The 225,254-nt window shown below is 64.0% G+C and carries 215 protein-coding genes, 2 tRNA genes, 6 pseudogenes and 2 riboswitches (2 of these 225 running past the window's edge); of the genes and pseudogenes, 93 read left to right on the top strand and 130 right to left on the bottom strand.

Annotated elements, in window-relative coordinates; all coding sequences use genetic code 11:
• The 3 genes in view from LG047_RS09810 to LG047_RS09800 are tightly spaced (at most 37 nt apart) and all read left to right on the top strand, a layout consistent with a single transcriptional unit that may run on beyond the window.
• Positions 1-27, top strand: partial view of a hypothetical protein gene (locus LG047_RS09810; protein WP_227966477.1) — the end only. 378 nt of this gene lie to the left of the window's left edge; the window shows 27 of its 405 coding nt (coding positions 379-405); its start codon lies beyond the left edge, outside the window; its stop codon occupies positions 25-27.
• A 34-nt stretch (positions 28-61) separates the two neighbouring features.
• Positions 62-871, top strand: a complete 810-nt coding sequence (gene fabI / locus LG047_RS09805; RefSeq protein ID WP_036284272.1) for an enoyl-ACP reductase FabI — start codon at positions 62-64, stop codon at positions 869-871.
• Positions 872-908: 37 nt separating this feature from the next.
• On the top strand, positions 909-1,214 hold the full coding sequence (locus LG047_RS09800; protein ID WP_227966476.1) for a cytochrome c family protein: 306 nt from the start codon (positions 909-911) through the stop codon (positions 1,212-1,214).
• Positions 1,215-1,279: 65 nt separating this feature from the next.
• Here LG047_RS09800 and LG047_RS09795 read toward each other — a convergent pair whose 3' ends face one another.
• Positions 1,280-1,627 (bottom strand): four-helix bundle copper-binding protein, encoded by a 348-nt coding sequence (locus tag LG047_RS09795; protein WP_036288389.1) that lies wholly within the window; start codon positions 1,625-1,627, stop codon positions 1,280-1,282.
• Positions 1,628-1,818: 191 nt separating this feature from the next.
• Between LG047_RS09795 and LG047_RS09790 the strand changes: the two genes are divergently transcribed.
• The 10 genes from LG047_RS09790 (at position 1,819) to phoB (ending at position 11,863) form a co-directional block, all read left to right on the top strand.
• Positions 1,819-2,646, top strand: coding sequence for an ImuA family protein (locus LG047_RS09790; protein WP_227966475.1), 828 nt, complete (start codon positions 1,819-1,821; stop codon positions 2,644-2,646).
• Positions 2,570-4,102, top strand: coding sequence for a DNA polymerase Y family protein (locus tag LG047_RS09785; protein WP_227966474.1), 1,533 nt, complete (start codon positions 2,570-2,572; stop codon positions 4,100-4,102). The genes LG047_RS09790 and LG047_RS09785 overlap by 77 nt, the downstream gene beginning before the upstream one ends.
• Positions 4,103-4,248: 146 nt before the next feature.
• A complete protein-coding gene (locus tag LG047_RS09780) occupies positions 4,249-5,319 on the top strand; it encodes a lysylphosphatidylglycerol synthase domain-containing protein (protein WP_036288384.1) in 1,071 nt (356 codons plus the stop codon).
• A gap of 29 nt (positions 5,320-5,348) precedes the next feature.
• Positions 5,349-6,425 carry an ATP-binding protein gene (locus LG047_RS09775; protein ID WP_227966473.1) on the top strand — a complete coding sequence of 359 codons (1,077 nt, stop codon included), beginning with the start codon at positions 5,349-5,351 and terminating at the stop codon, positions 6,423-6,425.
• Between the two features lie 144 nt (positions 6,426-6,569).
• A complete protein-coding gene (pstS, locus tag LG047_RS09770) occupies positions 6,570-7,613 on the top strand; it encodes a phosphate ABC transporter substrate-binding protein PstS (RefSeq protein WP_227966472.1) in 1,044 nt (347 codons plus the stop codon).
• Between the two features lie 156 nt (positions 7,614-7,769).
• Positions 7,770-8,744: a phosphate ABC transporter permease subunit PstC gene (pstC, locus tag LG047_RS09765; RefSeq protein ID WP_227968472.1), complete on the top strand. Its 975-nt coding sequence runs from the start codon at positions 7,770-7,772 to the stop codon at positions 8,742-8,744.
• 11 nt (positions 8,745-8,755) lie between these two features.
• On the top strand, positions 8,756-9,595 hold the full coding sequence (gene pstA / locus LG047_RS09760; RefSeq protein ID WP_084679148.1) for a phosphate ABC transporter permease PstA: 840 nt from the start codon (positions 8,756-8,758) through the stop codon (positions 9,593-9,595).
• On the top strand, positions 9,596-10,381 hold the full coding sequence (gene pstB, locus LG047_RS09755; protein WP_227966471.1) for a phosphate ABC transporter ATP-binding protein PstB: 786 nt from the start codon (positions 9,596-9,598) through the stop codon (positions 10,379-10,381).
• A 22-nt stretch (positions 10,382-10,403) separates the two neighbouring features.
• The gene (phoU, locus tag LG047_RS09750; RefSeq protein WP_036288380.1) at positions 10,404-11,123 is read left to right on the top strand and encodes a phosphate signaling complex protein PhoU; all 720 of its coding nucleotides are present in this window, start codon (positions 10,404-10,406) and stop codon (positions 11,121-11,123) included.
• On the top strand, positions 11,120-11,863 hold the full coding sequence (gene phoB / locus LG047_RS09745) for a phosphate regulon transcriptional regulator PhoB (protein ID WP_036284249.1): 744 nt from the start codon (positions 11,120-11,122) through the stop codon (positions 11,861-11,863). The genes phoU and phoB overlap by 4 nt, the downstream gene beginning before the upstream one ends.
• 20 nt (positions 11,864-11,883) lie before the next feature.
• On the opposite strand, the gene LG047_RS09740 is transcribed toward phoB, so the two are convergent.
• Positions 11,884-12,411, bottom strand: a complete 528-nt coding sequence (locus LG047_RS09740) for a GcrA family cell cycle regulator (RefSeq protein ID WP_036284247.1) — start codon at positions 12,409-12,411, stop codon at positions 11,884-11,886.
• Positions 12,412-12,860: 449 nt separating this feature from the next.
• On the opposite strand from LG047_RS09740, the gene LG047_RS09735 reads away from it, so the two are divergent.
• Genes LG047_RS09735 through LG047_RS09725 form a run of 3 tightly spaced genes read left to right on the top strand, consistent with a single transcriptional unit; the run spans position 12,861 to position 15,963 of the window.
• On the top strand, positions 12,861-14,057 hold the full coding sequence (locus LG047_RS09735) for an aspartate aminotransferase family protein (protein WP_227966470.1): 1,197 nt from the start codon (positions 12,861-12,863) through the stop codon (positions 14,055-14,057).
• Positions 14,057-15,001: an ornithine carbamoyltransferase gene (gene argF, locus LG047_RS09730; protein ID WP_227966469.1), complete on the top strand. Its 945-nt coding sequence runs from the start codon at positions 14,057-14,059 to the stop codon at positions 14,999-15,001. The genes LG047_RS09735 and argF overlap by 1 nt, the downstream gene beginning before the upstream one ends.
• Complete coding sequence (locus tag LG047_RS09725; protein WP_227966468.1) at positions 15,001-15,963, top strand: Hsp33 family molecular chaperone; 963 nt, start codon at positions 15,001-15,003, stop codon at positions 15,961-15,963. Before argF ends, LG047_RS09725 begins: the two co-directional genes overlap by 1 nt.
• Before the next feature lie 18 nt (positions 15,964-15,981).
• Here LG047_RS09725 and LG047_RS09720 read toward each other — a convergent pair whose 3' ends face one another.
• Positions 15,982-17,058 (bottom strand): sensor histidine kinase, encoded by a 1,077-nt coding sequence (locus tag LG047_RS09720; protein ID WP_227966467.1) that lies wholly within the window; start codon positions 17,056-17,058, stop codon positions 15,982-15,984.
• Between the two features lie 71 nt (positions 17,059-17,129).
• Between LG047_RS09720 and LG047_RS09715 the strand changes: the two genes are divergently transcribed.
• Positions 17,130-17,822, top strand: coding sequence for a fumarylacetoacetate hydrolase family protein (locus LG047_RS09715; protein ID WP_227966466.1), 693 nt, complete (start codon positions 17,130-17,132; stop codon positions 17,820-17,822).
• A 120-nt stretch (positions 17,823-17,942) separates the two neighbouring features.
• A complete protein-coding gene (locus LG047_RS09710; RefSeq protein ID WP_370635041.1) occupies positions 17,943-19,445 on the top strand; it encodes an aspartate aminotransferase family protein in 1,503 nt (500 codons plus the stop codon).
• Between the two features lie 79 nt (positions 19,446-19,524).
• Here LG047_RS09710 and LG047_RS09705 read toward each other — a convergent pair whose 3' ends face one another.
• Positions 19,525-20,235 (bottom strand): MOSC domain-containing protein, encoded by a 711-nt coding sequence (locus LG047_RS09705; protein ID WP_227966465.1) that lies wholly within the window; start codon positions 20,233-20,235, stop codon positions 19,525-19,527.
• The gene (locus tag LG047_RS09700) at positions 20,232-20,711 is read right to left on the bottom strand and encodes a peroxiredoxin (protein WP_227966464.1); all 480 of its coding nucleotides are present in this window, start codon (positions 20,709-20,711) and stop codon (positions 20,232-20,234) included. The genes LG047_RS09705 and LG047_RS09700 overlap by 4 nt, the downstream gene beginning before the upstream one ends.
• 151 nt (positions 20,712-20,862) lie before the next feature.
• On the opposite strand from LG047_RS09700, the gene LG047_RS09695 reads away from it, so the two are divergent.
• Positions 20,863-21,090 (top strand): zinc ribbon domain-containing protein, encoded by a 228-nt coding sequence (locus LG047_RS09695; RefSeq protein WP_227966463.1) that lies wholly within the window; start codon positions 20,863-20,865, stop codon positions 21,088-21,090.
• A 1-nt stretch (position 21,091) separates the two neighbouring features.
• On the opposite strand, the gene LG047_RS09690 is transcribed toward LG047_RS09695, so the two are convergent.
• Both LG047_RS09690 and LG047_RS09685 read right to left on the bottom strand, forming a co-directional pair.
• Positions 21,092-22,687, bottom strand: coding sequence for a copper resistance D family protein (locus tag LG047_RS09690; RefSeq protein ID WP_227966462.1), 1,596 nt, complete (start codon positions 22,685-22,687; stop codon positions 21,092-21,094).
• 3 nt (positions 22,688-22,690) lie between these two features.
• Positions 22,691-23,047, bottom strand: coding sequence for a copper resistance CopC family protein (locus LG047_RS09685; protein WP_227966461.1), 357 nt, complete (start codon positions 23,045-23,047; stop codon positions 22,691-22,693).
• Between the two features lie 223 nt (positions 23,048-23,270).
• Here LG047_RS09685 and cobT point away from each other — a divergent pair, with 223 nt between their 5' ends.
• Positions 23,271-25,199: a cobaltochelatase subunit CobT gene (cobT, locus tag LG047_RS09680; protein WP_227966460.1), complete on the top strand. Its 1,929-nt coding sequence runs from the start codon at positions 23,271-23,273 to the stop codon at positions 25,197-25,199.
• Positions 25,200-25,354: 155 nt separating this feature from the next.
• On the top strand, positions 25,355-25,492 hold the full coding sequence (locus LG047_RS09675; protein WP_192815606.1) for a hypothetical protein: 138 nt from the start codon (positions 25,355-25,357) through the stop codon (positions 25,490-25,492).
• A gap of 61 nt (positions 25,493-25,553) precedes the next feature.
• On the opposite strand, the gene LG047_RS09670 is transcribed toward LG047_RS09675, so the two are convergent.
• Both LG047_RS09670 and LG047_RS09665 read right to left on the bottom strand, forming a co-directional pair.
• Positions 25,554-26,348, bottom strand: coding sequence for a quinoprotein dehydrogenase-associated SoxYZ-like carrier (locus LG047_RS09670; protein WP_227966459.1), 795 nt, complete (start codon positions 26,346-26,348; stop codon positions 25,554-25,556).
• Between the two features lie 80 nt (positions 26,349-26,428).
• The gene (locus tag LG047_RS09665; protein WP_227966458.1) at positions 26,429-27,382 is read right to left on the bottom strand and encodes a quinoprotein relay system zinc metallohydrolase 2; all 954 of its coding nucleotides are present in this window, start codon (positions 27,380-27,382) and stop codon (positions 26,429-26,431) included.
• Between the two features lie 278 nt (positions 27,383-27,660).
• Between LG047_RS09665 and xoxF5 the strand changes: the two genes are divergently transcribed.
• The 4 genes from xoxF5 (at position 27,661) to LG047_RS09645 (ending at position 31,708) form a co-directional block, all read left to right on the top strand.
• The gene (gene xoxF5, locus LG047_RS09660) at positions 27,661-29,475 is read left to right on the top strand and encodes a lanthanide-dependent methanol dehydrogenase XoxF5 (RefSeq protein ID WP_036284218.1); all 1,815 of its coding nucleotides are present in this window, start codon (positions 27,661-27,663) and stop codon (positions 29,473-29,475) included.
• Between the two features lie 149 nt (positions 29,476-29,624).
• The gene (locus tag LG047_RS09655; protein ID WP_036288371.1) at positions 29,625-30,092 is read left to right on the top strand and encodes a c-type cytochrome, methanol metabolism-related; all 468 of its coding nucleotides are present in this window, start codon (positions 29,625-29,627) and stop codon (positions 30,090-30,092) included.
• A gap of 264 nt (positions 30,093-30,356) precedes the next feature.
• On the top strand, positions 30,357-31,160 hold the full coding sequence (locus LG047_RS09650) for a substrate-binding domain-containing protein (protein WP_051134533.1): 804 nt from the start codon (positions 30,357-30,359) through the stop codon (positions 31,158-31,160).
• On the top strand, positions 31,157-31,708 hold the full coding sequence (locus LG047_RS09645) for a PQQ-dependent catabolism-associated CXXCW motif protein (protein ID WP_370635039.1): 552 nt from the start codon (positions 31,157-31,159) through the stop codon (positions 31,706-31,708). Before LG047_RS09650 ends, LG047_RS09645 begins: the two co-directional genes overlap by 4 nt.
• Before the next feature lie 85 nt (positions 31,709-31,793).
• On the opposite strand, the gene LG047_RS09640 is transcribed toward LG047_RS09645, so the two are convergent.
• Positions 31,794-32,414, bottom strand: a complete 621-nt coding sequence (locus LG047_RS09640) for a hypothetical protein (RefSeq protein ID WP_227966457.1) — start codon at positions 32,412-32,414, stop codon at positions 31,794-31,796.
• Between the two features lie 51 nt (positions 32,415-32,465).
• Here LG047_RS09640 and LG047_RS09635 point away from each other — a divergent pair, with 51 nt between their 5' ends.
• Complete coding sequence (locus tag LG047_RS09635; protein WP_227966456.1) at positions 32,466-33,200, top strand: HisA/HisF-related TIM barrel protein; 735 nt, start codon at positions 32,466-32,468, stop codon at positions 33,198-33,200.
• A 19-nt stretch (positions 33,201-33,219) separates the two neighbouring features.
• Here LG047_RS09635 and fae (LG047_RS09630) read toward each other — a convergent pair whose 3' ends face one another.
• The 5 genes from fae (LG047_RS09630) to mch form a co-directional block, all read right to left on the bottom strand.
• Positions 33,220-33,789 carry a formaldehyde-activating enzyme gene (fae, locus tag LG047_RS09630; protein WP_036288367.1) on the bottom strand — a complete coding sequence of 190 codons (570 nt, stop codon included), beginning with the start codon at positions 33,787-33,789 and terminating at the stop codon, positions 33,220-33,222.
• A gap of 186 nt (positions 33,790-33,975) precedes the next feature.
• The gene (fae, locus tag LG047_RS09625; RefSeq protein ID WP_036288365.1) at positions 33,976-34,485 is read right to left on the bottom strand and encodes a formaldehyde-activating enzyme; all 510 of its coding nucleotides are present in this window, start codon (positions 34,483-34,485) and stop codon (positions 33,976-33,978) included.
• A gap of 134 nt (positions 34,486-34,619) precedes the next feature.
• Positions 34,620-35,492 (bottom strand): triphosphoribosyl-dephospho-CoA synthase, encoded by an 873-nt coding sequence (locus LG047_RS09620; protein WP_227966455.1) that lies wholly within the window; start codon positions 35,490-35,492, stop codon positions 34,620-34,622.
• On the bottom strand, positions 35,485-36,432 hold the full coding sequence (locus tag LG047_RS09615) for a RimK family alpha-L-glutamate ligase (RefSeq protein ID WP_227966454.1): 948 nt from the start codon (positions 36,430-36,432) through the stop codon (positions 35,485-35,487). The genes LG047_RS09620 and LG047_RS09615 overlap by 8 nt, the downstream gene beginning before the upstream one ends.
• A gap of 75 nt (positions 36,433-36,507) precedes the next feature.
• A complete protein-coding gene (gene mch, locus LG047_RS09610) occupies positions 36,508-37,488 on the bottom strand; it encodes a methenyltetrahydromethanopterin cyclohydrolase (protein WP_036284209.1) in 981 nt (326 codons plus the stop codon).
• Positions 37,489-37,709: 221 nt separating this feature from the next.
• On the opposite strand from mch, the gene LG047_RS09605 reads away from it, so the two are divergent.
• The 3 genes from LG047_RS09605 (at position 37,710) to LG047_RS09595 (ending at position 40,948) form a co-directional block, all read left to right on the top strand.
• Positions 37,710-37,886, top strand: coding sequence for a hypothetical protein (locus LG047_RS09605; protein WP_158497312.1), 177 nt, complete (start codon positions 37,710-37,712; stop codon positions 37,884-37,886).
• 195 nt (positions 37,887-38,081) lie between these two features.
• A complete protein-coding gene (locus tag LG047_RS09600) occupies positions 38,082-39,137 on the top strand; it encodes a GlxA family transcriptional regulator (protein ID WP_227966453.1) in 1,056 nt (351 codons plus the stop codon).
• Between the two features lie 14 nt (positions 39,138-39,151).
• Positions 39,152-40,948, top strand: coding sequence for a hydrogenase maturation protein (locus LG047_RS09595; RefSeq protein ID WP_227966452.1), 1,797 nt, complete (start codon positions 39,152-39,154; stop codon positions 40,946-40,948).
• A 39-nt stretch (positions 40,949-40,987) separates the two neighbouring features.
• Here LG047_RS09595 and LG047_RS09590 read toward each other — a convergent pair whose 3' ends face one another.
• Complete coding sequence (locus tag LG047_RS09590; RefSeq protein ID WP_036284208.1) at positions 40,988-41,974, bottom strand: GlxA family transcriptional regulator; 987 nt, start codon at positions 41,972-41,974, stop codon at positions 40,988-40,990.
• A gap of 174 nt (positions 41,975-42,148) precedes the next feature.
• Between LG047_RS09590 and amoC the strand changes: the two genes are divergently transcribed.
• Positions 42,149-42,907 carry a bacterial ammonia monooxygenase, subunit AmoC gene (gene amoC, locus LG047_RS09585; protein WP_084679146.1) on the top strand — a complete coding sequence of 253 codons (759 nt, stop codon included), beginning with the start codon at positions 42,149-42,151 and terminating at the stop codon, positions 42,905-42,907.
• Positions 42,908-43,011: 104 nt separating this feature from the next.
• Here amoC and LG047_RS09580 read toward each other — a convergent pair whose 3' ends face one another.
• Positions 43,012-43,833, bottom strand: a complete 822-nt coding sequence (locus LG047_RS09580; RefSeq protein ID WP_227966451.1) for a folate-binding protein YgfZ — start codon at positions 43,831-43,833, stop codon at positions 43,012-43,014.
• 91 nt (positions 43,834-43,924) lie between these two features.
• On the opposite strand from LG047_RS09580, the gene LG047_RS09575 reads away from it, so the two are divergent.
• Positions 43,925-45,244 carry a dihydroorotase gene (locus LG047_RS09575; protein WP_227966450.1) on the top strand — a complete coding sequence of 440 codons (1,320 nt, stop codon included), beginning with the start codon at positions 43,925-43,927 and terminating at the stop codon, positions 45,242-45,244.
• A gap of 9 nt (positions 45,245-45,253) precedes the next feature.
• Here LG047_RS09575 and LG047_RS09570 read toward each other — a convergent pair whose 3' ends face one another.
• Entirely contained in the window at positions 45,254-45,760 is a 507-nt protein-coding gene (locus LG047_RS09570) for a hypothetical protein (protein WP_227966449.1), read from the bottom strand.
• Positions 45,761-45,850: 90 nt separating this feature from the next.
• Between LG047_RS09570 and LG047_RS09565 the strand changes: the two genes are divergently transcribed.
• Genes LG047_RS09565 through LG047_RS09555 form a run of 3 tightly spaced genes read left to right on the top strand, consistent with a single transcriptional unit; the run spans position 45,851 to position 49,129 of the window.
• Entirely contained in the window at positions 45,851-48,292 is a 2,442-nt protein-coding gene (locus tag LG047_RS09565) for a TIGR02302 family protein (RefSeq protein ID WP_227966448.1), read from the top strand.
• A gap of 60 nt (positions 48,293-48,352) precedes the next feature.
• Complete coding sequence (locus tag LG047_RS09560) at positions 48,353-48,541, top strand: twin transmembrane helix small protein (protein WP_036284203.1); 189 nt, start codon at positions 48,353-48,355, stop codon at positions 48,539-48,541.
• Positions 48,542-48,544: 3 nt separating this feature from the next.
• Positions 48,545-49,129 (top strand): cob(I)yrinic acid a,c-diamide adenosyltransferase, encoded by a 585-nt coding sequence (locus tag LG047_RS09555; protein WP_227966447.1) that lies wholly within the window; start codon positions 48,545-48,547, stop codon positions 49,127-49,129.
• A gap of 7 nt (positions 49,130-49,136) precedes the next feature.
• Here the strand turns inward: LG047_RS09555 and LG047_RS09550 are convergent, their stop codons facing one another.
• The 8 genes from LG047_RS09550 to LG047_RS09515 form a co-directional block, all read right to left on the bottom strand.
• Positions 49,137-49,628: a TlpA disulfide reductase family protein gene (locus LG047_RS09550; RefSeq protein ID WP_227966446.1), complete on the bottom strand. Its 492-nt coding sequence runs from the start codon at positions 49,626-49,628 to the stop codon at positions 49,137-49,139.
• Between the two features lie 5 nt (positions 49,629-49,633).
• Positions 49,634-50,965, bottom strand: coding sequence for a sialidase family protein (locus tag LG047_RS09545; protein WP_227966445.1), 1,332 nt, complete (start codon positions 50,963-50,965; stop codon positions 49,634-49,636).
• 87 nt (positions 50,966-51,052) lie between these two features.
• Positions 51,053-51,376, bottom strand: coding sequence for a hypothetical protein (locus LG047_RS09540; protein WP_227966444.1), 324 nt, complete (start codon positions 51,374-51,376; stop codon positions 51,053-51,055).
• A 4-nt stretch (positions 51,377-51,380) separates the two neighbouring features.
• Positions 51,381-51,860, bottom strand: coding sequence for an energy transducer TonB (locus LG047_RS09535; protein ID WP_227966443.1), 480 nt, complete (start codon positions 51,858-51,860; stop codon positions 51,381-51,383).
• Between the two features lie 73 nt (positions 51,861-51,933).
• A complete protein-coding gene (locus LG047_RS09530; RefSeq protein WP_227966442.1) occupies positions 51,934-52,647 on the bottom strand; it encodes an energy transducer TonB in 714 nt (237 codons plus the stop codon).
• On the bottom strand, positions 52,644-53,150 hold the full coding sequence (locus LG047_RS09525; RefSeq protein ID WP_036284196.1) for a biopolymer transporter ExbD: 507 nt from the start codon (positions 53,148-53,150) through the stop codon (positions 52,644-52,646). Before LG047_RS09525 ends, LG047_RS09530 begins: the two co-directional genes overlap by 4 nt.
• Positions 53,150-53,794, bottom strand: coding sequence for a MotA/TolQ/ExbB proton channel family protein (locus tag LG047_RS09520; protein ID WP_036284195.1), 645 nt, complete (start codon positions 53,792-53,794; stop codon positions 53,150-53,152). The genes LG047_RS09525 and LG047_RS09520 overlap by 1 nt, the downstream gene beginning before the upstream one ends.
• Positions 53,795-53,958: 164 nt before the next feature.
• Positions 53,959-54,378: a DUF2946 family protein gene (locus LG047_RS09515; RefSeq protein WP_227966441.1), complete on the bottom strand. Its 420-nt coding sequence runs from the start codon at positions 54,376-54,378 to the stop codon at positions 53,959-53,961.
• A gap of 210 nt (positions 54,379-54,588) precedes the next feature.
• Here LG047_RS09515 and LG047_RS09510 point away from each other — a divergent pair, with 210 nt between their 5' ends.
• Both LG047_RS09510 and LG047_RS09505 read left to right on the top strand, forming a co-directional pair.
• Positions 54,589-54,975 carry a DUF2946 family protein gene (locus LG047_RS09510; protein ID WP_227966440.1) on the top strand — a complete coding sequence of 129 codons (387 nt, stop codon included), beginning with the start codon at positions 54,589-54,591 and terminating at the stop codon, positions 54,973-54,975.
• 82 nt (positions 54,976-55,057) lie between these two features.
• Positions 55,058-57,676, top strand: a complete 2,619-nt coding sequence (locus LG047_RS09505; RefSeq protein WP_227966439.1) for a TonB-dependent receptor — start codon at positions 55,058-55,060, stop codon at positions 57,674-57,676.
• Positions 57,677-57,756: 80 nt separating this feature from the next.
• On the opposite strand, the gene LG047_RS09500 is transcribed toward LG047_RS09505, so the two are convergent.
• The 9 genes from LG047_RS09500 to LG047_RS09460 all read right to left on the bottom strand — a co-directional run bounded on the left by LG047_RS09500 (position 57,757) and on the right by LG047_RS09460 (position 66,709).
• Positions 57,757-59,154, bottom strand: a complete 1,398-nt coding sequence (locus LG047_RS09500) for an NAD(P)(+) transhydrogenase (Re/Si-specific) subunit beta (RefSeq protein WP_227966438.1) — start codon at positions 59,152-59,154, stop codon at positions 57,757-57,759.
• A 4-nt stretch (positions 59,155-59,158) separates the two neighbouring features.
• Positions 59,159-59,608: an NAD(P) transhydrogenase subunit alpha gene (locus tag LG047_RS09495; RefSeq protein WP_036284188.1), complete on the bottom strand. Its 450-nt coding sequence runs from the start codon at positions 59,606-59,608 to the stop codon at positions 59,159-59,161.
• A gap of 37 nt (positions 59,609-59,645) precedes the next feature.
• Positions 59,646-60,779: a Re/Si-specific NAD(P)(+) transhydrogenase subunit alpha gene (locus LG047_RS09490; RefSeq protein WP_036284187.1), complete on the bottom strand. Its 1,134-nt coding sequence runs from the start codon at positions 60,777-60,779 to the stop codon at positions 59,646-59,648.
• Positions 60,780-60,855: 76 nt separating this feature from the next.
• Positions 60,856-60,999, bottom strand: coding sequence for an aa3-type cytochrome c oxidase subunit IV (locus LG047_RS09485; RefSeq protein ID WP_036284186.1), 144 nt, complete (start codon positions 60,997-60,999; stop codon positions 60,856-60,858).
• A gap of 238 nt (positions 61,000-61,237) precedes the next feature.
• Entirely contained in the window at positions 61,238-62,161 is a 924-nt protein-coding gene (locus LG047_RS09480; RefSeq protein WP_227966437.1) for a right-handed parallel beta-helix repeat-containing protein, read from the bottom strand.
• Positions 62,162-62,191: 30 nt separating this feature from the next.
• On the bottom strand, positions 62,192-63,127 hold the full coding sequence (locus LG047_RS09475) for a right-handed parallel beta-helix repeat-containing protein (RefSeq protein WP_227966436.1): 936 nt from the start codon (positions 63,125-63,127) through the stop codon (positions 62,192-62,194).
• 160 nt (positions 63,128-63,287) lie between these two features.
• Positions 63,288-64,928 carry a chaperonin GroEL gene (gene groL / locus LG047_RS09470; protein ID WP_036284181.1) on the bottom strand — a complete coding sequence of 547 codons (1,641 nt, stop codon included), beginning with the start codon at positions 64,926-64,928 and terminating at the stop codon, positions 63,288-63,290.
• 47 nt (positions 64,929-64,975) lie between these two features.
• Positions 64,976-65,263 (bottom strand): co-chaperone GroES, encoded by a 288-nt coding sequence (gene groES / locus LG047_RS09465; RefSeq protein ID WP_036284179.1) that lies wholly within the window; start codon positions 65,261-65,263, stop codon positions 64,976-64,978.
• Positions 65,264-65,542: 279 nt separating this feature from the next.
• The gene (locus LG047_RS09460) at positions 65,543-66,709 is read right to left on the bottom strand and encodes a serine protease (RefSeq protein ID WP_227966435.1); all 1,167 of its coding nucleotides are present in this window, start codon (positions 66,707-66,709) and stop codon (positions 65,543-65,545) included.
• A gap of 170 nt (positions 66,710-66,879) precedes the next feature.
• Here LG047_RS09460 and lspA point away from each other — a divergent pair, with 170 nt between their 5' ends.
• The 4 genes from lspA to LG047_RS09440 all read left to right on the top strand — a co-directional run bounded on the left by lspA (position 66,880) and on the right by LG047_RS09440 (position 71,014).
• The gene (gene lspA / locus LG047_RS09455) at positions 66,880-67,392 is read left to right on the top strand and encodes a signal peptidase II (RefSeq protein WP_227966434.1); all 513 of its coding nucleotides are present in this window, start codon (positions 66,880-66,882) and stop codon (positions 67,390-67,392) included.
• A gap of 165 nt (positions 67,393-67,557) precedes the next feature.
• Positions 67,558-68,268, top strand: a complete 711-nt coding sequence (locus LG047_RS09450; protein WP_227966433.1) for a hypothetical protein — start codon at positions 67,558-67,560, stop codon at positions 68,266-68,268.
• Between the two features lie 68 nt (positions 68,269-68,336).
• Complete coding sequence (locus tag LG047_RS09445; protein WP_227966432.1) at positions 68,337-69,674, top strand: pitrilysin family protein; 1,338 nt, start codon at positions 68,337-68,339, stop codon at positions 69,672-69,674.
• 56 nt (positions 69,675-69,730) lie between these two features.
• Positions 69,731-71,014 (top strand): pitrilysin family protein, encoded by a 1,284-nt coding sequence (locus LG047_RS09440; RefSeq protein WP_227966431.1) that lies wholly within the window; start codon positions 69,731-69,733, stop codon positions 71,012-71,014.
• Positions 71,015-71,041: 27 nt separating this feature from the next.
• Here the strand turns inward: LG047_RS09440 and LG047_RS09435 are convergent, their stop codons facing one another.
• Positions 71,042-71,350, bottom strand: coding sequence for a type II toxin-antitoxin system RelE/ParE family toxin (locus LG047_RS09435; RefSeq protein WP_051134255.1), 309 nt, complete (start codon positions 71,348-71,350; stop codon positions 71,042-71,044).
• Positions 71,350-71,703 carry a hypothetical protein gene (locus LG047_RS09430; protein ID WP_227966430.1) on the bottom strand — a complete coding sequence of 118 codons (354 nt, stop codon included), beginning with the start codon at positions 71,701-71,703 and terminating at the stop codon, positions 71,350-71,352. Before LG047_RS09430 ends, LG047_RS09435 begins: the two co-directional genes overlap by 1 nt.
• Positions 71,704-71,817: 114 nt before the next feature.
• Between LG047_RS09430 and LG047_RS09425 the strand changes: the two are divergent.
• Positions 71,818-72,631, top strand: a pseudogene (locus LG047_RS09425) (IS5 family transposase).
• A 319-nt stretch (positions 72,632-72,950) separates the two neighbouring features.
• Here the strand turns inward: LG047_RS09425 and fabI (LG047_RS09420) are convergent.
• Positions 72,951-73,814, bottom strand: a complete 864-nt coding sequence (gene fabI, locus LG047_RS09420; RefSeq protein WP_227966429.1) for an enoyl-ACP reductase FabI — start codon at positions 73,812-73,814, stop codon at positions 72,951-72,953.
• 219 nt (positions 73,815-74,033) lie between these two features.
• Here fabI (LG047_RS09420) and LG047_RS09415 point away from each other — a divergent pair, with 219 nt between their 5' ends.
• The 3 genes from LG047_RS09415 to ppa all read left to right on the top strand — a co-directional run bounded on the left by LG047_RS09415 (position 74,034) and on the right by ppa (position 76,097).
• Positions 74,034-74,540, top strand: coding sequence for a sigma factor-like helix-turn-helix DNA-binding protein (locus LG047_RS09415; RefSeq protein ID WP_036284173.1), 507 nt, complete (start codon positions 74,034-74,036; stop codon positions 74,538-74,540).
• A gap of 9 nt (positions 74,541-74,549) precedes the next feature.
• Positions 74,550-75,440 carry an anti-sigma factor gene (locus LG047_RS09410; protein WP_227966428.1) on the top strand — a complete coding sequence of 297 codons (891 nt, stop codon included), beginning with the start codon at positions 74,550-74,552 and terminating at the stop codon, positions 75,438-75,440.
• 120 nt (positions 75,441-75,560) lie between these two features.
• Positions 75,561-76,097: an inorganic diphosphatase gene (gene ppa / locus LG047_RS09405; RefSeq protein WP_036284169.1), complete on the top strand. Its 537-nt coding sequence runs from the start codon at positions 75,561-75,563 to the stop codon at positions 76,095-76,097.
• A gap of 5 nt (positions 76,098-76,102) precedes the next feature.
• Here the strand turns inward: ppa and LG047_RS09400 are convergent, their stop codons facing one another.
• The 14 genes from LG047_RS09400 to LG047_RS09335 form a co-directional block, all read right to left on the bottom strand.
• Positions 76,103-76,465 (bottom strand): DUF1636 domain-containing protein, encoded by a 363-nt coding sequence (locus LG047_RS09400; RefSeq protein WP_227966427.1) that lies wholly within the window; start codon positions 76,463-76,465, stop codon positions 76,103-76,105.
• A 91-nt stretch (positions 76,466-76,556) separates the two neighbouring features.
• Complete coding sequence (locus LG047_RS09395) at positions 76,557-76,871, bottom strand: hypothetical protein (RefSeq protein WP_227966426.1); 315 nt, start codon at positions 76,869-76,871, stop codon at positions 76,557-76,559.
• Between the two features lie 102 nt (positions 76,872-76,973).
• A complete protein-coding gene (locus LG047_RS09390; RefSeq protein WP_227966425.1) occupies positions 76,974-77,990 on the bottom strand; it encodes a DUF2778 domain-containing protein in 1,017 nt (338 codons plus the stop codon).
• Between the two features lie 331 nt (positions 77,991-78,321).
• Positions 78,322-78,804 carry a hypothetical protein gene (locus LG047_RS09385; RefSeq protein WP_227966424.1) on the bottom strand — a complete coding sequence of 161 codons (483 nt, stop codon included), beginning with the start codon at positions 78,802-78,804 and terminating at the stop codon, positions 78,322-78,324.
• Between the two features lie 100 nt (positions 78,805-78,904).
• Positions 78,905-79,723 carry a Crp/Fnr family transcriptional regulator gene (locus LG047_RS09380; protein ID WP_227966423.1) on the bottom strand — a complete coding sequence of 273 codons (819 nt, stop codon included), beginning with the start codon at positions 79,721-79,723 and terminating at the stop codon, positions 78,905-78,907.
• 198 nt (positions 79,724-79,921) lie between these two features.
• On the bottom strand, positions 79,922-80,554 hold the full coding sequence (gene metW, locus LG047_RS09375; protein ID WP_036284166.1) for a methionine biosynthesis protein MetW: 633 nt from the start codon (positions 80,552-80,554) through the stop codon (positions 79,922-79,924).
• Complete coding sequence (locus LG047_RS09370) at positions 80,551-81,672, bottom strand: homoserine O-acetyltransferase (protein WP_227968469.1); 1,122 nt, start codon at positions 81,670-81,672, stop codon at positions 80,551-80,553. The genes metW and LG047_RS09370 overlap by 4 nt, the downstream gene beginning before the upstream one ends.
• 161 nt (positions 81,673-81,833) lie before the next feature.
• Positions 81,834-82,955: a cellulose biosynthesis protein BcsN gene (gene bcsN, locus LG047_RS09365; RefSeq protein ID WP_227966422.1), complete on the bottom strand. Its 1,122-nt coding sequence runs from the start codon at positions 82,953-82,955 to the stop codon at positions 81,834-81,836.
• A 1-nt stretch (position 82,956) separates the two neighbouring features.
• A complete protein-coding gene (locus LG047_RS09360; protein ID WP_227966421.1) occupies positions 82,957-85,158 on the bottom strand; it encodes a hypothetical protein in 2,202 nt (733 codons plus the stop codon).
• A complete protein-coding gene (locus LG047_RS09355; RefSeq protein WP_227966420.1) occupies positions 85,146-86,303 on the bottom strand; it encodes a glycosyl hydrolase family 8 in 1,158 nt (385 codons plus the stop codon). The genes LG047_RS09360 and LG047_RS09355 overlap by 13 nt, the downstream gene beginning before the upstream one ends.
• Complete coding sequence (locus tag LG047_RS09350) at positions 86,300-88,870, bottom strand: cellulose biosynthesis cyclic di-GMP-binding regulatory protein BcsB (RefSeq protein WP_227966419.1); 2,571 nt, start codon at positions 88,868-88,870, stop codon at positions 86,300-86,302. The genes LG047_RS09355 and LG047_RS09350 overlap by 4 nt, the downstream gene beginning before the upstream one ends.
• Positions 88,867-91,161, bottom strand: coding sequence for a UDP-forming cellulose synthase catalytic subunit (gene bcsA, locus LG047_RS09345; protein WP_227966418.1), 2,295 nt, complete (start codon positions 91,159-91,161; stop codon positions 88,867-88,869). Before bcsA ends, LG047_RS09350 begins: the two co-directional genes overlap by 4 nt.
• A 92-nt stretch (positions 91,162-91,253) precedes the next feature.
• Complete coding sequence (bcsS, locus tag LG047_RS09340; RefSeq protein WP_227966417.1) at positions 91,254-92,015, bottom strand: cellulose biosynthesis protein BcsS; 762 nt, start codon at positions 92,013-92,015, stop codon at positions 91,254-91,256.
• A 480-nt stretch (positions 92,016-92,495) separates the two neighbouring features.
• Positions 92,496-93,329, bottom strand: a complete 834-nt coding sequence (locus LG047_RS09335) for an alpha/beta fold hydrolase (RefSeq protein ID WP_227966416.1) — start codon at positions 93,327-93,329, stop codon at positions 92,496-92,498.
• 157 nt (positions 93,330-93,486) lie between these two features.
• On the opposite strand from LG047_RS09335, the gene LG047_RS09330 reads away from it, so the two are divergent.
• The 4 genes from LG047_RS09330 (at position 93,487) to LG047_RS09315 (ending at position 98,374) form a co-directional block, all read left to right on the top strand.
• Complete coding sequence (locus LG047_RS09330; protein ID WP_036284139.1) at positions 93,487-94,689, top strand: glycosyltransferase family 4 protein; 1,203 nt, start codon at positions 93,487-93,489, stop codon at positions 94,687-94,689.
• A 183-nt stretch (positions 94,690-94,872) separates the two neighbouring features.
• The gene (locus tag LG047_RS09325; RefSeq protein ID WP_051134248.1) at positions 94,873-95,394 is read left to right on the top strand and encodes a DUF2147 domain-containing protein; all 522 of its coding nucleotides are present in this window, start codon (positions 94,873-94,875) and stop codon (positions 95,392-95,394) included.
• 157 nt (positions 95,395-95,551) lie between these two features.
• Positions 95,552-96,322: a carbonic anhydrase gene (locus LG047_RS09320; protein WP_227966415.1), complete on the top strand. Its 771-nt coding sequence runs from the start codon at positions 95,552-95,554 to the stop codon at positions 96,320-96,322.
• 189 nt (positions 96,323-96,511) lie between these two features.
• Complete coding sequence (locus LG047_RS09315) at positions 96,512-98,374, top strand: cation:proton antiporter (protein ID WP_227966414.1); 1,863 nt, start codon at positions 96,512-96,514, stop codon at positions 98,372-98,374.
• Here the strand turns inward: LG047_RS09315 and LG047_RS09310 are convergent.
• Positions 98,371-99,570 (bottom strand): anion transporter, encoded by a 1,200-nt coding sequence (locus LG047_RS09310; protein ID WP_227968468.1) that lies wholly within the window; start codon positions 99,568-99,570, stop codon positions 98,371-98,373. The two genes, LG047_RS09315 and LG047_RS09310, sit on opposite strands and share 4 nt — an antisense overlap.
• 292 nt (positions 99,571-99,862) lie before the next feature.
• Here LG047_RS09310 and LG047_RS09305 point away from each other — a divergent pair, with 292 nt between their 5' ends.
• Complete coding sequence (locus LG047_RS09305; protein WP_036284137.1) at positions 99,863-100,504, top strand: helix-turn-helix transcriptional regulator; 642 nt, start codon at positions 99,863-99,865, stop codon at positions 100,502-100,504.
• A 90-nt stretch (positions 100,505-100,594) separates the two neighbouring features.
• Complete coding sequence (locus tag LG047_RS09300) at positions 100,595-101,671, top strand: cytochrome-c peroxidase (RefSeq protein WP_227966413.1); 1,077 nt, start codon at positions 100,595-100,597, stop codon at positions 101,669-101,671.
• 53 nt (positions 101,672-101,724) lie between these two features.
• Here the strand turns inward: LG047_RS09300 and gcvPB are convergent, their stop codons facing one another.
• Genes gcvPB through gcvT form a run of 4 tightly spaced genes read right to left on the bottom strand, consistent with a single transcriptional unit; the run spans position 101,725 to position 106,134 of the window.
• Entirely contained in the window at positions 101,725-103,251 is a 1,527-nt protein-coding gene (gene gcvPB, locus LG047_RS09295) for an aminomethyl-transferring glycine dehydrogenase subunit GcvPB (RefSeq protein ID WP_227966412.1), read from the bottom strand.
• Positions 103,251-104,591, bottom strand: coding sequence for an aminomethyl-transferring glycine dehydrogenase subunit GcvPA (gcvPA, locus tag LG047_RS09290; protein WP_227966411.1), 1,341 nt, complete (start codon positions 104,589-104,591; stop codon positions 103,251-103,253). The genes gcvPB and gcvPA overlap by 1 nt, the downstream gene beginning before the upstream one ends.
• 20 nt (positions 104,592-104,611) lie before the next feature.
• A complete protein-coding gene (gene gcvH / locus LG047_RS09285; protein WP_036284131.1) occupies positions 104,612-104,986 on the bottom strand; it encodes a glycine cleavage system protein GcvH in 375 nt (124 codons plus the stop codon).
• Positions 104,983-106,134, bottom strand: a complete 1,152-nt coding sequence (gcvT, locus tag LG047_RS09280) for a glycine cleavage system aminomethyltransferase GcvT (protein WP_227966410.1) — start codon at positions 106,132-106,134, stop codon at positions 104,983-104,985. Before gcvT ends, gcvH begins: the two co-directional genes overlap by 4 nt.
• A 174-nt stretch (positions 106,135-106,308) precedes the next feature.
• Positions 106,309-106,399: riboswitch (glycine riboswitch) on the bottom strand.
• Positions 106,400-106,504: 105 nt separating this feature from the next.
• Here gcvT and LG047_RS09275 point away from each other — a divergent pair.
• Positions 106,505-108,592, top strand: a complete 2,088-nt coding sequence (locus LG047_RS09275) for a hypothetical protein (RefSeq protein WP_227966409.1) — start codon at positions 106,505-106,507, stop codon at positions 108,590-108,592.
• Here the strand turns inward: LG047_RS09275 and msrA are convergent.
• The 7 genes from msrA to LG047_RS09240 form a co-directional block, all read right to left on the bottom strand.
• Complete coding sequence (gene msrA, locus LG047_RS09270) at positions 108,589-109,263, bottom strand: peptide-methionine (S)-S-oxide reductase MsrA (RefSeq protein ID WP_227966408.1); 675 nt, start codon at positions 109,261-109,263, stop codon at positions 108,589-108,591. The genes LG047_RS09275 and msrA overlap by 4 nt on opposite strands.
• Positions 109,260-109,802, bottom strand: a complete 543-nt coding sequence (gene msrB, locus LG047_RS09265; protein WP_370635035.1) for a peptide-methionine (R)-S-oxide reductase MsrB — start codon at positions 109,800-109,802, stop codon at positions 109,260-109,262. Before msrB ends, msrA begins: the two co-directional genes overlap by 4 nt.
• 100 nt (positions 109,803-109,902) lie before the next feature.
• Positions 109,903-111,699, bottom strand: coding sequence for a DNA mismatch repair endonuclease MutL (gene mutL, locus LG047_RS09260; RefSeq protein WP_227966407.1), 1,797 nt, complete (start codon positions 111,697-111,699; stop codon positions 109,903-109,905).
• Between the two features lie 56 nt (positions 111,700-111,755).
• On the bottom strand, positions 111,756-112,220 hold the full coding sequence (locus tag LG047_RS09255; RefSeq protein WP_227966406.1) for an NfeD family protein: 465 nt from the start codon (positions 112,218-112,220) through the stop codon (positions 111,756-111,758).
• A 15-nt stretch (positions 112,221-112,235) separates the two neighbouring features.
• Entirely contained in the window at positions 112,236-113,228 is a 993-nt protein-coding gene (locus tag LG047_RS09250) for an SPFH domain-containing protein (RefSeq protein ID WP_227966405.1), read from the bottom strand.
• A 65-nt stretch (positions 113,229-113,293) separates the two neighbouring features.
• On the bottom strand, positions 113,294-114,379 hold the full coding sequence (locus LG047_RS09245) for an AMP-binding protein (protein ID WP_227966404.1): 1,086 nt from the start codon (positions 114,377-114,379) through the stop codon (positions 113,294-113,296).
• Positions 114,376-116,205 carry an extracellular solute-binding protein gene (locus LG047_RS09240; RefSeq protein WP_227968466.1) on the bottom strand — a complete coding sequence of 610 codons (1,830 nt, stop codon included), beginning with the start codon at positions 116,203-116,205 and terminating at the stop codon, positions 114,376-114,378. Before LG047_RS09240 ends, LG047_RS09245 begins: the two co-directional genes overlap by 4 nt.
• A gap of 332 nt (positions 116,206-116,537) precedes the next feature.
• Here LG047_RS09240 and LG047_RS09235 point away from each other — a divergent pair, with 332 nt between their 5' ends.
• Entirely contained in the window at positions 116,538-117,254 is a 717-nt protein-coding gene (locus tag LG047_RS09235; RefSeq protein ID WP_036288301.1) for an invasion associated locus B family protein, read from the top strand.
• Positions 117,255-117,349: 95 nt separating this feature from the next.
• Here the strand turns inward: LG047_RS09235 and hspQ are convergent, their stop codons facing one another.
• The 3 genes from hspQ to gap form a co-directional block, all read right to left on the bottom strand.
• Positions 117,350-117,682 carry a heat shock protein HspQ gene (hspQ, locus tag LG047_RS09230; RefSeq protein ID WP_036284111.1) on the bottom strand — a complete coding sequence of 111 codons (333 nt, stop codon included), beginning with the start codon at positions 117,680-117,682 and terminating at the stop codon, positions 117,350-117,352.
• Positions 117,683-117,808: 126 nt separating this feature from the next.
• The gene (gene pgk, locus LG047_RS09225) at positions 117,809-119,005 is read right to left on the bottom strand and encodes a phosphoglycerate kinase (RefSeq protein WP_227966403.1); all 1,197 of its coding nucleotides are present in this window, start codon (positions 119,003-119,005) and stop codon (positions 117,809-117,811) included.
• Positions 119,006-119,081: 76 nt separating this feature from the next.
• Positions 119,082-120,089 carry a type I glyceraldehyde-3-phosphate dehydrogenase gene (gene gap, locus LG047_RS09220; RefSeq protein ID WP_227966402.1) on the bottom strand — a complete coding sequence of 336 codons (1,008 nt, stop codon included), beginning with the start codon at positions 120,087-120,089 and terminating at the stop codon, positions 119,082-119,084.
• A 236-nt stretch (positions 120,090-120,325) separates the two neighbouring features.
• Between gap and LG047_RS09215 the strand changes: the two genes are divergently transcribed.
• Both LG047_RS09215 and LG047_RS09210 read left to right on the top strand, forming a co-directional pair.
• Positions 120,326-120,610, top strand: a complete 285-nt coding sequence (locus LG047_RS09215; RefSeq protein ID WP_036284101.1) for a DUF4164 family protein — start codon at positions 120,326-120,328, stop codon at positions 120,608-120,610.
• Between the two features lies 1 nt (position 120,611).
• The gene (locus LG047_RS09210; RefSeq protein ID WP_227966401.1) at positions 120,612-120,995 is read left to right on the top strand and encodes a cell division protein ZapA; all 384 of its coding nucleotides are present in this window, start codon (positions 120,612-120,614) and stop codon (positions 120,993-120,995) included.
• A 77-nt stretch (positions 120,996-121,072) separates the two neighbouring features.
• On the opposite strand, the gene LG047_RS09205 is transcribed toward LG047_RS09210, so the two are convergent.
• The gene (locus LG047_RS09205; protein ID WP_036288299.1) at positions 121,073-121,657 is read right to left on the bottom strand and encodes a hypothetical protein; all 585 of its coding nucleotides are present in this window, start codon (positions 121,655-121,657) and stop codon (positions 121,073-121,075) included.
• A gap of 165 nt (positions 121,658-121,822) precedes the next feature.
• A riboswitch (TPP riboswitch) is annotated at positions 121,823-121,976 on the top strand.
• 16 nt (positions 121,977-121,992) lie between these two features.
• On the opposite strand from LG047_RS09205, the pseudogene LG047_RS09200 reads away from it, so the two are divergent.
• The 6 genes and pseudogenes from LG047_RS09200 to LG047_RS09170 all read left to right on the top strand — a co-directional run.
• Positions 121,993-122,979 (top strand): annotated as a pseudogene (locus LG047_RS09200) (FAD-dependent oxidoreductase); the annotation flags it as partial.
• Positions 122,972-123,169 (top strand): sulfur carrier protein ThiS, encoded by a 198-nt coding sequence (gene thiS, locus LG047_RS09195; protein ID WP_036284091.1) that lies wholly within the window; start codon positions 122,972-122,974, stop codon positions 123,167-123,169. The pseudogene LG047_RS09200 and the gene thiS, both read left to right, overlap by 8 nt.
• The gene (locus LG047_RS09190) at positions 123,169-123,963 is read left to right on the top strand and encodes a thiazole synthase (RefSeq protein WP_227966399.1); all 795 of its coding nucleotides are present in this window, start codon (positions 123,169-123,171) and stop codon (positions 123,961-123,963) included. The genes thiS and LG047_RS09190 overlap by 1 nt, the downstream gene beginning before the upstream one ends.
• A 58-nt stretch (positions 123,964-124,021) precedes the next feature.
• Entirely contained in the window at positions 124,022-125,386 is a 1,365-nt protein-coding gene (locus tag LG047_RS19745) for a thiamine phosphate synthase (protein WP_370635033.1), read from the top strand.
• 9 nt (positions 125,387-125,395) lie between these two features.
• A complete protein-coding gene (locus tag LG047_RS09175; RefSeq protein ID WP_227966398.1) occupies positions 125,396-126,328 on the top strand; it encodes an SDR family oxidoreductase in 933 nt (310 codons plus the stop codon).
• Positions 126,318-126,725: a VOC family protein gene (locus tag LG047_RS09170; protein WP_036284086.1), complete on the top strand. Its 408-nt coding sequence runs from the start codon at positions 126,318-126,320 to the stop codon at positions 126,723-126,725. The genes LG047_RS09175 and LG047_RS09170 overlap by 11 nt, the downstream gene beginning before the upstream one ends.
• A 9-nt stretch (positions 126,726-126,734) precedes the next feature.
• Here LG047_RS09170 and LG047_RS09165 read toward each other — a convergent pair whose 3' ends face one another.
• Together LG047_RS09165 and LG047_RS09160 are read right to left on the bottom strand one after the other, a co-directional pair.
• On the bottom strand, positions 126,735-127,367 hold the full coding sequence (locus LG047_RS09165) for a PilZ domain-containing protein (RefSeq protein WP_227966397.1): 633 nt from the start codon (positions 127,365-127,367) through the stop codon (positions 126,735-126,737).
• Positions 127,368-127,851: 484 nt separating this feature from the next.
• Positions 127,852-128,109: a hypothetical protein gene (locus tag LG047_RS09160; RefSeq protein ID WP_227966396.1), complete on the bottom strand. Its 258-nt coding sequence runs from the start codon at positions 128,107-128,109 to the stop codon at positions 127,852-127,854.
• Between the two features lie 1,161 nt (positions 128,110-129,270).
• Here LG047_RS09160 and LG047_RS09155 point away from each other — a divergent pair.
• The gene (locus tag LG047_RS09155) at positions 129,271-131,289 is read left to right on the top strand and encodes a glycosyltransferase family 2 protein (protein WP_227966395.1); all 2,019 of its coding nucleotides are present in this window, start codon (positions 129,271-129,273) and stop codon (positions 131,287-131,289) included.
• A gap of 211 nt (positions 131,290-131,500) precedes the next feature.
• Entirely contained in the window at positions 131,501-132,766 is a 1,266-nt protein-coding gene (locus LG047_RS09150; protein ID WP_227968464.1) for a hypothetical protein, read from the top strand.
• A gap of 264 nt (positions 132,767-133,030) precedes the next feature.
• On the opposite strand, the gene LG047_RS09145 is transcribed toward LG047_RS09150, so the two are convergent.
• On the bottom strand, positions 133,031-134,323 hold the full coding sequence (locus tag LG047_RS09145) for a hypothetical protein (RefSeq protein WP_227966394.1): 1,293 nt from the start codon (positions 134,321-134,323) through the stop codon (positions 133,031-133,033).
• Positions 134,316-134,969: an ABC transporter ATP-binding protein gene (locus LG047_RS09140; protein ID WP_036284079.1), complete on the bottom strand. Its 654-nt coding sequence runs from the start codon at positions 134,967-134,969 to the stop codon at positions 134,316-134,318. Before LG047_RS09140 ends, LG047_RS09145 begins: the two co-directional genes overlap by 8 nt.
• Before the next feature lie 186 nt (positions 134,970-135,155).
• Here LG047_RS09140 and LG047_RS09135 point away from each other — a divergent pair, with 186 nt between their 5' ends.
• Positions 135,156-137,564 carry a rhamnan synthesis F family protein gene (locus LG047_RS09135; RefSeq protein ID WP_227966393.1) on the top strand — a complete coding sequence of 803 codons (2,409 nt, stop codon included), beginning with the start codon at positions 135,156-135,158 and terminating at the stop codon, positions 137,562-137,564.
• A 10-nt stretch (positions 137,565-137,574) separates the two neighbouring features.
• On the opposite strand, the gene rfbA is transcribed toward LG047_RS09135, so the two are convergent.
• The 11 genes from rfbA to LG047_RS09080 form a co-directional block, all read right to left on the bottom strand.
• Positions 137,575-138,444, bottom strand: a complete 870-nt coding sequence (gene rfbA, locus LG047_RS09130) for a glucose-1-phosphate thymidylyltransferase RfbA (RefSeq protein WP_227966392.1) — start codon at positions 138,442-138,444, stop codon at positions 137,575-137,577.
• A 9-nt stretch (positions 138,445-138,453) separates the two neighbouring features.
• Positions 138,454-139,353, bottom strand: a complete 900-nt coding sequence (gene rfbD / locus LG047_RS09125; protein WP_227966391.1) for a dTDP-4-dehydrorhamnose reductase — start codon at positions 139,351-139,353, stop codon at positions 138,454-138,456.
• Positions 139,350-139,901, bottom strand: a complete 552-nt coding sequence (gene rfbC, locus LG047_RS09120) for a dTDP-4-dehydrorhamnose 3,5-epimerase (RefSeq protein ID WP_036284072.1) — start codon at positions 139,899-139,901, stop codon at positions 139,350-139,352. The genes rfbD and rfbC overlap by 4 nt, the downstream gene beginning before the upstream one ends.
• A gap of 40 nt (positions 139,902-139,941) precedes the next feature.
• Complete coding sequence (rfbB, locus tag LG047_RS09115) at positions 139,942-140,988, bottom strand: dTDP-glucose 4,6-dehydratase (RefSeq protein ID WP_227966390.1); 1,047 nt, start codon at positions 140,986-140,988, stop codon at positions 139,942-139,944.
• A 931-nt stretch (positions 140,989-141,919) separates the two neighbouring features.
• On the bottom strand, positions 141,920-142,654 hold the full coding sequence (locus LG047_RS09110) for a cyclopropane-fatty-acyl-phospholipid synthase family protein (protein WP_036284070.1): 735 nt from the start codon (positions 142,652-142,654) through the stop codon (positions 141,920-141,922).
• A 108-nt stretch (positions 142,655-142,762) separates the two neighbouring features.
• Complete coding sequence (locus tag LG047_RS09105) at positions 142,763-143,515, bottom strand: bifunctional 2-polyprenyl-6-hydroxyphenol methylase/3-demethylubiquinol 3-O-methyltransferase UbiG (RefSeq protein ID WP_227966389.1); 753 nt, start codon at positions 143,513-143,515, stop codon at positions 142,763-142,765.
• 36 nt (positions 143,516-143,551) lie between these two features.
• Complete coding sequence (locus LG047_RS09100) at positions 143,552-144,289, bottom strand: class I SAM-dependent methyltransferase (RefSeq protein ID WP_227966388.1); 738 nt, start codon at positions 144,287-144,289, stop codon at positions 143,552-143,554.
• A complete protein-coding gene (locus tag LG047_RS09095) occupies positions 144,286-145,245 on the bottom strand; it encodes a hypothetical protein (RefSeq protein WP_227966387.1) in 960 nt (319 codons plus the stop codon). The genes LG047_RS09100 and LG047_RS09095 overlap by 4 nt, the downstream gene beginning before the upstream one ends.
• On the bottom strand, positions 145,238-147,958 hold the full coding sequence (locus LG047_RS09090) for a glycosyltransferase (protein ID WP_227966386.1): 2,721 nt from the start codon (positions 147,956-147,958) through the stop codon (positions 145,238-145,240). The genes LG047_RS09095 and LG047_RS09090 overlap by 8 nt, the downstream gene beginning before the upstream one ends.
• Positions 147,959-147,991: 33 nt before the next feature.
• Positions 147,992-148,147, bottom strand: a complete 156-nt coding sequence (locus LG047_RS09085) for a hypothetical protein (protein WP_227966385.1) — start codon at positions 148,145-148,147, stop codon at positions 147,992-147,994.
• Between the two features lie 160 nt (positions 148,148-148,307).
• On the bottom strand, positions 148,308-149,648 hold the full coding sequence (locus LG047_RS09080) for a methyltransferase domain-containing protein (protein WP_227966384.1): 1,341 nt from the start codon (positions 149,646-149,648) through the stop codon (positions 148,308-148,310).
• 757 nt (positions 149,649-150,405) lie between these two features.
• Between LG047_RS09080 and cysD the strand changes: the two genes are divergently transcribed.
• From cysD to LG047_RS09065, 3 genes are all read left to right on the top strand, one after another.
• A complete protein-coding gene (gene cysD / locus LG047_RS09075) occupies positions 150,406-151,308 on the top strand; it encodes a sulfate adenylyltransferase subunit CysD (RefSeq protein WP_227966383.1) in 903 nt (300 codons plus the stop codon).
• Positions 151,308-153,203 (top strand): sulfate adenylyltransferase subunit CysN, encoded by a 1,896-nt coding sequence (gene cysN / locus LG047_RS09070; RefSeq protein WP_370635032.1) that lies wholly within the window; start codon positions 151,308-151,310, stop codon positions 153,201-153,203. Before cysD ends, cysN begins: the two co-directional genes overlap by 1 nt.
• 86 nt (positions 153,204-153,289) lie before the next feature.
• The gene (locus tag LG047_RS09065; protein ID WP_227966380.1) at positions 153,290-154,108 is read left to right on the top strand and encodes an ABC transporter permease; all 819 of its coding nucleotides are present in this window, start codon (positions 153,290-153,292) and stop codon (positions 154,106-154,108) included.
• A gap of 37 nt (positions 154,109-154,145) precedes the next feature.
• On the opposite strand, the gene LG047_RS19565 is transcribed toward LG047_RS09065, so the two are convergent.
• The 3 genes and pseudogenes from LG047_RS19565 to LG047_RS09055 all read right to left on the bottom strand — a co-directional run.
• Entirely contained in the window at positions 154,146-154,271 is a 126-nt protein-coding gene (locus LG047_RS19565) for a hypothetical protein (RefSeq protein WP_255679553.1), read from the bottom strand.
• Positions 154,272-154,853: 582 nt separating this feature from the next.
• The gene (locus LG047_RS09060; protein ID WP_227966382.1) at positions 154,854-155,819 is read right to left on the bottom strand and encodes a bifunctional 2-polyprenyl-6-hydroxyphenol methylase/3-demethylubiquinol 3-O-methyltransferase UbiG; all 966 of its coding nucleotides are present in this window, start codon (positions 155,817-155,819) and stop codon (positions 154,854-154,856) included.
• 47 nt (positions 155,820-155,866) lie between these two features.
• Positions 155,867-155,977 (bottom strand): annotated as a pseudogene (locus tag LG047_RS09055) (IS5/IS1182 family transposase); the annotation flags it as partial.
• Positions 155,978-156,064: 87 nt separating this feature from the next.
• Here LG047_RS09055 and LG047_RS09050 point away from each other — a divergent pair.
• The gene (locus LG047_RS09050) at positions 156,065-156,337 is read left to right on the top strand and encodes a hypothetical protein (protein WP_227966381.1); all 273 of its coding nucleotides are present in this window, start codon (positions 156,065-156,067) and stop codon (positions 156,335-156,337) included.
• Positions 156,338-156,349: 12 nt separating this feature from the next.
• Positions 156,350-157,168 carry an ABC transporter permease gene (locus LG047_RS09045; protein WP_227966380.1) on the top strand — a complete coding sequence of 273 codons (819 nt, stop codon included), beginning with the start codon at positions 156,350-156,352 and terminating at the stop codon, positions 157,166-157,168.
• A gap of 37 nt (positions 157,169-157,205) precedes the next feature.
• Here LG047_RS09045 and LG047_RS09040 read toward each other — a convergent pair whose 3' ends face one another.
• From LG047_RS09040 to LG047_RS09030, 3 genes are read right to left on the bottom strand one after another with little or no spacing between them, the layout of a single operon-like run.
• The gene (locus tag LG047_RS09040) at positions 157,206-158,375 is read right to left on the bottom strand and encodes a GSCFA domain-containing protein (protein ID WP_227966379.1); all 1,170 of its coding nucleotides are present in this window, start codon (positions 158,373-158,375) and stop codon (positions 157,206-157,208) included.
• Positions 158,376-158,394: 19 nt separating this feature from the next.
• Complete coding sequence (locus LG047_RS09035; RefSeq protein WP_227966378.1) at positions 158,395-159,147, bottom strand: SGNH/GDSL hydrolase family protein; 753 nt, start codon at positions 159,145-159,147, stop codon at positions 158,395-158,397.
• Positions 159,144-159,410, bottom strand: a complete 267-nt coding sequence (locus LG047_RS09030; RefSeq protein WP_036284062.1) for a hypothetical protein — start codon at positions 159,408-159,410, stop codon at positions 159,144-159,146. The genes LG047_RS09035 and LG047_RS09030 overlap by 4 nt, the downstream gene beginning before the upstream one ends.
• A 195-nt stretch (positions 159,411-159,605) precedes the next feature.
• Between LG047_RS09030 and LG047_RS09025 the strand changes: the two genes are divergently transcribed.
• Together LG047_RS09025 and LG047_RS09020 are read left to right on the top strand one after the other, a co-directional pair.
• The gene (locus LG047_RS09025; protein ID WP_227966377.1) at positions 159,606-160,787 is read left to right on the top strand and encodes a class I SAM-dependent methyltransferase; all 1,182 of its coding nucleotides are present in this window, start codon (positions 159,606-159,608) and stop codon (positions 160,785-160,787) included.
• Positions 160,784-161,776: a hypothetical protein gene (locus LG047_RS09020; protein WP_227966376.1), complete on the top strand. Its 993-nt coding sequence runs from the start codon at positions 160,784-160,786 to the stop codon at positions 161,774-161,776. Before LG047_RS09025 ends, LG047_RS09020 begins: the two co-directional genes overlap by 4 nt.
• Here the strand turns inward: LG047_RS09020 and LG047_RS09015 are convergent.
• The 3 genes from LG047_RS09015 to LG047_RS09005 all read right to left on the bottom strand — a co-directional run bounded on the left by LG047_RS09015 (position 161,752) and on the right by LG047_RS09005 (position 166,492).
• Positions 161,752-162,060, bottom strand: a complete 309-nt coding sequence (locus tag LG047_RS09015) for a DUF2513 domain-containing protein (protein ID WP_227966375.1) — start codon at positions 162,058-162,060, stop codon at positions 161,752-161,754. The two genes, LG047_RS09020 and LG047_RS09015, sit on opposite strands and share 25 nt — an antisense overlap.
• Before the next feature lie 96 nt (positions 162,061-162,156).
• Positions 162,157-165,300: an efflux RND transporter permease subunit gene (locus tag LG047_RS09010; RefSeq protein WP_227966374.1), complete on the bottom strand. Its 3,144-nt coding sequence runs from the start codon at positions 165,298-165,300 to the stop codon at positions 162,157-162,159.
• Positions 165,301-165,316: 16 nt separating this feature from the next.
• A complete protein-coding gene (locus LG047_RS09005) occupies positions 165,317-166,492 on the bottom strand; it encodes an efflux RND transporter periplasmic adaptor subunit (protein WP_036288271.1) in 1,176 nt (391 codons plus the stop codon).
• 605 nt (positions 166,493-167,097) lie between these two features.
• On the opposite strand from LG047_RS09005, the gene LG047_RS09000 reads away from it, so the two are divergent.
• Positions 167,098-167,961, top strand: coding sequence for a hypothetical protein (locus LG047_RS09000; protein WP_227966373.1), 864 nt, complete (start codon positions 167,098-167,100; stop codon positions 167,959-167,961).
• 216 nt (positions 167,962-168,177) lie between these two features.
• On the opposite strand, the gene LG047_RS08995 is transcribed toward LG047_RS09000, so the two are convergent.
• From LG047_RS08995 to LG047_RS19560, 10 genes and pseudogenes are all read right to left on the bottom strand, one after another.
• Positions 168,178-168,861 (bottom strand): response regulator, encoded by a 684-nt coding sequence (locus LG047_RS08995; RefSeq protein ID WP_227966372.1) that lies wholly within the window; start codon positions 168,859-168,861, stop codon positions 168,178-168,180.
• A complete protein-coding gene (locus tag LG047_RS08990) occupies positions 168,858-171,542 on the bottom strand; it encodes a sensor histidine kinase KdpD (protein WP_227966371.1) in 2,685 nt (894 codons plus the stop codon). The genes LG047_RS08995 and LG047_RS08990 overlap by 4 nt, the downstream gene beginning before the upstream one ends.
• Positions 171,543-171,561: 19 nt before the next feature.
• A complete protein-coding gene (kdpC, locus tag LG047_RS08985; RefSeq protein ID WP_227966370.1) occupies positions 171,562-172,161 on the bottom strand; it encodes a potassium-transporting ATPase subunit KdpC in 600 nt (199 codons plus the stop codon).
• A 10-nt stretch (positions 172,162-172,171) separates the two neighbouring features.
• Entirely contained in the window at positions 172,172-174,220 is a 2,049-nt protein-coding gene (gene kdpB, locus LG047_RS08980; protein WP_227966369.1) for a potassium-transporting ATPase subunit KdpB, read from the bottom strand.
• Positions 174,221-174,245: 25 nt separating this feature from the next.
• Complete coding sequence (gene kdpA, locus LG047_RS08975; RefSeq protein ID WP_227968462.1) at positions 174,246-175,955, bottom strand: potassium-transporting ATPase subunit KdpA; 1,710 nt, start codon at positions 175,953-175,955, stop codon at positions 174,246-174,248.
• A 47-nt stretch (positions 175,956-176,002) separates the two neighbouring features.
• Positions 176,003-176,128, bottom strand: coding sequence for a K(+)-transporting ATPase subunit F (gene kdpF / locus LG047_RS08970; protein WP_227966368.1), 126 nt, complete (start codon positions 176,126-176,128; stop codon positions 176,003-176,005).
• Between the two features lie 335 nt (positions 176,129-176,463).
• Complete coding sequence (locus LG047_RS08965; protein ID WP_227966367.1) at positions 176,464-176,718, bottom strand: DUF3768 domain-containing protein; 255 nt, start codon at positions 176,716-176,718, stop codon at positions 176,464-176,466.
• A 378-nt stretch (positions 176,719-177,096) separates the two neighbouring features.
• On the bottom strand, positions 177,097-177,243 hold the full coding sequence (locus LG047_RS08960; RefSeq protein ID WP_227966366.1) for a transposase domain-containing protein: 147 nt from the start codon (positions 177,241-177,243) through the stop codon (positions 177,097-177,099).
• A 5-nt stretch (positions 177,244-177,248) separates the two neighbouring features.
• Positions 177,249-177,569 (bottom strand): annotated as a pseudogene (locus tag LG047_RS08955) (IS110 family transposase); the annotation flags it as partial.
• Between the two features lie 936 nt (positions 177,570-178,505).
• Positions 178,506-178,634 (bottom strand): hypothetical protein, encoded by a 129-nt coding sequence (locus LG047_RS19560; protein WP_255679552.1) that lies wholly within the window; start codon positions 178,632-178,634, stop codon positions 178,506-178,508.
• 485 nt (positions 178,635-179,119) lie between these two features.
• On the opposite strand from LG047_RS19560, the gene LG047_RS08950 reads away from it, so the two are divergent.
• From LG047_RS08950 to LG047_RS08885, 14 genes are all read left to right on the top strand, one after another.
• Positions 179,120-180,319: a site-specific integrase gene (locus LG047_RS08950; protein ID WP_227966365.1), complete on the top strand. Its 1,200-nt coding sequence runs from the start codon at positions 179,120-179,122 to the stop codon at positions 180,317-180,319.
• A gap of 98 nt (positions 180,320-180,417) precedes the next feature.
• On the top strand, positions 180,418-180,921 hold the full coding sequence (locus LG047_RS08945) for a hypothetical protein (RefSeq protein WP_227966364.1): 504 nt from the start codon (positions 180,418-180,420) through the stop codon (positions 180,919-180,921).
• A gap of 183 nt (positions 180,922-181,104) precedes the next feature.
• A complete protein-coding gene (locus tag LG047_RS08940; RefSeq protein ID WP_227966363.1) occupies positions 181,105-181,389 on the top strand; it encodes an AlpA family phage regulatory protein in 285 nt (94 codons plus the stop codon).
• Between the two features lie 57 nt (positions 181,390-181,446).
• Complete coding sequence (locus LG047_RS08935; RefSeq protein WP_227966362.1) at positions 181,447-184,188, top strand: phage/plasmid primase, P4 family; 2,742 nt, start codon at positions 181,447-181,449, stop codon at positions 184,186-184,188.
• Positions 184,189-184,691: 503 nt separating this feature from the next.
• On the top strand, positions 184,692-185,180 hold the full coding sequence (locus LG047_RS08930; protein WP_227966361.1) for a hypothetical protein: 489 nt from the start codon (positions 184,692-184,694) through the stop codon (positions 185,178-185,180).
• Positions 185,181-185,330: 150 nt separating this feature from the next.
• Positions 185,331-186,794, top strand: coding sequence for a hypothetical protein (locus tag LG047_RS08925; protein ID WP_227966360.1), 1,464 nt, complete (start codon positions 185,331-185,333; stop codon positions 186,792-186,794).
• A 43-nt stretch (positions 186,795-186,837) separates the two neighbouring features.
• A complete protein-coding gene (locus LG047_RS08920) occupies positions 186,838-187,416 on the top strand; it encodes a hypothetical protein (protein WP_227966359.1) in 579 nt (192 codons plus the stop codon).
• Positions 187,413-188,099 carry a hypothetical protein gene (locus LG047_RS08915; RefSeq protein WP_227966358.1) on the top strand — a complete coding sequence of 229 codons (687 nt, stop codon included), beginning with the start codon at positions 187,413-187,415 and terminating at the stop codon, positions 188,097-188,099. The genes LG047_RS08920 and LG047_RS08915 overlap by 4 nt, the downstream gene beginning before the upstream one ends.
• A 139-nt stretch (positions 188,100-188,238) precedes the next feature.
• Positions 188,239-188,454, top strand: a complete 216-nt coding sequence (locus LG047_RS08910) for a hypothetical protein (protein WP_227966357.1) — start codon at positions 188,239-188,241, stop codon at positions 188,452-188,454.
• 304 nt (positions 188,455-188,758) lie between these two features.
• Complete coding sequence (locus tag LG047_RS08905; RefSeq protein WP_227966356.1) at positions 188,759-189,307, top strand: hypothetical protein; 549 nt, start codon at positions 188,759-188,761, stop codon at positions 189,305-189,307.
• Between the two features lie 99 nt (positions 189,308-189,406).
• On the top strand, positions 189,407-189,847 hold the full coding sequence (locus LG047_RS08900) for a hypothetical protein (protein ID WP_227966355.1): 441 nt from the start codon (positions 189,407-189,409) through the stop codon (positions 189,845-189,847).
• Positions 189,844-190,305, top strand: coding sequence for a GIY-YIG nuclease family protein (locus LG047_RS08895; RefSeq protein ID WP_227966354.1), 462 nt, complete (start codon positions 189,844-189,846; stop codon positions 190,303-190,305). The genes LG047_RS08900 and LG047_RS08895 overlap by 4 nt, the downstream gene beginning before the upstream one ends.
• On the top strand, positions 190,302-190,838 hold the full coding sequence (locus tag LG047_RS08890) for a hypothetical protein (protein WP_227966353.1): 537 nt from the start codon (positions 190,302-190,304) through the stop codon (positions 190,836-190,838). The genes LG047_RS08895 and LG047_RS08890 overlap by 4 nt, the downstream gene beginning before the upstream one ends.
• 144 nt (positions 190,839-190,982) lie before the next feature.
• A complete protein-coding gene (locus LG047_RS08885; protein WP_227966352.1) occupies positions 190,983-191,174 on the top strand; it encodes a hypothetical protein in 192 nt (63 codons plus the stop codon).
• Positions 191,175-191,505: 331 nt separating this feature from the next.
• Here the strand turns inward: LG047_RS08885 and LG047_RS08880 are convergent, their stop codons facing one another.
• The 3 genes and pseudogenes from LG047_RS08880 to LG047_RS08870 form a co-directional block, all read right to left on the bottom strand.
• Complete coding sequence (locus LG047_RS08880) at positions 191,506-192,159, bottom strand: hypothetical protein (RefSeq protein WP_227966351.1); 654 nt, start codon at positions 192,157-192,159, stop codon at positions 191,506-191,508.
• A 233-nt stretch (positions 192,160-192,392) separates the two neighbouring features.
• A pseudogene (locus LG047_RS08875) lies at positions 192,393-193,338 on the bottom strand (IS1595 family transposase).
• 506 nt (positions 193,339-193,844) lie between these two features.
• Positions 193,845-193,934, bottom strand: a tRNA-Ser gene (locus tag LG047_RS08870).
• Positions 193,935-194,273: 339 nt separating this feature from the next.
• Here LG047_RS08870 and LG047_RS08865 point away from each other — a divergent pair.
• A tRNA-Ser gene (locus LG047_RS08865) sits at positions 194,274-194,363 on the top strand.
• A gap of 223 nt (positions 194,364-194,586) precedes the next feature.
• Positions 194,587-194,919: a NepR family anti-sigma factor gene (locus tag LG047_RS08860; RefSeq protein WP_227966350.1), complete on the top strand. Its 333-nt coding sequence runs from the start codon at positions 194,587-194,589 to the stop codon at positions 194,917-194,919.
• Positions 194,920-194,943: 24 nt separating this feature from the next.
• Here the strand turns inward: LG047_RS08860 and LG047_RS08855 are convergent, their stop codons facing one another.
• The 22 genes from LG047_RS08855 to LG047_RS08750 all read right to left on the bottom strand — a co-directional run bounded on the left by LG047_RS08855 (position 194,944) and on the right by LG047_RS08750 (position 215,623).
• On the bottom strand, positions 194,944-195,771 hold the full coding sequence (locus LG047_RS08855; RefSeq protein WP_227966349.1) for a L,D-transpeptidase: 828 nt from the start codon (positions 195,769-195,771) through the stop codon (positions 194,944-194,946).
• 310 nt (positions 195,772-196,081) lie between these two features.
• Positions 196,082-196,384, bottom strand: a complete 303-nt coding sequence (gene hypC / locus LG047_RS08850) for a HypC/HybG/HupF family hydrogenase formation chaperone (RefSeq protein ID WP_227966348.1) — start codon at positions 196,382-196,384, stop codon at positions 196,082-196,084.
• Between the two features lie 179 nt (positions 196,385-196,563).
• Complete coding sequence (locus tag LG047_RS08845) at positions 196,564-196,797, bottom strand: hypothetical protein (protein WP_227966347.1); 234 nt, start codon at positions 196,795-196,797, stop codon at positions 196,564-196,566.
• A 4-nt stretch (positions 196,798-196,801) separates the two neighbouring features.
• Positions 196,802-197,410, bottom strand: coding sequence for a HyaD/HybD family hydrogenase maturation endopeptidase (locus LG047_RS08840; protein ID WP_227966346.1), 609 nt, complete (start codon positions 197,408-197,410; stop codon positions 196,802-196,804).
• 2 nt (positions 197,411-197,412) lie between these two features.
• Positions 197,413-198,135: a Ni/Fe-hydrogenase, b-type cytochrome subunit gene (cybH, locus tag LG047_RS08835; RefSeq protein WP_227966345.1), complete on the bottom strand. Its 723-nt coding sequence runs from the start codon at positions 198,133-198,135 to the stop codon at positions 197,413-197,415.
• Between the two features lie 13 nt (positions 198,136-198,148).
• Positions 198,149-199,945, bottom strand: coding sequence for a nickel-dependent hydrogenase large subunit (locus LG047_RS08830; RefSeq protein WP_227966344.1), 1,797 nt, complete (start codon positions 199,943-199,945; stop codon positions 198,149-198,151).
• 32 nt (positions 199,946-199,977) lie between these two features.
• A complete protein-coding gene (locus LG047_RS08825) occupies positions 199,978-201,060 on the bottom strand; it encodes a hydrogenase small subunit (RefSeq protein ID WP_036283931.1) in 1,083 nt (360 codons plus the stop codon).
• Between the two features lie 225 nt (positions 201,061-201,285).
• Positions 201,286-202,737, bottom strand: coding sequence for a nickel-dependent hydrogenase large subunit (locus LG047_RS08820; protein ID WP_227966343.1), 1,452 nt, complete (start codon positions 202,735-202,737; stop codon positions 201,286-201,288).
• The gene (locus tag LG047_RS08815; protein WP_227966342.1) at positions 202,734-203,741 is read right to left on the bottom strand and encodes a HupU protein; all 1,008 of its coding nucleotides are present in this window, start codon (positions 203,739-203,741) and stop codon (positions 202,734-202,736) included. Before LG047_RS08815 ends, LG047_RS08820 begins: the two co-directional genes overlap by 4 nt.
• Positions 203,738-205,099, bottom strand: a complete 1,362-nt coding sequence (locus LG047_RS08810; RefSeq protein WP_227966341.1) for a sensor histidine kinase — start codon at positions 205,097-205,099, stop codon at positions 203,738-203,740. Before LG047_RS08810 ends, LG047_RS08815 begins: the two co-directional genes overlap by 4 nt.
• A complete protein-coding gene (locus LG047_RS08805) occupies positions 205,089-206,534 on the bottom strand; it encodes a sigma-54 dependent transcriptional regulator (protein ID WP_036283922.1) in 1,446 nt (481 codons plus the stop codon). The genes LG047_RS08810 and LG047_RS08805 overlap by 11 nt, the downstream gene beginning before the upstream one ends.
• A gap of 51 nt (positions 206,535-206,585) precedes the next feature.
• Entirely contained in the window at positions 206,586-207,638 is a 1,053-nt protein-coding gene (gene hypE / locus LG047_RS08800; protein WP_227966340.1) for a hydrogenase expression/formation protein HypE, read from the bottom strand.
• On the bottom strand, positions 207,635-208,783 hold the full coding sequence (gene hypD, locus LG047_RS08795; RefSeq protein ID WP_227966339.1) for a hydrogenase formation protein HypD: 1,149 nt from the start codon (positions 208,781-208,783) through the stop codon (positions 207,635-207,637). The genes hypE and hypD overlap by 4 nt, the downstream gene beginning before the upstream one ends.
• On the bottom strand, positions 208,780-209,013 hold the full coding sequence (locus LG047_RS08790) for a HypC/HybG/HupF family hydrogenase formation chaperone (protein ID WP_227966338.1): 234 nt from the start codon (positions 209,011-209,013) through the stop codon (positions 208,780-208,782). The genes hypD and LG047_RS08790 overlap by 4 nt, the downstream gene beginning before the upstream one ends.
• A complete protein-coding gene (hypF, locus tag LG047_RS08785) occupies positions 209,004-211,289 on the bottom strand; it encodes a carbamoyltransferase HypF (RefSeq protein WP_227966337.1) in 2,286 nt (761 codons plus the stop codon). Before hypF ends, LG047_RS08790 begins: the two co-directional genes overlap by 10 nt.
• 5 nt (positions 211,290-211,294) lie before the next feature.
• Entirely contained in the window at positions 211,295-212,185 is an 891-nt protein-coding gene (hypB, locus tag LG047_RS08780; RefSeq protein ID WP_227966336.1) for a hydrogenase nickel incorporation protein HypB, read from the bottom strand.
• Positions 212,185-212,526 (bottom strand): hydrogenase maturation nickel metallochaperone HypA, encoded by a 342-nt coding sequence (hypA, locus tag LG047_RS08775; protein ID WP_227966335.1) that lies wholly within the window; start codon positions 212,524-212,526, stop codon positions 212,185-212,187. Before hypA ends, hypB begins: the two co-directional genes overlap by 1 nt.
• On the bottom strand, positions 212,519-213,616 hold the full coding sequence (locus tag LG047_RS08770) for a nickel-dependent hydrogenase large subunit (RefSeq protein ID WP_227966334.1): 1,098 nt from the start codon (positions 213,614-213,616) through the stop codon (positions 212,519-212,521). The genes hypA and LG047_RS08770 overlap by 8 nt, the downstream gene beginning before the upstream one ends.
• Positions 213,613-214,125, bottom strand: coding sequence for a [NiFe]-hydrogenase assembly chaperone HybE (hybE, locus tag LG047_RS08765; RefSeq protein ID WP_227966333.1), 513 nt, complete (start codon positions 214,123-214,125; stop codon positions 213,613-213,615). The genes LG047_RS08770 and hybE overlap by 4 nt, the downstream gene beginning before the upstream one ends.
• On the bottom strand, positions 214,106-214,321 hold the full coding sequence (locus tag LG047_RS08760) for a rubredoxin (RefSeq protein WP_036283914.1): 216 nt from the start codon (positions 214,319-214,321) through the stop codon (positions 214,106-214,108). Before LG047_RS08760 ends, hybE begins: the two co-directional genes overlap by 20 nt.
• Positions 214,318-215,181 (bottom strand): hydrogenase expression/formation protein, encoded by an 864-nt coding sequence (locus tag LG047_RS08755; protein ID WP_227966332.1) that lies wholly within the window; start codon positions 215,179-215,181, stop codon positions 214,318-214,320. Before LG047_RS08755 ends, LG047_RS08760 begins: the two co-directional genes overlap by 4 nt.
• 4 nt (positions 215,182-215,185) lie before the next feature.
• Positions 215,186-215,623 carry a hydrogenase accessory protein gene (locus LG047_RS08750; protein ID WP_227966331.1) on the bottom strand — a complete coding sequence of 146 codons (438 nt, stop codon included), beginning with the start codon at positions 215,621-215,623 and terminating at the stop codon, positions 215,186-215,188.
• Between the two features lie 395 nt (positions 215,624-216,018).
• On the opposite strand from LG047_RS08750, the gene LG047_RS08745 reads away from it, so the two are divergent.
• Together LG047_RS08745 and LG047_RS08740 are read left to right on the top strand one after the other, a co-directional pair.
• Positions 216,019-216,942, top strand: coding sequence for a diacylglycerol kinase family protein (locus LG047_RS08745; protein ID WP_227966330.1), 924 nt, complete (start codon positions 216,019-216,021; stop codon positions 216,940-216,942).
• Between the two features lie 173 nt (positions 216,943-217,115).
• On the top strand, positions 217,116-217,937 hold the full coding sequence (locus LG047_RS08740; RefSeq protein WP_227966329.1) for a hypothetical protein: 822 nt from the start codon (positions 217,116-217,118) through the stop codon (positions 217,935-217,937).
• A gap of 78 nt (positions 217,938-218,015) precedes the next feature.
• Here LG047_RS08740 and LG047_RS08735 read toward each other — a convergent pair whose 3' ends face one another.
• Positions 218,016-219,026 carry an MBL fold metallo-hydrolase gene (locus tag LG047_RS08735; RefSeq protein ID WP_227966328.1) on the bottom strand — a complete coding sequence of 337 codons (1,011 nt, stop codon included), beginning with the start codon at positions 219,024-219,026 and terminating at the stop codon, positions 218,016-218,018.
• Between the two features lie 173 nt (positions 219,027-219,199).
• Here LG047_RS08735 and LG047_RS08730 point away from each other — a divergent pair, with 173 nt between their 5' ends.
• Together LG047_RS08730 and LG047_RS08725 are read left to right on the top strand one after the other, a co-directional pair.
• On the top strand, positions 219,200-220,360 hold the full coding sequence (locus tag LG047_RS08730; RefSeq protein WP_227966327.1) for a CapA family protein: 1,161 nt from the start codon (positions 219,200-219,202) through the stop codon (positions 220,358-220,360).
• Between the two features lie 53 nt (positions 220,361-220,413).
• Complete coding sequence (locus tag LG047_RS08725; protein WP_227966326.1) at positions 220,414-221,772, top strand: MBL fold metallo-hydrolase RNA specificity domain-containing protein; 1,359 nt, start codon at positions 220,414-220,416, stop codon at positions 221,770-221,772.
• Positions 221,773-221,816: 44 nt separating this feature from the next.
• Here the strand turns inward: LG047_RS08725 and LG047_RS08720 are convergent, their stop codons facing one another.
• On the bottom strand, positions 221,817-222,842 hold the full coding sequence (locus tag LG047_RS08720) for an adenosine deaminase (protein ID WP_227966325.1): 1,026 nt from the start codon (positions 222,840-222,842) through the stop codon (positions 221,817-221,819).
• A gap of 403 nt (positions 222,843-223,245) precedes the next feature.
• On the opposite strand from LG047_RS08720, the gene LG047_RS08715 reads away from it, so the two are divergent.
• On the top strand, positions 223,246-224,007 hold the full coding sequence (locus LG047_RS08715) for a class I SAM-dependent methyltransferase (protein ID WP_227966324.1): 762 nt from the start codon (positions 223,246-223,248) through the stop codon (positions 224,005-224,007).
• A gap of 94 nt (positions 224,008-224,101) precedes the next feature.
• Here the strand turns inward: LG047_RS08715 and LG047_RS08710 are convergent, their stop codons facing one another.
• On the bottom strand, positions 224,102-224,701 hold the full coding sequence (locus LG047_RS08710) for a 2-oxo acid dehydrogenase subunit E2 (protein WP_227968461.1): 600 nt from the start codon (positions 224,699-224,701) through the stop codon (positions 224,102-224,104).
• 58 nt (positions 224,702-224,759) lie between these two features.
• Here LG047_RS08710 and LG047_RS08705 point away from each other — a divergent pair.
• Positions 224,760-225,254: pseudogene (locus LG047_RS08705) on the top strand (IS481 family transposase) (its annotated part continues 230 nt past the right edge of the window); the annotation flags it as partial.

The following is a 225,254-nucleotide window of genomic DNA, read 5'->3' as shown; positions in this document are numbered from 1 at the left end:
TTCAGCGGCGATTATCGCAAGAAATGAAAAGGCGCGGCGCGCTTAAAGAGAAAGAGTGTCGATGACGGTTGCAACTGGTTTGATGAAAGGCAAACGCGGGCTCATCATGGGCGTCGCCAACGACCATTCGATCGCCTACGGCATAGCGCGCGTATTGGCGCGCCATGGCGCCGAGCTCGCCTTCACCTATCAGGGCGAGGCGCTGGGCAAGCGCGTCAAGCCGCTTGCGCAGGAACTGGGCTCCTCCCTCGTGCTGCCCTGCGACGCCGAGGATATTTCGACGGTCGACGACGTCTTCGCGCGTCTCGAATATGACTGGGGCGAGATGGACTTTCTCGTCCACTCCATCGCCTATTCCGACAAGAGCGAGCTGAAGGGGCTTTACGCCGACACCTCGCGCGAGAATTTCATCCGCACGATGGTGATTTCCTGCTTCTCCTTCACAGAGGCCGCGCGCCGCGCGGCGGCGCTGATGAAGAAGGGCGGCTCCATGGTGACGGTGAGCTTCGGCGGCGGCACGCATGTCATGCCGAACTATAATGTCATGGGCGTCGCGAAGGCCGCGCTCGATTCCTCCGTGCGCTATCTCGCAGCGGATTACGGCGCGCGCGGCATCCGCGTGAACGCCATCTCGCCGGGGCCGGTGCGCACCATGGCCGGCGCGGGCATCACCGGCGCGCGGGCGATGGGCGCCTTCCAGAAGCAGCATTGCCCCCTGCGGCGAATGATCACGCTGGACGAAATCGGCGGTTCGGCGCTTTATTTCCTTTCCGAGCTTTCGGGCGGCGTGACCGGCGAAATCCATCTCGTCGACGCCGGCTACAACATCATGCTGCAGCCGCGGCCGGAGGATCTCAACGGCGGCGAGTGAGGCGCAAGGGGGGACGCGAATGAGGCTGGCGCTTGTAATGACTTTCATCGGCGCTCTCGCCGCCGCTTTCCCGGCTCGCGCGCAGAGCGTCGATCCGGCCGTGGGCGAGCGCCTCGCAAAGAGCGAATGCGCCGCCTGTCACGCCATCGACGCGGACGCCAAGGCCAGGAGTCCCGACCCCAAGGCGCCGCGCTTCGCGGAGGTCGCGAATATGGTCTCGACGACGGAACTGTCGCTGAAGGTCTTCCTGCGCTCCTCGCATAAAAACATGCCCAACATCATGCTCGCGCCGGAGGAGATCGATTCCCTGGCGGCCTATATTCTGGGGCTCAAGAAGAAGTAGCGGCGAGCGCGTCCCTTGTCGCGCCGGAGCGGCTTGGCGCTTGCGTGAGACGCAAGCGCCGGTTCTCACGCCGCCATCTTTTGTCCCGCCATCTTGCGGCAGGCTTCTGCGCAGCGGCGGCATTGCGCGGCGCAATCCTTCATGTCGGGAAGGGCGTCGCATTCCTTCGCGCAGGCTTCGCAGGCCTCGGCGCAATCCTCGCAGATATGTCTGGCCTGCGGCGATTTCATCAGCATCATATGCGCGGCGTTGCGGCACATTTCGGCGCAGCTGATCATGGCGCGGAAATGTTTCGGTTTCACATGGTCGCCGCCCGTTTCGAGACAATGGGTCATCGCCATGCCGAAGCACATCTGGTAGCAGCGCAGACATTCGTCGACGCAGCTCTGCATCTCCTTGGACATTTTGTGCATGGGGCGTCCTCCGATCGGTCGATCGACGCGTTCATCCGCGTCGGCCCCTTTGGTTAGCTGGGCCATATGTAGACGTAATCAAGCCTGGCGGCGACGCCCGGACTCTTTCGCTTGACTCTCGTGGCGCGTGAGAACAAATATCGAACATCGCCATGAGGGCGATCTTTCCAAACTCGGGGACTTCGCAACCGATGTCGCAGGGCGGCGTTTCGGAACGTATCGGCTTTTTGCGCCGCCGCATCGCCGCCATCGAGGCGCGCGACGGGGTCGCGCGGGGCGTCCGCGAAGGCGCGCGCGACTCCATCGACGCGCTTTTTTCTCCCGGCCGCGCGGGGTTGAGCGAGCTTTTGCCGGCCCGCCCGCCGGACGCGCCGGGAGCGGGCGCCTTCGCTCTGGCGCTTGCGCTGCGGGCGCGGGCGGCGCGCGGCGGCGGGGCGCTGGTCTGGATCGTCGAGGATTTCAGCGCCGGCGAATTCGGCCTGCCCTACGGGCGCGGCCTCGCGGCGGCGGGGATGGACCTCTCCCGCTTCGCGCTCATTCGCGTCCGCCGTCCGCGCGAAACTCTCTGGGCGATGGAGGAGGCGCTGAGGAGCGAAGCCTGCGCGGCGGTGGTCGCCGAGAGCTTCCTGCCCGCGCGTCTCTACGATCTTTCCGCGTCGCGCCGCCTGCTGCTCGCGGCGCGGCGCGGCGGCGGCCTCGGCCTCGTCGTCGCGCAGGGGGCAGAGGCGACGCGCTTCTCCAGCGCCGCCGAACTTCGCCTCGAAATCGCCGCCGCTCCTGTCCCGCCGTCGCGTCCCCGCCCGGCGCTCTCGCCCGCCGCGCCCTTCGCCTGGCGGCTGCGGGTGACGAAAGCCCGCGCGGGCCTGCTGGGCGAGACGGGCGAGATCGATCCAGGGCAATGGCGCGATCTCGCCTTCGATCCCGAAAGAGTGGTGTTTCGTCATGCGTTTCCTGAGCGTCTTCCTGCCCCGTCTTGCGACCGACCGGCTGCTGCGGCGGCGCGGCGGCGCCGGGCGTGAGCCCTTCGCCGTCTACGCCCGGGTGAAGGGGGCCGAGCGGCTCACGGCCGTCGACGCCGGCGCGCAGAAGCTCGGCCTTCATCCCGGCCTGGCGGTCGCCGACGCCCGCGCCCGCTGCCCGGCGCTCGCGCTTGCGGAGGCCGATCCCCGCGCCGACGCCGCGCTGGTCGGGACGCTCGCCGACTGGAGCCGCCGCTTCACCCCGCTCGCCGCCGCCGATCCGCCGGACGGCGTGCTGCTCGACGTTTCCGGCGCGGCGCATCTTTTCGGCGGCGAGAATGCGCTGATGGCGGAAATCGAAGGCCGTCTCGCGGCCCTCGGCTTTTCCGCCCGCGCCGCGATCGCGCCGGGTCCCGCCCTCGCCCGGGCGCTGGCGCGCTTCTCGACCCTGCGGCTCGTCGCGCCGGAGACTCCGCAGGAGGAGATCGACCGGATCGCCGCCGCCTTGCCCGCCGCCGCGCTCGGCCTCGATCCCGAGGCGCTGGCAGGAATGCGCCGGGCCGGCCTGCGCCGGATCGGCGATCTCCTCGCCCGCCCGCGCGCCCCGCTCGCGGCGCGTTTCGGACAGGCGGCGCTCGCCCGGCTCGACGCGCTGACCTGCCGCATCCGTGATCCGATCACGCCGCGCTTCGAGGCGCCGGCCTTCATCGCCGAGCGGCGCTTCATCGACGGGCTCACCCGGCGCGCCGATGTGGAGGCGACGCTGCGGCTCCTCGCCGCCGACCTCTGCCCGATGCTTGCGCGCGCCGGCGTCGGCGCGCGGCGGCTGGAGGCCGTTTTCTACCGCGTCGACGGCGCCGTGAAACATCTTTCCGCCGGGACGAGCCGGCCGCTGCGCGAGCCCTCCCGCCTCGCGGCGCTGCTCATCGAGCGCCTTGCGGCGATCACGGAGGAGGGGCTCGACGCGGGCTATGGCTTCGACGTGCTCCGGCTCTGCGCCAGCGAGGTCGAGAGTTTCGAGACGCCGCAGACGACGCTCGTCGCGCCGCCGAAGGGCGCGCCGGACGATCGGGATCTCTCCGATCTTCTCGACCGTCTCGGCGCAAGGCTCGGCCTGCGCCGCGTGCTGCGGCTTCATCCACAGGAGACGCATCTGCCGGAATTCGCGGTCGCCGCCGTCCCGGCCGCCTCCGGCCCGGCGCCCGTCGCCTTTCCGGCGCAGGAGGCGCCGCGGCCGCTGCGCCTCTTCGAGCGGCCCGAGCCGATCGAGGCCATGGCGCTCGCCCCCGACGGCCCTCCGTTGCGCTTCCGCTGGCGGCGCGCGCTGCATGAAATCGTGGCCTATGAAGGCCCGGAGCGCATCGCGCCGCCCTGGTGGGGCGCCGGGGACGACGGGCTGACGCGCGATTATTTCCATGCGCAGGACGCGCAGGGCCTGCTGTTCTGGCTGTTTCGCGAGGGGCTTTACGGGCGCGAGGCCGGCCGGCCGCGCTGGTATGTGCATGGCCTCTCTTGATCCAGGTCTTCGCCGCTCCAACCTGAAGATGGCTCGACGTCATTCAAACGTCATGATTTCCGGTCGAAGTCGCTGCGACGGCGCCACTCTTGCGAGCAAAGAAGCGCAGTTCCGTCCATTCGGGCCCGAAGCCCGCGAGACAAAGAATGCAAAAAGACGAGGATCTCGCCATTTCACCTCAACCCCGCCTGCCTGTCGTCGTGGCCCCGCAGCGAAAAAGCTTCTTCGAGACACTGAGCCAGCGCCTGCCTCACGGCGCCGGCCAGATCATCGGCGCATTGGCGAGTCTCGCGCTGTTCACTCTCGCCGCCTTCGTTCTCGGCAATGTCCTGTCGAAAATCCATTTCGCCGACGTCGCGACGGCGCTCAAGGAGACGAGCGGCGCACAGATCCTCGTCGCAATGCTGTTCACCGCCTTGTCCTATCTGGCCCTCACCGGATATGACGTCTCGGCGCTGTATCAAATTCGCATGCGCTCGCCCTATCGCATCGCGGCGCTCGCCTCATTCGCCAGCTATGCGATCTCCTTCAATCTCGGCTTTCCGATCATCACCGGCGCGGCCGTGCGCTACTGGATTTATTCGCGCGTCCAGATCACCGCCCTGCAGGTCGCCAACATCACGGTCATCACAGGGGTCACCTTCTGGCTCGGCATGACGATGATGATCGGCGTCAGCCTGCTGACGGGAGCCGACGCGCTCGCCGCGCTCGATCACGTCCCGGTCTTCTTGCACATCGCGCTGGGCGTCGTCGTCACGGCGTCGGTCGCCGCCTATTGCGTCTGGGTGGCGCTGGAGCGGCGGCGCATTCACATTCGCGGCCATGCGCTCGAATTGCCCCGTCTCGGCCCGACGCTGGCGCAACTCGCCTTCGGCGTGGCTGATCTTTGCGCCGCCGCCGGCGCGCTCTACGTGCTGCTGCCGCAGGGCGTCGACCTCGATTTCATGGGTTTCGTCGCGGTCTATGTCGTCGCCTGCATCCTCGGCGTCGTCAGCCACGCGCCGGGGGGCATCGGCGTGTTCGAGGCGATCATGCTGCACGCGCTCCCCGGCGCCTCGCAGGGAAGCATTCTCGCCTCGCTTCTGCTTTTCCGCGTCATCTATTATTTCCTGCCCTTCATCTTCGCGCTCGCCGTTCTCGGCGCGGACGAAGGCGCCCGCCGCTGGTCCTCCCTGCGCGACGCCATCGCCCGCATTCTCGAGGACCGCGGCGCCTGACCGTCTCCGCACAAACCGGACTCTCATTCATGCCGCAGACAAAATGGCGCGATCAGGCGACCGACTGGCTCGCACCTGTCATCGACGCATTGCCGGAGCCGGTCTTCGTCGTCGACGCGGAGGAGCGGACCATCGCCGCCAATGGCGCGGCGCGCGCGCTGGCGCCGGCCATGCGCTTCGGAGAGCCTCTGTCGCGCAGCCTGCGCTCCCCTGACATGCTGGACGCCGTCGGGCGCGTGCTCGCGGGCGGCGCGGCGGAAAAGACGGTCTGGGTCGAGCGGGCGCCGGTCGAGCGCTGGTTCGAGGCGCATGTCGCGCCGATGCGCGTTCCGGGCTATGACGCGGCGGCGATGATCAGCCTGCGTGACCTCACCGAAGCGCATCGGGTCGAACGCATGCGCGTCGACTTCGTCGCCAACGCCAGCCATGAATTGCGCACGCCGCTCGCCTCGCTCCTCGGCTTCGTCGAAACGCTTCAGGGCCCGGCGAAAAATGACGCGGCCGCGCGCGAGAAGTTTCTCGGCATCATGCGCGAGCAGGCGCAGCGCATGGCGCGCCTCGTCGATGATCTTCTGTCGCTGTCGCGCATCGAGCAGCACATGCATGTGCGCCCGGCGACTCCGGTCGATCTCACCCTGCTGGTCGCGCATATCGTCGATACGCTGACCCCGATGGCGGAAGAGGACGCCATTCCCCTCGCGCTCGATCTCGCGCCCAATGTCATCGTACCGGGCGACCGCGACGAACTCGCACGGATCATCGAGAATCTCATCGAGAATGCGCTCAAATACGGCCGCAACGAAAATGGCGGGGAGAAGCCGATCGAGATTTCGCTCACGCGCAAGGACGCGGTCGCGACCTTCTCCGTGCGCGATCACGGGCCGGGCGTGGCGCCGGAGCATATTCCGCGTCTCACCGAGCGCTTCTATCGCGTGGACGCGGGCAAGAGCCGCGCCAAGGGCGGCACGGGGCTCGGTCTTGCCATCGTCAAGCATATCGTGCTGCGCCACCAGGGCCGGCTCGCGATCGAATCCGCGCTCGGCGAAGGCTCGCTCTTCAAGGTGACGCTGCCGGCGATCGATCCCGACGCGGCAAAATCGCGATAGTCATTAAAATACAAGCGATAAGTCTGTCATATTACTGTTATCCAACTGTCACAAAATCCTTTTGTGGGTCGGGTAGGAACTGCCTGTGACGGCGCCGTGGGCGCCTCCCCCTGTTTTGTTCTCGAACTGAGAAAGAGACCTCAGATGATTTTCAACATGCTGAAACGCGGCGCCGGCGCGGCGCTTGCGCTCGCCGTGACGGCGGGCGCGGCGGTCGCCCTCGACATTTCCGGCGCCGGCGCGACCTTCCCCTACCCGATCTACGCCAAATGGGCCGAGACGTACAAGAAAGAGACCGGCAACGGCATGAACTACCAGTCGATCGGCTCGGGCGGCGGCATCAAGCAGATCAAGGCGCGCACGGTGACCTTCGGCGCCTCGGACCAGCCGCTCAAGGCCCCCGATCTCGAGGCGGCGGGCCTCGTGCAATGGCCGCAGATCATCGGCGGCATCGTGCCGGTGGTCAATCTGGACGGCGTCGCGGCGGGCGAACTGACGCTCGACGGCGCGACGCTCGCCAGGATCTTCCTCGGCGAAATCACCGCCTGGGACGATGCGGCGATCAAGAAGCTCAATCCGAAGGCCAAGCTGTCGAACGCGCCGATCGTCGTCGTGCATCGCTCGGACGGCTCCGGCACCACCTTCAACTTCACCAACTATCTGTCCAAGGTTTCCGAGGACTGGAAGACCAAGGTCGGCGAGAACTCGGCCGTGGAATGGCCGGTCGGCATCGGCGCCAAGGGCAATGAGGGCGTCGCCAACAATGTGGCGAACACCAGGGGCGCGATCGGCTATGTCGAATACGCCTACGCCAAGCAGAACAAGCTGACCTACACCAGGATGGTCAACAAGGACGGCAAGGCCGTCGCCCCGGCCACGGAAAGCTTCCAGGCCGCCGCCGCCGGCGCCGACTGGTCGCATGCCGATGGTTTCTACGAGATCCTGACCAATGAACCCGGCGCCAAGTCATGGCCGATCACGGCGGCGAGCTTCATCCTGCTCCCGAAGGAGCCCAAGGACGAGGCGGCCGCGGCCGAGGCGCTGAAGTTCTTCGGCTGGGCCTTCGCCAAGGGCGGCAAGGCCGCCGAGGAGCTCGACTATATTCCGATGCCGAAGCCGGTGGTCGAGCTCATCAGGAAGAGCTGGGCCAATGTGAAGGGCGCGGACGGCAAGCCGCTGGCGCACTAATATGGCAGGCGCCGTCCGCGGAGACGGCGGCCTTTTCATCAAGGGACGTCGGTCCTCGCGGACCGGCGTCGGGAGTTGCGAATGACGATCGAGCCAGGCCGGCGCGAAGCGAGCCGGCGTGAAGCGAATGGAGCGGGCGACGTGTCGGATGCATTAATGGAGCAAAGCGTTTCGCAGCCGGCCGTCGCGGACCGCGGCCGGTCGCTCGCGCGCATCGCAATCATCGACCGCGTCTTCCATCAGGTGACGCGCGCGGCGGCGATCGCCGTTCTCATCATCCTCGGCGGCGTTATCGTCTCGCTCGTTCACGGCTCCCTGCCGTCGATGAAGGCTTTCGGCTTCGGCTTTCTGACGTCACAGGCCTGGAATCCCGTCACGGATAATTTCGGCGCGCTGCCGGCGGTCTACGGCACGATCGTCACCTCGCTCATCGCCATGCTCATCGCGGTGCCGGTGGGGCTCGGCATCGCGACCTTTCTCACCGAGCTCTGCCCCCATCCGCTGCGCCACCCGATCGGCGTCGCGATCGAGCTTCTGGCCGGCATTCCCTCGATCATCTATGGCATATGGGGCCTCTTCATCTTCGCGCCCTTCATTCAGGCGCATGTGCAGCCGGCGGTGATTTCGGCTTTCGGGAATGTGCCGGTCCTCTCGACGCTGTTCGCGGGTCCGCCCTATGGCATCGGCATGCTGACGGCGGGCTTCATTCTCGCCATCATGGTGCTGCCCTTCATCGCTTCCATCTCCCGGGACGTGTTCGAGACAGTGCCGCCCTTGCTGAAGGAGGCGGCCGCGGGCATCGGCTGCACGACATGGGAAATGATGCGCCATGTGGTGCTGCCCTACACGCGCGTCGGCGTCATCGGCGGCGTGATGCTCGGGCTCGGCCGCGCGCTCGGCGAAACGATGGCCGTCACTTTCGTCATCGGCAATGCGCACAAGGTCGCTCCCTCGCTCTTCGCGCCGGGCACGACGATTTCCGCGACCATCGCCAATGAGTTCACGGAGGCTGTGGGCGACATCTACACGTCGGCGCTGATCCAGCTCGGCCTCATCCTCTTCTTCCTGACCTTCATCGTTCTCGCCTGCGCGCGCTACATGCTGATGCGCATCGAGCAGAAATCGGCTTGAGGAGCCAATTCATGTCGCTCTACGCCGCTCGCCGCCGACGCAATTCGATCGCCACCGGCCTCGCCTGGGGCGCCGCGCTCTTCGGCCTCGCCTGGCTGTTCCTGATTCTCGCGGCCCTTCTCTATGAAGGGCTGCGCGGTCTCTCCCCCGCCGTCTTCACGCAGATGACGCCGCCGCCGGGCAGCCAGGGCGGCCTGCTGAACGCGATCGCCGGCTCCCTCGTGATGACCGTCATCGGCGTCGCCATCGGGGCGCCGCTGGGCCTGCTCGCGGGGACCTATATGGCGGAATATGGCCGACACACGAAGCTCGTGACGGTCGTGCGCTTCATCAACGACATTCTGCTCAGCGCGCCGTCGATCGTCATCGGACTCTTCGTCTATACGATCCTCGTTGCGCCGATCGGCCATTTCTCCGGAATTTCCGGGGCCGTGGCGCTCGCCATCCTGGTCGTGCCGGTTGTGCTGCGCACGACCGAGGACATGTTGCTGCTCGTGCCGGGTTCGATGCGGGAGGCGGCGGCGGCGCTTGGCGCGCCGCGCGCGCTGATCATTTCTCGCGTCGCCTATCGCGCGGCGAAGGCCGGCCTCGTCACCGGCGTGCTGCTCGCGGTGGCGCGCGTCTCCGGCGAGACGGCGCCCCTGCTCTTCACGGCCCTCAACAATCAGTTCTGGAGCTCGGACCTAGCCGCGCCGATGGCGAGCCTGCCGGTCGTCATCTTCCAGTTCGCGCTCTCGCCCTACAAGGACTGGCAGCAACTCGCCTGGACGGGCGCGCTGCTGATCACCGTCACCGTTCTGACTCTTTCGGTCATCGCCCGCGCGGTCAGCGCCGGACGGAGGAAATCCTGAATGAACATCGCCGCCAACGCTCCCAAGGAACCGCCGGCCAAAGTGTCGGTGCGCAGCCTCGATTTCTTCTACGGCTCGTCCCGCGCGCTGAAATCCATCAGCCTGCCGCTCTACGCCAACAAGGTGACGGCCTTCATCGGTCCGTCGGGCTGCGGCAAGTCCACGCTGCTGCGGGTCATGAACCGCATGTATGACCTCTATCCCGGCCAGCGCGCCGAGGGCGAGGTGCTACTCGACGGAGAGAACATTCTCGATCCCGCCGTCGATATCAATGCGCTGCGTTCGCGCGTCGGCATGATCTTCCAGAAGCCGACGCCCTTTCCTATGTCGATTTACGAGAACATCGCCTTCGGCATCCGCCTTTACGAGAAGCTTTCGCGCGGCGACATGGACGCCCGCGTCGAGGAGGCGCTGCGCGGCGCGGCGCTGTGGGATGAGGTGAAGGACAAGCTGCACACCAGCGGGCTCGGCCTTTCGGGCGGTCAGCAACAGCGACTTTGCATCGCGCGCAGCGTCGCCGTGCAGCCGGAGGTCATCCTCTTCGACGAACCCTGTTCGGCCCTCGATCCGATCTCGACCGCGAAGGTGGAGGAGCTGATCGAGGAACTCGCCAATCAGTACAGCATCGCGATCGTCACGCACAACATGCAGCAGGCGGTGCGCGTCTCGGACTACACGGCCTTCATGTATCTCGGGGAGCTCGTCGAATTCGGCGACACCGACGAGGTTTTCAACAAGCCGAGAGAAAAGCGCACCCTCGATTACATCACTGGCCGCTTCGGCTGATCTGAATCAAGGAATGATCGCCATGAGCGAACATATCGTCAAATCCTACGACCGCGATCTCGAGGCGCTCGGACGCCGCATCGCGGAGATGGGCGGCATCGCCGAGAAAATGCTCGCGGAAGCGATGGAGGCGCTGTCGACCTGCAACGTCGATCTCGCCCATCGCGTCGTCGCGAGCGACGCGCGTCTCGACGCGCTGCATCGCGAGATCGAGGAAAGCGCGGTCCTGACGATCGCGCGGCGCCAGCCTCTTGCGGTGGATCTGCGCGAATGCATCGCCGCGATCCGCATCGCGGGCGACATCGAGCGGATCGGCGACCTCGCCAAGAACATCGCCAAGCGCACGCTGAAGATCGCGTCGGAAGCGCGCTTTCCGCGCGCCCTCGTGGGCCTCAAGTCGATGCATGAAATCGCGTCGATGCAATTGAAGGACGTCCTCGACGCTTATGCGTTGCGCGACGTCGAGCGCGCGCGGGCGGTGTGGGAGACCGACGCCGATCTCGACGCGCTCGAGGATTCGGTGTTTCGCGATCTTCTCACCTTCATGATGGAGGATCCGCGCAACATCTCCTTCTGCACGCATCTTCTGTTCTGCTCGAAGAATCTCGAGCGCATCGGCGACCACACGACGAATATTTCCGAGACGATCGTCTATCTCGTGACCGGCGAGCCGATGCCGACCGAGCGGCCGAAAATACGCGTCGCCCAGTTCGGCGGCGACAGTGAAGAGGCTTCGCAATGAATGACAGCATTCCCGCGGTAATGCGGGAGGGCAAGAGCGATCGCGCGCCGCGCATACTGGTTGTCGAAGACGAAGCGTCGCTCGCGCTCCTTCTCACTTACAATCTCGAAGCCGAAGGCTATCAGGTCGAGCATGTCGACAATGGCGACGAGGCGGAGCTGCGCATCGCGGAAACGCCGCCCGACCTCGTCATTCTCGACTGGATGCTGCCGGGCGTCTCGGGTCTCGAAATTTGCAGACGCCTGCGCGCGCGCGAGGCCTGCCGCGACATGCCGATCATCATGCTGACGGCGCGCGGCGAGGAAAGCGAACGCGTGCGCGGTCTTTCCGTCGGCGCCGACGATTACGTGGTGAAGCCCTTCTCGACGCCGGAGCTGATGGCGCGCGTGCGCGCGCTGCTGCGTCGCGCGCGCCCGGAGCGCGTCGCCTCGAAGTTGAGGCTGGGCGACATTGATCTCGACCGCGACACGCATCGCGTGCGCCGGTCGGGCCGAGAGATTCATCTCGGCCCCACGGAATATCGGTTGCTGGAATATTTCATGGAGAAGCCGGGCCGCGTCTTCACGCGCGCGCAACTTCTCGACAGCGTCTGGGGCATGTCGGCGGAAATCGACGAGCGCACTGTCGACGTCCATGTCGGCCGTCTGCGCAAGGCGTTGATCCGCGGGCGGGAGAAGGATCCGATCCGCACGGTGCGCGGCGCCGGCTATTCCTTCGACGAAACATTCGGCCGCGACTGAAGTCGCGGCCTTTCATTTTGTCAGGCGTAGCGCGGCGCGCGCAGCTGGTCGCGGGCGCGACGGCGATCCTGCGCGGGCTGATAGGCGACGCGCGCGTGATAGGCGCAATAGGGGCCGCCGCCGATCGGCGACTTGCCGCCGCAGAAGCGGAATTCCGGCGTCGTCGGATCGCCCATCGGCCAGCGGCACATGGACTCCCGCAGGTCCATCAGCGTCACGCGCTCCGACATCGGGATCACGACTTCTTCCTCCTGCGGCTGCGCGCGGGCGACGACCATCGCTTGCGGCGCGAAGGCGAGCGCCACATTGCCATGCACGACATGGCCGGCTGCGCGCGGCTGCGGCGCCGCCTGACGCTGCGCCTTTGCGGCGCGCGGTCGCGGCGCGGCGGCGGTCTTGGCGCGCTCCGCGAGACCCAGACGATGGATCTTTCCGATCACCGCGTTGCGCGTGATGCCGGGTCCAAGTTCGGCTGCGACCTGGCTCGCGCTGAGTCCGTCGCTCCAAAGTTTACGCAACAGCTCGACGCGTTCATCGGTCCAAGACATATCTGTCCTCCACTCGGTCGGTTCGAGCGCGGATTTAGAATCCTTCACCGCCCGCTGCGCTGGAGGGCGCCAGCGGCGACTTGACGCGGATCGAAACTCGAGAAACGCCGGGCGCGACATGCAGCCAGCGCCGGCAGGAAACGTTACTGACGCAGTTGAATCACGGGCGGGAGTCGCTGGCAAGCGAAAGGCGGCGTTCTCAACAGGCTTTCTGCAAGCTTTGTGCAAGGGTGTTGCTCTCAAGACTCAGTTCGAAGGTCACGGAACGCCTGCAAACCGATTCCTCGCCCGCGCCATAGGGCCGCCGCGTCGGCATTCGAGGCCCGAGATTTGACCGCGGAGGCGCGGGCGCATAAAATCAAGGGCTCAAAATGCCGCCCTGAAAAGGGCGGCGCTTTGTTTTTCAGCCCCGCACGGCGTTGCGGTCGCCTGAGCACTGGAGCACGGTTTTGAATTCTGCGCTTTATCCGACCTATGCGCGGGCCGACATCTCTTTCGCGCGCGGCGAAGGCGCCTGGCTCGTCGCCGAGAACGGCGACCGCTATCTGGACTTCGCGTCGGGCGTCGCCGTCCTGTCGCTGGGTCACGAGCATCCGCATCTCGTCGCGACGCTGAAGGCCGCAGCCGAACAGCCCTGGCATGTCTCCAATCTGTTTCGCATCCCGCAGGCCGAGCGTCTCGCCCGGCGCCTCGCCGAGGCGACTTTCGCCGACATCGTCTTCTTCACCAACTCCGGCGCCGAGGCGGTCGAAGCCGCGATCAAGACCGCGCGTAAATATCATGCCGCGAACGGCCAGCCGGAACGCTATCGTCTGATCACTTTCGAGGGCGCCTTCCACGGCCGCACGCTCGCGACCATCGCCGCCGGCGGCAATCCGAAATATCTCGAGGGCTTCGGCCCGCCGGTCGAGGGTTTCGATCAGGTTCCCTTCGCTGATCTCGACGCGGTCGAGAAGGCCATCACGGATGAAACGGCGGGCGTGCTGCTGGAGCCCATTCAGGGCGAGGGCGGACTGCGCGTCTTCCCGCCGGCTTTCCTCTCCGACATTCGCAAGCTGTGCGACGCGCGCGGCCTGCTGCTCGTGCTCGACGAAGTGCAATGCGGCGTCGGCCGCACGGGGAAATTCCTCGCCTGCGAACATGCCGGCGTTGCGCCCGACGTCGTCGCGCTCGCCAAGGGGCTCGGCGGCGGATTCCCTATCGGTGCCTGCCTTGCGACGCGCGAGGCGGCGAAAGGCATGACGGCCGGCACGCATGGTTCGACTTTCGGCGGCAATCCGCTGGCGACGGCTGTCGGCTCCGCCGTGCTCGACGTGGTGCTGGAAGACGGCTTCATGCCCCGCGTCGCGCGGCTCGGCGCCTTGCTGCGCCAACGTCTCGCGGAGCTCGAGGACCGCTATCCTGCGATCATCGGGGAAGTGCGCGGCGAAGGGCTCATGTTCGGCCTCAAGATGCGCGTCCCCAATGGCGACTTCGCCGCCGCCGCGCGCGCGGAAGGGTTGCTCACTGTGCTCGCCGGCGACAATGTCGTGCGACTGCTGCCGCCGCTCATCATCGACGAGAGCGATATTGCCGAGGCCGTCCGGCGTCTCTCCGCCGCCTGCGCGCGGCTTGCGGCTCCGGCGGCGAAACTGGGAGCGGCCTGATGACCGCGCATTCCATGACAAGGCCACGCCATTTCCTCGACATCTGCGATCATTCCGGCGAAGAGCTTCGACGCATCCTCGATCTCGCCAAGTCGCTGAAAGCGAAGCGTGCGAAGGGCGTGGAGCCGACCGGGCGCCCGCTCGCCGGCAAATATCTCGGCATGATCTTCGACAAGCCCTCGACCCGCACGCGCGTCTCCTTCGACGTCGCCATGCGCGATCTCGGCGGCGAGACGATCATGCTCACCGGCAATGAAATGCAGATCGGCCGCGGCGAGACCATCGCCGACACGGCGCGCGTGCTTTCGCGCTTCCTCGACGCGATCATGATCCGCATCCTCTCGCATGAAGATCTGACGGAACTCGCGCGCCACGCGACTGTCCCGGTCATCAACGGGCTCACCAAGCTCTCGCATCCCTGCCAGATCATGGCCGACGTGCTCACCTTCGAGGAGCATTGCGGGCCGATCTCGGGGCGCACGGTCGCCTGGATCGGCGACGCCAATAATGTGCTCGCGAGCTGGGTGCATGCGGCGGCGCGCTTCGGCTTTGCGATCAATGTCGCGACCCCGGCCGAACTTTCGCCGGCCGCTGAGCTTGTCGACTGGGCGAAAGCCAATGGCGTGGCGATGAACGTCACGCGCGACCCCTACGCGGCCGTCGCGGGAACCGATGCGGTCATCACCGACTGCTGGGTGTCGATGGGCGACAGGGACGAGGATTTCCGCCGCAAGGTACTTGCGCCCTATCAGGTCGACGCCAAGCTGATGCGCGCCGCCGACAAGGACGCGGTGTTCATGCATTGCCTGCCGGCGCATCGCGGCGAGGAAGTCACGGACGAAGTGATCGACGGGCCGCAGTCGGTTGTTTTCGACGAGGCCGAGAACCGCCTGCATGCCCAGAAGGGCGTGCTCGCCTGGTGTCTCGCGCCGGGCGCGGCGTGATGGCCGAGGCGCCGAGCAGGCCGGTCTCTTTCGAGGCGCAGGACGATCGCGTGCTCCCTTTCGCGGTGGAGCCGCTCGACCTGCGCGGGCGCCTCGTGCGGCTGGGGCCGACCGTCGACTCCATTCTCTCGCACTACGATTATCCGCCGCAGGTCGCGCGCCTGCTCGGCGAAGCGATCGCGCTTGCGACGCTGCTCGGCTCGATCCTCGAGTCACACGGCCGATTCCAGTTGCAGACGCGCAGCGACGGCCCTGTCGACATGCTGGTCGTGGATTACGACGCGCCGGGCAAGCTGCGCGGCTTCGCGCGTTTCGATCTCGCGCGCGTCGAGGAGATGACCGACCCGGCGCCGTCGGCGCTCCTGGGGCGCGGCCATCTCGCCCTCACCATCGAGCGCGAGGAGGACGCCGCGCGCTATCAGGGCGTCGTGCCGCTCGAGGGCGAGAGCCTCGCGGAGGCGGCGCATATGTATTTCCGCCAGTCCGAGCAGATCCCCTCCCATGTGCGCCTCGCCGTCGGCGAGGTCGTGACGCCGCAGGGCCGCAGCTGGCGGGCGGGCGGCCTGCTGCTGCAATATCTGCCCTCGGGCGGCGCAAGGACGCGCGACCTGTCGCCGGGCGACGCGCCGGAGGGCGAGGGCGTTCTCGACGAAGCCGATGAGGACGACGCCTGGACGGAAGGTCAGGCCCTTGCGGCGACGATCGAGGACCATGAGCTGATCGACCCCGGCCTGTCGGGCGAGCGCTTGCTCTACCGCCTGTTCCACGAGCGCGGCGTGAAGGTCTTCGCCGAACGCGCGCTGGAGGAATTCTGCCGCTGCTCGACCGAGCGCATCGAGAAGCTGCTCAGGAGCTTCACGCAGCAGGAGCGCGCCGACATGGTCGGCGACGACGGCCGCATCGGCGTCACCTGCGAATTCTGCTCCACCCATCGCAGCTTCGATCCGGCGGCGTTTCCCTGAGACGCCGGCGAGGGCGTCTCAGTTGTCCGGGGCGGCGTCCGCCGCGGGCGCGGACAGCGTCACCCGCGTCCCTTTCCCCGGCGCGCTGTCCAGGACGAGCGTCGCGCCTCCGAGCCTTGCGCGTTCGCGCATCCCCGTCACCCCGAAATGACCCGGCGTCGGCGCCGACGGATCGAAACCGGTCCCGTCGTCCTCCACCAGAAGCCGCGTCCCTCCGGCGTCCTTCGCCAGTGCGACGCGGACGCGCCTTGCGCCGGCGTGCAGCTCGATGTTGCGCAGCGCCTCGCGCAGCACGGCCGCGAAGAGCTGCTCGGTCTCGCGCGGCAGTTCGGCGCTGGGAAAACCGAATTCAACCGTCACCGCAATATCGCCCATGCGTTCCGAGAAGCCGTCGACGATACGGCGCAGATCATACAGGTCGCGCCGCTCCTCGCGCGTGCGCGCGATCGCCTCGCGCGCCTCCTGAAGGCCCTCGCGCGCCTGCACGTCGAGCATGGCGAGCGCCACCCTCGCCTCCGCGTCATTGGTCTTCCTGGCGATGAGCCGCGACTGTGTGATGAGCGTCACCATGGAGCGCACGAGCGTGTCGTGCAGGTCGTGGGCGATCCGCAGCCGCTCATTGGCGATCGCCGCCGCCTGGGCCTCCTCCTGCGCCTTCTCGCGCTCCACCCGCAGCCTTGCGGCGGCGGCGTCCGCCTGCTGCTGAAGCAACTGCTTCTCGCGCCGCTCCGAGGCCAGCAGGCGGTCGATCTGGTCGCCGCCGTGGTCGGGCGCGGTGACGACGACGAAACCCCGCGCGGCGGCGTCCCAGGCGATGGAGATCGTCACGCGCGGCGCTTCGGGCGCCGCGCGCATGGACGGCAGGACGATCTCGCCGCCTCTCTCCTTCAGCGCGGCGAGGCTTTCCTCCATATGCAACAGCAGCGGGGCGCTGCAGGCTTTCTCTCCTTCGTCCGGCAGCCACGCGCTGAGGCGCCCCAGACGGCGCGCGACTGTCAGCCCGTCGTCCACGAGCGCGACGCCCAGTTGCCCGCGCGCCAGCGCGTCGGCAAAAACATCCTTTTCCGCCTTGGACTTGTCCATAATGGGCAACATAGCGCGATTTTTCGCAAATCGCTCTATAAGTTGGCGGAAAATTGAAGCTTGAAGGTTTCGTGGAGCCCCGGATGCCCGAGAATTTCGTCATTCCCCCGCCGCCGCCCCCGAGCGTCGCCGTCGCCGGCGGCGGCCTTTTCCCGGTCCGCCGCATCTTCTGCGTTGCGCTCAATTATGCGGAGCACGCGCGCGAGATGGGCAAGGAGCCGGGAGCTGAACCGCCCTTCTTCTTCACCAAGCCGGCGGACGCCGTCGTGGCCGACGGGGCGACGATTCCCTTCCCGAGCCTGACGCGCAATCTCCACCATGAGATCGAGCTCGTCGTGGCGCTCCAGTCCGGCGGTTCCGATATTCCAGTCGAGCGGGCGCTCGACTGCGTCTATGGCTACGCCGCCGGCATCGACCTCACCCGCCGCGACCTTCAGACGGAGGCGCGCAACGCTGGCCGCCCGTGGGACATGTCCAAGGGCTTCGACAATTCCGCGCCCATGGGGGTCATCCAGCCCGCCGCCAGGATCGGCCATCCCGCACGCGGGCGCATCACGCTCTCCGTCGACGGCGCGCCGCGCCAGCAGGGCGATATTTCGGACATGATCCTGGGCGTTCCCGGGATCATCGCGGAGCTGTCGCGCTTCGTGGCGCTTGCGGCGGGAGACCTGATCTTCACCGGCACGCCGGTCGGCGTCGGCGCGCTCCAGCCGGGGGACCGGGCGGAGGGCGTGATCGAGGGCGTCGGTTCGGTCGTCGTAAACCTCGAAAAATAAGGGCGGTTGCGCCCGGCGGGCATTACCGGCTATTTGCTGTCAAGATGGATCGTCAACGACGATCGACCGCAACCGGATTGCGCCTTCCCGTGAACCGCCGGCGCGCGAGCCTTTAAGATCATGACGCAGCCGGTCGATCTCGACCCCGAAGACTGGGAAGATTTCCGCTCGAAGAGCCATCGCGCGCTCGACGAGATGATCGACTATCTGCGCGATTTGCGCGAGCGCCCGGTCTGGCGGGCGCCGACCGAGGAGGCGAAGGCGCGCTTCGACCGCGACCTTCCCGTCGAGGAGCGCGATTTCGCGGATGTGCTGAAGGACTTCGACCGCTACATAAAGCCCTTCGCCACCGGCAACATCCATCCGATGTTCATGGGCTGGGTGCAAGGCGCCGGCACGCCGGTCGGCATGATCGCGGAAATGCTCGCCGCCGGCATGAACTCCAATTGCGGCGGGCGCAATCACATCGCCATCGACGTCGAGCGCCAGATCGCGAAATGGATGGCGCAGGCCTTCGGCTTTCCGCAGGACGCGTCGGGCATTTTCGTCACCGGCACGTCCATGGCGAATTTCCTCTCGCTGCTCGTCGCGCGCGATCAGGCCTATGGCGAGAGCGACGTGCGATTGAACGGGCTATGCGCGCAGAGCGGCCAGCTCATCGCCTACGCCTCGCGCGAGGCGCATAATTGCGTGCGGCAGGCGATGGAGCTCGCCGGGCTGGGCGCGCGCCATCTGCGGCTCATCCCTTCCGACGAGCGGCGGGCGATGAAGATCAGCTATCTGCGCCACGCCATCGCCGCCGACCGGGCGGCCGGCTTCCGGCCCTTCCTCATCGTCGGCACGGCGGGGACGGTCGATACGGGCGCGATCGACCCGCTCGACCGCCTCGCCGACGTCGCGCACACCGAAGACATGTGGTTCCATGTCGACGGCGCCTTCGGGGCGCTGGCCGCCCTGTCGCCGGCGCTCAAACCTCTCGTAAAGGGGCTGGAACGCGCCGACAGCATCGCCTTCGACTTCCACAAATGGCTGCACGCCCCTTATGACGCGGGCTTTTTTCTGGTGCGCGACCCCAAAGCCCACAAGCGGGCTTTCGCCGCCAACGCCGCCTATCTCACGCGCGCCCCGCGCGGGCTCGCGGCGGGCGAGACCTGGCCCTGCGACCTCGGCCCCGATCTCTCGCGGGGTTTTCGCGCTCTGAAGGCGTGGATGACGATCGAGACCTTCGGCGCGAAAAAGCTCGGCCAATGCATCGAGCAGACCTGCCGCATGGCGAAGCGGCTGGAGGCGTGGATCGAGGGAAGCGGTAATTTCTTCATGCGCGCGCCGGTGTCGCTCAACATCGTCTGCTTCGGCGTGACGGGCGACGACGACGGCTCGCTCGCCCGCGAGATCGTGATGGAGCTGCACGAGCGCGGCGAGGCGGCCCCCTCGCTCACCATCCTCGACGGCGTCCCGGCGATCCGCGCGGCGATCATCAATCACCGCACCCATGAGGAAGACATCGACGCCTTCACGACGTATCTGGAGGCCGCCCTGCGCCGCGCCCGCAAGGAGCCGCATCTCGAAGCGCTGGCCGAGGCGCCGCACGGGCCGGGGAAGACGCGGCTGTCGGAGGATTGATCCGGGCGCGGTCCCCTACCTCCTCCTCGCGGGGCCACCCTCCCCGCAAGGGGGGTGGGGGCTCACGACCGGGAATCTCTCAACGCTGCCGCAAGGCGGAACCCTCCCCAAAAAGCCGCCGATCCCAGTCCTCCACCTTCCCGCTCTCCAGCCGCCTTCGCGCGAGGTCGCGCCAGTTCTGGGCGAGCTCCGGCAGCGCCGCCATGGCGGTCAGTCCCTCGCGGTCCATCGTGTCGCGGTAGAGCAGGCGCGTGAGGCGTTCGAGCAGCCAGTGGGGCCGTGGCCTGTCGACGAGGCGCAGAAGGTCGCCTTCTTCCGCGACGCCCGTTTCAAGCACGCGGTAATACCAGCCGGTGCGGCCGGTCTTTTGCACGCGCGCCGCCATGTCCGGACAATGGAAGCGGATGTTGAGCTTGAAACAGGGCTGGCGTCCCTGGCTCACCTGCAGCAGCGCGCTTCCGAAGCGCACGATGTCGCCGACGCAGACATTTGCTTCGGTCCAGCCGGTCGTCGAGAGATTTTCGCCGAAGGCTCCCGCCGCTTCGAGCGCCTGCGCGTCGCCGATCTCTTTCGCCCAGTCGGCGTAATGCTCGAAGGCGTAATGATGCAGCGCCTTCTCCGGCCCGCCGTGATATTTGCGGTCCGCCTGCGCGTCGCCCTCCAACCCCGTCGCGCCAATGCGCCACGGCGCGGGCCCGGGCCGCTTGTCGATCGCGCTCGACGCTCCGTCCTCGCCCAAGGGCGCGATCGGCCCCGTGAGAACCAGTGGGCGGACGGGCGCGGGCGTCATGTTTCCGGCGGCGCCTCGGAGATGAGGGAGCCGAGCAGCGCGCCCAGCGCCATGTCGTCCTCCTGCCCGAAGCCATGATGGCGGATGCGCCCGTCGCGGCCGATGACGATCGACGTCGGCGTGCCGCGCATCTCGTAGCGGCGCATGGTGACGGGGATCGGCCCGTCTTCGCCGGGCGTATCGACGCCGATCGGGAAGGTGAGACGATATTCGTGGATGAAGGCTTCGAGCGAGACGGGCGTCATAGCCGCGTGATGTTCGAAGACCGTGTGCAGGCCGATCACCGCGAGGTCGGTGTTGCGAAAGAGGCTGTGCGCCTTCTGCGCCTGCGGCGTGCCATGCGCCACGCAGCCGGGGCACAGCATCTGGAAGGCGTGCAGCAGCACGACCCGGCCCCGCAGCGAGGCGAGGGTGACGGGCGCGGGCGTATTGAACCAGCGGGTGACGGAAAGCTCGGGCGCGAAAGGGGCGGTCATGGTCTGATGTCCGATTCCCGACATGACGATTTCCGGACCCTTTAACGGGTCAATCCATTGAGCTGTAAAGCGCCACAGGGCGGCAAAAGTTCAGGAACGGAATTTGCTCTCGCAAGGAGCGGAACGCCAATGCGCCTGTCGCGAGGAGCCGATGCCGCTTTACGCCTATGTCTGCGAAGACTGCAATTCTCAGTTCGAACTTCTCGTTCGTTCGTCGGACACGCCCGCCTGCCCCTCCTGCAAGAGCGAGAAGCTCTCGCAGCAGGTCGCCCGCATCTGCAGGGAGATCAAATATCCCGCCATCGCCAGATCGTGGCGACGCGCGGCGGCGGCGGCCGGCGATCTCTCGAATTTCAGCAAGGCCGAGCGGAAGGTCTGACTCAGGCCTCGCGGTAGAAGAGCAGCATCAGACCCGCCAGAATGAAGGCGATGGGCCAGACGAAGCCCGCGATGCGGGCCGCCCGCCCGTCGAGCCGCAGCTCCAGCCAGCGCGACCATCCCGCCGCGACGCCGACGAGGGCAAGCGGCGTGTGGGTGATTTCGAGCAGCGTCTCTTCCTTCACATTGGTCAGCGCATGGGAGTGGGTCAGCAGGAAGCCCGCCGCGACGGCCGTGGAGAGCGGGAAAACATAGGCCGCCCATCCCGCCTTCACGCGGCCGAGCCGCACGCGCCACTCGAAGATCCCGAAGGCGACGATCAACAGCGTCAGCAGGCGATGCTGCGCGATTTCCGGATCGCGCAGGCTCTCGATCACGCCGAGTTTGCCCAACGGCCAGACGGCTTCGTCCGCGCGCAGGAACAGGAAGGCCGCGAGGCCGAGGAACATCAGCGGCCAGTGGCGGGCGAGAGGCGCGAGGCGCCGGCCGCGCTCCATCAGCGCCATCACGCCCATCGCGAGGACGAAGAGCCCCGCCCAATGGTGGTTGTATTCGGACCAGGCGATGTCCGCCGCCCGGCGCGATTGCGCCGCCGCGGAGGCGGTTTCGGCGGCCATGGCCTCCTGCGAGACGGACAGGGCCGAGTGATCCGGGCTTTCCAGACGCACCGGCCAGCGGGGCTCCAGACGCTCGACGATCTCCGGCAGACTCGCGCGCTCGATGATGTCGCGCGCCGGCGGCAGCGAGGCGAGCGAGGCGGCGCAGAACAGGACCGTCAGTCCGACGCCGATCTCCGTCTCGGCGAAGCGGCGGGTGCGCAGCATGGGCGCCGCGCCGCGCACGGCGAGAAAATTCATGCCGCCGAGAAAGAGCAGGCCCATGAGCAGTACGATCTTGGCGCCGAGCATGAGGCCGTAGGACGTGCCGTAAAGCGCCGGCGGCGCATCGACATAATCGAGGGCCAGGAAGACGCCCCCCGAAAGCAGCGCCGCCACGGCGCCGATGGAGACGAGCGAGAAGCGGCGCCCGACGATCGGCTGCGTCGGGGCGCCGTTCGTTTCCGTCAGCGCGATGAGGAAAAAAGGAATGCCGCCGATCCAGACCGCGGCGCCGGACATGTGCAGCAATTCCGCCGCCGCAAGGGAGACCGCGCCCTCGAGCTGGCTCGTCGCATGCGTCGAGACGGCCTGCACGACGAGGAGCAGCGCGCCGAGCGCGGGCGCGAGGAAGCGTAACGCGGGGCCGCCGTTGCGCGCGACGAGGGCGATGGACAGGGCGATCGCCGCAGCGATCAGATCGGCGACGGCCGCGCGGGCGCTGATCGCCTCCGGGAAGGAAATCTCCAGCGTGCCGGCCAGCATGACGGCGAGCGAGACGGCCGCAACCGCCTCCGCCGCGGCGAGCGCGCCGGCGCTCCACGAGATCAGACGCAGGGCGCGGGTCGAAATTCTCTCTGCGGCGTCGCCGAGCCGCGGCGCGAGGGGCCAGGAAAGCAGGACGAGAAACGCCAGCCCGCCGACGGTCAGCGATTGCGCGGCGAGGATGAAGCCGCGCAGCACGACGCCGAGAAAGCCGTATATCTCGATGAAGAGCTGCATTCCTCAGCGGCCCACGCTGAAGGGAATGTCTCCCTGGGTGATATGGCCGTCGGGGCTGAGAGTCTGCCAGTGGAGCCGATAGGCGCCGGGGGCGAGGCCGCGCGCCTGCGCCTTCAGCCTGTCCGCCGCGGCGTCGCCGATCAGCGGCAGGGACACGCTCGCGCCCTCGAGCGTCGTCAGCTTGAGATTCGAGCGGGTGGCGTCGATCCTGCTGTTGAAGCGGATTTCAATCGCTATTTCGGTTCCGGAAACCTGCTGACCGGGGCTCGGCGTCGCGTTGACAATCACAGCGTGCGCATCGGCCGCCCCGCACGAAACGGCGGAAAAAAGCGCAACGAAGGTCAGCCGTTTGGACATCATGGCGGGGTTCGAAGGCCATCCCGGGAATCGGGCCGCGAGGAACTTCGAGTTATCCCCTTTTGGCGGCCCTGATCAATGCCTGTCGGGGCCGGCGACGGGCGCCGTCATGCGGCGGGGCGACGCATGGGAGGCGCATGGGGAGGCGCATGGGGCGGCGCGGCCCCGAGCTTTCCCGGCAAAGCCCGACTTGCGGCGGCGCGCGCGGTTGCGCATATATTGGCGAATGCCCCCCGCGCCGACAAACCGCCGTCCCGCCTCTCCCAAGGAAGCCCCGCAGGAGCCCTTCAAGCGCGCCGTCTCCGGCGCCATGCGCGCCATGGCGAAAACTCCCGCGCTCGACGTGATCTTCGCGCCCGAGCGGCCGTCGCTCGTCACGGGAGAGGACGGCGCCAAGGCGCGGTTGACGGAGCCGCCGCGCAAGCTCTCGCCGAAGGACGCCGCCATTCTGCGCGGCCAGGCCGATTCGATCGCCCTGCGACTCGCCTGTCACGACGACGCGGTGCACCGCCGCTACGTTCCCGAGACCGCGGAGGCGCGCGCCGCCTTCGACGCCATGGAGCAGGCCCGCGTCGAGTCGATCGGCGCCCGGCGCATGGACGGCGTCGCCGCCAATATCGCGGCGATGCTCGACGACCGCTACCAGCGCGGCCATTCCGACCAGATCAGGAGCCGCGAGGACGCGCCGCTCGAGGACGCGCTGGCGCTCATGGCCCGCCAGCGGCTCACTGGCCTCGCGCCGCCGCCTCATGGCGCGAAGATCGTCGAGTTCTGGCGCGACGTCATCGAGGAGCGCGCCGGCGCCGATCTGGACCGGCTCGTCCGCGCGGTCGAGGACCAGCGTCATTTCGCGCAGATCGTTCGCGAGCTTCTCTCCCATCTCGACATGGCGAGCGGCGAGGCGCCCGAGGAAACGGAGGCCGAGGACGAAAGCGAGGAGCAGCCCCAGAACCCGGACGAGACCGAGAATCAGGACCAGGAAGACGACACGGCCAAGAGCAAGGCCGAGATGGAGACGGCGCTCGCCGCCGAGGACTCGGAGCAGGAGGGCGAAAGCGAATCGGCCGAGGCGCCCTATGGCGAGGCGGAGGAGGATTCCGACGCCGGCGACATGGAGGAGGCGCCCGACGCGCGCCGCCCGTCGACGACCGCCGCCGAACGTTCCGGCGCGGACTACCACGCCTACACCACGCGCTTCGACGAGATCGTGCGCGCCGAGGAGCTTTGCGATCTCGAGGAACTGGATCGGCTGCGCGCCTATCTCGACAAGCAGCTCCTGCATCTCTCTTCCGTCGTCGGCCGGCTCGCGAACCGGCTCCAGCGCCGCCTGATGGCGCAGCAGAGCCGCAGCTGGGAGTTCGATCTCGAGGAGGGCATGCTCGATCCCGCGCGCCTCACCCGCGTCATCATCGATCCGCAGCAGCCGCTGTCCTTCAAGCGCGAGAAGGACATGGACTTCCGCGACACGGTGGTCACGCTGCTCCTCGACAATTCCGGCTCGATGCGCGGACGCCCGATCACCGTCGCCGCCACCTGCGCCGACATTCTGGCGCGCACGCTGGAGCGCTGCGGCGTGAAGGTCGAGATCCTCGGCTTCACGACCCGCGCCTGGAAGGGCGGGCAGTCGCGCGAACTCTGGATAAATGAAGGAAAGAAGCCGAACCCCGGCCGCCTGAACGACATCCGCCACATCATCTACAAGGCGGCCGACGCGCCCTGGCGGCGCGCGCGGCGCAACCTCGGACTGATGATGCGCGAGGGGCTCCTGAAGGAAAACATCGACGGCGAGGCGCTGGACTGGGCGCATCGGCGCCTGCTCGCGCGCACCGAGCAGCGCCGGATATTGATGATGATTTCCGACGGCGCGCCGGTCGACGATTCGACGCTCTCGGTCAATCCGGGCAATTATCTGGAGCGCCATCTGCGCCAGATCATCCACGACATCGAGACCAAATCTCCGGTGGAGCTGATCGCCATCGGCATCGGACACGACGTCACGCGCTATTACCGCCGCGCGGTGACGATCGTGGACGCGGAGGAACTCGGCGGCGCCATGACGGAAAAGCTCGCGGAGCTTTTCAGCGAAAGGGCCGCGCCGGCGGCGCCCCAGCCGGTTCGCGGTCGCCCGGCGCCGCTCGTAGCTGCAGCGCGGTAAGTCTTCACCGATTGATCATCATGTCACAAGCTCGACATATTCGTGCCGGTTGACCGATAAAATTGCAACGAATCCGCTCCCTCGCGCGTTAATGAAATGGAGCGACCGTTTTCGGGCGCGCCGATTGGTGGCGTTGTGGCGACGGAGTGGGTGAGATGGCGTTTGTGACCGAGAGGCGGGAGGCGCGCGACGACGCGCCCGAGTTCCAGAAAGTTGCGTGTGTTCTGGCGATCTGCGCCCTGGCGACGTTCCCGCTCGCCTTCTGCGCGGCGTTGACCATCTGGGGTTCGTGACACGAAAAGGGGAGCGGCGCGGCGCTCCCCTTTTGTCTGTTCATGTCCTGCGTCGACCGCCTTACGAGGCGTCGGAGATCGGCCATTCGGCCTTGAACTCGTTTCCCTTGTTGTCATGCGCGACGACTGACATCGTCTTCGCGCCATTGGGCGCATAGGTGAAGCGGAAGTTCGGGTCTTCCGACAGCGAAATCCCCCCTTCCATCGAAAAGACGAGTTCGTCGCCCTGCCGCACCTCGACCCGGTCGATATAGTGGGCGGGTATGTAGAGATGCGTCATCTGATCCATCTGCAGACCCGAATTGTTCGGGTGGCGAATCATGATCTGCGCCTCGCGCCTGCCCGCCTCCGCGCTCCTGAACTCGCGATATTTCATCTTGCCGAGATTGGCGTTGGCCTCGTCCTGGTCCTTGACCGCCGGCGCCGAGCAGCCGCCGGCCGCCTTCACGAATTTCACTTCGGAATGCAGCTTGCCGTCCCGCGTCTCCGCCACCGCATGGACATTGGTGTAGGAATTCACCCGCACGCGCGTGCTGATGAAGCTCACGCCCGCTTTTTCTCCGACCGTGAAGGCCGCTGCCATGGGCATCGGGTTCTGATCGATGACGAGCGTTGCGGTTTTTACCCGCGCAGGCTCGGGGAAGCGCAGGGTCATCGGCACGATCGCCGCGTCCTCGGCGCGCACCGGCGCCTCGAGCGCAATGACTCCGTCGCGCTCGGCCATCGCGCGGCCCTGAAAAATATCCGTCACGAGCCCCGGCCATGGATCCGGCGCGGTTTCGGCGCGCGCGGGCGAGGCGAGCGTCGCGGCGAAAAACGCGGCGAGAAGCCCTGAGGCGCGAAAGCATTTCGACATGGGTTCCTCCTGACGGGTCTTTTGCGGGAGATTAGCTCAATTCGCGCCCGACGGATGAGACAAAGTCATGCAGCGGCCGCTCATGGCGTCTCCCATTCGAGTTCGGCGAAGCCGGCGGTGGCGTTGCGGGCGTGGTAATTCTCGAACAGCCGCCATTTGCCCTGCTCCGAGGCGCCAGCCGCCTTGGTCGCGTCGGTGACGCTCTCGCCCTTCTTTATCGCCGCGCGCAGATCGGCGGTCAGACGGGTCAGATAATTGCGCTCGTCGTCGAGCGCCTTCGGCCAGGGCGCGACGAGGGGGCCGTGGCCCGGCACGACGCGCTCGGCCTTGATCGTCGAAAGCTTTTCCGCGACGTCGAGGAAGCCCAGAAGGCTGCCGTCCACCACCGGCACATGTTGCAGGAAAAGCAGATCGCCGGCGAAAAGCGTTCCGCTCGCCGGGTCCAGCACGGTGAGATCGCTGTCGGTATGCGCGGTTCGCCAAGCCTGCAGGATGAGCGAACGTCCGCCGAGATCGAGCGTTGACGAATCGGATACGAGCATCGTCGGTGAGATGATCGTGACGCCGTCCAGCGCGTCGCCCATCGCCTCGCGGAAGGAGGCGAGATAATGCGCGCCCCGCGCCGCGAGCGCGCGCGGCAGGTTCTTGTGGCCGACGAAGACCGTGCCCGGCCCCTCGAAGGCGCCGTTGCCGAAGACGTGATCGGGATGGGCGTGGGTGTTGATGACGTAGCGAACCGGCTTTTGCGTCTTCTCGCGCAGCGCGGCGAGAAAGGCCTTGCCCTGAATCAGGCTGCCTCCCGTGTCGATCACCGCGACCGAGTCGTCGCCGACGACGGCGCCGAGATTGGCGATGCCCCCGAAATTTTCCCGGGTCATCAGGGATGTTTCTCCCTGATGCGCAAAGACTCCCGGAGCGAGCTCCGTCAGCGTGAAGGACGGCTGCGCGAGCAGGGGCGATGGCCCGGGAACGAGCGAAAGAAGGAGCGCGGCACATGCTGCAGCGCGATATAATATATTGATTTTATTTAGCATTATGCGTTGCCTTGGCGGCATGTCGGCAAACGCTGACGCCTGCGTTTTTTGCGATTGCGATTCAACCGCTCCCAACATATTATCCCGCCGTTTCCGAGTTAAAAGATGCCTTCCGGACGGGAACTGGAAGCTTCTCGACGTCGGGCGGATTTTTTGACCGAACGGCGCGGGACATGAAACGGAAAACGCCTTCCCAATGTCGAGGCGCCCTGAGAGGCGCGACGTCGGCGGCGGCGCAACAATAAGGCGCGCCTCGGCGTCGTCAGGAGGAAAAGCTCATGCATAAGCTGTTGTTGTCGACTTCGGTGGCCGTTCTCGCGCTGACTGGCGCGGCGAAGGCCGACGAGTTGCTGGCGCTTCAGAAGGACCCGAAGCAGTGGGTCTCGCCGACTGGCGACTACGCGAATCTGCGCCATTCGGCTCTCAAGCAGATCACGGCTGAGAACGTCGGCAAGCTTGCTCCGGCGTGGCAGTTTTCGACCGGCGTGCTGCGTGGCCATGAAGGCGCCCCGCTCGTCGTCGGCGACGTGATGTATCTCCACACGCCGTTCCCGAACAATGTTTACGCGCTCGACCTGAAGGATCCGGATCACAAGATCCTCTGGAAGTATGAGCCGAAGCAGGATCCGTCCGTCGTTCCGGTCATGTGCTGCGACACGGTGAACCGCGGCCTCGCCTATGGCGACGGCAAGATCTTCCTCGCCCAGGCGGACACGACGCTTGTCGCGCTCGACGCCAAGACCGGCAAGCTGGTCTGGTCGGTGAAGAACGGCGACCCGGCGAAGGGCCAGACCTCCACCGCCGCTCCGCACGTCTTCAAGGACAAGGTGTTCGTGGGCATCGCCGGCGGCGAGTTCGGCGTGCGCGGCCACATCACCGCTTACGACATCAAGGACGGCAAGCTGGCCTGGCGCGGCTACTCCATGGGCCCCGACAGCGACACGCTGATGGACCCGGAGAAGACCACCCATCTCGGCAAGCCGGTCGGCAAGGACTCGGGCATCTCGACCTGGCAGGGTGACCAGTGGCAGATCGGCGGCGGCACCACCTGGGGCTGGTACAGCTATGATCCGGAACTGAACCTCGTCTATTACGGCTCGGGCAACCCCTCGACCTGGAACCCGAAGCAGCGTCCGGGCGACAACCGCTGGTCCATGACCATCTGGGCGCGCGACCTCGACACGGGCAAGGCCAAGTGGGTCTACCAGATGACCCCCCACGACGAGTGGGACTATGACGGCATCAACGAGATGGTTCTCGCCGACCAGAACATCGGCGGAACGACCCGCAAGACGCTCGTCCACTTCGACCGCAACGGCTTCGGCTACACGCTGGACCGGGTGACGGGCGAGCTGCTCGTCGCCGAGAAGTTCGACCCGGCCGTGAACTGGGCGACCAAGGTCGACATGGACAAGAACTCCAAGACCTATGGCCGTCCGCTGGTCGTGTCGAAATATTCGACCGAGCAGAATGGCGAGGACACCAACACCCAGGGCGTCTGCCCGGCGGCGTTGGGCGTGAAGGACCAGCAGCCGGTCTCTTATGACCCGGCGACGGGTCTGTTCCTGGTGCCGACGAACCACGTCTGCATGGACTACGAGCCGTTCCGCGTGTCCTACACCGCGGGTCAGCCCTATGTCGGCGCGACGCTGGAAATGTATCCTGCGGGCAAGGTGCTCGGCGACGGCACCAACAACACCGGCAACTTCATCGCCTGGGACGCCAAGGTCGGCAAGATCGTCTGGTCGAACAAGGAGCAGTTCTCGGTGTGGTCGGGCGCGGTGTCGACCGACGGCGGCGTGACCTTCTACGGCACGCTCGAGGGCTATCTGAAGGCCGTCGACACGAAGACCGGCAAGGAGCTCTACAAGTACAAGACTCCGTCGGGAATCATCGGCAACGTCATCACCTATGAGTCAGGCGGCAAGCAGTATGTCGCGGTCCTCTCGGGCGTTGGCGGCTGGGCCGGCATCGGCCTTGCGGCTGGTCTGTCGAAGAGCAATGAAGGTCTCGGCGCGGTGGGCAACTACGCCTCGCTCGCCAACTACACCGCCCTCGGCGGCGTGCTGACCGTCTTCGCTCTGCCGAACTAAGCGAGACGCTTAGCGCATAAGCAAATCTGGCGCTCGGCGCACCCCTCGGTCGGGTGTCGCCGAGCGCCGCTGTTTCCAAGGTTAGAGAACCGATCAGGGAGAGTGTGATGAAATCGTCGCTTGCCGGGGCGCTGGCCCTGGGCGTCATGATGTTTGTGGGAACCTCCGCCATGGCCGAGGCGCCCGGAGATCCCAAGGCCGTCAAATCCGTCGACGGCAAATATTACGACGCGAAAGGCGACCCCACCTACAACGTCGGCGCCGACGGCACGGTGGACTGGTACACTTTCTCCGGCTATCGCCGCTATCACGCCGAATGCCACGTCTGCCACGGCCCGAACGGCGGCGGCTCGACTTACGCGCCGGCGTTGAAGGAGTCGGTGAAGCGCTTCGACTATGCGGAATTCGCTGGCATCGTGATCGGCGGCCGTCAGAATGGCAACAGCGTCATGCCGGCCTTCTCCGACAACAAGAACGCTTCCTGCTACATCGACGACCTTTACGTCTATCTCCGCGCGCTCTCGACTGGCGCCGTCCAGCCCGGTCGCCCGGAGAAAAAAGAGCCGGCGCCCGAGGCCTTCAAGAAGGCCGAGGCCGAGTGCATGGGCAATAAGTAAGCCGCCCGGCGTTCTCTTTCGGGAGCATGCCTGAACAATTGGTCCGGAGCCGCCGCGGCTTCCGGACCTTTTGTTTTTTCCGTGGTCAAATCCACAAAGCGAGATTATCTGGGAGAAGCTTGGTTGGCCCGCGGCGCCGAAAGGCCCCCGGCAGGTTAGGAGTAAAATTGCGTGAAGCGGCAAAAAAGTTTGAAGCAGCGCTGGCGCAAGCCGGCGCTCGCGATCGCCTACAGCCTCGCGGCGGCGACCGCCTTCGCCCAGCATATGGGACCGGATTTCGGCGCAAAGGGGTCCGACAATTCGGGCGGAATAGAACTCATCGATCCGAAAGTGCTGCGGGTTTGCGCCGACCCGAACAATCTTCCCTTCTCGAATGAAAAGGGCGAAGGTTTCGAAAACAAGATCGCGGAATATCTGGCGCAGAAGCTCGGCAAGGAGCTCGCCTATTCCTTCTACCCGGGCGCCACGGGATTCGTGCGAAACACGCTCAACGCGCATCTGTGCGACGTCATCCTCGGCATGCCGCAGGGCAACGACCTCGTACAGCCGACCAATCCCTATTACCGCACGACCTACGCCATCGTGACGCGCGCCGGATCGGACCTCGACGGCATGACCGCTCTCGACGATCCTCGGCTGAAGGAGAAACCGCACCGCATCGGGCTCGTCGCCAACACGCCGCCGGGGAACATTCTCGCCCGGAACGGCCTGATGGGTTCGGTCAAGCCCTATCCGCTCATGGTGGACACTCGCGTCGAATCCTCGAGCGCCGCGATGATCCACGACCTCGAGACCGGCGACATCGACGTTGCGCTCCTCTGGGGGCCAATCGCCGGCTTCTACGCGAAGAAGTCGAGCGCGAAGCTCAATGTGGCGCCGCTGGCGGAGACCCCCGGAACGCGCATGGCCTTCCGGATCGCATTCGGCGTGCGCCATTCGGACCAGAACTGGAAGCGCGACCTCAACGCCTTCATCGCGCAGAACAAGGGCGCTCTGGAGAAGATCCTCAGCGATTATGGCGTCCCGCTGCTCGACGAAACGGGCCAGCCCCTTGCAAGGTCGCAGTGACCCGCGCCTTCTTGTTTCTTGCAATTTTCCTCGCCGCGACCAACGCGCGCGGCGAGGCGCCGCCGCGCCCGCGCGAGCCGGAAGGCTATCGTCTCGACGCCTATCGCGCGCCGGTCCCTGCGACGCTCACAGGCGCGACGGTGATCGACACGGCGAAAGCCTTCGACATGTGGAAGGCGAAGGCGGCCGTCTTCATCGACGCGCTGCCGCATGCGCCAAAACCGGAGGGCCTCCCCAAAAGTGCAGTATGGCGCGAGCAGCCGCGCTTCGACATCCCGGGCAGCGTCTGGCTTCCCGACACGGGCTACGGCGAGCTCGCGGAAGCCACGCAGCGCTATCTGGAAAAAGGACTCGCGCGCGCCACCGCCAGCGACAAGTCCAAACCGCTCGTCTTCTACTGCCTCGAAAACTGCTGGATGTCCTGGAACGCGGCGAAGCGCGCCATGTCTCTCGGCTACGCCAATGTCTTCTGGTACCCGCAGGGAACCGACGGCTGGGCGGCCCAAAAGCATCCGCTCGAGGAGCGCAAGCCCGAGCCGCGCGAGTAGGGCCCATTCAGGAAAAAAGTTCGCGGGCACAGCTGCGAAGGGGGAGACAGGACGCGAAGCCGCAGCAGGCTCGCCGAATATGGCTCTACCTCGTTTCCATCGCCGCCATGATCGCGCGGGCCAGCGCGCCGAAGCGCTGTTCGATCAGCGCCGGGCTTTCGCAAACGAATGCAACCATCTTGCGCTGTTCTTCAAACATGCGCAGGCGCCATTGCAGCGCCTCGCTCGCCTTCCTGATCGCCTCCGGATCCTGCGGCTTGCGGTCCTGGACTTCGCGCATCGTTTGCGTCTCTTCGCGGGCCTTCTCCGCCATGTCCTTCAGTCGGCGGCCGAAGCGGTCGAGACCGTTGACGACGTCGCGACGTTCGTCGTTCATGCGCTCATAGACGCCGGCGAAAAGCAGCGTCAGCCGCGCCTTGCGCGACTCGCCGGCGCCTTTCGCGAAATCGCCGATGAGCCTTTCCGCTTCCTCGAGCGGCGTGCGCCGGGGCGCGATACGCGTGACGAGATCGGCGACCGCCGCGTCTCCCCGCCAGTCTTTGCGCTCCTTCTCGATCGACGGCCCGGTCCACACGCCGCCGAGCGCGATCTCTGGCACGCGCACCTGTTTGCATGGCCAGTCGCTTTGCGGGGCGGAGGTTTGCGCGAATGCGGCGCCGCCAACGGTCAAAGCGAGCGCCGCCGCGAGAATGCGCGAAATATTCATGCTTCCTTCAACCTTTCTCCGCCCGACGAAGCGTCCCGCGTATAATGCCCCATGCATGTCGTTCCCGTCATCGATATTCGAAACAGCGAAGTGGTCCGCGCCGTCGCGGGGCGGCGCGCCGAATATGCGCCCATCGTCACGCCGCTCGCAAAATCAAGCGCGCCCATAGATGTCGTCGACGGATTGCTGAGGATCCACGATTTCGACGCGCTCTATATCGCCGATCTCGACGCAATCGAAAGGCGCGGCGACGCACGCGCGGCGATCGAAGCGATCCGCGCCGCTTTTCCCGCGTTGCGCCTCTGGGTCGACGCCGGCGTTCGGACCGCTTGCGACGTCGAGCGCTGGCTGCGGCTTCGCGACGTCGATGTCATCGTCGGCAGCGAAAGTTTCGAAAAGCCGGAGGAGATGCGCCGCCTGCGCGACGACGAACGCATGATTCTGTCGCTCGATTTTCTGGGCGAAGATTTTCTTGGAGATGCGGAGCTGCTCGTGAATACGGAATTTTGGCCATCGCGCGTCATCGTCATGACTTTAGCTCGCATCGGCGCCGGTCTCGGGCCGGATATGACGCGCCTGGGCCAATTTGTTTCGCGCGCAAAAGGCCGGCGCGTTTACGCTGCGGGCGGAGCGAGAGGCGTCGACGATCTCGTGGCGCTGAAACAGATGGGCGCGAGCGGCGCGCTTGTCGCCACAGCCCTGCACGACGGCAATCTGACGCGAGACGATATTGCGCGGCTCGCTGAGCCGCAAAAAGAAAGGGAGCCGCGAGGGCTCCCTTTTTGAACGCGAGACGAGGCTGAAATCAGTTGGCGGCGAAAGGATGCTTCGCCGTCACGCGGGCGGACAGAACGCTCTGCGCGGTCGGATCGCCCTTCATCGCGCGAGCGATGGCTTCCTTCGTGGCCTGATAGTTGAAGTCCTGAATCTTCTGGTCGTCGTTGGCGTCCCAATGGATGAACACGCCGACGCAGATGAAGAGATCTTCGGCCTTGTCGAGCGGGATCACGCCCTCGGCGACCGAGTCGGCGACGGCCTTGGCGACGCCATGCTGCGCCGGGCCGAACATCTGCACGGCCTGCTTGGCGTTCTTGATCGTCACCTTGTTGAACATCATGGTGTAGGGCTTGACGAGCAGGTTCGGCGCGATCACCGCGAGCAGCGTGGTGAAGCCGTCCTTGTTGTTGACGAGCCCGTTGGCGAAGGCCTTTTCCGCAGCCGAACCGCGCGGACCCATGATGAGGTCGATGTGGGCGACCTCATTGCCCTCGCCGACGAGCGACTCGCCGACGCCCATCTTTGCGCTCGACGAAACGAAGCCGCTCGATGGCTTCGGAAACAGCGCGCCTAGAATCTTCTCAAAGAACGAAGCCATATTTCCATCCCTTCCCGTGCTGTTCGCGTCCCAGCGGCGTCCTGTTGTCCAGCGCACGCGCGGAATGCCAAAACTTTTTTTCGCCTCGACGCCCGGACATTGCCGCAGCGTCGATGATCCATCCGCATCATGAACGAGGAGCCGCAGCGAGCGGCTCCCCGAAATTTACGCAGGAATGCGCGGTTCTCAGTTCGGCGCGAAGGGGTGCTTGGCCTCGTTGCGCTTGGCGACGACTTCGGCGGCCTTCGGCTCGCCGCGAACGGCGCGGGCGATGGCTTCCTTCGTGGCCTGATAGTTGTAGTCCTGGATCTTCTTGTCGTCCGAAGCGTCCCAGTGAATGAACACGCCGACCGAGATGAACAGGTCGTCGGCTTCGGCAACCGGGATCACGCCCTCGGCGACCGAGTCGGCGACGGCCTTGGCGACGCCGTGCTGAGCCGGGCCGAACATCTGGACGGCCTGCTTGGCGCCCTTGATGGTGACCTTGTTGAACAGGATCGTGTTGGGCTTGCAGAGCAGGTTCGGAGCGACGACCGCGAGAAGCGTCGTGAAGCCGTCCTTGTTGTTGACGAGAGCGTTCGCGAAAGCGAGCTCGGCGGCCGAACCGCGCGGTCCCATGATCAGGTCGATGTGCGCGACTTCATTGCCTTCGCCAACCAGCGACTCGCCGACCAGCATCTTGTTGATAACTGCCATGTGCGTTCCCTTTCCAAATCCCTGACGCGCCCGCGCGCCGAGCGCCGCGAGCGCCCTATCTTTGTTTTCGACATCGGGCGAAAAGCCCGACCGGTTGGCCAGATAGCCGCGAGACCACCCCGCGCGGCGCGGACTCAACCATTTTTGCGAGCGCTTGCCAAGATGGCCGCGAGATAATCGGCGAAAAGAACAGCCACTGTCATGTCCGCGCTCGTGCCCGGATTGAGCCGCCGTTCCTTGAGCGAACGGTCGAGGTCCAGCGCAATTGCAAAGGCCTCTTCGCGCGTCGCGGCGCCGATTTGCAAAGCGGCCTGGCGCGCCTCCTCACGCACGGCTTGCGCTGTTTCGAGACCGTATTTGCGGGCGATGTGGCTATCGGGAAAGGCGCCGAGGAAAGCCATGTAAACCTCGAGCGTCGCGCGCGGCGCGTCATGGCCGGCGGCGCGGGCGCGGATGAGCGTCTCCGCGCCCATCCCGAAAATATCGACGAAGCCGCTCGCATATTGGAAGGCGATGCGGTCGCGGTCCGACGCCGCCCGCATGGCTTCCAGCAATGTCGTTTGCGCGGGCCCGGCGACGTCGTGCGCGGGCGCCGAGCCGAGTCCGGCCGGCTGCGCGAGGCTGATCGCGCGAAAGGCCGCGTCGGCGTCGGCGCGGTCGAGTCGCGCGAGAACGCGCGACGTCTCGCGGCGCAGGTCGCCGGTTTCGGCAGTGAGCGCGGCATGGGCGAGGGGCGCGCAAAGCAGCACGATGCCGAGATTGGTGTTCTGACCCACCGCCGCCCATGTCGCCTGCATGGCGCCGAGGATGCGCTTTCCGACGCTCGCGCCTTGCGCTGCGATTTCGGGCGCGGCGGCCTTCGCGCTGTCGATGAAATCCTGCGCCGCCATGCCATGCCCGTCCGCGAAGACATGGACATTTCCCGGCTTGGGCGCGGCGAGCTCCGCCTCGCAGGCGGCGATGAAGGCGCGGGCGACCGTCCCGGGCGCGACGGCCGCCTCAGTCACGTTTCGCCGCCGCCAGTTTTTCCAGCGCGTCGGCGGCGATGCGTTCGGCGATGGAGAAGGGCGTCACACGCTGCAGCCCGCTCCAGCCCGCCATGCTGTTGACCTCCAGCGCCATCGCCGCGCCGTCCGCCGCCGTGATGAGATCGACCCCGGCGAAATCGACGCCCAGAGCCGCGGCGGCGGCGAGCGCCATGTCGCGCTCCTCCGGGGTCGGTTCGACAGCGACGGGTTTCGCACCCTGCCGCACATTCGTGATCCAGTGGCTCGAGCGACGCCGCATGGCGCCGATGATTTTTCCCCCCGAAAGGAGGATGCGCATGTCCTCGTAGGGCGGCCGCGAGGGGCCGACGAAGCGTTGCAGATAGAAGACGCCGCGCGCCTCTTCGAGCGAGGGAAGATCGCTTTCCTTCTCGATGAGGCGCAGGCCCCAGCCCTGCGCCCCGAAAAGCGGCTTCATCACGAGCGGGCCATGCGCGCATTCGCGCCGCGCGATGGCGCGCGCCTGCGCCAGCGTCTGCGTGGCGAAGGTCTCGGGGCTCGGGACGCCGGCGCGGGCAAGCAGGAAGCTCGCCATGCTCTTGTCGGTGCAGCGCTCGATCGCGCGCGCGCTGTTGATCAGGGGGACGCACAGCGCCTCCAGCGCATGCAGCACGCCGAGCCGCATGGTGATCGCCTCCAGCGACCCGTCGCCGATGGCGCGCACGATCGCGAGGTCGGGAAGCGCGTGAAAGCCCGGGATCGCAAGCCCAAAGGGCCGCGTCGTGTCGATCCTGCAAGCCGCGAGGCGCACCGCGATCGGCGTCGCGCCGAGCGCGCGAAAGGCCGCGAGCGTATGCTCGAGATGCCAGTCGAGCTTGTCGGTGAAGACCGCGACGCGGGGACGCCTTTTTCCGCCTGTCGGCAGAACGGCCGCGCGAGGGGGGCGGGGCTGATCCAGCACGTTTGACGACGCCACTAAATTCCCGGACCCCTCACGCTGAAACTCTCCCCGCGTTGGCGGACAGAGATTCGAGGCTCAACCCCCGAACGACTTGTCGAGCAGCGCCACATTGATCTCGCCGCCGCGGAAGGTTTCGCCGGTTTCGACCGCCGTCACCAGCGCCTCGGCCGGCGAGAACAGGCTGCCGTCGATCTGGTAGAAGTCGCCCTTGTAGGCCTTGAAGATTTCCGCGAAGGGGCGGCCGTAGTCACGCGAATTGTGGCTGGGCAGCTTTTCGGCGAGTTCCTTCGCCGCCGCCGCCGGACCCTTCACGAAGAGATGGGCGCGGCCGGCGTAGATGATCGCGTCATTGGTGCGGCCCATGGCCTGAACGAAATCCGGATGAGGGGGCGACAGCGGCGCCGTGGCGACTCCGTCGACGATGTTGTCGAGCGGGAAATGCAGCTCATGCGCCTTGTGCAGCGCGACTTCCAGCACGCGGCCGACGACCTGCACGCTGCCGGCGAGCGACTGGGTCGGCGCATAGATGAAGGCGACCTTGTCCGGCGAAACGCCCGACTTCGACGCGACCTTCTCGACGACCTCCTTCGGCGGCGGCGAGCCGCTTTCGAGGACGATGGTCACGCGGTCGGCCTTGTCCTGATAGGAGAGCTCCTCGAAGAGCTTCTCGACCCGCGCCTGCGCGCGGCCGGGACCGGAGCCCAGCGCGAAGAATTTCTCGTGGCTCAGGCTCCAGCCGGCATATTGGCTGGCGAGGCAGGCGACGACCGGATCATTGCTGCCCACCGTCAGCCAGAACGGCCATTTGGCGGCGCCCGGCGCGTGGGAGAGCGTGACCTTGCCGAGGCCGCCCATGCAGATTTCGGTGAGGAGGAGGCCGGCGTCTATTCCGCCCGCGACCTTGGAGCCCGCGTCGATCAGCAATTCGCCGAGCCCGCCTCGAGAGACGGAAACGCGGTAGCGCTCCGCGCCGGCGACCAGACGGTCGACGATCTCGCCCGCGAGAGAATTGACGCTCGCCGTCACCCGGCCGCTCGTGTTCTGGCTTCCGCTCACCTTGTGGCCCTTCCTATTGGTCTGTCTGTGGCACTACCGTACGTGGTCTTTACCGGCTTATGGTAAATCCAATGGTCCGATCAGGTCGCGGCGGAACTTATCGGGCTTTGTGATGAAACGAAAGCGCTCCCTCGTGCGTTGGAGCACATACGGTCTTAACGGCCGTCAAATAAGTTTCATCAAACGGATTTAGGGCGGCGACATATTCGGGAGCTTCGGCGATGGGCGATCATTCTACAAGCGGCGGCGAGAAGCGGATATTCCTGTCCGACGTGATCATCACAACGGTTTGCGTGGCCGTCCTTCTTCTGGCGAATGTCGCGATTATCCGCGGCGTGGATGTCGCTCTCGACGCGATTCATCCCAAATTCGAAAAAATCGCCAGTCTGTCCCGATAATTGTCGATCGCCGGCGATTTTACGCTGGCGAAAGCCGAATTATCGAGCCGTCCGACCCGCTTCCAGTTTTAGAAAAACAAAAACAATAAGCTGACCTTTGAATTTCTCAGCTTCGAGAGTGCTGCCCGCGTCTTGGCCGATTCTATCGGATTTTTGTCATTGCAGCCATTCGAGAATGGCGAAATTATATTAAATATGTCGCGTGAGAAGCTATATTTCGATCCCAATATTTTCGATCAGGAAGTCGAGCCCCTGCGAGATGTCTCGCGTGTGCGAAAAATCGGCTTCCTGATTTATCCCGACTTCGAAATCCTCGATCTCTGCGGCCCGCTCGACGCCTTCTTTTACGCGGATCGCGTGTTGCGAATGGCGGGACGGGCGAGCGAACCGGGATATGAAACGCTCGTCATCGCGGCGACGCCCGGCCTTGTCCGCAGCAAATGCGGGATGGAGATCATGGCGGCGCATGGCTGCGCCGGGATCGACAGCCTCGACACGCACATCGTCGCCGGCGGCGAAGGTATGGTCACGGCCTGCGGCGACGAAAGGCTCATCGACTGGATCAGGGCGATGTCCGGCCGCGTGCGGCGCATGGCGTCCATCTGCACGGGGTCGTTCCTGCTCGCCTGCGCCGGCCTCCTGAACAACCGGCGGGTCACCACGCACTGGGCGTTCTGCGACCGCCTGGCCGCAGCCTATCCGTCGCTTTGCGTCGAGCCCAACCGCATCTTCGTCCGCGACGGCGGCGTCTATACCTCCGGCGGCATTACGGCGGGAATCGACCTCGCTCTGGCGCTGATCGAGGAGGATCTCGGGCGGGAGGCGCCGCGCGTCGTTGCGGGAATCATGGTGGTCTTTTTGCGCCGTCCCGGCGGCCAGACCCAGTTCAGCCCTTTCCTGCAGGCCGAGTCGACCGGTTGCCGGGACATTGGCGAACTGAAGTCCTGGATTCTCGGCAATTCCAGCGAAAAGCTGACGGTGGAGCGCCTCGCCGCACAGCTGTCGATGAGCCCGCGCAATTTCGCGCGCCGCTTTCTGGAGGAGACCGGCGTGACGCCGGCGAAATTCGTGGAGCATGCGCGCGTCGAGGCGGCCCGCTGCAGGCTCGAACAGACGAACATGTCCTTGCAGGCGATCGCCGAGGCTTGCGGCTTCGGCGCGCTGGACCGGATGCGCCGCTCATTCCAGCGGCGCCTGAATGTCGGTCCGCATGAATATCGGGAGAGATTCCAGTCGACTTTTCTCAAGTAAAAATGGGGGTAGATATGAAAATTCTTTTTCTCACCACGGCGCACAACAGTCTCAGCCAGCGCCTGCTCATCGAATTGACCGACCGCGGACACGAGGTGACGGTCACGCTCGCCACGAGTGAAGCCGCCATGCTCTCGGCGGTCGCGACGAACAATCCTGACCTCATCATCGCGCCCATGCTGAAAGCCGCGGTTCCCGAGGCGGTCTGGACAAAACATGTCTGCCTCATCGTGCATCCCGGAATCATGGGCGATCGCGGGCCGTCCTCGCTGGACTGGGCGATCATGACCGGCGAGAAGAGCTGGGGCGTGACGGTGCTGCAGGCGGCGGCCGAGATGGACGCCGGGCCCATATGGGCGAGCCATGAATTTCCCTTGCCGGCTGTCGCGGACGCCAAGGGCAGTCTCTATCGCAACGAGGTTACGGACGCCGCCGTGCGCGGCGTAATGGAGGCGGTCGAAAAATTCCAGTCGCGCGCATTCCGGCCGCAGCCGCTCGATTATTCGCGTCCGGGCGTGCGCGGCCGTCTGCGTCCGACGATGATGCAGAAGGATCGCGCGATCGACTGGACGCGCGACACGAGCGACGAAGTCGTACGCAAGATCCGCGCGGCGGACAGCGCGCCGGGCGTGCTGGACAAGATGTTCGGCCTGCCCTTCTTTCTCTATGGCGCGCATCATGAGGACCGTCTCAAGGGCGCGCCGGGCGCCATTCTGGCCAAACGCGACGGCGCCATCTGCCGCGCGACCGTCGATGGCGCGGTCTGGATCACCCATCTCAAGGCGAAAGACGACGCCAATGCGCACAAGGGCGCCTGCAGCCTCGTCGCCTCGGGAGCCGGCTGCGCCATGTGCGACGCCGAGTTCTGCCTGATTTCGGGAATCAAGCTGCCGGCGACGCAGGTTCTCGGCCCCCTGCTGCGCGGGACGCCCGAGGCGGTGCTGCCGGTCGTCGCCGAGATCGACCACCGCACCTTCCGCGAAATTCGTTATGTCGAGCGAAACGGCGTCGGCCATATCTATTTCGAATTCTACAATGGCGCGATGAGCACGCAGCAATGCTATCGCCTGCGCGACGCGTTTCTCTTCGCGCGAAGCCGGCCGACGAAAGTGATCGCGCTCCATGGCGGCAAGGATTACTTTTCGAACGGCATCCATCTCAATGTGATCGAGGCGGCGGACGATCCGGCGCTGGAGTCCTGGCGCAACATCAACGCCATCGACGATCTCGTTCACGAAATCCTCAATACGATGTCGCATGTCGTTGTCGCCGGAGTGCGCGGCAATGCGGGCGCGGGCGGGGCGATCCTCGCGCTGGCCGCCGATCATGTTTTTGCCCGTGACGGCGTCGTGCTCAATCCCCACTACAAGAGCATGGGCGGCCTCTATGGCTCCGAATACTGGACCTATGTGCTGCCCAGGCGCGTCGGCGGGGAAAAAGCGCTCGAGCTGACGGAAGCGTGCAGGCCGATGGGGACCGCGGAGGCGAAGACCATCGGCTTCGTCGACGACGTTCTCGGCGGCGACGCGGAGGCGTTCGAGCGCGGCGTGACGGCCCGCGCCGAAGAGATCGCGCGTCGCGCCGATTTCTGGTCTCTCCTGCGCGACAAGCACGAACGCCGCCTGACGGACGAAAGAACCCGGCCGCTCGCCGCCTATCGCTGCGAGGAGCTTTCGCAGATGGGCGTCAATTTTTTCGGGCCGGACCCGGCCTATCACGCCGCGCGGCGCAATTTCGTCTTCAAGGGGCGCCAACCCGCCAAGGCGCCGGTGAGAGCCTCGGCGCCAGAGGGCCTGACGCTGGCGGTGTGATGAAGGCGCGCGGGGCGGCGCCGATTGGCGTCGCCTCCGTCACGACTTCGCGCCGCGCCGCGCCAGCGACCAGGTGCGATAAGCGCCCGGCGTCATGCCGGCATAGCGGCGAAAGGCGCGGCGGAAACTCGTTTCGTCCGTATAGCCGGAGGCCGAAGCCAGCTGTTTCACCGAACTCTGCGTCGTTTCGAGCAGCATGCGCGTCGCCTCGAAACGCACGCGGTCGATGAAAGATTTCGGCGTTTCGCCTGTAGCTTCCTTCAGGCGTCGATGCAGCGTGCGCTCGGAGACGTTGAGCGCCTGCGCAAGCATGGGTGACGTGACCAGGGCCTTTCCCGCCTTCCGCACGATGTGCTCCGCCTCCAGCACGAAAGGATTTGAGGCGGTGAGATGACCCGGCGGAACGTAGATCGTCTGGGTTGAGGGCGCCGTGTCGACCACGGTGAAGTCCGCCGCTTTCTTCGCCGCTTCCGCGCCGCAGAGTTCGCGGATCACGCGCAACGACAGATCGATCCACGACAGGGGGCCTCCGGCCGTGACGACGCGCCTGTCCTCCATGAGGGAGGCGCCGCGAGCGATGTCGGCGCGCGGATATCGGGCGCGCAGATCGTCGTGGCGCCACCATGTCGTCGTGCAGCGTCGGCCGTCGAGCAGTCCGGCTTCGCCCAAAAGGAAGACGCCGTTGCATGATCCCGCCACGATGGCGCCCATTGCGTGCTGGCGGCGCAGCCAGCCGGCCGCTGCATTGAGGTCTGCGGTGGGCGGCATGGGATCGTCGCAGCTGCAGAGGAAAGGCGGGACGATAATCGCCGCGCATGAGTCGAGCGCCGCGAAGGAAGCGTCCACCGGATGGGTGCGGCCGAAGCCGTCGCGAATGGGCTTGCCGTCATAGCTTGCCGTCACGACGCGATAGGGCTCGGGCCGATCCGTCGACTTCAGCATGCGCCGGCTCATCAGGAGCAGATCGGCCGCGCCGATGAAGCCCTGACCCAGACAATCCGCATAGCCGAGAATGACGATGTCCATTTGCGCTCCCGCTGGCAGAAAACGCCTGTTCAGCGGCAAATTCGCTGTCAGACTTTGTCACGATAATGGCAAATCCGCCACGCTGGCAAGCCCGCCCAACTCCATATCCTTCGCTTTGCCGGAAACGCCGATGCGTTTGCCGGCCGAAACGGAGGAAGAAAAATGAGCCTGTCAATGCAAACAGCTTCAGGCGCCGTCGCCGCCGAAAAGCCCATTGTCGACCTGAGGGGCCTGTGGATCGGGCTGGCGCTTCTCAACAGCTTCTATCTGATCGTGCGCATCTACGAGCAGATCTATGGCTGGCGGGCCGGTCTCGACTCCTTTGCGCCGGAGTTCCAGACGTATTGGATGTCGATCCTGTGGACCGAGATCCCGCTGGAGCTCGTCAGCGGCCTCGCACTCGCCGGCTATCTCTGGAAGACGCGCGTGCGCGACATGTCGACGGTCACGCCGCGGCAGGAGATGCGCTCGATCGTCGATAATGTGAAGTGGCTGGTGGTCTACGCCGCGGCGATCTATTGGGGCGCGTCCTTCTTCACCGAGCAGGACGGCACCTGGCACATGACGGTGATCCGCGACACGGACTTCACGCCCTCGCACATCATCGAATTCTACATGAGCTATCCGATCTACTCGATCCTGGCGGTGGGTTGCTTCTTCCACGCGAAGACGCGGATTCCCTATTTCTCCAGGGGATACTCGCTCGCCTATCTCATCGTCTCGATCGGCCCCTTCATGATCATCCCGAATGTGGGGCTGAACGAATGGGGCCACACCTTCTGGTTCATGGAAGAACTCTTCGTCGCGCCGCTGCATTGGGGCTTCGTGTTCTTCGGCTGGATGGCGCTGGGCGTGTTCGGCGTTGTTCTGCAGCTCCTGTTGAACGTGCATCGTTTGCTCGGCAAGGAGGGCGTCGCGCTCCTGACCGAGTGATTTTCGGGAGCGCCGCGCCAGAGGCTGCTCCCGCAGATCTTGAGTCGTCGAGCTGAGGCCGCCTGTCGATCCTCCGGGGTCGGCGGGCGGCTGCTCCGTTCCGTCTAGTTCTTTTCGACGAACTCCAGAGCGACGCCGCCGGCCATCGGCGCGTCGCCTTTTTCCTTCGCGTCGGCGAGCCGGTCGAGCCGAATCAGCGCCAGCCCTTCGTCGCCCGCGCGTGAGCCCGTCACGCCGATCTCGATCTCGCCGGCGCGGATCGTCTCGCCCGGCGCGGGCGCATCGCCTTTCGCGCGATAGGGCGTCACGCGCTTGCGCACGAGGCCGCGATGTTTCATGCGCGAGACGACCTCCTGCCCGACATAACAACCCTTCTTGAAGTCGAGCCCGGCGAGAAGGTCCATGTCGGCCTCATGCGGGAAGGCGTCGTTATAAGTGAAGTCCACGCCGCCCAACGGCACGCCGGCGCGGATGCGGCGCGCGTCATATTCCCCCCGCTCGCCGAGCGCCACGATCTTTCCTTTCTCGGCAATCGCGCGCCACCCCAGCGCCGCGCGGGGATCGCTGGCGAGCGCCAGAGCCTCGACCTTCGGGGCCTCTGTCGCGTCAGGAAAGGCGACAGCCTCGAGCTCGGCGCTGCGGTTCTCGACTGTCAGTTTCGAGCGCAGCTTGTACATGTTCAGCCGCTTTTCGAGGTCCGCGGCGAGCGAAAGCGGACAATCGAGGAGATATCGCCCCTCGCCGGTCGCGAAGACCAGAAAATCGAAAAGGATTTTGCCCTGCGGCGTCAAAAGCGCAGCGAAGCGCGCCTCGCCCCGCTCCAGCGACGCAATGTCGTTCGTCACGAGATTGTGCAGGAATTTGCCGGCGTCTGCGCCGGCGACTTCGATTACGCCGCGGTCCGCGAGCAGGATCGCTGTCGTCATTGTGTCGAGTTTTCCTTGTGTCGCGCGCGCCCTTGGCGCATGAGCGTCAACTGCTTATCTGGAGCATGACACTGCAAGCGAGGCGCCATCCATGAATTTCGACGTCATCCTCTCCGGGGGCACGCTCGTCAACCAGGACGGGGAGGGCCTGCGCGACGTAGGGATACGCGACGGCAGGATCGCACAGATCGGCGACCTCTCGCGCGCCTCGGCCGGAGAGCGCGTCGATTGCCGCGGCCTGCACGTCCTGCCCGGCGTGGTCGACTCGCAGGTGCATTTCCGCGAACCGGGCGCCTCCCAAAAGGAAGACCTCGAATCGGGTTCGCGCAGCGCCGTCCTGGGCGGGGTGACGGGCGTTTTCGAAATGCCCAACACCAATCCGCTGACGAGCACCGCCGAGGCGCTCGCCGACAAGGTCGCGCGCGGGAGCGGGCGCATGCATTGCGACTTCGCCTTCTGGGTCGGCGGCACGCATGACAATGCGAAACATCTCGGCGAGCTCGAGCGCCTGCCGGGCGCCGCGGGGATCAAGGTGTTCATGGGCTCCTCGACGGGCTCGCTGCTCATCGCCGACGACGCGGGGATCGCGGAGGTTCTGGCGCATACGCGGCGGCGCGCCGCCTTCCACAGCGAGGACGAGGATCGTCTGAACGAGAGAAAGCCGCTGCGCGTTCCCGGCGACGTCTCGTCGCATCCGGTCTGGCGCGACGAGGAGACCGCGCTGCGCTCGACGCGGCGCCTGCTCGGGATCGCTCGCGAGAAGCGCGCGCTGATCCATGTGCTGCATGTGACCACCGAAGAGGAAATCGCGCTGCTCGCGGACCACAAGGATCTCGCCAGCGTCGAGGTCACGCCGCATCATCTGACGATGGATTCGAGCGAATATCAACGCATCGGCGCGCTTGCGCAGATGAACCCGCCGGTGCGCGACGCGCGCCATCGCGAGGGCCTTTGGCGCGGACTCCGGCAGGGCGTCGTGGACGTCGTCGGCTCCGACCATGCGCCGCATACGCTGGAGGAAAAGGCGAAGCCCTATCCCGAGAGCCCTTCGGGCATGACGGGCGTGCAGACGCTCGTGCCGTTGCTGCTCGACCATGTGAACGCCGGCCGGCTGACGCTCCAGCGTTTCGTCGATCTCACCAGCGCCGGCCCCGCCCGCCTCTTCGGAATGGCCGCCAAGGGCCGCGTCGCGGTGGGTTACGACGCCGATCTCACGATCGTCGACATGAAACGCAGGGAGACGATCCGCAATTCATGGATCGCCTCGCGCGTCGGCTGGACGCCCTATGACGGCAAGGAGGTCGTCGGCTGGCCGGTCGGGACGTTCGTGCGCGGCGCGAAGGTGATGTGGGAGGGCGATCTCGTGACGCCGTCGACCGGGGCGCCGATACGGTTTCACGCTGCGTTGTGAGGCGGCGCGTCAGTCCTCGCTCCAGAAATAATGCCAGACGCCGTCCGCCGCGATCCCGAGCCGCATGGGGCGCGGCTTCCCCTCGGCGTTGGAGCGCGCCAGATCGCCGAAGCGCACGCAGCGCCATCTCGCCCGCGCCTCGTCATCCGTCGCCGCCGGCGCGGGATGGCGCGCGAAGGCGGGCCATTCATAGAGCGTGACGGGCCCGCGCGCGACCTTCACAAAGGGCTGCGCCAGCACGGCGCGGAGGATCGTTACAATCTCCCGCCCCCTCCCGTCGAAGGACAGCGCCTTCAGGATCTCGATCGGGTCCGTTCCGGCCTTGAATGTCCCGCTTTTCGCGAAAAGCGGACGCACCTCGTTCCAGTCGATCGGGACGCGCAGCGCCTCCACGTCGTTCTTCTCCAGCCCCGCGAGAATTTTCTCGCGGATCGCCGTGACCGGCGCCGGCAGGGCGGCGAGGTCGGTGTAAGGCCCGGAGACGACGTCGGGGGCGGGTTTTTTCGCGCGGGTCATGGCCGGCCATGTTAACCGTCATCGCCGAGGGTTTGTCCAATCTCCTTGGAAACGCCATCTAGAGGGGCGAAACTCGCGGCCGGAGAGAGAATGACCGATAAGCAGGACGCCGACACGCCGGAAGACGAAACGGGCGCGAATTCGCCCCAGCTGGAGACGATGCTGAGACGTTCGGCCGCCGCGATCCTCGCGGAGCGGCTGTGGCGTCTCGGGGCGGCGCTCGCGACGCTCGGCCTCTTTTTCCTCGCCCTGTCCTGGATCGGCCTTTGGCGCGCGGTTTCTGTCGAGGCTCGCGTGGCCGGGGTCGCGCTTTTCGGCTTCGCGGCGTTTTTCCTCCTCGCGCGCGAAATTGCGCGGGGCTGGCCCCGCCGGCGCGCCGCGCTCCACCGCCTCGACGCGGGCGCTGACGCGGCCCTGCGGCCCGCCGCCTCCCTCGACGACACGCTTGCGGCGAAGGACGCCGATCCGGCGACCGCGGCGCTCTGGTCGCTGCATCGCAAGCGGCTCGAGGCGGCGCTCGCCAGCACGCCTGTCGCCCCGCCGTCGCCGCGCGTGCCGGAGCGCGACCCCTATGCGCTGCGCGCCTTCGCGCTTGTCGCGGCGATTGCGGCGGCCTTCGTGGCCGGGGACGAGAAACGCGCCCGGCTCGCCGCGGCCTTCGACTGGCGGGCGGTGAATCTTCTTGGCGCTTCGCAGCGCATCGACGCCTGGTTCGAGCCGCCGGCCTACACCGGCCGTCCGCCGATCGTGCTTGCGCAGGAGAGCGGCGTGATCGAAGCGCCGGCGAATTCGCTTCTGCGCCTGCGCCCGGCGGACACGAGCGTGACCATGGAGGGCGGCCTTGCGCCCGTCGAGCCCGCTGACCCCCCCGCCGCGAAGGAGCGCAGCTACAGTCTCACGGGCGACGCGCGCCTCGCGCTTCCCGACGGCCGCACATTCGACGTCGCCGTCATTCCCGACAGGCCGCCGGCAATTTCTCTCTCCGACAAGCCGCGCAACAATGTGCGCGGCTCCATGACGCTCGGCTATCGCGCCGAGGACGATTACGGCGTCGCGGGCGTCGAGGCGGTCTTCAGCCGAAAGGCGAAGCACCGCGCGCTCTATGAGCCGCCGCGCATGGCGCTGCCGCCGCCCGCCGGACCCGGCGCGCTCGGCGAAGGCAAGGCGACGATCGATCTCGCCGACAGCCCCTACGCCGGCGCGAAAGTCGCCATGCAGCTCGTCGCGAAGGACGCCGCCGGCAATGAGGGCGCGTCCGATCCGGTGGAGGTGATCCTGCCGCAGCGCCGCTTCACCAAGCCGCTCGCCCGCGCGCTCGTCGAACAGCGGCGCAATCTGGCGCTCGACCCGGAAGCGCGCGCCAATGTGCGCGCGGCGCTGGAGGCGCTCTCGCTCGCTCCCGAGGCCTTCGACACGCCCGCCGCGGTTCATCTCGGCCTGCGCGCCGCGCGCCGCGGTCTGGAGGGCCGGCGCAGCGACGACGATCTGCGCGGCGTCGCCGACATGCTGTGGGCGATGGCGCTGAGCATAGAGGACGGCGACTCCTCGCAAGCGGAGCGCGATCTGCGCGCCGCCGAAAAGGCGCTGCGCGAGGCCATGCAGCGCGGCGACAGCGAGGAGGAGATCGCGAAGCGCTCGCAGGAGCTGCGCGCGGCGCTCGACAAATTCCTCGAGCAGCTCGGCGCGCGGCCCACGCCGGGACAGCAGCCGCGCGAAAGCGCCAGTGACGGAAACAGCGTCACGCCCGAAGACCTGCAGTCCATGCTCGACGACATCGAGAAGGCCATGAAGTCCGGCGACATGGAGGAGGCGCAAAGGCTCCTCGACGAGCTTCAGGACATCATGGAGAATGTGCAGACAGCGCAGGAGGGCGTGCGTCAGAGCCAGCGCAACCGCGAAATGTCGAAGGCGCTGAAGGAACTCGATCAGCTCTCGCGCGAGGAGCAGCAGCTGCGCGACGACACTTTTCAGGGAATGAAAAATCCGGACGACGAGGACGAGGATCGGCCGGGCCGCGGCGGCGCGAAAGGTCAACAGCGGAGCGACGATTCCGGTGGGGAGCGCAACCGCCAGAAGAGCCTGCGCGAAAGGCTCGAACGTCAGCAGGACGCGCTGGGCGCCGACGGCGGCGAGGCGGACGAGGAGCTCGACGAAGCCCGCAAGGCGATGAAAGAGGCCGAAGAAGCGCTCGGGCCCCAGGGCGAGGGACGCGGCAAGGCGGTGGACGCGCAGGGGCGCGCCGTGCAGGCGCTGCGCAAGGGCGCCGACAAGCTCGCGCAGCAGATGCGGGGCGAGGAGGGAGAGGAAGGCCAGCAGGGCGCCGGCCGCTCCCGCGCGCGCGGCGGCAAGGGACGCGACCCGCTCGGCCGCTCGTCCCAGGGCAAGAACGCGTCGCGCGAAAAATACGATCCGCTGGGCCTGCCGCCGGCGCAGCGCGCCCATCGCGTGCAGGAGGAGTTGCGCCGGCGCCTCGGCCAGCCCGAACGCCCGACGGAGGAGCTGGATTATCTCCAGCGCCTCCTGCGGCGATAAACGTCTTGCCCTCGTCTGCGCGCTTCACTACTCCCTGAGGAGAAATCCGCGGGGAGCGCCATGGCTATTTCCAACATTCTCGTCGCCGTCGCCGTCGGCGCGGTCGGCCTCGTGCTGATTGCAGGCTTCGTCAACATGTTTCTCGGCGGCGCGCCGGGCCGCTCGCAGAAACTCATGCGCTGGCGCGTCGGCCTTCAATTTCTGGCGCTCGCGCTCGTGCTCGCGGTGCTCTATGCGCGGGGACGCTGACGAATGGTCAAGCTCGACAGAATCTACACGCGTGGTGGAGACAAGGGCGCGACCTCGCTCGCGACGGGCGCGCGCCGGCGCAAGGACGACATTCGCGTCACGGCCTATGGCGACATAGACGAAACCAACGCCGCGATCGGCGTCGCGCGTCTTGCGATCGAGGCGCGCGACGCGGCGCTCGACCGGATGCTGGAGCGCATACAGAACGATCTCTTCGACCTCGGCGCGGAGCTAGCGACGCCGCACGATCCCGCCAATCCGATCGATCCGGCGATGCGGCTTTCGATCCTGCCCTCGCAGGTGGAGCGGCTGGAGAAGGAGATCGACGAACTGAACTCCGGCCTCGCGCCGCTGCGATCCTTCGTGCTGCCGGGCGGCACGGCGGCGGCGGCCTATCTGCATCTCGCGCGCACCATCTGCCGGCGCGCCGAGCGCGTGATGGTGACGCTGGGCGAGACGGAGGGCGAGGACCTCTCGCCGACCGCGCTCGCTTACGTCAACCGCCTGTCGGACTTCCTCTTCGTCGCCTCGCGCTACGTCAACCGCGAGAAGGGCGACGTGCTGTGGAAGCCGGGCGCGACCCGGTAGAAGGATTTTACTTTCCCGCGTTCTTCGCCAGCCAGGCCGTCACCAGCGGATCGTCGACCGCCCCCGTCACCGTCGTCACGCCGCCATCGGGTGCGACGAGCGCGGTGAAGGGCAGTTCGCCGCGCCACATCTTGTCGACCTCGAAATAGAGCTTCTCGACGAAACTGTCGGCAAAGCCGTAATGCGTCGCCTTCGAGAGGCCCGCTTTCGCCAAGCGCGCTTCGGCGCGCGGACGCTCCTCATCATCGTCGATGTTCACGAAGACGACGTCGACGCCCTTCTTCTCATCGATGATCCGGGCCCATTGCGGCAGCTCCGCAAGACAGGGCGGGCAGGTCACGGACCAGAAATGCACCATCATCGGCCGGCCCGCATGCGCCTTCACGAGCTCCGCGAAGGCTCCGCGCCCGTAGGGCTGGAAGTCGAGCGCGAAAGCCCCGCTGGCGACGAGGGCGAAGGAAAGAGCCAGGGCGGCGAGGCGCATCGGTCGTCGGGTCATTGCGATCACCGAAGCGCCGCCGCGCTCTTTTCGTCGCGCGGCAGGGGCAGGAGGCGATAGCCCTCCTTGTTCGTGACCCAGGAGAGATAGGCGGCGCCCTTGTTCGCGACGAGTTCGGGATGATCCGACGCGTCGGCCGTCTGCGCGATGACGCGCGGCGCGCTCCAGCTCTTGCCGCCGTCGCGCGAGATTTGCATCGGTATGGTCGTCGTTGTTCCGTCGAACTCCTTCCAGACGCGGTAGAGCCGGCCCTTCACCGCGAGCAGCGTCGGATGCGACGGCGCGCGCGCGTCGTCGCCGAGCTTCTCGGGCTCGGAGAAGCTTTTGCCGCCGTCGGCGCTATGCGCATAGAAAAGGCCCTGACGGTTCTTGCCCTTGGTGAACCAGGCGACGTGCCAGACGCCATTCGCGTCGATCGCGAGACCGGGCCCGTGATGCGGGCAACTGTTGATCGCCCAATTGTCGTCGGATACGCGCCCGCCCGCGAGCGTCGCGCCATCGGCGGAGAGCTTCGCGGCGTAATGGTCGCGCACGCCGTCGTCGAAGACCTGCCGCCAGGCGAAGACCGGCAGTCCGTCCCTGTCGAGCGCGGAGGCCATGCGGCAACATTCGCAGGCGTGATCCATCATGATCGACTTGCCGTTGAAGGTCGCGCCGCCGTCGTCCGACCAGCCGAAGGCGACGCCGCTGCCGGCGAATTCCTTGCCCTCGGCCTTGGCCTTCAGCGCGTGGGTCTTGTCGAGCCAGCCCGCGTAGATGCGGCCCTTGGGGGTGACGACGAAGGCCTCGAAACGCTGGCCGCCCTCGGTGAGGATCGGCTGCGGCGCCGAGAAGGTCTTGCCGCCGTCGGTGGAGCGGGCGGTGAAGATCGTGCCGATCATCACCTTGTCCGGGCGCGTCGTGTAGCTGGCGAGGAGCCCGCCGTCATTCAGCGCGACGATCTTCGGGCGCGAGTCGCCATGCGAGTCGATCACGCCGTCGCCGATGGTTGCGATCGTGATCGGCGCCGAGAAGGTCTTGCCATTGTCGCCGGAAGACGCGGCGTAGACGGATTTGCCGACCGCGAAGGCGACCCAGAGCCTGCCCTTGCGGTCGAAGGCGGGATTAACCGTCATGGCGCAATCCGGGCGCGTATCGGCGCAGGCGGGCGCGGCGTGATGGCTCATCGGCGCCTTCGCGCCCGCGTCGGGCGCGGGAGACGGGGACGCGGCCGACGGGGCCTTTGCGCCTTCCGCCGGCGCCGCCGGAGCGTTCTCGGCGAGCGCGGCCGTCGTCAGGCCGAAGGCGAATGCGGCGGCGAGGCCGGCGCGAAACTTGACGGGACGGGCTTTACTCATCTCTGCGCCTTTCGATGCGGCGACGCGGGCTGGCGCCTTCGCCGGTGAATTCCTTTTGCGAAAAGGGCGGGTCGCTCCGCCACATGTTCATTCCAGGCCGAAAAAGCTCAACCCGTCGTTCTCGGCGCCGGGCGGCGGAGGCTTCGCGCGGGCTCCGGAGCGGGCGGGCCTTGGGGGGCGAAGGATTTGCGCGGCGGCCGGGCGCGGGGCGGAGACGCTATTGAGCGTCTCCACGCGGCGTCCGCCGTCCTTTTCGAAGCGGCGCATGTGTTCGAGGTCTTTCGCCGCCTCGTAATTCCGGGTCGTGACCGGACGGAACGGAAAGGCGCCGCGTCCGTCGTCCCACTCGAAGGCGCTCGCGGGCGCCGCGAGGGCGCCGATCAGACAGAGGCTGGCGGCGAGCGTCTTCATGGCGCTATCGGAACCGGAAGACCTGCCCCACGTCCATCGAGCCGCCGGGCGGCGGCGGCGTCTGGACGCCGGCCAGGATTTTCTTGACGATCTCGGCGTGAGCCGGGCTCGATGTCTTGTCGATGGTGACTTTCTCGACCTTGCCCGAGGCGCCGACGATGAAGCTCGCCTTCACCTCGCCCGGCCCGGAGGCGTTGTCCTGCGGCGTGTTCCGGGCGATTTCGGCGTAGAGCAGGCTCAGATATTTGCTTTCGGACATGGCGCCCGCCGGGGCGGGTGACGCCGGCTTCGCCGCGGCCGCGGGCGCTGTGCTTGTGGGCGCGGGCTTGGCGGTGGCGGGCTTGGCGGGGGCGGCGGGGGGCGACGCCGTCGTGGCCGCGGGCGGCGCAGGAGGCGCGGCCGGTTTCGCGGTTTCGGCGTGAGCGGCGCCCAAAGCTGCGATCGAGCAGGCGAAAGCGAGACCGGTTCGGGGCGGAATCTTCATGCTGGGCGATTTCCGGTTTCGGCCGGATCGAGGGCCGGATGCGGCGGACGCGAATTGCGTCCGCCGGTTCTTGTCAATGGAAGGTGAAGCCCTGGCTCACGAAGGCCGAGGCGCAACTGCTCGGTCCGCGCGACGAGGAGACGATGCGCCGCGCGAGCGCCGCATGCGCCGGGCTCGAGCCCGAGGCGGATATCCCCGAGATGCCGCCGCCCGCATTGATGTGGAAGGTCACGCTGGCGTGGCCCGGGCCGAGACTCGTCGCGCCCGGCGTATGCCGGCGCAACGCCGCCGCGACATGGGCGAGGCAGGTCGCCTGCGAGGCGCCCGATCCCGCCGCGTGGCCCTCGGGCGCGCCATAGCGACGCCGCGCCTGCGCCTCGCGGCGTTCCTGGGCGTGTTCGACTTCCTTGCGCTCTTCCCGCTTCTTCTCGACCTTCTCGGCGTCTTCCTTCTTCGCCGGGAGCGGCGGCGCGTCGGGCGACATCACCATCGGGGGCGGCAGGGCGAGTTCTGGCTCCTCCACCGCCACGGGGGGAGGGGTGTCCTCGGCCTCGCTGACTTCCTGCTGCTCGAAGAAGTCGCCCTCGGGGACGAGATCCATGCTGATCGAGTCGAGCGAGGTAATCTTCGGCGCCCCCGCATACATGAAGCCGACGAAGACGGCGACATGCGCCAGAACGATCGCGACAATCGCGACCGGCCGCAGCCACGGAGGCTGTACGCGCGGCGTTCCGGGAGGCTCCTGACCTTCGCCGAGCATGTCCGGCATAAGCGCGACGTCTGTCATTTAGCCGCTCCCCCCGCCGCCGGCGTGCTCGCAGCAGGAGCGCCTGACGCGGGCGCCCCGGTCTTCGTGGCCGGGCCGGTCTTGCTGCGCGAATGGGTCATGATCGCGATATGGGTGATGCCATTGTTCGCGAGCTTGTCCATCACCGCGACGACCTGGCCATAGACCGCCTCGGTGTCGCCGCGCACATGCACGATGCGGCTCTGGTCGTCGCCCATCATGGCGCGGATGCCGTCGATCAGCGCCTCCTCGGAAACCGCGTCCGAGCCGAGCGAGACCGCGCCGTCCTTGCCGACCGTCACGACGATCGGATCCTTGTGGTTCATGGGCTGCGCGGAGCTCGCCTGCGGCAGGTTCACCTTGACGCCCTTGGCGAGCAGCGGCGCCGTCACCATGAAGATGACGAGCAGCACCAGCATGACGTCGACGAGCGGCGTCACATTGATGTCGGCCAGCGGCTGGTAGAGATCGTTGTTGTTCTTGAAGCGGCTGGGGAGCGCCATTATGCGGCCTCCTTCTGCTGACGGGCGCGGGCGTTGGGAGCGCTGGTCATGCGCAGCGCCTCGTCCTCGATGTAATGCGCGACCTGCTGGCCGAGGCGGGCGAAGGCCGAGCCGATACGGTTATAGGCGACCGACGCCGGGATGGCCGCGGCGAGACCGTAGGCCGTGGCGGCGAGCGCCTCGGCGATGCCCGGCGCGACGACCGCGAGGCTCGTGTCCTGCGACTGCGCGATGCCCGCGAAGCTGGTCATGATGCCCCACACCGTGCCGAACAGGCCGACGAAGGGCGCAACCGAGGAGATCACCGCGAGATTGGGCAGGCCGCCTTCGGCCTTCGTGAGAAATTCGCGCGCCGTGCGGCTCATGTGCTCGGCGATGCGCTCGCGCTTGTCGCCAATGGTCTCGTCCGGCAGATCGAGGGCGAAGGCTTCGCGACCGGCCGCCTCGACGGGCGCAAGGACGCCGACCGGGCCGCCCGATCGCGCCGATGCCGCCGCCTTGCTGATGCGCATCACGGCGACCACGCCCTCGACGATCAGGACCCAGGTCCAGACCGAGGCGAGCAGGAGCATCGCCATAACGATCTTGCCGACCGGACCCGCGTTGAGAAACATGCTGAGAGGGGATAGCGACGTATGATCCATTGAACTCACTCATTCTCGACGACGCGCGCGCACTATCCGGCGAAGGCGGACGTCTGCTGTTGATTTTGTCGTGATCCGGACGCATTGGGCGTCCCTGACCGGCCATCTTAAAGCATGCAGCACGTGGGCCAATGCTTCGGCGAGCCGATCGGAAAGTTTCCAAGTTAGGCGGGCGGCGCGCGCGCGCCGTTGACCCGGGGAGGCGGAACGCTCTTGGGCTCGCGCGACGTCGCGACGCGATAAGCGACGGGCGCCGCCGCCGGCGCGGGCCGCACGACTGTCGCCAGCCGCTCGGGCAACACGGCCGCGCCCGCGTGCGCCGCGAGGCAACAGTCCGGACAATGGCGATCTGTTGATGTGCGTTTTTCGGGAGCCGCTTCGCCCGCCGCGTCGGCGTGATGCGTCATGTGACGCTTGAAGCACGCAAAAAGACCGACGCTGGCGGCGGCGTTGTTTCTGAGGGCGAAGGTCGCCGCGCTGGCGTTGACCGCGCCCGATGTCACAACGCTGAACATGAGCGACCATATTGCTACGACCGCGATGGCCGCGCGTAGTCTGTCGCTGATGTCGCGCCCCTGTGACATAAATGTCTCTTAACGGATTTTTTAAGCACTGACAACGCGAACGGCCTTGGACTGTCTCACGTCTGGCGACAGTGTTGACAATCAAGCCGTTAACGTTAACGCGCGTTTTTTCGAAATTCCCGCGCCCCGCCATTCGACGGAGGGCTCCCGGGTCCCGGGGACCTGCACGTTCGGGCGCGCGCTGAGTCAGAAGGGCCCGTCGCACCGCTCATGCGTCGACATCTGTTCGCAGCGTTCCTCATTTGCGTCGCTCTTCTGACGCAGCTTGGCGCGCCTTTTGCCGGCGGTCTGGCGACGACCGGCGGCGTCTTCGCGGACGCGATCCGGTGCGAGATCCACTCGATTGTCGCCGGGCCGACCGCAGATTCGTCGGCCGGGCGCCTCAACGGCGGCGACACGGCGCCGCCGGCACATGATCATGCGTCCTGCGCGCTTTGCCAGCTCGGGGTCGGAGACGCGCCGGTCGAAACGGCGGCGGCGCCCGTGCGCATGGTCCGGATATTCGGGCGGATCACCATTGCGGAGAGCGCGGCGCCCGTCATCGGATTCTCCCTCAATCGCAACGCTCCCGCCCGTGCGCCGCCTGCCCGCGTCTGATCCTCGCAGCAACGAACCGGCGGCGTCTCGGGCCGCGATCAGAAGCGCCGCCTTTTCGGCGTAGGGTAGGGAAACCGAAATCATGCACCGTCAGCATCTCTTGCGCGGCGTTTCCGTCTGCGCGCTCGCGTTCATTGTTCTCCCGGAATGGGGCGTCGGCTCCGCCGCGGCCCAGCAGTCTCTGCCGACGATCGACGTGGGCGCCGGCGCCCCGCGGGCGTCGACCCAACGGCGAGCAGGCGCTCCGTCGCAGGGCGCGCGCGGCGCCACGCCGGCGCCCGCGGCTGAACCCTCCCCCGTCCTTTCGAGATGGTCGCCGACCTTGCCGGACGGCAGGCCGGCGTTCGTCGAGAAATGGCAGCTTCCGAACACGGTCGCGAGCGTCACGCGCAAGCAGATCGAGCGCACCATCAACATCGTCGACACGGAAGACGCGGTGAAATACATGCCGTCGCTCTTCGTGCGCAAACGCAACAACGGCGACACCCAGGCAGTTCTCCAGACCCGCACCTGGGGCGTGAGCTCCTCGGCGCGCAGCCTCGTCTACGCCGACGACCTTTTGCTGACGGCGCTCATCGGCAACGACAACACCATCGGCGCTCCGCGCTGGGGCCTTGTCGCGCCGGAAGAAATCGAACGCGTCGACTTCCTCTACGGCCCCTACTCGGCGCAATATCCCGGCAACTCGATGGGCGGCGTGCTCAAGATCACAACCCGCATGCCGGAGAAGCTGGAAGTCACCGCGAAGGAGACGTTGTCAGTCCAGGATTTCTCGCTGTGGGGAACGTCGAAGGGTCTCGTGAACAATGTCATGAGCGTCTTCGCCGGCGACAGGATCAACGACTTCTCCTGGACGATCTCCGGCAATTGGCAGCGCGGGTCGCAGCAGCCGCTCACCTATGTCACGGTCAATAATCTTTACGCCTATCCGGGCGCCTATTTCGCGACGAACGTCTATGGCATGGGGCCGGCGAACGTCATCGGCTCGGCGGGCAATCTCGCCAATGATCAGGTCAACGGCAAGCTGAAGTTCGCCTATGACTTCAGCTCGACGATTCGCGGCACGTATACGCTCGGATTCTGGTCGAACGACGGGACGTCCTATCCGGAAAACTATCTCGTCTCGGGCTATGGACCCTATTTTGGCGCTCAGGCGTCAAGCACGCCGCCGTCGCTCAGCAACAGCACGCTGCAGACCTTCGCGACCCAGGGCTACTACCGGGTTCAGGAGAAGATGCTGACCAACGCCGCGGCGATCAGGTCGAACAGCGGCGGCGTCTTCGACTTCGAACTGTCGGCCTCGAACTTCTCCTATCTGCAATCCAATCAGATTTCTCCCTGGTCGGCCGCCATCCCGCTCGGCGGTTACACGCAGACGGGCCGCGACACGGTCTTCACAGGCACTTACTGGACGCTTCTGGATCTCAAAGGCGTCGTGCGCCCGCCGGAAGGGATATTGAAGGGCCACGACATCAGCTTCGGTCTCCATGGCGACCAGTTCCACCTCAACAATCCAGTCTGGCTGACGACGAACTGGACAGCCGGCCAGGCCTCGAGCCTTGGCGGCGCGGTTTCCATCGCGCAGGGCACGACGCGGACGCAGGCGCTCTGGCTCCAGGACGCCTTCAACATATATCCGGATCTGAAATTCACGACCGGTCTGCGCGCCGAACACTGGGCAGCCACGGACGGCTACAACCAGGCCGCAGGCGTCAACAACTTCGGCACGGGCTTTACGGGCAATCCAACCGGATGGATGCCCATCTATCAGCCCAACCGCGCGAGCACGCGCTTCTCGCCGAAAGGATCGCTGCAATATACGCCGGATAATTACTGGACGATCACGGGCTCGATCGGCATGGCCAATCGCTTCCCGACGGCGAGGGAGCTCTATAGCCTCGCGACGATCGCTGCGAGCGGCGTTGCCGCCAACCCGAATCCGAATTTGCGGCCCGAGGTCGCGCTCACCAAGGAGATCGCCATCGAGCGCAAGGTCGGCCCGGACGGCTCCGCGCGCGTGACCTTCTTCGACGAGGAAGTCCGCGACGCGATCATCAATCAGCAGAGCTTCATTCCCGGAACGGTGCAACTCGTCCAGTCGCCGACCAATGTCCAGCGCATCCGCAACAGCGGGGTCGAGGTGGCGTTGCAGAAGGACAATGTGATCTTCAAGGGCCTCGAAGTGCTCGGCAGCGCCACCTGGCTCAACGCACGGATCATTTCCAATCCGACCTGGGCGCCAAATCCTGCGAATTTCGAATTCCCGTGGTGCACGTCGGTCGCGGGCAAGACCGTGCCGAACGTGCCTGACTGGCGCGGAACCCTGGCGCTGACCTACCGGCCGGACGATCATTGGGCATTTACGCTCGCAGCCCGCTACCAGGGCCGCATGTGGCGCACCATGGCCAATAACGACCGCGCCTACGGGATCTACCAGTCCTTCGATCCCTTCTTCGTCGTCGACACCAAGATCCACTACAAATACAATGATCGCTTCTCTTTCGACTTCGGCGTCGACAATATCGGCAACTACAAATACTTCCTGTTCCATCCCTTCCCGCAGCGGACGTTCTACCTGGCCGGCAAGTATGAATTCGGGACGGACAAGCATGGCTCGCGGGGCGTTTTCTACACCGGCAATGAGGGCGGATGGCCCGACGTCGCCAGCTGGTTTCAGCCGGCGGCCTTCACGATCGATTGATCGACGAAATCGAGCGACAAGAAAGGCCCGGGAGAAATCCCGGGCCTTCCTTTTTCAGTGTTCGCGGCGGTTTCGACAGGTCAGTGCGTCAGCGCCTTGACGATCGACTCGACGGTCTTCTTGGCGTCGCCGAAGAGCATCATCGTATTGGGGCGGAAGAACAGTTCGTTTTCGACGCCCGCATAGCCGGAGCCCATGCCGCGCTTGAGGAAAAGAACGGTCTTCGCCTTCTCGACGTCGAGGATCGGCATGCCGTAGATCGCCGACGACGGGTCTGTCTTCGCCGCCGGATTGGTCACGTCATTGGCGCCGATCACGAAGGCGACGTCCGCCTGTCCGAACTCCGAGTTGATGTCCTCGAGTTCGAAGACTTCGTCGTAAGGCACATTGGCTTCTGCGAGCAGCACGTTCATGTGGCCGGGCATGCGGCCCGCGACCGGATGGATCGCGTAGCTGATCTCGACGCCCTCTTTCTTGAGAAGATCTGCCATCTCGCGCAGGGCGTGCTGCGCCTGCGCCACCGCCATGCCGTATCCGGGCACGATGATGATCTTGCCGGCGTTCTGCATGATATAGGCGGCGTCGTCCGCCGAGCCCTGCTTGACGTTGCGCGTCTCCTTTGCGCCAGAGACCGCCGCCACCTCGCCGCCGAAACCGCCGAGGATGACGGAGATGAAGCTGCGGTTCATCCCCTTGCACATGATGTAGGAGAGGATCGCGCCCGAGGAGCCGACCAGCGCGCCGGTGATGATCAGCGCGAGATTGCCCAGCGTGAAGCCGATGCCCGCCGCAGCCCAGCCCGAATAGGAGTTGAGCATCGACACGACGACCGGCATGTCGGCGCCGCCGATCGGGATGATGAGCGTCACGCCCAGCACGAAGGAGACGAGGATCAGCAGAAATAGCCAGATCCCGCTCTCCGTCCCGCAGAACAGGGCGATCAGCCCGACGAGCGCGACGCCGAGCATGATGTTGATCGTGTGACGCTCGGGCAGAAGGATCGGCTTGCCGCTCATGCGCTCGGAGAGCTTGAGAAAGGCGATGATCGAACCCGTGAAGGTGATCGCGCCGATCGCGGCGCCGAGCGACATTTCGAAGAGGCTGCCGCCTTCGATCTGACCGGGCGCGCCGATGCCGAAGGCGTGCGGCGCGAAGAAGGCGCTGCCCGCCACCAGCACGGCGGCGAGGCCGACGAGCGAATGGAAGAAGGCCACGAGCTCCGGCATCGCCGTCATGGGGATGCGCTGCGCGACATAGGCGCCGACGCCTCCGCCCGCGGCCGCGCCGACGACGATGAGGACCAGACCCGCGAGCGGAGGCAGATGCAGCAAAAGCGTCGTCGCCACGGCGACCGCCATGCCGATCATGCCGTAGCGATTGCCATCGCGGGAAGTGGAGGGAGAGGAAAGGCCGCGCAGCGCGAGGATGAACAGCACGCCGGCGACGAGATAGAGAAGGGCCGAGATATTGGCGCTCATGGCGTCAGCCCTTCTTCTTGTACATGGCGAGCATGCGCTCGGTGACGAGGAATCCGCCGAATATGTTCACACAGGCGAGCGTGAGCGCGATGAAGCCGAACCATCGCGCCCAGCCGGCGCCGGTGTCGCTGACGCTCGCGGGCTCGACGCCGACGGAGAGCAGCGCGCCGACCACGATGACGGAGGAGATGGCGTTCGTCACCGACATCAGCGGCGTATGCAGCGCCGGCGTCACCGACCAGACGACGTAATAGCCGACGAAAACCGCAAGCGCGAAGATCGCGAGGCGGAAAACGACCGGATCGATCGCGCCGCCGCCGAGCCCATGCGACGTCACCGCCGCCGCCGTCTGGGCGATCTGGTCGGAATAATGCTGGGCCTGGTCGGCCAACTGACGGGCGGCCTCCGCCGCGGCCCGCGCCTTTTCGAGCAATTGCTGCGTGGAATCGGTCATCGCTTGACGCCCTTTGCTGGATGGATTTCGGGTCGGCTCAGGCCTGTTTGAATCGCGGATCGATGACGGCGCCGTCGCGCGTGAGCGCCGTCGCCTTCACCAGCTCGTCTTCCCAGTTGATCGCGAGCTGCTTCGTCTCCTTCGAGATCATGGTCTCCACGAAGGCGAGCAGGTTCTTGGCGTAGAGGTTCGAGGCGATGGGCGCCATGCTGCACGCCAGATTGGCGGCGCCGACGATCTTCACGCCATTCTCGACGACGGTTTCGCCCGGCCGCGTCAATTCGCAGTTGCCGCCGCGCTCCGCCGCAAGATCCATGATGACCGAGCCCGGCCGCATGGATCGCACCATCTCCGCCGATATGAGCCTGGGGGCCGGACGGCCCGGGATGAGCGCCGTCGTGATGACCACGTCCTGCTTGGCGATGTGGGAGGCGACGAGTTCAGCCTGCGCGGCCTGATATTCCTTCGACATTTCCTTGGCGTAGCCCCCCGCGGTCTGCGCCTGCTGGAACTCCTCGTTCTCGACGGCGAGGAATTTCGCGCCGAGCGATTCGACCTGCTCTTTCGTGGCCGGGCGCACGTCGGTCGCCGTGACGATCGCCCCCATGCGGCGCGCCGTGGCGATCGCCTGCAGGCCCGCGACGCCGACGCCCATGATGAAGACCTTGGCCGCCGGCACGGTGCCCGCCGCCGTCATCATCATCGGGAAGGAGCGGCCATATTCCGCCGCCCCGTCGATCACCGCGCGATAGCCGGCGAGATTGGCCTGGGAGGAGAGCACGTCCATGGATTGCGCGCGGGTGATGCGCGGCATGAACTCCATGGCGAAGGCGATGGCCCCGGTCTTCGCGAGTTCGGCGAGCGCCGCCTCGTTGCCGAAGGGGTCCATGATCGCGATGACGGCGAGATTCTGCCTCGCGCCGGCGAGTTCGGCGGCCGAGGGGCGGCGCACGCGCAGCGCAACGTCGGCGCCCGCGAGCGTGGTTGCGGCGTCGGGGCCAATCATGGCGCCGGCCGCCGCATAATCCGCGTCGGAGAAGCCGGAAGCGGCGCCGGCGCCGGCCTCGACGGCGACCTCCGCTCCCATACTGACGAATTTCTTGACGGTTTCAGGGGTCGCCGCGACGCGCGGCTCGGCTTTATCCGTTTCAGCCAATACGGCTATGCGCATGACGAACTCCGGTTGCGTTGAAAACCGTCGCCGTCATGGGAGCCCCTGACGGCTTGGCGTGAGGGGCTTTGCGCGGTCAGCGCGCGAGGAAGAAGTAGAGCGCGAGCAGCGTTATCGCTGAGGCCGCCGCTGAGAACTTCAGGAGCCAGAGGAAGCCGTTGTAGGTCTTTTCATGTTCGGCCCAGTCCGCGTCCGCGCCGGCGCCGCGATTGCTCGCCATCGAAACCACTCCCGATTCTCAGGTTGCCGCGCGAACGGAAGCGCCGCGCGTAACCGAATGCTAACCGAGCGCGATCCGTACCGCAACGTCCCGAGCCCGCGCGCTTTCGTCGCTCCCGCACAAAGGCGCCGAATGGCCGCGACGCATGAAAAAAGGCCCCGCCGGAAGCGGAGCCCATGGATGGATCTTTCGCGCGCGCGAAGAAAATTATTCCCCCGAACATTAACGCATGCGGGCGTCAGTGAAGCGGCGCGGCTGTGAACGCGCCCAGCGCGTCGTCCGTATTGCCCCGAATGACATTGTCGCCCGAACTCTCGATCATCGGCGCGCCCGGCGTCTTCGCGGCGACGGCGTTGCCCGTCAGCGTCGAGCGGCTCAGACGAATGATAGCGGAGTTGGCGATGACGCCGAATGGAAAGCCGCGCAGCGTGGCGCCTCTCAAGACCAGAACGGCGCCCTGGGCGGCAAATCCGGCGCGGCCGTCGGCGGAGCCGCCCGGAGCGTTCGTCGCGGAGCTGTTTTCGATCACGACTGCGTTGAAGCTGGTTTCGGACGCGCCGGACAACTGCATGCCGCCGAGAAAATTGTCGGTCAGCCGCAGGTCGGTCGCATAGCCGCCCGACACGGCGGCGTGGACCCCAAATCCGCCGTTGTTGGCGATGGTCGTATTGGAAAACACGAAGGTCGGATTGTTGCGGTTATTCATGAACACCCCGTCGCCGGTGGCGTTGCGAATGACGCTGTCCGCGAGTTCCAGCCGTTTTCCCAGATTGAAGATCACCCCCCAGGTGTTTGGGCCGTTCCCTTCGATCGTGAGCCCGCGCAGCCGCACGATGGCGAGGGGATTGACGTTGACGCCGATCGCGCTGGCGAATGGCGCATTGGCCCGCACCAGCGCGGCGCCCCGGCTCTCGTTCACGATATTGACCGACTTCGTGAGAGAGACGGCCGCGTATTCGCCCGGATCGAGGATATTGATGTAGCCGCCCGTTGCGACGGCGTCTTGCGCGACCTGCAGACTGCGGCAGGGAGCGGAAATGGTCCCGCAGCCGGTCGCGTCCGTGCCGCGCGTCGAGACGAAGACCAGGGTCGGGGCGGCAAGAGCCGACGATGCGAAGAGGCTGAGCGCGCCTGCGATGGCGCATGAATATCGCGTGAGCATGCTGTGACTCCAAAAAAGTCTGGTGAAATTTCAGTGATTGCTCACGGGCGTCAGCGCGGAGAGCGCGTCGTTGGCGTTGGCCCTGACGACATTGTCGCCGAAACTTTCGATTACGCCGCCCTGCTTCTCAGCCGCCGTATTGTTGCCGACGAGCGTAGAGCCCGAAACACGAAGAACGCCGCCATTATTGGCCGAAACGCCGATCCTGTTGTCCTTCGACGTGGTCTCGCGCAGCGTCAGACGCGCGCCGGCGCCGGCGACGCGAAAGCCCGCGCCGGGACTGACCGCGCGATTGCCCATGGCGACGCTTTTCGTGACCACGACCTCCGTGAGCGCAGAGGACGTATTCTCCAGAAGGGCGCCGCCCATTGCATTTTCGAGGAGCTGCACGCCGTCCATTTCGCCCTTTGCATTCGTCGCGGCGGGAATGGCGCGCAGGCCAAAACCGGCGTTGTCGGAGATGACGGTGTCGATGACCGAGAAACGGCTGTTGGCGCCAGCGAGCGTGACGCCGTTGCTCGTGAAGTTGCGTATGGCGGAGTCTGCGATCTCGAGTCGGGCGCCGGAGCGGAACACGACGCCATTGAGGCCGACGCCGCCGCCCTCTATGGTGAGGCCTCGCAGCCGCACGACATCGGCGGCGCCGGCAAAGACCTGCACCCCGTTCTTGCCCGCGCCCGTCGGCTGCACGAGGGCGACGCCCGTTCCCGCATAGACGACATCGACCGATTTGGTGATGGTGAGCGCGCCATATTCGCCGCTTTCCATCACGTCGAGCTGGCCGCCCGGCGCGACGAGATTTTGCGCATATTGCAGCGTGCGGCAGGGGCACGCGACGCTTCCGCAGCCGGCGGCGTCGACGCCGCGCGCAGACACCGCAACGAGATTTGATGCCGCGTGAACCGGCCCCGCAAGACCGGGTGTCAGCAGAAGACTCGCGACAAAAACGGGAAAACGCCGCCGCATGATGATCCGCTCCACAAATTCAATGTTTCAATGGGGCCGCGTTTTCGCGGCGAATGAAAACTAGAGCTGTACAATTACCAGTGAATGAATCGCATGAAACGAAGAAAGCCCCGGGTCTCCCCGGGGCTTTCCGTGCTGAACAGTTGCTGAAGCGGTGGACTTAGAAGTCCATGCCGCCCATGCCGCCCATGCCGCCGGCCGGCATCGCGGGGGCTTCCTTCTTCGGCGCCTCGGTGATCGTCGCCTCGGTGGTGATGATCAGCCCGGCGATCGAAGCGGCGTCCTGCAGCGCGGTGCGCACGACCTTGGTCGGGTCGATGATGCCGAGCTTCATCAGGTCGCCGAACTCGCCCTTCTGGGCGTCGAAGCCATAGCCATATTCGGTGGCCTCGAGCAGCTTGCCGACCACGACCGCGCCGTCGCCGCCGGCGTTGTCGACGATCTGGCGCGCCGGAGCCTGGATGGCCTTGCGCACGATGTCGACGCCCGTCTTCTGGTCGCCGTTGGCGGTCTTGACGCCGTCGAGCGCCTTGATGGCGCGCAGCAGCGCAACGCCGCCGCCGGGCGACACGCCTTCTTCAACGGCCGCGCGGGTCGCGTTGAGGGCGTCGTCGACGCGGTCCTTCTTCTCCTTGACTTCAACTTCCGTCGCGCCGCCGACGCGGATCACCGCAACGCCGCCCGCGAGCTTGGCGAGACGCTCCTGGAGCTTCTCACGGTCGTAGTCGGAGGTGGTCTCCTCGATCTGCGACTTGATCTGGGCAATGCGGGCCTCGATGTCCTTCTTGTCGCCGGCGCCGTCGATGATCGTGGTGTTCTCCTTCTCGATGCGAACGCGCTTGGCGCGGCCGAGCATGGGGAGCGTCACGTTTTCGAGCTTGATGCCCAGATCCTCGGCGATCATCTGGCCGCCCGTTAGGATGGCGATGTCTTCGAGCATGGCCTTGCGGCGATCGCCGAAGCCCGGCGCCTTCACGGCGGCGATCTTGAGGCCGCCACGCAGCTTGTTGACGACGAGCGTGGCGAGCGCCTCGCCCTCGATGTCCTCGGCGACGATGACGAGCGGCTTGCCGGTCTGGACGACCGCCTCGAGGATCGGCAGCAGCGGCTGCAGCGTCGACAGCTTCTTCTCGTGGATGAGAAGATAGGCGTCGTCGAGCTCGGCGATCATCTTCTCGGCGTTGGTGATGAAGTAGGGGGACAGATAGCCGCGGTCGAACTGCATGCCCTCGACGATGTCGGTCTCGGTCTCGAGGCTCTTGGCCTCCTCGACCGTGATGACGCCCTCATTGCCGACCTTCTGCATCGCCTTGGCGATTTCCTCGCCGATGAAGCGGTCGCCATTGGCCGAGATGGTGCCGACCTGGGCGATCTCGTCGTTGGAGGTGACCTTCTTGGAGTGGGCCTTGAGGTCGGCGACGATGGCCTCGACGGCGAGATCGACGCCACGCTTCAGATCCATCGGGTTGAGGCCGGCGGCCACGGCCTTGGCGCCTTCCTTGGCGATCGAGGCGGCGAGCACGGTCGCAGTGGTGGTGCCGTCGCCGGCAATGTCATTCTGCTTGGAGGCGACTTCACGGACGAGCTGGGCGCCGAGGTTCTCGAACTTGTCGGAAAGCTCGATCTCCTTGGCGACGGTCACGCCGTCCTTGGTGATGCGGGGCGCGCCGAAGGACTTCTCGATCACGACATTGCGGCCCTTCGGACCGAGCGTGACCTTGACGGCGTTGGCGAGGACTTCGACGCCGCGCAGAATGCGGTCGCGCGCGTCGGTGGAGAAACGGACGTCTTTGGCAGCCATTTAGAAACTCCTGGAGATGATTTGAAAGCGGGAAGGGCGGGGTCGGGTCAGTCGACGATGCCCAGGATGTCGCTTTCCTTCATGATGAGCAGGTCTTCGCCGTCGATCTTGACCTCGGTGCCGGACCATTTGCCGAACAGCACGCGATCGCCGGCCTTCACATCGAGCGGAACCAGCTTGCCGCTCTCGTCGCGGGCGCCGGGGCCCACGGAAATCACTTTGCCTTCCTGCGGCTTTTCCTTGGCGGTGTCGGGGATGATGATGCCGCCCTTGGTCTTTTCCTCGCCTTCGAGACGCTTGACCACGACCCGGTCGTGCAGGGGACGAAACGCCATTGCCAATTCTTCCTTTTCTGCGCTTCGAGCGGCCTCGGCCGCCCGTCGCAAGAGATAAGCGAAAGCTGTTGGCACTCTCTAAAGACGAGTGCCAACAGCGGGCTGGACATATTCCGCCGCCAACGCAAAGTCAAGATTGGACAGGAGGGAAGATCGCCTTTTGCCGCGATTTCGTCGCCGCGGCGACCGCAGATCGAGAGAGGGAAACCATAAAAAAAGTCGCCCCCGTCCGGATGTCTCCGGACGGGGGCGATTTACAAAGTCAGGTGAGGCGAAAACTCAGCAGTTTCCAGCCCGATGTGCGCAGGCCTTGTTCAGAAGGTCGATGAAGCTCGACGTTCCGCTCGACATCAGGATCGAACCACCCAGGTATTTCGGCTCGGTGGCGACCGGGCCGTAGGAGGAGACCGACTTCAGCCAGTTCCTCGCCGTTCCGGCGGGAGAGCCGGCTCCAGCGACGCCGAAATCCTGAATCCAGGGGCCGCCGCTCGTGCCGCCGCGCTGCGCGGAACCGTAGGTGACCGTGTTGCTTCCGCCATTGGCGAAGCTTTCGGCGGTCGTGTTCTGCATCTTCGCGCAATTGTCCAGATTGCAGGGATAGCCGATGATCGTCAGATGGTTCGGCGACAGGCCGCCCGTCGAATAGCCGAGATAGCCGGTGAACGCCGAAATCTTCTGGCCCGCGGTGTTGTCGCGCATTTCCATCATGGCGACGTCCTGCTGATTGGGCACCGACCCGTTGCCAGCCGACCAGAAGCCGGAGACGATCACCCAAGCCGGGGTCCAGGTGCCTTTCGGCGCCGCGCCGTTGTTATAGGCGGGGACGAACACCCAGTTGCTATAGAAATATTTGTTGGTGCTCGGATCGTCGCTCGTCGGCCCCGCGTGATAGACGCAGTGGCCCGCCGTCACGAGAACGCGCGGCCGCAGCACCGACGCCGAACAGACCGAGTCACGCCCGGTCCGCGGGTTGCGGAACGCGAGGCGACCCGTCGTGACATAGGGGTAGGTCGTCGTGGCGGCGTCCGGGAACACCCGGCTCGTCGTGAAATGCGCGCCATAGGAGCTCGTGTTGCGGCTGGTCCCAGCGTCATCCGGCGCGGCGCCCGTCAAAGGCATCGGCGGATGCAGCCGGCGCGCGATGGCGCTGGAGTCCTCGGTCGTCGGAGGCGCTCCCGCGCCCGTCTGCGACGGACCCGCGGCGGCGGCGGTCGAGTCGATCGGCTGCAGCCGGTGTCCCGGCGCGGGGACGAGTTCGATCGGCTTTGCGTTCCTGATGCGGTCCGCGGTCCAGTAGTTTTCCGTCGACCTGGCGTCCCCGCCCGGCGCCGTCAGCGGCGGCGCGGCCTGCGCAAAGGCGCCCGACGCCAGAAGCGTCGTCGCAAATACAGCGGCGGAAGCCTGAAACAGCCGGGATCCGACGCCCGGCGTCTTAAAAAATGACATTTTGCCCCTCCCAGTTCGAACACATAACCCCACAGGGAGGTTTACATATAGCAAAGGCGACGTTTGCGCAAATCGAAACGGGGGGCGGACGCCTGGTTGCCCCTCGGGCCGAGCCGGCCTAGTAAGCGGGCTGCGGCTTTTCCGCCGCTCCGCTTCTGAGGACGTCCCGCTTGTCCCCCCGACCGACCCCTCGCGCCCTCGGCCTCGCCGCCGCGCTCGCCGCGCTCGCGCTCGACCAGGCGCACAAGTATTGGATGCTGAACGTCTTCGACATTGCGGAGCGTGGACCGATCAATGTCGCGCCCTTTCTCGATGTGCTGCTGTCCTGGAATTACGGCGTCTCCTATTCGCTGTTTCCCGCGCATGAGGACTCAGCCAGGGCGGCGCTCCTCGCGGCGCAGGGCGTCATCGTCGCCGGACTGGCCTTCTGGCTCACGAGGGTCCGGGACCGGCTCACGGCCCTGGCCCTCGGCCTCGTCATCGGCGGCGCGCTCGGCAACGCGACGGACCGGATCACGCGCGGGGCGGTCGCGGATTTTTTCTATCTCCACACGACCCTGCCCGTCGGCCCGCTGGCCAATTACGTTTTCAACGTCGCCGACGTTTTCATCACGGCGGGAGTGGCGCTTCTCCTTTACGAGAGCCTTTTCGCCCCGCCGGAGTCGCCGGCCGAGGGGCCTTGATGCGGCCGCGATTCGCGCGCCGGCCGCTTTTGGCTTAAGGAAAAGCGCGCCCCGCCACTAAATCGCCAACAAGTCGCGCACATGTTGCGGCTTTCGGGGTCAAGCAGAGGTCTCGGCGTCGCGTCTCGCGGTCGCCGTCCTTTTGGGCACCAGGGAGATCCTTCGATGAAGCTCGCACGGTCGCGGCGTCGCGCCATCTGCGCTTTCGCCGGTCTTGCGGCGGCCTACGCCGCGCCGGCTCTGGCCTATGACGACAAATCCACGATCACCTCTGTGATGGACCTTGTCGGCGTGTCCACCGAGACGGACGCCAGGTCGATCGACTACAGCGAGCGCCCGAAGCTCGTGCTGCCGCCGAGCCGCAGCGCCGACGTTCTTCCCGCCCCGCGCGAGAGCGTCGACCGCCCCGACGGCTGGCCGAGCAACGCCCCGGGAACGCAGCGCAAGAGCGATCGCTTCGGCCGCGTGGCCGGCGCTCCGCCGGACCCCAAGAAACCCGGCCTTCTCGAGCGCGTGCGCGGACCCGCGCCGACTGCCGCGCCCGGGACCGACGACGAGCCCGGCCTCCTCCAGCGCGTGATGAGCGCTCGCGCCCGCAACGCCGCCAATGAGCCGGACGAGCCCGCCCGCCGCCAGCTCACCGAGCCGCCGGACGGCTATCGCCACCCGACGCAGGCGCTGGGCTCGGTCCGCGACACGGACGCCAAGAAGACCAGCTGGTGGAATCCGCTGAGCTATATGGGCGGCGGCGGGAACGACAACGATCCCGTCGCGCAGCCCGGCAGCGTCACTCCCGCGCAGCAGGCGAGCAGCGGCGGCGGCGGCGGACTGTCGAGCCTGATGCCGAGCTTTCTGAGAGGTTCTGACAAGAACTGATTTTCGGCCTATATAGGAGGCCAATGTCTCCTGATTTGCGTGGCCCTGCGCCGCGGGAAAGGCCGTTCATGTCATCGCAGCCGTCGGCGACCGCCCCCTCTCTTACCCCGGGCGCGGCCGCCGCCTCGTCCGCCGGCGCCGCCGCCGTCTCCCATTTCAGGCTCGACAACGGACTCGAGGTGGTCGTCATCCCCGACAACCGCACGCCCGTCGTCACCCATATGATCTGGTATCGCAACGGCTCCGCCGACGATCCGATCGGCAAGTCCGGCATCGCGCATTTCCTCGAACATCTGATGTTCAAGGGCACGAAGGCGCATCCGCAGGGCGAGTTCTCCAACCTCGTCGCCGAACTCGGCGGTCAGGAGAACGCCTTCACCAGCTACGACTACACGGCCTATTTCCAGCGCATCGGCAAGGAGCACCTCGCGACGCTGATGGATTTCGAGGCTGACCGCATGCGCAATCTCGTCCTCACCGACGAGGTGGTTTTTCCCGAGCGCGACGTGGTGCTCGAGGAACGGCGCATGCGCACCGACAACGACCCCTCCGCCCAGCTCGACGAGGCGGTGCAGGCGGCGCTTTTCGCGCATCATCCCTATGGCACGCCGATCATCGGCTGGAACCACGAGATCGAGAGCCTCGGCCGCGAGGACGCGCTGAATTATTACAGCCGCTTCTACACGCCGGAGAACGCAATTCTCATCGTCGCCGGCGACGTCGAGGCGGCGGAGGTCGAGCGGCTCGCGAAGGAGAGCTACGGCCGGATTCCCGCGCGCGCCGAGCCGCCGCGCCGCACCCGCACGCAGGAGCCGCCGCACCGCGCCCACCGGCTCGTGACGCTCTCCGACGAGAAGGTCGAGCAGCCCGCGCATGAGCGCGTCTTCCTCGTGCCTTCCTACAAGACCGCCCGGCCCGGCGAGGCCGAGGCGCTGGAGACGCTCGCCTATATGCTCGGCGGCGGACCGACGAGCGCGCTCTACGAGACGCTGGTCGTCGAGAAGAAGATCGCGGTCGGCGCCGGCGCCTATTATCTCGGCTCGGCGGTCGACGACACGCGGCTCTGGGTCTACGCCACGCCCGCGCCCGGCGTGTCGCTCGAAGAGCTCGACGCGGCGATCGACGCGGTGCTGAAATCCTTCGCGGAGGCGCCGATCGACGCGCAGCATCTGCAGCGCGCCAAGACCCGGCTGATCGCCGACGCGATCTATGCGCAGGACAGCCAGGCCTCGCTCGCGCGCTGGTATGGCGAGGCGCTGGCGACCGGCCTCACCATCGAGGACGTGCAGGCCTGGCCGGAGCGCATGGAGATGGTCACGGCCGCCGACGTCACGGAGGCCGCGCGCAAATGGCTCGACAAGCGCCGCTCCGTCACCGGCTTCCTGACGCCGGCCGACGCCGCCTGAATCCTTTCGAGGCCGGCGCTGCGAGCGTCGGCCGTTCTCCTTTTCGGGATTTCCCAATGACCGCCCATGCTCCCGTCGTCACCATGGCCTCCCGCGCCGAACATGTGCAGCGTATCGTCACGCCCGGCGGCGTCACGGCCTGGCTCGTCGAGAGCTACGCCGTGCCGCTCGTCGCGCTCGAATTCGCGATCCGCGGCGGCGCGGCGCAGGACCCCGCCGACAAGCCCGGCCTCGCCACGCTCTTGGCCGGCATGCTCGACGAGGGCGCCGGCCCCCATGACGCGCGCGGCTTTCATCGCGCCATCGACGAACTCGCGATTCATCTGGGCTTCGGCGCCGACCGCGACTCGATTTCGGGCCATTTGCAGACGCTCTCGAAGAACACCGGCAAGGCCTTCGAGCTGCTGAAACTCGCGCTGACCGAGGCGCGTCTCGACGCCGCCGACGTCGCCCGCGTGCGCAGCCAGCTTTCGGCGGAGCTGAAGCGCGATCTCAACGAGCCCGACGCCATGGCGTCCAAGGCTTTCCGCGAGGCGGCCTTCCCGAACCATCCTTACGGCCGCCCCGTGCGCGGCGATCTCGCCACCATCGACACGCTGTCGCGCGAGGATCTCATCGCGATGCGCGAACGGCTATTCGCGAAAAAGGACCTCGCGATCGCGGTCGTCGGCGCCATCGACGCCGCCACGCTTTCCGAGCGGCTCGACGAGACCTTCGGCGCCTTCGCGCAGAAGAATGATCTCATTCCCGTCGCGCCGGTCACGCTCGCCAATGTCGGAACGCGCAAGGTCGTCGATCTCGACGTTCCGCAATCGACGATCCGCTTCGGCCGTCCGGGCGTGACGAAGCGCGATCCCGATTATTTCGCGGTCGTCGTCGCCAATCACATTCTGGGCGGCGGCACTTTCACCGCGCGGCTCTTCCGCGAGGTGCGCGAGAAGCGCGGCATGGCCTACAGCGTCTATTCGCAGCTCAACGAATATGACCAGTGCCCCATGCTGCTCGGCGCCGCCGCGACCCGCAACGAGCGCGCGGGCGAGGCGCTGAAGGTGATCGAGGAGGAAGTGCGCCGCTTCGCAGAGGAAGGCCCGACCGAGGACGAACTCGACAAGGCGAAGAAATTCCTCATCGGCTCCTATGCGCTACGCTTCGACACGTCGACGAAGATCGCAAGCCAGCTCGTCAAACTGCAGATGGACGGTTTCGAGCCGAGCTATCTCGACGAGAGAAACGGCAGGATCGCCGCGGTCGGTCTGGAGGACTGCAAGCGCGCGGCGAAGCGGCTGCTCGGCGACGGCGGGCTGCTGGTGACGATTGTGGGGCGGCCGGAGGGGGTGTGAGGGGCGAACGCCGCCCCGCCTCAACTTCTAGGAGCCTCGCATAAGCTTCTCGGTGATATTGCGGCGTCCGTGAACAATGCGCATGATGACGACGGTGCCCTCAGCGGGCATATGCTCGTAGATCACAACGTAAGGCGCGATGACGGAGACGCGCACGGACTCGCCAAGAGAGGGGCGCCGGGCGCCGCTATCCGGATATTCAGCCAGGCGATCGTAGAGCTTGTCGAAGTCGGCAATATAGCGCGCAGCTATGCGCGCTCCCGCCTTTGCGGCAAGGTCGGCAATAATGTAATCGACGTCGCCGTCGGCGAGGGACGTTAAGAGGACGCGAGCCACTATCGACGCAGCGCCGCCAGACGCGCCGCGTTCCGCGCCTTATGCTCCTCAAGCGTGAGAACATCGCCACTGGCGAGAGCCTTGCGGGCTTCGTCGACCAGGGGTTTCGCCCAGGCCATGTCATCTTCGAAGCCGGTCGCAAGCTCCGCGATGCGCTGGTCTATGAGCTGGCGGGCGGCGTCCTCGATCGAGGCGAACTCCCCCGTAGCGACATGCGCCTGGAGCCATGCTTCCTGATCGGGAGTGAGGGTGATCGACATAGGCTTGTATAACATGGAAAGCCGCAATTTGGGTAGCGGCTCCTGTGTGCCGGGCTCGGCGCCTCGACCAAGATCGCAAGCCAGCTCATCCATCTGCAGACGGATGGTTTCGCGCCAGCTATCAGCACGACTTTTTAATATCGGAAAGTCCGATTCGGGCTAGTGGGTGTTATGTACTTTGGTCGTTGATTGCCTTAGTAGAATGGTATGTCTCCGATTCGGAAGCCTTATCCGTCTGACGTCAACGACGAAGAGTGGTCGCTGGTTGCGCCGTATCTGACGCTCATGGACGAAAGCGCGCCGCAGCGCCAACATTCGCTGCGCGAGCTGTTCAACGGGCTACGTTACGTGCTGCGCTACGGCATCGCATGGCGCGCCATGCCTAATGATCTGCCGCCGTGGTCGGCCGTGTATCAGCAATCGCAGCGCTGGCTGGCGGCGGGCGTATTCGAGGCGCTGGCGCAGGATTTGCGCGCCGTCTTGCGCGTCGCCTCCGGGCGGGCTGCCGAGCCGACGGCGGCGATCATCGACAGCCGCACCTTTGCGGTCGACCCCGGAGAGCGGCCCGCGAGCCGGCTATGACGGCGCAAAGCGCAAGCGTGGCTCGAAGCTGCACATGGCGGTCGACACATTGGGCCATCTACTGGCGCTGCATGTCACGCCGGCCAACGTCGACGACCGCGCCGAGGTCGGCAAGCTCATCGCAGCCGTGCAGGATGTGACAGGCGAAAGCGTCGAACTCATCTATGTCGATCAGGGCTACACCGGCGAGAACGCGGCCGAAGCAGCAAAAGCGCAGGGCGCCGAACTTTGCGTCGTCAAACTCGCCGAGGCGAAGAAGGGCTTCGTGCTGCTGCCCAAGCGATGGGTGGTCGAGCGTTCATTCGCTTGGGCGACGCGATGCAGGCGGCTCGTCAAAGATTACGAGCGCTATGCTCAGACCCTCGGAGGACTACACGTCGTCGCTTTCGCATGTCTCATGCTCAAGCGCGCCGCGGAGTTCATCATCCAGAGTGCATAACACCCTCTAGTCCTCTCAAATTTCACAATCAGAATAGTCAAACTTACGATCGAATTCAAGAAAGCTGTCAGGTTCGTCATCGATCGATGTTCGCCAATGGGTCTCGAAAACTATTTGAATCCGGCTTCGACTTCGCAATGGTATCGAGCGCCAGCCTATCAAGGCTTGTCAGGTCAACAAGTTCGCGTAGCCAAGGGTGCGGCTTAACTGGACGGGTCTTCGCCCAGCTCGCCGTCTTCTTGCAAAATTTTCGCGCGAGCAACGGGGTGCGTTCAACGACGCGCCCGCGTTATCCTTTGGCGATGACGCGGGTTACCGCTTACTTCACATCCTGCGGCAACAACGCCAGCAAATCCGCCATCTTCGGCGCCGCGCTCGGGTTCATCATGCCCACGACATGATAGCCCGCGTCGACATGCAGGATTTCGCCGGAGACGCCGCGCGACATGGGCGACAGGAGATAGACGGCGCTCTCGCCCACTTCCTCGATCGTCACGACGCGGCGCAGGGGCGAATTATATTCGTTCCAGCGCAGGATATAGCGGAAGTCGCCGATGCCGGAGGCCGCCATGGTCTTGATCGGGCCCGCCGAAATGGCGTTCACGCGGATGTTCTTGGCGCCGAGGTCGGCGGCGAGATAGCGGACGGACGCCTCGAGCCCCGCCTTCGCCACGCCCATGACGTTATAATGCGGCATCCATTTCTCGGCGCCGTAATAGGAAAGCGTCAGCAGCGAGCCGCCCTCCGGCATCAGCTTCTCGGCGCGCTGGGCGATGGCCGTGAAGGAGAAGCAGGAGATGTTCATCGACATCAGGAAGTTGTCGAGCGTCGTGTCGACATAGCGGCCGTCGAGCTGGTCCTTGTCGGAATAGGCGAGGCAGTGCACGACGAAGTCGATCCTGCCCCAGAGCTTCTCGACCTCGGCGAAGATCGCGTCGATCGTCTCGGGCTCGGCGACGTCGCAGCGGCCCACGACATGGGCGCCCAGATCGGCGGCGAGCGGACGAACGCGCTTCTCCAGCGCCTCGATCTGATAGGTGAGCGCGAGCTCGGCCCCGGCGTCGGCGCAGGCCTTGGCGATGCCCCAGGCGATCGAGCGATTGTTGGCGACGCCCAGAATCAGGCCCTTCTTTCCGGCGAGAACCCCGGCGAAAGGAGCGGCGGGCGCGGCTTGCTGTGTCATCTGGGCGTCCATTTCTGATGCGTAAACGGGAAGCAGGCGCCCTTTAGCGTGGTTTTCGCCCAAAGGAAACCCTGACCGCCGCTTCGCCTCCCGCCCCGGAAAAACCGCATCGGGAGTCGATCCTGCGCCATGGTCATTCGCGCGTGATTGCCCTATCATGCGATAGGAAACGTCACTAGCTGCGCAAAGAACAAATCAAGCCGTTGGATCGAGCCGCAGATGGGCAGGAGAGCGGACGAAATTCTCGAAGGTCTGGGCGGGGCGACCCCCGCCCTGCGACGTTATGCGCGCGCGCTTTGCGCCGGCGCGGGCCCGTCCGTTTCCGACGATCTCGTGCAGAGCGCTCTTCAAAGCGTCGGCGCCCGCGTCCGCGCCCGCGAGTTGCGTCCGGGCGATCATGACGAGGCGCGGATCGAGGCCTATGGCGCGCTCACGGCGCTCGCCGCCCGCAAGCTCGCCAATGCGCCGCGCCCGGCGCCGCGGCACCCGCCGATCGTGCACGACCTCGCCGACCTCGCCTTCGAGGATCGCGCCGTGCTGCTGCTCGTCTCGCTGGAGGGCTTCGGCTATGACGCCGTCGCCCGCATTGTCGGCGCGCCGAGAGAGACCGCGCTCGCGCGCCTGCGCCGCGCCCGCGCCGCGCTTTCGGCGGAGGGGCCGACGCTGATCGCGCCCTCCGACGGCGCCGCGCGCCGCGCGGCCTCGCATTTGCGCGTCGTGAAATAGGCGAGCGTCGTGTCCTCATCCGTCTTCGTCGAGGAAGCCGACCTGCACGCCTTCGTCGACGGCGAGCTCGACGGCGAGCGCCGGAGGCTGGTCGAGGATCACCTGCTGCAGCATCCCGAGGCCGCGGCGCTGGTCGAGAACTGGCGACGCCAGAACGCCGCGCTGCGCGCCGCCTTCGAGCCCGTGGCGCTGGAAACCCTGCCGCTCTCCCTGCGCGACGCCGCGACCCGCGCGCCCGCCCCGGCGCAGGGGCCCATCGAGACCGGCGCCGTTCATTGGGGCCGGCCGGGCGCCGCCCCGCGCCAGCCGCGGCGAATAGACGAAATCCGCGCATCGCGGCGGCGGCAGGCGATCGTCTCTACCGTCCTGACGCTCCTCGCGGGCGCCGCCGTGGCCGCGCTGGTGGCGTTGATCTTTGCGGGCCGGAGCGAGACGCGCGCGCCTGTCGCCCTCAATATCCTTCAAGGCTATGTGGCGCGGGCGGGGCTGACCTATGCGACCTTCGTCGCCGATCCGCGGCCGGTGGAGATCGACGCCGCGAGCCGCGCGGAACTGGTTTCCTGGCTGCAGGAGCGCGTCGGCTTCTCGCGCCTCCCCGATCTCTCGGAGGTCGGCCTGCGCCTTCTCGGCGGCCGCATCGCGCCGGGCGTCGCGGCCCCCGCGGGACTCCTGCTTTATGAGCGCGCCGACGGCGGCCGCGTCGGCCTCTATTTCGAGCGCGCCTTCGCGGCGAGCGCGCCTCAGGGGCCGCGCGCCGGGACGGGGTCGAGCGTCACGGCGATCGAGTGGCGGGCGGCGGGCTTCGCCTTCGTGCTCGTCGGGCCGCTGTCGGCCGAAGACATGCAGCCGATCGCCGAGCATGCGGCCGCGAGCGTCTCGACGCCGGAACCGCAACGCTAGAGTCGCGCCGCGTTTAATGGGATAGTCGGCGGCGCGAATCGGCCTCCCCGAATAGTCGCCTGCGCGTGTCATTGATGAAAGAGCGCGCCGAAACGAAATCCCCCATATGGAGCCATATCAATGCGTCTCGACGCCATTCCGATCGGCGCGAACCCCCCGCATGAAGTCAATGTCGTCGTCGAGGTGCCGCTCGGCGGCGAGCCGATCAAATATGAACTCGACAAGGCTTCGGGCACGCTCTTCGTCGACCGTTTCCTCTATACGGCGATGCGCTATCCCGGCAATTACGGCTTCATCCCGCATACGCTGTCCGACGACGGCGATCCCTGCGACGTGCTCGTCGCCAACACCCGGCCCGTCGCGCCGGGCGCGGTGATCGCGGTGCGGCCGATCGGCGTGCTGCGCATGACGGATGAGGCGGGCGGCGACGAGAAGATCATCGCCGTGCCGTCGACGCGTCTCACGCAGCGCTATGTCGATGTGCAGAACTACACCGACCTTCAGGAGATGACCTGGCGGCGCATCGAGCATTTCTTCGTGCACTACAAGGATCTCGAACCCGGAAAATGGGCGAAGGTCGCTGGCTGGGGCGACGCGGCGGACGCGCGCGCGCTGATCTCCGCCGCGATCGAGCGCGCGAAGGCCGACAAGAAGTAAGGATGCTAAGGGAGGGGCGGCGTGCGCGACACGACGCCCTTCCTGAAACATACGGGACGCTCCTTCCAGGGAACGATGCCGTTGTCGCTGGCCGCGAAACTTTGCGCGGCGTCGATCAGTTCGTCGACATGCGCCTCGACGTCGAGATCGCCGATGACATAGGTCCATTTGCCCGGCGCGGCGAAGGCGATCGTCGCCGGCCGCTTGCAGACCGCGAGACATTCGACCGGCTCGACGGCAAGCGTGAGATTACGCTCCGAAAGCCGCGTCCGAAGGGCGTCGAGAAAGACGGCGCCGGGACGAACCTCCGCGTCTGCGCCGTCGCGACACGACACGCAAACGAAAACCGTCACATCCTGCTTCGGCACGCTGTCCTCTCCCGCGATTGATAGGCGCGAGACTTTTCGGCCAGCGCGCGCGGAAAGACAAGCATTATGACGCGCCCGACCGCGAGGCTTCTCACTCCGTCAGAAAATCGAAGGGATGCGCCTCTTCGCGATAATATTTCCTGAAATCCGTGGGAGAAAGCTGCTGGCGACAGGCTTTCGACAATTGCTTCCTGTATCGCTTCAGGCAATTTTCCATCTCGAAAATGAAGATGGTGTTGCCGCCGCAGAATCTCTCCGCGTCTTCCCGGCATGCGGCCTGCTCGGCCGCCATGTCTTCCGCCGTGCTCGCGGCGGAGGTGTTCTGGGCGAGGGCCGAAGGGATCGCGACGATCGAATACAGCAGCGTCAGGGCGACGAGTTTTCGCAAGGCGTCCTCGCATGGCATGAAAAGCTCATGCGGCATCATAGCCCTACGGTTCGCGAGCGGAAACCCGGTTCACGCGAGCGAATTTCAATGTCCGGACCCTGCGCGACGCCGCGTCGATGATTACATATGCGCGACGACGACGAGACGCTTCACCTCGCCCCTCTTGTACGCCTGCAGGAATGCGTCATAGTTGCGGAAGGACACGCATCCGTTCGAGTCGCCGTTGGGGCCGAGCATGTAGGTATGCGCGAGAAGACCCGCGCGTCCGAATATGTTTCCGCCGCCGATTGGCGTGAGGCGCAGGGCCTCGACGCCGTGGAAAAGCGCCTCCCGCGGCGACAGCGAGTAGACATGCGGCGGCGTGGGGCCGTGCATTCTCTCATGCACGTAGCGCGGATCGTCCAGCCGGGAGCCGAGGCCGGAATGGGCCTCCAGTTTCGTGCCGTTGGGCATGTAGACCGTATGCGCCGAGATGTCGTAGATCGCGGTGTAGCGGTCGGCCCCGCCGGTCGAAGGGCTGACGGGCGCCGGCGCCGTCGCCGGCTTCGTTCCGCCGAAAAGGCCGGTCTCCGCTGGCGCATAGGCCAGCGCCTGTCCGGGCGCCTGCGCGGCTTGCGGCGACGCGGGCGTCGACGCGCCGAAAAACTTCTCGAAGATAGAGCGATTGTCGGCGGGCGCGGCGGCCGGCGCGGCTGGCGCGTTTTGCAGAGCCGCCTGGCGAAGGGGGACGCGGACCGGGCCGCGGCTCGCGGAATATCTCAGCTCGGACGGGCGACGCGGCGGCAGGGGCGCGACCTCGCCCTCCACGACGGCTGTCGTCGCGGCCTGCTGCTGCTCCGGAACGGCGGCGGGTGTTTGCGGCGACGTCTCGACTTTCGCTTCCACCCGGGCTGTCTGCGCTGTCGAAGCCATGCGCGCGCGAGCGCCCATGTCGACGAGCATCGGCCCATAGGGAAAGGCCACGGCCGTCGTCCCTGAAGCGGACTTCGGCGCCCCGGCGACTTCGCTCGGGGCGTTGGGTTGCCCATGCAGCATCCACAGGCCAGCGGAAAGGCTCAATGCGAGCGCGCTGACGGCGGGAATGGCGCGGGAGAGCGATTTCAAGGATGTGAAGGCGGTCGAGTGGGCTGAAGCCATGTTGCGCATGGATCCTCTGTTGCACGCTCCCGTCATCGGATTCATTCGCCGGGCGCGCCTTACGACGGAACCGTTCCTCGCCGCGGGAAGGTTCGATCAATTGCGTAGGCTGCGCGGGGAGCCCCGTGACACCAATATCAACAGGCCATCGCGGCCTTGCTTGGACGGCTTTGGGGCGAATTCTTGGCCATATCGGGCGACATCGCGAATCGCGTTTTCGCCTGCTGGCGTCTGGAGTCTTTCCGGGCCGGGCGGCTACGGAAAGACTCTCGTTACCTTAGTTTTGCCGGTTTTTCTTCTTGCGAAATCTCTTCGTTGCGCTCGAAACGACTCAGGGATTGAAGGCGCATCTTGCGCCGCCGCCGGCTTTCTCTCGCACTTCGTCGGCGTCGACCTGACAGTCGAGCGCCGTTACCGCGACATGGATCGAGCCGGCCGCGCCATCGGCCGCGACGCCATTTTCGACGAGCGTGGCGTATAGCTCATGCGCCTTGCGGCCCACGAGCTCGATCTTCTTGTCGCCGAAAGCGAGGGTGCAGGCGTGCTGCGTGACGTCGACATTGCTCGCGCGGCAGTCGATCGAATCCGCCTTCACAACGATGTTCTTGCCCTTGGGATGGGGCATTTCGGCGTGTCCGTCGAGAAAGGCGGCGAGGAGACGTTTTTCGAGCGGGACGACCTGCGGCGCGCGGTCGCCGACGAGAGCGGCGAGCGCCAGCGCCGAGGGGCCATTGGTCGCGCCCGCGAACGCTTGCGCCGAAGCAAGACATGAAAGGGAAAGCGTGAGAGCGATGAAAGTAATGCGCGATGTCATGACAAAGCTCCTTGGCCCGGGAAAGCGGGACAGCGCAAAAAAGAACAGCGCCGCATCATAAGTGCGGCGCCGGCGCGTCAGGACAAGGGCGTTGCGGTTCCTATGCGGCGTCGTCGCGGGCCGCGTGGCCGGCTCGCTCCGAGGGCAGGCGCGACTGGCGGCCGAGCTGATCGCATTGATCGACGAGGCGCGACACGCTCTCGACGAGCACGTCGCGTGTTTCCGTGCGCACGCCATAGTCGCGCAATTTTGCGAAGGCGCGCGACAGCGTCTCCTGTTTCACGCCGAGCCGCGCGGCGATCAGCCGCTTGTCGTAGGGCAGGCGGAAACGGCATCGCTCCTCGCCCGGCGGGCAGAACGACAGAATGAAATTCGCGAGCCGCTGGTCGGCGTTCTGCGCCTTGAGCGATTCGATCTCGGTGATGAGCGCCGCGATCTTGTCCTTGGCGTCCTGCGTCACGGCGCTGCTGAGCGCCGGCGACTCCTTCATCAGACGCGCAAAGCGCGCCGCAGGGAGCTTGAGAACCGATGTCTGCCCCACCGCCTCCGCCGAGACGCGATAGATTTCATTGGCGTTCGAGGGCGGCTCGCCCACCGTCTCGCCGTCTGAGCGGATGCCGATCAGCGTCTCGTCGCCGCTGGGCGCGATGCGCAGCATCTTGACGAAGCCGTGCAGGATCACGACCACCGCGCTCACCGGATCGCCCTGGCGAAAGATCACGGCGCCGTCCTCGAAGGCTTCAACCTTCGCTTCCAGAGCGAGGCGCGCGAGCGTCGCGTCGTCCACGGTGGAGAAGATCGGCAGATCACGCAGGGCCGGCGGGTCGCCTGCCGTCGCGCGCGACCCGCGACGGCTGCCGCGCGTCTTCCGTGACGGAACGGCGTAGCTCAGCGGGGTGTCCCCCGGATGCGTGCTCAAGCCCGCGTCTCCTCGTTCCGGCGAAGATGCTCCTCGCACGGTCTTTCTTGCTTTTTGAAGCGTATCCCGAAAGGAAGCCGCTCGCCCCCCGCGCAATGCAGGTTATCCAATCGACATCATTGAGGCTAACGCGAATGGCGCTGCGGCGAAAGAACATCAGGCGGGACAAACCGTCGCATGTCGCATGTTCCGCCGCGCCTATTTGCCGGGAGCGCCGCGTTCGAGAAGAAAGACCGCCTGCTCGCCCATTAGATTCCACACCCACCAGGGCGCGTTGACGCGGATCGGCGAGCCGGCGCGGTCGAGCGCCACGCCGCGCTCGATATGCGCCCCGAGATCGTCGACGAGTTCGACGAAATCGCGGATCGTGCACAGGTGAATGTTCGGCGTGTCGTGCCAGTGGTGCGCCAGATTGCCGGTCACCGGCATCCGGCCTCGAAAGGCGAGATAGGCGCGCACTTTCCAGTGTCCGAAGTTCGGGAACGAGACGATCGCGCGCCGGCCGATGCGCAGCATGTTGCGCAACGCCTCGCGCGGGCGCCGCGTCGCCTGAAGCGTCTGCGACAGAATGACATAGTCGAAGCCGTCGTCGGGATAATCCGCGAGGTCCGTGTCGGCGTCGCCCTGAATGACGGACAGTCCCTTGGCCACGCATTCATTGACGCCGCGCTGCGACAGCTCGACGCCGCGTCCGTCGACGCCCTTGGCGTCTTCGAGAAGCTGCAACAGCGCGCCGTCGCCGCAGCCGACATCCAGCACGCGCGAGCCCGGCGCGACCATGTCGGCGATGACGCGCAGATCGAGGCGGGGATTCTGCGGGTCGCCGTTCACTTGCGCGTCTCCTTCAGGCCGCGCGCCGCGGCCGCGGATTCGAGAAAGCCGCGCGTCGTCGCGAAGAACATTTCCTCATGCAACAGAAAGGCGTCATGTCCCTTGTCGGACTCGATCTCGACGAAGGAGACCGACGCGCCGCCGGCGTTCAGCGCATGGACGATCGCGCGCGAATCCGATGTCGGATAGAGCCAGTCGGAATCGAAGGCGACCACGCAGAAGCGCGTCTTGGTGTCCTTGAACGCCTGCGCCAGAGAGCCGCCGTAATCCGCCGCGAGATCGAAATAGTCGCAGGCGCGGGTGACGAAGAGATAGGAATTCGCGTCGAAGCGCTCGACGAAGGCGAGGCCCTGATAGCGCAGATAGTTCTCGACCTGGAAGTCGGCGTCGAAGGAGAAGGTCGGCGCCGAGCGGTCCTGAAGCTTGCGGCCGAATTTGCGCTGGAGCGCGGCCTCCGAGAGATAGGTGATGTGCGCCGACATGCGCGCAACCGCCAGACCTTTCTCGGGGCGCACGCCCTGTTCGAGATAGCGCCCGCCCCGCCAGTCGGGATCAGCCATCACCGCCTGCCGCCCGACCTCGTGAAAGGCGATGTTCTGCGCCGAATGTTTCGCCGCCGTTGCGATCGGCATGGCGGAGAAGACGCGTTCGGGGTAGCTCGCCGCCCATTGCAGCACCTGCATGCCGCCCATCGAGCCGCCCGCCACGCAGAACAGCGTGTCGATGCCGAGGTGATCGATCAGCATCGCCTGCGCGCGCACCATGTCGCGGATGGTGACGACCGGAAAGTCGAGCCCGTAGGGCTTGCCCGTCGCGATATTGATCGAGGCCGGGCCCGTCGTGCCCATGCAGCCGCCGACGACATTCGAACAGATGAGGAAATAGCGGTCTGTGTCGAAGGGCTTGCCCGGACCGACCAGCGCGTCCCACCAGCCCGGCTTGCCGGTGACGGGGTGCACGCCCGCCGCATATTGGTCGCCGGTCAGCGCATGGCACAGCAGGATGGCGTTGCTGCGCGCCTCGTTCAGCTGGCCGTAGGTCTCGTAGCCGATGGTCAGCGGCGCGATGCGCCCGCCGCCGTCGGTGAGGAGGGGGCGATCGGCCGGAAAGGTGACGATCTTTCCGTTGGTCCTCGCGCTGGCGCCGGGTTGTCGCGCCTGAGACGAAGTGGTCAATGAATCCTCGCGGGCGTCCTCGCGTTCGATATGCCGAACGAATTGTTCGGCAACATCGAGGCGCAGGCGGAACCTGTCAAGCCTCCTTTCGCGATGCGGCGCCCCTATCGCGCGGGCGCAAGATAGACCGGCGCTCCGCCCGGGCTCGGCGGAACCACCGCGCGGGCGGCCGAGGGGCCGCGATAGGCCTGCGCCGGAAGCCCGGGATCGAGGCGCACGGGCCCGAAGCCCGCGCCGCGCGAGCCGACTGGCGCGCTGGCCGCATATTGCGCGCCGGCGCCCGCGATCGCGCCCAGATAGCGCGGGCCGGAAGCGCTCGGCGAGGAGGGGGTTGTCAGGGGCGCGAATGTGTCGGGCGCCATGTCCGGGGCGGCGCGGCGGGGGCGGTGGGCGACATGGCGACGCGGGCCGGCCGCATGCGCCGCCGCCCCGCGCGGGCCGCCAATGAGCGTGGCTTCCAGACTGTCGGAGGCGTCGACGATCTGCGACGCGCCTTCGGCGGTCTGCGCGTTCTGGCGCAACGCTTCCGCGATGCGGGCGACATTGGCCGGGTCTATTTCGAGTTGCTCGTACCAGAGAGCGAGGTCGTCGGCGGTGACGCCGCGCCGGCACAGGCGCAGGCGGATCGAGGCGGGCGTCTCGCCGCTGTTGAAGAAATTCGCCCTTTCGCCCCGCGCCGCGACGGCGAGATTGTCGACCCATTGCCAGGCGAAGGCGCAACGCATCCCGCCCGCGCCGGCCCCGACGGCGAGGCCGAAGGGGCCAAGCCGGTTGTGCATCGGCCGGTTGACGATGCGCATGGGCGTTCCGTGGAAACGGGCGAGAATTTCGCGCCGCACGCCTTCGGCCGTGGGTTTGGCGATCTGCATCTGGCCGCGACGGTCCTCGCCGGGGGGCGCCGACTGGATTTCGATCGTCAGATCGTTCCAGTCGCCGGCCATTTTCGCGCGGTCGAGCGACGCGCTCTGCCGCCAGCCGTTGAGGAACTGTTTCTCGGTGAGCTTGCCGCCGCGGCCGGCGGCCTGAGGCAGCGACAGCACGGCGAAGCCGGACGTCTCCTCCCCGGCGGCGATCGGCGCCGAGAGCGTCTTGCCGGCGATGAATTGCCCGGTGACGGCGGCGTCGGCGTCGGCCGTGAACTGGCGTTCCGGCTGGCTCTGGCCGCAGGCGGCGAGGATCAGGCAGGACGCGGCGGCGAGGAGGGGGCGGCGCGGCAGGCGGATCATGTCAGCGACTCACGGGTTGCGGATATTGGCCATAGGCGGCGCCCGGAGGCGCCGGGGCCGCGGGCGGGGGAGCGTCGCGCGGGCCGGGCGCGGCATAGGCGTTCGACGGGGCGCGGGGCGTCGGCTGCGCGCCATAGCCGGCGGGCGGAAGGCCGCGGGCGTTCGCCGGATTGCGCGCGTCGAAGACGGCTATTCCCGCCTTCGCGGGATCGGCGTCCTGCGACGCCCATTGCGTGCCGGCGGGCGCGATCTGCTGCGAATAGGGCGGCCATGTCGCCGTCTCCACGCCGTTCCAGCCGGGAAGCAGGCTGAAGCCGTAATGCTCATAGGGCATGGCGCCCACGCCGGGCGTGCGGCGGGCGACGAGGGGCGGCGGCTGCGTCGCCGGGTCCTTGCGCAACGGGCTCTCGGATGCGACCGGCAGGCCATGCGCAGGAGCGCGATTATTCGTCGCCATCGGCAGGGCGCGAAAGCGCAGCGGATTCTCGGGCGCCACGACGGCGGGGAATCGGCCCCTGATGTTCTTCATTGCACGCTGGAGCAGAATCTCCTGCGGAATCTGCATGTCGATCGGCGTCGAGGCGTTCTTCTGCGCCAGATAGCTGGCCGCCTGCGGATCGTAATTCGCCGGCGCGCCGGGAATCGTCGCGGGGCCGGGAGCCACATAGGCCGCCGTACGGAATGGCGCGCCGTGCAGCCGTTCCGCGCCTTTCTGATCGCAGGGCGTCGGCGGATGGTAATAGCCGTCGGGGAAGAGAATCTCGATGACCTTGGCGAAAAGCCCGTCATAGCGATTGGCGAGTTCGTAAAGCCCCTTCTCCTTCTTCAGCCGACGCAGGGTGAGCGCGTAGCCATAGACCGTCGCGTCCTTCGGGAACCACGCGACCGCGCGCTCGAACCAGAACAGCGCCACGTCGAACTGGCAGCTGTTGTAGGCGTACCAGGCGAGCGCCTGCGCGCCTTCGCCGGAGGCCGCCTCCATCGTCACTTTCGCATAGCGCGCGAGCCGGTCGGATTCGATGTAGGGCGGAATCTCGCGCGTGAGGTCGGTCTCTAAGAGATCGAGAAACAGGATGATGTTGTTCGCCAGCGGCTCATGCCAGGCGAAGGCGACTTCCTCCGCCTCGCGCAGCATGTTCAGCGCGCGCAGCGAATGGGCGAGGCCATGCGCGATCATCGCGTCGCCGTCGTTCTGTATGGCGAGCTTGAACCACTCCAGCGCGCCCGCGAAATCGCGACGCTTGTAATCGTACCAGGCGACGAGGCCGAGCTGGTTGGCGTCGCGGCTCTCCTTTGCGTAGGCCTCGAATTTCTGCATGTCGGGGACGGGAACTTCCTCCGCGCGCTCGTCATGCAGGAAGGCCGCGATGCGCGCGCGCGTGATGTCGATGGCGATTGGCGCATATTCATTCGCGCCTTCGGCCGCGCCGGGGACAGAAGAGAGCAGCGTCTCGACGTCGGCCATGCGCAGCGAGCCCAGCGCCTTCTGGATCGTCGCGACCCGGATATGCGAATCCTTCGACGTGGTGAGGACGCGCTTGAACATGTTCACCGCGTCTTCGTTCTGCTTGGCCCGCGCATAGGCTTCGGCGATCGTCCAGAGAACGTCGACTTCTTCGGCGAGTTCGCTCACATCGACATTCTCGCCCTTTATGTAATCGACGAGGTCGAGAAATTTCTCGGCCTTCCAGAACGAGCCGATCCTGAGCCGCAATTCCTTGCGGCGCATCTTCTTGGTCAGATCGGCGGATGGCTTCCAGGTCGGCGTCTCGCGCTGCTTGGCGGCGATCGCCGCTTTCAGCTCGTCGATCCGGTCGGCGGAATACAGCGCCCACAAGGGCTCCTCGTCCACGCCGCCGTCGCCCGGCGCTTCATAGAGATCTGCGGGCGGCTCATAGGCGGGATAGAGGCGGCGCAGGCGCGTCAGCTCCGCATTGACCCGCGCCATCTGTTTCAGCGAGGCGTAATAGCGCAGCGCATGATCGTCGGGCGCGACAGGGCCGCCCACCACAGGAATGGGCGCAGGCGCCGGGCGCGCCGGTTTCGCCTCCTTCGAGGCGGCCTTCATTTCCGGCGCCGGCGGTTTTTTCTTCTGCGCGGGCGGCTCCGGCTCCGTGGGCGACGGCGCCGCATGGACATCCGCGGTCAGCCAAAGCGCCATTGCGAGGAGACTGGCGGCGAGCCGGGGCGTTATCCGAGACATGCGCCATGCCTCATCTGCATTGCGATCAGCGCCAGAAGGCGCAAGGTCGCGGGGTAGTAATTGTCCGCGGCGTCGGCGGCGAGGAGCTGCGGCGGCGCTTTCGCGCCTTCGAAGACGCAGGCCGTCAGCGCGCCGATCGCGCCAATGCCGCTGTCGCCGAAACGGCCGACCTCGGCGCCGGTGGTGACGTCGACGATGGCGAGCGCGCCTCTGGTGCGCTTCACCAGAGTCATGAAGGGCGCATATTGCTCGCGCTCGCCAACGCCCGCCCAAGCGAGATAAAGCGGCACGCGCACCGCATTGTAGGAGAATTGCGGCGCCATGTCCGCGGCCGGCTTCGCCTCCTGGTTCTTCAGCGAAATCCAGTCGGTGGGCAGCGCGTCGGGAGTCTTGCGCGTCGCGTCGAGCAGATCGAGTCCCGTTTGCGTGAGCCCCGCCCAATCCACTTCCGGCGCCACGAGATGGAGCCGCGAGAAGGCGGGGAAGACGTAATAGGACAGATTGACCACCGGCCCGTCCGGACGATCGTCGGCGTGAAAGCCCGTCACGGCGGGAAGCAGGATCGCGCCCATCTTCGTCTTGAACAGCACGAGCTTGCGCGCGAGCTCCACGGCGATGCGCCTTCCGGACGTGCGATAGCTCATGTCGTTCCAGAAGTCGCCCGCCTCCGCCAGCGCCCATGAAACGAGAATGTCGCCGTCGGAGGCGTTGTTCATGTCGGCGACGGCGGGGCGTTTTCCCGGCTCCCATCGCCAGGCGATGAGCTGATCGTCGCGCACCATCAGATTGGCGCGCGTCCATCCCCAGACGCGTTCGAAAGTCGCGCGATCATTGGCGGCCACCGCGAGCAGCATGGCGTAGCCCTGCCCCTCGCTGTGGCTGATGAGATTGTTGCCGGTGTCGACGACGCGCCCCTGATCGGTGACGAAGCGCGCCTTGTAGGATTGCCACATGGCGGGCGTCTTCAGCGCGCCGCCGAGCGGCAGCTCCCGCGAATCGAGCGCGAGGCGCGGCGCCTTTTTCGGCGCGGGCGCGGGCGCGGGTTCGGCGGCGGACGTTTCGGGAGGCGTCGCGGCGGGCGCGGGCTCTCCGCGCGCGAATGTCGCGACAAGGCAAAGCGCGATGGCGCAGGGGAGGCGCTTCATTGCGTCCTCCGGCCGACATTTTTGACGAAGAGCCGCGTCGCCGCCGCGAGCGTCACGGCGAGCGAGACGGCGCCCGCGACGTAATAGAGCGAATGGAGCGACAGCCAGCCGGCGGCGATGAGCCGGACATTGCCGACCGAGAGCGGCTGCGTGACGACGAAGCGCGCATTGTCGACCGGCGTTACGTTGATCTTCGCCTGGGAGAGATCGAGCAGCGACACGCGCCCCCCGATCTGTCGCGACACGCGCGGATCGACGAGACAGGCGACGGAGTCGGCGAGAAGATCGGCGTTCGGAGCGGTGACGACGGTCCACACCTCCCCGCTCTCCGCGCCCAGAATATTCTGGCCGAGCGCGAGCAGGGTCTGCGACGTCATGTCGGACTTGTCGCCGCCATGTTCGAAATTGCGCATCCACACGCCGGCGTCGGTGAATTTCGCCTTGCTCCATTCGCCAAAGCTGCGCGCCCATTGCGCGATGGTCGCGCTGAACCGCCGCTCATTGCGCACGCGCGCGTCCCATTCCTGAAAGAGGTCGCGCGGCGTGTTCGGATCTTCCGCTTCGGTCGGCGCCTCGGACGCCGCCGGCGCCGTCGCGCCGGTCGCCTGAAGATCGACGCGCCTGAAGATCGCGCCGAAAGCGTCGGGCGATTTCGGCGGATGGCAGGCCATGGGAAAATTGTTTTGCAGCACGAGTCGATTGCGCCGCGCCGCCTCGCCGCTCGACAGCGCCGCGGCGTGGTCGCTCGCGCTCTCGGCGCCGATCTTGTCGCGCCAGGCGCGCGCGAGTTCGTCCACCGGCATGTCGAGCCTGCGCAGCAGATCGGGATCCAGCGCGTCATAGGGCGCGACCGCGAGCGTCGGACCGTGGTCGCCCTGCGGAGGCGTCGAGGCGATCTCGAAATCGATCGGCCGGCCGGCGGCGATGGCGAGATGGGCGACGATCGTCGCCGCCGCGCCGACGGATTTCGAGTCGAGCCGCGGCAGATAGAGCTTCGAACGGTTCGAGGCGACGGCGTATGGAAAGCCGCCCGTGGCCGTCACCGCGAGGTCCGGCATGCAGCCCACGCGCGCGATCGCCGGCATCTCGATCTCTGTGGAGTCCAGGAAAAGGAACCGGTTCGACTCCACTTTCGCGGCGAGCGTGTCGCAACTCTCGTCCGACGGCGCCGGCACATGCGCCTCGATCTCGATGCGGTTGAGGCCCGGCCGCAAAAAGCCCAGCGGCAGCGGCAGCGGATTGTCCTTGAACACTTCGCCCGTCGATTTCAAAAGCGGCAGGCTCACCGCTGTGCGATCATTGACGTTCATGACCAGCTGCGCCTTGGAGGTCAGGCCCGGCGCATAGCCGCCGGCGACGCGCAAGGTCGCGCGGCCATAGTCGGCGGGATAGAAATCCGGCGGCATTATGATGTTGAAGGCCGCTCGATAAAGCCTGCCGTCGAATTCCACGCTCTTGACGCCGAGCTCGGCGAGCTTCACGCGCTGGCCGCCCTCCATGCGGAAGCCGGGAAAGGCCGCGGCGGCGCGCAATCCCGCGGCTGCGCCCTTCGGCTTGGTGGCGACGAGAAACGCTTTCATCGCCGTGTCGACCTGCGCCGCGTCGGCGCCGGTGACGACGATCGTCGTGCGCCGCTCGGGCGTTCCCGGAACGACGAAGGCGCGCGGGCCAGTGACGACGCCGACCATTTCGGCGCCCGCCGTCGCGGAGAGTTCGGCGGCCGTGCCGACGAGGAGATTCACGCCGTAGCGCCCTCCCGCGAGCGGACCGGAATCGACGACCGGCTGCTCGAAGCGGCCGACGATGGAGATGAGCTGCACGACGCGCAACAGACGTTCGATGTCGCTCGTCTTCGCATTCGCGGGCGTCACCGCGCGGATCGGCAGCGCGCCCTGTTCGTCGGCCGGCAGCGCGGCGAGATCGCCGATCGCGTCGACGCCGGCGTCGGCCTCGTCGAGAATGAGGCCGGTCTGCGTGGGATCGATCTGCGTCCACAATTCCTGCGTGGCTTCGAGCGAACAGTCGACGCGATGGCGCTGCTCGGTGGAGAGGCGCAGCGAATTGAAGCCCGGGCGCATCAGCCCCGGCGGAATGTCGAAGACGACGGTCTTCACCGATTGCACGGCGTTGACCGGCGTCGCGCCGACGGTCTGATCGTTGATCGTCAGCGTCAGCGTGGAGACTTCCGGCATCACCGAAACGGCGGAGAGATAGCCCAGCTGGAATTGCAGCTTCCGCCGCGCCTGCCTGTCGGTGAGATACATCGGCCATTCCGACGCGCCGGTCTCCCCGGCGAGACGATAGCCCTGAATATTGTTGGCGAGATGACGCAGAATCGTCACGCGCTGCTTTGGTCCCGGCGCCGGCCGCGCGACGTTTGCGGCGGGCCTTGCGGGCGGGGGAAGGGGCGCGGGAACCGGCGCGCCAGTCGACGGCTGTTCGACTTTCGAGATCGTCGGCGGGGCGGTGAGGAAAATCGCCTGCGCGAATGTCTCGGTCGCAACGAGCGTCGTCGCGATGACGCAAGCCATACGCCGGGCGAAAATATTTGCGATGGCGGCGATCATGCGGATTCCTTGCGGGCGGCGGGAGCGAGCGCGTCCGTTTCGCCCGCTTTCTTCGTCGCCGACGCGGCCTGCGCGGTCAGGCGATGCAGCCAGGCGGTCGCCGCCATGGGAGGAGCAGGCGCGGTTTCGGGCGCCTGCTCATCCTGCGGCTTGCGCTTGAACAGATAGGCAAAGGCGCGCACGGGCTCGACGAGGCCCCACCAGATGAACTGGCCGGTGCCGGCCCAGATGCTCTTGTGCTTGCGGCGGCTCTCCAGAAAACGCGGCAGCGCGTCGGAATCGCCATACATCAGATCGGCGAGAACGTAATATTCCTCGGCCTGCATCGTATCGAACTCGCAGCCATAGAGATCGTCGCCCGTCGGGGTGCGACGGAAGACGAGCGGCAGGCTGCGGTCGCCGACGAGCTCTCCGATGGGTTCGATCGTGAGGCGCGCGCGCGTGTCCTCCGCTTCGAGCAGCGCCGCCGGCATTTCATCCACCAGGCGCACCGCGCAACCGCCCGCCGACACATTGGCGATTTCGACGGCGACTTTTTCTCCCGCGACCTCCAGCCAGCCCTTGCGATCGATGGCGAGGCGCGGATGGCGGTCGGGCTGTTTGCGCTCCGAGACGGCGCCGAGCGCGACGCCCGCCATGACGAGATTGAACGTGTTCCACAGACCGACGATGAACATCAGATTGCTGACTCCGGGCTCCACGACATAGCGGAACGCCGCGACCAGCGTGCCGGTCAGAAGCACGAGATACATGGCGAAGAACGGCCACGCCAGTTCGGAGAGATGGTCATTGTCGAGGGTGAGACCCTTCGCCGTCACGTTGAACGTCGGCTTTCGCGGGTTCATCACGACAGACACGATCGCCTTGCTGAGAAAAACGCCCTGGCAATATTCGTAGAGTTCGGAGACCCAGGGCCAGCGCACGCAGCCGAAGAGATAGTTCTGAAGCATGACGTTCACGACCATGTAGGTCGCGGTGAAGGCCACTGCCTCGTCGACATTGGAGACGAATATCTTCACGTCGAAAAGGATGTAGGCGAGCGGCGCCAGCATGAAGACGAGGCGCGGGAAGGGGAAGAACCAGAAGGTCATGCTCGAGAGATAGCCGAGTTTCTGAATGGGCTTGAGGCCCTTCTTGAACATCGGATTCTTGAGCATCATGATCTGCAGCATGCCCTGACACCAGCGCACGCGCTGACCGATGAAGGACGAGAAGGTCTCGGGCTGCAATCCTGCGATGAGCGGCTTGTCGACGAAGGCGCTGGAATAGCCTTTCGCGTGAAGCTCGAAGGCGGTCTCGCAATCCTCCGTGATGGTGACGCCGGAGAAGCCTCCCGTCTCCATCAGCGCGGATCGGCGCAGCAGCGCCGCCGAGCCACAGAAGAAGGAGGCGTCCCATTTGTCGAGGCCGCGTTGCGTCAGCGAGTAAAACATCTCGTTTTCCGACGGCATGCGGCTAAAGGTCTTCAGGTTCTTCTCGATCGGATCGGGATTGAGAAAGACATGCGGCGTCTGCACGAGGAAGAGTTTCGGATCGTCGATGAAATGCGCGACCGTCTCCTGCAGGAAGGCGCGGAACGGCGCATGATCGGCGTCGAAGACGAGCACGATGTCGCCCTTCACATGAGCGAGCGCGCTGTTCATGTTGCCGGCCTTGGCGTGCTCGTTCTTCGCGCGGGTGAGATAATGGCAGCCGAGCCGCCTGCAGAGCTCCTGCAGGGACGCGCGCCGCAGCTTCGCGGCTTCCGCCTTCACCGGATTCGCATCATTGCACTTCTGATCGGTGCCGCCGTCGTCGAGCAGCCAGACGTTCAGCTTGTCCCTGGGATAGTCCATGGACATCGCCGCTGCGGCCGTCGTCGCCAGAATATATTCGTCTTCATTGTAGGTCGGGATGAAGACGTCGACGACGGGAAGCTCCTCGTCGCGGCGCCGTTCGAGCGGCCTGCGCTTCACCGGATCGGCGTTGACGATGAGGCTGATGACGAGAATCGCGACGCAATAGAGCTCGGCGGAAAGCAGCACCATGCCGAATCCGAAGCCGATCGGATCGGAGGCCGGCGGCAGCGTGCAGGTCAGGCGCCAGTAGACGTAGCGGATGACGATGAAGCTCGAGAGCGACAGATAGATTTGCCGCGCCAGCGGGCCGCGGCCGAAAATCCAGACCAGGATCAGCAGGCCTATGGTGGTGACGCTCAGCGCGAGTTGCGCCTGCACGCTCACCGGTTGCGTCAGCAACGCAACCGCGAAGACTCCTGTCGCCACCCAGGCGAACGCACGCAACCCGGACATACACAGCCTCACATCTGCCAAGCTTGAATGTAGACGGGTGCGCTGAAGGCCAAGTTAACGATGATTCGATTTTCCGCTTGTCCGCGCGCGGATCAGAAGGTCACGCGCGTGTCGAGCGTTCCGTAGACGCCGCCGCCGCGCACGCGGTCATTCAGGAATCCGGCCGCCGCGCCGAATTGCAGGGCGCCGAAGCGAAGCCCCGACACATGGCCGCCGAGGCGCCATTGCTGGAAGAAATTGTCGCCGAGCGCGACGACCTCCGGCCCGACATAGACATGGTCCGAAAGCGCCATGCCGAATTTCAGCCGCCCGTAATAGGAATTGTAATTGGTCGAATAGGAGAGCACGCCCGCGATCATCGTCTGGTCGGTGGGCGTGGTGAAAAAATCCGCCGCGAGCTTCAGTCCGCCGCTGCCGCCCTTGGCCGAATTGTTGGGATCGTTGGGCGAGAGGCTCGTGTTGACGACCTCGCCGCCGGCGTAAAGCGCGACGGTCGCGCGCTTGAACACCCATTCATAGCCGAAAAGAAAGGCGCCGCCGACGATCGTGCCGTGAATCTCGCCCAGGAAGGGATTGGACGGCGCATAGACATATGTGCCCGCAAGCCCGCTGAGCCGCACGCGCATGCCGCTGCGGTCCATGGCCGTGAAGGGGGCGATGGTGCCGATCAGCGCGCCCGAAAGCGCGCGTTGCGACGTGCCGTCGATCGCGACGTCGATGGCGACGCGGGGCGCCCTTGGCGCCGGCGTCCCGTCGGTGGGAACGCCGGTATACCAGTCGGCGGCCTTCGCCTCCGGCAGTGACGTCAACGCCGCCAGCGCCACTGTGGCCAGGAACCGGAAAGAGACGCGCATCGTCGAGACAACTCATTTGTCCGCGGCGGCGCCGGCTGTCGGGGCCGGCTGTCGCCAAAACGCCGGTCATGGCGTTGCAGCCCGATCATGCGCGGCACCTGTTAATGCAAAGCTGAAGCAATTCGGTCACGGATCGTTATGCTTAAGGTCCGCTTAATTCGGCAGACGCAACCTGTTTGACATCGATACAACCTTATGTTGTGTTCAAGCTGTTCAACATTGATTTTGGGAGAGTTTCCTGTGAGCGTCAGCAGCCGTTTCGAAAGCCGGAATCGCAAATCATCCCGCGAGCTTATCTTTACCGCCTGGGAGACGGGCAATCTGCCGCGCGAGGCTTCCGGCGCGTTTCAAAAAGGGACGAATGATGCGGTCAGCCCGCGCGAGGCGGTTTCGCGCAGTTTCCGGCGCAACGATCTCGCGACGAAAATCGAGCGTCTTGCGGCCCGGCGCGCCAGGTAAATCTGGCGTGAGGCGCGCGTCTCAGGAAAGGAGATCGCGCGCCGGTTCGCCGGGCGGCGGCGCGCTCATCAGCTCCACGGCCGAGGCGAGCTGGGCGAGGTCCTGTTCGCGCGAGAGGCGATGATCGCCGTCGGCGATGAAGGTGAGCGTCACCGGATCGAAGCTGAGATGCTCGACGAGCGTCAGCGCATGGCGCCATGGCACGTCGGGGTCAGCCATTCCCTGCAGGATGTGCACGCGCGCATGCGCGCGAATAACGCCTCCGAGCAGGAGATGACTGCGCCCATCCTCGATCAGCTTGCGGGTTATCGGCGTCGGGTCCGGAGAATATTGCGAGGCTCGCATCCAGGCGCCCTTCTCCATGATCTCGCGCTGCGCTTCTTCGGGCAGCGCCTTCCAGATCAACTCCTCCGTGAAGTCGACCGCGGGCGCGAGCAGGATCAATCCGGCAAGCCGGTCCGACGCGCCTTTTTCGGCGAAGCGGCGGGCGAGCAGCAGCGCGATCCAGCCGCCCATGGAGCTGCCGATCACGATCTGCGGCCCCGTCGTCGAGCGTTCGAAGACGGCGGCCGTCTGCTCCAGCCAGTCGCCGATGCAGCCGTCCGCGAAGCTCCCTTCCGAAGCGCCGTGGCCGGCGTAGTCGAAGCGCAGGAACGCCCGTCCCCGCTCCCGCGCCCATGCGTCCAGGAACCCCGCCTTGGTCGAGGCCATGTCGGAAGCGAAGCCGCCGAGCCAGACGAGACCGGGCGACCGAGCGCCCGCGCCGACCGCTGGCCGCAGGCGCCGCGCGATACGCCAAGGGGCGCCGCCGGCGGGATTGGGGATGTCGAGAAAATCGATGTCGGGCTCAGTCACGGCCGGCTCCCGATTGGGGTTGCGCCGCAGTCCCGGCGGCAAAAATTGCGCGACGCTTGAAATTCCGCAATTCGCTCATAGTTGGTAAATAATCTCGAAAGAGAATGCGAGCGTGCTCGTGCAACCGTCCACCGCCAGCTCGCCCTTGCAGCTTCCCATGGCTCATCCGCTCGCCTCCATCGCTTCCGCCGACCAGTCGCTGGCGGGTCGAACGGTGCTGCAGATCGTTCCGAACCTTCAGTCGGGAGGAGCGGAGCGCGCCACCATCGACATGGCCGAGGCGCTGAGCCAGGCGGGAGCGCGTTGTCTCGTCGCGTCGCATGGCGGGCGGATGGTCAGCGAATTGCAGTCGAAGGGCGGCGAGTGGCTGCCTTTTCCGGCGGCGACGAAGAACCCGATCGCGATGGCGCTCAATTCGGTGCAGCTCGCCCGCATCATCCGCGACGAGGGCGTCGACATCGTCCACGCCCGTTCGCGCGCGCCGGCCTGGGTCGCCTATTACGCCACGCGCCAGACGAATGCGCGCTTCGTCACGACCTATCACAGCGCCTATTACGGCGTGTCGCCGATCAAGCTTCGCTACAATTCGATCATGGCCTCCGGCGATCTCGTCATCGCCAATTCGCAATTCGCGGCGCAGCGCATTCGCGAGCTGCATCCGCTGACGGGCGACCGCATCGTCGTCATCCCGCGCGGCGCCGACCTTCGCGCCTTTTCGCCCGCAGTGGTCGATCCGGCGCGGGTCGAGCGGCTGCGGGCCGAATGGGGCGTCGCGCCGCATGAGCGCATCGTGCTGCTGCCCGCGCGGCTTTCGGCGCGCAAGGGCCATTCGGTGATGATCGAGGCCGCCAGGCGGCTCATGAGCGAGGGCGCCCGCGATCTTCGCATCCTCTTTGTCGGCGATGCGCACAGCGAATCCTTCCGCCGCAGCGTCGAGGCGCAGATCGCGCGTGCGGGCGTTGGAGAAATCGTGCGCAGCGTCGGCTATTGCGACGACATGCCGGCGGCCTATCTCGCAGCGGCCGTCATCGCCGCGCCCTCCACCGAGCCCGAAGCCTTCGGGCGCATCGCGATCGAGGCGCAGGCGATGGGCGCGCCGGTGATCGTCTCGGACATCGGCGCCTCGCCAGAGATCGTTCTTGCGCCGCCGCAGACGTCCACGCAACTGGCGACCGGCTGGCGCGTGCCGCCGGGCGATGCTTCGGCGCTCGCGCATGCGATCTTCGAAGCGCTGGCGATGAAAGCCTCGGCCCGCGACGAATTGACGCTTCGCGCGAGAAAAAACGTGCAGACGCGCTTCTCGGTCGAAGAAATGCAGCGCGCGACGCTCGAGGTCTACAAGCGCCTGCTTCAGCCCTGAAATTGCGACGACTTTACGGCCGGGCTCACGCCGGACGCCGACGTCCGGCGTGTAGCAAAACGATTCAACCTGCTGATGTCGAAGACGATTTATGGTTGTCAATTTATTAACGGCTCAGGGTCGAAGATTCGCCAAGATGAGGTTCAACAATATTCGACATCGCCAAACAAAGGAGCGATCGAAATGAAGCGTAACTCCGTATTCGATCTCCTCGTCCGCGTTCTCTCGCGCCTGTCGATTCCCGCCGCCGCCATCGCGCTCCTTGCGACTCCCGCCGGCGCGGTGAGCGCGAATGATCCCCGCGGCGTCTGGCTGCGTTCCGAAGGCGGCGTGCAGTTCAGCTTCTATGACTGCGACGGCCTGCTCTGCGCCAAGGTGATCGCCGCGAAGAACCCCGAGGACCAGAGCGGCGTCGGCACCGTGATCCTGCGCGGCGCGACGAAGACCGGCCCCAATGAATGGAAGGGCAAACTCTTCAACGCCGAAGACGGCAAGACCTACGACGGCTTCATCAGCCTCAAATCGGCGAATGAGTTGAGCCTGAAAGGCTGCCTCTGGGGCGTGCTGTGCAGCGGCGAGACCTGGACGCGCGTCGCGACCGCGGCGCAGGCGCCGGCGGCCAACGCCACCGTCAAGGCCCAGACGAGCGCCGCGCGGCCGGCGGCGAAGCCCGCCCGCGCCGTTGCGGCCGCTCCCACGGAATAAATCGAGAAATCCGCTCCGTTAATCCTCACGCCGGACGCCGCCCTTCGGGGCGGCGTTTCTTTTGCGCCCTATCTTCGGCCCCGTGCGACGGTTAATGATCGAGTGCAGCCTGAGCTGGCGGAAACCAGGCAGTTTGTCATCCTTTGGAGGATTGATCATGTGCCTGTCCTGTGGATTTCCCGACATCGCTCACGGCCGGAAAACGCCTCGCCGGACTTTCATGCTCGGCGCCGCCGCTGCGGCCGCGCTGACGATTGCGGGCGAGGCGAACGCGAAAGGCAGAAAATCGCGCGGGAAAGAGGCGCGGCCGACACAATCCGCCCCGCCCAAGCCTGAAAATGTGATGACCCCCGACGACGCGCTCGCGCGGCTGATGGAGGGCAACAAGCGCTATCAGACGGGAGTCGCGCGGCGGCACGACTTCATTGCGGAACGCGAGGCGCTCGTCGGCGGACAGAATCCTTTTGCGGGAATCCTCAGCTGCGCCGATTCGCGCATCGCGCCGGAATATGCTTTCGACAGTTCGCGCGGCGATCTCTTCGTCTGTCGCGTCGCCGGCAATTTCGTCAATCCCGACAATGTCGCGAGTTTCGAATTTGCGGTCGAGGTCCTGAAGACGCCGCTGCTGCTCGTGCTCGGCCATGAAGCCTGCGGCGCGGTCAAATCCGCGATGTCCTCGATTTCGGACGGGACGACGCTGCCCGGTCATCTGCCGTCGCTTGTCGCGGCGCTTACGCCCGCCGTGAAAGCGGTTGCGGGCCGGCCGGGCGATCAGCTGGAGAATGCGACACAGGAAAATGTGCGTCTCGGCGTCGAGGCGCTCAAGAGCGCGACGCCGCTTCTGAGCGCTGCCGTCAACGAGAAGCGGGTCAGGATCGTCGGCGGGATCTACCGTCTTGCAAGCGGAGCAGTGGAAATCTTCGCCTGATTCCAAACGTGGCCGATCTGATTGCCGAAAACGGGGGCCGGTCGTCGCTGCGCCGGCCTCTCAGTCTTTCTTGTCGGCGCTTCCGCCTCGATGCTGAAGAAACCGGCGCCAGATCGCCGTTGTTTTTCTCGCAATGAGTTGCGCGCGCCGTATATTCAACCTCTGGAATCGGCGGACGAAAAGGGCGGCATGACGAATTCCGTACATCTGGAATCCTATCGCGAGGCTTTGGTTTTTCTTGCGACAGCGGGCGTCGTCGTGCCGCTGTTCCATCGTCTCAGGATCAGCCCCGTTCTGGGTTTTCTGCTTGCCGGCGCCGCGCTCGGCCCCTTCGGCCTCGGGCGCTTCGCGCGCGAGAACAGCTGGGCGTCGATGTTCACCATCACCGATGTCGAGGGCGTTTCGAGCCTCGCCGAGTTCGGCCTGGTGTTTCTGCTGTTCATGATCGGGCTCGAACTGTCCTGGGAGCGCCTCGTCAGACTGCGGCGTCTGGTCTTCGGACTCGGGCTGGCGCAGGTCGCCGTGTCGACGACCGTCCTCGCCGCGATCGGCCACTTCTGGTTCAATGTCGAGCCGGCGCCCTCGATCCTGATGGGCGGCGCGCTCGCCATGTCCTCGACGGCGGTCGTCATGCCGGTGCTGGCCGAGGGGCGAAGGCTCGCCAAGACGTCCGGCCGCGTCGCCTTTTCAATTCTGCTGCTGCAGGATCTGATGGTGGCGCCGGCGCTGTTCTTTGTCTCCGTTCTCGCCAACGCCAAGCAGGGCTTTAGCGCCTTCGAGGCCGCATCCGCCTTCCTGCCGGCCTTTCTGGCGCTCGCCGGTCTCATCGTCTTCGGCCGGCTGCTGCTGCGCCCCCTGTTCCGGCTCGTGGCCTCGGCGCAGCTCACCGAACTGTTCATGGCGGCCTGCCTCCTCGTCGTCATCGGCGAGGCGCTGATCACCGCCGCGGCCGGCCTTTCGATGGGGCTTGGCGCCTTTATCGCCGGGCTGCTGCTGGCGGAAACGGAGTTTCGCCGCGAGATCGAGGTTACGATCGAGCCGTTCAAGGGCCTGTTGCTCGGCCTTTTCTTCGTCTCGGTGGGCGCAGGCCTCGACATCGGCGCCGTCGTCGCCGACCCCGGTCCTGTCGTGCTCAACGCAGTGGGGCTCACAATCGTGAAGGCCGCGCTGATCTTCGGTCTCGCCCTTCTGTTTCGTATCGAGTGGCGCGTCGCCCTCGAGGCGGCGCTGCTCCTCGCGCCAGGCGGGGAATTCGCCCTCGCCCTGCTCACCTCGGCCATGGGCGCAGGCGTTCTGCCCGGGCACTTCGGCTCCGACGCCATGGTCGTCGTGACGCTCAGCATCTTTTTCATTCCCTTCCTCGGCTGGGTCGGCGTCAGGATTGCGCAGGGCGGCGCCGTCGTGGCCGAGGATGAGCAACACGCCCATCTGGCGCCGGAGGCGCAGATTGCCGAAGGGCGCGTGCTGATCGTCGGCTTCGGGCGCATCGGCAGTCTCGTCGGCGACATGCTGACGCGGCACAACGTGCCCTTCGTCGCGGTCGATGATCTCGTCTCGCTCGTCGCCAAGGGGCGTGAAGAAGGCGTTGAAATCTACTGGGGCAACGCGACAAGGCGAGAGTTTCTCCTGCGCTGCGGCGTCGCGCAGGCGCGTGCGCTGGTCGTCACGGTCGAGAACGCCCCGGCCGCAGAAGAAATCGTGCGGGTCGCGCATGAGATTCGCAACGACCTCATCATCGTCGCCCGCGCGCGCGACGCCCGGCACGCGACGGCGCTCTATCGCCTCGGCGCGAGCGACGCCATTCCCGAAACGATCGAGGCGAGTCTGCAACTCGCCGAGACCGTCCTCGTCGATATCGGCGTGCCCATGGGCTATGTGATCGCGTCCATCCACGAGAAGCGCGACGAGTTCCGCAAGATCCTGCAACCCTCGGGGGAGGAGGCGCGCGAGCGCCAGGTGCAGCGCCGCAAGGAGCTCAAACGCGAGCGGGTGCGGCGCAAAATCTCCGGCCGCGCCGCGGAGCAGGCGGAAGAGGAAGCGCCCAACGCTTAAAGGATCGCGAGCCCGATGAGGATCGTCACAAGGGTCAGCGGCGCGCCGATCCTGAAATAGGTCCAGAAGCCGATCGAAACGCCCGCTGCGCGCGCGCGCTCGACGACGATGAGATTGGCGACCGACCCGACCAGCGTGAAATTTCCGGCGAGCGTCGAGGCCATGGCGACGACGAGCCAGGCGCGCTGCGGGTCGGACAGGCTGGCGACGAAGGGTTTCAGAACCAGCACCGCCGGCACATTGCTGACGAGATTGGAAAGCGTCGCCGCAACGAGCGCCAGCGCCGGCGCCTTTTCGAGCGCGAGGCGGCCGATCTCCGCCGCGCGTTCGGGCGTCACGGCTGCGGCCTCGAAACCGGCCACGACGATGAAAAGGCCGCAAAACATCAGCAGCAGAGGCCAGTCGATCTCGCGATAGACTTTCTGCGACTTCACGCGCCGCGTGAGCAGCAGAAGCGCGCCCGCGATGATCGCGACCTTGGCGGCAGGAACGCCGGCGAAAAAGAAAATCACCATCGCCGCCGTCGTCGCCAGCGCCTTGCCGGCGAGCGCGGGATGCCAGGCGCCGCGCGTCGCGCCGGGAGGCGCCAGCGTTTCGCGCGTCAAGAACTCGCGCGGGAAGGCCGCGGCGATGAAGACGATGGTCAGAACGACGCCAGCCGCCGCCACGGGCCACAGCGCGCCCGCGAAGGCGGAGTAGGAAAGTCCCGACGCGCCGCCGATGATCATGTTCTGCGGATTGCCCGTGATCGTCGCCACGCTGCCGATGTTGGAGGCGAGCGGAATGGCCAGCACATAGGGAACCGGATCGCGCTCGAGGCGCCGCAGGAGATCGAGAACGAGCGGCGGCATGACGATGCAGATCGCGTCATTGACGAGAAAGGCCGAAAGCAGCCCTGTCGCGACGGCGATCGCCGAGAGGAGATAGATCGGCCGGCGCGCGGCGGTCGCGAGCCAGTCGGCGGCGAGTCGAAAGACGCCGGAGAGCCGAAGATTGGCGACGACGATCATCATGCCGAGGAGCAGCGTGATGGCGTTGAGGTCGATGGCGCGATAGGCCTGATCGAGCGTGAGCGCGCCGACCCCGACCATCAGGCTCGCGCCGAGCAGCGCGGCGCCGGCGCGGTCCAGCCGGTAGAAGGGCAGCTTGCCGATCGCGAGCACCAGATAGGTCGCGGCGAAGATGACGAGCGCCATGAGCCGCGCGCCGTCGTCTCCGGTCACGGCGCGCAGGAAGCCGGCGGCTTCGCCGGGCGCGAGGATCGCCCCTGCGGCGAGCGCGGCGCCGGCGGCGGCCAGCCCCGTTGCGAGAAGGGCGCGCAGCCCTCTTCCGCCACCCGGGCGGCGGCCTGAGGAAAAACGCTTCTCTTCCGGCAATTTAGACCTGCAACCCGGTCAGGGTGGCGCGTTTGTTTCCTATTGTGCGCATTTGTCAACCGTTATATTCCTATTCATAGGAAACCCTTCCGTTGCAACCCTGAGCTCGCTGATGACGGACATTCTCTCCCACGCCCAGATCTGGGCGGCCCTCGACGCGCTCGGCGAGCGCTACGGTCTTACGCCCTCCGGCCTTGCGCGCAAGGCGGGCCTCGATCCCACGACATTCAACCGCTCCAAGCGCGAGACGGCCAGCGGGCGTCAGCGCTGGCCCTCCACCGAATCGATCGCCAAGGTTTTGCAGGCGACGGGCGCGAGCCTCGACGAATTCATGGCGCTGGTTTCGGCCAACAGCAGCGCCTGCCGCAAGCACACGCGGCCGCTCATCGGCCTCGCCCAGGCCGGGGCGGGCGGCTTCTTCGACGACGCCGGCTTCGCCATCGGCGCCGGCTGGGACGAGATCGACGTGCTCGCCGACGCCGACGAACATTCCTATGCGCTGGAAATTTCCGGCGATTCCATGTTTCCGCTCTATCGCGACGGCGATGTGGTGATCGTCTCGCCCGCCGCCCCCGTCCGCCGCGGCGACCGTGTGGTGGTGAAGACCACCGACGGCGAGATCATGGCCAAGGAGCTCAAACGCCAGACGGCCCGCACGGTCGAATTGCGGTCGATCAACCCCGCCTATCCGGACCGCGTGATCCCCCGCGAGGAGGTGAGCTGGATCGCGCGAATCCTCTGGGCGAGCCAATAAGTCGCGCCGGCGTTTGGCGCCGCGCCCGGCGCGAGACGTGCTATAAATCGATTCCGTCTTCGATCGCTCTCCGAAAACCGGGTCTCGAACATGCGTCTTTCGTTGATCGCCTCTCTTGTCGCAGCTCTTTCCATGCCGGCGCTCGCGGCCGGATCCGCCCTCGCGGACGCCGCCCTTCGCGACCAGGCGAAGGGGCTGTTCGAGCCGCTGCCGCAGACGCCGCCCGCCCTTCCCGGCGAGACCGCGACTCCGGAAAAGCTCGCGCTCGGCAAGATGCTGTTTTTCGAGCCGCGCCTTTCCGACACGCGCGACATGAGCTGCGCCGCCTGCCACAATCTCAGCATGGGCGGCGTCGACGGCGGGGCGCTGTCGGGCGGCCACAACGCCCAGCTCGCCGGCCGCGAGGTGCAGACGGTTCTCAACGCCGTCTTCAACAAGTCGCAATATTGGGACGGCCGCAACACGGACCTCAAGGACCAGGTCGTCAATTCGGTCATGGCCAATCCCAAGGCGATGCTGAAGACGCGCGGCGGCCCGATGGCGATCAACCCGGTCGAGCACGCCGCCGCCAAGCAGCGCACGATCGAGCAGCTGAAGACGATTCCCGGCTATGTCGACGCCTTCAGCAAGGCGTTCCCCGACCAGCCCGATCCGCTCAACTATGAAAACATCGGCCGCGCCATCGCGCTGTTCGAAGCCACGCTCATCACGCCCGACGCGCCCTTCGACCGCTGGCTGAAGGGCGACGACGCGGCGCTGACCGACGATCAGAAGGCGGGAGCCAGGCTCTTCATGGAGAAGGGCTGCGCCGGCTGCCACAACGGCGTCAACATCGGCGGCGCGTCCTTTGCGAAATTCGGCGTCGTCGCGCCGCCGCCGGCGGATTACCTGCCGGCGGACGACTGGGGCCGCTTTGCGGTGACGAAAAACATCGCCGACAAATACGCCTTCAAGGTTCCGTCGCTGCGCAATGTCGAACTGACCGCGCCCTATTTCCACACCGGCGCGACCTTCGACCTCAAGCACGCTGTGACGGTGATGGGCGAAACGCAGCTCGGCCAGAAGCTCACGGACGACGAGGCGACAAAAATCGTCGCCTTCCTGAAGTCGCTGACGGGGAAACAGCCGGAAGTCGTGCTCCCGATCCTGCCGCCGCGCACGCGATGATCTCGACGCGAGTCTGAAGATGAGAGGAGGCTCCGAAAGGCGCCTCCTCTTTTTTATGCGGCGCTCCAGCGCAGCACCGGTTTGCGCGCGGCGAGCGTTTCGTCCACGCGCCGGCGCGGGGCGAGACGCGGCGCCTGGGCAAAGCGCTGCGCGTCGCCCTCATGCGCGCTTTTCGCGAGATCGCGAAGCGTCGCGATGAAGAGGTCGAGCGAGGCTTTCGACTCCGACTCCGTCGGCTCGATCAGCATGGCGCCATGAACGACGAGCGGGAAATAGATCGTCATGGGATGATACCCCTCGTCGATCATCGCCTTGGCGAAATCGAGCGTCGTAACGCCGGTTCCCTTCAGCCAGGCGTCGTCGAAGAGAACCTCGTGCATGCAGACGCGGTCGCCGAAAGGCTGGCTCATGACGTCGCGCAGGGACGCGCGCAGGTAATTCGCCGCGAGCACCGCGTCCTTCGACGCCTGCGCGACGCCATCGGCCCCATGCGCGAGCATATAGGCGAGCGCGCGCACGAACATGCCCATCTGGCCATGGAAGGCGGTCATGCGGCCGAAGCTCTGCGTTCCTTCCGCATGCTCGACGAGGCGCAGCGTTTCTCCTTCCCTTCGAATGAAGGGAACCGGCGCGAAGGGCGCGAGGCGCTCCGACAGAACCACCGGGCCGGCGCCCGGCCCGCCGCCGCCGTGGGGCGTCGAGAAGGTCTTGTGCAGATTGATATGCATCGCGTCTATGCCGAAGTCGCCCGGCCGCAAGACGCCGGCGATGGCGTTGAAATTGGCGCCGTCGCAATAGAAATAGCCGCCCGCCTCGTGCACCACGCGCGCGATCTCGACGATGTCGCGCTCGAAGAGGCCGCAGGTGTTGGGATTGGTCAGCATGATCGCGGCGACGTCGGGGCCGATCACTTCCTTCACTGCTTCGGCGCGCACCGTTCCGTCCGGCGCGGCGGGAACGACACGCACGGAAAAGCCCAGAAAGGCGGCGCTCGCGGGATTGGTGCCATGCGCCGATTGGGGAATCAGCACGACATTGCGCGTTTCGCTTTCGCCCGCCGCCGCAATCGCCGCCTTGATCGCCATCAGCCCGCACAGCTCGCCATGCGCGCCGGCCTTCGGCGACAGCGCCACGGCGTGCATGTTGGTCAGCGTCATCAGCCAATGCGAGAGCGTCTGCATCAGTTCGAGCGCGCCCTGCACGGTTGAAACGGGTTGCAGCGGATGCGCGTCGGCGAAGCCATCGAACCGCGCGACCTTCTCGTTCAGACGCGGATTATGCTTCATTGTGCAGGAGCCGAGCGGATAAAGCCCCGCGTCGATCGAATAATTCTTGCGCGAGAGGCGCACGTAATGACGCATGGTCTCGGGCTCGGTGAGACCGGGAAGGCCGATCGCGCCCTTGCGTTCGAGCCCGCCGAGGCGCGTTTGCGCCGGCGGCGGTTCATCGACGTCGACGCCCGTGGCGTCGATGCGGCCGATCTCGAAGAGCAGGGGCTCTTCCAGATCGAGTCCGCGATTGCCGGTGAAGGTTGCGGGCGTCTCGTCCATGTCGTCGATGTGAGCAGGCCGGTCGAGCATCAGAGCGCTCCTTTCAGCGCGGCGACGAAGGCCGCGCGATCTTCGTTCGTATTCACTTCCGTGCTGGCGACGACGAGGAGGTCGTCGAGGCCCGCGTTCGGCAGAAGCCGCGAGACGGGAACGCCCGCGAGAACGCCGCGCGCCGCCATTTTTTCAACGAGCGTCGCCGCGTCGGCTTTCACGCGCAGCGTGAATTCGTTGAAGAAGCTGTCGTTCAGCACCGCGACGTTCGGAACATTCGAGAGCATGTCCGCAAGCCGCGCGGCGTTGGCGTGATTGAGGCGCGCGAGCCGCGTCAGCCCGGCTTCGCCGAGCAGCGTGAGGTGAATGGAGAAAGCAAGCGCGCAGAGGCCGGAATTGGTGCAGATGTTCGAGGTCGCCTTGTCGCGGCGTATATGCTGCTCGCGCGTCGAAAGCGTCAGCACATAGGAGCGCCGCCCGTCGGCGTCATGCGTTTCACCCGCCAGACGGCCCGGCGTCTGCCGCAGGTAATCGTGACGCGTGGCGAAGAGACCGACATAGGGCCCGCCGAAATTCAGCGCATTGCCGATCGATTGTCCCTCGCCGGCGACAATATCCGCGCCCATGGCGCCGGGCGATGTGAGAAGGCCGAGCGACACGGCTTCGGTAAAGACGGCGATCAGCAGCGCCCCATTGCGATGACAGGCTTCGGCGATTTTTGTCAGATCGCGCAGATTGCCGAAGAAATCGGGCGTCTGAACGACGACGCAGGAAACCGTTTCATCGATCTGCGAAATGAGGTCTTCGTGCGCGCGAACGTCCGGCGGCGACGTCACGACTTCGTCGCCCGCAAGGCGCGACGTCGTGCGCACGACATCGGCGTAATGCGGATGCAGCCCGCCGGAAAGAAGCGCCTTGCGCCGCTTCGTCAGGCGATGCGCCATCAGCACCGCTTCGGCGGTCGCGGTCGAGCCGTCGTACATCGAGGCGTTGGCGATCTCCATTCCAGTGAGAAGCGCGACCTGCGTCTGGAACTCGAAGAGATATTGCAGCGTGCCCTGCGAAATCTCCGGCTGATAGGGCGTGTAGCTCGTGAGAAATTCCGAGCGCTGGATCAGATGATCGACGCTCGCCGGCACATGATGTTTGTAGGCGCCGGCGCCGACGAAGAAGGGAACGCGGCCCGCGGGCGTATTGCGTGCGGACAGTCGTGAAAAGATGCGCTCGACCTCGAGCTCCGACTTGTGCGGCGGCAGATCGAGCGGTTCTTTCAGCAGCGTCGAAGCGGGCGCGTCGGCGTAGAGCTCCTCCATATTCTCGACGCCGATCGTCGCGAGCATGGATTTCCTGTCGGCCTCGGACAGCGGATGATAGCGCATCTTCTTATCCTCTCTCCCCGCTACAATGTTTTCACGAAGTCGGCGTAGGCGGCTTCGTCCATCAGCGTGTCGATTTCCGCCGCATTCTCCACGCGCAGTTTCACGAGCCAGCCGCGCGCGAGCGGGTCTTCGTTGACGAGCGCAGGCGCTTCGCCAAGTTCTGCGTTCGCCTCGATCACCTCGCCGCCCACGGGCGCGTAAACTTCGCTCGCCGCCTTGACGCTTTCGATTACGGCGAGCTCCTTGCCCTTGGCGACTTTCTTGCCGACGGCGGGCAGATCGACGAAAACGATGTCGCCAAGCTGCGCCTGCGCATAGTCGGAAATGCCGACGACGGCGACGTCGCCGTCGAGGCGGACATATTCGTGATCCTTCGTGAAGCGCAGTCCGCTCATGTTTGGTCCTCTTGGTCTTTCGGTTTGTGGTAGCGATGCGCGACGAAGGGCAGCGGCGCGACGATCATGTCGACGCGCTTTCCGCGGACGTCCGTCGAAAGTGAAGCGCCCGGGCTGGCGTGACCGCGCGCGACATAGCCCATCGCGATCGGCCGTTGCAGCGTCGGCGAGAAGCCGCCGGACGTCACGAGGCCGATTTCTTCGCCGTTAGGCGCAAGCAGGGTCGCGCCGTCGCGCACCGGCGCTTTCGACTGCGGAAGCAGGCCCACGCGCAGGCGCGACGGTCCATCCCTCAAAGCCGCGCTGATGCGCGCAAAGCCGGGAAAGCCGCCTTCCGCGCGGCGGCGCTTGCCGATCGACCAGGCGAGGCCGGCTTCGACCGGATCGGTGGTCTCGTCGATGTCATGGCCGTAGAGTGGCAGCCCCGCTTCGAGACGCAAGGCGTCCCGCGCGCCGAGCCCGACGGGCGCAACGTCCTCATGCGCCAGAAGGCGCATGACGAAATCTTCCGCGCGATCGGCGCGCAGCGAGATTTCGAACCCGTCTTCGCCCGTGTAGCCGGTGCGCGAAACAAAGAACGACGCTCCGTCGAAGTCGAAAGCGCGCCAGCTCATGAAAGGAAGATCCTCGGCGCCGGGGAGCAGAGCGCCGAGGATCGACGCCGCGCGCGGTCCCTGCAGGGCGATCAGCGCGCGGTCGTTGAGGATGTTCAGGTCGAAATGCGGAAGGCGCGCCGCGATCAGCGCGAAATCCGCCGTCTTGCGGGAAGCGTTGACGACGAGAAACAGCCGCTCCTCGACGCCGGGAAGGCGAGTGACGAGCAGGTCGTCGAGAATGCCGCCGCTTTCGTCGAGAAGCTGCGTGTAGCGGGTGTGGCCGGGGGCGAGGCCGGCGAGATCGGCGGGCGTGAGGCTCTCCAGCGCCCGCGCGGCGCCCGCGCCGGCGAGAATCGCCTGACCCATGTGCGAAACGTCGAACAAGCCCGCCTTCTCGCGCGTCTGCAAAGTCTCCGCGACAATGCCCGAGGCGTATTGCACGGGCATGTCGTAGCCCGCGAAAGGCGCCATGCGCGCGCCGAGACTTCGGTGCAGGCGGTCGAGCGGCAGAAACGCGAGAGGCGCGGCGTGGACGTCTGGCGTGGCGGTCATCGGACTCTCCGGCGCGGGCGTGTGACGCAAGACGCGGTCCTGCCGCTCTTGCGCGCCCCCTCTGTCCGGTGACCTGAGAGATTTCCCCGAACGCCGCTCTTTCGAGCCTGCGTTGCGGGTTACGCCCGTCGGTGGACGAAGCGCTTGCGCGCCGCGTCGCTTTCCAGAGTCCTACGTCTTCCCGCGGTCCTTTGGCCTGAGCGTTTCCGGGGCGGTTTCGCCTTCGGCGCCGGCGCGACGCGCCGGACTCTCCCGCTGGAAAGATTACGCCTCGAAAGATGGGCGCGATTCGCAACAGCGTCAAGCGGAGTCGTCGGAGATTTGCGCGGCAGGGGCCGGCCCGGCTATTCTTTGGGCGCCTTTCCTTCGCATGGCTGCGGCGCCATGCATCATCCGGGCGCTGCGGCAGATGTGGCGAGAACAGTTCGATTATTTCTGGGACGGACGACGCCGGCTCGTGATCGGTTGCTTCGACGGCGCCGAGAGCCCGGCGGCGATCGCCGCGCGCCCCCAATTGACCCTCGTCTCGGCGAGGGACGAAGACTTCTCGATCGCTCCCACGCTCATCGACGTGATCGACGCCGCGCGCTGGCGGGCGCGCATCGTCATTTCGGATATTCCGAGCGATCACCGCTTCCTGCGTCTTTTCGCCGCCGACGGCTCCGAACTGCGCCTCGTTCTGGGTTCCGAGCGCGAGCAGCCGCCGGGCGGCGAGTGGCGCCTGCTGATGACGCTCCTGCCCGAGGCGGAAAGCGCGGATCCCGTCTCCTTCCGGCTGGTTCCGCTACCGGCGCGCGGCGATCTGGAGCGCCTCGCGCGCGAGCAGACGGCCTCGGCGGGCGCGCGGCTGGTCTGGGCCATCGGCCAGCGCCGCGCCGTGGAGCGAAGCGAGAGCGGCGCGCTCGTCGCGCGGCTGGCGCCGGCGCGGCGCATCTTCCCCGCCTTTCAGAATCGGCTGACGCTCGAAGCCATGCCCTTCGAGGCGGAGGCGGCCGCCGATACGCGCGAGGCGCCTTTCGCCATCATGCAGCACTGGCTGCGCGAACAGGGCGCGCCACGCGCCGCGCTGCGCCTGCGCATCCCCGATTCGCTGGAGGAGAGCGCCGGATTGCTCGGCCGCACGTCGGTCGCGCTCGTCCTGCAGCAGCGCCGCCATCTGCGCGGCTGGATGCAGGAGCAGAAACAGGCGGGAGAGCCGGTGATCGATCCTCTGAGTTTCGAGGACATTCGCCAAGCGACCGGCGAGCCGGGGGAGCATCCCGACGCGGTCGAGTCGAGCGACGCCGTGGTCGTCGCCAATCTGCTCAATCTCATTCTCGATCCGGAAGGGGCCGAGGCCGATGGCGTCACCGTTCGCCGCGGCGACGATAAAAACCCGTTGGGCCTCGGCGAGACCGTGGAGATCGACTTCTATGGCGCGGCGCTCGGCGACGATATCGGCCTGATCTGTCCGACGGCGGCGGCGGGCGACATCGGCGTCGCGCCGGCCGACCCGGGCGGGCCGCCCTTTGCGCGGCTGCTGCGCGTCGAGGGCGACGGGCTGACCCCGCGCCGGATCGGTGAGGACGAGCCGCTGCTCGACGAGATGATGCGCCGCGCCGCGGCGGCCGCGCGGGCGACGACCAGCGGCCCGGCGGCCCGCATCGTCGCCGAACGCGCCGCAGGTCTCAGGAGCCGCCGCGAGAAATTCGTCGCCGTGCTCAACGACGCGCTCGCGCGCGCGAGTTTCAAGGCGCGTTTCGAGTCCGCGGGCCTGTGGGACGTGTTCGAGCCGCTGGCGCAGACGAGCTTTGCGGCGCTCGTCGCCGACGCCTCGGCGCCGGCCCGTTCGCATCTGGAGGATCTCGGCGGCTACGCCGCCTATGGCGTCGATCCCGCGCTGACGGCGGCGCTTGCGCGCGGCGGCGTTTTTGCGCAAGCGGCCCAGAGTCCGAGGTTTCGCAGCGAGGCGCGCGCAACGCCCTCGCTGCTCCAGCGCTATGTCGCGGCCTGTGGTCTCGAGGGGATAACTCCCGCCGAACTCGACCCCGCCGGACAGGCGGACGCCTTGCGGGCGCTGACGCAGGAACAGGACGCGCTCGCCTTGCGCGACGCGCGCATTGGTCTCGCAGCCGATGCAGGGCTTCGCCGCGCGGCCGTGATCGCCGCGCGTCAGCTTGCCGATGAATCGGCGGTCGAGCTCGCGATCGTCCACTTCGAGCAAAGCCACGACGGCGAAACGGCGGCGAGGCTCGCTGATTATCTGAACGCGCGTCGCGCTGGAGAATGGACGCCGCCCGAACATGCGAGGACGCTTGCAGCGCTCCTCGCGCGCGCGGGCGTCGAACGCGAGGAGGCGCAGACGCGCGTCGCCGCCGGCATGACGGCCGCCGCCGCCGCGCCGCCGCCCTCACCGCCGCCGTCGCCCCCGCCCCCCGAGAAGCCGAAGGGATTCTTCCGACGCCTGTTCGGCGGCTAATTCTTCGTCAGCGCGGGCGCGTCACGATAGATGGCGGGATAAAGCCGTTTCAGATTCTCGATCTTCGGCAAATCGTTGAAGACGATGTATGGCGCATCCGGATGGCGGACGAGATAATCTTGGTGATAGGCTTCGGCGGGATAGAACGCCCCGAGCCGCTCGATGCGCGTGACGATCGGCGTGGGAAACGCCTTCGCGGATGAAAGTTGCGCGATATATTCGCGCGCCATTTTCTCCTGCTCCGTATCGGCGACGAAGATCGCCGAGCGATATTGCGTCCCGACATCCGGCCCCTGCCTGTCGAGCTGCGTCGGATCATGCGCGACAGAGAAATAGACGCGCAGCAATTCGCCGAGGCTCACCTTGCCGGGATCATAGGTGATTTCGACCGACTCGGCGTGGCCGGTGTCGCCGCGTCCTACCCTCTCGTAATGCGCGGTCTCCTTCGCGCCGCCAGCATAGCCGGACACCGCGCGCGTGACGCCCTTCACATGCTGGAACACGCCCTGCACGCCCCAGAAGCATCCGCCGGCGACGACGAGCTTCCGTGCGTTAGCGGTCGCCGGCGCAGGATCATAGGCCGGGGGCGGCAGGCTAACCGCGCGCTCCGCCGCGCGAAGCGGCGTCGCGAGCAGGGCGATGGCGGCGGCGAAAAGAGCGACGCGTTTCATTGCGCCTGCCCCTGCGCCGTTCCGCGCGCGACGAAGCGCAGCGCGACGCCGTTCATGCAATAGCGCAGACCCGTAGGCTTCGGCCCGTCGGTGAAGACATGGCCGAGATGCGCGTCGCAGCGCTTGCAGGAGACGGCGACGCGCCGCATGCCGAAGGAATTGTCCGCGCTCTCGATGACGTTGTTCTTCGAGATAGGCGCAAAGAAGCTCGGCCAGCCGGTGCCGGAATCATATTTGGTTTTCGAGTCGAAAAGCGCTGTGTCGCAGCAGACGCAGCGGAAGAGCCCGTCGTCATGCGCGTCCCAGTAAGGGCCGGTGAAGGCGCGCTCGGTGCCTTCCCTGCGCGTGACCTCAAAGGCGAGCGGCGACAGTTGCGCGCGCCATTCCGCCTCGGTCCTGACGACCTTGTCGACGTTGGAGACGCCGAGACTTTTCCCCGCCGCGTCGAAGGCTTCGATCTGCACCGACTGCGCGGCGCGGATCTTTGCCGGAAGAAACGCGAGAGCGAAAACGCTTGTCATCATGGTGCGGCGGTTCATGGAGCGCCCTTGTCGCCTGCCGCATTGCTGCGCTGCGCATGCAATGGCGGCGTTGTTTCGTCATGGAGCGTAAATAGGCGCCCTTCGCGGCGGCTCAACCTTACTTGCGCCCGAAGAGCTTCTCGATGTCGGCGAGCTTCAATTCGACATAGGTCGGACGGCCGTGATTGCACTGGCCGGCGCCGGGCGTCGTCTCCATTTCGCGCAGCAAAGCGTTCATCTCCTGAGCGCCGAGGCGTCGGCCCGCGCGCACGGAATGATGACAGGCGCAGGTCGCGAGCACATGGTCGAGCCGGCGCGAGAGGCCGCGCGCGTCGCCATCCTCGGCGAGAAGATCGGCGATGTCCTCGACAAGACGCCTGTGATCGACCTCGCCCAGAATGGACGGCGCCTCGCGCACCAGCACGGCGCCCGGACCGAAGGGCTCGAGCGCGAGTCCGAGCGCGGCGAGTTCGTCGAAGGCGCCGGCGAGCGCATTCATGCGCGATTCGTCGAGATCGACGACGACGGGGATCAGCAGCATCTGCCGCGCGACGCCCGTCTCCTCGCGCTGACGCTTGAGCTTCTCATAGACGAGGCGTTCATGCGCGGCGTGCTGATCGACAATGACGAGCCCGTCGCGCGTCTGCGCGATGATGTAGGTTTCATGCAACTGCGCGCGCGCGGCGCCGAGCGGCGCGTCCGTATCCTGCGCCGGCGCTTCATGAACGCGCGCGTCCGCCGCCGGCGCGCCTACGTCGAAAGCCGCCTGCGGCGATTCCGCAAATCCCGAAGGCGCGTGGGGAGAGTGCCGAATGTCCCAGTTCGCGGGCGGCGGCGCGCGCCAGGGCGCGTCATGTCGCGCGGCGTTGGCGCGCGCGAATGTCTCGACCGCCGCGCGCGCCGTGTCGGCGCTGCGATGGCTCTTTTCCGCGAGCGCCTGTTTCAGCGCGCCGACAACGAGGCCGCGCACGAGGCCGGGGTCGGCGAAGCGCACCTCGGCTTTCGCGGGATGCACGTTGACGTCCACGATTCGCGGGTCGCAGCCGATGAAGAGCGCGACGACGGGATGACGGTCGGAGCTGAGGAAGTCGAGATAGGCGGCGCGAATGGCGCCGGCGAAGAGCTTGTCGCGGACCGGGCGTCCGTTGACATAGACATATTGCAGCTGGGCGTTGCCGCGATTGTAGGTCGGCAGGCTCGCCAGTCCCGTCAGGCGCACGCCCGCCCGCTCGGCGTCGATCTCTATGGCGTTGGCGCGAAACTCCTCGCCGAGCACCTGCGCGATGCGCCGCGCCCGGCCCGCCGCGTCGTCGCCGCAGGCGGGGTAATCGAAGAGCGCGCCATTGTCGGCGGAAAAGCCGAAACGCACATCGGGATGCGCCATGGCGAGGCGTTTCACGACATCGACGACGGCGGCCGTCTCCGTGCGTTCGGTCTTGAGGAATTTCAGACGCGCCGGCGTCGCGGCGAAGAGCGCGCGCGCCTCGATTCGCGTGCCGCGCGGCCAGCTGCTCGCAGTGAGACCACGCCTGTCGCCCGCCTCGACGCGGATCGAAAAGCCGTGCGGCGCATTCTGCGCCCGTGTGTCGATGGTGAGATCGGCGACAGCGGCGATGGAGGGCAGCGCCTCGCCGCGAAAGCCGAGCGTGGCGATATGAGTGAGATCGCCGTTGGGGATCTTCGAGGTCGCATGGCGTTCGACAGCGAGCGCGAGATCGTTCTCATCCATGCCGCAGCCGTCGTCGATGACGCGGATGAGCTTTCTGCCGCCTTCCTCGATCGCCACGTCGATGCGCGTCGCGCCGGCGTCGAGCGCATTCTCGACCAGTTCCTTCACGGCGGAGGCCGGGCGCTCGACCACCTCGCCGGCGGCGATGCGGTCGACAAGGATGGGATCGAGGCGGCGAACGGGCATGGGGCGCTTCATAGCATGCCGAGCGTCGTGGACGCGTCGTTATTCGAAACGGCCCGTCAAGCTACAGGCTCCAGCACCAGCACGAGATTCTCGACCCGCGTCACCCGCGCGCGGGCGCCCGGCGCGAGTGTTTCGACGGGCGCGCCCGCTGCCAGCCGCGCTGCCCAGGTCACGCCGGACCAATGCACGTGGCCGCCGGATTTCGTCACCTCATGCGTCGTCGTCAGTTCGCGGCCGATGAGGTCGCTGCTCTGGTCCTCCTGAACGTCCGCGTGCTGGAAACGCTGCAGCGGCCCCTTGCCGAGAATGGCGATGAGGAGGCTCGCGCCGGCGGCGATGGCCGTCGTTTCGATCAGCGACGGCCGCCAGCCGCTCGCGAAGAGCAGCGCGCTCGTCGCGAGCGAACCGAGCGCGAAGAACATCACCGGCGACAGGCCGATGACGACGATGTCGAGGCCGAGCAGCGCGAGGCCGACGATCAGGCTGGCGTTTGCGGGATCATAGAAGAACGTCGGCTCCATTCATGCTCTCCGCTGTCACTCGGGTTGGCGCCAGGGCTGCTGCGCGCGGCGCGACGCCTCTTTCGGCGTCTCGGCGGCGTTCACCGTGTTCAGCACCGCCATGGCCTTCGCGATCCAGCCGGCGGGATCGGCGCCGTCGCCCATCAGCACCAGTGAATTGCCGGCCTTGGCGAGGCGGCCATATTGCTCGATCGCCGATTTCGCGACTTCGAGCTGCACGGCCTGATCGCCGCCTTGCTGCGTGATCTGCGTGCGCACCAGTTCGATCGCCTTCGCCTGTCCTTCGGCGCGCAGGATCGCCGCCTGTTTCTCGCCCTCGGCGCGGTTGATCTCCGATTGCTTTACGCCTTCGGACTCCAGCACGGCGGCGCGCTTGTCGCGCTCGGCCTTCATCTGCCGCTCCATCGACTGGCGCAGCGACTCCGGCATTGTGATGTCCTTGATCTCGTAACGCGTGACATGCGCGCCCCAGAGCTGCGCCGCGTCGGAAACCGCGCGCACCACCCGCTCGTTAATCTCGCTTCTGTTCTCGAAGGTCTTGTCCAGCTCCATCGAGCCGATCGCCGAACGCATGCTGGTCTGCGCCAGATTGATGATGGCGCGGCGGATGTCCTGCGCGCCATAGGCGGCGTCCTTGGCGTTGACGATCTTGTAATAGAGCACGCCGTCAATGGTGACGGTGGCGTTGTCCTTGGTGATCGCGTCCTGCTCCGGCACGTCGATCACTTGCTCGCGCATGTCGAAGACGTAAGCCACGCGCTCGACGATCGGATAGACGAAATTGATGCCGGCGGTGAGCGTGCGGTTGTACTGGCCGAGGCGTTCGACGACGAGCACCTCCTGCTGGCGCACGAAGCGCACCATCGTCGAGAGCGCCAGCAGCGCGACATAGGCGAACCAGAACAGCGGATTGTGGAAAAGGCCGATCGGCAGGCCGAGATTGAAGCTGCGATCCAGGATCAAAAGACCGATCGCGCCGGCGCCGATGACGAAAAGCGCAAAACCCATTGACGCCTCCATTGGGGCAGTTCGCGAAGAATGCGACGCCGGTCGGTCGGGTGAACCGGACGCCGCTAATAATCTAGGGCGGCGTGAGCCGGCTCGACGTGCGCCGGCGCATGGGAGGCGCCGGCGTCGCGCAGGATAACGGCCCCGCCGTCGAGCCGCAGCTCCACGATCGGGCAGGCGTCGGCGGCGTCGATCCCGGGCGCCGTCGCCGCGCCGGGGTATAGCGCGCAGACCGAAACGAGCGCGCCATTCGTCAGCAGGCCCGCGCGCGCGAGGTCGGGAAGCACGACCGCGGGAATGACGAGCCGCGTCGGGCCGAGGGCGTCGAGCGTTTCGAGAAAACGCTCCGCCGTGAAGGGCGAGAGATAATGCAGCGGCGCGCCGGCGAGAAGCGCTGCGAGCGGGCCGGCGATGAGGGCGCCGAGCGAACTCGGCGCCGCAAGCGACAGGATCGGCGCGTCGCCTGCGTCGCGGGTGAGGCGCACGAGGTCGAGCGCCCCGGCGAGCAGGGCGCCCTGCGAGGAAAAGTCGATGGCGCCGACGTCGTCGAGCGCGCCGACCAGCGCGCGCTCGTCCGCGCTCCAGTCGTCGGCGAGCCGCGCGCGCGGCGACAGCGGCGCCTCCAGCATGGCCGGCGAGAAATCGCCCGCGCCGTCGAGCGTTCCCGAGAGCGCGCCGATGAGGCGCACCGACGGCGTCTCGGCGGCGATCGACAGCAGAGGCTCCTCGAAATCCACGCCGCAGAAACGCGCGGGCGCGAAGAGCGCGCAGACGCGCTGCGCGCGGGCGGCGTTCGCCACAGCCGCGCGCCGCATCGGCAGCGGCAGGGGCGCGAGCACCGGATCGAGTCCCGCGGCGACGGCGGCGGTGAGCGCCACGAAGGCCTGCGCGCCGGGCGGACAGCAGATGAGAATTTTCTCGCCGCGCGCGAAATCGAAGCCGCGCAGCCGCGCGAGGAAGGCGCCGACGCGCTGATAGAGGTCGGCGTAACTTACGTCGTCCGTCGAGTCGCCGTGCCGGTCGACGAAGGCGGGCGCGCCGGGTCGCGGACGCGCGGCGCCGGCGACGAGGGCGTCGAAGCCGAATTGCGTCAGAGGATGCGTCCGCGCGAGAGAAGCGTCGAGGGCTTGCGCGGCGGCGCGAAAGGTCATGGATTGTTTCTCCACCAGCTCTCCAGCGTCGGACCAAACAGCGGCTGCGCATAGCGCGGCAGTCTCGCGGGGCGCGCAATGTCGGTCGAATGCGCGATCCATTGTTCGGACGCGTGATACAAAGGCACGACATAAAAACCCGAAAGCAGCACGCGGTCGTAGGCGCGCACCGCCGTGACGAAATCCTCATGGCTCTGCGCCGCGAGCAGCGCCGCGATCAGCGCGTCGATCGCGGGCGACGACGCGCCTGCAAGATTGAACGACGCTTCTTGCGTCGCGCTGGCGGAGCCCCAGCGCATGCGCTGCTCATTGCCCGGCGAGGCGGAGGCCAGCCACTGGCCGATCATCATGTCGAAGTCGAATTTCTGGCGCCGGCGCTGATACTGCACTTCATCGACGAGCCGCACGCGCGCGTCGACGCCGATGCGCTGGAGCGAGGAGGCGTAGTTGAGCGCGAGCCTCTCCTGATTGCGGTCCTTGACCATGATCTCGAAGGCGACGGGCTCGCCGTCCTTCGTCAGCGCGTCGCCTTCGACGCGATAGCCGGCGGAGGCGAGCAGTTCGAGCGCGCGTTTCGCCATCTCGCGGTCGCGGCCCGTGCCGTCGTTCACCGGCGGGCGCCATGTTCCTTCCAGAATGTCGGGGCGCACGGCGTCGGGGAAGGGGGCGAGCAGCGCGCGCTCCTTCGCGCTGGCGGGACGGCCCGAGGAGGACAGCTCCGACTCGTCGAAGAAGCTTTTGGTGCGCGTGTAGAGGCCCGAATATAGATTGGCGTTGACCCATTCGAAGTCGAACATCATGCCGAGCGCTTCGCGCAGGCGAATGTCGCGGAACACGGGCTTGCGGGTGTTGAAGACGAAACCCTCGAGACCCTTCGGGTTATCGTTCTTCAGCGCCTCCTTCACGACGCGCCCCTCGCGCAGCGCCGGGAAATCATAGCCCGTCGACCAGCGGGTGGTGCTCGTTTCCTCGCGATAATCGAGAAGCCCCGCCTTGAAGGCCTCGAACAGCGAATTGCCGTCGCGGAAATACTGGATGTCGATTTCGTCGAAATTGTAGAAGCCGCGCTGGCTGGGAATATCCGCGCCCCAGTAGTTTTGATCGCGTCGCAGCAGCAGCCGCGCGCCGGCTGTCGCGTCGTCGATCACATAGGGGCCGGAGCCGAGCGGCTTCGCCAGCGTCGCGTCGGCGAAGCGCTCGACGTCCGTCGCATGTTTCGGCAGCACCGGCATGATGGCGAGAATGAGCGGAAGCTCGCGGTCGCCGATGCCGGAGAGGTCGAACTTCACCGTCTGCGCATCGGGCGCGTCGACGGATTTCACCAGCCCGTAGGCGATGCGCTGCTGCGGCCGGCCCTTCGTCTTGAGCAGGTTGAAGGAGAACAGCACGTCCTCGGAGGTAATCGGCTTGCCGTCCGAAAAATGCGCGCGCGGGTCGAGATGAAAGGTCACGCGCGTGCGGGCGGCGTCGACGTCGATCGATTTTGCGATCAGCGGATAGAGCGTGAAAGGCTCGTCCTGCGAGCGCGCCATCAGGCTCTGGAAGACATTGCCGACGAGCCCCTGCGCCGCCGAGCCCGATTTGAGGTTGAACGGATTGAGGCTGTCGAAAGTGCCGGCGAGGCCGACGCGCAGCCTCCCGCCTTTCTTCGCCTGCGGCTCGGCGTATGGGAAATGATCGAAGTCGGGCGGCAGGGCCGGCGCGCCATGCATGGCGAGGCCGTGAGTCGGTTCCGCGGCGCTTGCGGGCGCGGAGAGTAAAACGCCCAGAAAAGCGACGACGAACGGGCGGAGTCCGGCGCGGCGCGCGCGAATCGCTAAAGTCATCATGCCTCGACCATAGTCCAACCTCCGGCGGCTTGAAGCAGGGGCCATGCCTCATTCGGCCGCATTTTTTGGCTTTTTCCGTGAAAACCGCGCCCTGCGGGGCGCCGGAGCGCCGTCGAACGGCTGGAAATCGCCGCTGCGACCATGTATGAGCTTGACGTTCGTCTCGCCGCCAGGGCGCGACGGGCCGAAACGCGGTATGGGGCAAGGGTTCCACGGCGTCGGGTTTTTGGCGCCGCAGCGTGCGGGCGGGCCCCGCGATGACGCGACCTTGAAACTTCTTTCCGGCGTCGTTGGGCGCCGGCCAGCTGACAATCGAAAGGGACTTATCGATGTCGATCTACTTCCCGCGGTCCTGCGCGATCGCCCTTGCCGGCGCCATGTTGCTCGCCGGCGCAGCGGCGCAGGCCCAGCAGGCCCCCGCAGCCGGCGGCGCTCAGCAGCCCCAGCAGCAGGCGGCGCAGCCCCAGGGGCCGATCACGGCCACTCTCGCCCCGGTGCAGCCCGACTGGACGAAGGTCTGCGGCTCAGACCCCCAGACCAAGAAGGAAATCTGCTACACGACCCGCGACTTCGGCGCGGTCGGCAAGGAAGGCGATCCGCCGCAGCCGCTGCTCGCCCTCGCCGTTTACGATCCCAAGGGCGACGACACCAAGATCATCCGCCTCCTCCTGCCGCCGGGCCTGATGCTGAAGCCGGGCTTCCGCTTCGCGGTCGACAAGGGCTCGATGGAGTCGGGCGCCTTCGAGATCTGCTTCCCGAACGGCTGCTTCGCCGAGGCGAAGGTGAAGAAGGCGCTCGTCGACGGCATGAAGAAGGCCGAGAAGATGACGGTCGTCGTCAAGAACCAGGCCAACAACGAGGTGACCTTCTATCTGCCGCTGACCAATTTCGGCAAGGCCTTCGACGGCCCGGCGGTCGACCCGAAGGTGCTCGAGGAGCAGCAGAAGAAGCTGCAGGAAGAGCTCCAGAAGAAGGCCGAGGAAGAGCGCAAGAAGCTCGAGGCCGCGAAAGGCGCCGCCGCCCCGGCTCCGGCCGGGAAGAAGTAAGTTCGTCGCAGAACAGAAACGCCCGCGAGTTTTTCGCGGGCGTTTTTTTGTCCCTTGCTATCGAAAGGTCTGGCGGCGCAGCCGCCCATTGAACCTCAATGCCTTTTCGGCGCGCGCACGCGATAGACGCCTTCCTCGTCGCGCTCGAAGGTCTCCTCGACCTGCGGATGGCGCACGGGGTCGCCGGAGGTGTCGGGCACGAGATTCTGCTCCGACACATAGGCGACATATTCGGTTTCGGCATTTTCGGCGAAGAGGTGGTAAAAGGGCTGGTCCTTGCGCGGGCGCAGCTCCTCGGGGATCGACAGCCACCATTCCTCGGTGTTGGCGAACACCGGGTCGACGTCATAGATCACGCCGCGGAACGGGTAGCGGCGATGCTTGACCACCTGGCCGATCGCGAATTTTGCGATGCTCTCTCGCGGCATTCTTACGACGCCTTTTACGCGGTGTTCACTCCGGCTTTTTCGTAGCGCAGGGCGGCGGGCGTCGTCAACGGCGCCCGAAAGCCGTGCGGGGCGCCCGCGACGGCGCTATGGGGAAAAGTCGGACGCCTACTGTGATTGCAGCGCCGCGACGCCCGGCAGGGTCTTGCCCTCCAGCCATTCCAGAAAGGCGCCGCCGGCCGTGGACACGTAGGAAAATTCCTGCCCCGCATGCGCCTGGTTGAGCGCCGCCACCGTGTCGCCGCCGCCCGCGACCGAGAGCAGCTTGCCTTCGACCGTGAGACGCGCCGCCGTCTGCGCGACGGCGTTGGTGCCCTCGTCGAAGGGCGGCAGCTCGAAGGCGCCGAAGGGGCCGTTCCACACCAGCGTCCTGCACTGCGCGAGCAGCGCCTCGACATGGGCGACGGTCTTCGGCCCGACGTCGAGGATCATGTCGTTTTCGCCGACATGGTCGACCGAGACGATATGGGAGGGCGCATGTTCCTCGAATTTCTGCGCCACCGTGGCGTCGACGGGCAGGACCACGACGCAATTGGCCGCCTTCGCCTTTTCGAGAATGTCGCGGGCGGAGCCGGCGAGGTCGTGCTCGCACAGCGACTTGCCGACCGCCTTGCCTTGCGCGGCGAGGAAAGTGTTGGCCATGCCGCCGCCGATGACGAGATATTGCACTTTGGAGACGAGATTGCCGAGAAGCTCGAGCTTGGTCGAAACCTTGGCGCCGCCGACGATGGCCATCACCGGCCGCGCGGGACTGGTGAGCGACGACTCCAGCGCCTCGAGCTCCGCCTGCATGGTGCGGCCGGCGTAGGCCGGGAGCCTGTGGGCGACGCCCTCCGTCGTGGCGTGGGCGCGATGCGCGGCCGAGAAGGCGTCATGCACGAAAATGTCGCCGAGCTTCGCGATTTCCTCGACGAAGGCCGGGTCGTTCTTCTCCTCGCCCTTTTGGAAGCGGGTGTTCTCCAGAAGCGCGATGTCGCCGTCCTTCATTGCGTCGACGACGGCGGACGCAGGCGCTCCGACGCAATCGTCGGCGAAGGCGATCTTGCGCTTGAGATAATGTTCGAGGGTCGGCAGCACCTGACGCAGCGAATCCTCGTCGACGCGCTGACCCTTGGGGCGCCCGAAATGGGAGAGCAGGATCACCTTGCCGCCCTTCTCCGCGATCTCGTTGATCGTCGGCAGAATGCGCTCGATGCGGGTCGTGTCGGTGACGCGCGTTTCCTCCATCGGCACGTTGAGATCGACGCGCAGCAGCACGCGCTTGCCTTTGACGTCGACGTTATCGAGGGTGCGGAAGGAGGCCATTCGCCACTCCAATCGTTCTTCAAAAAAGGCCGACGCGGACCAGGGCGGTCCGCGTCGAAATGTCAGGCGGCGGTCCTCAGATCAGCGAGCCGATCAGCGCCGCGGTGTCCGTCATGCGGCCCGAGAAGCCCCATTCATTGTCGTACCAGCTCAGGATGGAGACGAGATTGCCGTCCATCACCTTGGTCTGGTCGAGATGGAACGTCGAGGACGCGGAATTATGGTTGAAGTCGCAGGAGACGAGCTTCTCCGTCGTATAGGCGAGCACGCCCTTCATCGGACCATCGGCGGCCGCGATGATCGCGGCGTGGATTTCGTCCTTGGTCGTCGGGCGTCTGGCGACAAATTTCAGGTCCACGGCCGAGACGTTGGGCGTCGGCACGCGAATGGCGTAGCCGTCGAGCTTGCCGTTGAGCTCCGGCAGCACGAGGCCGACGGCCTTGGCGGCGCCCGTCGATGTCGGGATCATGGAGAGCGCCGCGGCGCGGGCGCGGTAGAGATCCTTGTGGAAGGTGTCGAGCGTCGGCTGGTCGCCAGTGTAGGAGTGGATCGTCGTCATGATCCCCTTCTCGATCCCGATCGCGTCGTTCAGCACCTTGGCGACCGGCGCGAGGCAGTTCGTGGTGCAGGAGGCGTTGGAGACGATGAGGTGATCCTTCGTCAGCTTCTGATGATTGACGCCATAAACGACCGTGAGGTCCGCGCCGTCGCCAGGGGCCGAGACCAGCACGCGCTTCGCGCCGGCGTCGAGCAGCATCTTCGCCTTGTCGCGCGCGGTGAAGAGGCCCGTGCATTCCAGCGCCACATCGACGCCGAGGTCCTTGTAGGGAAGTTCGGACGGGTTCTTGATGGCGGTGACCTTGATCGGGCCGCGGCCGACGTCGATCGTGTCGCCGGCGACCTTCACTTCCTGCGGGAAGCGGCCGTGGACGGAGTCGTAGCGCAGGAGATGCGCGTTCGTCTCGACCGAGCCGAGATCGTTGATGGCGACCACCTCGAGGTCCGTGCGGCCGGATTCGACGATGAAACGGAGGATGTTGCGGCCGATACGTCCGAAGCCGTTGATCGCCACTCTCACGGTCATTTGGCAAAACTCCTTATCGCCGCCGGCTGGCTCATGGGCGGCTCTGGCCTGCGGCGCGGGCGCGTCGCGCCGGCTTTTCGAGGCGAGGGTGTGATAGCACCTCGCGCCCCCCTGTCAACGCGCCCTTCGGTCGCGACCGGCAGCTTGGGATTTGTCCGATTCATGCTACCAAACGATTGGCGGCGAATCGGCGCCGAAACCTCTCCTGCCCCTCCCGAACTGGGCGACGCTCGGCGATGACGAATCCTGAAAAGCTCGACGGCGCGCTGGCGCGCTTGACCGCGGCGCTCGACCAGCTGGAACGCTCGGTCTCCCTCAAGCTCGAGGACGACGTCTCCAGCGCCGAGCTGGAGGAGGAGCTCGCCATCATGCAGGATGACCGCGCCCGGCTCGCGCTCGATCTCGACGCCGCGCTCGCGCGGATCAGCGCGCTGGAGAAGGCCCGCGACGAGGTGTTGCGCCGGCTCGACGACGCCGGCGCCGGCGTCGCGGCCGTGCTCGGCGGAACGAACAGAGGCTGAAATGGCCGCCGTCGTCGTCACCATCGCCGGGCGGACCTATCGCATGTCCTGCGAGGACGGCGAGGAGCCGCGGCTCGAACAGCTTGCGCGCTATGTGGAAGGCAAGATCCTCTCGATGCGGGAGGGCTTCGGCGAAATCGGCGACCAGCGCATCGTGGTGATGGCGGCGCTGGCCATCGCGGACGAGGCGACCGACGCGCGCGGCAGGGCGCAGGCGATGGAGATGGACATCGCCGCCCTGCGCGCGGAACTCGACGCCGCGCGAAAGGCGAGCGCCGCGATGGAGGCTCGCGTCGCGGGCGCGCTGGAGGACGCCACGCGCCGGCTGGAGCGGCTCAACGCCGATTTGCAGAAATCCGCAGCCCCGCGCGACGAATTTCCCTAACCCGCCCGGCGCCTTCGCGCGAAAAAAATCCCATGGGTCCGCCATGGGATTTTCGCTGTCGTGACGACGACGGACCTTTACTTGCCCCAGTTCTCGATGCTCGGGTCGCGCTTGGCCTTTTCGAGATTGTCCGCCTGTTCGGACAATTGATAATTGCGGTTTTGCGCGGCCATCGCCTCGACGCCGTCCTTGAGAATGGCGATCTTCATCTGCTCGGTCGCGAGATGGTTCAGCTCGTTGATCCATTGATTGAGGTTGAGCAGCAGCTTGCTCTTGCGCTCGGCCTGCACTTCGCGGCTGGGATTGGTGTCCTTGGCGATTTCGAGCTCCGCCTTGGTGTCCTCGATCATCTTGTCGAGGCCCTTGAGCTTCTCCTCGAGCGCGGCGACCTGATCCTGCGCGCCGTCCTTCGCCTTTTCGAGGGCTTCCGCGGTTTCCTTCTTCGCCTTCTCGAGATTGTCGAGGCCGTTCTGCAGCCAGCTCGTCTGAATGTTCAGCAGGGCGTCGCGGGCGATGCCGGTGAGGTTGAAACCGTTGGGAATCGGAAAATAGGGGCCGAGTTTCGCCGCCTGCGCGGGCGCGGCCGAAAAGCCGATGGCGCCGCAAAGGGCGAGCGCGGCGAGCGTCGCGCGGACGCCGGCCATTTTCTTGTTGCCGAACATGAATGTTTCTCCCGGATATGCGCGCTGATTCTTGTCGCTCGCGCGCTTCTTGGTCGCCAAAGTGGGCTATCGCCGCCTGTCTGGCAAGAGCGAAGCGCCGCGCCCGGGCGCGCTTTTCTCCGCAATTCAGACGCTTGACGCCGCCGGCTGTTTCGCGCGACTCTCATCCAAAGCCGGGGGAGCCCCGCCCGGCGGCCGTCGTCGCGCCGCCAGGGGGCTGAGAGGCTGCGGAGCGCGTCCAGGGCGGACGCGGGGCGTGGCGACCCTTCGAACCTGATCCAGTTGAATGCTGGCGGAGGGATGGTGTTTCGCTTGTCGACGGAAAGGGGCGCGCCATGCGCGCGCGGGTGATCGGCGCCGGCGTCGCCGGTCTGTGCGCCGCCCATGAGCTGGCGCGCGCCGGCGTCGAGGTGGAGCTGGTCGAGCGCGCCGCCGCGCCGGGGCAGGGCTGCTCGCGCTACGCCGGCGGCATGATCGCCCCCTGGTGCGAGCTGGAGAGCGCCGAGCCGATCGTCGCGAAGCTCGGTGAAGAGGCGCTGGACTTCTGGACGCGCGAAGTTCCCGTCGCCGCGGTCGCCGGCAGCCTCGTCGTGGCGCCGCCGCGCGAACGCGCCGAACTCGCCGACTTCGCCCGCCGCACCGAACGGTTCGAGCGGCTCGACGCCGCCGGCCTCGCCGCGCTGGAGCCGGATCTCGCCGGGCGCTTCGACGCGGCGCTCTATTTTCGGCAAGAGGCGCATCTCGACCCGCGCGCTGCGCTCGCTGCGCTCGCCGCACGCCTTGCTGCAATGCAAAATGTTGCGCAGCATTTCGGCGTCGAGGCCGAAACGCTCGCCGGGGAGCCCGACTGGATCGTCGATTGCCGTGGCTTCGCCGCCCGCGACGCGCTGCCCGGATTGCGCGGGGTGAAAGGCGAGATGCTGATTCTGCGAAGCGACGAGATTTCGCTTGCGCGTCCCGTGCGGATGCTGCATCCGCGCCGCCCCGTCTATGTCGTGCCGCGCGGCGGCGGGCTCTTCATGGTCGGCGCGACCATGATCGAGAATGAGGAGCGCGCGCGGGTGACGGCGCGCTCGGTGGTGGAGCTCGTCAATTCCGCCTTCGCCATCCATCCCGCCTTCGCCGAGGCCGAGATCGTCGAGACGGGCTCCGATGTCCGGCCGGCTTTCCCTGACAATCTCCCGCGCCTTACAAGACGCGGGCGCACTCTCTATATCAATGGACTTTACAGACACGGTTTCCTGCTCGCGCCGGCGCTGGCGCGTCGGGCGGTCCGCGTCATTCTCGATGACGCTCGTTTCCCGGAGGTCATGGATGCAGATTGAAGTGAACGGCCGCCCGCTCGAGGTGAGCGCGACGACGTTGCAAAGCCTGCTCGCCGAACTCGGCTATGGCGACCAGAAGGTCGGCACGGCGCTCAACCACGAATTCGTGCGCGACAAGGATCGCGAAATCACCGTGCTGCACGAGGGCGACGCGGTCGAGATCGTCACGCCGCGGCAGGGCGGTTGATGACCGCCGCCGATCCCCTGACGCTCTACGACGCGACATTGCGTTCGCGCCTGCTGCTCGGCACGGCGCGCTATCCTTCGCCCGCGATTCTCGCCGACGCCATTCGGGCCTCGGGATGCGAAATCGTCACAGTGTCGCTGCGCCGCGAGGCGGGGGGCTCCCGCGCGGGCGAGAGCTTCTGGGGCCTGATCCGCGATCTCGGCGTGCGGGTTCTTCCCAACACCGCGGGTTGCCGGACCGCCAGGGAAGCCATCGCCACGGCGCAGATGGCGCGCGAGGTTTTCGCGACAGACTGGATCAAGCTCGAAGTCATCGGCGAGGAGGACACGCTGCAGCCGGACGTCTTCGGGCTCGTGGAGGCGGCGCGGGCTCTCGCCGCGGAAGGCTTCAAGGTCTTTCCCTATACGACCGACGATCTGGTCGTTGCGGAAAAGCTGCTCGACGCCGGCTGCGAACTGCTCATGCCCTGGGCGGCGCCGATCGGCTCGGGGCGCGGCCTCAACAATCCTTTCGCGCTGCGGGCGTTGCGCGCGCATTTCCCCGACGTTCCGCTCATCGTGGACGCGGGGCTCGGCGCGCCGTCCCACGCCGCCGCCGTGCTGGAGACGGGCTATGACGCGGCGCTGCTCAACACGGCCGTCTCGCGCGCGGGCGATCCCGTCGGCATGGCCCGCGCCTTCGGCCTCGCGGTCGAGGCCGGCCGCGCGGCCTTTCTGGCCAAGCCCATGACGCCGCGCGACATGGCCGAGCCCTCGACGCCCGTCATCGGCCGGCCTTTCGACAAGCTCGGATAAGCCCCTATTTCCCTTTGCGCTTCGCCCGTCTATGGCTGGTTGCGACAAGGAGCCGCCGGTGACAGCGCTGAATCTGGATCCCTTCTATCTCATTGTCGAAAATTCCGACTGGCTCGCGCGCCTGCTGCCGCTGGGCGTCAGGCTCGCGCAGCTGCGCGTCAAGGATCGGCCCGAACCGGAGCTGCGCGGGGAAATCGCCCGCGCCCGCGATCTTTGCCGCGCGGCCGGCGCGCAGCTCATCGTCAACGATTACTGGCGTCTCGCGATCGACGCGGGCTGCGACTTCGTGCATCTCGGGCAGGAGGATCTCGACACGGCCGACATCGACGCGCTGCGCCGCCATGGCGTGCGCTTCGGCGTTTCGACCCATGACGACGCCGAACTCGACCGCGCCCTGTCGCTCGCGCCCGATTATGTCGCGCTCGGCCCGGTATGGCCGACGCTGCTGAAAACGATGAAATTCGCCCCCCAGGGGCTCGACAGGCTCGGCCTCTGGAAGCGGCGCATCGGCGACATTCCGCTCGTCGCCATCGGCGGCCTGACGCCCGCCCGCGCCTGTCTCGCGCTTGCCGCCGGCGCCGACAGCGCCTGCGTCGTCACCGACGTTTTGCGAGCCAGAGATCCCGAATCGCGCACCATCGAATGGCTCATGGCGACCGCTCCCTGGCGCGACAAGCCGGAGCTGACGCGTCCCTTCGCGCCGGATCATTCCGGCGCCCGCGTCTTTCCCTCGCCCAATCACGGCCCGCGCGCGAAGCCAATCTCTGCGCTCATTCTGCATTACACCGGCATGCCGACGGGCGAGAGCGCGCTGGAGCTTTTGTGCAGCCCCATCGCGGAAGTCTCGGCTCACTATTTTGTCGAGGAGAACGGCCGCGTGCTTCAGCTCGTCCCGGAGGAGCGGCGCGCCTGGCACGCCGGGGCGAGCTTCTGGGCCGGCGAGACGGATATGAACTCCGCTTCTATCGGGATCGAGATCGTCCACGCCGGCCATATCGACCCGCGCCCCTTTCCCGAGCCCCAGATCGCGGCCGTGGCCGCGCTTTCGCGCGACATCTGCGCGCGGCGAAACATTCCGCCGCAGCGTGTGCTGGCCCATTCCGACATCGCCCCGCGCCGCAAGATCGATCCCGGCGAATTCTTTCCCTGGGAGACGCTCGCCCGATGCGGCGTCGGCCGCTGGCTCGCGCCGGCGCCGCCCGACGACGGGCCAGCGCTGGAGCCCGGCGCGGGCGGGCCGGATGTTGCGCAACTGCAGCGGAGGCTGGCGGATTTCGGCTATAAAATGGTCGAAACCGGCGTCTATGACGAAGACACCGCGGCGACCGTCGCCGCCTTTCAGCGGCATTTTCGTCCCGCCCGCGTCGACGGGCGCGCCGACGCTTCGACGCTCGACATTCTGAACCGCCTTCTGGCGGTTTGAGGACCTTCCATGACAAAACAATCGAAACGCGCCGTGGTCGTCACGGGGGCCTCGACGGGAATCGGCGCCGCCTGCGTCGAAATGCTGATCGACCGCGGCTTTTTCGTCTTCGGCTCGGTTCGCAGAACCGAAGACGCCGCGCGCCTTCAGGCGCGCTTCGGCGCCGATTTCGCGCCGCTCATGTTCGACGTGACCGATGGCGCGGCGGTCGCGCGCGCGGCGCAGGAGGTCGAGGCGAGCCTCGGCGGGGCGACGCTCGCCGGGCTCGTCAATAATGCGGGCATTGCCGTGCCGGGGCCGCTGCTGCATCTGCCGGTCGAGGATTTCCGCCGCCAGATCGAGACCAATCTCGTCGGCCAGCTGCAGGTCGTCCAGGCATTCGCGCCCCTGCTCGGCGCGCGCGCGCCGCAAGGCGGGCCGCCGGGCCGCATCGTCAACATGAGTTCGGTCGCCGGCCGTTTCGCCACGCCCTTTCTGGGTGCGTACAACGCCTCGAAATTCGGGCTCGAGGGTTTTTCGGACGCGCTGCGGCGCGAGCTCATGATTTACGGGATCGACGTCATCGTGATCGAACCGGGTATGATCGCGACGCCGATCTGGGACAAGGCCGACAACGCCGACTTCACCCATTTCGACAGGACGATCTACGGGCCGGCGGCGCGGCGCGTGCAGAAATGGGCGGTCGAGGGCGGCCACGCCGCGCCGGGGCCGGAGAAGGTCGCGGAAGCCGTGTTGCGCGCGCTGACGTCGCCGCGCCCCCCTGCGCGCATTCCGGTCGTCGTCAACAGATTTCTCGGCTACACGCTGCCCGGCCTGCTGCCGGCGCGGCTCGTCGACTGGCTCACCGCGCGCCGACTTGGTTTCTCCGAGACGCGCGAGAAACTTCGCGCCGACGCGCTACAATCGCAATCGACCGCCGATGGAGGAGAAAATGGCCAATGAAGCGCAAATCCAGCACGGGACAGTCTGCTGGAGCGAATTGAACGTCCATGACGTGAAGCGCGCCCAGAAATTCTACGCCGAAACGCTCGGCTGGCGCTTCGACCCCATGTATATGGGGGACATGACCTATTGGATCATCGTGTCGGGCGACAAGCGCGTCGGCGGCATGTTCGAGATGAAAGGCCCGCGCTTCGAGGGCGTTCCCGAGCATTGGCTTACTTATATCGCGGTCGACGACGTCGATGCGCGCGTCGCGAAGGCGGTCGCCGCCGGCGCGACGATGTGCCTCGAACCGCACGACATCGCGGGGGTCGGCCGCATCAGCGTCATCCTGCAACCCGGCGGCGGCGTGGTTGCGTGGATGACCCCGAAGCCGCCGGCGGCGGCGCGCACCTGAGGCGGCGCCTTACAGTCGCGTGGTTTCGTCGATCTCGCCGGGCCTGAAATGCGTCACGAATTCGCAGGCGAGCCCGTCGTCGAAAAAGCGCACGACGGTCGCCGGCGTATTGCCGATCACGACCTGCTCGCCCAGCAGCGGGGTCAGCTCGGTCTCCAGGGCGACGCCCGAGAGCGACAGGCTCCTGATCCTGACGATATGCTCATCGCCGCGCGCTAGACGCAGGACAGTCAGTTCCATCAGTGGAACGATGCGTTCGTGCCGTCTGCGTTCATCGACCGCAAGCGCGGAGCGATTCGCGTACCATGTCAGCTGATCGGCGAGTCTTTCGCGCTTCTTCGGCGAGAGCTGCAGGCTCATTTCGAAGCCGATCTCCGTCGCCCGCGTGGCGAGGCCCGCGAAGCGTCCAAGGTCTCTCAGGTAAAGCACCACCTTTTCGCCGGGCATGGCTTTCACCGGCGCGAAAAGCGACGCCTCGCCGGGCGAGATTTCGAAAGTGTGACAGGGATATTCCTCGCTCGATTTCAGCATGTATCGTCCATGCAATGAAACCTGAACGCGCCGGAAACGGTTCGTCGTGAAATGTGCGATCGAGTGTAGAAGATTGACGCCCATGAACGACACCGGGGGAGATAATTTCATCCAAATTCATCCCCCATCGCAAGGCGCGCGGCGCATTGTCGATGGCGGACCGGATTTTGAAAAGCCTAGCCGAGGCGGCCGCAGGCAGAAAGACGGATGCGGCTCTTTGGAACGGATTCGACTCGAACGAAGTGTGCGGCGCCTTGATTACAATAGGACATTTTAGCGAAAAAAGACGCTTCGCGCCGCGATGGCGCGGATTTTCGTCAGTCTTTGCTGCGAAAGTCGATGGAACTTTCGAAAGATCCATCGTCGATCACAATAGCGATCCGGAACATTGCAGGAACGACAATATCCGCAACGAGCGGCTCGTTCCGGACGGGCGGAAGAGCTCCGGGAGCGCGATCGGGCGAGCGTCGAGGTCGCCCGATAGAAGAGCGGGCGATGGCTGAAAGCCCTAACTAAGGGCGTCGCTTTCAACGTGCATCTCGCGTGAGCAAATTAGCGCGGCCCCCTTGCCCGGAAGTTTCTTCAGGGGTTCCGGTCAGCCTAGTTGATAGATATAGGAAGCGCTGATCCCGTGTTTCTTCGCGATTTTCGAGACGGGCACGCCAGCCTTTCGTTCAGCCTTCAACATCTTGCGGAACGCCGCCAGATCTTTTCCCGCCCGGCGAATCCTGACCGCGCCCTCGCCTCCATTGGCTCGGCCCGACTTTTTGGCCCCACCCGCTTTATCGATAAGATCCTGAGCGATTACAATAATTTTCTTGAGTTGGGCGATTTCCCTGGGGGTAAGCGTCATCAGTAGCCTCGCAGACAGGTTTGGCAAGTCAAGCTAGAGTTAAAGACGAGTTTTATAAACAGTTACTTAATACGTCAATAACTCAACTCCTCAGACATCATCCCTCGTCGCCGGAGTTTGGCGAGCGTGCATGTATGTCCGAAGCAATCTGAAACTGACTGGAGCATGTCATGCGTATGTCTGAACAGCATATTACGGCACAATGCATTTACATAGCAACTGTAATTTCAATTTCCAGTTGCGTTCTTTCCTCCGATTGAAACAATCGGCGTTGCGCCACTAGTAGGAGCTGACGTGGCGACTGCGGTGTTGAGGACGCAGTAAAACTAAGCCTGCCCTGAAATTCATCCGGAGGTTGGTCAACGAGCAGCGCCCATGCGTTCTCGGCGGCGCGGGTGATGAAATCAGCCGTTCGCCGCATGAAAAATGTCGCCGGCGAGGCGTTGGTTCCGCCATGAGGGAATTCGACGTAAGACGCCCATCGGCGAGATAGGCTGCGGTAGTGATTTTGTGAAGGAATTTGGCAAGTTACTAAAATTTTGCATTATCGGATCAGACGGAATTCCCCCGAGGCGGTTGCAGCCGATGCAGTTTCCTTCAACAAAGGTTGGCAGCGAAGAATTACGCCTTTCGACAGAGTGAAGTTGGCTTCAGGCGATTCCCCGGATCAAACATGAGGCGAGATAATCTGATCGCGAGGACGGTCTCGCCATTCCGATGCTCGCGCTCCGGAATATCAACCAACTGTACACGCCGAATTCGATGAGACAGGTGAGTGACGCCTTCGATGGGCGGCCGGAGAAGCCTTGCCGAGTCGAGAGCCGCATTTCATCGTGATCGCGCGCGAGCGCCGGGATCACTCCGGTTTTGATCGAACAGGAGACTATCGCGCCCCGGCGGCGCTTCCCGGCGCGGACAGGGCGCGCTCCGCTCGAAAATGCGCTCGGGACGTCACAGTGCGGTCAAACTTCGAGATGAAAAGGCGCGCGGGACACGCCGCGTTGACCGTGAGCAACGGGGCGCGTAACGTCCCCGCAAGAAATTATCCTTGCCACGTTTGATCGGGAGCCGTGTGGCTTTCCTTCTTCCCGATCGCCTATGACCGGCCCGCGCGCCGCCGTTAAGGGGCCGGACTTGGCCCCACGTCACGATGAGGCGGTATTGCAAGCGTCGACTTCCACAATTTCCGCCGACGCGGACAAAGCGCCTCTGGAGATTGCGAAAGACGTCCGGCTCCAGGACGGCGCCCTGAGCGCGACGTCGGGCGAGCCCTGGCTCCGTTTCCGTTCGATCGAGGCGTTTCGGCCGGGCCGGCTCGTGGAAATCCGCTATGCGTCGAGCCCTTTCGATTCGCCCGTCCGGCCGCTGCTTCGCTTCTGGCGGGGCGGAGGGGAATTCCGGGATGAAATTCTCCCGGCGCCCTGCGAAGGCGTCGGGATCTGGGTGGGCCGCGTCCCGAAAGAACCAAGCGAGGTCTGGCTCAGCCCCACCAATCGGCCGGGCCGTTTCGATTTCCGGCTGATCGACGTTCGGCCGGCGTCCTTTCTCAGCGTGGCGCGCCGGGCGGCGCGCGTCCCGAAGCGACTGTTTTTCGCGGTTTGCGCCGGGTGGGTGGGCTTGAGCCGGGAATCGGAGCTCAATTGGCGCTGGGCGCTGGGCGGCGAGGCCCTGTCGACTTATCCCGCCTGGCGGGCGGCGCGACGCGATCACGCCGTCACGGGACTTGATCTGCCGCGCAGCGACTGGCGCGTCGGCCCGACCGTGAGCCTGCTTCTCGACCTCCACGGCGCCACGGGAGCCGAGATCGACGAGAGTTGCCGCGCAGTCGCGGGACAGAGCTATCCGAATTGGCGCGTTCTGTTCATCGGTTCGCCGCAGGACGCCGGGGCGCAAGCGCGGCTGGCGGCCTGGGAGCGCGAGGGGGGATTTGCGCGCTTCGCTCCGGACAAAATCCGTTTCGAATCGGGCGAACTGATCGGACGCCTTTCAGCCGGCGATCGGCCGGAGCCGAACGCCTTCGCCTGTTTTGTCGAACATTTCGCGCGTCAGCCCAAGCAATTGCTCGCCTATTCGGACGCGACGCGCGGCGAAGGCGCCGGCCTGCGTCCGGTGTTCAAGCCGCCATGGAGCCCGACGCTTCACCGCTCTATCAATTACATCGGGCGGGCGGCGCTGTTTCGCGCGAGCCTCGTCGCTTCGGACGCCGACTGGACCGCGGCGGCCCCGGAGGATCTGATCGCGGGGCTCGCCGCGCGCGCCTCGGCCAGCGAGGTCGGCGCGCTTCATCGGCCCCTCTTCGCGCTGGCGCGCGAGACGAACCTGCGGTGCGAGGACGTCCCGGCTGTATATCGCGAGAACGCGCCATCGGTCGTAATCGTCATCCCCACGCGCGATCGCCCTGATCTTCTCGGCGCCTGTCTCGAAAGCGTCTTCAGGGAGACGAGCTATTCGAACTACAGGGTCGTCGTCGTCGACAACGAGAGCGTGGAGCCCCGCACGCACGCGCTATTCGAGCGTTTACAGGCCGCCCATGATCGGCTGACGATCCTGAAATCGCCGGGCGCGTTCAATTTCTCCGCGCTCTGCAACGCCGGCGCGCAAGCGATCGCGGGTGATCATCTCCTTTTCCTCAATAACGACACGGAGGTTCTGACGCCGGACTGGATCGAGCGGCTGCTGCATTTTGCCGCAAAACCCGAGGTCGGCGCCGTCGGCGCGAAGCTGCTCTATCCCAACAGGCTGACGCAGCATGTCGGCGTTCTGCTCGGGATGGGCGGCGTCGCCGGACATTTCGGCGCGGAGCTCGGCGCGACCGACCCGGGCTGGACGCGGCGCAATCTGGTTCCGCACGAGGTCTCCGCCGTGACCGGCGCCTGCCTGATGGTCGAGCGGCGCAAGTTCGACGCCGTCGGCGGTTTCGACGCCGTGAACCTGCCCGTCGAGCTGAATGACGTCGATCTCTGTCTGCGCCTGGCCGAGCGTGGCTGGAGAACCATCTGCAATTCTCAGGTTGTCCTGATCCATCATCAGTCGGCCAGTCGCGGCGGCGGGCTTCGGCTTCAGCGGGTCTATGAAAAGGAACGCAGCTATTTTTGCGACCGCTGGCGCTCGGCGATCCGCGACGATCCTTATTTTCACCCCGGTCTTTCACTTTACGCCCATGATGAAACGCTTCCATAAGCGTAGCTTGCGCCCACCCGGCGGCGCGCCTATTTTACGGGCGGTTCGCAAGGGGCTCGACGGACTTGCCCTTCCCCGGAAAGCGGCGATCGGCGCATCGTCTGCCGCGCCCGGCGGGACGCCGGCCGGACAATGCAAGAACGGCGCGGGACGCGCGATCAGCGACTGAAGGCAGATGAACAGGGAACGGCCTTCGAAAATACCGAATTTGATGGAAGTCGTGACGACGGCGCGCAACAGCGTCGCCTCGCGGCTCGCGTCCGGTCGCGCCCTGATGCGTTCCGACGGCGAGGGCGGAAGCAGGTTGCCGGCGGTGGCGTGGCGCAGCGTCGACATCGTCACGGACGCGCTCGCCCGGGCGGGTTCCGGCGGCGGCCTGATCTGGCGCAGCTTTCTGGCGGTGGTCGTGCTTCCGACCGTGATTTTCTGGCTATATTCGGCGCTGTGGCAGTCGAACCGCTACGTGTCGGAGACCCGTTTGACCGTTCGCCAGGCGCAGCAGGAGAAGAAATCCGGCTCCGACGCCGCCTCGATGATGGCGAAGATGACCGGCGGAGGCTCCGGCGGCGGGGGCGGCTCGCAGGACTCCTACATGGTGCTCAATTATGTGAAGAGCCGAGCGATCCTCGTCGATCTCGGGGGCCGGGAATATATGGAGGGAAAATTCTCGGGGCCGGGCGTCGACTATTTTTCGCGCCTGTCGAAAGGCTCGACGATCGAGGAGCTATGGAAATATTGGCTCGGCCATGTCGCCGCGAGCGTCGATACGCTGTCGGGCATTTTGACCGTGCGCGTCGACGCCTTCCGTCCGCAGGACGCGATGGATATTGCGCAGGACATCGTTCGCGAAAGCGAAAACCTCGTCAACAAGATCACCCTGCGCAACCGGCGGGACGCGGTCAAGCGGGCGGAGCTCGAAGTCAATCTTACGCGCCATATGCTCGCGGACGCGAAGGAAAAGACGCTCAGATTCCGTAACGAGAATTTCCTGATCGATCCCGGTTCGCGCGCTGTCAGCATCGGAGACCAGATCGGCAAGCTCACACTGGAGCGCATCGACCTCGTCAACGCCCTCTCGACCTTTTCCTCGTCACTCTCGGAGGACGCGCCGAGCCAGCGCTTGCAGAAAGCGCGCCTCGCGGTGATCGACCAGCAGATTGCGGAGCTCAAGAAAAAGCTGACCAGCGGTCCGGGCGCGGATACGGTCTCGTCGCAGATAGCGACCTATGAGCGGCTGAAGCTCGAGGAGGCCTTCGCCGAACAGCAGTACACGCTCTCGCAAAACTCCTATCAGAAGGCGCGTCAGGACCTCGAAAAACAGCAGCTTTACCTTGTGACGGTGGTGACGCCGACGCTCCCGGAGTCGGCGCTGTATCCAAAAGTGATTGGCAATACGGTGATGGTCTTCGCCGGATTGCTCGTCGCCTGGTCGGTCGTTACGCTCATCGCCGCGAGCATCAACGACCAGATGACGTAGGGCGGATTACGAGTACTGCTCGCTCGCTTCGTATTTTGTTGCGCGCAGGGAGCGGAAATCCGTGCGTCCGTCGTCCCGACCACGCTCCGACGTCTCTCCGGCCCGGATCGAGCCGGAAAACCTTTCTTGATAACGCTTATCCTAACGCCTGTTCGATCGGCGCCAACCAGCCGCCTGCGCGGATCGAATAAACAATTAGACGCGCGATGGGCGCGGAGTCGGGACGCAAGCCGTCGTCGACCGAGGGACCCGCGCGAGACGCGTCTATTTCGCCATGTGGTCGCGAACGAGGAAGGCGACGGCGACGAGCACCGTCCAGACGAGAACGGCCGGTGCGACGATGATCGACCACTCCAGCCAGCGCAGCGGATAGATGGATTTCTCCGCAAGCGTGGGCCGCAGGAATGTCGTCAGATAGGCTCGCTGGCTTTCGAGATCGATACGCGCATTTTCGAAAGCCGTGGCCGCCATCGCATATTGTTGCTGTGCGATAGCGGTCTCCACCTCATGCTGGGACAACTTGCCCGCACGTCCGGCCAGCGAGGTGTTTTTGTCGTCCGTGCTGGCGATCTGGGCCGAATATTCGGCGATCTGGTTTTTCAGGCTGCGCACGCGCGCATTCAGCAGCCTCACCTGCGGCGAATCGGTCGTCGCCGAACCCGATTGCAGCGCGAGATTCTCTTCCGTCGTGGAAAGCTCCATCCTGAGCGCGGTGATCACCTTGTTGAGCGCCTCGGCGGCAGCCGGCGCATCCAGAACGCCCTCGGCGTCGCGCGCTTCGCGCATCGCCGCCGTCGCGGCCTTCAGGCGTTCCTCCGCGCGGGTCAGTTCGCTGCGCATCTGCTTCAGCGTGTCTCGTCGCGCGCGCGTCGACAGGTCATTGACGAGAGCTTCGGAGAGGTCGATCACATTCTGTGTGATGAGGAGAGAGTCTTCGGGCGTGAAGGCCCTGACGCTGACCGAGATGATGCCGGACATGATGTCGACGCTCGCGTCGACCCTTTTCTTCCAGTATCTTTCCAAATCCTCGACGGGACTATCGGCGTCGAAGCGCGAAAAATAGTCCACGCCCGGACGCGAGAATTTTTCTCTCAGGTTGATTTTCCTGTCGAGCGCTTCGATCAACCCCCGGCTGAGGATATATTTTACGACGACCTGCGCGTCCTGCATTTGCTGGCCGCTTCCCGACGTTTCGCCGCCGGTCATCATCGTCAGCGACGCATTCTCGCCCGAGCGCAGGGAGAATTTCGTCTCGGTCACATATTGCTTGCTCGCGACGAGGCCCCAGTAGATCGAGGCGATGAGCAACGGAACGGCGACGAACATGCCGAAGCTCGCCAGAAGCGCCTGACGAAAGACACGATCGCCGCGCCGCGCCTGGAAGCCGCCGCCGCCCGAAATGATGCGCGTCGGCGCGCGAGACTTGGTCGCGGCCCGGCGCAGGGCGCGCGAAATCGCCTTCGTCGCGCGGGCGGCCTGCTCCGGGTCGAACACCTCCCGGGAACCGGGGAGGGCGACCGACTTGTGGGGCTGGTTGGGCGTTTTCGGCTCAGGCATTGAGCTTCTTATACAGGTCTATCGCATCGTCGACATTGGAGAAAACATGCATCTGGCCCCCCGCCAGGACAATTCCGCGATCACAATATTCCTTGATCGTCGACATGCCGTGCGACACCATGATCACGTCGGACTTCTGCTTGCGCTTGCCAAATTCTTCCTTGCACCTCGCGGCGAAGCGGGCGTCCCCCACCGCCGTCACCTCGTCAATCAGATAGCAGTCGAATTCGATCGCGAGCGTGAGTCCGAAGGCGAGCCGCGCGATCATGCCCGAGGAATAGGTGCTGATCGCGACGTCCATATAGGCGCCGATCTCGGCGAAATCCTCGACGAAGTCGATCACCTTGCGTGCGTCCTGACCATAGACGCGCGAGACGAATTTCACATTCTCGCGCCCGGTGAGTTTCGGATGCAGGCCGCCGCTGAAGCCGAGCGGCCATGAAATGCGTCCGTTGCGGCGGATGCGCCCGCCATTCGGCAGTTCCGTGCCCGCCAGAAGCCGCATCAGGGTCGATTTTCCGGCGCCATTGACGCCGAGAATCCCATAGCTGCGCCCCGCCATGAAATCGAGGCTGACGTGGTTGAGGACGATCTTCCGATGTCCGTTCGACCGGTAATATTTGAAAACGTTGTCGAGCTGTATCATGTCGCGTCTTTTGGCCGCAGTGCGGCTAGCGTTCCACTTTGGCGGATGAGTATTCGGGATTTCTGGCTAATCGATGACCGTGTTTCGGCAGGCGCTGCGGGCTCGACCTCGGATTCGCTCTGGCCGGTTCGGACGCAGCTGGGGTAGACAGGTCGGATGAAGCCTAAGGAAACAACGTTTCAAGGGGTGCGTCGTCACCTGCGCAACGGCTATGTCATTCTGACGACGCGCGGCGTCGTGGCCCTCTATGGCGCGGCGATGCGCGAGGCGGCGAAAATCGTCGATTCGCCGGTCGGCGTTTTTCTGGCGCCCCGCGACGTCTTTCGCGACGGTCCACATTTCCTGCGGGAGCACGGGTTGCGCGCGACGATCGGCGCAATGCTGCGGCAGACGGCGGCGACCTATGATCCGCCGCTCGGCAGGCGCCGCAATCCGGTCAACGACCCGCTCCGCGAGCAGGCGATAAACTATTATTATTCTTATGATTTGACCAAGCCGGACGGTGTCGTCCCCTCGCGTCGGCCCGCCAATGAGATGGACTTTGCCCTCGAGACGCCCTTCGCTTTCGCGCCGAAGCCCGCGCGCGAGCGTCCAATCGCCGCGATCGTGCATGGTTTCTATCCGGAAATCGCCCCGCTCGTGCTGGAGAAGCTGAAGAACGTCACCGGCCCGGTCGACCTTTTCTTCTCGACCGACACGCAGGAGAAAAAACGCGCCCTGGAAGATGTCTGCCGCGACTGGCCCAAGGGGCGGGTCGAGATTCGCATCTGTCCGAATCGGGGCCGCGACATCGCGGCAAAATTCTTCGGCTTCCGCGACGTTTACGCCGATTACGACCTTTTCATCCATCTCCACACCAAGCGCTCGCCTCACGGCGGGGCCGCGCTGGCGCGTTGGCGCGACTATCTCTTCGACAATCTTCTCGGTTCGCCCGAGATCGTGAATTCGATCCTGTCGCTGTTCGACGATCCCAAGATCGGGGTCGTTTTCCCGCAGCATCTCTTCGAGCTGCGCGGGATTTTGAACTGGGGCTATGACTACGATCACGCGCGCGCGTTGATGAAGCGCATGGGCGTCGAAATCGACAAGAATCTCGTGCTCGAATTTCCCTCCGGCTCGATGTTCTGGGGCCGCTCCGCCGCCTTCAGGCCGCTTCTCGATCTCGACATCGATTTCGACGATTTCCCCGAGGAGGGCGGTCAGGTCGACGGCACGCTCGCTCACGCCATCGAGCGCTCGCTTCTGATGATCGCCGAATCGCGGGGCTTCGAGTGGCTGAAGGTCGCGCGGCGCGACCTCTATCCGATGCCGCAGACGCTCCTGCCCGTCCACAGCAAGGAGGAGCTTGCAAAGCACCGGCTCAAGGTGTTTCAGCCCTGCCTCTCCAATGTGGACATCATCCTGCGCCCGCAGGACCGCGGCATTGTGGAAATCCGTCCGCTGCTGTCCTACCCGTCGCGGAATGTGCGGCCCCGGCTCAATCTGCTGATTCCGACCGTCAACCCGCAGCAGATTTTCGGCGGCGTCGCCACGGCGATCAAACTGTTTACGGAAATTGCCGACGCGCTGGGCGCCGAATATGACCGCCGCATCGTCACGACCGACGCGGACATCGAGCCGGAAGCATATGCGAGGCTTTCGGACTACACGCCGGTTCCTTACGTGGCGAGCCTCGACGAAGGCGCGCGTCTGCTCGTCGACACATATGAACGCGAGGGCGGAAGACTCGATCTGCGCGCCAACGACATCTTCATCGCCACCGCCTGGTGGACGGCGGGCTTCGCGGCGGATCTCGAGCGCGATCGCGAGCGGCTTTTCGGTTCGAAGCTGCCTTTCATTTATCTCATCCAGGACGACGAGACCTATTTCAACGGCCGCAGCTCGCGGTCGGCGCTCGCCGAGGCGACCTATCGTCACGGCGAGCGCATGATCGCGATCATCAATTCGGAAGAGCTGTTCTCGGTCATGACCGGGAAATACGCCTTCCGCGAAGCCTATTTCATTCCATACGAGATCAACCGCCGTATTTCGGCGGCGCTCGCGGAGAAGCCGCGCGAGCGGCTGCTGCTCGTCTATGGCCGCCCGACCGTCAATCGAAACGCCTTCGAACTCATCTGCGACGGGCTCTTTCGCTGGCAGCAGCGCGATCCGATCCGCGCCAGCCGCTGGCGCATTGTCTTCCTCGGCGAGGATTTTCCCGACACTCTGCTCTACCCCGTGGTGAACGCGTCGGTCGGCGGCAAGGCGAGCCTGGAGGGCTACGCCGACCATCTCAGCCGCGCGAGCGTCGGCGTCTCGATCATGATTTCACCGCATCCCAGCTACCCGCCGCTGGAGATGGCGGAGGCGGGACTGACGACGATCACCAATGGATTTGAAGGGAAGAATCTTCAGAGGCGCTTCGACAATATCTTGTCGCTCGAGCGGCTCGATCCCGCATCGCTCGCCGACGCGATCGAGTCCGCCGTCGCGGAAATGGAGCCGCGCATCGGCTCGATCATCGCGCGCGCGACGCCGAAGACGCCGCCGCGCGACGAAACCCGGCTGTTCGATCTTGCGGCTTTCGCGGAACGCCTGCGCGCAATGCGCGCGTAAGGGCGCTGCGTCAAAGATCGGGTTCGGTCAGCACCTGCGCAATATATTGCCCGTAGCCGCTCTTTGCGAGGCCGGCCGCCGCTTCGCGCGCCGCGCCCTCGTCGATCCAGCCGGCGCGATAGGCGATCTCCTCCAGACAGGCGACCCTCTGCCCCTGCCGCTGCTCGATCGCGCGGACATATTCGCCGGCCTCCAGCAGCGATTCCGGCGTGCCGGTGTCGAGCCAGGCGAAGCCGCGACCCAGCCGCACCACGTTCAGTTCGCCGAGCTCCATGTAGATGCGGTTGAGATCGGTGATCTCCAGCTCGCCGCGCGGCGAGGGCTTCAGTTGCGCCGCGAATTCCGCCGCGCGCGTATCGTAGAAATAAAGCCCCGTGACCGCCCAGTTGGATTTCGGCTTCGCGGGTTTTTCTTCGATCGAGACCGCGCGTCCGGAGGCGTCGAAGTCGACCACGCCATAACGTTCGGGATCGCGCACGTGATAGGCGAATACGGTCGCGGAGCTTTGCGGCGACAATTGCAACGCCTCGGGCAGGCCGTGGCCGTAGAAGATGTTGTCGCCGAGGATCAGCACCGAATGACGGCCTTCGACGAACTCGGCGCCGATAATATAGGCCTGCGCGAGCCCTTCCGGCTTCGGTTGCACGGCGTAGGAAAGCGACAGGCCCCATTGCGCGCCGGAGCCGAGGAGGCGCTTGAAGGAGGGCAGATCCTCCGGCGTGGAGATGATGAGGATCTCGCGCACGCCGGCGAGCATCAGCGTGCTCAGCGGATAATAGATCATCGGCTTGTCATAGACCGGAAGCAATTGCTTCGAGGTGACGAGCGTCATGGGATGAAGCCGCGTGCCGCTTCCCCCGGCCAGAATGATGCCCCGCATGAAACGATCCTATCTTGATGGCGTGACGAGACGCGCGACGCAATTTTCGAGCGACGCCCGCCAGGGCGGCAGCGCGACGCCGAAGCGCTCCTTGAGCTTCGTGTTGTCGAGACGCGAATTGGCGGGTCGCCGCGCCGGCGTCGGATAGTCGGCGGTGGTGATCCGCTTGACCCGCACCGGCTTGCGTCCGAACCGTTCAGCGATCGCGAAGGTCGCTTCCGCGAAATCCGCCCAGGTCGCTTCGCCCTGACCTGTCATGTGAAAGACGCCGCGCAGCTCCGGCGACGGATCGGCGGCGAGGCGGCGGGCGATGACGATGAGCGCGTCGGCGATGTCGATCGCATTGGTGGGATTGCCGAGCTGATCGGCGACGACGCCGACTTCCTCGCGCGTCTCGCCAAGGCGCAGCATGGTCTTGACGAAATTCGCGCCGAAGGGGCTGTAGACCCAGGCGGTGCGCAAAATGGCGTGATTGGCATGGATGGCCGCGATTTTTTCCTCGCCCGCAAGCTTCGAGCGCCCATAGGCGCCGGTCGGGCCGGTGGGGTCGTCCTCGCGATAGGGGCGGTCGAGCGCGCCGTCGAAGATGTAATCCGTCGACAGGTGCAGCAGCGGCACGCCGAGTTCGGCGGCGGCCTCGGCCACATTGCCCGCGCCCTCGCCGTTGACGCGCATCGCGACGTCAGGCTCGCTTTCGGCCTTGTCGACCGCCGTATAGGCGGCGGCGTTGACGATGGCGTCGCAGCCCGTCTGCCGCAGCGTCGCGAGAACGGCGTCGCGCACGCCGAGATCGAGTTGCGGCCGGCCCAGCGCGATCATCTCCACATCGTTCGGCGCACGCTCGATGAGGGCGCTGACGACCTGGCCGGTGAGGCCGGTGACGGCGAGGCGAAGGCGGCCGGCGCTCATGGAAACACCTCGGGCAGATCGCGCAGCCGCGGCCATTTCTGATCCTTCGCCGACAGAACCGCGTTTTTCGCCACATCCGGCCAGGCGACGCCGAGATCGGGATCGTCCCAGGCGAGGCCGCAATCATGCTGCGGCGAATAGAAATTGGTGACCTTGTAGAGAACCTCGGTGTCGGGCTCGAGCGTCACGAAGCCATGCGCGAAGCCGATCGGCACGAGGAGCTGCCGCCAGTTCTCCTTCGACAGCTCCACGGCGACATGGCGTCCGAAGGTCGGCGAGGAGCGCCGCAGATCGACGGCGACGTCGAGAATGCGCCCCTGCACGACGCGCACGAGCTTGTCCTGCGCGAAGGGCGCGGTCTGGAAATGCAGCCCCCGCACCGTGCCGACGTCGCGCGACAGGGAATGATTGTCCTGGACGAATTTATAGTGAAGCCCCGCCTTCTCCCAGGTCGAGGCGTTATACGTCTCGGAGAAGAACCCGCGCTCGTCGCCGAATTTCTTCGGCGTCACAAGCTTCAAACCCTCGATTTCCAGATCTTCGAACAAGGCCGCCCATCCTCTGTCGTTGCGCCGGCAAGCCCCCGCCTCAGAGGACGCCGAGACGCTCGCCGCGATATTTTCCGGACCTGATCGCCTGCCACCATTCCTGATTGTCGAGATACCATTGCACGGTCTTGCGCAGGCCCGTCTCGAAACGCTCTGCCGGTTTCCAGCCGAGCTCGCGCTCGATCTTGGAGCTGTCGATCGCGTAGCGCAGATCATGCCCCGGACGATCGTTCACGAAGGTGATGAGATCGCGATAGCCGCCGGCGCGCGGACGAAACTCGTTCATCAGATCGCAGATCGCATGGACGACGTCGATATTGCGCCATTCGTTGCGTCCGCCGACATTGTATGAGTCGCCGACGACGCCCTCGCGCGCGACGAGCATGAGCGCCGCCGCGTGATCCTCGACATAAAGCCAGTCGCGAACATTCTCCCCGCGGCCATACACCGGCAAAGGCTTGCCCTCGATGGCGTTGATGATCATCAGCGGGATGAGTTTCTCCGGGAAGTGATACGGCCCGTAATTGTTCGAGCAATTGGTGACGATGGTCGGCAGTCCGTAAGTGTGACGCCAGGCGCGCACGAGATGGTCCGACCCCGCCTTGGAGGCGGAATAGGGCGACGTCGGCGCATACGGAGTGTCCTCGCGGAAGAGGCCGTCCGCGCCGAGCGAGCCGAACACCTCGTCCGTCGAGATGTGCTGGAAGCGGAAATTCCCGGCTCGGTCGGTGGGGAGGGCGCGCCAATATTCCAGCGCCGCCTCCAGCATCACGAATGTGCCGACGAGATTGGTCTCGATGAAGGCCGCTGGCCCGTCGATCGACCGATCGACATGGCTCTCCGCGGCAAGATGCATAACGACGTCGGGCTGAAATTCCGAATAGGCGCGACCGACGGCGGCGCGGTCGCAGATGTCGGCCTGCAGGAAGGAGAAGCGCGGATCGTCGGCGACCGGTTTAAGAGAGGCGAGATTGCCTGCGTATGTGAGCTTGTCGAGAACGAGGATATGATCGTCGCTGCTATGGATGAAGGCGCGCGAAACCGCTGAACCGATAAATCCGGCGCCCCCGGTAATTATTACTCTCATCAAGACCTCGCGTGCCAATCCGTTGCTCGGCGCCTCGCCCTCAATGGAGCGCGTGGCGCATGGCTTTCGCCCCCGCGCCGACAGGGGCGGCGGCCTGACGTCAGCTTGCAGCCTTCATCGGAGCGGACTCAGCCGCCCGACGACCGATATGTGATGCTGCGCACTCGCCGGTGAACGCGTACGCCGCCGCGGCTTGCTCAAGTCTGGAATGGGCGCTGCGACGAAATTCAGATCGATCATGACGTTCTATCTTTTTCCTGTCTGACTTCCAAATCTCGGTTTCTACGCCGCTTGGTGAAAGTTGTGCGGGCCTTCGCAACAAGGCGGCCCGCCGTATATTTTGGAACGTCGCACAGGTCGTTACGCGCCGCGCCCGGTTCCGGGCCGCTCATTTCTTCCCGGTTGGACGACGCTTCGTCAATTTTCAGAAAACACGTATTTTGTCAACGCGTTACGGCGTAGCTTGGCCCGCCGGCGTCATGATCGCAGCCGCACGGGCAGGCGGACATGCTGTCGCGCTGGTCATGATGAGGCGACACGCGCGCCTTACGGGACGCAAAGAATCACAAAATTATCGACGGCGAGGCAATTAGGATGGTCATGTTGGACGGCGAAGCGCGGCGTGGCGACATCCGGTGCGATCGCCGGGCGGGACGGTGGAATTATGATTCGCACGCCTTTCGCTGCGATAACATGATTTGTGTTTATTGGCTTCGCTTCACCCAAGGCAGTTCGACCGCGATTGCGCTGCGCGGCCTGCCGGGTGCGGGAATTTTCACGGCTGCCGCCGGCAAAGCGTCTGGCATTGTCGGCGCAATCGCCCCCCGGGGGGGAGGGGACAGCGATGCAGCGCTATCCTGCAAGGACCGGCGCTGCATCGGTTGCATCAGTCACATAAGGTTTTCGTCGGGCGTGGCCAGTTGTTTCCGGCTCACGCGATGCACGACAGGATTTTTTCGTCGGTGAGCGGCTGGCGCAGCGTCGCGACGAGCAGGATATCGCGGCCGGACGTGTCCAGCATGTCGATCTCGAAGCCCAGACGCGGGAGAATAGAGCGAACTTGATCCGGCGACATCCATTCGAATTTCGCCGTGTGCAGGTTCATGCGGCTGAAGATCGTTTTCGTGTCGCGAATGAGCTTGTCGAAGCCGCCGTCGCTGCAGACGTTGGACAGCGTCATGACGAGCCGGCCGCCCGGCTTGAGGCAGCAGGCGGCGGTGACCAGATAGGCGATCAGATATTGCAGATCGACATGCACCATCGCGTCGATCGAATAGACGGCGTCGAGCTTGCCCTTCCAGCCCTTCGCCTCGATCGTCTCCCGCAAGGTCGCGCTGCGCGTGTTCAGCAGGAGCGGCGTGACGCGCGAGATGAGGCCGGCTTCCTTCAGGCGGTTGCAGAAATGCTCCTGATAGCCTGAGCTGATGTCGGCGGCGATGACTTCGACGCCCGAATTTTCAAGCAGGCGGATCGTGTATTTGCCCGAGCCCGGGCCAATCTCGACGGCGGTCTTCCAGTCTGCGGCGCCATTGTCGAGGAACAATTTCTTGAACAGGCGGTCCCAGCTCTCGGGCGTGCCCCATTCGTCGCCCGGCCAGAAATCGCCTGATCGCTGCGTGTTCTTCGCGTAATAATCCCAATGTTGCTGGTAAATATTCTCGGACACGGTCTGTTACTCCTGTCTTGTCGGTCTGCCGGTCGCAATGTGCGACATCGCGATCGGCGCGGGGGGTTGGAGCATGGTCATTCGCGATTGGGTCCCGGTCCGGGCCGTTCAGCTCTTGTCCATCACCCATACATGTTGATAGCGAATTGCGCCGAGCCGGCGGGTCGGCCCGAAGCGCTTTCCGAGCTCCTCCATGAATTCAGTCGATACGATCGTGTCGCCGAAGATCGGCTCCTGACCCAGATTGCCGGGCGTTCCCTTGAACCATATGCCCTCGGTCGCCAGCGCGTTTTGAATTTCGTCGGCGAGCTGGGGATATTTGACCGGAATGAATTCGTCGTGTCGCACGGTGAAATATAATTTGCCATTCGTCTTCAGCGCCCGATGGAGGCGCTCTATGTTGTGCAGGAACGCCTTCTTCGAAAAATGCGTGAACACTGAAAAGGTCGTTATCAGGTCATAAGCATAGGGCTCGAGATCAGTGTCCGCGAGAAGCTCGGACACGGTCCAGCATTTGTTCCTGAAGCCGCCTTTTGCGATATTTTCGATGGAGATCGACCAGGCGTCCACGAGATCCAGCTGCTCGGGGCCGCCCTTCGCCAGCAGCAGCGAGGCGAAGCGCCCAAAACCGCAACCATAATCCAGCCCACGCCATCCCGGCTTGAAGGCGCCATCCTTTTCGAGGAAGGCGAGAAACTCCAGACCGCTTTGAATGATCTGGGGTCCGTAGGCGCCCGTGTAGGTCGTCTGGACGGTCTGGTTCGGCCAGCAGGGAAGTTTTCCGCCGCTCAGTTCCGGCTGTGTCAGCAGATCATATATCTGGCGAGGCGTTTTGCCTTCGAACGGATTTACATATGTCATGGACTTTATGGCTCCGGGCTGAAGAGACGATGTGCGCTAAATCTGGGGAAGGGGCCGATCGCGAAGCCGCTCCGGCGTGACGTTGAGCGCGGGCAGGGTCTGGTAGGCGGGGATATTGATTTTCGTGATGATCGCAACGTCGGAATGTATTTCGACTTTTGCGATCGAACTCGGGCCGGCCACCGAAACGACGAATTCGAATATGAGGTTGGTCAGCGCGGGCTTCTGATACCACGGATGGGTAGGCGCCGCCGACGGGCGGCGGTGACTCCACGCCCAGTCTTCGAGAATATAAAGGCCGCCCGGTTTGAGATAGGGGAAGCAGATTTCGAACGATGGTTTCGAAAACTCATAGAGATGTGAGGCGTCATCGATGATGATGTCGAGGCCCTCGGGAAACTCCCTCGGAATGATCTCGTCGAGCTTTTCGCGATCGGATTGCGATACGCCGTAATAGGGCTTTATCACAGAGCCGCGCGCGATGTGCGCTTCGAGCGCGGGAATAGGGTTTTTGTTGAGTTCGACGCCGACGATCTTTTCGGGGTTGTAGAGCTTCTCGTAAAAGACGCTCGAGCCCCCCTGGAACATGCCAAGTTCCAGAATGTGCTTGGGTTTGCGCTGTATCAGTTGGCGGTAAAGATTGACCATCTTCCTTGTCTTGACGAAGGTAAAACAGTCGACAGTCGACAGCGCCCTGTCTTTACCGGCGCGGAAATCGATGCGGAACTGGACGCCGTCGATCTCGAAGATGTTTTCCGCCTGCCAGATGATCATTTCTTGCCTCTCTTATGCATCTCGAACAGCACTCTTGCGAGCATCTGCACTTGCTCCTTACGCAAATCTTCGGAAGTCACGACGTCGTAATCCGATGCGCGCGGCAACGCGAAAAGGGTTTCCGGCGTATCGCTCGACGCGAAATAATGTTCCCGAACCCATGAATTGGAGGCCGCATATCGTGCGATGATCGCCAGACGCTGGTCGATCGTCAACACCGATTCCCGGCTGCGTCTGTGACTTGCGTCGTCTAGGTAATGTTCGAGGAACTTGTAAAATTCATTATCGTGCGCATCCTTGAAAAAACCGCCGCCGGCGACGAGGTCGACGATCGCTTCATTGTAGCTCGGATTGACGGCGACGCTGCGATCATTCACGAAAGCCGAGTGATCTCCGAGGATAAACTGGCAGAAATCGTCGACCACGTCGCCGTTTTTCAGCCGGTTGCGTTCGAAGAGCCGCAGCCGCACACGATGGCGGCCAAGAACCGCCTCCCAACGCTCCACGACGCGTCGCCAGTTGCCGAGCCCGCCGAGGCACGACGCGATCCACGACCAGAGGTCCTCACCCGTCTTTACATGCCATTGCTGCCAGGATGAGAGGAGCAGGTCATCCTGGCGGCGCAAATACATGATGACCTCGACATCCTCGAACTCTTTGGCAATGTCGATGAACCAGAATGCGTAGTCATTGTCGACGCTGCCGAGATTCTCGGCGCTGACGATGACCTGCTTGACGCCGGGATGCGTCATTAGATCCCTGATTTTTTGTGTTGTTTCGTGCTTCGCGATTTCCCGCGGCGCGCCTCGCCTTTCGTGAAAATACCATACGTGATGGCCCTCGACGGGCGGCTGAATCTCCATGGACAAATTCGGAACGACAACGCCTTCCGACGAGAGCTGCTCGACATTGTTTCGCAGAAAATGTTGTATCGCGGAGCTGCCGGTTTTATTCACGCCCGCGTGTATCGTTAGCCTTGATGTCATTCGTCGGGACCCCCTTCAAACCGGCAACCTTATACACCTTCTCATACTGCGTAACCAAATGATCGAAATCGTAAAGCTCAGCGATCTTCCTCGCGCCCCGAACGTATCTCGCATGTTCATGAACATTCAGCATTTTGTTCATCGCCGCGGCCACCTCTGCAATAAAGACGTCGTCGTCCTCTATGTTTGGAACGAGGACGCCGGCGGCGATATCGTCGGGTTTGATCATATGTTTGAGTTCGCCGATATCGGTCGCGATGACGGGGATATTCTTGATGATCGCCTCGATGATCGTCAGCGGATATGACTCGCCCTGAAATCTCGTGGGGAGAAGCGCGCAGTCGCACATTTCGTAAAAGGCCATGATCTCGCGCTGGTAACCCAGGAAGATGATCCCCTCCTTTTCATTGTGGGCGTTGTAAAGCTCCTCGTAATCCGGCCCCTCTCCACAAAAGACGACGTAAACCGGACGATGGTTTTCCGCGCGCACCTTCTCGAGCGCCTTTGCGGCGATGTCCCATCCCTTTGGCAGGATGGCGCGCGACGCGACGCCGAAAACGAATGCGCTTTCTTCAATTCCCAGCGATTGACGCGTGTAGGGGAAAGTGGCGTGACGCAGAGGGACGGCGTTCGGCAATTTGGTCGTGGCGGCGCGATTGAGGCCGAGGGCTTCGAGCTTTTCCAGATTCTTGTCGGAAATGTAGACCCAATGCTGGACCGCGGACATGATCGACATCAGAGTGGCGGAGTCCACCTCGGTGACCTCGTACGATCCGTGATGCGTGACGACATAGGGCAGGCGCCGGGCCCGGATCGCCTTATGGTAGTCAATGTCGGCGGCGATGTAATGCGTGTGAACCAGATCGATCTGCTGGCTTTCGAGGAAACGATCGAATCCAATTTCATCAATCAGATTGCGCTCGTAGATAGCGATTCGGGAGTCGAGGCGGCCGCGAATTTCTTCGTTCTCGCCGGCCGTCATCAAGGGCATGACGGATACGGCGTATCCCCGTTCGGCTAACGCGTTCGCCAGATTGATGGGGAAAATTTCGCCGCCGCCCGTCAGGAAACCGAGGATCATGATCAGGATATGAGGGCACACTCTTTCCTGATTTATCAGTGTGTTGAGGCTGAATACCGCGTCGAGGTTGGATCCTGGCTCATCGCCGAGCGCCTTCAGGAACTGTGTGCGAACGATCCGATAGAACCTGCAAATGTTTGCATCGCTTACGCCATACATTCGCTGCAGCTCGAGCGCGATGCGAAAATGTTCTTCGTAAAACGAGAGCGAACGAAAGCTCGAAACGGAGGTGTTCTTCGCATGCTGCCGGAAAAAGGCGATCGCTCTCGGATCGAAAGCGATGCGTCCGCCATGAGCAAGATGCATGTAAAGAAACCAGTCGCCGCAGACGCGATAGCTTTGCGCTTCCGTCCAGATTGACTTTTCTATCGTCTGGCGCCGGATCAGGCATCCGCCCACATTCGCAATGACGTTACGCAGGCCGAAGGGGCCCTTGAACCACTCCGGGGCGCTCTCGACGCGCGGTTCGTTCCAGAAGCCGCGCGCGGCGCTCTCCCGATACTCGTCGAGACCCGCAAGGGGCGCGCCGTCCGCCGACGCAAATTGAATTGCGCCGAATGCGATCATTATGCTCGGATCGCAAAAATATGGCGCGAGCGTGCTTAGAAATTTCCTGTCGCAGAAATCGTCGCTCTCGCAAATCCACAAGACCTCGGCGCTCGCCATGGAGACGCCCTTTTCCCATTGCCGGAAAACATTGCCGGAATTCTCGTCGTTGAGCACGATTTTGAGAGGGATGTCGATGGTCTTTGCGATCCGCTCGATGACCTCGCGACTATCGTCGGTGGAGGCGTCGTCAAGTATGATGATCTCCTCGGGGAGCCATTCCTGCGCGACGATCGACTGGATTCTCTCCTCGAGGAATCGGGCGTGGTTGAAATTGGGGATGATTGCGGATACGCGCGGACGCGCCGCCGAGCCGCGCTTGTGCCGGTGATAATAATCCGGCAGCCGCCCTTCTCTTTGCCCATACGTGAGATAATGGTACAGCGGATTTATACCACCGCGCCCGATGTCCGGATAACGTTTCAAATAATAGTTTGTCGAAAACCACGGGCAGGGGTCCCGGCGTTCGCGCCACCCATGTTCATTGAAGTGGTCGACGAGCTGATCGTCATTCAACGGATGGAGGTCCGGGTAGGTGGACCGATAGAAATTCGTATCGAACGCCCCCGCGACGACCGACCTCTGTTGCGCGAGGACATCCTCCGACATCCCCGGCGCGCCCTCGGGCGGCCGGCGGCTCGACTCCGTCCCGGCGGAGTGGGAGGCGGCGCCTCTCCGGGAATCCGAAAGGCGAGACGCGACAACAACCCGCCCCTCTTCACGGCCATGCGTCAGATAGTGGTAAAATGGATTGACGTCCGCCTCCGCGACGTCGCCATTCGCCTTCAGATATTCCTCGGTAGAAAACCATGCGCAGGGGTCGCGGCCATGACGCCAGCCGACGACGAAGTAATGCTCGGCCAGATCTATCGAAGAATCCGCCACGTCGGGATATGCGGAAACATAAAACTGGGCGTCAAAGTGCTGACGGATGACGTCGACGCCGTCCACCGCTTGATTTTGCTTGCGTGAGAAGTACGAGATGAGGCGGCGCATCGAGATCTTTGACCCTGGTTATTATTACGTGATTCATACACAGGAAATATGAATCATGTCCACGGCGGTAGCGTGATTGCGCCAATTGACCTCGCTTGCTGTCGATAAACCATCAGCAACCTCCGGAAAGATCTGACGACGCTCGCGCTTGATAACCTCGCCGACGCGTGCGGCTTTCTGACGGCGCAACGCCCCGCTCCGGCCTCCGCGAGCAGCCATGAGTGGAATCGGCGAAATCGGCTTTATCCTGCCGCCTTAAGCTGAGCAACTCTAAGCAAAAGCTAAGCTTTTGTAAACGTATAAAAACTCGCAAACACAATAAATGTCGTCTATTTGGATGTCGATATTGTTACGAGCGGATGACGCTGCGCAAGGACTGGACGATATGCGTCCCGTATCGCCCGGTCGCGCGCGCATTACGCAGGACGCCGCAGATCGCCGCCAGCGTTGCTTCATCGCCGGGATGGGCGTTCGCGCGGGCAATGACCTCCGCGGGGGGCTCCCTGTCGCTTGCGGCATAGGCGGCGACGATGGGATTGTATTTGTCCCAGAGAACCCTGTTGGTCGGGTTCAGGCCGCACACGATCAGCGACCCGGCCGGCGACGAATCGATCGGAAGCAGAACCAGATCCGGTCGATGCGCCTTGAGGATTTGATAAACCTTCCAGACGTCTCCGGTCCAGGCGCCCGTTCTCCGCACGCGCTCCGCCTGGGCGGGGTGATTCGGAAAGATGTCGTCGAAAACAATGAGACTCGCCGGCGTCGCCGCACGCTCGAGGTTCATGAAGTCGCGCAGGGCGAATTCGAAAAGATGCATTCCGTCGACGAAGGCCAGATCGAAGGAATCGCTCAACCATTCCTTGTGGGGACCGGCAAAAAAATCGTCGCTCGTAAGTGCGACGATGTCTGTCGTCGCAGGAATTGGCAGTTTAAATTGAGGCTCGGGGTCGACGCCGACCGCGGGACACTCGGCGAGGACAAGGCTGTCGCCGTGACGAACGCCGATTTCAATGTAAAAACCGGGAGCGAGGCCCCGATGCAAATCGGCGAGCACTTCGAGGTAGCCGCGTTTTCCCTGGACGATCTCCTCGTCGGGGGAGCCACGGAAATAGGGCGCTCCGGCGGGGCCCCTCGAGCGCGCGCGCGCCACTGGCCACGGAAACGTCGCGAGAGGCGTCTCCTGTCGCTGAAAAACCCCGACCAGATCCTGCCATGGGCCGCGTTCGTCTCGCCATAAGTCTACGAGATGAAGTTTCGCGTATTTGGCGAGCGCGTGATAGGCGTCCGGATAAAAACGATAGCAGTCGACGGGGTAGCGGTGGATTGGTCCCGCCGACGGCGCAATGAGAAAAATGAAGCCTCCTGGTTTCAGCACGCGCCCCATTTCGGCGAAGATCAGCCAGAAGAATTCGGCATGTTCGAGCGCCTGTCCGGACACCACGATATCGAATGTTTCGTCCGCAAAAGGCAGGACGTAAGGGTCGTCCAGCACAAGGTCGACGCCATCCGCCGGCGCCAGATCGACGCCGGTGTATTCAAAATGAGTGCTTGGAAAAATCGTCCGATAGGAGCCATTTACATTTGCGGCGCCCAGATCGAGCACCGTCGTCTTGCAGGCGGTCTCGAGCGGCCCTCCCTGAATGAAGCGCCGGAAGCAGAGTTGCATATTTTCGAGCGAACTTGCGTGCACAGGATGTCTTCTCTCGTCCATCCCCCGATGCGGGGCGCGATTCGGCCGGAGAGCCCGCGCATTGGCTGAATGCGTCCCGACGTCGCCGGCCCCGATGCGGGCATGGCGCCGAACCCGAATACCGCCTGCGCTGACGCCGCTCAGCACAGGAGATGACTCTCTAAATCCGCGCAAACTTGGCTCTAATTGACCCCCATTCATCGGGCCCGTCAAGCGACCAGCGCGAGTAAAGATCATTGGAGCTGACAAGATAAAGAGCGCGTCTGCCGCGTCTCCGAGGCTTGCACAATTGTTCGGCGCCGATTAGAAAAATCGGGCTCGCGCAACATATTTTATGGCAAGAATGCGGTCGCCTTTCCGCAGGAGATCGGGAGTTCGATTATTTCACAATAAGCGATTCGTCGGGGCGAGCCGCCGCAAATATGCCTCGATTAGCCGCTCCGTTCACGTGCGTTGTAATATTATGTAATAAACAATTCAAAATTGCATCATTGAACAAACTTGCGACACGGCCGCAGAGAGCGGCGTGGATTTGCCATTCGCCGCCAGGTCCGCGTCGGCGCGTCATCTTCGGTCCGGAGCGCTGCTTGTCCGGGGTGGTGTGCGACGCGAGGAACAAGGGGGAAGCGGCGTCTTGCGGCCCCATTTTAGCAAATGAATTCGACAAGCTTTCAAATCGCTTGGATGACGACTATGATGTGTCATCGTCTCTTTTTCGTCGGGAGCGCGATCAAGCCGGCCCGTCTGGATGAACTCAATGTCCCTGCCACCGCATTTGCGTCGTCTCGAGTCTGAAGCCATCTACATCCTTCGGGAGGTCGTCGCGGAATTCAAGAACCCGGTCATGCTCTATTCGATCGGGAAAGATTCGAGCGTGATGCTACATCTCGCTCTCAAGGCCTTCTATCCCGCCAAGCCGCCATTCCCGCTGCTCCATATCGATACGACATGGAAATTTCGCGAGATGATCGCCTTTCGCGACGAGACGGCGGCGCGCGTCGGCATGGATCTCATCGTCCATACGAATCGCGAAGGCGTCGAGCGCGGCGTCTCTCCGATCACGCATGGCTCGTCCGCCTACACCCAGGTCATGAAGACCGAGGCGCTGCGTCAGGCGCTCGACAAATACAGGTTCGACGCTGCGTTCGGCGGCGCGCGTCGCGACGAGGAAAAGAGCCGCGCCAAGGAAAGAATTTTCTCACACCGCACGTCCGCCCACGCATGGGATCCCAAAAACCAGCGGCCGGAATTGTGGCGGGTGTTCAACACACGCATCGGGCCGGACGAATCGGTGCGCGTCTTCCCGCTCTCCAACTGGACCGAGTTGGACGTGTGGGACTATATCGCTCTGGAGAACATCCCCGTCGTGCCGCTTTATCTCGCCAAGGATCGTCCCATCGTTCAGCGTGACGGCGCTCTGATCATGGTGGACGACGAGCGATTGCCGCTCGGCGAGAATGAGGCCGCCGTGCTTCGTCGCGTCCGCTTTCGCACGCTCGGCTGCTATCCGCTGACCGGCGCCATCGAATCCGACGCCGACTCGCTTGAGGCGATCATCGCCGAAATGCGTCTTTCCACCACATCCGAACGACAAGGCCGCCTGATCGATTTCGACGAGGCTGCGTCGATGGAAAAGAAGAAGCGCGAGGGCTATTTCTGATGAGCGACGCGATTCAAATGGAGCGGCTCGCGGGGAGCGGCGCGATGCCTGCGCGACCGACCCTGCGCTTTCTCACCTGCGGCTCCGTCGACGATGGCAAATCCACGCTGGTCGGTCGTCTGCTGTACGAGCGTCAGCTGATTTTCGACGATCAGCTGGCCGCGCTGGAAAAGGATTCCAAAAAGCACGGCACGGTCGGCGAGGATATTGACTTCGCGCTGCTCGTCGACGGTCTCGAGGCGGAGCGCGAGCAGGGAATCACGATCGACGTCGCATACCGCTATTTTTCCACGCCGGCGCGTTCCTTCATCGTGGCGGATTCGCCCGGTCACGAGCAATATACTCGCAATATGGCGACCGGCGCCTCGAACGCCGATCTGGCCATTCTTCTCGTCGACGCGCGGAAAGGCTTGCTCACCCAGACGCGGCGTCACGCGACCATCGTGTCGCTGCTGGGCGTTCGCCATGTCGTGCTCGCGGTCAACAAGATGGATCTCGTCGGCTATGATCCGGTCGTCTTCAACAAGATTGTCGCCGATTTCGAACAGGTCGCTGCTGCGCTGAATTATCAGTCGATCGCCGCGATCCCGATGTCGGCGCGCTTCGGCGACAATGTCATTTCGCCGTCCACCAACATGCCATGGTACGCGGGCGACTGCCTGCTCGCCTACCTCGAGACGGTCGATGTCGAAAGCGCGCTTGGCGATCAGCCGATGCGCATGCCGGTTCAGTGGGTCAATCGCCCCCATCTCGATTTTCGCGGTTTCGCCGGATCGCTTGCATCGGGACGATTGAACGTCGGCGATGAGATCGTCGTCGCCGCCTCCGGCCGTTCGACGCGCGTTGCGCGAATCGTCACAATGGACGGCGACCGGACTTCGGCCGAGGCGCCCGACTCCATCACCGTAACCTTCGCCGACGAGATCGACGCCTCGCGCGGGGACGTGCTGTGCCACAAGCAGCATCGTCCCGACGTCGTGGATCAGTTCGCCGCCCATCTCATCTGGATGAGCGACGATAAACTGCTGCCCGGCCGCTCATATTTGATGAAGATCAACGGCCGCACGATCGCCTCGACCGTCACCGAGATCAAGCACAAGCTCGACGTCGACACCGGCGCCAAGATCGCAGCGAAGACGCTGGCGCTGAATGAAATCGGCTTCTGCAATATCGCCTCGGCCGCGTCCGTCGCCATCGATCCTTACGAGGCCAATCGGACGACGGGCGCCTTCATTCTCATCGACCGGTTCACCAACGCCACGGCCGCGGCGGGCATCGTCGCCTTTCCGCTGCGGCGCGCGACCAATGTCCATCTGCAGGAGCAGTCGGTTTCGAAAGCCGTCCGTTCCAGGGTCAAGCACCAGAAGCCCGCGATTTTGTGGTTCACCGGCCTGTCCGGCGCCGGCAAGTCGACCGTCGCCAATCTCGTCGAGACGAAACTCGTCGAGCGACACGCGCATACGATCATGCTCGACGGCGACAATATCCGGCATGGCCTGAACAAGGATCTGGGTTTCACCGACGCTGACCGCGTCGAGAACATCCGTCGCATCGGCGAGGTTGCAAAGCTGATGGTCGACGCCGGGCTGATCGTGCTTTGCGCCTTCATCTCGCCATTCAAGGCGGAGCGCCGCATGGTGCGGTCGCTGGTCGAGGACGGCGAATTTATCGAAATCTTTCTCGACACGCCGCTAGAAGTCTGCATCGCGCGCGATCCCAAGGGTTTGTATAAACGGGCGCTCGCCGGCGAGATCAAGAACTTCACCGGCGTCGATCAGGTCTATGAACGCCCCGAGGAACCGGAACTGCATGTGAATTTCACGAGCCAGACGCCGAGCGACATTGCGGATCACATCGTCCGAGAGCTCATCGGCAGGGGGATTGTACACGATTGAGGCGATGGCGCGGCGACGGAAGATCATTTTTACGCCACCGTTGCGTGAGACATTTCGCGCCGTCTCCACCGTAGGGAAAGGGTAAGATGAGTTTTGCCGCCGATCGCTCGTCGCAGTCCGCGCTCACCCAGCTCGCAGCGAAACTCGCTCATTTCCGGCACCTGATCAGCGCCGTTCTTCTGCAGGACATGCGCAGCCGCTTTGGAGCAAGCTATCTCGGCTATCTGATAGCCATCGCCTGGCCGCTCACGCATATGGGCTTCATTACGGCCGCCTATTTTCTCAGGACGCAAGTCGCGCCGGTCGGCGACAGCCCGACGATGTTCGTCGCAACGGGCGTCGTCCCCTATATCCTCTGCTTCTATCCCGCGCGAACCATGGCGCTGGCGATTGCGCAGAATCGGCAACTGCTCAATATTCCCGTGCTGAAGCCGTTTCATATCCTCCTGACGAGATGCGTCCTGGAAATTCTGAACGCGATGGTCGTCCTCGCGCTGTTTCTGTTCGTACTTTACATGTTCGACGTCGACATCATGCCCAATGATCTCGTCGAGGCCGCCAAAGCGATCGGCGCGGCGGTATTCCTCGGCATCGGGCTCGGATTTCTCAACGTGATCCTGACCGCGATTTTCGGGCCTTTTTTCATGACCTTCTTTGTATTGGTGATGATTGGCCTCTATCTCATGTCCGGCGTCTTTATTCCTACATGGATGATGCCGGAGCAGATGAGGGAATATGCGATCTACAATCCCCTCCTGAATGTGGTCGAATGGCTGCGGTCGGCTTATTACACCAGCTATGACGCGGAGCTGATTAACAAGCCTCTCGTTCTTTACGTGGCCGGGATATGTCTTGCGCTGGGGCTGGTTGGCGAGCGCTACGTGAGGGGCAGGTTCTTTCGCTGAAGGCGGCGCCGACAAGAATGAGGAAGAGGCGAGGGCGTTACGCTTCGTCGGGTGGGGGCTCCGTCGCAGCGGGCGATTCGTTCGCCGCTTCCGTTTCTTCCGGGGAAGCAATCGCGGCGATCGAGGCGAGCTCCAGCGCCTCCTCGTCGCACATCACCTTCATTGCGGCCGTTACAGGATCGACCTCCGGCGCAGCGCGGCCGGGAGAAAAGGCGCGCGCACGGTTCGTCGCAAGGCTTCTTCCGCGACGCTGCGCTTGATGAAATGCCGATCGAATAGCGGCTCAATGGGAGTCACCAGCGCCACAGGGGCTCTCGCGGCTGATACAGATCCTATGAGTGTAAATCGGCATCCAATAATCGCTCTGACTCAGTTTTGATGCAGTCGCGGCGCCGACTGCTGATGGCTTCTTCATGGAATCAGCCCCATGATGACAGTTCTGCGCCGTTCCGCGAACATTCCGCCTAGCTTTCGAGCAGACCGGATTTCAGTGGACGGCGCGACCATGATCATCAAGGCGAAGTCGGGCGCGCTTCTCGACCGATTGACCCGCCAAACAGCTCTTTGGGAGTCAATATCGGGCGCCGATCCACTAGCTCACGAGGTCTAAATTGCACACCGAAACTCAGACACCGTGCAAGTGGACGCTTTGTTCATTAACGCTTCGCAAAAATGCGACCGAGTTTGTTCCCAAGCAGGAAGTTACTAACACGAGCGCGGACGCCAAGCGTGGTCCATTTCGACCCTATTTGAATCCGATAATCCGACGGCGGTTATATGTTTCGAGCACATGTCGCGACGGCGAATGCGGAAAGTCCTTGAGGTCAAGAGTCACTTCAATTAGATCCTTGAATCCGACCGCCAACATCATGTCGATGACCGCACGGTATGTAGGCTTAAGTTCGAGGCGCCTCGCGCCTCTGGCGTGGTCCGGCTGGTTCACATTGCCGACTTGAATCTGGGCGAATCCCGAGAAGGCCTCCCGCGAGCAGTTCGTGTCGACCACAGCAATTTCGTTGCAGAGCGCGTAGGTGATCTCCATAGCCTCGATCGGCTGTGTGAGATGGTACATTAGTCCGAGGTTGTAGACAACGTCGAACGTGCCGTTCTTGACCGGAGTAAGGTCGAGGATATCGGACTGACGCACCTCGATGTCCGGCGTTCCCAAATAGGCGATAAGGTCCCGTGCCTTATCCACGTTCTCCTGGCGGATGTCGAATCCGGTAACCCGACAGCCGCGGGTGGCCATATCGATGCCCATTCCGCCCCAGTTACAGGCCATGTCGAGCAGCGTCTTGCCCTTCAGATCCCTTCCATAGAGTTGTGCGACGACGTCATTGATCGATTGCACGCGCATGATGGCGTGCGCCCGGCCGTCCGCCTCGCCGTGCTCCCGGGATTTAGTCGAATACCCGCCGCCAAGATAGAAATAGTAGCCCCAACGGTGCTCCAGGAGCTTTTCTAGTGCGCCGGGGTTTCGAGCGTAAGCCTCCTCGGCCGCCTGCATGCTGTCGGGCAACCGGTCAACGAAGGTCGCCTGCACGCTCGGCAGCAGGAACTCGATCGGAGCGAACCCACTGTCAATTGTCGCTTTTCGCCATGCAGCAAGCTGACCCGTAGAGCCCTTTGCGTCGATCTGAACCGGGTGATTGGCCCATGTTACGGGCTTGTATTCCGTCTTCAATCTTTTCGAGAGTCTATCGTCCTGCATATCTGATTCTCACTTTCGTAGATCTTAGAGTCCGTCCCAGAAGTTAGTCAACAATTGCAGAGATTTCGTAGCATGAGCCGAATGGACGCGAAACGCAGGAACACGAGCGCTGTGATATTGAGGTTTTCCAAATCCTTGGCCAGTCTTCGGATATGTCCCGCTTGATGTTGAAATGCCGGTGAGTGGTGGCGTTGCTCTCCCTGAGCCGTAGGCTCGGGGTGTCGATCCCGACGGAGAGCAACACCATGAGGAAAGCTACCACATCGCCGCTGGCTCTCGCCAGCGCCGCCGAGATGACGACCGCGGTCGAACCGGCCTGGGAGGGTCTCGGCAAGAGCTTCGAGCAGTTTTGCTTGATTGCAGGGTTGGCGAGCATGACGCAGATGCTCGACGAAGACGCGAACGCGCTGACGGGGGAGCAGCAGGCGATTTTTACACGATTGAGGCGATGGCGCGGCGACGGAAGATCATTTTTACGCCACCGTTGCGTGAGACATTTCGCGCCGTCTCCACCGTAGGGAAAGGGTAAGATGAGTTTTGCCGCCGATCGCTCGTCGCAGTCCGCGCTCACCCAGCTCGCAGCGAAACTCGCTCATTTCCGGCACCTGATCAGCGCCGTTCTTCTGCAGGACATGCGCAGCCGCTTTGGAGCAAGCTATCTCGGCTATCTGATAGCCATCGCCTGGCCGCTCACGCATATGGGCTTCATTACGGCCGCCTATTTTCTCAGGACGCAAGTCGCGCCGGTCGGCGACAGCCCGACGATGTTCGTCGCAACGGGCGTCGTCCCCTATATCCTCTGCTTCTATCCCGCGCGAACCATGGCGCTGGCGATTGCGCAGAATCGGCAACTGCTCAATATTCCCGTGCTGAAGCCGTTTCATATCCTCCTGACGAGATGCGTCCTGGAAATTCTGAACGCGATGGTCGTCCTCGCGCTGTTTCTGTTCGTACTTTACATGTTCGACGTCGACATCATGCCCAATGATCTCGTCGAGGCCGCCAAAGCGATCGGCGCGGCGGTATTCCTCGGCATCGGGCTCGGATTTCTCAACGTGATCCTGACCGCGATTTTCGGGCCTTTTTTCATGACCTTCTTTGTATTGGTGATGATTGGCCTCTATCTCATGTCCGGCGTCTTTATTCCTACATGGATGATGCCGGAGCAGATGAGGGAATATGCGATCTACAATCCCCTCCTGAATGTGGTCGAATGGCTGCGGTCGGCTTATTACACCAGCTATGACGCGGAGCTGATTAACAAGCCTCTCGTTCTTTACGTGGCCGGGATATGTCTTGCGCTGGGGCTGGTTGGCGAGCGCTACGTGAGGGGCAGGTTCTTTCGCTGAAGGCGGCGCCGACAAGAATGAGGAAGAGGCGAGGGCGTTACGCTTCGTCGGGTGGGGGCTCCGTCGCAGCGGGCGATTCGTTCGCCGCTTCCGTTTCTTCCGGGGAAGCAATCGCGGCGATCGAGGCGAGCTCCAGCGCCTCCTCGTCGCACATCACCTTCATTGCGGCCGTTACAGGATCGACCTCCGGCGCAGCGCGGCCGGGAGAAAAGGCGCGCACGGTTCGTCGCAAGGCTTCTTCCGCGACGCTGCGCTTGATGAAATGCCGATCGAAAACGCGCATCACATGCGCGACGCCCTCCGGCGTGACGCTGCGCCTGTCAGCCGCGAAATAGTCGGCTCCCGAGAAGCCTCCCGCGATAATTTCGTAGGAAGGGAAATAGGCTACCCGCTTTGTGTTTCGGGCAAGAATGTCGCATGCGACGCGCAGCGCAGATTTGGAATAGACGGTCGAAACCATCACATGCCGCGGCTCGGCGGTCGCCGCCAGCGGTACGGGCGAGACGGTGAGAATGACCCGCGCGCGAGGGTTGACGCTCTGCAGACGATCGAGAAACGCCGTCATGTCGGCCACGACCTCGTCGACGCCGAGATTGATGAATTCATGCGCGGCGGGCGCATAATCGCCGCCGGCGACGCCGGGGCAAAGGGGGAACACCGCCCCGTCCGCGCGCGACCGCCAGGCCTCGGTCAGGCCAAGGGTGAACACGAAAACGTCGAGCGTCTCGAAAGCTTCGCGAACCGCCGCGAAATGCCGCTCGCGATCCATGTCCAGTTCGCGGATCGAGTTGAATCCCCCGGGCTGGATCTGTGGCCTGAAGGGATCGATAACCACGCCGGCGCCCTCGCGCCAATAGTTTTCCTGTGGCGTGAATCGGCCATAGGCGCGGTCGAAAAGCTGCAACAACTGGCGGCTCGTGTAGATGTTGCCGTAGCGCGCCGTGTAGATCTCATAGTTGAGCTCAATTGCCGCCTTTGGCGTTAAAAAGGGATGCGGCGTTTCGGTTATCAGATAGTTGCAGCCGCCGCTTCTGAGGTGGCGGCCGATATGTTGCGCGAAGCAGCTTCCCGCAGTGGCGATTTTTTCTCTCGGGCCGAAACGAAACGGCGGCTCGATTATAGGGTCGATTTCATTGGCGGCGACGTCTGTGACGGCGCGACGCCAATAGGCTTGAGGCGGCAGCCGTGAGTAGGGGGTCGTTTTCATCGTCTCATTCGCCGTATGTTCACTGAGCGCCGAGGACTCGGATCGCCCGTTCGACCATGGCTTTCCCGAACAAAACATTTGCGTGTGTCGCGTCTCCGCCCCATGCCTCCTGCGCCAGCAGGCCGGACGGCGTGATGAATTCATCCGGAGCGGGCACGAAGATGATTTTGCGCCGCGCGCAAATCTCTCGGTAGAGCCAGCTTTGCACGCGCCACATCTTGTATCTGAAGAGTTCCGTGGACAGCTTGTCAGGATCGAACGACTTGCGGAAAAACTCTTTAGGGTAAGCCAGAATCTGCGAATCCGGCAGCGGCGGCGGCGGCTCTAGGCAGACGAGCGGCGCGTTGGTCGCCTCCCTTATGGCGGAAATGGCCGACAGCGTCGGCTCCATTTTGTCGCGCATCGTTTCGCGGACCGCGGCCTCCGTCAGAACGGTGGCGCCGGGCTCCAGCGCAAGATCGGGATTTTCCCCAAGGATGAAGTCGATCCGTTCGCTCGATTGAACCACCGAAACCGCGATATGTTCATTGCCGCCGATCGACAGAAAGATGACCGAAGGACGCTCCTCCTCGATGGTCCCGGCGAGCTTGGCGTTCAGCCGCGGCTGGCCGTTTTCCACGATAACCGTCGGCATGATCTCGGGATCGTAAAGGTAAAGAAAGCGCGAGGTGAAAGGCGCGCCGCCGATCCTGACGCGCTTGTTCTGCAATTCGTAGCAGCCCTTCGCGATAGCGACGACATGGCTGTGTCCCAGGCCCAGCACTTTCTTCATCGAGCGCGCGGCTCTCGTGCATCCGCGCCAGTCGCGACCGCGCGCGCTTCTATGCCGATCGGCTCCCCTTTGGCGATGGGGCCGGAGATCTGCCGCGCGACTGCCGCCACCTCATAGGGGCGCGAGCCGACCAGCACAGTGCGCCCGATGATCTCGGCCGCGTCCGCGGACATTGGATAAGGGGCGATGATCGCAATCATGTCGCGTCCCTTGTAGCCGTAATGGTAAAAAGCTTCGACCTTTATCGGTTCTTCGTCCAGCATGCGTCCTTTTCCACGACAGGTCGAATGTGGCGCAGCCGCCATTCTCTCGACCGCGAGAATATTCCTGCGGGCGCGAAAGGCCAAGCGTCATCACCGCCCCGCTTCCGGTGTTCGAGCGGCGCCTGAGCGGGCGTTTCGTCGCACAGGCAAGATGTGTTATCAGACCGCACCCTTGCGAACCATGGGTCGCCTTTCATGAACAATCCCTTCCGGGCGACGCCTTTGCAGGAGTCGCCGACCGACGACACCTTCGACGAAGCCTGCTACCTTGCCGCCAATCCGGACGTGGCCGAGGCGGTGAAGCTCGGGAGAGTCCGGTCCGGCTGGGCGCATTTCAAGAAATTCGGGCGCGTCGAGGGCCGGCGGCAGAAAGTCTCCGACGAAGAGAGAGCGACCGCCGAAAATTTCGACGAGAGACGCTATCTCGCCGCCAATCCCGACGCGCGCCGGGCGCTGGAGGAGGGGAAATTCGCCTCCGGCCGCGCGCATTTCGAAAATCTGGGGAGGCTGCAGGGCCGGCGCCAGAAACGCGAAAGCGATCTGCCCGCGATTCGCGAAAAAAAACTCGCCACGTTGCGGCCGCTGCTCGTCGATCCGCAAACGCCGCTCGACCCGTGCGGAAAATTCTGCTTCCTGGACGATGCGACCCGCTTACGCGAAGACCTGACCGACTGCATTCCGGTCAGCGAAAACGGCTATGACGACGAAACCATCGAGTTGATCAGGCGCCATAAGGATGGCCTGATTCTCGACGTCGGCGCCGGCTACCGGCCCGTCTATTACAGCAATGTCGTCAATTTCGAGGTCATGGACTACCCGACGACCGACGTGATCGGCGTCGCCGATCGACTGCCCTTCAAGGATTCTTCCTTTGACGGCGTCATTTCGATTGCGGTCCTTGAACACGTCAAGGACCCGTTCAAATGCGCGCGGGAAATCGCACGCGTTCTGAAGCCGGGGGCCTGGCTGAAATGCTGCGTGCCATTTTTGCAGCCTCTCCATGGCTACCCGCACCATTATTTCAACATGACCCATGAGGGATTGCGCACGCTGTTCGAATCTCTCCTGACGATCGAGCGTCAGGAGGTGACGCCGGCCACACATCCGATCTGGGCCGTCGCCTGGCAGCTGCGGTCATGGTCGGAAGGTCTTTCGCCTGCCCTGCGCAAGGAATTCATGCGTCTTCGCGTGTCGGACCTCGTCGCCTTTCCGGGGCCCCTGCTCGAGAAACCCTGGGCGCGCGATTTGCCGATGGAAAAACAGTTCGAACTCGCTGCGGCGACGATTCTTCACGCCCGCAAGCCCATGACGGGCGCCGCGGCCGCGACGTCGGACGATCCGCCGGCGGCGGCGCTGGAGCCGCGCGCTCCGCAATGACCGACGCAAGTCTCCTCGTCCATCGCGGCCGGGAAGGGTGGCTGTTCCTCACCGGCGGCACGAATTTCGTCACCACGCTCTACCAGCGGGACGGCGGGCATCTGCCGGACGAGGCGCTGTTGCCGTGGCGCGACGTCATCGTCGAGCGCGAACGCCGCTGCCATGAACTCGGCGCGCGATTTGCCCATGTCGTCGCGCCCGAGAAGCTGACGATCTATGGACACAAGCAGGCGGAGCCGCTGGTCGATCCGGAGCTTGCGCCCGTCATTCGCCTCGCGCAGCTATTCGAAGGCGACGCGGGCGCATTTGGATGGGTCGATCTCGTTACGCCCATGCGGGAATATCGCGACAAGGTCGATCTTTACTGGCGAACCGACACGCATTGGACGCCGATCGGCTGTCTGCTCGCTTATGAAACGCTGTGCGAAGCGATTGGCCTGCAGCGCAATGACGAACTGGTCATGCGGCCCTTTCGCGACTTCAAGAAATTGATGGACCTCGGCTCGAAGCTCGCGCCGCAGAGGTGGGAGGCCATTCGCGAGGTCACATGGCTCAAGGACGCAAGCCGCGTCCGTGAAAACGCAGTGGTGCGCCTGCTCGAAACGCCCGAATTTGGCGGCGAGATACATGTCGGCTGTCACGCGACATTTCGAAATCCCCAGGCCGCGAACCGCTGCAAGGTCGTGCTTTTCGGCGATTCATTCTCGAGCGCAGGACCCTATCTGCTGACCGCGCTTCTTGCCGAAACCGTCGCCGAACTCGAATTCGTCTGGTCGGCCAATGTCGACTGGGGCTTCGTCAGGCGCGCGCGGCCCGACATCGTCGTCACGCAGCTCGCCGAGCGTTACATGGCGCTCCCGCCCAATGATCGCTTCAATCTGCGATGGACCGAAATTCGACAGGCCATGCGCGGCCGGCGCAAGCGCTTCGACGCCTGGAGGCGCGCGAAAATGGACGCTTGGCGTCAGGGCTCCAGGAAGACGTTGTAGGCGTCCTTCACCTTCGACCACTCGTCCGTGTCCCGGATCGCGTCGAGAAGCTGGACGCCCCGACGCGTCAGTTTGCGGAAGAGCCAGGCGTCCTTGTAGGCGCCGGGTCCGTCGATGAACTCGAGACCCAGAAGCAGATCGAGCGCTTCCCCGACCTCATCGGCGGATTTGTCCAGCGTACGTGCGAAATCGTCGAGCGGCACGAAGATCGGCTCGGGCGGCGAGCGCTGCTCTTTCTCAAGTTCAAGAAGGAGCCGCCTCAAAACATCCACATCGCGGCTCATGAAAGTCTTTTGGCGCTGCAGTTGAGGGAGCCGGCATCAGAAAACGAAACATCGCCACGCGCAAGCTTTTTCAGGCGGCGCTGAAGCGCGTGCGGTCTATTTCCGCCACGGCTCAAGCTTGATCGCGCGAACGAGCGCGTAAAAGATCGGCGTGAAGATCAGGCCGAAGAAGGTGACGCCGATCATGCCGCTGAACACGGCGACGCCGAGCGACTGGCGCATTTCCGCGCCAGCGCCATGCGAGACGACGAGCGGCAGAACGCCGAGAACGAAGGCGAGGGACGTCATCAGGATCGGCCGCAGGCGCGTGCGCGCGGCCTCGATCGAGGCCGTGAATCTGTCCTTGCCTTCCTCCTCTCCCTGCCTCGCGAATTCGACGATGAGAATGGCGTTTTTCGCCGCGAGGCCAATGAGCACGACGAGGCCGATCTCGACGAGAATGTTGCGGTCGAGTCCACGCATCGTCACGCCGGTCATCGCCGCCAGAACGCACATCGGCACGATGAGGATGACCGCAAGCGGAAGCGTCACGCTTTCATAGAGCGCGGCGAGAAGCAGAAAGACGAAAACGACTGCGAGGCCGAAAGCGAGGCCCGCCGTGTTGCCGGCGAGCTTCTCCTGCAACGCGATCTCGGTCCATTCGAAGCCGTAACCTTGCGGCAATTTTTCAGCCGCGATCTTCTCCACCATGGCGATGCCCTGGCCGGAAGAAACGCCATGCTGAAGATCGAGCTGCAGCTCGGCCGCCGGATAGAGATTGTAACGCGGCACGCGGAATGGCCCCGTGGCGTCGCGGAAGGTCGCGATCGCGCCGAGCGGCGTCATATCGCCTGAGGCGCTTCGCGTCTTGAGATTGGCGATGTCGTTCAGCGTCAGTCGATAGGGGCTGTCAGCCTGCGCCATCACGCGATAGGTGCGCCCAAGGATATTGAAGTCATTGACGAAGATCGAGCCGAGATAGATCGACATGGTCTCGAAGACGCGCGAGATCGGCACGCCGATCATTTCCGCCTTGGTGCGGTCGATGTCGGCGAAAATCTGCGGCGTATGCGTGTTGAACAGCGTGAACGCCTGTGTGACGCCGGGCGTATGCATCAGCGGTCCGGCGAGCGCCCAGGTCGCGCCTTCCAGCTCCGCGAGACTGTGCCCGCCGCGGTCCTGCACATAGCCCTTGAGTCCGCCGCCCGTGCCGATCCCCGGCACGGCAGGCGGGGCCAGCACGAAGACGAAGGCGTCCTTGATCGGCGCAAGCGCCGTGCGCACATCCGCCTCGATCGCCTCCGAGGTCAGGCCGGCCTTGCGCCGATCCTCGAAGGAGTCGAGCCGCACGAAAATCACGCCGGCGTTGGGCGCATTGGTGAAGGTCGCGCCGTCGAAGCCCGCGAAGACGACGCTGTCGGCGACGCCCCGCCGCTTCAGGATGATTTCCGTCGCCTCGCGGATCACGGCGTCCGTGCGCTCCAGCGACGCGCCGGGCGGCAGCTGAAAGGCCGCGATGAGATAGCCGCGATCGAGCGACGGCACGAGGCCCGTCGGCGTGATTCGCAGAAGCTCGATCGCGACGCCAATCAACGCGCCATAGATCACGAGCGAGGCCAGGCCGACGCGAACCATCCGCGCCGTGAACTCGCCGTAGCGGCTGGAGAGATTCTCGAAGAGGCGGTTGAAACGCTCGAAAAACACGTCGATCGGGCGCATCACGACCGCGAGGCGACCGGTAGCCTCTTTTTCCTCGCTGCGCGGCTTCAGCAGGACCGCGGCCATCGCCGGAGAAAGCGTCAGCGACACGAAGGCGGAAATCAGCGTCGCGGTGGCGATGGTGATGGCGAACTGCTTGTAGAACGCGCCCTGCAGCCCGGTGATGTAGGCGACGGGGATGAACACAGCGCAGAGCACCAGCGCGATGGCGATCAGCGCGCCGCCGACTTCGTCCATCGTCTTGTGCGCGGCTTCCTTCGGCGTCATGCCGTGGTCCAGATAGCGCTCGACATTTTCGACGACAACGATCGCGTCGTCCACCACGATGCCGATCGCGAGCACCAGTCCGAAGAGCGAGAGCGTGTTGAAGGTCAGGCCGACGAGTTTCATTATCGCGAAACTGCCGATCAGCGAGACGGGAATGGCGATGACCGGGATGACCGCCGCGCGCCATGTCTGAAGGAACAGGATGACGACGAAGACCACGAGGATGATCGCTTCCCCCAGCGTGCGCACCACCTCGTCGACCGACTGCTGGATGAATTCCGTCGGATTGTAGACCACCGAATAATCGAGCCCGGCCGGGAACTGCTTCCTGGCCTCGATCATCGCCGCCTTGACCGCCTCGGCGGTCGCCAGCGCGTTGGAGCCGGGCTTCTGAAAGATCGCCATGGCGGTCGCGGGATCGCGGTTCAGATAGGCGTTGACCGTATAGTCCTGCGCGCCGATCTCGACGCGCGCGACGTCGCGCAGCCGCACCTGGCCGTCTGCGTCGGCGCGCAGCACGATGTCGGAAAACTCCGCCGCATCCGTCAGGCGCCCGAGCGTGCGCACCGAAAGCTGGAAGGCTCCAGCCGACCCCGCCGGCGGCTGGTTGATGGCGCCCGCCGCAACCTGCAGATTGGCCGCGCGCAAAGCGGCGATCACTTCTCCCGCCGTCATCCCGCGCGCCGCGATCTTTTCGGGATCGAGCCAGACGCGCATCGAGTAATCGCGCGCGCCGAAGACGCGAACGTCGCCGACGCCTTCGAGGCGCGCGAGAATGTCGCGCACATAGAGCGTGGCGTAATTGGAAATATACTGCTGGCTGCGCGAACCGTCGGGCGAAACGAGATGCACGACCATCATCAGGTCGGGCGACGCCTTCTTCACCACCACGCCGAACCGCTGCACCTCTTCCGGCAGGCGCGGCGTCGCAATGGCCACGCGGTTCTGCACGAGCACCTGCGCAAGGTCGATGTTGACGCCAGTTTTGAACACGACGTTTATCGACAGCAGGCCGTCGCCCGTCGATTGCGAGGCGATATAGAGCATGTCGTCGACGCCATTCACCTCCTGCTCGATGGGCGAGGCGACGGTCTGCGCAATCACCTCCGCCGAGGCGCCGGGATAGGTGGCGGTGATGTTGACCGTCGGAGGCGCGATTTCCGGATATTCCGAAACCGGCAACGAACGTTGCGCGATTGCGCCGGCGATGGTGAGCAGCACCGAGAGCACGGCGGCGAAGATCGGTCTTTCGATGAAGAAATGCGGAAAGCGCATGTCGCGTCTTTCGTCTTTATCTGGTCTTCGACGCGATGACGCCCTGCGTGGGCGCGACCAAGGCGCCGGGCCTCACCATCGGATTGGCGACGCCGCCGATGATCACGTTATCGTTTGCGTCGAGTCCCGAAAGCACGACGCGCAAGCCCTTGTGCAGCTGCCCGAGCGTCACGGGCTTCGCAGCGACTTTCAGATCCGGCGTGACGACGAAGACGATCTTGCTGACCTGATCGGAGGCGATCGCGGCGTCTGGCACGAGCAGCGCCGCAACCTCGCCGCCACTGACGCGAACGCGTCCGAAGGCGCCGGGGGTAAGGAGCAAATCCTTGTTGTCGAGCACGGCGCGGACGCGGATGGTGCCGGAGCGCGGATTGAGCTGATTGTCCATGAAGTCGACGGCGCCCGCGCGTTTCCATTCGGTCTCGTCAGCGAGGCGCACGAAGGCGAGCGTCGGCGCGCCCGGCTTCTCCCGCTGGCGTTCCGCATTCGCGCGCGCGTGGCGAAGATAGTCGGCCTCCGACATGTCGAAAACGAAATGGATGGGATCGAGCTTCACGATCGTGGTGAGCAGGCTCGTTCCCGCCTGAACCAGATTGCCGATGTCGATGCGCCGGTCCGAGATGCGGCCGGAAATCGGCGCGCGCAGCTGGGTCCATTCGAGGTTGAGCTCGGCGTTGCGCAGCGCGGCTTCCGCGCCGAGCAGTTGCGCTCTGGCGGAGTCCGAGCCGCCGCGGCGCTGCTCGACGTCGCGCCGGGTGATGGCGCCGCCGGGAACAAGAGATTCGCCGCGCGCGAGATCCTTGGACAGCATCGCCGATTGCGCCTGGGAGCGGGCGACCTCGGCGCGCGCGCTGTCGACGGCGATCTGATAAGGCCTCGGATCGATGGTGAAGAGGAGATCGCCGGCCTTCACGAGCTGACCGTCGGTGAAATTGATCTTGTCGATGGCGCCTGAGACGCGCGGCCGCACCTCGACCCGCTGCGACGCCTCGAAACGCCCCGTGTATTCGTCCCAGCGCGGAACCGTCTCGGATACAGGATGCGCGGTTGTGACCGCGGGCGGGGGCGGCGGCGGCGCAGCGCCGTTCTGCGCGCCGCCCGAGAGGGCGTAGGCGGCGGCCGCGGCGGCGCCGCACAAGCCGGTAAGAAGCCAGGCGACGCGCGGAGACGCTCTCAGGCGCGCAAGTGTCATCGGCGTCCTCATCGTAGAATGGACGCGCCAGCGAGGGGCGAGTGAATCATTTGCCGGAACGTAGGACAGTCGGCGACCGACGTCTACGTCGCGGCGGCTGTGGCGGCCCAAGGCGCCGCGTCTGTCGCCCAACGCGTCTGTCGCCCAAAATGATCGCGCGAGCGGGCCGTCGCAAATCCATTCGGTTCGCGACACGCAGTCTGTCTTCTCCAATATGCTCCTGAAGCGCATTCGCAGAAACGGGTTCCTGCATTTGCGAAAAATGTGGCGGAGACGAGACGCGCCGTCGGCAGGCGACATGACATTTCCATTTTCATCATATTTGCCATGCAGGCTCTTATGGTCACGCTTCACGGCGCCCGCGCGGCTCATGCGCGGGCGTATCGACAAAAAATCGGGCGGAGCACGTGAAAAGAATCGTCGTCGATGTTTCGGGACATGGTCTCGGACATTTGTCACAAACAGCCACGGTCCTCGCGCGATTGCGTGCGAGATATCGGGATGCGCAGATCATTTTGCGAACGGCGTATTCCCCGCAAGTCGTTGCGGATTTTATCGGCGAACCGATCGAATGCGCCCCACTGCCGGCGGAGCCTTCGCTTCTGATGAAGGGACCGCTCGCGATCGACCGCGAGGCAAGCGCGGCGGCCTATCGGGATTTCCACGCGGATTGGGAGAGACATGTGGCGTCCCGCGCTGACGCGCTTGCGTCGCTGCGGCCCGATCTCCTCGTCTCGAACATACCCTATGCGAGCCTCGCCGCCGCTGCGCGCCTGTCGATTCCTGCGGTCGGCCTGTGCTGTCTCAACTGGCTCGACATGCGCGCCGCCTATTGCGCCAGCGGCGACAGGATCGCGGAACAGATCGAGGCGGCCTATCAGTCCGCCGCCGTGTTTCTTCAGCCTGCGCCGCATATGCCGATGACATATCTCGGCAACCGGCGTTCGATCGGTCCGATCGGGCGAATAGGCGCGCGACGCGGCGATGAGATGCGCGCGCGCCTCGGGCTCGGCGCTGGACAACGCCTGGTCCTCGTCACTTTCGGCGGCGTGCCGGGCGCGCAAGCGCTGCCTCTGCCTGAGGATCCAGATATTTTCTGGATCGTGCAACTCCGCGGGGAGGCGACGGTTGCCAACGCGGCTTGCGCAGCCGACCTGCCCATCCCCTTCATCGACATTCTGGCCTCGGTCGACGCGGTGATCGCCAAGGATGGTTACAGCACGCTCGTCGAGGCGGCCTGCAACGGGACGCGAATGCTCATGTTGACGCGTCCCGACTGGCCGGAGACGCCCTTTCTGGTCGAATGGGCCGAGCGCAATTCCCGCTTCAGCTCGCTCCCTTACGCGAGCGCCGATAAGGCGCTGGGAGCGGCATTGAGAGGATTATTGGTTCAGGAACCCGCGCCTCCGCTGGAGCCAACGGGAATCGACGAGGCCGTCGAGGCAATCGCTATGATTGCTCATCTGTGAAACCAGCAGGCTCGTTTTGCGCCTCGATCTTTGATTGATTAAAATGCGGGCGGGCCGGATAGGACGGGAATTTTTTTCATGGGCATAGAACTCCGCTTGGCGGAGGGGGCATTGCAACTCCACATTTCAAGGTCCGGTCCTGATGGATAACCAATTGCAAGCTCACAACTACGTGCAGATAAAGCGCACCTTGCGTGAAAAGCGCTCTTCCCGGGTTTAGTCGGCTTCAACAAAGCGATAGCCAAACCCCGGGTCTGTCAGGAGCAATTTCGGTTCCGAAGGATCGTCTTCAATTTTGGCTCGTAACTGCCCAACAAAAACTCGAAGGTACTGGCTGTCACCTTCATGAGCCGGGCCCCATACCGCTTTCAGAATTTCGCGATGCGACAGCGGCTTTCCGGCATGGCGCGCGAGGCATATCAGAAGATCAAGTTCCTTTGGCGTGAGCTTCAGAAGAATTCCATGCTTCTCAACCTTGCGTTTAACAACATCGATCGTTAAGCCATCCACCTTGATGCATTGGGGTTCGGACACGTCGCTCGCGTGGCGTAGCGCGGCACGCATTCTCGCGAGAAGCTCGCCCATTGAAAAAGGCTTCTCGACATAATCATCCGCGCCCATGTCGAGCGCCATTATTTTTTCAGCTTCTCTGTCACGGGCGGAGAGAACGATTACTGGCGTGCCCGTCAGGACGCGGATTCGCCGAAGCGCTTCTTTCCCGTCCATGTCAGGCAGCCCGAGATCGAGAATAATGAGATCTGGCGCAAACGATGCCAAGACGACCAAAGCCTCGGCGCCCGTGCCGGCGCCAGTTATTTCGTAGCCCGACGCTGTCAGTGCGGGACGAAGCACGCGCAGGATTTGCGGCTCGTCATCGACGACGAGCACTTTTGTGCTCATGCGGAAATTCCCTTCAGCTCTTCCGCTACCGGAAACCGCATCACGATTCGCGTTCCACGTCGCCGCACCGCCGGACTTTGGGCGACAATCGAGCCACCCATCGCACTAACAAGTCCCCGGCAGATCGACAATCCAAGCCCCGTGCCCGCCTTGCGGCCGTCGGACCGGCCACCGCGATAGAACTTCTCGAAAATCCGATCGAGATCGGAGACCTTTACGCCCGGCCCTTCGTCGGTGACGCTTATGACGAGGTTGTCGCCATCACGCCGCGCATGAACGATCGCGCCGGAATCGCCACCATATTTATGAGCGTTATCGAGCAGATTGAACATCACCTGCGCAAGCAGATTTGCGTCTCCGCGAATGGGGGGCAGGTCTGGGGCAATGCTGACCGCGGTTTTTTGGTCCGGGTAAATTTTTCTGATGCGTTCAGTCGCCGCGCGCACGACAGACGGGACGTTTACCAGTTCACGCATCGGCGCGAGCCCGCCGGCTTCGATGCGAGACATGTCTAGCAGATTGGCGATAAACCGCGCGAGCCGTCCGGCTTCTTCTTCGATCGACGCCAGCAGATCCCGCCGATCGTCGGGCGGAAGCTTCTCGCCGAGTTCGCGTAGACTGGTGACGGCGGCGGTTATCGAAGAAAGCGGCGTGCGCAGATCGTGGGAAAGGGACGAAAGAAGCGTCGTTCGCAGTTTCTCGTTCTCTTCCAACGCCGCCGCTTTGACAGATTCGCCGATCAGGTTCGAGCGGTCGATCGCAATGGCGGCCTGTTCCAAAAGTGAGGAAAGCGCGCTTTCCTCCTGCGTGGAAAACGGCGTCTCCGCATCCTTCGGCGCGACGCCACAGACAGCGACGCCGCCGCGCGGCGTCGCCAGCGGACGAAACTGAAATCGAATGTTAGGTAGCGTAGCTGTACGCCACCCCGCCGGCTCGTCCTTTTGAAACGCCCAACGCGCTGCAACGCTTTCGCCAGCGTCGAGTTGGTCAAGCGGCGGCCAGGCGGCGGAAATACCCAATTCCCCCTCGCGCGGCGTCAGGAAGACAACGCAAGCCAGATCCATGATCTTTTGGATTTGAATGGTCGCGGTCCACACGACGTCTTCGAGGGCCTTTGCGGCGACCAGCTTGCGTGAAAATTCGAACAAGGCCTGTGTGGTCTGCGCGCGAATACGTAGGGCGTCGGCATGATCGCGCATTTGGCTCGCCAGCAGCCCGGTAATGATCGCCGCTGCAAGAAAGACGAGAAGCGATACGAACTCTTCTGGTTTGGAAATGGCGAAGACGTAGCGCGGCTCCACGAAGAGGAAGTCATAAGCGAGGAAGGATAGAATGGCTGCCGAGATTGCGGACCACAAGCCGAAGCGCGCCGCACATAAGAGAACCGGCAGAATGAACATAGCCGAGAAATTTTGGAGTCGGAGCCCGCTATCGAGGAGCACGCCCATGCCAACCGTCAACGCGACCGCGCCGATCGCAGATAGCTGGCCCGCCCAGTCGACGAAACCGGCGAAGCGCCTGGGCGGCGGCGTAGACGCTTGCGGTTCCGGAGCGTCCAGAACGACATGAACGGCGACGTCCGTCGCGCGCCGAACGATCTCATCCGTCAGCGACCGACGGAGAAAGCGCGCCAGTGCGCCGGCGCGTGACCGACCAACAACGATCTGGGTCATGTTTTCACGCTGGGCGTAGCGGAGAATTTCACCTGCCAAATCTTCGCCTGTCAGGCGCTCGACGTCGCCTCCCAGCCTTTCCGCCAGATGCAAGGCGCCGTCTACCCGACGCACATTATCCGCGTCGGCCTCTTCTTGCCCCAGCCGTGCGACATGCACCGCGACCCAGGAGGCGTTCAACCCGTTTGCGAGACGCGCGCCCGCACGAACAATGGCTTCCGCCGCGCTGTCCGGGCCGATGCAGACCAGCAGCCGCTCGGAGGTCGCCCACGGCCCCTCGATCGCGGACTGACGCAGAAACTCCACCATCTGGTCGTCGACGCGTTCGGCGGTGCGCCGAAGCGCCAGTTCGCGAAGCGCGGTGATATTTCGCGCGGTGAAAAAGTTCTGCGTCGCGCGCCGCGCTGTCTCGGGGACATAGACTTTGCCTTCTCTCAACCGCTGAAGCAGTTCGTCGGGCGTGATATCGACGAGTATCACGTCGGCGGCGTCCTGAAGGACGCGGTCCGGCACCGTCTCTCGCACCGCGACGCCGGTGATGCGCGAGACGACATCGGCGAGACTTTCGAGGTGCTGGATATTCAGCGCCGTCCAGACATCGACGCCAGCGTCGAGCAATTCCTCGACGTCCTGCCAACGCTTGGGATGACGGCTCTCAGGGGCATTGGTATGCGCCAGCTCGTCGACGAGGATGAGCTTCGGCCTTCGTTTCAACGCCGCGTCGATATCGAATTCCTCGATGGTCCGACCGCGATAATCGATCCGTCGGCGCGACAGTACTTCCATTCCTTCCAGCAGCGCCTGCGTCTCTGGCCGGCCATGCGTCTCGGCAAGGCCGACAACGACGTCGATGCCTTCCGCCTTGGCGGCGCGAGCGCGCGCCAGCATGGCGTAGGTTTTGCCGACGCCTGGCGCGGCGCCGAGAAAGACCCGCAGCTTCCCCACTCCCTCCTTGCCGCTCAAGGCAAGAAGGGCGTCGGGATCGGGGCGTTTTTCAACCTGGGACAAGCTTTGCCTTTCGAGGGCGCTATTTTAACGCGTCCAACGCAATATTCAGCAGCAGCACATTGACGCGCGGCTCGCCGATGACGCCGGCAAGGCGTTGCTCGGTCTGCGCTGCGATCAATGCGCGCAAACGCGACTCGTCGATACCGCGCGCTTTCGCGACCGACCCGATCTGAGCCAGCGCATATTGTGGCGAGATATGCGGATCGAGGCCGGAAGCCGATGTTGTGGCGGCGTCCGCCGCGACGATGTCGATGCGTCCGGCGGCAAATTCGGCTTCGATTGCGGCGTTTACGCGATCCAGGAGCTTCTTGGACGTCGGGCCGAGGTTGGAGCCCGCGGAATTGGCGGCGTTATAGGGCGCGTCGACCATCCTGGTTGCGTCAGCCGGGTCGGGACCAACTGTCGCCGAGGGGCGTCCGTGGAAGTATCGATCGGACACAAAGTTCTGGCCGATCAGTTCCGAGCCGACGATCTTTCCGTCGCGTTCGATCAGAGTTCCATTGGCCTTTGCCGAAAAGGCAAGTTGCGCGACAGCGGAGATGGCGAGCGGATATGCGAGGCCCGTCAGCGCCGTGAAGAGTATGAGCAAAACCAGAGCCGGACGGAGTTGCGAAAGCATGATTGTCTCCTCACGCGAGATGCAGGAAGGACACAGTGAGGTCGATGAGCTTGATGCCCACGAAAGGCGCCACCAGACCGCCGAGGCCGTATATCAGGAGATTGCGCCGCAGCAGCGCGGCAGCGCCGACGGCGCGATACTCAACGCCCTTCAACGCCAGCGGAATCAACGCAATGATGATGAGCGCGTTGAAAATCACCGCCGAGAGGATCGCTGATTGCGGCGACGCCAGCTTCATGACGTTGCTCGCGCCGAGCTCCGGATGGGTCACGACGAACAGCGCCGGAATGATCGCGAAATACTTCGCGACGTCATTGGCGATGGAAAACGTCGTGAGCGACCCCCGCGTCATGAGCAATTGCTTGCCGATCTTCACAATCTCGATAAGCTTCGTTGGATCGCTGTCTAGATCGACCATATTGCCTGCTTCGCGCGCCGCCTGCGTGCCCGTCTGCATGGCGACGCCGACATCCGCCTGTGCGAGAGCGGGCGCGTCATTGGTGCCATCGCCACACATGGCGATGAGGCGGCCGCCTTGCTGCTCCTTGCGGATATAGGCGAGCTTATCCTCGGGTTTCGCTTGCGCGATGAAATCGTCGACGCCCGCTTCGCCGGCAATCGCCGCGGCCGTTACGGGATTGTCGCCAGTCACCATCACGGTCTTGATTCCCATGGCGCGCAGCGCGGCGAAGCGCGCCTTGATGTCAGGCTTGATAATGTCCTTGAGATGTACGACGCCAAGCAGCCGTCCATTTTCCGAGACGGCGAGCGGCGTGCCGCCAGCGCGCGATATGCGCTCGACCGCGCGTTCAAATTCAACCGAGACAGGCATCCCCTGGCCGCAGATGGCGTCGACCGCACCCTTGCGCAGCGACCGTCCGGGGAGGTCGACGCCGGAGACTCGCGTGTGCGCGGAGAAAGGCACGATCTGCGCCTCGGGATTCAATTGTGGCGCCGCCAGCCCATATTCCGATTTGGCGAGCGCAACGATGGACCGTCCCTCGGGCGTTTCGTCGGCAAGCGAAGCGAGCAATACAGCCTCCGCTAGGGCGGATGGAGAAGCGTCGTCCACTGCGACGAATTCATCCGCCATGCGATTGCCGAAGGTGATGGTTCCGGTCTTGTCGAGCAGCAGCGTGTCAACATCGCCCGCCGCTTCGACGGCGCGTCCCGACGTCGCGATGACGTTGAAGCGGATTAGCCTGTCCATGCCGGCAATGCCGATCGCCGAGAGCAACCCGCCGATCGTCGTCGGAATCAGACAGACAAGCAACGCGACGAGCACGGTGATTGAAAGAGTTGTTCCGGAGTAAAGCGCGAGCGGCCAGAGAGTCACGCAGACGATCAGGAACACGATCGTGAGCCCGGACAGCAGTATCGAAAGCGCCAGCTCATTCGGCGTCTTCTGCCGCTGCGCGCCTTCGACCAGCGCGATCATGCGGTCGATGAAGGTCGAGCCTGGCGCGGCTGTGATCCTCACTTTCAGCCAGTCGGACAACACCGTCGTACCGCCCGTGACGGCGGAGCGGTCGCCTCCTGCCTCGCGGATGACAGGCGCGGATTCGCCCGTTATTGCCGACTCGTTGACCGAGGCCACGCCCTCGATCACTTCGCCGTCACCGGGGATGAGATCACCCGCCTCGACAAGCACGACTTCGCCGATCCTGAGATCTAGCGCAGAAACGCCCTGATAGACATCTCTCATCCCTGCCGCGCCCTCCGGATCGATCAGGCGCTTCGCATGCGTGTCGCTGCGTGTCTTGCGCAGCGCGTCGGCCTGCGCCTTGCCGCGTCCCTCCGCGACCGCCTCCGCGAAATTGGCGAACAGCACGGTAAACCATAACCAGGCGGTGATCTGCCCGGAGAAGAAGGCGCCGCCATTTTTGGCGAGCAGATCGCGGAGGAAGAACAGGGTGACAAGGACGGAAACCGCTTCCGTGACGAAGATGACCGGATTGCGCGCAAGACGGCGCGGATCAAGCTTCAGCAACGCGTCGATCATGGCGCGCTTGATGATGCCGGCGTCGAAGAGACCGGGTTGAGCGACTTTGGCGGACATGGACTTTGCTCCTCGAAAGGTCCTGTCAGAAGGTTTTGCCGGCACGCATCAGGAAATGCTCGACGATTGGGCCGAGTGCGAGCGCCGGAAAATATTGCAGCAGATAGAGGATGACGATGACGCCGAGCAGCAGGCCGACAAAGAGCGGGCCATGTGTCGGAAACGTGCCGATCGAGCCCGACGCCTTTTTCTTCGCGGCGAACGACCCGGCCATGGCCAGCAGCGGCACGACGAAGGCAAACCGCCCTAGGAACATCGCAATGCCCAGTGTCGTATTGTACCAAAGCGTGTTGCCGGAAAGCCCGGCGAAGGCCGAGCCGTTGTTGTCGTTTGCCGAGGCGAAAGCGTAGAGCACCTCAGAAAGCCCATGCGGACCGGCATTGTTCATACTGCTGAGGCCCGTCTGGAGCATGACCGAGCCGGCCGTGAAGCCGAGTACGGTCAGCGGGTAGATCAGCACTGCCAGCATGGCGAGCTTCATGTCGCGGACTTCGATCTTCTTGCCGAGATATTCCGGCGTGCGCCCGACCATCAGGCCGGCCACGAAAACGGCGATGACCGCGAGCACAAGGAAGCCATAGAGGCCGGCGCCGACTCCGCCTGGCGCGATGCTGCCCATGAGCATATTGAACAGGGGCGCGAGGCTGCCGAAAGCCGTGAAGGAATCATGCATCGAGTCGACGGCGCCGGCGCTCGTTCCGGTCGTCGCCGCGGCGAAAAGCGCGCTCGTAGCGATGCCGAAGCGGACTTCCTTGCCTTCCATATTGCCGGGAGAAGGATCGACGCCAATTTCCGTCAGCAAAGGATTTCCAGCCGCTTCCGCCCAATAGGCGAAGAGTGCGCCGCTCGTGAGCACGATCCCCATGGCGATTGCGACCGCGCGCCCCTGCCTTGGATCGAGCACCTCGCGTCCAAAGGCAAAGACCGTCGCGAAGGGAATGAGGAGCAGCGCCAAAATCTCCAACATATTGGACAGCGCGTTTGGGTTCTCGAAGGGATGCGCGGAATTGGCGTTGAAGAAGCCGCCCCCGTTTGTGCCGAGCTCCTTGATCGCCTCCTGACTGGCGACAGGACCGATTGCGAGCGTCTGCTTTGCTCCTTCTATTGTCGTCGCGTCGATCGCACCTGCCAATGTCTGGGGAACGCCGAGAACGACGAGCGCCATCGCGAAGGTGATCGACAACGGCAGCAGCACGTAAAGCGTCGCTCGCGTCAGATCGATCCAGAAGTTGCCGACAGTCGAAGATTCGCTGCGCGAAAAACCGCGGACTAACGCGAAGGCCATAGCGAGACCGCTTGCGGCGGAAACAAAATTCTGCACGGTGAGCCCGAGCATCTGCGTAAGATGGCTCATCGTCGTCTCGCCGCCATAGTTCTGCCAGTTCGTGTTGGTGACGAAACTAATCGACGTATTGAAGGCGAGATCCGGCGGCACGGGGCCGAAGCCCTGCGGATTTAGCGGCAGAACGCCTTGCAGTCTTTGCAGGGTGTAGAGCGACGCGAATCCGACAAGACTGAAGGCGAGCATCGCCATGGCGTAGCCAAGCGCATTCTGCTCCCGGGCGGGATCGACGCCCGCCAGCCGGTAAAAGACACGTTCGACAGGCGCGAGCGCGGGCGTCAATACGACGCGTTCGCCGCCCATGACGCGAGCAATGTAGCCGCCGAGCGGAATTGCGGCAACGACGACGGCGATTAGAACGATGGCGATCTGCGCCAGTCCGATGACGGTCATCCCAAAGGGGGGCATGGCGAATACCCGGACGACGCCGGGCCTCCATATTAGAATTTTTCCGGGTGGAGCAGCGTGTAAACGAGATAGCCGCCGAGCAGCATGGCGACGATCAAGCCAATGACTGGCTCTGACATGGCGACGCCTCCGCTAGAGACGGCCGCAAAAGCGCGCATAGGCGCCTGCGAGTAAGAAGAGAATCAATGCAAGCCCCAGCATCAGGAAATCGCTCATGGCGCCCCTCCATCGTGATCGTACGTATAAATCGACGCGATCGATGTAAGGGCGCAATTAGGATTTTTGGATGGAGCTTAGCCATAGCGTTGGCTCTTACGAATGTCCGTAATCGATCAAATCAGCCCTTGCGGGGTCGAGCCTGCTAGACACATCTCTTTCTGGCGCATTCCGGCCAACCGCCGGCCAGGCAGGACCCTTTTGCCTGCCCGTCACCGCATCGCGGCTCCGCGCTGAACCAACGGGCGCCCCGGTTCGAAGCCGCCTGCCGCGCAGGTCAGCATTCGTCAGCAAACATGATGGTGAGGACTCGCACCGTTTGCGCGGGGTCGGGGGGATCCTCCAAGCCGCCCACCATGTTGAGCAAATTGTAATCGATTTTCCAGAAGAGCTTTCGGCCCTTGTGCTCGGACGCCCCGAAATCATGCTCGCGGTGTGGATCATTGTCGGGCGTGAAGGTCTCGAAGCTCGTCACCTTGCGAACGATCGCCCCTTGGTCGGCCAAAGGCAGACTGGCGTCGCCTGCGGTCATCAAGAATTTGCCGCCGCCGTTTCCCTGAAGCTCGAACCTGTCTTTTTGAGGCGGCGGATGCGGTTGGTTTTGCGTCGCCGACCGTCGCCACGAGCGCCGCGGCATTGATTGTTCCGATCCTCGGGATCGCGATCAAGCGTCGCGCTGCATTGTCGTCGCCCGCCAATTGAACGAACTCGGCGTCAAAGTTTGCGATCCTCTGATCGAGTGAACGCCATTCCGCCCGAATGACCTCGGTCAACAGTCGGATTCGCGGGCTCAAGGATCCGATTTCTTCGTCCCTGCCGAATATCTCGAGCGCCGCTTCCGCGATCGCCTCAGCGTCAAGATTATCGTTCTTTGAGGGCTTCACGTAGCGATGAATCGCAAGCGCTGCTTTCAGGCCACGTCTTTGAGAGCGACCGGCGGCGCATAGGCCCAGGGCATGAGCTCGTCGAGCTTGCTCATGAGATGGCCGTTGCCGATCTTCGTGAGGACGTCGGCCATGTAAGTGAACTGATGGGGTGGAGGGGGCATCCACCCCATCAGTTCAGTTCCCCAGCCCGCAAAAGCGTGCCCAAGGCGATGGCGTCGCGGCGGTTTGTCTTGACCCGATCGCCAGGCTTTCTGGGAATCAATGACGGCGCAACGACGAGGCAGGAATAGCCAAGGGCCGAGATGACCCGATGCAGACCGTAGCCGGTCGGCCCGGCTTCATAGCAAAAGTGAACGTGCTTGTGCTTTGTGGCGATCCGCTTCACGAGGCGGCGCATGCTCTCCCCGGATGAATCGACTTCTCCGAGATAGCGCGCCTCGCCCCCGCGCTCGCCCTCGGCAATAGCGACTGCGTTCCGAGTCTTGGCGACGTCGATGCCGACAAAAACTTCTGTATAATGGTCCGCGGCTCGCCCTCCTGCGTGAGGCTCGGCTCGGCCTACCTGAGCAACCCTCGGATGCGCAGATTAGGGTGAGCCACCACCTTCGCAGAAACGGACATACGGACTTACGAAGAAGCGTTGGCTCCGGACGGATCTGTTGCGACCGTTGCGCGCAGGCATGGGCGGAACGCCATCCTCGTCTTCAAATGGATTCGTCGCGCGCATTAGGGCTGGCTCAATGGGCGACGCGCGCCGGCGAAGGAGTCGGCGGCTATTGCGCCAAACGTCGGCGCGCCGGGGTTCTTTCCGCTGACCCCTATTCGGGCGCAGCCTTAATGTTCCAAAGCAAACACGGCGACTATGTGAAGATTTTGATCTGAGACGGCTCGGGCCTGTGTCTTTTCGCCAAGCGTCTGGAGCATACTCGACAGGCTCCATCAAATGCCGGGGCTAAACATCTAAATTGGAACGACTTTCATCTCGGCGACGCTCAGGAAGCGCTTGTTCGCCGCTTCGCCGGTCGCGCCGCAAGGAAAATGCGTGGGTCGATGTTCCGCAGCGCGCTTCTTTCGGGAAAAACTGGACGCCTTCAGGCAATCAAGGAATCCCCAGCGCAGATCGCCCATGAAGCTGACCCTCTCGCTGAAGCCCTCCGTCATGCCGACAGGGGCGGAAAGCGCATGTTCGAAGGGGCCCGTTTCGATGGTGTTTGACAGTAATATGCAGGCCCGCAAGATTAGCGAGCGCGGGCATTCCGCCTCGAAGAAAGACGGGGCCGCTTTCCAGGATTGTTGCCCAGCCCTATTCATCCCTAAAACAGAAATCTATTATATTACAATTATATACCGACTTCTACTTGGGCGTGAGTAGCTTGCGGTTCATCAGCTCCAGATCGGACTGACGGGCGGCCAGTGCAGCTATAGAACGGCTTCAACGCGAGGCGAATGACGTCGGGATAGAGATGCCGGCAATCCCGCGCAACTGGTGGTAATTCGGCACGTGATCGTCGAGACAGAAATCGCAGAACACCCGGGCGACCGCTGCCTGAGTCCCCATCATCTCTGCATCCCCTGCAAATCAATGGGGAAAAGTGAATCACGAGCCTCGGCGCCCGACAACAGACGAGTTTTTCAACACAATCCCACGATTTTCGGACACTTTTTTGGGCGATGATGGCGTCGACGCTAGAGGCGACTCACTGAACCAGTTCGACGAAATGAAATCCAGAGCCATTCGGGAGACATGCTCGCGCCGAGAAATTCAGGACGCTCGACGGGGGCAAGCGTTGCCCGATTGTAATGCCGAACCTAAAATAAAATAAAAAACCAAATAATTTCATATGATTGTTGAAGCCTCATGGCGGAGGGGGCGGCCGCCTGCAATGGTCCCGTTGCACCACGGCTAAACACGCCTAACCCATTATTATCACACTAGCTCTCAGCCTCCGCCCCTTTTCTTTTCCCCGTTTCAACCCGATATTAGTCGCTAAATAGCGGCAGTTGATCCGGGGGTCAGGACGGGTGTCGCGAGACATGGGTGCCAAAATGAAATTAACAGCCAAGCGCGTTGAGCAGCTGAAAAAGACGCCGGGGCGTTACGGCGACGGCCAAGGTCTGTACCTGCAAGTGGTCAACGCCAACAATCAGTCGTGGCTGCTACGCTATGAGCGCGGCGGGCGCGAGCGCTGGCTCGGCCTCGGGCCGCTGCACACCTTTTCGTTGCAGGAAGCGCGGGAGCGCGCGCGAGCGGCGCGGCAAAAACTTTTCGATGGCATTGATCCGCTGGAGGCCAAGCGCGCCGCCCATGCAGAGCGGGCAGCGCAAGCTGCCAGGGCCATGACGTTCGAGCAGGCGGCGCAAGGCTACTTCGACAGCCATGAGGCGCGGTGGCGCAACGCCAAGCACCGCGCGCAGTTTCTCTCGACCCTCACGACATACGCCTACCCGACGCTAGGGAAGCTCTCCGTGGCCGAGATCGACACGGGGTTGGTGCTACGCGTCATAGAACCGATCTGGCGCGTGAAGCCGGAAACCGCCAGCCGCGTGCGGGGCCGCATCGAGAGCGTACTGGATTGGGCGACGGTGCGCGGCTGCCGAACCGGCGACAATCCGGCGCGCTGGAAGGGGCACCTCGCCGAGGTGTTGCCAGCCCGCGCTGCTGTGCGGAAGGTGAAGCATCACGCCGCGCTGCCCTATGCAGAAGTTCCAGCATTCATGGCGGCGCTGCGGGCGCGAGAGGGCGTCGCCGCGCGCGCGCTGGAATTCACAATTTTGACCGCCGCCCGCACCGGCGAGGCGTTGGGGGCGCGCTGGGAGGAAATTGACCTCATTGGGCAGGTCTGGACTGTGCCGGCGGCACGCATGAAGGCGAGCAAGGAACATCGCGTTCCGCTCGGCGCACGCGCCATCGAGGTGTTGCGGGGGCTTTATCGGGAGGACGGCAACCCTTACCTGTTCATAGGTGGCACGCGCGGCGCGGCGCTCTCCAATATGGCAATGACCTCTGTGCTGCGGCGGATGGAACGCGGCGACATCACTGTGCATGGGTTCCGCAGCTGCTTCCGCGATTGGGCTGCTGAGCGCACAAGTTTCCCGAACCATGTTGTCGAAATGGCGCTGGCGCACTCCATCGCCTCCGGAGTTGAACGGGCTTACCGACGTGGCGACTTGTTCGCCAAGCGCGGCGAGTTGATGGGGGCGTGGAGCCACTATTGCTGCGAGCCAACCGCGCAGGAATTATTGTGATGAAATCGTGCCAGAGGCCTGCTGCGCCAGCCCAACCCAAACAGCCGTCCCGATTGCAGTCACGCCGCCGCCGAGCGCCGCAACTCGCGGCTGACGAGTTGAGCGCCGGCCCCACCGGTCTTGAGAACGTCACTATTGCCGACCGCGCCTTCTGGCTCGACGAGATAGACGATCCGCAAGTCCGTGAATGGATCGTAGCTTGCGAGGCCATTGATCAACGCGGTGAGACAGCGCCACTACTGATGGCGTTGCGCCAATGCATTCCGGCGGCGGCATTTCGGCATGTCGCGGATTTGTTCGACCGCTATGAGCTCAAGAAGCGGCGAGGCAGGCCGCGCTGTCCTAGTTATGATTTGTCGGCGCAAGAGGCGCGGCTGGCTTGCGCCATCGCAGAGGTGGAAGATGCGTTGGCGCCGCGTAAAAGGCTACGAGCGCAGTTCAAACGCGACAAATGGCAAGTTCCGCTCAACAAGGATGAGGTGATCGAGCGCGTCGCGCGCGCGCATGCAATACCAGTGGAAGTGTTGATTTCCGCTTGCGCTGGCAAACGTGGCGCGACGCGCCGCATGAAACAGCGCCGCACAAAAATTGAAAGCGACTAAACAACTAGTAGAAAAATATTTCGCGCGCCGACACATGCGCCGAGCCACATTAAATCCCTTATTTTCAATGTATTACAAAATTGCCGCCCTAAATTGCCGGGATTATCGGGCGGTTTCGCCAAAATTGGAAAAGAGCTTTCTTCGCTCCACAGCGGCGCTCGCCGCATCAGTGGAGCGGAAAAAATGCAGCCGAAGTTTCATAGAATTCTGCGCATGGCCGAAGTGCTTGCGATCTCCGGTTTCAAGCCGACACAGCTCGGCGTTCATATCGAGCGCGGCGATTTCCCGGCCCCTGTGAAGTTGACCGAGACTGGCCGAGCTATCGGCTGGTTGGAGGAGGAAATTGACGCTTGGCGCGCAGCGCGTATTGCCGCGCGCGACGCTGAAACGCCACAGCAACGCGCCGAGCGGTTGCGGCAGGATGCCGACATGCGCAAGGCGAAGGTGGGCCGGGGGCGGGGGCGTTGACGCAGCGTCAATAACGCTTCTGGCACCGGAGACGACCGATGATTAGGGATGGCAGAAATGACCATGACGAACCCAAACAAGAGCCGTCAGCGCGGGCACGCTGACGGCCAAGAAACCAATGATCAGCACGATGGCAGGAACTATCGCTCGGAACGTAGCGAAAGAAAAGCGGGAAACGCAAATGGCGCAGCAGAAACGCTCGCCATATTGGAAGCCCTTCAAGGGCAGGGACTGGAGTTCGCGAAGGCGGAGAACGTCAAGCAATTCACAGATAGCGAAGTGAACGCAATCCGCGAAGCCCTCATCTCGCATTGCGAGGATGTCGTCATCCACTTGCGCGACGAAGCCCCGTCCAGCCGTAGCGGCCGCGATCTGCGCTGGGGCTCACGCGGGTCATTTGCCCTGAATGTGACGACTGGCAAATGGTTCGACCACGAGGCCGATGAAGGCGGCGATATGGTTGCGCTGATCCAGCGCGAAATGAATTGCAGCTTCATTGACGCGCTGCACTGGGCACGCGGTTACCTGCAATGGGACGACGCCGCGAACGCCTTCGACGAAGCTCAGCAATGTAACGCGGCGGAAATGCGGCTGAAGTCAGAGCGTGAGGATGTCGCCAGATCAGCGATGCAAACGGCACGAGCCCGCCGACTGTTCGACGCTTCAATGCCGGTGATCAATACGCTTGGTGAGCGTTACTTGCGCGCCACGCGCGCCATCGACGCTGAAAGCTGGCCGGCTTGCCTATGTTGGAATGCACAGCATCAAGCCCTCGTCTTCGCCGTCACAAATGATAGCGGCGAAGTGGTTGCGGTGCAGATGATCGCGGTAAGCGAAGACGCTTGCAAGAATGACGGGCATTGGGGCCACGCTGGGGTAAAACACTCAATTGGCCACATCAAGGAAGGCTTTGTCCGCTTCTTGGGCGCAGCGGAAGGCCCGCTGCTGCTCGCGGAAGGTCCAGAGACAGGCTTGACGGTCTGGGCTGCAACGGGGTTTTCAACGCTCGTCGCGCTCGGTTCTGTGACACGCGCGCAGCCGCCGGGCGACCGCCGCATGATCGTATGCATGGACGATGACCCAAATGATGCAGTGGCCACCAAAAAGCGCGCTGAGGCTATTGAGGCTTGGCGCTCAGAAGGCTGCGACATCGCGGAAGCCCATCCCTTCGAAGTGCGGCGGGGCAACAAAAGCGACTTCAACGACCTGGCACAAGAATGCGGGCTCCTAGCGGTGAGGGAGCGGATAATGATTGCGGCGAACAGATCCTGCCCGGTGATGGATGTGTTCGCCTTTGTGCAGTCCGACGCATGTGTCGCGCTCTTTGATGAGTGGCTGCGTGAAAACGCCATTGGCGCTTCAGAAGCGCCGAGTGTGGAATATGGCGCGGATGAAAATGCGCCTTATGGCTTGGACCGCCCGCAACCGAAGGCTGGTCGGGCTGCCGCAGAGGCTGGCCATACGCCACGGCGTTATCCTCTCAGTGACCTCGGAAATGCAAAGCGCTTCGTCGACCGTCATGGCGCAAATGTGCGTTATGTTTACGCTCTCAAGACGTGGTTCACATGGACCGGCCAATATTGGAAACGCGATGAGGACGGTGAGATTGAGCGGCTGGCGCAAGAGACAGTGGAGGCGATGCATCTGGACGCGGCGAAACTAACCACTGACGACGACAGGACCGCGCTGCGCAAATGGGCGTTAAAGTCGCAAAGTCGGGCTTCCTTGAGCGCGATGGTCGCTGTCGCTCAGCCTCTCGTCGCTCTGTCGCCGGACGCGCTGGATGCGAACACCATGCTGCTCGGCGTAATGAACGGAACCATTGACCTTGAAACTGGCGAATTTCGCACAGGACGACGCGAGGATTACATCACGAAGCGGTGTAATGTTGCTTACGATCCTGCGGCGCAATGCCCGGAATGGATCAGGTTTCAAGCCAAGATCGCGTGCGGAGACGAGAATATCGTAGCCTACAAGCGACGGTTCTTCGGTGTATGCCTGACGGGCCGTGTGACGGAAACATTGTTTCTCGCGCATGGCGACGGTGCAAATGGGAAGACTGTCGAAGGCGAGACGATTGGCGCTGTGCTCGGGGATTATGCGGGCGCGGCGGCGGCGGATTTGCTCATGGCTCCGCACAATTCTGGCGGAGCCACGCCGCAGATAGTTGCGCTGAAAGGCAAGCGTCTAATTTCCGTCAATGAGACGAACGACGGCGACCATCTGAACGAAGGCCGGGTGAAATATATCTTGTCGAACGACACAATCACCGCGCGCGGGCTTTATGAAAAGCCCATCGAATTCAAGCCAACTCACAAGGTTCTTCTGCGGACCAACCATAAGCCGAAGATACGCGGGACTGATCACGCCATGTGGCGTCGCATCCACTATGTGCCTTATCGCTATTCCGTTGCACTGGAAGAGAAGCGCGAGGATTTTCGTGAATGTGTTTTGCAGCCTGAAGCTGCTGGCATTCTCAATTGGATGCTTGCGGGTCTCAAAGAATTTCTGAAAGGCGGGTTGCGGCCCCCGCCGGTGGTTCTTGCTGCAACGAAAGCTTATCAAGACGAGATGGATGTTATTGGGCAATGGGTGGATGCGAACTGGGCTGCTGCTCCAGAAAGTAAAAAGGAGAAGTTGTCCATGCTCCGTAAAAGCCTGTGCGATTGGCTGCGTGATGAGCAAGGCTGGGTGCACCAGCCTTCTAGCCAGAAGCTCGCGGAAGTCTTCCGGCGGAAGGGGTTCACTATCAAGCAGCTTGACGGTTCCGCCTATGTCGTGGGGCAACGCACCATATGATCAGACAGGAAGCTGAACCATTGCCTGTGGGGAGAGGGGGAAGTGGGAAGTGGGATGAAGACACGATTTTCCCCTAACTTCCCCCTAGAGATGTGCTACGCGAGGATTTAGGGGAAATTCGCCCATTTCTCCCACTTCCCACTTCCGTCGCCTTAGCCGTTGCAGTTAGCGCAACTTTGGCAAGGCCGAGACGCCTCGCCGCGAACTTGAACCGAAAGCTTGAACATATGCGAAAGCGGCCAAATTTTTCCTCGGTCAGCCGCGCCGCGTGAGCATCCTCCGTGGCGCAGCGCGCAAATTCGCCGCCGCATGATGTGATGACGCCCAATTTTTTAAAACGCAAGGCGGCCCTGTTGACCGCCAAACTATGCCAATAATCTCATAGTTTCTATGCGTTTCTGCCAACCTTAGCGTTGCAGCCCCCGGATCGGCCGCCGGATTTCCCTTTCCAAAAATGTGAAATGGAGCGAAGCTTAAGTGCGTCGCAACATGCGAGAAAAATCATGGACGTGATCCCGGTCGCCTCAGACATGCCTCGCAACCTCCGGTCGCGCGTTTCGAATGGTCGGCGGGTCTTCATTCAAGGCGACGGAAGCAGCGCGTGGGCGCGCCGCTGGAAGGACCTCATCGCGCTGCACGCGGAAGACCTCGGCGGCATCGCTTGTCTGTCGGAGGCGCAGATGTCGCTCATCCGCCGGGCCGCGACCCTTGAGATCGAACTTGAGCGCGTTGAGGGCTTGCTGTCGCAGGGGAACTCAGTCGATCTCGACGCCTTTGCGCGTGTCGCCGGCCATCTGCGGCGCATTATCGAGACGCTTGGAGTTCGGCGCGAAAAGCGCGACGTGACGCCCACCCTCGACATTCTCGTCAAAAAGCACCACGCCGCGCGCGCCGAAAATCACGAAACCGCCAAGGAGCGCGCCGCGCGCCGCGATGAGCCTCCCCGCCGTGGCCGCCCGCCAAATACGCTATCATCCGCGGGTGAGGAATGAGACACGACCTCCAACGCGACGGCCATAAGAGCGCCAGCATGTGCGCGGAGGCCTCGCCGGCTGGCGTTTCGCAGCAGGAAGGTGCGACCCTACAGCACCAAGCCAAAAACCAACCGGCGACCATGCCCGGCCAGATTGCGACGGCATGACATGCGGCCGCTCATCGGCATACGCGCTGCGCTGGAGGACCCTGACATATTCGGTGAAGTTTTGCCCGGCGACAGTTGGGCGGCGTGGCGCACGCTTTTGATTGCCGCCATGGGCGAGCCGCTGACCGACGCTGAGCGGATCGTCTTCGCGCAACTCACAGGCCGCGAACACGAGCCACGTGAGCGCGTCGATGAGCTTTGGGCAATCATCGGCCGGCGCGGCGGCAAAACGCGCGCCGTCGCAGTGCTCGGCGCATACCTCGCGAGCCTAGTTGACTACAAACCCATTCTGGCTCCCGGCGAACGCGCATCGCTGCTGATCATCTCCGCATCCTTATGGCAGGCCCAAAAGTGTCATCAATATCTCGCAGGAATTTTCTCCGCCGTCCCAGCGCTGCGCAAGTTGGTCGCAAATGAAACCGCCGACACAATTTCTCTGAAAAATCGCATCGACATCGAAACACGTCCTGCGAGCTTCAGAACGATCCGAGGTGGCACCGCTGTCGCGATCATCGCCGACGAAGTGGCGTTCTGGCGTAACGAAAACACCGCAAATCCTGACGCCGAGATTTTGAGCGGTGCGCGCCCATCACTTGCGACAACTAATGGACCATTGATCTGCATCTCGTCGCCATATGCGCGGCGCGGCGAATTGTGGTCGGCTTACAAACGCGATTATGGCCCAGAAGGCGATCCGTCTGTGCTCGTGGCTCAAGCGCCCAGCCGAGTGATGAACCCGCTGCTCAGCGCAGAGCTTGTTGACCGCGCCTATGCGCGTGACGCTCCCGCCGCTGCGGCCGAATACGGTGCTGAATTCCGCGCCGATATCGAAGCATTCATCAACCGTGAGGCTGTCGAAGCCTGCGTTCAATTTGGCGTTTTTGAGCGCGCGCCATTACACAGTTCGCGATATCAGGCTTTCGTTGATCCCGCTGGCGGCTCAGGGAAGGATAGTTTTACGCTAGCGATCTCGCATCGCGAGGACGAGCGCTGCATCCTCGACGCAGTGCGCGAGCAACACCCGCCCTTCTCACCCGACAATACTGTCGCGGAGTTCGCCGCGCTGTTGAAGGCTTATGGCGTGCATCGCGTCACAGGCGACCGCTACGCTGGCGAATGGCCACGTGAGGCGTTCCGCAAGCAAGGCATCACTTATTTGCCGTCTGAGAAGACACGCAGCGAGCTTTATATCGAGCTCCTGCCGCTGATCAACGCGGGGCGCGTTGAGCTGCTTGATCACGCAAAATTGGTCTCACAACTCACCGCGCTTGAACGCCGCACATCGCGCGTCGGCAAGGACAGCATTGATCATCCGCCGGGGCAGCATGACGACGTCGCCAATGCTTGCGCCGGCGCGCTGGTCAACGCTACGAGCCACAAACGCGGCTTGGTCATCACACCGGAGTTGTTGGCGCGCGCCGCCGAACAAACACGATACTCCATGAGACGCCGAATTGGGCTTTAGATGAAGGACAACGACAATGGCCATGTCCCCCATAGCAGCGAGGATGCATGACGCTGCCCTTGAATACGTCGCCCCAAAAATGTCGGGGGCGGCGCGGATCAACTTCGCCCCTGCCTTCGACGGTGTGGACGCCGCCAATTTCCGCGAGCGGTTGCCGCAGATTGTCGGCGAGATTGTCGGGCGAACGGCTGACGCCCTCGCGTGCGACGCTTCCATTCCAGAACTGACGGAACGCATGCAGCAAGCTGCCCTTGGCCCGAGCGCCGCTGCGCCGGGGGCCGGGGCGCATCCGGGCAATCCGGCGGTGAATGGCGGGCTGACGGCGGCGCAGATCGAGCAAATCCTTCGAGTGCTCGCTCCGCATCTTCGGCCCGACGAACTCGAAGCCGTTCGAGAGCTTCTCGGCCACGAGGACGCCATTGATTTTGCGAACGCGACAACGATGGGCGAGGACGCCCGACGCGCGGGCGTCAACGGCATTCTGGCGCGCCAGCGCATTGAGCGCCGCTTGGGCATCACGTTGCCGAAGATCGAGCCTAGCAATGCGCCACCCCCGCAGCGCGGGCGCGCCAAAAGCGACCCAGCCGCGTTCTACGCGCGCTACCCCGAGTTGAGAAAGTGACCGTGATGGCAAGCAAACCCAAAACTGTTGCCGTCGCCCCGCGCAACGACAGCCGCGAGCAACTGGCGCAAGCCATCACCGCCCATAGGCAGGCCGAGGCTGACTTGGACGCCGCGAGCCGCGCCGAGCAACGGGCGCAGGAAGGCTTGTTCGAGGCCCGTGACCGCCTCGCCGCGATCCGAGCGCAACTCGCCGCGCCGCTCGACGCCGCTGCGTGCGTTGCCGCGTTTGCTGATGGTGGCGACGTAGCCGCGCTCGTGCGCCCGGCGGAAGATTTGCGCGCCCGCGCCGATAGTGTCGAGCGTGAAATCGAAGCGTTGAAGGCCGCGCGCGAACGCCTCGAATTTGCGCAGTCCGAACGCCGCGCCGCCGTCAGCAGCACGCGCAGCAGTATTGCTGTCGCCGCTCGCGCCGTTGTGATGAGCGAGACGCCGGTTGCCGCGATGCTGCATCAACTGGAGGAGGCGCAGCGCGCGGTTGCCGAACGGCGCATTGCGCTCTGGAGCCTTCATAGCCTGCTACCGACCGATAGCGCCGAGCGCGCGGCAATTGAGAAGTTGCTCGCGGCCCCTTGGCTGTCGGACGAACCAAACTGGAATGGTCACTCAGCTGGCGCAGCGTATCGCGCGGCGTTCGAGCGGCTGACGCATGACGCTGACGCGGCATGGCCGACGCCGGTGTGACACGTTTGCGCGCGCCGCTTCTCCTGCCGTCGCGCGCACCGTGCGGCCATCGGTGCTGGCTTTACCGTTGGTCGCGCAACGGCCCGCCCCTGCGTCTCCTTCTGCGCGGGGCGGGTCGCCTTTTATTCGAGGTGCGTTCATGGCTGACGAGGCGCAAATCGTGATCCCGGCGGCGGGTCATCATCCGCCAATGTGGGGACGGTTCGCGCGCGGCGAACTCGTCTACGCACTCGCAGTTGGCGGACGCACATGGCAGCGCGAGCCGCGCGAGGACGCCGCAACTTTTGAGCAGCGGATAGTACGTGACCTGTTTGAGCGCGCCAATACCGGCAGCCATGCTTTTGCGAGCTACTGACGCCATGATCTCGCCCCGCCCATCACCAATCATCGCCCCCGGCGCTGGCGCTGAATTGGCTGACATTTGGGTAGAAAAACTCATCTCGCAATGGCTTGAGGCGCTCGACATAGAGGCACGCGCCGCCGCCGCAAGATTTCTCAAATTCTCGCGTTCCTCGCACGCCGCCATTGGCGGCAATCCAAAGTCACAACTGCGCTGGGCTGAGCGCGCCGCGCAAGCTTTCGGCGAGGGGCTGCTCACCATTTTCATCTCGCCCGGCAAGCGCGCACATTTCCGTTTGGCGGTGGATTGCTGGCGGCCGATGAGCGCGACGCTTTCCATCGCCGAAGAAGAGCGCCGCCGCGCCAATGGCACGCGTGGCCCGCTCTCATGGCTCTATGGCCTGCGCTTCACGCTGCAGAAGAACGGCCCGCGTGCGCCATTGCGCCAAGGCTTTTCGGTACCAGCCGCGCTCAGCAAACATGCGCTCATCCGCCTCGTGCAGCGCGCCAACATTCACACAGCGCGCGAGCTTTCGGAGACCTTGGCGGCGGCATGGCCCGACATTTCATTGGCGGAAATCATGACGCGCTCGGTGCGCTGTGCTTCGGCCGGTGACACATGGTTGCTGCCAGTGACGATCCCCACACAGCCGCAACCCATCGTGTTTGTGCTCGCCGGCCCAACAAGCGTTGATTACGAATTCTTGTTCTTCGCTAAATCAGTGCTGCGGTTCGACATGCTGTCGCCCGAGCAACAAGGCGCAGTCATCACGCTGCACGAGCTGCTCTCATGTCATTCGCCAGCCGAACTCAGCTCCGACATGCGCGCCGAGACGCTGGCGGCTTTCACGATGGTGCGCAATAGGTGAAGGCAGAGCTCAACGACTAGTTAGGCTGGACGCAACCGACAAAGGACCGTATATTTTTCAAAAGCCCCTCGGTTTCATTCAACATTGGGCGAATTGAGTATGGGCGACAGGCTCTACACCTCGAAACAAATGGGCGATGCCGCGGAAATGCTCATAGCCGCTGAGTTGACCTTGGCCGGCATCCCAGCGCTAAAAGTCCCCGACAATTGGCCGGGTTATGATGTTATCGCCCAACCGCCGCGCTGTGGACCAGTACGCATTTCGGTGAAGTCGCGAACATTCAAGCGTGGCGCCGACTTCGTAGTATATCTCGAAAGCGACATATTTGATTGGCTTGCTGTCGTGCTGTTGCATTGCGAGGGTGAACGGCAGCGACGCTTTTTTCTGATCCCCCGCGCAGTTGCCGACGCTCAGGCCCGGCGGAACAAGCCAACAGCAAAAACCGCCCTTGAACGCTATTGGCGCATTGATGAGTTTGCAGAGTTGTTTGCGGCCTTTGAGGATAATTTTGAGCTTGCGCTGCATGAGCTGAGCGCGTGAAGCCACGCGACACGCCGCGCACCGGCGCTCAACACAACGGACAAGGGCTGAATGGCCGGGCATTGCTTCTCGCGGCGGGGTTCACTTGCCAGGGGGTGTGTCAGCAGGGCGCTTCAATTGATCGGATGCTGATCACAGGACAGTCCGAACGCAAGGCAGGGGTATATGCTTACGTCGTGGGGGACGAGGTTCGTTATGTGGGGGCTGCGCAACGCGGTCTGCATGCCCGGCTGAAGCATTATGAGAACACCCAGCGCCTCCGCACTGCTGCGCGCATCCGCGCGGAAGTCTTGAAGGAGATAGCGGCAGGTCAAATAGTCGAAGTGTTCACGCTTGTTCCGCCGGCCGAATTTCTCTGGCATGGATTGCCGGTTAATTTGGTGGCGGGGATTGAAGGGGGCTTGATACGCGCCTTGCGACCGCTTTGGAATGTTCGAGGGCTCGGAGGAGATATTTGACTAATGTAACCACATATCTCAGCATCAAATCGTTCGAAGATGCTGATTGCCTGATGGCGCGGCTGCGCGTGGCGGCGGAACGTGCGCAATATTGGCTTACCTCATCATCGGGCGATCCATTGGCGACGCTACGCGCGATCAAATTCCAAGCCGTTGGATTTCATCCGATCGACCACCACCGCATCAATCTGATCGAGCAGATCAATCAGACGTGGACTTTTGCGGTAGCGATTGCTGCAGCGCGCCAGCTCTTGGAACTTCACCCGGATGCAGGCGGCTTCCGTCTTGCTCCTGGCGCTCATGCCGCGTTGCCACTCGACATCATGAGTGAGCGAGAGGGGCTCGTGGGTGCGGAGACGTTCGCGGCCGTGTCCCCACGCAACAACAGCAAGCTGGAAAGTGACCTAGCGAAAATGAGCGCCCGCCCAGAAATGCACCGCTATGTCATTTTCCTGTCGCCACAGTTCCCCGGTAACAAACGCCGACCGGAATTTGAACGCGATGGGGTTCAGGTGTGGTCTGTTGATGTTTGATTGGTCGTCGGTGGTCGCGGCGTTCTTCGGCTGCCCCACAGACAATAGGCCGGTATGTAATTTCATCGCACTGACGGCCGCGCTTGCATATATTAAGTGCGAACCACATATCACTTCGACAATCTCAAACAGGAAAGACACACGATGAGCAATAAGACCAGCGATAAGCGCTTCAAGTATGGTTTCGGCGAGTTCAACTTGGGCGACGCGTGGCGCTATTACAATGTGCCGCTGGAGCGCATCCGCAGCGCCGCCCAAATGTTCGGTCAGCGTCACGGCATGAAGTTCCGCGTCCGGCAGAGCGCCAAAGCCGTGCTCGTGGAGCGGCTGGCGTAAGGACGCCTGAAGCAAGAGACCAGCAAAGGGCCCGGCCCGCGCGTCCGGGCTTTTTGTTGTTTGCGAGCGAATGCAGCGCGCTGCCTAATCCCTCGCCGCCAAAATCTCGTCCAGTTGCGCCTGCGGCCGGAGGAAAAAATCCCTAATTATCTTGTTAATGCCACAAGTCTAATATATAGTTCCTCCCGTGACATGCCGGCACTGTAGGTGCTGAGGCGAGCCATGTGCGAAAAAGACGATAGAACAATTGTCCGCACGAAGGGCGATGCCGCAGGCGATGACGAGATAATTCTCGTCACGCCGCGCGCGATTAAGGCAGACGCTAAAGCGCTCATTTGGACCGATATGCGATCTGACCCTTACGGGGTAGTAAGGGAGATTCTAGCGGCCATTGCGGAGGAGGCTTGTCTGGAAATTTTTCGCCTTCACAAAACAGGAACAGGCGTGGAGCGGGGTCAGCGTCCCCAAATTTTGGTTCCAACTCTCGAAGAACTTTTCCCAAATCGCTAGATAGTTTAGATGCTCTTTCTGACAGAGTTTTGAGTTTAGCGGCTGGTATTGGTGACCTGATACCTTTCTGGAACATGCTTGCTGCCTCAGCCGTATTTTGATTTATATCCCATTTCACAGCCCACAACCCGTGGATGATGTGGTTTCGATCCTCTAATAACCCACCGTTTTCCTTGCATAAGTCAATAACACGGGATTTCAGCTTTGATTTAGGCGGCTTTGACGCCGCTTTCTTTAAAAGATTTATCCTTGGACCTGTAGTTGAGCTTTCTAGGAACAATACGCAAGCGGAAAACGGAATTCCCATGAAGCGCGAAATAAGCTCTGCGGCTAGCCAGTCTATCTGAGTCCAGATGGCTGTGAATGCCCCAAGTTCTAATAATTCTTGGGTTGAAAGAGGGACGAAAAATTCTGGTGGGTTTTCGAACTTGCGAGGCAAAACTCTTTCAATGACTAAGTTTGTGTCGTCAGCCATCTTAGGGTGTCCAGTCTTGATACGACATGAGGCCGCAATGCAAAAAAAGATGAAGTTTATCCCGCAGATGAGGCCCGGCGTCGGTTTGAGGCGGCATTACGTGGAGCATTCAATGTGCCCGCCGCGCCGAAAAATGTGACTCAAAAAAAGGGAAAAGGGAAGCCCACTAAGGCTTCCCAATCTTCCGGCGCTTCGCGCGCCAGCGCAAAAATCGGGCGGCCTTAAAACGCCACTCAGGCGCCGTTAGGCTGTTGATAGGTGAGCCGCTTGCCATTCGCACCGCGGATCGCGGCGAACGTGCGCTCAATGTCGCCGAAGCCGAGTTTGGTGCGGTGGTTATAGCGGAAGTCAAATTCCGCGAGGTAGCGGTGAAGGTGCTTCTCAGAGCAATGCTGATAGACGCCCTTCATGCCGCTCTTGAATAGGCCGAAATAACCTTCCACGCTATTCGAATGCACGTCGCCGCGCACATACTCGCGGGCACTGTGCTTGGTCGTTCGTGGGCGGCAAACTCCTTGCCAACTTCCGAGTATAGGCGGCTTTCGTCCGTATGCAGACGGGACTGCTTTGCGACATTCTCACGAACGATCCTCGTCACGTTGTCCTTGGTGGCTACGCCAACATGGAAAGAGCGGACGCGGCCGCCGCGCTCGACAAGCGAGACGATCGGTCGGGCGGAGCCTTTGTTCTTCCAGCCGCCTTTGGTGTAGGGTGTGTAGCGTTTCTTGGTGAGCTTCTTTTCGGCCGCGCGGCCGTAATAGGTTTCGTCGGCTTCGACGATTGCGCCTTCCCCGCCCATGGGTGGGACTAAGCCGCCGACGCGCATGGCCTCGCGAATGCGATGCGCCATGAACCAAGCGGACTGATAGGAGCCGATGCCAAGAGAGCGGTAGAGCTGGTGCGCCGAAACGCTTTTTTTGAAGAGCACATCAGGTAGAAAGCCATCAGCCACTTGGTCAGCGGGATATGCGAGCGCTCCATCACCGTGCCGGTCGTGACGGAGTAGTCCTTCCGGCATTCAGGGTTGCCGCAACGGAAGCGGCCTTCGCGCTTTGTGGCGTAACGGCGCTGCTTCTCCCCGCAATGATGGCAAACTGGACCGTTCGGCCAGCGCAGGCGCTCAAGAAACGAGCGGGCTTCCGTCTCATCGTGGAAATGCGGGGCGGTGAAAGAGTTCACCGCTCAAGTCCTTTCTTGAGCTAGATACTACCACTGGCACTTGTGGCGTGAAGTGGATAATTAGGAAAAAATCCCCAAACGGCAGCCGCCCGATAAACTCCTCTGTGCGCTGCGGCTGCTGCCCCCACGCAATCAGGGCGGCCGCCAGCAGCAAGCCAACCATCGGAACGCGAGGCCGGCAATGACTGCTACGGCTCAGGCGATCCCCAGTTGGCGCGATTGCTCAAGTTCATGCTGCGCTCCGCGTCGACGACGGCGAAAAATAGCTTAGCCGTCGACATACCGGGCGGCGTCACAGCGCGCGGCGCAGTTGTCGTTCGCGTGGTTGCGCCGGAGCCCCGGCGTTTTCCGCCCATAACCGTGGTTTACCGATAGATGGTAATTCCGGGGCTAAATCCAGAACTGCAAGGTTTCCGGGGCTAGTTCGCCGTCCCACAAACGGTCCGGGGTTGATCCGGGGGTTGGGCGCAAAATCGTCGAGAAAATCTTTTGAAAACAATATGATTTGGCGGAGGGGGCGGGATTCGAACCCGCGATACGGTTTCCCGCATACACACTTTCCAGGCGTGCGCCTTCAACCACTCGGCCACCCCTCCGTTGGCGCGCAATATATTCAGCCGGACGGAGAACGCAAACCCCTATGAAAATGTCGTGAAAGCCTGTGGAGAGCGTGGGTCGGAGAAATCTGAGACGACCGTGACGCCGAGTGAAATGGCGGTTTCGGCGCCGAAAATCGCGAATCAGCTGACGCCAGGACTGGGACAGACGTCACTGCACGGATAGTGGGCCGCCAACACGAACAGCGCAATTTTCCCCCGATTGAAGGAAGTCGACCCAGATGCCTCGACGCGCGCTTGATCCTTCACTCCCCCCCGTGCTATCTGGCGGCGCGCCACACAGAAGCCGACGGCCCCAGGGTCGATTCAGCGCACCGCGGAGAGGTGGCTGAGTGGTTGAAAGCACCGCACTCGAAATGCGGCATACGGGCAACTGTATCGGGGGTTCGAATCCCTCCCTCTCCGCCATAATCAGACTGCAGCAGACTGAAATTGCGCGATTTTTGCCGGGCGTTTTAGGTTGTGCCCTATCTCTCGCGCAACGCCCTACCGGCCGAGCGAACCGGCGCGCCGGCGAAACGCGGCCGCGCCGGCTTTACGGTAAATTAATCCTTTTCATTTCTGCTCGAATTCGCGTGAGCATTCCGATTCCGGTGTGTGGGAACGCTGATGCGCGAGACTCGAGGCGCAGATGAGAGAAAGCCCCAACAATAGCCCCTCCGAATCCGGCCGCGCCGCCGCCTCGGGCCGGGGAACGTCCATGCCGGCGGGGAAGACAAACTCCCGCCTGAAATATGACGATCTGGCCGGCTCTTCCATGCTGAGGCGGTCGGGGAAAGCGGCGGCCAACCAGCCGTCGCGAGGCGACCCGGGAACGACGCTTCTGTCCGCGCGTCGCCGGGGCGGGGTCGAGCAGATTCTCGGAAAGCAATTGCGAGACCTGTATCGATCCGTCCTCGCCGAGCCGGTCCCCGCAAGATTTGTCGAGCTGTTGAACAATCTCGAGGCGCGGCGCAATCACTAGCTTTCGTCTCTCCGGCGGCTCCGTTCAATTCACCACGACGCGCGCCCCCTTGGCGACGCGGCGGTAAAGGTCGATGACATCCGCATTGAGCATGCGTATGCAGCCGGACGACACGGCCTTTCCGATCGTATCGGGTTCGTTGGTGCCGTGGATACGGAACATCGTATCCTTCGGGCCCTTGAACAGATATAGGGCGCGCGCGCCGAGCGGGTTGTCGAGGCCGCCTTCCATATGTTCGGGCAGATCGGGGCGGCGCAAAAGCATTTCGCGCGGCGGCGTCCAGCCTGGCCAATAGGCCTTTCGGCCAATCTGCGCCACGCCCTTCCACTCGAAGCCTTGGCGGCCGACCCCCACGCCATATTCGAGCGCCTCGCCATTTCCCAGCGAGAGATAAAGTTTGCGTGCGCCGGTGTCGATTGTCAGCGTGCCGGCGCGCTGTCCTGTGGGATCATCCACCAGGGTTCGCGTCGACTGATTCGGATCAACCCGGTCGTCGAGGTCGATCGGCGTCGAATAGGCTGGATCGGCGTCCGGCGGCAGCGCCGCGATGCGGGCCCGGCGTCCTTCGGCGCCGCGCGGCTTCGCCCGGGCTCGTGGCTCGGCGTCCTCGGGGTAATCTTCGAGATTTCGTTCATAGGCGTCGGCGCGGGGCGGTCGGCGTGTTGGCGGCACGTAATAGCCGTCATCCGGGTCGCTTTCTCCGTAGACGCCGCCTTGATCGGCGTAGGGGCGAACGGGATAGGAGGGGTAAGCCGGATACGCTCCGTAATACTGTCCCATCGCCGCGGGCTGTTCGAACAGCGACAGGCCGCCGGCCAGAAACATGACGAGCGCTTTTCGTGAACACAGCATCGGCAATCCACCATTCTGGTCTGGAAAGCGTTTTTGAAAAGCAATCGCGGCAAAAAATGGGACATTCCCGGGCCGCCGGCGGCGGGCCGGATCGGCCATTTTACCGCATCACATGCGCCATCTGAATCTGGCGCAAAGGCGGGGACGAAAATGGTCGATCGACGGGAGCGTCGGTCACGCCCGAATGTCGCCTATCGGATCACGACCGGACCGTGACACTTCACTGGCAGCTTGCGCACGCCATTCCGCCAAGCGCCAGAGGATCTTTTCCATCGGCGCGCTTCGAGCGCGACAAGAAAATCAAGCCACGCTATTTCATGTCCGGTCGAAGATGCGCCGGCAACTCCGGTTCGCGTCCGATGAGGTCGGCGAAGTATTGATCGAAATTGTCCCCGGCCACGGCCGCGCCAAGTCCATCCAGCGCTGAGCCGATCATGGCGGCTTCGTCGTCGTCGAGCACTCGCACCGCTGCGCCGAGATGCACGAGGACATGTGCGCCACTCGGTTGTTCGCCGACAAGAAGCATGGAAATTCTTTCCCTGACGCCCTTTCGCTCGCATAGCGCCGAGAGTTCGTCGCCCTCTAGTACGGTCATGGGAAAGCCGATGCACATTTCTCGGTTCCACGGCGTCGTCAAGCGAAACTACGGTCGTCCCGTCGCGCTGCAAGTGACGGGATTTGATCAGGCGGCTAAAGCGCGTTCAGGAAAAGTGTAGGTGGCTTTCCCTTCGAACGCGCGACAAGATACGAAGCGAGAACAAATTCGGCGAATTCGAATTCGCCGAATTTGCTCTAGTTGGAGCCGTCGTTCGGCGCCTGCAGCGCTCTCGCCGAAAGAAACGCGGCCAAAGCAATGATTGTCAGCCATGTCGCTGACACGCCAATGGCGAGGAGATGGTCCTGCTGGGTAAATGTGTGGCGTAGCGCGCCGCCGAGGTCTTCCAGGTGGGGCCCGCGATGGGCGAAGGCGGACCCGGGAAGCATTGAGGCCGCGACGATCGCGACAGGCGTGCGGAATCTCTTCATGTCGCTAGACTCCCTCGTGGATGGCGGCCACATCACAGCCGCGGCGTTCATAGCCAATGTGATCGATCCCGTTCGACAGCAGGCGCTCGCCCGCCTCCGGCGAACCGGGGCGTCGTGCGCATGTGACGCCCCACTCCTCGAGAAGCAGCCGCGCCGTTTCGACGGCGCCGGAAATCGCGCCCTGCACTGGCCCGGTGAGGGCGCCGCCCCAGTTTTCGAGATCGAGCGGCTGGCAGCCGATCAGCGCGAGCTTTCGCGGATATTGCCCGAGCAGATCGGCGGCGCTGAGCACTTCCTGAAAGCCGGTCTGATGCAGGCTCATTTTCTTCGCGCCTGTGAATTTCGGCACCTGATCGTCCCGCACCAGTTTCAGCGCGCCTGGCTCGAGGCCATAATCGATCGCGTCGAAGACCAGTAGATAGTCCGCTTCCCGCACAAACTGCACGAGATACAGGCCCTGCGTTCCCCCATCGAGGATGGTCACATTTTCGGGCAGGCGAAAGCGTTGGTGGAATTCCTCGACGGCCCGCACGCCGAAACCCTCGTCGCCCCAGAGAATATTGCCGATGCCGAGGACGAGAATGCGCGGCTCTGCGTTTTGCGCGGCGCTCATTTTCACGCCTCGTCCTTGAAATGGCGCTCACCGGATATCATCGAGGAAATGATGCTCTGGCGCGACATGATGTCTTCGCGAACGGCCGCATAGATATGCACAATGATGAAGGTGACGAGCAGCCACATGCCGAGATGATGATAGGTGTGAACGTCCTGACTGTTGGGCCAGATCAGAAACACCCAGCCGAAAGCTTTCGCTTCCCAGCTGTCGGCTCCTTCCCCTTCCGAATACAGCGCGAAGCCGGTGACGATCATGAAAAGCGACGCCAGCGTGTACATGGTGAACATCGCCATTTGCGCGAGCGGATTGTGGCCCACATATTTCTTGGGCGCCTGTTCCAGAAAGGCGTACCAGCGGATTTCGTGCGCCAGTTCGCTCCAATAGGCGCGACGCCAGACGGGAAGATGGAATATCTGGCGCGAGTGATTATTGCCCACGAAAGCCCAGTATGCGCGCAACAGGAAACCAACCGCCATGATCTGTCCCGCCGTGAAATGAGCGAAACGGATATAGCCGAGGACGAAGTGCTGGGACGCCTCTCCCGCCACCGTCGGTGGCGGAGAGCCGATGAAATAGCCCGTCCCGATCAGCACGAAGATGGCGAGGGCGTTGACCCAATGCCAGAGACGAACGGGCGCCTCGTACACATAGACGGTCGGACGGGCGACCGGCTTTTCGTCGAGCGCGTCGGCGGCGCCGATATTTTGTGAGACATCGGTCATCTGCTTCGCCTCCCTAGCGCACCTGCACCCTTGTCATTTCCTGCCCGTCATCGCTCATCACATGCGTCGAACAGGCGAGGCAGGGATCGAAAGAGTGCAGCGTGCGCAGGATTTCGAGCGGCTGCGCAGGGTCGACCATCGGAGTATCCATCAGCGCGGCTTCGAAAGCGCCGATGTTTCCGGCCGGATCGCGCGGCGAGCCGTTCCATGTCGTCGGCACGACGCATTGGTAATTATCGATCTTGCCGTCCTTGATCTTGATCCAGTGGGCGAGCGCGCCGCGGGGCGCCTCGGTGAAGCCTACGCCCTTCGTGGCGGCCGGCCATGTCTTCGGCTCCCATTTCTCGACATTGGCGGTCGAAAGATCGCCAGCCTTGATATTGCCGATCAGCTTGTCGAAGAAGTGGCGCATCTGATAGCCGGCCCATTGCGCCTCGAGCGCGCGCGCGGCGGTGCGGCCGAGCGTGGAGAACAATGCTGTCGTCGGCAGATCGAGATCCTTCAGGACTTTCTCGACCGGCTCCTTGAATTGCGGCTTGCCCTGCGCATAGCCGATCACCCAGCGGGCGAGCGGCCCGACCTCCATGGCGTGGCCCTTCCAGCGCGGCGCCTTGATCCAGGAATATTTCGCGCTTTCGTCGAGCTCCACGATATTCGTCTTCGTGCCCTTGGCGTTGGGGCCAAGTTCGAAATGCGGCTCCGTGACCCCGTCCCACGGATGCAGGCCTTTGGTCTCGTCCCCGTATTTATACCAGGAGTGCGCTACGAACTCCTGTATTTCATTGGGATCGCGCAGATCGACGGGGTGGATTTCGTCGAGTTTGCCGTTGATGATCGCGCCCTGCGGCAGCAGTAGATTACTGGCGCTGTAGTCGTTGGCGTTCTCTGGCACGTCGCCATAGGCGAGAACGGATTTGCCCGAAAGCCCGCCGCCATGGAGCCAGTCCTTGTAAAAGGAGCCGATCGCCATGACGTCCGGGATGTACACCTTGTCGGTGAATTCGATCAGCTGATCAATGATGCTGTCGACGAGATTGAGCCGCTCCATGTTGACGGCGCCGACGGCGCCCGTTCCGTCGACGTTGATCGCGCAGGGAACGCCGCCGACGAGCCAGTTCGGATGCGGATTCTTGCCGCCGAAGATGGTATGGATCTTGACGATTTCCTTCTGGAAATCGAGCGCCTCCAGATAATGCGCGACCGCCATGAGATTGGCCTCGGGCGGCAGGCGATAGGCCTTGCTGCCCCAATAGCCGTTCTTGAAGGGTCCCAGCTGGCCCGACTCGACGAATTTTTTCAACCGAGTTTGCAGGTCTTTGTAATAGCCCGGGGAGGACAAGGGCCAGCTGGAAATCGATTGCGCGAGTGAGGACGTCGATTTCGGATCGGCGCTGAGCGCCGAGACGACGTCGACCCAGTCGAGCGCGTGCAGATGATAGAAATGCACGATATGATCGTGCACCTGCAACGCGAGCTGCATCAGATTTCGAATCGAATTGGCGTTCTCGGGGATCGTGACGCCGAGCGCGTCTTCGACCGCGCGCACGGAAGTGAGCGCATGGGTCCCGGTGCATACGCCGCAAATCCGCTCAGTGAAGGCCCATGCGTCGCGCGGGTCGCGGTTCTTCAAAATAACCTCGATGCCGCGCCACATGGTGCCGGTCGAAACCGCATTGCGGATGACATTTTCAGAATCGACATTCACCTCGACGCGCAAATGTCCTTCAATGCGCGTCACGGGATCGACGACGATGCGTTTCCCGCTATTGTCGAGGTTGAAGCCGTTGGGCGTCTGCGAAATCTGCGTCATGGCTGGTCTTCCCGAAAATCGCGCGAGCGGATTCAAGCCGTGTGATCATTGTTCTTCGTGACGACGCGCTTGATCGCCGTCGCCGCGGCGTGAACAGCGACTGCCGCGCCAACCGTTCCCGCAACCGCCATGCCGATTTCGTCCGCGTTCTTCTCGACGCCGAACTGATGGATATTCGTGAGCCGTTCATAAAACGGCCCCTTGTCCCAGAAGCCGTCTTCCGAACAGCCAATGCAGCCATGGCCCGACTGGATTGGAAAGGAGACGCCGCCATTCCAGCGCACTGTCGAGCAGGCGTTGTAGGTCGTGGGTCCCTTGCATCCCATCTTGTAGAGGCAATAGCCCTTGCGCGCGCTTTCGTCGTCCCACTGCTCGACGAACTGGCCCGCGTCGAAATGCGGACGGCGATAGCATTTGTCGTGAATGCGCTGCGAGTAGAACATTTTCGGCCGGCCCTGCCGGTCGAGTTCGGGCAGCCGCCCAAAGGTCGTGATGTAGGTGACGACGCCGGTCATCACCTCGGCGATCGGCGGGCAGCCAGGAACCTTGATGATCGGCTTGTCCCTTATCACCTTATCAATCGGCGTCGCTTGCGTTGGATTGGGTTTTGCGGCCTGTACGCAGCCCCATGAAGCGCAGGCGCCCCAGGCGATGATCGCCATCGCGTCCTCGGACATCCATTTCAGCTTTTCGACGAAGGGCCGACCCCCGTCGATGCAGAACATGCCATCTTCATTGAGCGGCGGGTTGCCTTCAACGGCGAGGATGTATTTGCCTTTGTATTTCTGCTTCGTCTCTTCGAGGATCGCTTCGGCCTGATGGCCGGCTGCCGCCATGATCGTGTCGTCATAGTCGAGCGAGATCATCGACAGCACGACGTCCTTCACCAGCGGATGCGCCGAGCGGATGAAGCTTTCGGAGCAGCAGGTGCATTCCAGGCCATGCATCCAGATCACCGGCACACGTTCTTTCGTTTCCAGCGCCTTGGCGATGTTCGCGGCCCCCACCGGGCCCATGCCGAGACTTGCGGCGGTCAGGCTGCAGAATTTCACGAAGCTTCGCCGCGTGACGCCCTGACGGCGAATGACGTCGTAAAAGGTCTCAATAGCGGTCATGCCCGCTCCTCCAGATCGCTTCCTCGCAGTCGGTCGCGTCTTTTGCCGCGCCGTTATTGTTTGGGCTGGAGATAGCAAGGCGTGGGCCAGGCTTGCGAGGCAGATGCAAGCTTTAGAAAAACCAATTAGTTATCGGAAAGCCGGCGTGAGCGTGGAAGAAAACTTCAAGGCGCCGCTGGCCAGGAAATTTTCATACGCCGGAAACGGGATTGCCAGCGCCCGTCCTCAATGCGCCGTGCAAACCATGCAGGGATCGAAGGAGCGGACGACGTGCTGGACCGCTGCGGCTCGCGCGCCCAGCCCTGCGAGCGGCACGCCCGCGAGGGCCTGTTCAACAGGGCCGGCGACGCCCCGCGCGTCGCGCGGGGAGAAGTTCCATGTCGTCGGCGCGATGATCTGATAGTTGCGAATCTTGCCCTTGCGCGCGCTCATCCAATGTCCGAGCGAACCGCGCGCAGCCTCGACGAGCCCGAAGGATTGACCTTCGGCGTCGGCGGCCGCCGGAACGCAAAACGGCTCGTTGAGCGCGAGCGCCTTCGCCCAGCTCTCCGCCGTATCGGCCAAAAGCGCGAGTTCGATGAGCCGCGCCGTCACGCGCGACACGACATTCGAGCCGCGCGAGCGCGCGAGCAAAGCTCGTATCAGCGGGTGACCGTGAACGGCAAGCCGCGCGACGGCGCCGACTTCCGCGGGCCGCCCCATGAGCCGCGGGGCTTTCGCCCAGGAATAAGCGTCGGGTTTTTCCGCATATGGCTCCGTTCTCGCGGTTGCGGGATCATCCGAACCATCCCGCATCCAGGCGTGGGCGACATCCTCTCGTATTGCCGCCGCGTCTAGCGGCGAGAGGGTCCCCGTCACGGGATCGAATATCCCTTCCTTCAGAAATGCGCCTCCGTCGTCGCGATAGGCGCCGTAGCTCAAAAGCGCGTTGGCGGCGACCCCGAGGCGCTCAAGATCGAGCGCTTGCGCAATGCGCAAGAAGGACTGGAAATCTCCGCGTGCGCCGGAGCTTTCGGCGTAATTCTCCAATTGCTCGGGCGTCTCGATGGCAAGAATATCGCCCAGAGGCGCGGCGAACAAGACCGTTTCGAGAAAGCGTCGGAAATCGCGGGTGACGCCGATGAGTTGCGTCTTCAGCCCCAGATCGATCGCGCGTGTCGTGCCGCCGGGTTGAAATGCGAGACTGTGCGGCCATTTGCCGGCGAGGACGCCCATGATTTCGAGAAGGCGCTTTCGTGCCTGCAAGACCTCATTGCCCGCTGACCCGCTCACCGCCTTGAAGCGCCGCTCGACGTCTGCGAACCAGGACTCTTGCGCATATTGCGCGCGCGCGAAGTCCGGCATGAAGAAGAGATAGAAATGCGTCAGATGGTCGGCCATGTTTTCGGCGGCATGGGCGAGATTGGCCGCGATCAAGCCATTGCGTGCAGGCGTCAAACCGTAAAGCGCGCGCAGCGCCGCCGCGGCCGCCATCGACTGGGAAACGGAACATATGCCGCAGATACGCGGCGCGATGACGAGCGCGTCCGGCGCCGGTCGCCCGACGAGGATCTGCTCGAAGCCGCGATAAAGCGGAACCGTCACCCGCGCCGAAACAACCGCATCGTCCGCGATGTCGAGCGCTATTTCGAGATCGCCCTCCACGCGGTTGAAAGGGCCGACGATGAGGCGGGTCATGCTTGCGGCTTTCGTTCGGCGCGCGGCGGCACGATGACGTGATCGGCGGAAGCATTCTTGCGCACGCGCTGTGGCGTCGCGGATTTCGACAGCGCCGCCAGAGCCATGAACCAGGCCTTCGGCATGTCGAGCGGCAATCCCACCGGCACGCCGCCGATCTTGGGCGTCGCGTGATAGGCGTGAATATTCTCGAAGCCTGGCGAGGTGCAGGCGATGCAGGCGAAGCCGCCATTGGTGCAGGAGCCCGAGCCGTTCCAGCCTCGCTGATTGCAGTCGCCGACCGCCTGCGTCGCCTTGCAGCCGAGATGCTCCATCATGCAGCCGCGTTGCGACAGTTCTTCGGCGCTCGCCTTGAATTCATAGAATTCGTTGCGGCTGCAGCCGTGATGGGCGAGATGATCGGAAAAGAATTTCGGTCGGCCGAGCGCGTCGAGATCGTCCGCCGTGAGCGCACCGAGCGACAGCGCCGCGAGCGTCTCCATGATCCAGCCGGGATGCGGCGCGCAGCCGGCGACATTGATGACCGGCAATCCCTTGCGCGAACGATAATCCGAGCCCAGCGCCCCGCCGGCCGCCGCCTGATGAAACTGGAGCCCCGTCGCCTCGGTCGGATCGGGATCGCCCGCCGGAACGCCGCCATATGCGGCGCACGAGCCGACGGCGACGCAATAATCCGCCATCGGCGCAAGCGCGCGCGTCCAGTCCAGCATCGTGCGTCCCGTACCGGAGAGGCGGTTGAACAAGCCGGTTCCATCAGGCCCGTGCAGGATTGCGCCCTCGACGCAAAACGCGTGAAGCGGCGTCTCGCCGTTCTCGACCCGCGCGAGAATGTCGAGCGCTTCCTCGCCCGTTTCCTCGCTCACGCTCGGATGCCAGAGCAAATTGACGCCAACAGTTTCAAGTTCGCGGAACCATCCGGCGGCGCCGTGTTCGATAACCGCCATGGTGCAGCCGCCGCAACCGCCGGCCTGAAGCCAAAGCATGTTGAATGGCTCGACGCTCATGCCGTCTGGGCTCCGTTCATGGGCAGTCTTACGGTAAAGACCGCGCCGCCGTTGCATCCGTTGGCCGCGACGATCGAGCCGCCATGCTCCTTGACGATGGAATAGCTGATCCAGAGCCCGAGCCCGGTTCCTTCGCCGACAACCTTGGTAGTGAAGAAAGGCTCGAAGACCTTGTCCAGAACCACGTCGGAAAGCCCACGGCCATTGTCCGTGACGCTGATCTCCGCCTCATCGCCCGCCTTGTTTATGCCAATGCGAATGCGCGGAGCCGCAACGTCGCGGGTGGCGTCGAACGCATTGTCGATGAGATTGACGAGCACCTGATGGATTTGACCTTCCTGCGCTTCGATGGTCAGGCCTGGTTCGCATTCGAAAACGACGTCCGCCTGTGCGCGCTTGCTGCGCGCCGCCCAGTTGGCGGCCGTTCGCGCAATGCGTTCGAGTTCGACCTCCTGCGTCTCCGTCGTTCGGCTGAATGAGAGGCGACGCAGGTTCTTCACGATGTCGCTGATTCGAACGGCTCCTTCCAGCATCCCTTCGATCAGCGAGGGAAGATCGGCGAGGATGGCGTCGACCTTGAATTTGCGGCGTAGGTCGTCATCTTCCGCGTCGCGCCGCCGCTCGACGAAATAGCCCGCAAGCGAACGGCGGTATTTGTCGAGCGTATGGATATTGCCGTAGACGAAACTGATGGGATTGTTGAGTTCATGCGCGACGCCGGCGACAAGGCGTCCGAGGCTCGCCATCTTTTCCTGTTCGATGAGTTTTCGCTGCGCCTTTTGCAAGTCGAGATGCGCATGGTGAAGCGCCTCATAGGCGCGTTTCAATTCGCCGATGGGACGGCCGGTGAGAACGGCGCCCACCCTGCGGCCCGAGTGATCGAAGCGCGTCGAGCAATTCACAGCCATCAGGTCGGAAGCGCCCTGATCGGTATGAAAACGTAGTTCGCATTCGGTGACCTTGCCTTCGACCCCTGCGGCGATCATGGCGAGCGCGCGCGCGCGGCTGTCCTCGGCCAGATGATCGCCCAATGGCGCGCCAACGAGCATTTCTTCGGACAGTCCGGTCATGCGCAGGAAGGCGGCGTTGACCTGGATGATGCGGCCTCTCTCATCGCAGACAAGCAGAATGTCCGAGACCGAGGCAAGGACGCTCGAAATGAATTGCTGCGTCTCTTCCAGCTCGGCGTTCTTGGCCTCGAGGTCGGACTCATATTTGATGAGGTCGGAATAGACTTCGTCGACCCTGTGGATGACTTCGAGCCACATGTTTTCGGTCTGCTCATTGTCGGGAAGGCCGGCGCTTTCCGAAAGAAGATCGAGCATGTTGCGCGGGCGCGAGATCTTTCTAGTCGTCATCGCAGCCGTTCCGGTTGATGTTGTAGCGCTCGATCTTGTTGCGCAGTCCGACGCGAGAAAGTCCGAGCTCCTCCGCCGCATGGCTGATATTGGCGCCGCAGCGGCGCAACGCCTCCTCGATCAAATCGCGCTCCAGCGCTTCCACCCGATCCTTCAGCGTGCGTCCAACGGATTCGCGCGGGGCTCCGCCATTGTCCGGCGCCAATATCCGTGGCGAAAGAAGTTGCGGAGGCAATGGCGCGTCGCTCTCCGACAGGGTCACCATGCGCTGAATCTCATTATGCAATTCACGCACATTGCCCGGCCATGCATAGCAGTTCAGGCGCTCCACTGTGTCTGGCGCGAAGCCCTGAATGTTGCGCTTGAAGTTCCGGTTGACCTCGCCGAGAATGTGATTGGCGATGAGTTCTATGTCGCACGGTCTTTCGCACAGCGGCGGCAGGTGAATGGGGAAGGCGGCGATGCGATAATAGAGATCGCGCCGAAAACGCCCGGCCTCGATCTCCTCTTCAAGACTTCTGTTTGTTGCGGCGATCAGACGCACATTGACCTTGCGCGGGCGTAGCGCGCCGAGCGGCCGGATTTCCCCCTCCTGAAGCACGCGCAGCAGGCGCACCTGGAAGGCGGCCGAGGTTTCGCCGATTTCATCGAGAAAGATCGAGCCGCCGTCGGCGAGTTCGAACAAGCCTATTCGATCCTGGTAGGCGCCGGTGTAGGCGCCCTTCTTGCAGCCGAAGAGTTCGCTTTCCAGCAGATCATCCGGCAGCGCGCCGCAGTTCTGCACGACGAAAGGCTTGTCAGCACGGTCCGAACAATAATGGATCGCGCGCGCGAGCAACTCCTTCCCGGTTCCGGAGGCTCCGGTGATGAGAACCGAAATGTCATATTCCGTCGCCTTTCGCGCGAGGGCAATGACAGGCGTGACGGGACTGTCCGGCCGATGGACGATGCGGCCGAATTCGAAGAGGCGTTGCTCTCCGCGCCGTTTCCTCGCAATCTTCTGGCTGAGCACTTCGTTGGCGGGCTTGTTGTCTGCGTCCGCCCCGCCGATCTCCTTTTGATAACGATAAAGCTGCGCAGCCTCACGCACGCTCGCGATGAGCTTTTCGGGCCGCCACGGCTTGGTGATGTATTGATAAATGCCGGCTTCATTGACGCCGGCGATGATATCCTCCGACTCGGTGTAGCCGGAGATAATTATTCTTATGGGGTCCGGCCATATGAGGCGCGCGCGCTTCAGGAAGTCGACGCCGCTTTCTCCCGCCATTCTCTGATCGCAAAGAATGACCTGAACGAGTTCCCCTTCGAGAACCGCTTCCGCCTCGCTTGCGTTCGCGGCGCAAATCACTTCGAAGTCGTCACAAAGCACGCGGTGCAGCGCCTCGCGCGAGCGAAGCTCGTCGTCGATCACCAGCACGGTCGCCGAGGATGTCATCACGATATTCCGGTCAGGAGGCCGCGGCGTCCGGTTCATTCCGCGCCGCTCCTAACATATGCGCGGGAGCTGCTCCCCCGAAAGCCAGTCGACGATGCGCCCGCCGCCAAAGGAGGTCGTCATTTGCACGAAGTTCTGGTCATCTTCGATGACATGGCCGATGAGCGCGGCGTCCTCGCCGAGCGGATGGGCGCGCATGCGCGCGAGGAGCGCTTCCGCCGCCTCTGGCGCGCAGATGGCGACAAGCTTGCCTTCATTGGCGACATAGAGTGGATCGAGTCCCAGAAACTCGCAGGCTGCCGCCACTTGAGGTTTGACGGGGATGCGCGCCTCGTCGATCAGAAAACCGACATTCGATTGATGCGCTATCTCGTTCAGCGCCGCCGCGAGGCCGCCGCGGGTCGGGTCTCGCATGACGCGCAGGCTTCCGCCGGCGATTGCGGTCATTTCCCCCGTCAACTCATGAAGCGCCGCGGAGTCGGAAAGGACCTCCACGCCAAACTCCAGATTGGATCGGCGCGACATGATCGCGACGCCATGGTCGCCCATGGATCCCGAAACCAGCACCGCGTCGCCGGGCCGCGCCTTGTCGCTCGAAAGGTTCACGCCATCCGGGACGACGCCCACGCCGGCCGTGGAGATGAAAACGCCGTCCGCCTTGCCGCGCTCCACGACCTTCGTGTCGCCGGTCACGATCGGCACGCCGGCGGCGCGCGACGCCTCGCCCATGCTTTGCGCAATGCGCTTGAGATCGGCGAGCGGAAAGCCTTCCTCGATGATGAAGCTCGCCGAGAGATATTTCGGCGCCGCGCCGGCCATGGCGATGTCGTTGATCGTGCCATGGACAGAGAGCGATCCGATGTCGCCGCCAGGGAAAAACAGCGGCGAGACGACATAGCCGTCGGTCGTCATCACGAGACGTCCGGGCAGGACGCCGAGCGCGGCCTGATCGTCATTGCGTTGCAGCCACTCGTTACCGAAGGCGTGATGAAAAATATCGGCGATCAGCTGCGCCATGGCCCTGCCGCCCGAGCCATGTGATAGATCGACGCGCCCGTTCCTGATGTCGAGCTTGCGGCGGATGGGCTTCAACGGCGCGTTCATGAGGCTGCCTTTTGCATCTGCTCGCGGGCGCGGTCACGGAATCGGCCATAGGCGTAATGCGCCGCGCAGGAGCCTTCCGACGACACCATGCAGGAGCCCATCGGCGTCTGTGGCGTGCAAAGCGAGCCGAACAGCTTGCAGTCCGTCGGACTTTTCGCGCCGCGCAGGATTTCGCCGCATTCGCAGGCCGGATTGTCGGCCGCGGGTTTGGTGTGAACGTCGAAACGCTGTTCCGCATCATATGCCGCATAGGCGTCGCGCAGCCGCAACGCGCTGTGCGGCACGGCGCCGAGGCCGCGCCATTCGAAACTTTCACGCAGTTCGAAAACCTCATCCATTTCCGTTTGCGCCTTGAGATTGCCATCGCGCGATACGGCGCGAATATATTGGTTCTCGACCTCGCAGCGGCCGCTGTTCACCTGCCGCGCCAGCATCAGGATGGATTGCATCACGTCCAGCGGCTCGAAGCCGGAGATGACGATTGGCTTGCGATAGCGGTGCGCGACGGTTTCATAGGGTTGCGCGCCGATGACCGTGCTGACATGCGCGGGCCCGACAATTCCGTCGAGACTTGTCTGACCCGAGGCGCCTTCGCCGTCGAGTATGCTGCGCATCGCGGCGGGGGTCAGAACATGGTTGCAGAAGACGAAAAAATTGCGCAGCCCTTCGGCTTGCGCCTGTTTCACCGCGAGCGCGGTCGGCGGCGTGGTGGTCTCGAAGCCGATGGCGAAGAAAACGACGTCTCGCTGCGGTTCTGTTCGCGCGATGCGCAGCGCGTCCATCGTCGAATAGATCATGCGAATGTCGGCGCCGGCGGCGCGCGCCTTCATGAGGCTCATTGCTCCCGAGGCCGGCACGCGCATCAGATCGGCGTAAGTGCACAGCGTCACGCCGGGCGTCTCGGACAGCCTTATCGCATCGTCGATGCGACCCACCGGCAGCACGCAGACGGGGCAGCCCGGGCCGTGGATCATGCGGACATTTTCCGGCAGCAAGTCCTCGACGCCATAGCGCGAGATCGCGTGCGTATGGCCGCCGCAGAATTCCATGAAGCGATAGGACCTGTTAGCGTCCGTCTCGCGAGCGATGGCGGCGGCGAGCGCTTTTGCGAGCTCCGCGTCGCGATATTCGTCGACATATTTCATAATGTGTTTTCCATCGCGGCCATCGCCTCCCGCAACAGATCGAGCGTGCGCTCGGCCTCCGCCTGATCGAGCTTCGACAGCGCATGTCCGACGTGGACGACGACGAAGTCGCCAACTTTCAGATCGTCGATCAACGCGACGTTGATTTCCTTGGAGACGCCGCCCATGTCGATGCGCGCCATATATTCACCGAGGAGTTCCGTTACCTGCGCGGGGATGGCTAGGCACATGAGATGAGATCCGCCTTTGGAGAATTTGTGACTCCGGCGCGCGCCATCGCGGCCTGACCGAACGACAGGCCGCCGTCATTGGGCGGCAATTGTCGCGCAAGCAGAGCGCGCAGACCAAGGGCGCGCAGCCGTTGCGTGACGCCTTCGGCCAGGACACGGTTCATCATACATCCGCCGCCGAGCGCGATGATGTCGATCGAATGATTTCTCGCCGCCGCCGCCGCGAATTGCGCAAGACCTTCGACAATCGTTCCGTGAAAGAGCTCAGCCCCTTCGCGCTGCGCGACGCCGCCGCGGGCGAAAGCGTCGAGCAGCGGCGTGAAGTCCAGTTCCGTCCGCGTCAGCCGAAAGCCGTTTGCCAGCACGCGCGGCGTTGCGACAAGCGATTCCATCTCCATGGCCGCCTGCGCTTCATAGTTCTGGCGCGCGCAGACGCCGAGCAAGGCCGCCGCGGCGTCGAAGAGGCGGCCCAGGCTCGAGGTCGCGGGCGGCGCATAGCCAGCGCTCATGAGTTGCGCCATCTCGCATGCGCGGGGTTCGTCAGCAAAAATGCGCGGGACGGCGTCGAGCCGGCCGAGCTTCGCCAGCGCGCCGACGCCCATGCGCCAGGGTTCGCGCGCGGCGCGGTCGCCGCCGGGCGCGGGGAGCGGCGACAGGCCGCCGAGACGCCGCCAGATATGACCGTCGAGCCGCATCAGCTCGCCGCCCCACGATCCTCCGTCGGCGCCGAGCCCATGCCCGTCGAGCGCCAGCCCCAGCGCCGGCTCCGTAACTTGATGCTCCGCAAGAACGGCCGCGAGATGGGCGGCGTGATGCTGTATTCGGATGAGCGGCCGCGCCTGTCCCTCCGCCCAACGCGTCGACAGATAATCGGGGTGGAGATCGCAGGCGAGGATTTCCGGTTCGACGTCGAGAAGATCGAGAAGCCGTCGCGTGGTTTCGTAATAGAAGCGCGCGGTCGCGCCGGCGCTGAGATCGCCGATATGTTGCGACACGAAAGCCTCTCGCCGCCGCGTCACCGTCACCGTCGCCTTCAGATGCGCGCCGGCGCCGACCACACAGGGGCCGTCGGCGCCGAGGTCAATCGGCTCCGGGACGAAACCGCGCGCGCGCCGCAGAAAGGCGGGCGCCCCGTCGACAACGGTCATGACGGAGTCGTCGACGCGCGTCACGATCTCACGGTCATGCGTGACGATGATGTCGGCGATCGACGCAAGACGCGCCTGCGCTTCGTCGTTATCCTTGACGATTGGATCGCCGCCGACATTGGCGCTGGTTGCGACAAGGGCAAGGTCGTGCGGCGCTACTCGCCACTCTTTGCCTGTCGGCGCGCCGGCGGCGGCATGGAAAATGAGATGATGCAGCGGCGTATAGGCCAGCATGACGCCGATGCGACCGAGACGCGGCGCGACGCCCGGCGCGACGTCGTCCCGCCGATTCATCAACACGATTGGACGCGCGGCCGTTTGCAAGAGCGTCATTTCGGCGTCCGTCGCGTCCGCCACTTTCCCGACGGAGGCGACATTGGCGACCATGATTGCGAAAGGCTTCGCATCGCGCGCCTTGCGGCGTCGCAATTCATTGACGGCGGATTCGTTGCGCGCGTCGCACATCAGATGGAAACCGCCGACGCCCTTCACTGCGACGATCTTGCCGGCGAGCAGCGCGGCGGCAATCTCTTCCGGCGCAAGCGAAAGCGTCGGGCCGCAGGCCGGGCAGGCGACGGGTTCAGCGTGGAAGCGGCGGTTGGACGGGTTGCGATAGTCGCGCGCGCAATCGTCGCACATCGCGAATGGCGCCATCGAGGTCTGCGCACGGTCGTAAGGCAGTCGATGCGTCAGCGTGAAGCGCGGGCCGCAATGGGTGCAGGTGACGAACGGATAGCGATGGAAACGGCTCGTCGGATCGAATAGATCGTCGAGACACGCTTCACAGACGGCCGCGTCGGGGATGATGCGCGTCTGCGTCCTGCCGCCGACCGAATCCAGGATGGCGAAATCGCCACATTCACGCGGCGGCAGTTCCTCGATCTCCAGCGCTTCCACGCGCGCGAGCGGCGGAGTCTCGAGATAAAGCGCGTCCAGAAACGCGCTGACGCCGGGCCCCTGCACCTCGAGCAACACGCCTTCGGCGTCGTTCTTCACGAAGCCCTTCAGCCGCATGCGCGCCGCGAGCTCATGAACGAAGGGCCGAAAGCCGACGCCCTGCACGGCGCCGCGCACGCGCACGCGCAACCGTCGCGCGGCGGGCGTGTTAGCGGGGCGTGCATAGGACAAGGCCGCTACTCCCGAACGGCGACGCGCGCTGCGCGCCCCTCGATCCATGCATAGAAGGCTTGCATCCCCTCTCCCGTGCGGGCAGAGACGGTCAGCGTCTGCAAATTCGGATTCACCCGCAGCGCCGCCGCAATGCAGGCGCCGACATCGAAATCCAGATGCGGCAGCAGGTCGGCCTTGTTGAGGAGCATCAGATCGGCGGCGGCGAACATGTCGGGATATTTGAGCGGCTTGTCCTCGCCCTCGGTGACCGACAGCACGACGACCTTGTGCGCCTCTCCGAGGTCGAAGGCGGCGGGACAGACGAGATTGCCGACATTCTCGATGAACAGCAGACCGTTCCTCGGCGGCGCAAGCGTCTCCAGCGCATGGCCGACCATATGCGCGTCGAGATGACATCCCTTGCCGGTGTTGATCTGCAGCGCCCTTGCGCCCGCCGCGCGGATGCGCTCGGCGTCGTTCGAGGTTTGCTGGTCGCCTTCGATCACGACGATCTCGTGACGCGGCTTGAGATCGTTGATCGCGCGCGCCAGTAGCGTCGTCTTGCCGGAGCCGGGGCTCGAGACGAAATTCAACGCCAGATTTCCGTTGGTGGTGAGCCATGCGCGATTGTCGCGCGCGAAACCGTCGTTCTTGGAAAGAATGTCGCGCTCGATGCGAACGATGCGCTCCTGGCTGAGCCCGGGCGCGTGCACGCCGGCGAGCCCCGCGCCGTAATCGATCACGTCGCCGGCATGGCGGTGATCATGATGAACGTGGTCGTGATGATGATCATGATCATGGTCATGATCATGATGAACGTGATCATCATGGTGATGGCCGCGCCCCCCGTGCTTGTGGTCGTCGTCGGAATGTCTCTCGATCACGGTGGTTCCGCATCCGCATACGGCGCACATCACGCCACCTCCAGTTCGATCAGGCGAAAATCGTCCCCGCGCGTCATTTGCACGCGGTAATGTCCGCAGTCGGGACAGGGCCCGAAGCGTTCGGAGATCGCGACTTCCTTGCCGCAGTCGAGACACCAGCCCGCGCCGGCGATGTCGATCATGTCGAATCTCGCGCCATCGGAGATTGTCCCGCGCGTAACGGCGTCGAAGCAAAAGCGCAACGCCTCGCGGTCGACATGGCTGAGGGCGCCGACGGCGACCCGGATGACGTTGATGCGCTGCGCCTGATGTTTGCGAGCTTCTTCTTCGGCAAGATCGACAAGCGCTTCCATCAGAGACATTTCATGCATGACGCGCCTCGCGAAGCTCGATCGTACAGAATGTGCAGGGATCGAACAAGGTCATGAGGCGCGCGATGAAAAGCCGCGCCTGCGCCTGCCTGGACAAATCGAGCGTCGCGAGCAGGCGCGCCAACGGCCCGGCCGGATGAAAATTCCACTCGGTGGGCGCCAGTATGTCGTATGACGTCACGCCGCCATCGGCGCCGACCGCGATGCGATGAAAGAGAAGGCCTCGCGGCGAGTCGACGAGCGAGAAACCTTCGCCGGGCGAATGCGACCAGGCGGCGACGAGGCGGTTGTGTAATACCCTGGAGTTTTCGAGCGAGCGGAGGGCGTCGAGGGAGTCGACGATGTCGAGAAGCCGCGCCTGAAGCCGCGCGGCGAAGAGACCGATATCGCGGCGCAACTGCGCAAAGCGGCGAGCGAATGCGCCGGTTTCGACGGCGCGGCCCGGCAGCGTCGGACGGGACAGGAAATCTCTTGATCGGGCACGTAACGCGCGATGCACGGCGCCCGCGTCGGCCGCAGACAGGAAGTCGGCCTGCGGCGGGAAAGGCGCCGCCTCGGCGCATGTCGATGCGTCGCGCCACAAGCGCCCCCACCAGCCTTGCGACGGCGGCTCGAAATCCTGTGTCGGCGCGCCCGTTTCCCGCGCGGCCGCCATCAGGTCGGCGCGTATTTTCGAAATGTCGACGCCCGGCGCGCCAGCCTCGCGAGCGGCCGATAGCGCCGCGCGGACGGCGGGCGCGAAGGCGCGACGTTCTGCTGAATCGCCGGCGCCGGGCCAGTCCAGCAGGGCTGCGCGCAAATGTTCGGCGATGCGCTCGGCATGGAGCGCGAGAGCCCAGCGTCGCTGCATCGTTTCCGTTATCGGTTGTGCGATGGCGGCGGAGAGGGCGGCCTGTGAGGCGATGCGTTGCGACGCTGCGCAAAGGGTGAACAGCGTTCCGACGAGAGAAGGAGCGTTGACGGCAGGTGTGTTTTTCAGCAGCGCGGTCGTATCCGGCAAACGCCGCGGCGATATTGTCGCTTCCGTGACTCGGCCGTCGGCGAGGGTTAGCGCAAGGCCGATTCCCGTATTCTTGTCCGCCGCCGTCATTGCGTCGCTTCCGGTTCGGACTGGCGCGCGCCGAAGAGCAGCGCCCGCCGATCATATCGGGATGGCGACCGTTCAGGCTCCGGCGATGGAGCGGGATCCAACAATGCAGACAGGACCGCCTCAGCCGTCGCGCGCGCCATTTCATGGTCGGCGAAGTCGTCCATTGGCGAAAAAAGCGAACAGCCGTCGACGCGGCCGAAATCCTCTACGTGTCCGACGATGAAGTCGATGCAGCCTGCCGGGAGCAGCCATTGCGCGGTCGTGCTGAAAGGAGCTTTCGGGAGATCGCAGCCTTCGACGCCGCAGATCGCGAGATTCATGAACCAGGGCGTAACGATGATCCCGATCGCCGCCTCGCCGAAGGAACGAAAGCCGATCGCTTCGACGTCGAGCCGCAGATTGCAGATCGGGACGTCGCGCATTGCGGTCTCGAAAACGCCCCGGTAATGCCGGGCGAGCCTGTCGCCGGCGACCCGCGCGCGGCGATTGTCACTTTCCGGCGTCATCATCCAGCCTCATGAACTTGTCGCGCGGCGCGTCGCAATTGGGACAGCGCCATTCCACGGGCAGGTCTGAGAATGCTGTGCCCGGCTGAATCTGCCAGACGTCGTCGCCCTGCGCGGGATCATAGACCTGCCAGCACACGCCGCATTCCATTCGGGCGTCAGCATCCAGATCACGCCGGCTGAAGTTCTCGAAGCTCATTTGAAATAGGCCTCGTGGATTTCGAGAAGCCTTTCGCTCGAGTCCCGGAAATCCTCCACGGCGGCCTGAGCGACGACGGGGACATCCCCGATTTCGAGCGTGTCGAGAATGATCTCGTCCATGGCGTTGAAATATTGCACCGACCAGACATGGCGGGTCGCCGTCGCGTGGATGCGGCATTTTCCATATCCGCGCGACAGCAATCCAACGGGGCCATCGCCAAGCGTATGCTGCAGGAACGCCATGTCCTCCGGCGTCATCGGAAAGAGCGAGAAATTGACGATGTGTGACTCGGCGCCGGGCTCGAATGCGTCGACGCGCGCGCGGATTTCAGCGAGAAGCGGCATCACATTCATTACATTTTCCGGCGGCGGGCCGAAGGCGACGTCGCGCGCATTGGCGACGGCCGCGCGCCGGACCACTTCAGGAATGGCCGCTATTTCCAGATAGTCGCCGATGACGCGCTCGTCCGCGTCGCTGAAGCGCACGCGCCACAGACCCGCCATGGTCGACTCGGAAATCTGCGCCGTGACGCCATCCGGCAGCGCGACCACGCCGCTGACTTCTCCGGAGCCCAGCGCCTGCGAGAGGAGTTCGCGCTCATCCGCGTCATATTCCGTCACGTCCACCAATCTTCCCGGCGCGTCGGCTTTCTGCCGCGCGAGAGCGTCGGCGAGTTCGGGGAGAAGGCGGCCGACCCTTTCGCAGCGTTCGATGAGACCCTCGACGCCCGCGCGCGCAAGGCCGTGAACCGCGCCAGAGCCAGTTCGACCGGGCGTCGCGAGTTCGTCGACGCCAATCGGCGCGATTGTCATTGCGGCATCCGCGCCTTCGGGCGCCATCCAGAATCCCGCTTTCATGGCTTCAGGCTCCCCGCCCATGCGTGAACTCGACCTTCGGCCTTTGCGGGCCGGCGACGATCGCCGCCGAGGGTGCGAGAAAGGCCTCGATTCTGGCGATGTAATCCGCCCAGTCGTATATCTTGGGGAGGACGCCGACGGTTTCCCGCCGACGCATCACGACGAGGCAAGGCGACGCATAGGCGTGAAGACGAGGACGCAACTCGGCTTCCGCGGCAGGCGCGATCAGGGCGCCGCGCAGGCGACCTGCGAAATATTGCAGGAGTTCGGGGAGGACCACTGCGACGTCCGCCGTTTCCGCCCGCTGGCCGGCTTCCCCTGCGAAAAACAGGATGGCGTGCGTTTTGGCCGCGGCGGCCTCGTCCAGGAAATGGTCGAGGCGATCGGCGTCAACCATCGGCAGGCCGCGCTGCTCGACGAGCTGGCGCAAGATTGGCGACATTAATCAGCCTCCCCTGGATCTCCGGCGCATTTTTGCGCTCTCGCGGCAAGATAGGCAAGCGGCGCGCCAGAACCGCGTGCATTTTATAAACACATGATATTAAATAATTTTGTCCCGCAGCTTGGGGAGTGCGGCGCGCCGACGGCAACAAGTATCTTTCCAGTAAGGAAAAACAAGTTTCCAGCGCGCGCCGGTGCGCTCATATTCGCCCCCGGCCCCCGGGGAACCTCTTTGTGAGCGCGCCCATCGTCCGGCGCGGCGACCACGCGATTTCCGTTCATCTCCACTTGGCGGGGCTTTTTTCACTGCTTGCTGACCGGCCCGGAACAAGTTACTGCGCAGACGAAGTCCGTCGTTTGACCAATATCCTCAGAGCATTGCGGAGAAGGTGTTTCTTGTCCGAGATCGTCAACGCGCGCGTCGCGATGGACGGCTCCCCGCGAGCATCCGCCCGACGCATCGCGATCATCGTAAATCCCGTCGCCGGGAAATATCGCAGGAGCCGCATCGGCGCGATCGCACAAATCCTTCGCCGCGACGGGCGACATGTGGAGATCGCCGAAAGCGCGGGTCCCGGCTGCATTCGCGAGATTGCTCGCGCTATTCCCGCAGACATGGTCCTTGCCGCGGGCGGCGACGGGACCATCAATGAAGCGGTCGCCGGATTGCTGGACCGTGCGAGTCCCCGCCCAGCGTTCGGCGTTATTCCTCAGGGCACTGCGAATGTTCTCGGCCACGAACTGGGATTGCCGCGCGGCGCGCAAGATCTCGCGAATGTGTTTCTGGCGGGCCACACCCGAAAGCTCCATCCGGGCCTCGCAAACGGCCGCCCTTTCGTGCTGATGGCGTCGGCCGGACTGGACGCCGAGGTCGTCAGCTCCGTCAATTTGTCGCTGAAGAAGAAACTCGGAGGTCTCGCCTATATCGTCGCCGCGGCGCGGACGCTGAATCGAGAAGCCAAGGACATCGAAGCGACGATCGGCGACACGAGAATTCTGGGGAAGCTCTTCATCGTCAGCAAGGCGAAGCGCTATGGCGGAAATTATCTTCTCGACCCTGACGCCGACATATTCAATCCCGGCTTTACCCTCGTCGCCGTAAGCGACATTCGCCCTTTCGCCTTGTGCAAGATTGGACTGGCGCTCATGGCGGGGCGGTTGGACAATGTTTCCGGGATCAGGAAAATGCGCGTGAAGGCCGTTTACCTGCGCTCCCGCGACGCTGTCGCCACGGAGATCGACGGCGATGTTCTGGGCGTGACGCCGCTCATCGTGTCGGAAGGATGTGAGGCGCTCGATATATTGACGCCGCAAGCTTAGCCATATGCATGGTTTCGGACAGCGAAGTTTCCGACGAACCTCCCAAGGTCGCGCCGGGCGCCGCAGTAGCAGCGTTCGGCTTCCGGAACGCCGACCCGTTTGCTGGAGTCCACCGATAAATCATATGATCGCGATCCGATCGAACAGAGCTCGAAACGGGAGTTTGTTGCTTCATGGATTTCAGCGTCGTCTTCTGGGTCTTTGTCGTCTTCGCCGTGCTACAGCCGATCCTGCGGCAGCGTTTTCTCGAGAGCATGCGCCGGCGAAGGATTTCCCAAATCGAGCGGGCGCGGGGGTCGCGGGTGATCCTGCTCGTGCATCGCGAAGAGCGGGTCAGTCTGCTGGGGCTGCCGATCATCCGCTACCTCGACATGAATGATTCAGAAGAGGTGCTGCGCGCAATTCAGCTGACCGATCCGAATATGGCGCTGGACATCGTTCTGCACACGCCGGGAGGACTTTATCTGGCGGCGACGCAGATTGCGCGCGCGCTCGGCGGCCACAAGGGCAAGGTGACGGTGTTCGTGCCGCATTACGCCATGTCCGGCGGAACGCTGATCGCGCTCGCCGCCGACGAGATCATGATGTGTCCGCATTCTGTGCTCGGTCCGCTCGATCCGCAGGTCGAGGGGTTGCCGGCCGTCTCGCTTCTTCGCGTGCTCGAACAGAAGCCTGTCGCCGAGATCGACGATGAGACGCTCGTGCTGGCCGACATCGCGCAAAAGGCGCTCACCCAGCTGGAGCAGACCGTTGCGCAGCTTCTGAAGAGCCGCATGGGCGCGACAGCCGCCTCTGAACTCTCAAAGACGCTCACCAGCGGCCGGTGGACGCATGATTACGCCATTACGGCCGAGGAGGCGCGCGACATGGGTCTGCCGGTCAAGACCAGGATGCCGAGCGAGGTGCTCGAACTTTTGGCCCTCTATCCACAGCCGATCCTCGAAATGCCGAGCGTCGAATATCTGCCGACGCCACATTCCAGAAACGGCAAGTGACGGAGAGGAAATCCGTCGACAGCAAAGAGCGCGAGATTGGTCCATGCCGTGTCCTGCCCGGGAACGCGGCCCATCGCTTCAGCGAGCAAGAAAGGCCTCCTGCGCTTCCTGCGCGAGACGCTCGCCTTGTCCTCGGTAGCGCGGAGAATAGTGGAGCGTCACGAGCCTTTTGACTCCGGCGCGGCGCGCAAGCATTCCCGCCTGTCGCGCCGTCAGATGACGGCGCTTCGCCGCCGCCTCGAAGTCGACGTCGAGGAAGGTCGCCTCGATGAAAAGCATGTCGGCGCGCTCCGCTAGCCTGATGATCTTTTCGATATTGGCGTCGGTGTAAGCGCAATCGACGACATAGACGATCTTGCGGCCGGAAGTGATCTGCATGATCTCCTTCTTAAGAAAACCGAGCGGAAGCGCCGCCGGCCTGTCATCCCCGCCGTCGCGCCACGTCACCGGTATGAGGGTCGCATCGTTCGCGCCCTGAAGCGTCGCCGACTTGAAATTGCGTAACCACGGACCCACGACGAGTCCCATGGCTTCCACCTTGTTGCGCCACACATTGATCTGCGCTCGCTCCTCGAGCGCGAAGGCCAGCACCGGCAAGCCGTGATCGAGGGTGGTTGCGCGAACCTGAATCCCTGGCTCCTTGAGCACCAGTCCCTCTATGGCTCGGGTCTCGTCATCATCGCGCCGTTCGAACCGGGATCGTCCGGAAAATCGCGCCGATTTGAGGCGACCCAATTCGTCGAGCTCGGTCACGAGAAAAGTAAGATTGCCGTCATAGCCGTCGATCAGGTTCCAGCTATAGGCGGAAAGCTTGTGCTCGACAGCATTTATGATTCCGGCAGGACCATAGACGCCAAGCGTCTTCTCTCTGCCGAGGGCGCATCGCAGCAACTGGTCAAAGCCGGCAAAGTGATCCATGTGGAGATGGGTGACGAAAACGTCGCTGACGCGGAGCAGTTTTCGCGCCGAAAGCCGGGAGATGTCGCCGAGGTCGAACAGCAGCGCGCGCTTTTCGAAAACGAGATCCACATAGAGCCCCGGATCGTCGAAGGGATCATTGACAAGCGCGGGGTCGAAATGGCGCGGCATGCTTCATCTATCTTGCAGGAGAATGGGCGCCGCGGAGGACGAATGGGCGCAAAAACGGAGTTTCATGACGCCATGTCTCGCAGGACTCCATGCGATAATCTTCCGTGGCGGCAGGGCTCGCTTCCTTTACCAACTATAGCGGGTTTCCGGAGCTTCCAATCGGGACGCGCGAAATGAACGCTTCCATGAAGTCTTCTCCGTCTGCTCCGGATGAAACGAAAATCGTCCGCATTTTCCTGTGTGGCGACGTGATGATCGGTCGTGGCATTGATCAGATATTGCCCGCGCCATGTCCTCCGGAATTGCACGAAGAATATGTCTCCTCCGCTCTCGGCTACGTAAGCTTGGCCGAACGTGTTTGCGGACCAATCCCGCGGCCGGCGCCCGCCTCCTATATTTGGGGCGCTGCGCTCGACGCGTTCTACCAGAAAAATCCCGACTTGCGGATCATCAATCTCGAAACCAGCCTCACGCGCAGCGAGGCCTTTGAACCGAAGGGAATCAATTATCGGGCAAGCCCGGAAAATGCGGAAACATTGCGCGCCGCCGGGATAGATTGTTGCGTTCTGGCGAACAATCATATCCTCGATTGGGGTGAGGCCGGACTGATCGACACTCTCGATATTCTGGGAAAGCTGCGAATCAGGACTACCGGCGCAGGGCGCAATCGTGACGAAGCGCGGCGTCCTGCGGCGATCGATGTCGCCGGCAAAGCGAGGGTCGTCATAACGTCCTTCGCTTTGCCGAGCAGCGGCGCGCCTCGCCATTGGGCCGCGTCATGCGAAAGGCCCGGCGTCAATCTGCTTCCCGACCTTTCCGAGCACAGCGTCGAGCTTGTTTGCGAGATTTTGAGAGATGTCCGACGGAGCGACGATATCGTGATCGTGTCGCTGCATTGGGGGCCGAACTGGGGCTACGACATCCCGCAGGATCATCAACGCTTTGCGCACGCCCTGATTGATCGCGGCGAGGCTTCGATCATTCACGGACATTCCTCGCACCACGCCAAGGCGCTCGAAATATACAAAAACCGCCTGATCCTCTATGGATGCGGCGATTTCATCAACGATTACGAAGGGATTGCGGGCTACGAGCAATATCGCGGCGATCTGTCGCTGATGTATTTCGTCGACATCGACATGAGCAGCGGCTCACTCGCCAGTCTCGAATTGACGCCACTTCAGATCCGCCGCTTTCGCCTCGAGCGTGCGCTACCAGCGGATGCCGAGTGGCTCGCGCACAAATTGAACCGGGAAAGCGCGCGCTACGGCGTCAGCCTGTCGAAACAGTCCGACGAATCCCTGATTGCATCATGGGCGCAAGCAGCAACATGATCGGAGAGACGGTCATGACAAGAAACCATCAATAAATGGAGCGATTTTCGACAATGAAACTATCTTTCTTCGGCGCCGTCGGCACAGTCACAGGATCGAGATATCTGCTCGAGAACGATGGAGTCCGAGTGCTCATCGACTGCGGTCTGTTTCAGGGTCTCAAGAATCTGAGATTGCGCAACTGGGCGCCTTTTCCTTTGCCCCCGAAAGACATATCCTGCGTGGTGCTGACACACGCCCATCTCGATCATTCCGGCTATTTGCCGGCGCTGGTCAGAGACGGATTCAAGGGACCGGTTCACTGCTCCGACGCGACTCGCGATTTGTGCGAAATACTTCTGCCCGATAGCGCGCATCTGCTGGAGCAGGACGCCGAATACGCCAACAGACGCGGCTTCTCGAAACACAAGCCGGCGCTCGCACTCTATAATGCTACGGACGCCGAACGGGCCTTAAAGCGCCTTTCTCCGCTCCATTTCGACAGGCGGCGGACCTTTCCCGAGGGATTTTCGCTGCGCTTGCATCGCGCGGGCCATATCCCTGGCGCTGCGATCGTCGAGATCGACTGGAGCGGAAGAAAGATCATATTTTCCGGCGATCTCGGGCGCTACGACGACCCCACGATGATGGATCCTTCTGCGATAATGGACGCCCATTATCTCGTCATGGAATCGACCTATGGAGACCGAACGCACGAACGCCGCGACGCAGAGGAGGCGTTGGCAAGCATTGTCAACAGAACAGCGGCGCGTGGCGGAACAGTGATCATTCCGGCCTTTGCGGTCGGACGCGCGCAGACCTTGCTGTTCCATCTCGAGCGCCTGAAAAGCTCGCGAAGGCTTGTCGATGTGCCGATCTATCTCAACAGTCCCATGGCGATCGACGCAACCGAAACCCTATGTCGTCGCGCCGATGATCAACGGCTGACGAGAGAAGAATGGCGGCGCGCCTGTGCGGTGGCAAGATATGTCGAATCCGTAGACGAATCAAAAGCCATAAATGAAGACGATGCTCCCAAGGTCATCATTTCCGCCAGTGGCATGGCGACCGGCGGGCGTGTGTTGCATCATCTGAAGAAATTTGCGCCTGACCCGCGCAACACCATACTTTTCGCCGGTTTTCAGGCCGCTGGAACGCGCGGCGCGGCATTGGTGGGCGGGGCTCAGAGCGTCAAGATACATGGCGAATATGTGCCGGTGCGCGCCGAGGTCGATAATCTTTCGATGCTCTCGGCGCATGCCGACGCCAATGAACTCATGCGATGGCTGGGAAATTTCAGACGCCCGCCGCGAATGACCTTTCTTACGCATGGCGAGCCGACAGCGTCGGATACGCTGCGTCTCAGAATTCAGGACGAGCTCGGCTGGAGATGCCATGTCCCAGAAATGATGGAGACGTCAATATTGGAGTAGGATGTCGGATTGCGAATTTTGCAGTTGACCCTCGCGACATTCGCTCAATCATCCGCACGCGCGATGAGATAGGAATCCACTTCATTCATTCTCGCCTGCTTGTCGTCATCACTGAGCCACGACGCCGCGAAAGAGTTTCGGGCGAATGTCGCAAGATCGGGCTCTCGCAATTCAAAAGCCTTCTGCACGGCGTAATAATTAGCGTTCACATAGCCGCCGAAATACGCAGGATCATCCGAATTGATCGTGACCAGGACGCCCGCTTCCGCGAGGCGCCGAAGCGGATGATGAGCCATGTCCTTATATACGCGAAGACGAACATTTGATAGTGGACAAACGGTCAGCGGGATTTTCTGACGCACGAGGCGCGCAATCAGTGAGGAATCCTCGATTGCGCGCACACCATGGTCGATGCGCTGCACTTTCAGCATATCCAGCGCCTCCCAAATATAAGCGGGAGGCCCTTCCTCGCCAGCATGAGCTACAGTTTGAAACCCAAGCGCTCGGGCGCGGGCGAAAACACTTGCGTGCTTCGAAGGGGGATTGTCGACCTCCGCTGAATCTAGTCCGACGCCAGTGATAAGCGATCTCCAGGGAAACGCCTCTTCGAGCGTCTTCATGGCGTCGCTTTCGGGAAGATCGCGCAGAAAGCACATGATCAATCTGCTTGTCGGGCCGTCGCCTTTCGCAGCCTCCCGAAGCGCGGCGGCGATCCCCTCGACAACGGCGCCGAATGGCACATTACGCTTCGTGTGAGCCTGAGGATCGAAAAAGATCTCGCAGTGACGGATGTTCTCGCGCCGTGCACGAGCAAGATAGGCGTTCGTGAGATCGAAGAAGTCACGTTCGGTGCGCAGCACTCGCGTAGTTTGATAATAGAGTTTCAGAAAATCCTGCAAATTCTCAAAATTATACCCTCGACGCATCGCCTCGACCGAGGGATAGGGGAGATGGATCCGATTGCGCTCGGCAAGCTTGAAGACCATTTCGGGTTCGAGCGTTCCCTCGATATGAAGGTGGAGCTCCGCCTTGGGGAGGTCGTTGATAAATTGAGCAATGTTGCGCGCCATTCGAATGTTCCGTCGCTATGGACCGCGCTCGTCTACATCTCCCGAGCGCGAACTGCGCTTAGTATACATAAAGTCGTCGACGCCGCTCAGGTTTGAAAAACTGACGGGCTCATGAAAAGTTTCGTGGATCATTGCTATCGCGGTCACAATTCGGCGGATTCAAAGATGAGGTTTCCCAGACACGAATGCCTCCCGGGTCAGGAATGAGCGCTGGCCGAGGCGTCCTGTTTTGTTCATCCGAATGATTTCCTTCGGGCGGTTCATTTCAAAGGAAGCGTGCCCGATTTCGCAGGTAGGAAAGCGTCAGAATTGGCGCTAGGTTATCGTGTGGCGCATATTGCATTCGCGCGTCATTTCGTTATAGGCCGTCGAGACGGAAATGAACGGAAGGTGAGAGTCATTCATGCAGGTCCGTCATCCAATCGGCATGTCTTTTGGTCAGGATGCGGGGGAATATTTTTCGTATCGTCCCCAATATCCGCGAGCGCTTTTCGCCTGGTTGAATGAGGCCGCGCCCGCTCGCGATCTGGCGTGGGATTGCGGAACAGGCAGCGGACAATCAGCTGTGGCGCTTGCGGAATATTTCAATCAGGTGCTCGCCACGGATCCAGACCAGCGTCAGCTCGACATGGCTCCGGTGAAACCCAATATACGATACGCGCTCGCCGCCGCGGAGACCGATCTTGGTCTGAGGGGAGAGGTGGATCTCATCACCTGCGCCTGTTCGGCACACTGGTTTGATCTGTCACGATTTTACGCGATTGCAATACGATCCCTGAAGCCTCGGGGAGTTATTGCGGTCTGGACCTACGACTGGCCCTGGACGAGTTCGACATCTTTGAATGTCGTCATGCAAAAACTGAAATGTGAGATTCTCGGCCCCTTTTGGGGAGAGAATTCAGCCTATTACTTCGGGCGCTATGAAAATCTGCCCTTTCCTTTTATCGAGATCGATCATCCTCCGTTTCATGTACCGATCGGCGAGAAGGCAGACGATCTGCAGAAGTTTTTGAGCACATGGTCGGCCGTAAAAAAATTCCGATTGGAGCAGGGAAAGGATCCTCTTTCCATAGTAGACGGCGAATTACGCAAGGCGTGGGCGACTGAGCCGCCCACACTTCCACTCATGGCGCCGCTTCATATGCGCGCGGGTCGCTGTTCATGATTTGCGTCTATAACGAATAGGCAGGCGAGATACACGAAATCAACCTGTTGCGGCAAGAGCACTATCGAAGGTCGAATCGATTTTGTCTGAATTTTCACAAGAGATTTACCTCTGCGCCACGCAAGTTGGGAAGGGCCTTCGCCGAGGGGAATTGTAATTGAGAGTTTCTTCGTGCGATCGAACTCTTCGATTCGTCCGCGCAAGCCTGTCTTGTGTGGGCGATTGCTCTTCCAAAAGTAAACGATCTTTTGTAGTCGACGTCTGGAATACCGATTTCTACGTGATTGTGAATTAGAACGATGAGGTTCGCAAAATCAGTTGAATCGACGTCGAAGGCGTCTCTTGTGGTGGCCGTATCCATTGCCGACGCCAGATCGGCTTCCGGCGTGAGGTCGTCGATCAAGTCAAGAGTGGACTCCCTGACTTCTGTGTCCGTGATAATCTTTTCCGCTTCCTGCAAGAGAGGCGCGGTTCTGGCTAAATATAAGCCTACTATATGATCGTCGGTCACTCGATGGTCCCTGGCAAGGCCCATAATAACGATTTCGCGACCGGTAACCAGATCGTCCGAAACCCGTGGGCGCGTCATAATCCCACCAAATCCGACCAAAGATGCTTGTGGAGAATAGATGATCTCGATGACGGTTTCGGCGCCTTCGTCGCCGAAGTTATATGTCTGATCCCAGGATTTGATGGTGCAATCATTTCCAGCGATTGGAAGAGTGCGCTATGGGCCAGCTTCTCAGTGCGCTATGGGCCAGCTTCTCCATGGAAGCGCCCGCACGACAGAGGCGGTGCGTCGAGCGATACAGCATAGTCAAGAGAGCCTGAGGGCCCTCGCCAGGCGGTACGGCGTCAACACGAAGACCATCGCCAGGTGGAAGGGGCGGACGTTGGTTTACGACGAGCGCACGGGACCGAAAGACCCCAAACCCATGGGTCTGACGATCGAAGAAGAGGGGATCATCGTCACCTTCCGCCGTCACAGCTGTTGCCTTTATACGACTGCCTGTACGCCCGTCAGGAGACAATCCCGCACCTGCCTCGGTCATCGTTGCATCGCTGCCTTCAGCTCCACGGCGTCTCACGATCGCCGAAGTGCGCACGGCCGAAGGCAAGCTCTAGATGTTCGTGGCGATCGATCGCACGTCGAAATTCGCCTTCGTCAAGTTGCATGAGAAGGCCGCGACAAGAATAGTCGCCGACGTTCTGTTCGCACTGATACAAGCCGTTCCCTATAATATCCA

It is taken from the genome of Methylocystis sp. WRRC1, assembly GCF_020733155.1.
In the GTDB taxonomy this organism is placed as follows: Bacteria; Pseudomonadota; Alphaproteobacteria; order Rhizobiales; family Beijerinckiaceae; genus Methylocystis.
The sequence above is the reverse complement of the archived record's forward strand: the minus strand, read 5'-3'. Positions and strand labels throughout refer to the sequence as shown.

Coding starts and splice junctions, on each gene's coding strand:
- fabI (WP_036284272.1), top strand. CDS start 62: ATGACGGTTGCAACTGGTTTGATGAAAGGCAAACGCGGGCTCATCATG.
- LG047_RS09800 (WP_227966476.1), top strand. CDS start 909: ATGACTTTCATCGGCGCTCTCGCCGCCGCTTTCCCGGCTCGCGCGCAG.
- LG047_RS09795 (WP_036288389.1), bottom strand. CDS start 1,627: ATGCACAAAATGTCCAAGGAGATGCAGAGCTGCGTCGACGAATGTCTG.
- LG047_RS09790 (WP_227966475.1), top strand. CDS start 1,819: ATGTCGCAGGGCGGCGTTTCGGAACGTATCGGCTTTTTGCGCCGCCGC.
- LG047_RS09785 (WP_227966474.1), top strand. CDS start 2,570: ATGCGTTTCCTGAGCGTCTTCCTGCCCCGTCTTGCGACCGACCGGCTG.
- LG047_RS09780 (WP_036288384.1), top strand. CDS start 4,249: ATGCAAAAAGACGAGGATCTCGCCATTTCACCTCAACCCCGCCTGCCT.
- LG047_RS09775 (WP_227966473.1), top strand. CDS start 5,349: ATGCCGCAGACAAAATGGCGCGATCAGGCGACCGACTGGCTCGCACCT.
- pstS (WP_227966472.1), top strand. CDS start 6,570: ATGATTTTCAACATGCTGAAACGCGGCGCCGGCGCGGCGCTTGCGCTC.
- pstC (WP_227968472.1), top strand. CDS start 7,770: ATGGAGCAAAGCGTTTCGCAGCCGGCCGTCGCGGACCGCGGCCGGTCG.
- pstA (WP_084679148.1), top strand. CDS start 8,756: ATGTCGCTCTACGCCGCTCGCCGCCGACGCAATTCGATCGCCACCGGC.
- pstB (WP_227966471.1), top strand. CDS start 9,596: ATGAACATCGCCGCCAACGCTCCCAAGGAACCGCCGGCCAAAGTGTCG.
- phoU (WP_036288380.1), top strand. CDS start 10,404: ATGAGCGAACATATCGTCAAATCCTACGACCGCGATCTCGAGGCGCTC.
- phoB (WP_036284249.1), top strand. CDS start 11,120: ATGAATGACAGCATTCCCGCGGTAATGCGGGAGGGCAAGAGCGATCGC.
- LG047_RS09740 (WP_036284247.1), bottom strand. CDS start 12,411: ATGTCTTGGACCGATGAACGCGTCGAGCTGTTGCGTAAACTTTGGAGC.
- argF (WP_227966469.1), top strand. CDS start 14,057: ATGACCGCGCATTCCATGACAAGGCCACGCCATTTCCTCGACATCTGC.
- LG047_RS09725 (WP_227966468.1), top strand. CDS start 15,001: ATGGCCGAGGCGCCGAGCAGGCCGGTCTCTTTCGAGGCGCAGGACGAT.
- LG047_RS09720 (WP_227966467.1), bottom strand. CDS start 17,058: ATGTTGCCCATTATGGACAAGTCCAAGGCGGAAAAGGATGTTTTTGCC.
- LG047_RS09715 (WP_227966466.1), top strand. CDS start 17,130: ATGCCCGAGAATTTCGTCATTCCCCCGCCGCCGCCCCCGAGCGTCGCC.
- LG047_RS09710 (WP_370635041.1), top strand. CDS start 17,943: ATGACGCAGCCGGTCGATCTCGACCCCGAAGACTGGGAAGATTTCCGC.
- LG047_RS09705 (WP_227966465.1), bottom strand. CDS start 20,235: ATGACGCCCGCGCCCGTCCGCCCACTGGTTCTCACGGGGCCGATCGCG.
- LG047_RS09700 (WP_227966464.1), bottom strand. CDS start 20,711: ATGACCGCCCCTTTCGCGCCCGAGCTTTCCGTCACCCGCTGGTTCAAT.
- LG047_RS09695 (WP_227966463.1), top strand. CDS start 20,863: ATGCCGCTTTACGCCTATGTCTGCGAAGACTGCAATTCTCAGTTCGAA.
- LG047_RS09690 (WP_227966462.1), bottom strand. CDS start 22,687: ATGCAGCTCTTCATCGAGATATACGGCTTTCTCGGCGTCGTGCTGCGC.
- LG047_RS09685 (WP_227966461.1), bottom strand. CDS start 23,047: ATGATGTCCAAACGGCTGACCTTCGTTGCGCTTTTTTCCGCCGTTTCG.
- cobT (WP_227966460.1), top strand. CDS start 23,271: ATGCCCCCCGCGCCGACAAACCGCCGTCCCGCCTCTCCCAAGGAAGCC.
- LG047_RS09675 (WP_192815606.1), top strand. CDS start 25,355: ATGGCGTTTGTGACCGAGAGGCGGGAGGCGCGCGACGACGCGCCCGAG.
- LG047_RS09670 (WP_227966459.1), bottom strand. CDS start 26,348: ATGTCGAAATGCTTTCGCGCCTCAGGGCTTCTCGCCGCGTTTTTCGCC.
- LG047_RS09665 (WP_227966458.1), bottom strand. CDS start 27,382: ATGCTAAATAAAATCAATATATTATATCGCGCTGCAGCATGTGCCGCG.
- xoxF5 (WP_036284218.1), top strand. CDS start 27,661: ATGCATAAGCTGTTGTTGTCGACTTCGGTGGCCGTTCTCGCGCTGACT.
- LG047_RS09655 (WP_036288371.1), top strand. CDS start 29,625: ATGTTTGTGGGAACCTCCGCCATGGCCGAGGCGCCCGGAGATCCCAAG.
- LG047_RS09650 (WP_051134533.1), top strand. CDS start 30,357: ATGGGACCGGATTTCGGCGCAAAGGGGTCCGACAATTCGGGCGGAATA.
- LG047_RS09640 (WP_227966457.1), bottom strand. CDS start 32,414: ATGAATATTTCGCGCATTCTCGCGGCGGCGCTCGCTTTGACCGTTGGC.
- LG047_RS09635 (WP_227966456.1), top strand. CDS start 32,466: ATGCATGTCGTTCCCGTCATCGATATTCGAAACAGCGAAGTGGTCCGC.
- fae (WP_036288367.1), bottom strand. CDS start 33,789: ATGGCTTCGTTCTTTGAGAAGATTCTAGGCGCGCTGTTTCCGAAGCCA.
- fae (WP_036288365.1), bottom strand. CDS start 34,485: ATGGCAGTTATCAACAAGATGCTGGTCGGCGAGTCGCTGGTTGGCGAA.
- LG047_RS09605 (WP_158497312.1), top strand. CDS start 37,710: ATGGGCGATCATTCTACAAGCGGCGGCGAGAAGCGGATATTCCTGTCC.
- LG047_RS09600 (WP_227966453.1), top strand. CDS start 38,082: ATGTCGCGTGAGAAGCTATATTTCGATCCCAATATTTTCGATCAGGAA.
- LG047_RS09595 (WP_227966452.1), top strand. CDS start 39,152: ATGAAAATTCTTTTTCTCACCACGGCGCACAACAGTCTCAGCCAGCGC.
- LG047_RS09590 (WP_036284208.1), bottom strand. CDS start 41,974: ATGGACATCGTCATTCTCGGCTATGCGGATTGTCTGGGTCAGGGCTTC.
- amoC (WP_084679146.1), top strand. CDS start 42,149: ATGCAAACAGCTTCAGGCGCCGTCGCCGCCGAAAAGCCCATTGTCGAC.
- LG047_RS09580 (WP_227966451.1), bottom strand. CDS start 43,833: ATGACGACAGCGATCCTGCTCGCGGACCGCGGCGTAATCGAAGTCGCC.
- LG047_RS09575 (WP_227966450.1), top strand. CDS start 43,925: ATGAATTTCGACGTCATCCTCTCCGGGGGCACGCTCGTCAACCAGGAC.
- LG047_RS09570 (WP_227966449.1), bottom strand. CDS start 45,760: ATGACCCGCGCGAAAAAACCCGCCCCCGACGTCGTCTCCGGGCCTTAC.
- LG047_RS09565 (WP_227966448.1), top strand. CDS start 45,851: ATGACCGATAAGCAGGACGCCGACACGCCGGAAGACGAAACGGGCGCG.
- LG047_RS09560 (WP_036284203.1), top strand. CDS start 48,353: ATGGCTATTTCCAACATTCTCGTCGCCGTCGCCGTCGGCGCGGTCGGC.
- LG047_RS09555 (WP_227966447.1), top strand. CDS start 48,545: ATGGTCAAGCTCGACAGAATCTACACGCGTGGTGGAGACAAGGGCGCG.
- LG047_RS09550 (WP_227966446.1), bottom strand. CDS start 49,628: ATGACCCGACGACCGATGCGCCTCGCCGCCCTGGCTCTTTCCTTCGCC.
- LG047_RS09545 (WP_227966445.1), bottom strand. CDS start 50,965: ATGAGTAAAGCCCGTCCCGTCAAGTTTCGCGCCGGCCTCGCCGCCGCA.
- LG047_RS09540 (WP_227966444.1), bottom strand. CDS start 51,376: ATGAAGACGCTCGCCGCCAGCCTCTGTCTGATCGGCGCCCTCGCGGCG.
- LG047_RS09535 (WP_227966443.1), bottom strand. CDS start 51,860: ATGAAGATTCCGCCCCGAACCGGTCTCGCTTTCGCCTGCTCGATCGCA.
- LG047_RS09530 (WP_227966442.1), bottom strand. CDS start 52,647: ATGACAGACGTCGCGCTTATGCCGGACATGCTCGGCGAAGGTCAGGAG.
- LG047_RS09525 (WP_036284196.1), bottom strand. CDS start 53,150: ATGGCGCTCCCCAGCCGCTTCAAGAACAACAACGATCTCTACCAGCCG.
- LG047_RS09520 (WP_036284195.1), bottom strand. CDS start 53,794: ATGGATCATACGTCGCTATCCCCTCTCAGCATGTTTCTCAACGCGGGT.
- LG047_RS09515 (WP_227966441.1), bottom strand. CDS start 54,378: ATGTCACAGGGGCGCGACATCAGCGACAGACTACGCGCGGCCATCGCG.
- LG047_RS09510 (WP_227966440.1), top strand. CDS start 54,589: ATGCGTCGACATCTGTTCGCAGCGTTCCTCATTTGCGTCGCTCTTCTG.
- LG047_RS09505 (WP_227966439.1), top strand. CDS start 55,058: ATGCACCGTCAGCATCTCTTGCGCGGCGTTTCCGTCTGCGCGCTCGCG.
- LG047_RS09500 (WP_227966438.1), bottom strand. CDS start 59,154: ATGAGCGCCAATATCTCGGCCCTTCTCTATCTCGTCGCCGGCGTGCTG.
- LG047_RS09495 (WP_036284188.1), bottom strand. CDS start 59,608: ATGACCGATTCCACGCAGCAATTGCTCGAAAAGGCGCGGGCCGCGGCG.
- LG047_RS09490 (WP_036284187.1), bottom strand. CDS start 60,779: ATGCGCATAGCCGTATTGGCTGAAACGGATAAAGCCGAGCCGCGCGTC.
- LG047_RS09485 (WP_036284186.1), bottom strand. CDS start 60,999: ATGGCGAGCAATCGCGGCGCCGGCGCGGACGCGGACTGGGCCGAACAT.
- LG047_RS09480 (WP_227966437.1), bottom strand. CDS start 62,161: ATGCTCACGCGATATTCATGCGCCATCGCAGGCGCGCTCAGCCTCTTC.
- LG047_RS09475 (WP_227966436.1), bottom strand. CDS start 63,127: ATGCGGCGGCGTTTTCCCGTTTTTGTCGCGAGTCTTCTGCTGACACCC.
- groL (WP_036284181.1), bottom strand. CDS start 64,928: ATGGCTGCCAAAGACGTCCGTTTCTCCACCGACGCGCGCGACCGCATT.
- groES (WP_036284179.1), bottom strand. CDS start 65,263: ATGGCGTTTCGTCCCCTGCACGACCGGGTCGTGGTCAAGCGTCTCGAA.
- LG047_RS09460 (WP_227966435.1), bottom strand. CDS start 66,709: ATGTCATTTTTTAAGACGCCGGGCGTCGGATCCCGGCTGTTTCAGGCT.
- LG047_RS09450 (WP_227966433.1), top strand. CDS start 67,558: ATGAAGCTCGCACGGTCGCGGCGTCGCGCCATCTGCGCTTTCGCCGGT.
- LG047_RS09445 (WP_227966432.1), top strand. CDS start 68,337: ATGTCATCGCAGCCGTCGGCGACCGCCCCCTCTCTTACCCCGGGCGCG.
- LG047_RS09440 (WP_227966431.1), top strand. CDS start 69,731: ATGACCGCCCATGCTCCCGTCGTCACCATGGCCTCCCGCGCCGAACAT.
- LG047_RS09430 (WP_227966430.1), bottom strand. CDS start 71,703: ATGGATGAGCTGGCTTGCGATCTTGGTCGAGGCGCCGAGCCCGGCACA.
- fabI (WP_227966429.1), bottom strand. CDS start 73,814: ATGACACAGCAAGCCGCGCCCGCCGCTCCTTTCGCCGGGGTTCTCGCC.
- LG047_RS09415 (WP_036284173.1), top strand. CDS start 74,034: ATGGGCAGGAGAGCGGACGAAATTCTCGAAGGTCTGGGCGGGGCGACC.
- ppa (WP_036284169.1), top strand. CDS start 75,561: ATGCGTCTCGACGCCATTCCGATCGGCGCGAACCCCCCGCATGAAGTC.
- LG047_RS09395 (WP_227966426.1), bottom strand. CDS start 76,871: ATGCCATGCGAGGACGCCTTGCGAAAACTCGTCGCCCTGACGCTGCTG.
- LG047_RS09390 (WP_227966425.1), bottom strand. CDS start 77,990: ATGGCTTCAGCCCACTCGACCGCCTTCACATCCTTGAAATCGCTCTCC.
- LG047_RS09385 (WP_227966424.1), bottom strand. CDS start 78,804: ATGACATCGCGCATTACTTTCATCGCTCTCACGCTTTCCCTTTCATGT.
- bcsN (WP_227966422.1), bottom strand. CDS start 82,955: ATGATCCGCCTGCCGCGCCGCCCCCTCCTCGCCGCCGCGTCCTGCCTG.
- LG047_RS09360 (WP_227966421.1), bottom strand. CDS start 85,158: ATGTCTCGGATAACGCCCCGGCTCGCCGCCAGTCTCCTCGCAATGGCG.
- LG047_RS09355 (WP_227966420.1), bottom strand. CDS start 86,303: ATGAAGCGCCTCCCCTGCGCCATCGCGCTTTGCCTTGTCGCGACATTC.
- LG047_RS09350 (WP_227966419.1), bottom strand. CDS start 88,870: ATGATCGCCGCCATCGCAAATATTTTCGCCCGGCGTATGGCTTGCGTC.
- bcsA (WP_227966418.1), bottom strand. CDS start 91,161: ATGTCCGGGTTGCGTGCGTTCGCCTGGGTGGCGACAGGAGTCTTCGCG.
- bcsS (WP_227966417.1), bottom strand. CDS start 92,015: ATGCGCGTCTCTTTCCGGTTCCTGGCCACAGTGGCGCTGGCGGCGTTG.
- LG047_RS09330 (WP_036284139.1), top strand. CDS start 93,487: ATGGCTCATCCGCTCGCCTCCATCGCTTCCGCCGACCAGTCGCTGGCG.
- LG047_RS09325 (WP_051134248.1), top strand. CDS start 94,873: ATGAAGCGTAACTCCGTATTCGATCTCCTCGTCCGCGTTCTCTCGCGC.
- LG047_RS09320 (WP_227966415.1), top strand. CDS start 95,552: ATGTGCCTGTCCTGTGGATTTCCCGACATCGCTCACGGCCGGAAAACG.
- LG047_RS09315 (WP_227966414.1), top strand. CDS start 96,512: ATGACGAATTCCGTACATCTGGAATCCTATCGCGAGGCTTTGGTTTTT.
- LG047_RS09310 (WP_227968468.1), bottom strand. CDS start 99,570: ATGGCGCTCGTCATCTTCGCCGCGACCTATCTGGTGCTCGCGATCGGC.
- LG047_RS09305 (WP_036284137.1), top strand. CDS start 99,863: ATGACGGACATTCTCTCCCACGCCCAGATCTGGGCGGCCCTCGACGCG.
- LG047_RS09300 (WP_227966413.1), top strand. CDS start 100,595: ATGCGTCTTTCGTTGATCGCCTCTCTTGTCGCAGCTCTTTCCATGCCG.
- gcvPB (WP_227966412.1), bottom strand. CDS start 103,251: ATGCTCGACCGGCCTGCTCACATCGACGACATGGACGAGACGCCCGCA.
- gcvPA (WP_227966411.1), bottom strand. CDS start 104,591: ATGCGCTATCATCCGCTGTCCGAGGCCGACAGGAAATCCATGCTCGCG.
- gcvH (WP_036284131.1), bottom strand. CDS start 104,986: ATGAGCGGACTGCGCTTCACGAAGGATCACGAATATGTCCGCCTCGAC.
- gcvT (WP_227966410.1), bottom strand. CDS start 106,134: ATGACCGCCACGCCAGACGTCCACGCCGCGCCTCTCGCGTTTCTGCCG.
- LG047_RS09275 (WP_227966409.1), top strand. CDS start 106,505: ATGGCTGCGGCGCCATGCATCATCCGGGCGCTGCGGCAGATGTGGCGA.
- msrA (WP_227966408.1), bottom strand. CDS start 109,263: ATGAAACGCGTCGCTCTTTTCGCCGCCGCCATCGCCCTGCTCGCGACG.
- msrB (WP_370635035.1), bottom strand. CDS start 109,802: ATGAACCGCCGCACCATGATGACAAGCGTTTTCGCTCTCGCGTTTCTT.
- mutL (WP_227966407.1), bottom strand. CDS start 111,699: ATGCCCGTTCGCCGCCTCGATCCCATCCTTGTCGACCGCATCGCCGCC.
- LG047_RS09255 (WP_227966406.1), bottom strand. CDS start 112,220: ATGGAGCCGACGTTCTTCTATGATCCCGCAAACGCCAGCCTGATCGTC.
- LG047_RS09250 (WP_227966405.1), bottom strand. CDS start 113,228: ATGGGTTTTGCGCTTTTCGTCATCGGCGCCGGCGCGATCGGTCTTTTG.
- LG047_RS09245 (WP_227966404.1), bottom strand. CDS start 114,379: ATGACCTTTCGCGCCGCCGCGCAAGCCCTCGACGCTTCTCTCGCGCGG.
- LG047_RS09240 (WP_227968466.1), bottom strand. CDS start 116,205: ATGACTTTAGCGATTCGCGCGCGCCGCGCCGGACTCCGCCCGTTCGTC.
- LG047_RS09235 (WP_036288301.1), top strand. CDS start 116,538: ATGTCGATCTACTTCCCGCGGTCCTGCGCGATCGCCCTTGCCGGCGCC.
- hspQ (WP_036284111.1), bottom strand. CDS start 117,682: ATGCCGCGAGAGAGCATCGCAAAATTCGCGATCGGCCAGGTGGTCAAG.
- pgk (WP_227966403.1), bottom strand. CDS start 119,005: ATGGCCTCCTTCCGCACCCTCGATAACGTCGACGTCAAAGGCAAGCGC.
- gap (WP_227966402.1), bottom strand. CDS start 120,089: ATGACCGTGAGAGTGGCGATCAACGGCTTCGGACGTATCGGCCGCAAC.
- LG047_RS09215 (WP_036284101.1), top strand. CDS start 120,326: ATGACGAATCCTGAAAAGCTCGACGGCGCGCTGGCGCGCTTGACCGCG.
- LG047_RS09210 (WP_227966401.1), top strand. CDS start 120,612: ATGGCCGCCGTCGTCGTCACCATCGCCGGGCGGACCTATCGCATGTCC.
- LG047_RS09205 (WP_036288299.1), bottom strand. CDS start 121,657: ATGTTCGGCAACAAGAAAATGGCCGGCGTCCGCGCGACGCTCGCCGCG.
- thiS (WP_036284091.1), top strand. CDS start 122,972: ATGCAGATTGAAGTGAACGGCCGCCCGCTCGAGGTGAGCGCGACGACG.
- LG047_RS09190 (WP_227966399.1), top strand. CDS start 123,169: ATGACCGCCGCCGATCCCCTGACGCTCTACGACGCGACATTGCGTTCG.
- LG047_RS09175 (WP_227966398.1), top strand. CDS start 125,396: ATGACAAAACAATCGAAACGCGCCGTGGTCGTCACGGGGGCCTCGACG.
- LG047_RS09170 (WP_036284086.1), top strand. CDS start 126,318: ATGGCCAATGAAGCGCAAATCCAGCACGGGACAGTCTGCTGGAGCGAA.
- LG047_RS09165 (WP_227966397.1), bottom strand. CDS start 127,367: ATGAAATTATCTCCCCCGGTGTCGTTCATGGGCGTCAATCTTCTACAC.
- LG047_RS09160 (WP_227966396.1), bottom strand. CDS start 128,109: ATGACGCTTACCCCCAGGGAAATCGCCCAACTCAAGAAAATTATTGTA.
- LG047_RS09150 (WP_227968464.1), top strand. CDS start 131,501: ATGGAAGTCGTGACGACGGCGCGCAACAGCGTCGCCTCGCGGCTCGCG.
- LG047_RS09145 (WP_227966394.1), bottom strand. CDS start 134,323: ATGCCTGAGCCGAAAACGCCCAACCAGCCCCACAAGTCGGTCGCCCTC.
- LG047_RS09140 (WP_036284079.1), bottom strand. CDS start 134,969: ATGATACAGCTCGACAACGTTTTCAAATATTACCGGTCGAACGGACAT.
- rfbA (WP_227966392.1), bottom strand. CDS start 138,444: ATGCGGGGCATCATTCTGGCCGGGGGAAGCGGCACGCGGCTTCATCCC.
- rfbD (WP_227966391.1), bottom strand. CDS start 139,353: ATGAGCGCCGGCCGCCTTCGCCTCGCCGTCACCGGCCTCACCGGCCAG.
- rfbB (WP_227966390.1), bottom strand. CDS start 140,988: ATGAGAGTAATAATTACCGGGGGCGCCGGATTTATCGGTTCAGCGGTT.
- LG047_RS09105 (WP_227966389.1), bottom strand. CDS start 143,515: ATGACATATGTAAATCCGTTCGAAGGCAAAACGCCTCGCCAGATATAT.
- LG047_RS09100 (WP_227966388.1), bottom strand. CDS start 144,289: ATGATCATCTGGCAGGCGGAAAACATCTTCGAGATCGACGGCGTCCAG.
- LG047_RS09090 (WP_227966386.1), bottom strand. CDS start 147,958: ATGCGCCGCCTCATCTCGTACTTCTCACGCAAGCAAAATCAAGCGGTG.
- cysD (WP_227966383.1), top strand. CDS start 150,406: ATGTCCCTGCCACCGCATTTGCGTCGTCTCGAGTCTGAAGCCATCTAC.
- cysN (WP_370635032.1), top strand. CDS start 151,308: ATGAGCGACGCGATTCAAATGGAGCGGCTCGCGGGGAGCGGCGCGATG.
- LG047_RS09065 (WP_227966380.1), top strand. CDS start 153,290: ATGAGTTTTGCCGCCGATCGCTCGTCGCAGTCCGCGCTCACCCAGCTC.
- LG047_RS19565 (WP_255679553.1), bottom strand. CDS start 154,271: ATGAAGGTGATGTGCGACGAGGAGGCGCTGGAGCTCGCCTCGATCGCC.
- LG047_RS09060 (WP_227966382.1), bottom strand. CDS start 155,819: ATGCAGGACGATAGACTCTCGAAAAGATTGAAGACGGAATACAAGCCC.
- LG047_RS09050 (WP_227966381.1), top strand. CDS start 156,065: ATGAGGAAAGCTACCACATCGCCGCTGGCTCTCGCCAGCGCCGCCGAG.
- LG047_RS09045 (WP_227966380.1), top strand. CDS start 156,350: ATGAGTTTTGCCGCCGATCGCTCGTCGCAGTCCGCGCTCACCCAGCTC.
- LG047_RS09040 (WP_227966379.1), bottom strand. CDS start 158,375: ATGAAAACGACCCCCTACTCACGGCTGCCGCCTCAAGCCTATTGGCGT.
- LG047_RS09035 (WP_227966378.1), bottom strand. CDS start 159,147: ATGAAGAAAGTGCTGGGCCTGGGACACAGCCATGTCGTCGCTATCGCG.
- LG047_RS09030 (WP_036284062.1), bottom strand. CDS start 159,410: ATGCTGGACGAAGAACCGATAAAGGTCGAAGCTTTTTACCATTACGGC.
- LG047_RS09025 (WP_227966377.1), top strand. CDS start 159,606: ATGAACAATCCCTTCCGGGCGACGCCTTTGCAGGAGTCGCCGACCGAC.
- LG047_RS09020 (WP_227966376.1), top strand. CDS start 160,784: ATGACCGACGCAAGTCTCCTCGTCCATCGCGGCCGGGAAGGGTGGCTG.
- LG047_RS09015 (WP_227966375.1), bottom strand. CDS start 162,060: ATGAGCCGCGATGTGGATGTTTTGAGGCGGCTCCTTCTTGAACTTGAG.
- LG047_RS09010 (WP_227966374.1), bottom strand. CDS start 165,300: ATGCGCTTTCCGCATTTCTTCATCGAAAGACCGATCTTCGCCGCCGTG.
- LG047_RS09005 (WP_036288271.1), bottom strand. CDS start 166,492: ATGACACTTGCGCGCCTGAGAGCGTCTCCGCGCGTCGCCTGGCTTCTT.
- LG047_RS09000 (WP_227966373.1), top strand. CDS start 167,098: ATGAAGGGACCGCTCGCGATCGACCGCGAGGCAAGCGCGGCGGCCTAT.
- LG047_RS08995 (WP_227966372.1), bottom strand. CDS start 168,861: ATGAGCACAAAAGTGCTCGTCGTCGATGACGAGCCGCAAATCCTGCGC.
- kdpC (WP_227966370.1), bottom strand. CDS start 172,161: ATGCTTTCGCAACTCCGTCCGGCTCTGGTTTTGCTCATACTCTTCACG.
- kdpB (WP_227966369.1), bottom strand. CDS start 174,220: ATGTCCGCCAAAGTCGCTCAACCCGGTCTCTTCGACGCCGGCATCATC.
- kdpA (WP_227968462.1), bottom strand. CDS start 175,955: ATGACCGTCATCGGACTGGCGCAGATCGCCATCGTTCTAATCGCCGTC.
- kdpF (WP_227966368.1), bottom strand. CDS start 176,128: ATGCGCGCTTTTGCGGCCGTCTCTAGCGGAGGCGTCGCCATGTCAGAG.
- LG047_RS08965 (WP_227966367.1), bottom strand. CDS start 176,718: ATGACCGCAGGCGACGCCAGTCTGCCTTTGGCCGACCAAGGGGCGATC.
- LG047_RS08960 (WP_227966366.1), bottom strand. CDS start 177,243: ATGGGGTGGATGCCCCCTCCACCCCATCAGTTCACTTACATGGCCGAC.
- LG047_RS19560 (WP_255679552.1), bottom strand. CDS start 178,634: ATGATGGGGACTCAGGCAGCGGTCGCCCGGGTGTTCTGCGATTTCTGT.
- LG047_RS08950 (WP_227966365.1), top strand. CDS start 179,120: ATGAAATTAACAGCCAAGCGCGTTGAGCAGCTGAAAAAGACGCCGGGG.
- LG047_RS08940 (WP_227966363.1), top strand. CDS start 181,105: ATGCAGCCGAAGTTTCATAGAATTCTGCGCATGGCCGAAGTGCTTGCG.
- LG047_RS08935 (WP_227966362.1), top strand. CDS start 181,447: ATGACCATGACGAACCCAAACAAGAGCCGTCAGCGCGGGCACGCTGAC.
- LG047_RS08930 (WP_227966361.1), top strand. CDS start 184,692: ATGGACGTGATCCCGGTCGCCTCAGACATGCCTCGCAACCTCCGGTCG.
- LG047_RS08925 (WP_227966360.1), top strand. CDS start 185,331: ATGCGGCCGCTCATCGGCATACGCGCTGCGCTGGAGGACCCTGACATA.
- LG047_RS08920 (WP_227966359.1), top strand. CDS start 186,838: ATGCATGACGCTGCCCTTGAATACGTCGCCCCAAAAATGTCGGGGGCG.
- LG047_RS08910 (WP_227966357.1), top strand. CDS start 188,239: ATGGCTGACGAGGCGCAAATCGTGATCCCGGCGGCGGGTCATCATCCG.
- LG047_RS08905 (WP_227966356.1), top strand. CDS start 188,759: ATGAGCGCGACGCTTTCCATCGCCGAAGAAGAGCGCCGCCGCGCCAAT.
- LG047_RS08900 (WP_227966355.1), top strand. CDS start 189,407: ATGGGCGACAGGCTCTACACCTCGAAACAAATGGGCGATGCCGCGGAA.
- LG047_RS08885 (WP_227966352.1), top strand. CDS start 190,983: ATGAGCAATAAGACCAGCGATAAGCGCTTCAAGTATGGTTTCGGCGAG.
- LG047_RS08880 (WP_227966351.1), bottom strand. CDS start 192,159: ATGGCTGACGACACAAACTTAGTCATTGAAAGAGTTTTGCCTCGCAAG.
- LG047_RS08860 (WP_227966350.1), top strand. CDS start 194,587: ATGAGAGAAAGCCCCAACAATAGCCCCTCCGAATCCGGCCGCGCCGCC.
- LG047_RS08855 (WP_227966349.1), bottom strand. CDS start 195,771: ATGCTGTGTTCACGAAAAGCGCTCGTCATGTTTCTGGCCGGCGGCCTG.
- hypC (WP_227966348.1), bottom strand. CDS start 196,384: ATGTGCATCGGCTTTCCCATGACCGTACTAGAGGGCGACGAACTCTCG.
- LG047_RS08845 (WP_227966347.1), bottom strand. CDS start 196,797: ATGAAGAGATTCCGCACGCCTGTCGCGATCGTCGCGGCCTCAATGCTT.
- LG047_RS08840 (WP_227966346.1), bottom strand. CDS start 197,410: ATGAGCGCCGCGCAAAACGCAGAGCCGCGCATTCTCGTCCTCGGCATC.
- cybH (WP_227966345.1), bottom strand. CDS start 198,135: ATGACCGATGTCTCACAAAATATCGGCGCCGCCGACGCGCTCGACGAA.
- LG047_RS08830 (WP_227966344.1), bottom strand. CDS start 199,945: ATGACGCAGATTTCGCAGACGCCCAACGGCTTCAACCTCGACAATAGC.
- LG047_RS08825 (WP_036283931.1), bottom strand. CDS start 201,060: ATGACCGCTATTGAGACCTTTTACGACGTCATTCGCCGTCAGGGCGTC.
- LG047_RS08820 (WP_227966343.1), bottom strand. CDS start 202,737: ATGACCCGCCTCATCGTCGGCCCTTTCAACCGCGTGGAGGGCGATCTC.
- LG047_RS08815 (WP_227966342.1), bottom strand. CDS start 203,741: ATGAGCGTCGAGCCATTCAACATGCTTTGGCTTCAGGCCGGCGGTTGC.
- LG047_RS08810 (WP_227966341.1), bottom strand. CDS start 205,099: ATGACGACTAGAAAGATCTCGCGCCCGCGCAACATGCTCGATCTTCTT.
- LG047_RS08805 (WP_036283922.1), bottom strand. CDS start 206,534: ATGACATCCTCGGCGACCGTGCTGGTGATCGACGACGAGCTTCGCTCG.
- hypE (WP_227966340.1), bottom strand. CDS start 207,638: ATGAACGCGCCGTTGAAGCCCATCCGCCGCAAGCTCGACATCAGGAAC.
- hypD (WP_227966339.1), bottom strand. CDS start 208,783: ATGAAATATGTCGACGAATATCGCGACGCGGAGCTCGCAAAAGCGCTC.
- LG047_RS08790 (WP_227966338.1), bottom strand. CDS start 209,013: ATGTGCCTAGCCATCCCCGCGCAGGTAACGGAACTCCTCGGTGAATAT.
- hypB (WP_227966336.1), bottom strand. CDS start 212,185: ATGTGCGCCGTATGCGGATGCGGAACCACCGTGATCGAGAGACATTCC.
- hypA (WP_227966335.1), bottom strand. CDS start 212,526: ATGCATGAAATGTCTCTGATGGAAGCGCTTGTCGATCTTGCCGAAGAA.
- LG047_RS08770 (WP_227966334.1), bottom strand. CDS start 213,616: ATGACGGCGGCGGACAAGAATACGGGAATCGGCCTTGCGCTAACCCTC.
- hybE (WP_227966333.1), bottom strand. CDS start 214,125: ATGATGACGCCGGAAAGTGACAATCGCCGCGCGCGGGTCGCCGGCGAC.
- LG047_RS08760 (WP_036283914.1), bottom strand. CDS start 214,321: ATGAGCTTCGAGAACTTCAGCCGGCGTGATCTGGATGCTGACGCCCGA.
- LG047_RS08755 (WP_227966332.1), bottom strand. CDS start 215,181: ATGAAAGCGGGATTCTGGATGGCGCCCGAAGGCGCGGATGCCGCAATG.
- LG047_RS08750 (WP_227966331.1), bottom strand. CDS start 215,623: ATGTCGCCAATCTTGCGCCAGCTCGTCGAGCAGCGCGGCCTGCCGATG.
- LG047_RS08740 (WP_227966329.1), top strand. CDS start 217,116: ATGGATTTCAGCGTCGTCTTCTGGGTCTTTGTCGTCTTCGCCGTGCTA.
- LG047_RS08735 (WP_227966328.1), bottom strand. CDS start 219,026: ATGCCGCGCCATTTCGACCCCGCGCTTGTCAATGATCCCTTCGACGAT.
- LG047_RS08730 (WP_227966327.1), top strand. CDS start 219,200: ATGAACGCTTCCATGAAGTCTTCTCCGTCTGCTCCGGATGAAACGAAA.
- LG047_RS08725 (WP_227966326.1), top strand. CDS start 220,414: ATGAAACTATCTTTCTTCGGCGCCGTCGGCACAGTCACAGGATCGAGA.
- LG047_RS08720 (WP_227966325.1), bottom strand. CDS start 222,842: ATGGCGCGCAACATTGCTCAATTTATCAACGACCTCCCCAAGGCGGAG.
- LG047_RS08715 (WP_227966324.1), top strand. CDS start 223,246: ATGCAGGTCCGTCATCCAATCGGCATGTCTTTTGGTCAGGATGCGGGG.